A 224947-nucleotide genomic window follows, 5' to 3' on the forward strand; every position below is an offset into this window, starting at 1 on the left:
GCTCGTCGCGTGGGTTACCGCAACGATTGTCCTGTTCCTCCTTGGCGCGCTCAGAATCATCTCGCTCGGCGCGATTGGGATTCCCGGCGTCTGAGCTCAGTCGGAAAACTCCGCGCGTACGAGGTCGAGCGCTTCTTCGACCGCCCCGATTTGAGTGAGATAGCCCGCGCCAATCGACGCCTTGAGCGCGAGCGCCGGCGTTCCAGTGATAATTGTCGGGCCGACCTGTGCGACCGTTTGCTCGCCAACGGTGACAATCCAGCCCGGTGAGTCGAAGCGAAACGCCGTCCGTCGCGGCGTGAACGCGTCCGCAGGGTCGTGGGCTGCGATTTTCTCGATGCTTTGTGCGACCGCACGCGCCTCGCGGATGGCCGCTTGTGCGCTCGCGGGAACGCGCTGGCCGTCTGCGTCGATGACGTCCGCGGCATCACCCACGACGAACGTGCCGTCTACGACCTCCAACGTGTTCCGCACGCGATGGCGCGTGCCGTCGAGGGCAGCGGGGCCAGCGATACCGCCCGTCCAGATGAGTTGGTCGTAGGCCATCGTTCCGTCTTCGAGGTGAACCGCCGTGTCGTCCGCGCGCAGCACCGTGGTTTCCGTCTCGATGGTAACGCCCTCGCTCGTGAGTGCGTCGCGGACGGCCCGCCGGAAGTTTTTCGGAAAGCCCGGCGCGACGCTGTGGGCCTGTTCGAGCAGTCTGACTTTCGGCTCCCAGCCGCGTTCAGTGGCGAGCGCGGCGAGTTCACCGGCGGTTTGGATGCCAGACAGCCCGGCTCCGCAGACGAGGACGTGGCCGTCTTCGGGACCGAGTTCGACGAAGCGGTCGTGAATCGCCGTCGCGTCCGCAACGGTTTTGAGCGGTGTCGCGTGTTCGCTGAGCCCGGGTAAGCCGTAGTAGGCGGTTTCCGCGCCGAGACAGACCGCACAGATGTCGTAAGAGAGCGTCTCACCCGTGTCGAGCGCCACCGTCTTTTCTTCGGGCGAAACGTGTTCGACGCGGGCGCGCAGTATCGTGTGTTCGGGAAACAGGTCGGTAAGCGAAATCGTCAACTCCGCGGCGAGTGCCGGACGACGAATCACGCGGTGGAGTTCGTGTTGGATGAGGTGGCTTCCCGTCTCATCTACGAGCGTGAGTTCTGCGTCTGCGGGGAGCGAGCGGGAGAGTCGGTGGGCGAGGGTCAGGCCAGCGTAGCCAGCGCCGAGGACGAGGACGCGCATACGCCCTCTAGCGCCGCCAGCCTCAAAACGGTCTAGAACAGGGCTTCAGATTCGTCGAGGATGTGGGCGGGGCCGCCGATTTCCCAGACGTGCGTTTCGATGTCGAGGGCGGCAATCGCCTCTTCGACACGGTCTGCGTACTCGGGTTTCGTGTTGACGTAGACGCTCGCGCCGGTGTCGGTCGAAAAGTAGACCGGCACGCCGTCGTCGCGGAGTTCGCGGACGGTTTCGAACACGCGGAGGGTGTCCGGCTTCCAGTAGACCCAGCCTGCGGGCCCGGTCATCGTGGTTGCCGTGAGCGAGAGCGAGTCGTGTTCTGCGAGTTCGAACACACGGTCGAAGTCGGCCTCGCGCAGGCCGTCGCGCATCTCGGCGATTTGGCCGTGGATGTGGGCCATCCGCGCGTCGAACATGTGGCTGTCTGCGGCTTCCTTGTGGGCTTCTTCGGTTTCCTTGTACGCCGGGACGAGTGCGGCGATGATGGCCACGTCGTCTTCTAAGTCGGAGTCGATGCGCTCTGAGCGACAGTCCTCGTCGTTGAGACCGGTTCGGAGGTGGGAGAAGCCGCCGGTGACGGCGCGGGCAGCAGAGGAAGAGCCGCGGCGGGCAACTGCCGAGATTTCGGGCAGCGTCATGTCCAGGCCTGCGGCCTCACACGCGGCGAGCGCGGCGGCGGCGAATCCGGAAGAGGAGGAGCCAAACCCGACGTTGCTCGGGAAGTTGTTCTCGCTCTCGAAGCGGACGCGCGTGTCGATGTCTGCGAGCGAGCGGACGTGGTCTACGACGTGCTTGATGCGTTCTGCGCCGCGCCCGGCGATCTCCTCGCCGTCCACGCGGTAGATATCTTCCGCCAACTCTTCGTCGAACTCGACGGTCGTCTTCGAGTGGCTCGGGGCGGTACAGAGGCTGATACTGTCGTGATACGGCAGTCTGAGTTCCTCGTTTCGCATCCCGTGATACTTGACGAGTCCCTGAATGGGGTGGGCTTTCGCCGTCGCTTTCATACTTCGTGAGGTGAGAGAAGCGCGCTTAATTCCTCCGCTCTGTCGTCTCGGTGGGTCGTGAGACACAACTGTTTTCAGGCCGTTCACAAGACTGAGACCAATGGGCGCGGGTGAGGAGCCGGGGGTCGAGATAGACGAGATTTCGCCGATGGCGTGGCGACTTTTGCGGACGGCAGCGGGCTACGAACAGCGCGAAGTCGAGCGGAAAATCGACGGGTTGCTCCAGGCGCACATCTCGATGCTCGAAGGCGGCAGTCGTGGGCTGTCACATTCACGGCGCACGGCGCTGTTCTCGCTGTACGCAGAACAGTTGCGTTCGCCGCAGATTCATGCCATCGTGGCTCACTTCTAATTATTTTCCCACTGATACGTGATCATCATATCTTTTCTAACAGTTACTTTTATCATTTTTTACAAACCACGTAAGACAATCGTTAAATATCATCATTTGGAATGAGCCGGTGTATCAATGATACAGGCGGGTGACGGCACGTCTCGTAGACGGGTCATGTTGTTCGGTATCGCTGTCCTCGGAACGGCGCTCATCGCCCTTGCGCCGAATCCTGACGGACTCACCATTCGCGGTCAGTACGCGATTGCGACCATGTTCTTCGCCGGGTCGCTCTGGATTACGGGGGCATTGCCGCTCCCGGTCACGGCACTCTCGATACCCGTGTTACTCACGGCGTTCGGCGTCTACGACGACATCGACCCCGCGTTGGCTGGCTTCGCAGACCACCTCATCTTCTTATTCATCGCCGGGTTCATGCTGGCGAATGCGCTGCAGAAGTACAACATCGATCGACGGATTGCCCTCTGGCTCATGGCGAAGATGGGCTCTTCTGCCCGGCTGTTGATTCTCGCCATCATGCTCGCCACGGCGTTCCTCTCGATGTGGGTGTCGAACACCGCGACCACGGCGATGATGACACCAATCGCCCTCGGGGTGCTCGGGCAAGTCATCGGTCGCGACGAGATTCAAGAGGACACGGACGACGCCGCAGCGTTCTCGAACATGCAGATTTCGACGCTGCTCGGGACGGCGTACGCCGCGAGCGTCGGCGGTGTCGGCACGCTCATCGGCACGCCACCAAACGCCATCGTGGCGAGTCAACTCAAAGAACTCCTCGGCTACGAAATCACCTTCTTCGACTGGCTCGTCATCGGCATTCCAGTCGTCTTCGTGACCCTGCCGCTCGTCTGGTACATCCTCACCTTCCGGCTCTACCCGCCGGAAGTGAAAGACGTGAGCGGCGCACGCCGCAAGGCAGAACAGTACCTCGAAGAGGAGGGCAGTCTCTCCACTCGCGGCCGCCGCGTCGCGTGGATTTTCGGTGCGACGGCGTTCCTCTGGGTGCTCGGCGGCCTCGACATCCTCTTTGAGGGGATTCTGCCACCTACCGTGTTCACCACGCTGTTCGGCGGTGAGGGCCTGACCATCTTCGGCGTCGAAGGCCACCAAGGACTGCTCTATTATGTGATGGTCGGTCTCTACGCCATCCCGGCGCTCGTCCTCGCGGACACGGTCGAATGGGACGACATCGTTGACATCGACTGGGGAACCATCCTTCTGTTCGGTGGCGGCATCTCGCTCGCTGGCGCGTTCGCTGATACCGGCGCGACTGAATGGCTCGTTTCGAGCATCTTCGATGGTCTCGTTGGAACGAACATCCTGTTCGTCGTCGGCGCAATCGTCCTGTTGGTCATCTTCCTCACCGAGATGACGAGCAACACCGCGACCTCTGCGATTATCGTCCCCATCCTCATCGCACTCGGTGGCGTGTTCGCTGGCACGCTCGGCGTCGCAGAACCCGAAGCCGCCATCTTCCTCGCGGTGAGCGGCGCGATTGCGGCCTCCTTCGCGTTTGCCTTGCCCGTGGCGACGCCGCCAAACGCCATCGTGTTCGGGTCGGGGCACATGAAACAAAAACACATGATGAAAGCCGGAATCGTCCTCAACGTCGTGATGACGGCGGTGCTCACGGGCCTCATCATGCTCCTGTTCATGTTCGTCTGGCCCGCACTGCTCTGGTAAACCGAACCACTCAATTGGGCGACGGCGTTTTTTCCGGGTATGGGAACGCCGCTTTCGTCGCGCGAGGAACAAGCCGAAGAGGTCTTAGACCGCCTCTACGAGGAGTTTCCCGACACGACGATTTCACTTCGTTACGCGAACCGTCTCGAACTCTTGATTGCCGTGATGCTCTCTGCGCAGTGTACCGACAAGCGCGTGAACAAGGTCACGAAGGAGCTGTTCGCAAAGTACGATTCGGCCGAAGACTACGCGAACGCAGCCCAAGAGGAACTGGCCGAGGACATCTCCTCGATTACCTACTACAACAACAAGGCGAAGTACATCCGGAGTGCGTGTGCGGATATCATCGAGAAACACGACGGTGAAGTGCCGGATACGATGTCGGAGTTGACCGACCTCGCGGGTGTCGGCCGCAAGACGGCGAACGTCGTCCTCCAACACGGCCACGACATCGTCGAGGGAATCGTGGTGGACACGCACGTCCAGCGCATCTCTCGGCGGCTTGGGTTGACTGAGGAGAAAAGCCCAAAAAACATCGAACAAGCCCTCATGCCACTCATCCCGCGCGAGGACTGGCAGAACCTCACCCACCTCCTGATTAGTCACGGTCGGGCGACGTGTACCGCCATCAACCCCGATTGCGACGACTGCGTCTTAGAAGACATCTGTCCGTCGTCGAAACTCGACCACGACGTGGACTTGGCGAAAAACGAAGCCTGGTAGGCACCCAAACTGTTTTCTCGATTTGTGACAACTGAAAACCAATTCACTATGCCAGTGACAAATCGGGTGTTGGCCTCACGGTTCATGAACCCACAGCGGCTTGGTTTCATCTGTGTGGTTGGGGTTCTGGCGTTGGTCGTAGACGTCACCGCGTTCGAGATTTTTGGCGTCGAAACGCTTGTTGAGGCCGCAGAACAGTTCGTGATTATTGTTGTCGGTGGCTATCTCGGATTGACCCTCGCCGACGTGTCGTGGGAGCGGAAGTTCGGGACGTGACCCGATTTCCTCAGAAAAACTGGTATTTCGTGAGAAAGCGCGCCATCCCGACGATCCACGCGAAAATCCAGAACAGCACGTAGCCGAACACGCCGATGCGGAGGCGGCGGCGCCAGAAGTCCATCTTCTCAGAGCCGATTTCGGAGAGCAACACGTCCTCGTCGTAGTCGTGGTAGAGGTTGTGTTTCCACTTCGCTTGGAAGATGCGGACGATGCCCGTAAACGCGAACACGAGCATGGCGTAGGCCTGCAATCCGAGGAAGGCGTGGAACGCGGCGAAGCCGTTTAGCTGGTCGGTGAGCCGGGGAACCATCCAGAACACGACGGGGACGGTGTTGAGGGTGAGGCCGACGAAGATGAATTTGAGGTGGTAGGTGAGCACGCCCCACGTCACCTCGTCTGCGTCTATCATTATCCACGCGCCGTAGAGGTAGAACGGAAAACTGAGCGTCACGAGGAGGGCAGCCACGGCCGCAGTCGTGGCGTCCGGCAGGCCGAGCATTATCTGGAGTTGCGACGCGAGGCGCTAAAACATGGCGAAAACAGCGTCAGCGAAGGGGGTTCGGAAAGCGTTTACCAGTCGAACGCTAACGTTCCCGGAAATGGGAGATGCTCGTTCCACGGGCCCAGACGAACTCGACGAGCAAGCAGACGGCTCGTCGGGCGAGGAGTCACCCTCTGTAGAGGAACTCAGAAAGCGCGTCGAAGAGAAGTACGACTTCGACAACTTCGGCCCGGCGGACATGGCGAAGATGACGCCCGAAGAGTGGGATGTCGCGTTCGACCCCGACTCGTGGATTACGGGCGACGAGCTGTTAGCCCGCGTCGAGGCAGACCTGCGCTGGCAGGTCGCCACCCGTGAAGTGTTCGCCCGCGTCGAACGAGTCGAAGAAAACGGCGAGGAATGCCTGCTTGCCTACTCAGACGAGGGGTACGCCGTCATCTACGCGGACGGGAGCGTCGAAGGCAGCGGGACGATTCTCCGCGACGTAAAGCCCACGGTCGCCCTCTGTTCGATGGACGACTACGAGCCACACGACGCTCCCGCGGGGAGAGTGCTGCCGCGCCCCGACGACGTGCGCGAAGGGACGGGCAAACTCGGCAACACCGTCTTGCTCACCGTTGGCTCGCTCAACGTGTTCGCGGGACTCATCCTCCTGTTTGGGCCGTTCATCTACGACCCACTCTTGCCGACGCTCTGTACGCCTGCGGCGAGCGGGGGCGGATTCGTCTGTGGTACTCCGCTCGGTGAGGTGACGCTGTTCCCGGTCGGCAGAGCGGTTTTGCTCACGATTATCGTCGGGCTTGGCTTCCTCGCCTTCGGACTGTTTCTCTCGGTCATCGTCGCAAACGCTCGGCTTTCAGACCGGTTTCGCGCAGAGGAGTACCGCGACCGACTGCGGGCGCTCGACCTCGAATCGGGCTCCTACCCGGCGGCACTCCCCGAAGAATGGCGCGACCGCCTCGATGCGGCCCGCAGAGCCCGCCAGCTAGACACCCCAACCGAGCGCGATGAGACTGGTAAATCGTCCCCACAGGAATAGCGCCCGAGTGGTGACTTGAGGCGAGAATTTTGCCTGCCAGCCGGTTCCTCGTGACAGCCGACAGTACACGCGCCCACGCCCGTATTCGGTGGGTTTATACAAACCGGGTACTGACTTCCCAACTGTACATGAAGCGACGGGACTTTCTACTGACCGCCAGCGGTGTTGCAGGCGGTACCGCCGTCGTCGGCGCTGCCCCCGCTGTGGCCCAGGAGGAGCCTACAGCCTCCAACAATAGTTCCTCTGGCGAGGGCACGACGACGCCAGGGGCGGGTAACAACAGCACGGATGGCAGTGGCGGCGGTGGCGGCGGTGGCGGCTCGAAAACCGTGGCCGTCGGGCCCGGCGGTGACCTCATCTTCACCCCCGGTACCGAAGAACCGCTCTACGCATCGCCCGGGACGACCGTGACGTTCAACTGGGAATCTGATAACCACAACATCGTGGTCGACAGCCAGCCAGACGGCGCGGGCTGGGAAGGCCATCAACCACTCGAAAACACGGGGTTCACCTACGAACACACGTTCGATACGACTGGCACGTACGAATACCACTGCCAGCCCCACCAGTCGTCGGGGATGGTCGGTGAAATCATCATCAACGAGTCCGGTGCGCCGCCACAGAGCGCGGAAGTTGAGATTGACGCAGAGGAGATGGGTGTGCCGATTCAGGCGCACTTCGTGGGCATCGCGACGATTCTCATGCTCGTCGTTTCGCTCATCTACACGTTCTTCCTGCTCAAATACGGCGAGTCACCCCACGCAAAAGGAGGGAACAACTAATGAGTTCTTCAGACAGCAGTTACGGTGACATTCACCGCTACGAACCAGCCCGCGAGAGTACGGCCGCGGCAATCGCGATTGTCCTGCTCACGGTCATCGAGATCGCGTTCGTTGGCCTGTTCGTGTTTGGGCTGCTCACGGGCTGGTCGAACGGCGACCAGACCGGGCTTGGGAGCATGTTCCTCGGTGGCGTGTTGTCGGTCATTTTCATCGACCTCGCGTTCATCCTCATGCTCTACCGCAAGGAGTTCCTCCCAGACGTCATGATCGTCAAAAAGCGTCGGCGAAAGTGGGAAGACCTCTACATCAAAGAAGAGGATATGTATGGCTCCGGTGCGTCCAGCGAGGGACCGTGGGAGAGCATCAAACGCGCAGTCTATCCCTACTATAAGAGATAATTATGCCATTAGACGACGACAAATATCCAACTGAATCAGGCCGCCGGCGCTTCGTAAAGGGCGTCGTCGGGAGTGCGACGCTCGCCAGTGTCGGCACTGGCGGGGTCGCGGCACTCAATTCGGCCACCTCGCCGAGTGGTGCCGGTGGTGGTATCACACAGTATCTTGGCATCGAAAACACCGGAGGGCCCGCGCCACGCGGCATGCCACAGATCCCTCTCGAACTCGACTCGGAAGGGTTTATCAAGGGTGTCTGGCCAGAACCGGAGACGCAAACGGTTCAGGGACAAGAGATTACGGTCGCAGAGATGGAACTCGGCGGCGAGACGTACTCCACTGAGTGGTTCCAGTACTGCGGTGCACAGACGCTGCCGGGCATCCAGCCCGACGCAGACCAAGACAACTTCTTCCGGTCTTCCGGTGACCCACCGTACAGCTGGCAGGCGGACACGTACTCAGCCGGCGACAAACTCCACATTGACGATTTCGCTGACTACGAAAGCTGGGGTAACGGTATCGGTCAAAGCGGCCTCGGGAAGCCCGCGATGGGGACGTGGCGCTCGGTCGACGTGACGCCACAGGAACAGATTCCGGTGCAGGTCGTCCGCAGCTCGAAAATCCTCGAACGTGCAGAGAGCGGCGAAGACGAGTTCGCAGAGTGGATTCGAGCGAGCACCGTAGACGGCTGCATTGGCTGGCTCAACAAGTGTACACACTTCTGCTGTGTGCCCGGATTCAAATCCATCTCTGGCAGTGATAAGTTCAACGCGGAGAACGACGTGTACTGCCCATGCCACCAGTCGGTGTACGATCCATTCAGCACGATCAAGAAATCGTTCGTGGCACTGCCACGCCCGGAGGGTGAATAATGAGCCTCGAACGGAAAGACGAGATGGACCACGGCGCGTGGATGAAAGAGAAGAATCTGACGGCGGTCGAACAGACGTACCTGACGGTGCTGATCTGGCTCGACCAGCGGCTCCGCCTCGTTGACTACCTCGAACTCCTTGAGAATCTCTACTACAAAGTCAACCTGCAGATGCCAAAGAGCCACACCGAACAGTACAACTTGGACAACAAGTTCTGGTACTGGTATCCACTCTACGCCCTCGGCAGTTTCTCGACGTTGGCGTACGTGGCCGCCGCAATCAGTGGCGCACTTCTTGGGTTTTACTACGCCCCGGCGACGACGGGCGACCCGTCTACGGCGTACAACTCCATCGTGTTCATCATGCAGGACCTGAACTTCGGGTTCATGCTCCGGTCGATCCACCGGTGGTCGGCACAGATCATGGTGGCCGCCGTATTCTTGCACATGCTTCGTGTGTACTTCACGGGCGCGTACAAGGAGCCGCGCGAACTCAACTGGATCATCGGCATCATCCTCATCAGCCTCACGCTGGTGTTCGGGTACACGGGGTACCTGCTGCCGTGGGACCAGCTTGCGTTCTGGGCCGGGCAGATCGGCGTCGAAATGGCGTTGTCTATCCCAATCGTCGGAGAGTGGGCTGCCCAGCTCCTGTTCGGCGGGTTCACGCTTGGACAAGCAACGCTCCAACGAATGTACATCCTGCACGTCTTCCTGTTGCCGTTCGTGGTGACGGCGGTCATCGCACTCCACATCGGCATCGTCTGGATGCAGGGCATCGCAGAACCACACTAGAGAATCATGAGCGAAAACAACGACACAGAAGTCAGAACCGACGGCACTGGCATCGTCCCGCCGGACGATGAGACGCCCACATGGCTGGAGCGCAAACAGCGCACCGAAGGGCTCTCCCGGCTGACCTACGAGTACTTCGAGCGCTCACGGCGCGAAGACCAGGACCTGCGGATGTCCTCTAGCTACGTCGAACGCGACGTACTCGGATTCCCTGCGTGGCCCCACGAGATGATTCGGAACCTCTCGCTCGTCGCATTCTTCACCGGAATGTTGCTGTTCCTGTCTGCGACGCTGCCACCGCACATCGGCCCGCCAGCAAATCCGAGTACGACTCCGGCGATCATCCTGCCTGACTGGTATCTGTACTGGTCGTTCGGCCTGCTGAAGATGGGGCCGCTCAACCCCGACCTCGCCATCATCGGCGGACAGAAACTGATGGCGGACGCGACGTACGGCGTGATTGCGAACCTCATCGTCGTGGGCGCGATTGCGGTCGTCCCCTTCCTGAACAAAGGGAGCGCGCGCAGACCGGTCGAGGAACCGTTCTGGGCGTCCGTTGGTGTGTTTGGCGTCGTGTTCGCCCTCACCATCAGCGCACTCGCAGTCAAGAACCTCGTCCCGATGAACGCAGACCTGCTGTTCGACCTGACGTTCCTCGTGCCGTTCGTCTGTGGCTTCATCAGCTACGCGGTGTTGAAGGCGATGCGCGAAGGCTACATGTTCGAACTCAACCGCCGGTACTACCGCCTGCGGCCACCGCAGTAACCGGATTTCCACCACTTTTCGTCAATGGCACCAACCGATGAGCGCTCGCCGGACGCAACCCCGTCTGAGCGTGGCGCTCGTGATGTCGAAGTCCCGATTCGTCTGTACAAAACCATCACCGTGTTCTCGACGCTGTTCGCCGTGGTCGCCGTCGTTGGCGGGTTTCTCGTCATCGACGCCGCCACCCAACAGTCGTCGCTCGCTGCGGATGAGGTGAACCTCCCCATTGCCTTGGTTGGCATTGGCCTGATTGCACTCGGTGCCATCGTGTACGCCTTCTCGACGCGCTTTCGCGCTCAGGGAATGGGAAAGTCTAAAGACGACGCCGACGAACCTCAGGATAATGGCTGACGAATTCGCAAAAGGGCTTGGTATCTTCACGGGTGCTGGCCTGCTCTGGATGGTTCTCGCAGGGTGGTACAACACGCCCAGCTTCGAGGGTGAGCAACTTATCGGCGCAACACCCGAAGGGCTTGACCTGTACGGGACGATGGCGGTTTACCTCCGCGACGCACTGTTCTGGTTCGCCATCCTCGGCGCGCTCACGTTCTGGGTCATCATCCCCGCCGTGAACCAGCTGCGCGCGGCCCGTGCAGAGCGCGCGAAATCCGAGTAATCGACTGCGATCTTTCTTCGTTTTCTCCGCCCACAGAGCCCGGCGCTTTTCCACGCAATAAATTTTCGATAGCGGCCCGTAGTAGCCGTATGGCATCGTCACAGCAGAGGCGGCGGTGGACGCATGTACAGCCATCCATACGGTGGCAAAACGTCCCGATTCCAGAGCCGCACGTGACTGCACTCGTTCTCAGTGTATTTCTCCACGCGTTCCGTCCCATTCGACTCGTTCGGCAACCCTATCGCGTCCGTCAGTTTGGCTGGGTGCTTATCGCCCTCAGCGTGTCCGGTGTTGTGGCTGCCGTTCGTGCAGCCGGTACTGAGACCATCGAGAATCCCAAGTCGCTTCGAACTGCGTTTCCCTATAGCCACAGCCGCAATCCGATGTACGTGGCGTGGACGGGACTGTACGTTGGCAGTGGACTACTCTGGAATAATGTGTGGCCGTTCGTGTTCCTCCCGGCTGTCGCAGGCTGGACGCACCTCGTAGTGCGACGTGAGGAAGCGACACTGGCGCGGACGTTCGACGCGGAGTATCACGAGTACCGCGCGACAGTTAGGCGATATCTGTGAGCGCCTGACTGCGGGCGCTCGGGCGTGGTAGTGCAGAGAAGAAACGGAGCGTGACTACCCGACGATGGCGGTCCAGACCGGTTCGACGATGAAGAACAGCGTCTGGAAGGCAACGTAGAGCAGCGCCAGCACGGAGGCGGCGATTGCGCCTTTCGGTGTGTCGAGTGGCACGTCGCGCCGGGCTTCGACGAGGCGGGCCTCGAATTCGAAGAAGTCGGTGATGACCATCCCAAGGATGAGGATGCCCGAGACGAGCCCCGCATAGGAGTCCCAGGTGAGGTAGTAGAGGGTTGCGAGGACGAGCAGCGCCGTCGTCACGTTGTGGAGCATCGAGCGGCTTATCGCGTCTGCGCCCCCGTCGTTGTTCTGGTTCACATGAGACCGGTGGGCGACGATTCGCGTCACCATGTTGGCCACCAGGAGTCCGAGAACGATGAACTCGATGTAGGGGCCGACGATGGTGTCAAGCGGGCCGAACATCGCAAGCGTTTGCATAGGCGTTTCTCAGTCCGTAACCCATTAGAACTTTTCCAATCTACCGGGCGCCCGACCCCGGGAGGACGGGGGTGGTTTCGGCAACCACCGCAATCGAAACTGTCTCTGTAACCGAAATATCGACGGACGAGCCAGCTGGAACGATGAGCTCGCGGCGTGTATCGGCCAATAACTCGACTTCCGCCTCGTCGCGCACCACCGCAATCGAGAGGTCGGCCATCGGGAGCACCCAGTGGCTCCGGTCGATGGCGAACGGCGAGATAGGGACGATACTTGCCAACTCACCCGGTGCGACGACCGACCCGCCCGCCGCGCGCGCGTAGCCGTGACTGCCCGCGGGGGTTGCGACGACGACGCCATCGGCGCGGAACTCTGCGACGCGCTCGCCCGCAGACGAGATGGCGTACTCCGAGATGCGCGCCGGTTCGGTAGTGACGAGCATCACGTCGCGCAGTGCGCGGACGGTTCGTTCATCCACGGTCGCAGAAAGGAGGGGGACGGTTTCGGTGTCGTAGTCGCCGGCAACGAGCGCGGTCACGGCGTCGAGTGCATCGTCCGCTGTCACTGACGGGATGCCAGCCGCTGCGTCGATTGGGAGAACTGGCACAGAAACGCCGTCGGGAACGAGTGCCAAAAGCGCCTCCTCGCCCACCGTGACGAGCGCGTCGACATCGTCGGTCTCAGCGGGAGCCGTGACAGCCTCGCCGCCTGCGTCGGTGATGGCGTCGATGATGGCGGTGGCCGGTGAGGGGGCGAACACGCCAATTTTCACATCGACACCTCCCGGCAGGTGAGCCTGCGACCAGTCATTAGCCTGAATCACGTACCGGGCTGCCAAAAGACTGCGGGATTCGACAACAGGCGTGCGGTATCAGTACGGCCAGTCGCCCGTGAGTTTGAGCGCTGTATCGAGATTTTCGGCTTCGAGTGCGTTTGCTATCTCCTCTGGTTGCTTGTGGGCCACCTCGAATTCGTCGCTGGCGAGGTGGACGGCGAGTTCCGTGAGGAGAATCGCACTCTCACGGAAGTTGCGCACTTCGAGTTTGTCGAGAGTGTCCGCGCGGGTGTGACCCCAGCCGCGGCCCGATTCGCCGGTCTCTGCGGTGACGTGGTAGCCGGGGACGCCCCACTGGACGAACTCCCAGTGGTCTGAGTGCGGGCCAAGGCGCGGGGTCGCCGTCATCGGGTGGTCGAACTGCTTTGCAATCGTGTTGACGGCGGCTTTGAGTTCGTCGAAGCCGTGGGTGTAGAACTTGAGGTCGCGCCCCTGGACGACGCCGTCGTTGTTCAGAATGGCTTTGATGGCGTCGTGGTCCATCGTTTTGGCGGCGTGACTCGCGCCGACGAGACCGACTTCTTCTGCGCCGAAGATGAGGAAGTGGACGCGCGTGTCGAGTTCGTCCTCACGGGTTTTGAGTGCGCGCGCGAGTTCGACGGCCATCGCCGTGCCCGCGCCGTTGTCCATCGCGCCCTCGCAGATGTCGTGGGCGTCCACGTGACTCGTGATGAGGACAGCTTCGTCGGTGTCCGGCCCGAGGTCTGCGTGGATGTTCTGGCTCGTCGCGTCGTGGATGTTGGCTTCGACGGAGACGGTCACGTCGTCGCCCTCGTACCGGCGGGAGAGCCGTGCGCCGACCTCTTTCGAGACGCCGACGGCGGGAATCTCACCAATTGGGGCGTCGTCCATTCCGACGCTGCCCGTGGGTGCGAGCCCGCCTTCGACGTGGTTGCGGAAGATGAAGGCCACTGCGCCGCCTTCGACGGCGTGGTAGTACTTTTCGCGGCGGTGGGGGAAGCGCTCGTACCAGTTTGGGACGTTGGTCGAGACCATGACGACGTTCCCCTCGACGTCCGCGTCCTCGAAGTCCTCAGGGAGGCCGTAGCCGAGGTCAACGAGTTCTGCGGTTTCCTCGCCGCTTGGACTGCGCGGCAGGGCGATACACCGCTCTTCGTCGTCGCCTGCGTGGATGGCGCTCGTCCCGCGCGTCCAGCCCTGAATCGGGAACTCGTCTAAGTGGGCGTTGCGCGCGCCGACCGCTTCCAAGGCGTCGCGCGTGGCTTCTGCGGCGTCGCGCTCGCCTGCGTTTCCGGCTTGTCGGTCACCGATGTCTACGAGCGTCTCCAGATGCTCCCACCCAACGGTACTGGTGAAGGTCTGGCCAATCCAGTCGGTCATATTCGAACCTCACTGCACAGGGCAAAATACTGTCCGGTGTCCGGATTGTGGATAGAACTTTATTCCGCGACTCTAACCTACCACAGTATGCGGGATGTACTCGAGGAGTGGCGGCCGATTATCGACGAGGAGATTGCCCGACACCTCCCCCGCGATGTAGACGACTCCTACCTTGCGGAGTTTTTCGGTGAACCAACGTACAAGTACGACGCCGTCGCCCTCCACAAGGCGCTTTCGACGCCGCTCTGGGAGTTGCTCGACCGCGGCGGCAAACGCTGGCGGGCGGTCATCTTTGTCTTGCTCACGCAGGCGTTTGGCGAAGACCCGGAATCCTATCTCCCTTATGCGGTGATTCCAGAAATCCTCCACAACGGCACCATCATCGTAGACGACGTTGAAGACGGGGCGACCCTCCGCCGTGGCGGCCCGGCGCTCCACCACGTTTACGGCGAAGACGTTGCCCTGAACGCGGGCAACGCGATGTACTTCCTACCGCTGAAAATCTTGACGCACAACCCCGGCAACCTCGATGCCGAAGCACGGCTTGCGGCCTACGAGATGCTCATGTACGAACTGAATCGGACGCATCTCGGCCAGGGCATGGACATCCTCTGGCACAACGAAAAAGAGATTCGCGTTGGGGAACCCGAATACCTCGAAATGTGTGCGTGTAAAACCGGCTGCCTCGGGCGAATCGTCGCTCGCCTCGCGGCTATCGTGACCGGCCAATCGGCCGAGGTCGAACGCCACGTCGCACGCTACGCCGAACTCATGAGCATCTCCTTCCAGATTGGCGACGACATCCTCGACGTCGAGACCGCCCTCCAAGACGGCGGCGCGTTCGGCAAGGAGTTCGGCAACGACATCCGCGAAGGCAAAAAGACGCTGATGGTCATTCACGCCGCAGAGACCGCGCCTCCTGAAACCGTCGCGCGCTTAGAGAAGATTCTCTGGGCTGAGGAAAACACGGACGACGAAATCGAAGAAGTCCTCGACATCTTCGTCGAAACCGGGAGCGTCGAATACGCCCGCGAGCAAGCACTCGCGCTCTCTGCGGCGGCGCGCGAGGAACTCACGAACGTCGAGTTGGAGCCAGCGGCCGCAGAGAAACTCGCTGCGTTCACGCGCTTCGTCGTCGAGCGAAACGTGTAGCGCTTATGCCCGACCGGTGCTGACCAAGAGCCATGACCGACCAGCCGGATTTTGGGTTCGACTACCCATTGTTGAAAGAACTCACCGAAGCCCACGGTGTGCCGGGCTACGAAGACCGCATCCGCGAGCTCGTCCGCCGCGAATTTGACGGCCACGTCGACCACGTTCAGTCTGACGCGATGGGCAACGTCGTCGGAACCATCGACGGCGCATCGGATTACGAAGTCGTCATCGCCGCGCACATGGACGAGATTGGGTTCATCGTCCGCCACGTCACCGACGACGGCTTTCTCCAACTGGACGCACTCGGCGGCTGGGACCCGGCCGTGCTCAAAGCCCAGCGCGTGGTCGTCCACACCGACGACGGCGACCTGACCGGCGTCATCGGCTCTGTGCCGCCCCACACGCTCACCGAGGAACAGAAAAAGAAAGAGCCGAAGGTCGAAGACGTGTTCGTCGACCTCGGACTTCCCGGCGAGGAGGCAAACGAGCGCGTCACCGTTGGCGACCTCGTCTCGATGGAGCAGACGACGACCGTCGTCGGGAACACCGTCACGGGCAAGTCCCTAGACGACCGCGTCTGTCTGTTTGCGATGCTCGAAGCCGCAAAGCGCATCGAGAACCCCGCGGTGACCATCCACTTTGCTGCGACCGTCCAAGAGGAAGTTGGCTTGCGCGGGGCGGAGGCGCTCGGCGTGGACTTAGACCCCGACCTCGCGCTCGCGCTCGACGTGACCGTGGCGAACGACGTGCCCGGGTTCAAGCCCGGCGACTACGTCACGACGCTTGGTGAGGGCGCGGGAATCAAGCTCAAAGACGGGAGCGTCATCACGAATCCGAAGGTGAACAAGCGCCTGCGCGCGGTCGCAGCGGAGCACGACATCCCCAGCCAACCAGAAATCCTGCCCGCGGGCGGGACGGACACCGGCGGGTTACAGAACTCCTCGGGCGCAAAGCCCGTCGGCGCGATTTCGGTGCCGACGCGCTATCTCCACACCGTCGCAGAGAGCGCCCACTACGTCGACATCGAGGCAACCATCGACCTCCTCACTACATTCCTCACGACGGAAACTGGCCAGCACGACTACTCGTTGTAAGCTGACGTTCCGCCCGCCAAGCCGATTCTTTATAAAGGGGCGCGAACGCGAACCAAAGTATTGAGTACCGGGTGGGTCTTAGCCCCGCGCATGAGCGATGACAATTCCGAGAAGGCGGTGAGCCGTCGGGGCTTCCTCCGGGCCGCCGCAGGAACTGCAGCGGTCGCCGGCGCTGCGGGCAACGCAAGCGCGCAGGAAGAAGGTGGCAACAACAGCTCTGATGGCGGCGGAGGCGGCGGTGGCGGCTCCAAAACGGTCGAAGTCGGCCCTGGCGGTGACCTCGTGTTCACCCCCGGTACCGAAGAACCACTCTACGCATCCCCGGGAACCACGGTGACGTTCACGTGGGGGTCTGACAACCACAACATCGTGGTCGACAGCCAACCCGACGGCGCGGGCTGGGAAGGCTCAGAATCCCTCGAAAACGAGGGGTTCACCTACGAACACACGTTCGATACGCTCGGCACCTACGAGTATCACTGCCAGCCCCACGCCTCCTCGGGGATGACCGGTGAAATCGTCATCAACGAATCCGGTGCCGCGCCCGCTGGCGGTGGCGCAACGTCCCCGATTCCAGACAGCGCGAAAGTCATCGGTATCGCAACGACCATCGGCCTGTCTACGGTGCTCGGCTTCGCCTACTTCTTCATGAAGTACGGCGGCGACTACGAAATCGACGAGTAATCAGGCGAGGTCTGGCGGTTGGTGAATCGTCAACTCGACGGTTCTGCGCCGTCCTTCGATGTCGGCGACGATTCGTTCGACCACGCGCTGTGCTTCTTCGAGAATGAGCGGTTTGACCTTTCTGACGACCCAGTCGAGCGAGACGAATCGCGGGAGATTGAGCGCGCCAACGTGTGCTGAGTGCGGGTCGTACTCGATGTAGAGCCAAACGCGACAGGCGTGGGCTTCGTCTTCGGGTGGGTCTATCTCGTCTACGCGCCAGTAGCCCGTCGCCTCGATATCTTTTACGACGGCCCACTCGATTTCGTTCGGCGGCGAGAGGTCGGTGACCCGCGAGCGCGCTGTATACGAGAGCTTCCACCACGTAAAGCGCAGGTCGTACTCCGTGCCGGGGCTGCCGTCTCCGTAGCGGCGCACCTCCTGCAGGTGTTTCGAGTAGCGGGTGTAGCGCGGGAAATCGACGAGAAACTCGTACACCTCCTCGGGGGGCAGATAGATGACGGTGCTGACTTCGATTTCGTCCACGGGACAGCAATAGGCGCGTGCAAGCAAGAAGGTGTGCCCGAACCAATTGGTTTGTAACCCCAAGCCACGAAATTCGGCCAATGACCGACGAAAACCGACACGACGTCCTCATCGTAGGTGGCGGCGTCTCCGGGCTCACCGCTGGCATCTTCACTGCCCGCGCGAACCTTGACACGCTCGTCGTCACCCACGGCGAATCGATTCTCAAGCGCAACGCCCACTTGGAGAACGTCCCCGGCTTCCCGGCGGGCGTGAACTCGCGGCTGTTTCTCGACATGACCCGCGCGCAGGCGGCGCGCAATGGCTGTATTTTCACCGACGAGCGCGTCATCGCCATCGAACGCGACGACGAGGGCTTCGTCGTGAACACCGACGAAGGCATCCTCAAAGCCGACCGCGTCATCGCTGCGTCGTGGGCCGACAGCACCTACCTCGAGAACCTCGACGTGGACCTCGACAAGCGCGGGAGCAAGCAGTACATCGGCACGGATGACAACGGGCGCACCGACGAATCCGGCCTCTACGCCGCGGGCCGACTCGCCGCCCAGTACCACCAAACTGTCGTCGCGGCGGGCCACGGCGCGCAGGTCGCCCTCACCCTCATCCACGACTCTGACGTGCCCTTCTACAACGACTGGGTCGCCCCCGAGGGCTACTTCACCGAGCGCGGCCGCGAGGTGCCACCGGGCTGTGAGGAGATTTCAGAGGCCGAGCGCAGACGCCGCGAGAGCCAGTCGCGCGAGTTGATGCAGTCGTACTTCGAAGAACCGCACCCGGACGAGCCGACGATGCACCCGAGCGTGCTTGCCGAGCGCGCAGAAGAAGACGAGTAGTCACCCGCGACTGTCCTATACTTTTACCCTCGCGCGACAGAGATACGACAAGAATGCTAGAGGGAGTGAACGTTGCGCTGGGCGTGACCGGGAGCATCGCGGCGGTCAAGACCGTGGAACTCGCCCACGAACTGCGCCGACACGGGGCGTCCGTCCGCGCGGTGATGACCCAGAGCGCACAGGGAATCATCCACCCGTGGTCGCTCGAATACGCCACCCAACAGCCCGTCGTCACCGAAATCACGGGCAAAGTCGAACACGTCGAACTGTGTGGCTACGACGGCTGGGCGGACGTGCTCCTCATCGCGCCGGGAACCGCAAATTCGGTGGGGAAAATCGCAAACGCGGTCGATGACACGCCGGTCACGACGTGCGCGACGACGGCGCTTGGGTCGGGAATTCCCGTCGTCATCGCCCCGGCCATGCACGAACCGATGTACGACCATCCGGGCGTTTTGGAAGCCATCGAGAAAGTCGAGTCGTGGGGCGTCCACTTCGTCTCCCCGCGCATCGAGGAGGGCAAGGCGAAAATCGCGACCAAGGACACAATCGCCCTCGCGCTCGCGCGCCACGTCACTCCGAGTCCGCTCTCGGGCAAGCGCGTCATCGTCACGAGCGGCGGCACCTCTGAGGCGGTTGACCCCGTGCGCGTCATCGCAAACCGCTCGTCGGGAAAGACCGGCCGCTCAGTCGCCCGTGCGCTCTACACCAAGGGTGCGGACGTGACGCTCGTCCATGACGGCCCCGACGTGCCCTACGCAGCCGTCGTACGCGTCGAAACCGCGGCAGAGATGCTCGATGCGGTCATGGACGCAGCAAAAACGGCGGACGCGCTCATCTCCGTCGCCGCAATCAGCGACTACACCGTCGAGACGAGCGACGAGAAGATTCGCTCGAAACAGGACGACCTCTCGCTCTCGCTCGTCCCGACGCCAAAGCTCATCGACAGCGTGCGAAAGGCCCATCCCGACCTCACCATCGTTGGCTTCAAAGCCGAATCAGACGGCACAGACGACGCGCTCATCGAGAAAGCTCGTGAGATTCTCACGCGCGCCGACCTCTCCTTTGTCGTCGCAAACGACGCGAGCGTGATGGGACAAGACGAAACGCGCGCGCTCATCGTTCGAGAGCATAGTGCGCGAGTGTTCGAAGGCGAAAAAACCGCCCTCGGCGTTTGCGTTGCAGAAGAGTTGGAAACCGAACTTTAGTCGTCTTCGTCGCCCGGCCACGCGATGTCGTTCATGAACGGGATGCCCATCTTCTGGGCCGCCCGCGAAATCATGTGCGCACCCGTGGGTGCGGTCAGGAACAGGAACCCGATGCCGACGAGCGAGGTCAGCCCTTCTGCCCGCGGGCCGAAGTAGACGAACGCGGCGAGGAACATGGAGGCCACGCCGAGCGTGGTCGCCTTACTCGTCGAGTGCATCCGGTTGTAGACGGTCGGGAGGCGAAGCAGGCCCACGGTGCCAACGGTGAGGAAGAACGCACCGACGGCGACGAGGGCGACGACGATGATGCCCTGCAGGGTGGAGATTGCGGCGGTCATTCGATGATGTCCCCCTCCGTGACGTAGCGTGCCACGGCAATTGTGCTGATGAACCCGATGATGGCGAGCACCAGCGCCACGTCGATGAACAGCCCTTCGTCGGTGAGCAGGGCGAACAACACGGCAATTGCGACGACGTTTGTCCCGATGGTATCGAGGGCGACGACGCGGTCTGGCGTCGTTGGCCCCGTGATGACCCGGTAGCCCGCGAGCAGCGTGACAGTGCTTGCGACGATGAGGCCCGCCTGCAAGGCGAGCGTGACGAACTCTGGCGCGGCGGCCTCAGTTGCCATCTGGCTCACCTCCGTGGACGGGGACGGGGTCGTCGGGATTCAGTTCTTCGTCGAAGATGACCAGTGCGTAGTCTTCCCACGTCCGAATCGGGGCCATGATGGCCGCGGGGTCGCGGGCGTCGATGGCGTGGACGTAGAGGGTGTTCGTCTCCTCGTTGTAATCCATGGTGAGTGTCCCTGGAGTCAGGGTGATGCTGTTTGCGATGGTCGTGATGCCAAGGTCGGACTTGACGCGCAGGGGCACCTCGATGACGCCCGGGTGGATGGGCATTGACGGCGAGAGCACCCGGTAGGCGACGTCCACGTTCGCGGTGGCGAGTTCTCGGAGGAACACGAGCACGTAGAGCAGCGCGTACGGCACGGCTCCAACTGCCCGGCCGAGTTTCACGTCGTCCGCGTAGAACCGGCGGAAGGCAAACGCGATGGGAATGCCGAGGGCGAGCCCGAGCAGGAACTCCCCGAACAGGGCGACGGGTTCGAACAGCGGCGCGCCGCGGACGAACAGCCAGAGCACGGCGAGCGAGACGCCGAGCACGGGCCAACGTTTCATGCCACCACCTCCGGGGCGACGGCGTCGATGTAGCCCGCTCGGTCGACTGCGGCGTTCGCGGCGGCATTCGCAGCCTCCATGACGGGGTCGAACCCGATGCCGAGGACGACCACGCCGAGGGCGAGCGCCACGACGGCGACGGTCAGCGTGGTCGAGGGCCGTTCGAGAATCTCGACCGGCTCGCCCCAGAAGCCACGATTCCACGCGCGCGAGAAGTACGCAATCGTCAGAATGGCTCCGGCGAGTGCGACGGCGAGGGCGGCGTCAGCCCCCGCGCGGGCGGCCGTGTCGAACACAAGCAGTTTGCCGAAGAAGCCCGACAGTGGTGGGATTCCGATGAGCGCGAGTGCGCCGAGGAAGAAGCCACCCGAGAGCACGGGCGCGCGTTCGGTGAGGCCGCCGAGGTTCGCAAATTCGAGCGTGCCGGTCATCCGCTCGATGATACCGCTTGCGAGGAACAGCAGCGCCTTCGCAAAGCCGTGGTTCAGCGAGTAGATGAGCGCGGCGGCGATGCCGAGCGTGCGCACTTCAGGCACCGTCGCAGCGACGGCGAGCGGGAGCAGGATGAAGCCAACCTGTCCGATAGAGGAGTAGGCGAGCATCCCGTCTACGGTTTTTCTCCCGACTGCGCCGAAACCGCCGAGCAGGATGCTCGCAGTGGCCATGATGAAGAACACCGGCCCGAAGAAGTCGAGGAACGAGGTTCCAGACAGGCCGGGCAGCGAGAGTCCGGCGGGCAGGGTCGCGGCGGCGAAGATGGTAAAGTAGAGGCGGATAATCGCGTACACGCCGACCTTCTTCACCACGCCCGCGAGCATCGCGGCGACCGGTGCAGGGGCCGCGCGGTAGGCAGGTGGCACCCAGAACTGGAACGGCGCAATCCCCGCCTTCAGCGCGAAGACGGTAAAGAGGATTGCAGAGAGGCCGAGCACCGGAGCCGGGTCGATGCCAAAGGCCGCTGGGTCTGCGAGTCGCTGGGCCATGTCGGCCATGTTGAGCGTGCCGGTCGTGGCGTAGAGGCCACCGATGGCGAGCAACATGACCGCGCTGCCGAGCAGGTTGAGCACGACGTAGGTGAGCGCCGCGCGGGTGTGTTGTTTCCCGCTGTAGAACGCGACGAGGACGTAACTCGACATGAGCATCACTTCGAACCAGACGAACAGGTTGAAGATGTCGCCCGTGAGGAACGACCCGGTCACGCCCACCATCATGAGGTGGTAGAGCGGGTGATACGAGACGCGCTGGCCGTAGTCGCTGATAAAGCGCACCGAGTAGGCGAGCGCGGCGATGCTCACGAGCGCGGCGAGGCCGAGCATGAACACGGCAAGGGCGTCCGCGACGAGCGTGATGCCAAACGGCGCACCCCAGTCAGACAGTTGGTAGACGATGACGCCGTCTGCGTCCGCCTGAATTGCCTGATAGAGGACGCCGACGCCCACGAGGTAGCCGAGGCCACCAAGCGCGCTCACGGCGCGCTGGACGTTCAGGTAGTTGCGCGTGGCGAGCGTCAGGATGGCCGTCACGAGCGCCGTCAGTAAGGGCGCGATGACGAGGTGTGCAGGCTCCATCAGGTGTCACCTCCGCGTTCGAGTTCGAACAGGTCGATTGTCCCGTGTTCTTGGTGCACGCGGTAGGTGAGCACGAGCGCGAACGCCGTCGTCCCGAAGCCGATGACGATGGCCGTGAGGACGAGCGCCTGGACGAGCGGGTCGGTGACTGCGCCGACCTCGCCGTGAGCGCCGTGTGAGAGTATTGGGACACTCCCAGAGAGTCCACCCATAGTGACGAGATAGACGTTTGCAGACTGGCTGATGATGGTCACACCCCAGACGACGCGGACGATGTCCCGTCGAAGGACGAGGAACGTCCCGAGGGCGAACAGCAAGCCGAGGACGGCGGCGAGGGCAAACTGCGTCATTCTGCCCCCACCACCGCGAGAATCGTGAGCAGCGCGCCGACCACGACGAGGTAGACGCCGAGGTCGAACGCGAGCGCCGAGGCGAGTTCGATTTCATGGTAGATTGGTACGTGTTCGACGAACAGGACGGCCTGTGTGAGGAAGGGGACGCCAAACAGCATGGCGACGACGCCGCTTCCCGCCGCGAGGATGAGACCGGCGGCGAACAGGCCGCGGTAGTCTTCGACGATGCTCGGCTGGATGACATCGAGCGAACTCTCCGGTCTGCGATGGAGGAGTTCTTCTTCGAGGTAGTCGAGCCCGAAGATGATGTAGATGAGGGCGAACGAGGCGACCGTGAGGACGCCCGCGATGAACCCACCACCGGGCAGGTTGTGGCCCTGTAAGAGTAGCGCGATGGCTACGAGGAGGATAAGTGGGACGACGATGCGGGTGACCGTCCGCGAGATGACGGTCGTGTCCTTTTCTGTCATCCGCGCTCACCTCGCCCACGCATGGCAATCAGAGTCAGCACCGACAGCGCGGCCATTGCGACGACCGAGATTTCACCCAAGGTGTCGAACGCTCTGAAGTCCACGAGGATGACGTTAACGATGTTGCCTCCGCCGCCGTAATTGACGAGGAGGTTGCCGTGTTCTGCGGGGATGCCCGCCCGTTCGATGAAGTAGGTGTAGATGGGGTCGTCCGGCGTCGCGGCCGTCGTGAGCAAGACGGTCAGGAACACCGTGACGCCCACCACCGCAGAGAGGACGGCGTCTCGCGCCGCGATGGCGCGCTTTGCCGTGCCGTAGTAGGCTGGCAGCTTGTCGAGTACCAGCAGGAAGATGACCAACACGAGCGTCTCGATGACGAGTTGGGTCAGGGCGAGGTCGGGTGCGTTTGCGAGCACGAAGAACACCGCGACCATGAAGCCGAGAATCGAGAGTGTGAGCACGCCCGCGATGTGTGACGGTGCGATGCTCACGGCAATCGCGCCGACCACCGCGAGGAGCAACACGAGCGCGATTGGGATGCCGATTGCGACGCCCGAGAACGCCGGGAGCGACACGCTCGCGGCGAGGTAGCCGCCAAGGGCGAGCGCGCTCACCGCGGCGAGCGACCACGTGATGTAGGTGCGCACGAGGCCGGTCTGGACCTGCGGCATCGAGAACTGTGAGAGCGTGGTCAGCCCGTAGATCGTGTTGTCATAATACCAGTTCGCGCGAAGGTATTTCACGGCCGTAATCGCGTTGATGCCTGCGTGGAGGCGGTCGTAGAACGGCCACGCCACCGCGCCGAGGCCGATGGTGATGGCGCTCATGATGACGGCTGGCTTGAGTTCGGTCGGCAGACCAATCGTCATGTGGTGGACTTCTTCGCCCGGTCCGTGGGCCGGAATGACGCCCTCGAACACCGATTGGACGATGGTGTCGATGGCCGTCTGCGGGCTAATCGAGATGACCAGCGCGAGGCCGGCGAGCAGGAGCGGCGGCGCAACCATCGTGAGCGGAGGTCGGTGGACGTGTCCGAGCCCCTCTGGCTTGTCGCCGAAGAACAGCGAGAGGAACTTGATGGAGTAGAGGAAGGTGAACACGCTGCCGAAGACGGCGACGGCGGGGTACAGCCACCAGATGCCGCCCGCGTGCACGGCCGCTTCGTAGGCTGCCTCGAAGAGCAGTTCTTTCGAGTAGAAACCGTTGAACGGCGGCACGCCCGCCATACCGAGGGCCGCGACGAACGTGATGCCGGCGGCGATTGGTAAGTCCTTGCGCAACCCCCCGAGTTCCGAGATGAGCCGCGTCCCTGCCTCGTGCGCGATGATACCAGCGACGAGGAAGAGTGCGGCCTTGAACACGGCGTGGTTCAGGATGTGGAACGCGCCCGTTTCGCCGCCGAGTTCGTTCGCAAAGCCGAAGCCAGCGATGATGAGCCCGAGGTGTGAAGCCGTCGAATAGGCGAGCAGTTCTTTGATGTCCGTCGCGCCGACGGCGAGGATGGCGGTCACCGTCATCGTGAGCAAGCCAAGCGTGGCGAAGATGAGCATCCATTCGTCGCCGACGAGCAGCGGCCGGAAGCGGCCGACGAGGTAGACGCCGGCTTTGACCATCGTCGCGGAGTGGAGGAACGCCGAAACGGGCGTTGGCGCTTCCATCGCGTTTGGCAGCCAGATGTGCAGGGGAACCTGCGCGGATTTGGCCGCCGCGCCGACGCCGATGAGCGCGATGACCGGGATGAGGAGGCCCGAAGAGCGAAGCGCCTCGTTGATGGCGTCTGCGTTCTCGATGAGGCCGTTTTGCGAGCCGACGAGGGTGTAGGTTGCCTCACCAAGCACTTGCGCGGAGACGTGGTGGAGCAACAGGAAGCCAACGAGCATGAACAGCCCGCCCGCGACGGTGATAATCATGGATTTGCGGGCGGCGTACTGCGAGCTGCGTTTGCGCTGGTAGTGGCCGATGAGCATGAACGACGACAGGCTCGTCAGCTCCCAGAACACGAACAGCGCGATGAGGTCTGCGGCGAAGGCGACGCCGAGCATCGACCCCATGAACGCGAGCAGCGAGGCGTAGTACTTCGCTTGCCCCGGCTCGCCGTGCATGTAGCCACCGGAGTAGGTGAGGATGAGCACGCCCACGCCGCTGGCGAGGAAGCCAATGAGCAGCGAGAGGCCGTCTACGTACAGCGTCAGTGAGACGCCGAGTTCAGGTATCCACGGGATGGTGACCGCGCCGACGCGGCCGTACTGGGAGGCAACGAGCGCGAAACACGCGAGCGCGATTGCCGCCGCGAAGTAGGCCGTGCGCTCTCCGAGGGCACGGTACACCACCGGGACGAGTGCCGCGCCGAGAAACGGGAGCGCGAGCACCGCGAGCAACGCTAGGGTGTCCGGGGCAGGGGCTGACGTTGCCGCGACAGTCGAGGTCACGACACCTTGGCTGGCGAGCGAGCCGAGGTCGGGAACGCCAGACGCCTGCAGGAGTGACAGCGTCTGTGGTAGCACAACTGTTGTTCACAAGCAAATCAACTTAACCGTTCTCAATGACTGCGCGAACCCGTCTCGTGGTGATTTTCCGTGGCTCTCCAAGGCCCTTACAATCCTTGCCGGAAACACACCCGGGAACACGTCCAGCAGGTGATACAACTGGGAAAGCGCATATTTCCTGTTGTTAATGAACAATTATCTGGCACGGAAACATTTAATATACTTGGACACTTCATATAGGCTGAACACTCTGGTCAACACTGGAGAGGGGGGAAGGGGATTAACAGCTAATCTTCTACCAGCTTCAGCTAAGTAAACAGGGCACTGCTCTGTTGGGAACACGGTCGGGGTGTCTGAGGAAAATACAATGCAGTTAAAACAACTCTTTACAGAAGAGGACGCAGTCTCGCCAGTGATTGGGGTTATCTTGATGGTCGCCATCACGGTCATTCTCGCCGCAGTCATCGGGACGTTCGTTCTCAACCTTGGGGATCAAGTGGGGGACAGTGCACCACAGGCAAAATTCAGCTTCGACTACGATGATTCAGGGGCAGACAATGTACTGACCATCACCCATGAAACCGGTGACAAGATCAAGGCAGCAGACTTGAAAGTAAAAGTCGGAAGTGCTGACTCAGAAACTTGGGTTGATGCAGACGGCTTTGTTACCGCTGGCGACTCGGTCACGGTTGGTGCGGATGCAGCGAATGATATTGTTGTCACGGTCGGCTCTGGTGACACCGTTCGCCTTATCTACGACGATGGCTCCGGTGACACGGCAACCATCCAGACGTGGTCTGGACCGCTGGCATAATCGAAAAAATACTGCCAACATTCATTTTTTCTGACGTAAAATATCTCGACCTGTGGGTTCGCCCGGAGAGAGATATGTTATCAATGTTTACCTTTATTTCAGATTAAATTTTCTGCGTAGATTTATTAGGGTATAGCTAATATCAATAATTAGCACGCTCTGACGGGATGGAAACTCGCGCCCACTGGAATTGTCGGCTTTCTTCCGTACCCGACAGAGCGTGCATGGGAATAAACCATGCAACTCAAACAACTCTTTACAGAGGAAGACGCGGTATCGCCCGTGATTGGCGTCATCTTGATGGTCGCCATTACGGTCATTCTGGCCGCAGTTATTGGCACGTTCGTGCTCAATCTGGGCGACCAGGTGGGGGACAGCGCACCACAGGCAAAGTTCAGCTTCGATTACGATGGTAGTTCAACTGCAACTGATGATTACGGAATTTCAACTGGTGATGGATTACTCAGTATCACTCACGAGAGTGGTGACAAAATTACAGCCAGCGATTTGCGAATTGTAGGTTCCACTCCAGCCGATGATCAAGTTTGGTCCGATGCAACTGGGGCATCAACATTCGTAACTGCAGGCAAATCGATTGACATTCGAGTGAATAATGATGACTCACTACGTCTAATCTTCGACGATGGCTCCGGCGACACGGCAACCATCCAGACGTGGGATGGTCCGAACGCATAATCAACTAACATCTCTTTCGGTTATTTTTCAGCGCCCACGAGTGACGACACTCTTCAACCTGCCACACCACTGAAATCCGGTTCGTACTCTCCATCCTGCGACACCTTTCTGCACCCCCTGTATTCACCGCGTTGCGGGCGCAAAATAGTAACATGAGCCATCTCTTTTATCTCCTAGCAGCGCGACTATCAGGATAGGCAACTAGTCGGGTAGTGGGGTACTATCAGCGCGTCTGCCGGGGAATACATGGTTTGGGGAGTCCGCACAAAGGAGTTAATTTACAGTAAACAGGGTCGCAATGCGCTCATCGTAGCCACCGCGCTTTTGCTCATCGTCCCATTCGCTACGGGATTCATTGGGCTTGCCGACCTCACGCATAGTCCGGAGCCGGTGCCGACGGTGGCGCTCAGCTTCAGTTATAACGAAGGGAGCCACGAGCTAACCGTGGTTCACGAATCGGGGTCGCGGCTCGCGGGCGACTCGATTCGTTTCGAGACGACGGATGGTCGGCACCTCGGGGTGTGGCAGGGTCCCATCGACGCGGGGGATTCAATCACGCTGCTGAACGTGCCCGCGGATGCGACCGTGCAGGCGGTCTGGTACTCAGAAAAGCGAGATGTTGACATCGTCCTCGACGAGTGGGACGGCCCGGCTGTTTCTGCCTGAGAGCGTCGGGATTTAAGGTGTTTGCATCAGTTTTCGGATATAATGCAGCCGGTACGAGCCGTCGCGTCCGCGACGCTTCTCATTCTGTTGACGGTGACCATCGTCTCCGGCCCGCTTGTCGGGGCGGTTGACCTCACGCCCGAGCCGCAGGCGGACGACGCGCCGATTGGCTCCGGGGCTGCGGAGGTGTCCGTCCTCTCGGTTCCCTCTGCGGGAGTCACCCTCGAACGCGGACAGTACGGCTCTGAGTCGTTCTATCTCCACGCACCCGACGCGCGCGTCCGTGTCGATGCAGTCTCCGGGCAGCCGATGGTGGTCTACAAGATTCGGATCCCCGAACTCGGAGCAACCTTTGGGACGACCCGCTTTTTGAATCCAGATACTGTCGGCACGCACTCGCTCTCGCTCGGACAGAAGGCGTTCGCGCCCGAACGCATTACACAGGAGTCCTACGAGGCTGAACTCATCGTCCTCGTTCGCACTGGCGACGACGAACACGAACTGGTTCGACAGCCCGTCACGGTGGCGGTTGTCCGATGACCGCCGCGCCTGATTCGGCCACTCGACAGCGCGCACTGCGACTCGGCAAACTCGTGTTCGGTGACTTGCGCGGCCTGCTCGTGTTCATCGTCGCACTCTGGTTTTTCGCTCTCTACTGGCGAATCGGCATCTTCATCAGCGACACGTTCACCGTCGCGAATGCGTTCGTCGCCGTTTCTGAGGGCCACCTCTGGCTCGACCACTTCCCGTACGGCCCCGGGCCGAACACGCCCGGTATGGTACTCGTCGATGGAAAGCTGTACGGGCGAAATTATGGCCAGATATTCCTCGCGCTCCCCTTCCTATGGGCGATGCAAGCGGTTTCTGTCGTCGCTGACCCGCGCGTCGCCCTCGTCGCTGGGTGGAGCGGCCTGACCCTCGCCGGGTGGGTCGTTGCAGGCCGACTGACCAATCGCAGAACCGCGTTCACCCTCGTGGGCAGCGCCCTCGCGTTGCTCCTGTTCGCCGTGAATCTCGCGGTCGCACCGCCGCTCGACCCGTTTTGGATGCATCAAGCCGCGTTACAACTCGCCTCGATGGTCGCCGCCGCGTTCGTCGGCGTCGTGCTCTATCGCCTGCTCGCCGCGATGCACGGTCTGCGTGTAGGGTTGCTTGCGGGGCTGGTCGTCGTGCTTGCAACGCCCGTCGGATTCTGGGCGTCGCTTCCAAAGCGCCATGCACTGACGACGCTGTTTGCCGTCTGTACCCTCTATTGTTTCTACACGAGTCGTGAAGGGAATATCAAACTGCGCGCGCTCGCCTACGTGTTCGTCGGCCTCACCGCGTGGGTGCACGCACCCGAGGCGTTCGTCCTCATCGTTGCCCTCGCCGTCGTTGACCTCCCGACTGCAAAATCGAACGACCTGCGAACGCTCGCCATGCTCGGCGTCGCCTTCTCCGTCTCACTCTTGCCGTTTTTCCTCACGAACGCACTCATCTCCGGCAATCCGATCCAACCACCGAGACTCCTGCCCCAATACAACGGCGGCCCCATCCCCGACGCACCCATCCCCGATGGTGCTGGAGTGGGTGGTGGCGCGGGGGCGGGGAGTGGAAGCGGGGGCAGTGGAAGTCCGCCTCCCTCAGCCATCGCCTCTGTGGTCGGAACGTTCGCCACACTTGGTTCTGCAGCACTCGGAAAAATCGCTATTTTCACCTCGCTGTTCACAGACGGCGTCGCCGTTGCCTTCCACTCGCCTGAGCGCCTGTTCCAGACCTACATTCGCCAGGGCTACTACGTGCGGGGCATAGCCAACGACGGCAACGAAGCAATCAACCTCTCCATCCTCGAGTCGGCTCCCATCCTCGGCGCACTCACCGCGTTTCCGGTGTATGCCGTCCAGCAATTTCGCACCGAAAATAGCGTTCGGGCGTGGCTTTCGACTCCGGCTGGTGCAACCGACGCCTTCGCCTTCGTCTACTGTGTGCTCCTGACCGCCGTGTACCTGCCACGACTCCCGCTCTACGCCACGATTACCGTCCGCTATCTCCTTCCCGTGTTCCCCTTCTTGCTCTACGCGGTGTTTCGTCTCCCATCGGTTCGCCGCGCAGCCACGACACACCCGCAGCCACTCGTGTGGGCGTATGCGGGAACGGTACTCATCGGCGGCCAAGGGCTGATTCTCGCGCTGTTAGTCCAGCGTCCGGCACTTGGTGAGGCAGTCCAACTTCACGCCCTGCTCGCCATTGGGGTGGGCGTCGCCTTCGGCCTCTGGTCGCTTGCGAGTCTGCGATGGCCGCGCGCCGACATCCTTGGGGCCTCGTTGCTCGGCGTCGTCGCCGGGACGGGAACCCTGTTCTTGCTGCTTTCTGGCATCGAGTACTTCGCCTACGCGGGCGAGTTCGCCCTGCCACTGAGTCAGTGGCTCTCACGCCTGCTCCCGTTGCTGGCCGGATAATCGTCAGTTTTTACCGGGGTGTTGCTCTACCCACGACATGGACCAGTTGAAGAAGTCCCTGCTCGAAGCCCCTATCATCGAGAAAAACGGGTATCAGTACTTCGTACATCCCATCAGCGACGGCGTCCCGATGCTGGAACCGGGGCTGCTCCGCGAAATCGTCATCAAAATCATCCGCAAAGTCAGCTTAGAGGACGTGGACAAAATCGTCACTCCCGCGGCGATGGGCATCCACATCTCGACGGCCGTTTCGCTCATGACGGACATCCCACTCGTCGTCGTCCGCAAGCGCCAGTACGGCCTCGAAGGCGAGATGGCGCTCTCGCAGGTCACTGGCTACTCCGAGAACGAGATGTACATCAACGACGTAGACGAGGGCGACCGCGTTCTCCTGCTCGACGACGTGCTCTCGACCGGCGGCACGCTCAAGGCGCTCACGGGCGCGCTCGAAGAAATCGGCGCAGATGTCGCCGACGTGGTCGCGGTCATCAAGAAAGTCGGCGGCGAGAACAAAATCGAGGGGACGGGCTACGACGTGAAGACGCTCATCAACGTGGACGTACAGGATGGCGAAGTCGTCATCATCGACGAACACGGCGACGGGTAAGCGGTCACTTTCTCTGTTGGCGTGGCGTTTATGCGTCACCAACCTATATTCAGGCCCACAATGCCTTCTGCACTGTTCGTCGTTAGTGAATCCGGCTATTGGGGCGAAGAATGCGTAGAACCACTCACCCAGCTCTCAGACGCTGGCGTCGACATTACGGTGGCCACACCATCCGGTAACCCACCAGTCCTCGACGAGCGGTCGGTCGACCCGGACTCGATTGGCGAGGACGCAGCAGAACACATCCGAACCGTCCACGAGACCGACGAGCGACTGAACAACCCGATTCCCGTCGCACAGGCCGACGCGAGCGACTACGACACCGTCGTCTTCCCCGGCGGCCACGGCACGGTCTGGGACATCAACCAAGACGTCCACGCCCGCACCCTCCTGCGCGACGCGGTGGAAGGCTCCGGCAAGGCACTCGTCATCTGCCACGCCGTGGGCATCCTCGCCTTCACGCGCGCCAGTGACGGCTCGTTCCTCGTCGCAGACCGCGACGTGACCGGCTTCCCGAACGAGTGGGAAGCAGACATCGTCGACGAAAACGACGTCCTCCCCGACGGCGAGAAGCTCCCCTACTGGGTCGAAGACGAAGTCATCGCCGCAGGCGGTAACTGGGACGCCGAACTCGAAGCCGAGGAGAGCGTGACCGTAGACGGCGACCTCATCACCGCCCGCGGCCCCGGCTCCTCTAGCGCCGCCGCAGAGACGTTGCTCGACGAACTGAGCATCACGCAGTAACCCAGCCGCTTCTTTTCCTGTCGATGACCGGCGTGCAGCCCACGAGCTGTCAGTCGATTTTCCTCATTCGGCAGAAACATTGCGGGCGGTCGATTTGAACCACGGTCGCTCCTTCCAGTCGCTCCTTGATTCAAATCTTCTCCGAACAATTTCCATTGGACTCACGGCGTTGCTCGGCGATGAAACGCCTCGCTCAGCGTGTGAGTCCAAGACAATAGCGGGAGGTAGATTTGAACTACCGATCTCCGGGTTATGAGCCCGGCGGAATCTCCTGGCTATCCCATCCCGCTACTACATTGTATTCGAGGACCCCAATTAAGGGTTGTGATTCGAGCGCCGTGTGCGACATTTTCACTGCCGTGACACCCAGACCACTCCCACACCGCCCCTACCCGGAGCCGTGGACGTATTAGCTGCTCACCAGAAAAAACCGACCCACGAAAACGGTTCCGTTCAAACAACTGTGAACCACTGTTGAATTCGCACTTCGAACCACGGGCACACGGCCATCTGCAACCGATTTTTCCCATCCACAAGAGGTTTAATCGCTCCTGTCCGTTTTTTCGCGTAATGGAATTCGGTCTCGTTGCGCTGTGGTTGGCGGTGTATCTCGCATTCTGGGCGCTTTCGATGCCCCTCGCCGCGCTGCTCTTTGCCGATTTCGACGACCAAGGCGCAGGCTTCGCCCTCCCGCTCGGACTCGGACTTCTCACGCTCGTCGCTTACTGGGTTGGCCACCTCGCCTTTGGCTGGGTTGCGGTGCTCGCCGGGCTCCTCGCCCTCGGCGGCGCAACGGCGCTCGCGCTCACCCGAGACATCGAGATTCGCTGGCGCGACCGAATCGACGTGCCGCTCGTGTTCGTGACTGCATTTCTGTTTATCATCTTGCTTCGCGGCGCAGACCCCGGCATCATCCCCGGCGGTGGCGAGAAGTTCCTCGATTTCGGCATTCTCAAAATCCTCCTTCGCTCGCCAACGCTCCCTCCTGAAGACTTCTGGTTTGCGGATGCGCCGGTGCGCTACTACTTCGGTGGCCACCTCCTCACCGCGCTGCTCACGATTCTCACGGGCACGGAAGCACGATTCGCCTACAACCTCGCACTCGCGGGATTTTTTGGCATGCTTATCTCCGCAGGCTACAGTCTTGCCGGCGCGATTGCCGCGGGTTTCGCTGTCTCTCGGCGGAAAGCCGGGCTCTTTGCGGCCTTCTTCATCGGCTTTGCGAGCAACCTGCTCACCGGTTTGCAGGTGTTTATCTGGGCGCTTCCTGACGCGATTGGTGTTCCCCTCGGGCGGGCGATTGCGTCGAATCTGAACGACCTCGCCGCAGAGCAGGTGGTCGCCCCGCCGGGTGAGTTTTCCTACTGGCATCCAAGTCGCGTGATTCCGGGCACCATCAACGAGTTTCCCTTCTTCTCGTGGCTGAACGGCGACCTCCACGCGCACATGATGAGCACGCCGTTTCTCCTGCTCGCCGCTGGGCTGTTGTTCGTCTACTTCCGGACGCCAGCGCGCGAGGTGACGCGCCGTCGCCTGCTCGTGTTCGGCGCGCTACCACCGCTCGCCGGATTCATCGCGTTCGTCAACACGTGGTCGTTCCCAGCCGTGTTGGGACTCGCGTGGCTCACGCTCGCGTTTGCGCCTGCTTCCCCGACAACGCTGTTCCCCCGACAGCTAGCGACGCGGGCACGCCGCGCCGAGTCGTGGCTCACCACGGAACTGCTGCGACTCGCAAGCGCGCTCGCCTGTGCCCTCGTCATTCTCGCTGGGGGCCTATTGTGGACGCTCCCGTTCTGGCTCGGAACCGCCAGCAGGCGGAGCATCGGGCTGTTTCCTGAACGAACCGCGCTCGTCCCACTGCTCGTGGTTCACGGCGCGTTCCTCGCGGTGTTCGTGCCCTATCTGGTCGCCCACGCGCGCCCGGAACTCAAGAAACACGCCGCACAGACGGGCGTCGTCCTCGCACTGTTCATCCCGACGGCGTGGCTCGGCGGCCTCGCGGGCGTGGCCCTCTTCTGCCCGCTGCTCGCGGCTGGCTGGCTGTTGCTCAGACTCCGTGACGACCTCGGCTACGAAACCGTGTTGATGCTCGCTGGCCTCGGCCTCGCGCTCATCGTTGAGTTCGCATTCGTGCAGGAAAACGCCGCACCCGGCCGCTTTAACACCGTGTTCAAGGTGTACATGCAGGTCTGGGTGCTCTGGTCGATAGCGGCGTCGGTGATGCTCGCACGCTTGCTCAACGCCGGGCAGGCAATCTCGACGAACTGGCGCACCGGCGCGCGGGTTCTCGCCGCGCTCCTCGTCGTCTCCACATCGTTTTACGGCGTGTTCGCCCTCGCCGGTCACTTCAACGACGGTGCAACAGACGACCTGACACTCGACGGGTTGCAGTACGTCTCTGACTACCACGCGGGCGAGGCTGGAGCGATTCACTGGCTCGACGACAGAGAGGGCAGACCACACCTCATCGAAGCACCCGGCGGCGCGTATCGCTGGGCGAACGCCCCCTCTGCGCTCACCGGGATTCCATCGGTTGTCGGGTGGCCACACGAACGCATCTATCACGGCGAAGAAGCCTACAAAAACCGAATCACGGACGTGACGAAGTTCTACACAGGCACGCCGGACGAACAGGTCGCCATGCTCGAAAAATATGACGTGCGCTATATCTACGTCGGCCCACACGAGCGCGACGCGTACGACCCCGGTGACTTCTCACAGTTAGCTGGGGTGACGGTTGCCTACGAAGGCGGCGACGTGACGATTTACGAAGTGAACCACGACCAGCTAGAAACCTAGCGCATTCCCGGCGGCGGCCCGCGGCGATCGTCGTCCATATCGACACTCAAGCCGAGTTCCTCGCGGCGTTCGCGGAGCACACGAATCTGCTTGAGGTAGTAGAACGCGCCGACGACTCCGGCGATGGCGAGGCCAGCGGCCACAGTTGCAAAGATGGTCAAGTCGCGGTCGAGATACCACCGAAGGATGACGGCGCGACTCTGGACGTCAGCCCACGTGATGTGGACGCGGTTATCCTCAAGGCGCGTCTCGTACCCGCCGGGTTGCACCTGCGCAAGCGGGACGTAATCGACGCGCATCCCCGGCGGGAGGATGACCTCGTAAGAGCCGGTGACGAACGTTGGCGTGCCAAAGCTCTTGCCCCGTGCAGGGGCGGTGTAGGCGACTTTCCCGTGCTCTGCTGGGAGTTCGACGATGAGACGGTTTCGCGTCTGAGACACATCGAGGGCGGAGGCGTTTACGACCGTTCCGTTTTCGAACTGGAATTTGAGCGCCGAGATTTCGAGCGGCCGCTCCGTGCCAAAGCCGTCGCGGTCGTAAAGTTCGATTGTCGATTGGTCGACGATGTACACCGCCTGATACTCGCCACTGCGGATGTCGATGGTGGCGTTTGCGTGCGCGTTGTCCCAGTCGTACGTTGCACTCTCGTTGAGACGTTGCTGGTCGACCTCACCGGGCCCGAAAATCGCGGAACAGCCTGCTGACATCGTGAGCAGGGCGAGTAGGGCAAGGGCGAGCAGCCGTCGTCTCATGGAATGACACAGAGGAGTTCAGCAGGCACGTACTCACCGATGCTGGCGAGCAGCCCGGGTGGGTCCGTGCTTTCTTTACAGACGATGCTCTGTTCGAGCAAGCCGAGGCGTTCGACCGTCACGATGTCCTGGGCGTGGCCCGCGCGGTTGACCGTCGCGCGCACCTCGCCGCGGGTGGCGTTGTTGACGTTTACGCGGCCGAGGCCACGCGTCCACTCGTAGAGTTCGTCGCGCTGTTCGTCGGCCAGCGTGCACGGTTCGCCGTACACGAACTTTAGCGGCGTGTGCTGGACGAGGCCGTAGCGTTTGCGAATCTGTTCGGGCGTCCCCGCACCGAGGCCGAGTTCTTCTGCGGGGATGCGAATCTCGCGTCCGGCGTCCAAGATAAAGCCGTCGTCGTCCCAGTGTTCGAAGGTGCCGACGTAGGTTTCGCCGTCTTTGAACGAGTTCGTGATTTCACCCCAGGTTTCGCGGAGCGTGTTGCGCGCGATGGTGGCGTCTGGCCCATCGAGCGTCACCGACGGGAAGTCGTTGTCGAGAATCCCGATGGTGAAGCTGACATCGAGGTCGCCGATGTCGTTGTTGATAAGTGACCGAAGCCCGTCGAGCGAGCGCTCGCGGGCGTCTCCTTTTACGTACAGTTTTGTTGCGAGTACTACCATTCAGATGTCTACGTTGAGTTCGTCCCGGAGCGCGTCGATACGGTCGTCCATTGCTTCGACGAGCCGTGCGTTGTCCATCGCATCGAGCGGGGAGCCACACTCGGGACACTGGAAGCCAAAGTCCATTGCTTCACCGAATTCGAAGCGAATCGAGCAGACTTCACAGAGGAAAAATTCGTTGTTTTGTTCATACTCTCGGCGCTCTTCTAACGCGCCGAGGAGGCGTTCCATCTCGCTTGCCAGATTTTCGGGGATGGCGTCGTATTCGAACGTCCAGAGGTATGTGAGCCAGCCGGAGTCTTCGTCGCGAAGCCGCCGGTACGTGGCGAGGTCATTTTCGTAGAGGATGAACAGGGCGCGACGCACGTCGTTGAGTTCGAGTCCCAGATCCTCCGCCAATTCTTCGTCGGTCACTTCGCCGTCAGGCGGCGCGGCGGCGACCGGCATTCCCGTCGGTCCAACTAACTCGTGGAGATATTTTTGGATGACAGGGTCCTCGAGAAGCTCCTCAAAAGCCATTACCAGAAAGTGATGCGCTCAGGAGTTTAAAACCATCGGGTGCGCGCTTACTCCTCTACGGGCTCTACGCGCTTGCCCGTTTTCTGTGGGATGACGCGCTTTTTCGCCCCAACCCACTCGCGGTCGAGCTCGCGCCCTTCGAACAACCGGTCTAAGAACACGGCCAGCCCGGCGACCTCCGAGTGTGGCTGATTGGTGACGCCGACGTTCCAGTCTGCGGCGTCGTACACCTCGAAGGGAACCTTCTCTGCACCGACGACGATGAGCAGTGGGTCTTCGTGGTGGGCGGCGCGAATGTCGGCTTCCACGTCTTGGACGCGCTCGCCGTACATCGTGAGGTGGACGATCTTCCCTTCCCAGTCTCGAATGACCGGGCGGTGTGAGGAGACGACATCGACCTTGTAGGGGCCGCCAAAGCGGTCGGTGATATCTTCGATGGTGTCTTTCGAACTCTCCGTATCGACGAGGATGACGCGGTCTGCGCCGAGTGCCCGGCCCGTGAGGCCGACGTGAGTCGTCATGCGCTCGTCTCGGCCCGGACGGTGGCCAAGGCGGAGGATGACGACTTCGGGTTCTCCCTGCATAGGCGAGCAAAGCGGCGGCGACGGTTAGGGGGTTTCGGATTGGGCCGTTCGCGTCTCGACGCGGTGGAGGAAGGTTCTGAGTTCAGTGTAGGCGGTCTCGTACTGGTCGCGAAACACCGCGTGGCCCGCGTTGGGAATGTGGACGAGACGGCCGGAGGCCAACGCCTCTGCGGCGGTGTGGTCGGCCGCCCGCGATGCCGGGTCGCCGTCAGATTTGATGATGAGCGTCGGGCACGTTATCGCCGGGAAGGCGTCTGCGGTCTCCGGGTAGCCCTCACGCGCGAGGTTGATAATGTTCGGACGGCACTCCGAATTGGCGATGGCGAGGTGGCGCGCCAACTTCGGGCCGTACTGTTCGTACTCGCTTGCAATGTCTTCGACCGACCGGTCTTCCCACGCGGCCAGTTGGTCACGAACGAGATTCACGCGCTCGTCTGCGGGTCGTGCGTGCTGACCGCGCAGGTTCGCCGGGTCTTCGATGATGAGCGCGCGCGGCAGGTCGGGGTGTGTCGCGGCCGTCCACGCCGCCGTCGACCCGCCCATCGAGTGGCCGAACAGAATCGGATTTTCGAGCGAGAGGGCGTCTATGACTCCCACGAGGTCTGCGACCCGGTCTTCGATGGCGTAGCCTGTGTCGGGCGCAGCAGACAGGCCGTGGCCGCGCGCGTCGTAGAGGATGACCTCGTACTCGTCAGCGAGGTCGTTTGCCAACCGTTCCATGCACGGGCCGTTCTCGAAAAAGCCGTGTGCCATGACGAGCGGGGGGCCGTCGCCAGTTCGGTAACACTGGATGTCGGTCCCGTTCACCGAGAGATTCGCAGTAGCCCACTCGTAGGGAAGACGCATACCGAGACAAGCAAGCCGGATGAGAAAAATCCCTCAGTCACGCCAGGCTGGCTGTGAATAGTTCACATCTCCGGTTCAGTCGAACATCGCGCCGACGCCGACGCGGTCGGTTTTGCCGACGTACTCTGAGAGGAGGTAGGCGCTCAGAGCCATGAGAGTCGTCCCCACAGCGAGTGTGACCCACGGTGACAGTGCGGTGTAGCCGCTTACGAGGAAGCCTAGCGTCCCCACCACGGCGGCGAGAATCGCGTACGGCATCTGGGTTGCGACGTGGTCTACGTGGTCGCTCGCAGCGAACATCGAACTCATGACCGTCGTGTCGCTGATTGGCGAACAGTGGTCACCAAACAGCGAGCCAGTCAGGATGGCCGCGATGGCCAGCGTGAGGGTTGCATCGAGTTCGACGGCGAGCGGGACGGCGACGGGGAACAGAATCCCCATCGTCCCCCACGAGGTTCCGATGGCGAAGCTGATGAGCGCTGCGGTGAGGAAGATGACCGCAGGGAGCAGCGGTGCGGTGATGATTCCCTCTGCGACGCGCACGACGTACGGGCCGACGCCGAGCAACTGGCTCACGTTGCCAATCGTCCACGCGAGCGAGAGAATTGCCACGGGGAACATGACCATCTTGAAGCCCTCGAAGATGGCGTCGCTGACCTTGTCGAGGCCGATGCGGGCGTGCCCGACGAGGATGGTGAGCATCGTCGCACACCCGGCGAACGACGCCCAGAGGATGGCGTCCGCGGTTCCGGCTTCCTTCAGTGCGTCGGCGTAGGAGCCGAAGAACGCAGACACTGCGGCGAGACCGCTCGTGCCGGCGAGTGCGGCGTTCGTTTTTGCGGGGCCACCACCGGTCCACCAGAGGCCGACGAGGGTGACGGCAACCAGTGCGAGGATTGGTGCGGCGAAGTACCACCAGCGCGGAGTCACGTGATCCGGCGTTTCGATGTCGCTCGCTTGCGTCTCCATGAGCGGTGAGGCGTCGTCGCGCATGAGTTTTCCTTCGTTCTGTGCGCGCTCTTCTGCCTTCTTCATCGGACCGAAGTTCCAGTCGGTGAAGACGACGATATAGACGAGGATGAGCGCGAACACGCTGTAGAAACGGAAGGGGATGGACTGGACGAACACGAGGAAGGCGTTTCGTTGAATCCCGAGTGCGTCGAACTGTTGTTGGATGAGGCCGACTTCGAAGCCGAGCCACGTCGAGACGACGGCGAGGGAGGCCATCGGTGAGGTGGTCGAATCGAGGAGGTAGGCGAGTTTCTCACGTGAGATGTTGAACTGGTCGGTGACCGGGCGCATGACCGACCCAGAAATCATCGTACTCGCGTAGGAGTCGAAGAAGATGAGCGTCCCGAGGAACGCGGTTCCGGCTTTCGCCTGTCTACGCGTTTTGATTCGCTTTACGATTCCATCTGCCACCGCGCGCATCCCTCCAGAGAGGAACACCATTCCCAGCAATGCACCGACGAGGAAGGTGAACAACAGGAGCTTTGCGTTGAACGCGGAGGTGACGTTCGTCACGACGAGTTCGAGCGATTTCGCGCCTCCTGCGATTGGATTCCACCCGACGAGGATGGTCGCGCCGAGCCAGATTCCCGCGAACAGGGAGAGCAACGCCTGTCGCGAGACGAGGGTCAGCACGATTGCCAGCAACGCAGGCAGCAAGCTAATCAACCCATACGTCTCTGTTGGCATCGACTCAGTTGTAGTCGAATTTCACTAATAATTGTTCTGGCCCTTGGACAGTCATCCAAAAAAGCTCGATAATTGTGCGGTGCTATCTAATCGCATGTTCTAGACAATGACCCAGAACGCCTTTGATGAGTCCCACACATTTCGGGCCATGAAGCTCTCAGGCAAGCGGATTCTCGTGACCGGTGGCGCAGGGCTCATCGGCTCTCGCATGGTCGCCCAACTGCTCCCCGAAAACGAGGTCGTCGTCGCCGACAACCTCTCGAACGGGATTCGAGACAGCGTCCCCGACGAGGCGGAGTTCGTAAACGTAGACCTCGCGGACGAAGCCGCCGTCGCCGAGGTCATCACCGACGACCTCGATGCCGTGTTCCACTTCGCCGCCGCAGAGAAGTACGTGAACTCGGACGAACCGCGAAAACAGTTCGAGGTGAACGGCGAAATCACCTATAACATCTTAGAACGGATGCAGGACGTCGGCGTTTCGAATCTCGTGTTCACCTCGTCTTCGACGGTGTACGGCGAGGCTCCCCGACCAACGCCCGAAGACTACGCCCCACTCGAACCCATCAGCATTTACGGCGCGGCGAAGCTGTCTGAAGAAAGCCTGCTCTCGGTGTTCGCCCACTCGTATGACTTCACGGTGTGGAACTTCCGCTTCGCAAACATCGTCGGCCCACGCTTTGGGCACGGCGTCGTCCCCGACTTCGTCGAGAAGTTGCAAGCGAATCCAGAGAAACTCGTTATCCTCGGCAACGGTCGCCAAGAGAAATCGTACATGCACGTCTCCGAGTGCGTCGAGGCTATCGCACACGTGGTTGAAAACGCGGACGCGCCGATGAACTCCTACAATCTCGGGACGCGCACGACCACCTCGGTCACGACCATCGCAGACATCGTTTCCGATGAGATGGGACTCGACCCCGAGTACGAATATACCGGCGGCGACCGCGGCTGGACCGGCGACGTGCCGAAGATGCGCCTCTCCATCGAGAAACTCTCCGCACTCGGCTACGAGCCAACCCTGTCATCTCACGAATCCGTGCGGAAAGCCGTGAGCGAACTGCTCGACTCGCCCGACCAGTAATACTGGCTCGTATTACTGACTAGTCACACTGTCAATGTCGTCCGTGCTTCCCCGCCGTCCATCGTTTTGAGTTCGCAGACCACGTCGTAGTCGCCGGGCGTCGGATGCTCCCATACAGCTTCGAGTTGCAGACTCTCACCCGGCGCGAGTTCCTCGGTCGTGAGCATCTGGGCGAACAGTTGTCCATCAGACCAGCGCCAGCACTCTGTGTCGCCGTCTACCACCACGAAGTCGGCTTTGCCTGCGTCGCGGAAGGTGAGCGTGGCGGGTTGGTCGCCGGTGTTCGTGAGTTCGAGGACGAAGCGCACACCCTCGTCGTCAGGGATCGCTTCGAGGCTCGTTTCGAGGGCCATACGAACGCAATAGAACGTCACTACCTTAGCACTGATTGAATTGGTTACAGGTTCACGTCGCCTGCCCGCCTCCGACCGCACCTCGGCGTGCCTAGCGGACGGTTTTTAGACGGCGGCGGCGTAGGCAGGGCTGTGCAAATCGTTGGGTATCGGACTGGCCCAGAACGCGACCCTGCGCTAGTGATAGCCGAGGAGGGTACACTCCGCACAGAGCCGTTGGCTCCCGGCACAGAGCTCGCCTACTCCCTCGGTGCGCGCCACTGTGCGGGCGTCACCGTAGACGGCACCCACCACGCCTGCGATAACGCAAAAGCACCGTACTGTCGGCTCCACACCGACATGTGGCCGTGTGCTATCTGCACCGGGAACTGCTCGATGCCAATCGACGCCTGCCACGAAGAACACGCCGTCTACCTCGCCGCGTTTGCGCCCGACGTGTTCAAAGTCGGCGTGACCCGCAGTTGGCGACTCGACACCCGGTTGCGCGAACAGGGCGCAGACCGCGCAGCCCACATCCTCACCGTTTCAGACGGCCGCATCGCGCGACGCAAAGAGGCCGAGATTGCGAAGCGACTGGTCGACCGCGTGCGCGTCCCGACGAAAATTTCGGGCCTTCACCGCGGGGTTGACGAGCACGCGTGGGACGCCCTCCTCACGGAGTTCGACGTGATAGAACAGTTCGACTTCGACTATGGCTTTTCCCTAGACTCCTCACCCATCGCAGAGACGCTCGCCACTGGAACGGTTGTTGGCACGCAGGGGCGCGTCCTCGTGGTTCGCCACGCCGGGTCGACGTACGCGGTCGACCTGCGGGGACTGGTCGGCTACGAACTGGCAGATGGGGCGACGACCAAAGATGTCCAGTCGAGTCTGACGGCGTTCTAATTTGCAGAAAACATTTGACAACGACAACGCAGTATGTGCCATGGGACCTCGATTAGAGCGGCGACTGTCGGAGTATGCAAAAATCCGAATCGTCGTCTCCGTGTGGATGCTCTTGTTCATCGTGATTTCACACCTTGCCCACACACTCCGCCCATCGATGGGGCCGTTGCCCACGATTCTTGTCGGTGCGGTCATCGCCGCCCCGCTTTCGTTTTTCGGCTGCGGGTGGGTCTTTCGAAACGCTCCGTAACACTGGCCTCCCCACAACGTTTTTCCGCGGCCACTTCCAAGCCGCGACTATGCCGGAAGATGAGAATCAAGAGCACGCAGATGAGCAAGTAGACGAGTCAGCCGCAGAAGAAAAATCGTTCCGCGAGCGCGTCGAGGAAATTCGCGAGAAGCGAGCCCAAGAACGAGAAGAGGGCGAGGGCGACCGAAGCCGAGAAGAGCGACTCGAAGAGGCCTTCGGCGGTGGCGGCATGGGCGGCGGCCCCGGCGGCATGGGCGGCGGCAACCCGTTCGCGCAGATGATGGGCGGCATGATGGGCGGTGGCCCCGGCGCGGCAGCCGGTGGCCGACCGGGCCGCGAGCAGGAAAACAGCCGCGCGAACGAGGAACTCATCCGCGAAGTGCGCAAAGCTCGCGACGAGATGGTTGACATCCGCCGCGAACTCGGCCGCATCGCAGACGCGCTCGAAGACCGATAATTCGTTCGTCATTGCGGGCGGGTTTTCAGAAAAGTAAAGGAACGACCATCCTAATTTCTCCCCATGGACTTCAGCCTCTCCGCTGAGCAACAGCAAATAAAGGACATGGTCTCCGAATTCACAGACGAGGAGATCAAGCCGATTGCGGCGGACATCGACCACGACGACGAGTTCCCCGCAGATCTCGTCTCAGAAATGGGAAAACTCGGTCTGATGGGAATGCCGTTCCCCGAAAAATACGGCGGTGCAGGCCTCGACTACCACTCCTACGCGATTGGGCTGGCTGAAATCGCCCGCGGAAGCGGTGGGGTTGGCACCATCGTCGCCGCCCACATCTCCCTCGCCGGAAACATGCTCTACGAGTTCGGCAATGAGGAGCAAAAACAGGAGTACCTGACGCCGCTCGCAGAGGGGAAAGACATGGGCGCGTTTGCCCTGTCTGAAGCACAGGCGGGCAGCGACGTGCCCGCAATGGGAACCACCGCCGAGAAAGACGGCGACGAATACGTCATCAACGGCAGCAAACTCTGGATTTCGAACGGCTCGGTGGCGGACACCGTGACGCTGTTCGCAAAGACCGACCCGGACGCCGGAAACAAAGGCATCTCCTCGTTTATCGTTCGTCCCGAGGAGGACGATGGCTTCTACGTCGAAAACACCGAAGATAAACTTGGCGACAAGGGCTGTCCGACCGCGGAACTCCGCTTTGACGACCTGCGCATCCCCGAAGACCGACTGCTTGGAAACGAAGGCGAAGGCTTCGTGCAGGCGCTCAAAACGCTTAACGGTGGGCGCATCACGATTGCCGCCCGCTCGATTGGCATCGCACAGGCCGCCCTCGACGAAGCACTCGACTACGCCCAAGAACGCGAGCAGTTCGGCGGCCCAATCTCGCAGTTCCAGGCGATTCAGCACAAACTCGCCGACATGGACACGAAGATTTCTGCCGCGCGGATGCTCATGCACCTCGCCGCAGACAAGAAGATTCGCGGCGAGAACTTCATCAAAGAGGCCGCGCAGGCGAAACTCTACGCCAGCGAAATCTCCCGCGAAGTCGCAAACGAAGGCATCCAAATCCACGGCGGCTACGGCTACACCAAAGACTTCCCAGCAGAGCGCTTTTACCGCGACGCAAAGCTGAACGAAATCTACGAGGGCACCTCAGAGGTGCTTCGCAACACCATCGCCGCGCAGTTGCTCAACTGAGGGAGAACCGATAGCTTCGACTGGGTTCAGCCGAAGTTTTTCACAATGACCGAGACGGAACTCACCGAAAACGAGATTACCGCCACGTATTTCGAAACCGACCACGAGCGCGTGCTGACCTTCGAGAAGGGTGGCGTCACGGCCGCAATTGCCCAGAATCGAGAAGGCTACGCCATGCTCAAAGTGCGCCCGACGGCGGACGGCGACGAGCTCGAACGCTACTACGGCTTCGACATGGCGTTAGACCACGCCGCAGAACTTCTTTCAGTGTCGCCCCACGACCTGCCGATTCCAGAGGCAGCGGCCGACATGGGAATGTAGCTCGAACACTCACGAGCTTTTTTCAGAATTTGGGTCGTCCGGTAGGGCTTTATCTCGAACACGACTTATGTCAACACATGACAACCGTTCGTGTTGCAGGAGTGGGCCTGACGCCATTTGGCGAACAGCCAGAGCGGACTGCCCGCGACCTGTTTGCTGAAGCCGGTCTCGCTGCAATCGACGACTCTGGTGTCGATTCCGGAGACATCGAAGCACTGTTTTATGGGAATTTCATGGGCGAGATGGCGGAGCATCAGGGTCACCAAGGCCCGCTGATGGCGGAAGCCGTTGGCCTCGATGTGCCCGCAACCCGCTACGAAGCCGCTTGTGCCTCCTCGGGCGTCGCCATGCGGCAAGCCGTCAGAACGCTCAGAAACGGCGAGGCAGACGTGCTACTCGTCGGCGGTGCAGAGCGAATGAACAACCTCGGGACGGCGGGTGCGACCGAAGCCCTCGCCATCGCCGCAGACGACCTGTACGAAGTCCGCGCGGGAATGACGTTCCCCGGCGCGTACGCGCTCATGGCGCGGGCCTACTTCGACGAGTTTGGCGGCACGCGCGAAGACCTCGCGCACATCGCGGTGAAAAATCACGAAAACGCCCTCCCGAACGAGTACGCCCAGTTCAGAAGGGCGATTACAGTCGAACAGGCCCTTGAGGCACCCCTGATTGCCTCCCCGCTCGGGCTGTTCGACGCCTGTCCGATCACCGACGGCGCGAGTGCCGTGGTGCTCGTGAGTGAGGACTACGCGAAGAAACACGGCATCGAGGCGACCGTCGCCGTCACCGGCACTGGGCAAGGCGGCGATAAAATGGCGCTCCAAGACCGTGGCGACCTCGCCACCTCACCGGCCGCGGACAAAGCCGCAAAGCAGGCCTACGAGGATGCAGGTATTTCGGCAAAAGACGTAGACGTAGCCGAGGTACACGACTGTTTCACCATCGCAGAGGTGCTCGCCACCGAGTCGCTTGGCTTCTTTGAGCGCGGTGAGGGCATCACCGCCGCCCGCGAAGGGACGACGACGCGAACCGGTTCGCTCCCGGTCAACCTCTCGGGTGGATTGAAGGCGAAAGGCCACCCGGTCGGCGCGACCGGCACGGCGCAAATCGCGGAGATGACGAAACTCCTGCGCGGCGACCACGCTCGGAGTGATGCAATTCCCGGCGCGGACGTTGGCGTCTGTCACAACGCGGGTGGCACCGTTGGCAGTGCCGTTGTCCACGTCTTGGAGGTGGTCGAATGACCGAAAACGTGCGCGACGACGGCTTCGACGACCTGCTAGACGCCATCGAGGCGGGCGAGGGATTCTACCTGCGCTGTGCGAACGGCCACGGGTCGCTCCCGCCGCGCCGAGCGTGCCCACACTGTGGTGAACAGAACTTGAGACAAGAACCACTCCCCGAATCGGGTGAAATCGAGACGTACTCCGTCATCACCGTTGCGACACCGGAGTTCGAAGAAGATACGCCGTACGTCACAGCAATCGTCGATTTCGGCCCGGTTCGGCTCACCGGACAGGTTCGGGGAATCGACCCCGACGACGTTTCGACCGGCCTCGTCGTCGGCCCGAACATCGAGCAAACGGCGACGATGGGCGAACGACTCATCACGTTCCGCCCGCGTTAGGCGAACACTTTTTCGAGCACCTTCTCTGACCGTTCGACGTGCGGGAGGAGTTTCGCGCGTTTAAACACGTAGAGCGTCGCCTCGGCTTCCTTTGCGAGTTTTCGCCCTTCAGAGACCGGCGAAATATCGGCGTCTGCTCCCCAGACGATAGTCACGGGAATGTCGAGAGCAGCAAGGATTTCGCCCAAGTCGATGTCGCTGTCGAGTGCCCCAGAGACGAACGAGGCGGGAGCGAAGCGTGCGCCCGGCTGGTGGGCGGTCTGCCACTCGTACTCGGTGCGCTCGTCGGTGATTTCGGCCTCGTCGTAGTAGCTGTGGTCTGCGCTGAAGTGGCGAATCGACCGCTTGGAGGCGACGAGGTTGAACAGCGTCTGGCCGAGAACGGGCGACCGTAGCAGGGTTTTGACCCACGGGCGCTCGCCCATCGTCGTGGTCGTCGGGCAGATGAGGACGAGTTCTGCGCAATCTGAATCGCTCGCGGCTTCCGCGGCGTAGGCACTCGTGAGCGACGAGGCAACCCACGTCGCATTTTCAGTGGTGTCAGCGGCGAACTCGCTGACGAAGGCGGTGTAGAACGCGGCGTCGTAGTTCACGGGGTGGCGTGCTGACATCCCAAAGCCGGGCAAGTCGGGGGCGATGACGTGATAGGACTCGGTGAGGGCCGAAAACAGCTCTTTCCACTCGGCGCTGGAGGCGGCGGCGTTGATACCGTGGAGCAAGAGGAGGTCTGGATTCGACTCGTCGCCCGCTTCGGTGTAGGCCACGTCGATCCCGCGCCACTGGTAGGTGTGCTGGGTTCCGGAAAGGGCGGGTTCGAGGTCGGCGGCGCGCATGGCGAGATACTGGTTTGCGAGGAGGGGCGATGCGAGGGCAGTTGCTCCGGCGAGCAGGCGGCGTTTCATACGCGAAAAAACGGTCGGCGGGCGTTTAGGACTGACGGCGACTACTACAGTCTTCGATTGGTTCCATGATGCGGTCTGCGATCGTATAGGGGTCTGCCTCGCGAGCGACAACCTCGTCTACGAGGCTGTCGATGCCGCCCTGTTCGGCAATCTCTCCCGCGATGAGCGTCCCCATGTCGGCCCGAAGTAGCGCGCGGATTTCCTCTGCGTAGCGGGTTCGCGCTTTTTCATCTAAGAGGCCCGAGGTTTCGAGGTGTTCGTAGTGGTCTTCGAGCACCGACAGGAACTCCTCGATTCCCTCGCCGGTTTTGGCGACGGTTTCGACGACGAGCGGTTCCCACTCATCGTCAGAATCGCGCATGTGAATCATCTCTTTGAGTTCTTGGACGGTGCGGTCTGCGCCGTCTAAGTCGGCTTTGTTCACGACGAACACGTCGCCGATCTCGAGAATCCCGGCTTTCAGCATCTGGATGTCGTCGCCGCTCGCGGGCGGGACGAGGACGGCGACGGTGTCTGCGGTGCGGACGATGTCGATTTCGTTCTGGCCCGCACCGACCGTCTCAATGATGATTTTGTCCTTGCCGAAGGCGTCTAAGGCTTTCACGGCGTCTGCGGTGGCCGTCGAGAGGCCGCCGAGGCTGCCGCGGGCGCTCATCGACCGGAAGAACACGTCCATGTCGCCAACCGTTGAGGCCATGCGGATGCGGTCGCCGAGGACGGAACCGCCGGTGTAGGGCGAGGAGGGGTCGACGGCGATGACGCCGACGGTGTCGCCTTGGTCGCGGTAGACCTTCGCCATCTGGTCTACGAGCGTCGATTTGCCCGCGCCCGGACTCCCCGTGATGCCGATGACTTCGGCGTCGCCGGTGTGGGCGTGGAGTTGCGAGATAAGCTCGCGGTAGCCCGGCGAACGGTTCTCGATTTTCGTGATGGTGCGTGCGAGCGCCCGGTGTTTGCCAGCCAGCAGGTCGTCTACGAGACTCGCTGTTGCATTCATGTTAGTCGCGGGCAGGGACGTTGTCGCGGACGAACGAAATCGTCTCTTCCATCGCCGCACCCGGGCCGAAGACGGCGTCAACGCCGGCTTCTTTGAGCGCCTTTTTGTCCTTGTCTGGGATGATGCCGCCAACGAGAATGAGCGTGTCATCGAAGGCATCGTACGATTTCAGCCCGTCGATGATTTTCGGGACGAGCGTGTTGTGCGCCCCAGAGAGGATGGAGATGCCGAGTACGTCAACGTCCTCTTGGACGGTTGCCTGGACGACTTCTTCGGGCGCTTTGTGGAGTCCAGAATAGATGACCTCGAACCCGGCGTCGCGGAAAGCACGGGCGATGACGTGCGCCCCACGGTCATGACCGTCGAGTCCAACTTTCGCTACAAGACACCGAATCGGTCGCTGTGATTGCTCTGTACTCATGGTCAATCATTCTCTATCGGACAATTTTACTCTACCGGAACCGACATCCGGTGGCAGGAAGCTGGAAAAATCGCACGGACGGAAAGGTCCGAAGGACGCGAAATGCGAGCATATGTCATGCGAGAGGCCGCGAACGCAAAGACACATAGCCTCCCCATCGTTACACACGACCAATGGCCACCGCCAGTGGAACCTCCTGGGCGAAGGAGAATCCCCGAACGCTCACCATCGTACTGTCGGTCGTCGGCTACGCCCTCGTCATCGGCGTGTTCGCCGGCACAATCGACATCTTCCCGCAGATTAGCAACGAGACGGTCATCCTGCTTTCTGATATGATTGCCGTCATCAACTCAGCCGCGCTCATCGCGCTGCTTGCCGGGTGGCGCTTCATCAAACGCGGCGAGATTCGAAAACACCGCGCGGCGATGCTCACCTCGTTCGCGCTCATCTTGCTGTTTCTCGTCGTCTACCTCCTCAAAGTCGGCGGCGGGTTCGAGAAGGCCTTCGTCGGCCCCGAGCTGGTGAAAATCGCCTACCTCATCATGCTCGCCGTCCACATCCTGCTCTCTGTGGTGTCGGTGCCCGTCGTCATCTATGCCGTCGTCCTCGGGCTGACTCACACCCCGGACGAACTCAGAAAGACGAACCACGCGAAAATCGGCCGCATCGCGGTCGCGGCGTGGACGCTCAGCCTCGGACTCGGCATCGTCACCTACCTGCTGCTCAACCACATCTACGCGTGGGGACCGCTCCATCGCGGCGCGCTGTTTTTGCTGCCGACCCTCGGCCTGCGGCGTCCGTGACACGTCCACGCACACCTTATCTTCTCAGCCACCCTAACCACAGGTAAAGGCACCGAGGCTCGCCGCCTCGCTGTCCCTCCCATGACGCAGAATCACACCTATGAAACGCTGTACAGAGAGACGATTCCCTCCGTCGTGTCGCTGTACGTCCTCCACGGCGGGCGCTACAACGGCTCCGGGTCCGGCTTCGTCTACGACGTAACCGACGGTACTGGCCACATCGTCACGAACCAACACGTCGTCACCACCGCAGAAGAAGTCGATATTCGTTTCAGCGAGGGCGACTGGCGCGTCGGCAAAGTCATCGGCAAAGACGCCTACACCGACCTCGCCGTCGTCGAAGTCGCGGACTTGCCCGAGTACGCGAAACCGCTCCCCATCGCCCACGAAAACCCACGCCCCGGCCAGCCTGTCGCCGCGCTTGGCAATCCGATGGGCCTCGAAGGCTCGATTACCGCCGGGCTCGTGAGCGGCGCGAATCGCTCGATGATAACCCAAGACGGGTTCTCAATTCCCGACACCGTCCAGACCGACGCGCCCATCAACCCCGGCAACAGCGGCGGCCCGCTCGTCACGCTCGCGGGCGAAGTAGTCGGCGTGAACCGGGCGCGCGGCGGCGACAACATCGGCTTCGCCATCTCCGCAGAAATCGTCAACCGCGTCGTCCCCGAACTCATCACCAATGGCGAGTACCGCCATTCGTATCTCAAGGTTCGCACCATCGACGTGTCACCGACAATTGCCGAGGCAAACGAGTTGGCCCACCCTGAAGGCGTCCTCGTCGCGGACGTGAGCCTCGGCCCGGCGAGCGGCGCGCTCATCGGCTGTCACGGCACGAAAGAGATTCGCGGCCAAGAGGTGCCCGTCGGCGGCGACATCATCGTCGGCGTGAACGGCCAGCCCATTAGCTCCCACGAGCAGTTGATGCGCTACCTGATTCTCGAAACGCGCCCGGACGAACCGCTCGCCGTCGAAATCATCAGAGACGGCGAACGCCTCACCGAGTCGATTACCCTCGGCACGCGCCCGAAACCCGCCCGTCGGATTTCGGTCACCTGAGTCAGTCCGTGGTGGGGATAAGCACCGCGCCGACGGCGAAGATGGCGACGGCGAGCACGGTGAGGATGACGAACGGTTCTATCCACGCCGTCTGCCCACCACTCACGGGTGCGTATGTGACCGCGCGCACCCCACGAGCGAAGTAGGTCAGCGGCGAGATGGCCATCACTGGGCGGAACCACGCGGGGAGCAACTCAGGCGTGATGAACGTCTCAGAGAGGAACAGAAGCGGCAGGGCAATCCCGTTGCTCGCCGCGATGACGCCGTCTTGGGAGCCGGCAGTGCTCCCGAGAATCGCGCCGAGGCCACAAAAGAGCGCCACGCCCACTGCGAGAAACGGGATGATGATGGGCGAGAGGACGATGTCCGCCCCCGTCGTGAGCAGGATGACACCGAGCAACAGCAAGGCGGCGATGCCAATGATGACGATGTTCACGAGCGTCTGGCCAGCAAGCCACTCCCAACGTCTGAGTGGGGTCGTCGCCAGCTTCTCGAAACGGTTGCCCTCGCGGTGGCGGGCGACTTCGCTGCCAACCCGCGAGAGTGGGGTGAACAGCACAACAACGGCGAGATACGCGGGCACGTAGTAGCCCGCTGGCTCTGCGAACAGGCCGCCGCCGGTTGGCTGGGTCTGGACGAGCGCGCCGAAGATGAGCACGAGCAACGCGGGGAAGAAGAACGTGAAGAAAACGGCCGTCCGGCGACGGGTAAACGAGCGCCACGCCGCGACGAACTCGGCCGAGACGCGGCCAATGGCGCTCATTGGGCCACCTCCACTTTTTCGTCGTCATCCGCGAATGCAGAGCCGGTGAGCCGGAGGTACACGTCTTCGAGCGTCGGCTGGCTCCACGACAGCGCGTCGTAGGTCACCCCGCGCGATTCGAGTTCGCGCACCACGTCACCGATTGCTTCCGGCGGCACGTCGAAGATGGTGAGTTGGTTCTGACTCGCCTCGACGCGGTAGCCCGACCCCGAGAGTGCAGAGGATCCGACGCTCGTTTCGAAGGTGAGGCGACTCTCGCCACCGTGTTCTGCGACGAGTGCGCTTGGAGAGCCAACTTCCACGAGTTTCCCATCCGAAAGCAGGCCGACCCGGTCTGCGAGGCGGTGGGCCTCTTCCATGTAGTGCGTCGTGAGAAAGAGGGTGGTTCCCGAGGCGACGAGGTCTTCTAAGAGACTCCAGAGGTCGCGCCGGCCGGCCGGGTCGATGCCCGTCGTCGGCTCGTCGAGAAACAGGAGGTCAGGGTCGTTCACGAGTGAAATGGCGACGCAGGTGCGGCGTTGCTGCCCGCCCGAGAGGTTTTCGTACCAGGAATCCGCAGCCCCTTCCATGCCGACCAGTGCGAGCAGGTCGTCGGGGTCGTTGGCGTCGTCGTAAAGGCCCGCGTAGTATTCGAGGAGTTCACGCGGCGTGAGGCGCTCCGGTGGGTCGAACGACTGGGGGAGCACGCCGATGCGCGCGCGGTCGACCGCGTCGGGTGGGCTTCCGAACAGCGAAACGGTCCCCTCCGCGTCGGTGGTTCCGGTCAGCGCGCGTACGAGGGTGGTCTTGCCCGCGCCGTTCGGTCCGATGAGCGCGAACACCTCCGCTTCGGCCACAGAAAGCGAGACGCCGTCGAGAGCGACCGTGTCGCCGTATCGACGTCGGACGTCCTCGCAGACGAGTACGTCGGTCATGTGTAAACCCACTCCCGTCCCTGTCGTAAGGGGTTCGGTTTCAGAAGATATGCGTGCGACACGCGCGCACGATGGCATCCACGTCGTACTCGTCGTCTGCCTTGTCGTAGACAATCTCGTCGTCAACCGTCACGCGGAGGACGCCGTGGTCGCCCATGCGGAGGGTTAGGCTGTCGAGATGCCCCTCAAACGAGGTGAGTATCGCGTGTTGCAACTCCTCTGCGCGCGGGAGATAGCCACAGGGGACACAGTAGGTGATTTCAACGTCGGTCATACGTCGATTGTGGCGGGTCGCACGGGTAGGCTTACCGCCCGAACGGTCGCCAGTAGAGCAGACCCACCGTGAGCACGAAAATCGCGGTCGACAGGCCGTAGGACTGCACCGTGACCGCACCCGCGATGGCCGTGCCACTGCCCACAACGCCGCTCACAATCGAGGCGAGGATGGGCCACGAACAGGAGACACACGACAGCAGGCCGAGGAGACCCGTAATCGCCGAACTCGCCGCGTCGATGACCGTCGCGTAGACGAGGTAGGAGAGCGCGAGGTAGCCAAGCAAGTTGTATGGCATGAGCGCAAAGCGCAGGGTTTCGCCGCCGTAGAGGAGCGCCGGACTCCAGCCGGGTGGAATCGACAGCACGGCAAGCCGTAGGCCGGTCGGTTCGAACCCACTCGCCGGGCCGACGATGCCGCCTGCAACCCCGAGAACGATGAAGTAGCCAACGGCGACCGCTTTTGCGAGCCGTCTGTGCTCGGGACTCGTCGGCGCGGGTTTGGTGCGGACAAGCGCCCAGAGCGCGACGTTAATCCAGACAAACGGGTAGACGTAGTATTTCGCCGACGCGAGCGTTGGCTGAACGTTTGAAAACTGGAGGTACGCGACGATGAGGAGCAGTTCGGTGTTGACGAGCAGCGCGCCCCACATTAGCGTCGAGTGGCGCGGGCGCGGCAGGCTGAGGGTGCGGTTTGTGAGACTCATAGGACGAGGGCGTCTATGATGATGGCGAGCAGCAACATCCCGAGATAGGCGTTCGAGGCGTGGAACGCGCGGAACGCCGCGCCGGTGGTGCGCTCGCGGTGGAGCCGGACGACCGCCCAGAGGAACACGCCCCCGAGCGAGACGGTCGTGAGCGCGTAGAGCCACCCGAGCGTGGTCACGGTGCCGAGGACGCTCGCGCCGACGAGCGTGGCCGCGAGGTACCACAGGATGTGTTTCCGGGTGAGTGCGTCACCGCGCACGACGGGCATCATCGGGAAGCCGCCGCGCGCGTAGTCGTCCTTGTACGCCAGTGCGAGGTTGTAGAAGTGCGCTGGCGTCCAGAGGAAGATGACACCCGCAAGCGCGAGACCGGGAAGCCCGATGTCGCCGGTGACGGCGGCCCAGCCGATGAGCGCCGGAAGCGCGCCCGCCGCCCCGCCGAGCACCGTATTCTGGACGGTGTTCGGCTTGAGAACGAGCGTGTAGATGACGCTGTAAAACAGGATTGCCGTGAGGCCGAGGGCGGCCACGAGCAGGTTCACCTGTGCGAACACCCACAGCGAGATGCCGGTGAGCGCGAAGCCGAAGATGAGCGCGTTGCGGACGGGCACCTGATGGGTGGCAAGCGGTCGCTTTGCGGTGCGCTCCATCTTCTGGTCGATGTCGCGCTCTAAGACGTGGTTGAACGTCCCGCTCGCACCAATCGAGAGCACGCCACCGGTGAGGGTGTACACGACCGTCTGAATGCTGAGGCCGGGACCCGAGGCGAGCGCCATGCCCGCGGCGGCGACGAGCGCGAGCAGCCACATGAGCCGGGGCTTCATGAGTTGGAAGTACGCCCAGATAGTCGCCTTCGCGCGGGCGGCGAGCGGGCGGTCTTTGAGCGGCGTGACGGCTTCCGGTGGCCTCGCTGGTTCTGGTTCGGCGTCGTGTGGTTCGTTGTCGAACGCGGCGGTCTCCTCTTCTAGGGTCCACGCGAGCGCGACGACAATGCCGGTGAAAATACCCATGCCGACGAGGAGGTGGGCGGTCGGAAGTGCTCCGACACCACCGGAGTCTGCGACGAGCGCGCCGATGCCGACCTGTATCGGATAGAGCGCAAGAACTCCGACGAGCGCGCCTTTGACGCGGCGCGAGGCCGCCCCACGCAGGCCGCGGACGACGGCGAGCAAGACGAGCAGGCCAACGAGCGCGGCGACGAGCCGGTGGGTGAGGGCGACGAGAAGGGCGGGGTCAGAAAAGTCGAGCGGGCCGCCACAGACGGGCCAACCGGAACACGCAGCGGCCGCATCGGTGAGCGACGCGGTCGCGCCGACAACCACCAGCAAGTAGACACCCATCGCTGCGCCGGTGAGCAGTGTCGTAAACTTGGGAACGGTGGAATCGGCCACGATAACGTAACCTCTTATCCGTCTCTTCCATGCGAGCCTATTTATTCCCCGCGCTTTCAGCGCACGCAGAGGGGAAAGTTAGGTATTTATGCCCCTCTTTCTAAGCCCAACCAAGGATGAATTACAAGCGCATCGGGTTCGGGACCCTGCTCTCCGTGGCGCTTCTTGCGTTGGCTGTCGAACCAGTGGCAGCACAAGAGGCAACGTCGGTCACACGGGGGCTTATCGATGGGTTGAACAGCAAACTCCTGTTCGTCGCGATTCCGATTACGATTCTCACCGAAGGAATCCTCATTTACACCGTTTACAAATTCCGTAAAACGGAAGAGCCGAAGCCAACCCAGGAGAACCGCCGCCTCGAAATCACGTGGACCGTCGCCACCGCGATTATCCTCCTGTTCGTCGGCGTCGCCTCCTATCAGGTGCTCGGCAACGAGTTCGTCACCACACCGGAGGACCAAGTAAACAACATTCAAGAAGAGAACGCCGTCGTCGTTGAGGTCACCGCCCAGAAGTACTTCTGGACGTTCCACTACCCACAACACGACGTGAACGCCTCCGACACGATGGTCATCCCATCCGACCGGCCGGTGTATCTCAAGATAACCTCGACAGATTGGCTCCACGCCTTCCACGTGCCAGAACTCGGTCTCAAGCAGGACGCCTTCCCCGGTGAAACTCACACCATCAAAACGAAGGTGAACCCATCCGGTGAGGGCACCTACCAGCTCTACTGTGCAGAGTACTGTGGGGTTGGCCACTCCGGAATGCTCGGTGAGGTCAACGTCACCGACGGCGCAACTTACGACCAGTGGATTGAGAACCAGCAAGCGGCCGCCGAATCTGAATCCGGTGGCAACAACACCACCGCTGGTGGCAACAACGCGACGGCGAGCAACAACACCACCGCGAAACTCGCGGCATAATCTCCGTTCTTCTCTGTTTATCACACTGGTGAGCGACGGCGCTCTTGTGCGTCATCTCGTGTCGGTCGCGACACACCGCGCACCAGCCGCGCTGACTGGTTCTCTCATCCGTTCTTGGCATTTACCCGGCTCTCACCCTCCTGTCGCCAAGGTACCTACACGACGCTGTGATGCGCCCGTGAGTACCTGCAGTGAGTGGGAGTTTCCGAGTGACTCGCCGGGTCGGGGGCACAGCCACTGGCGTGGATGGTAGCGCGGTCGCCGTTGCATTGTGTCTCTCCTTGTGGGCGTTCAGTGACCGTTCTCCATCGCTCCTGTGCGCTCGTGTGTACGTATGACGACGGCCCTGCTCCGCACGGCAGTGAGTCTACTTCGCGTTCAGTCGGTGGGTGGCGGCGCGTTGGCCGGTCGTCCGTCCCAGCGACTCAGAGACGAATCACAATGCCCAGACGCGACAGGCTACGACACACGCTCCCGTGTGGAAGGTGTGATGCAACGATTGCTGGGTCGAGAATAGGGCAACTGCTCGACGGATGAAGCAGTAAAAATCTGGGACGCAGGTTACAGTGAGTACACTGCGCCGACGTACAGCACGACGACGAGGAAGACCCACACTGCGTCAACGAAGTGCCAGTACATCGAGACCGTCGACACGGAGGTGTGTCGCTCTGCGTCGTACTGGCCTTTGAGCGACCGGATGAACACGATGCCGAGGAGGACGGCACCGAGCGAAACGTGAAGCCCGTGGAGGCCAGTCAAGCCGAAGAAGGCGCTCGCGAACACGCCTTCGGTGAGCGTGAACCCTTCGACGATGATGAACTCGTAGTACTCGTACACCTGCCCGCCGAGGAACACGACCCCGAGCAGGAGGGTTGCGGCGAGCAGTTGGATGAACCGCGTGCGGTTGCCCTTCCGAAGCGCGACGTGCGCGTAGTGGAGGGTGACACTGCTCACGATCAGCAATGCGGTGTTGATGATGACGAGCGATCCGAGGAATCCGTGTGGGATGTGCTCCGGTGGCCACGCACCTGCGCGGATAAAGAAGTAGTAAACGAACCCTGCGCCGAAGGTTGCGACTTCTGTCCCGAGGAACGATACCATCCCGAGGCGCAGTCCTTTGCTGTGGCCGTCGCCGTCCCAGAAGTTGACGACGAAGGCGTGATACAGCCAGCCGTACAGCCCGGCAAGGAAGAGGAACGTGCTCGCGACGAACACGCCCGGTCCAGCCATCGGGTCAACGAGTGCGGTTTCGCCCCGGGCGAGCACGAACAGGGCCGCGCCAACGTACAATCCAGCCCCGCCAAGGGCGGTGATAAACGGCCACCAGCTCGCCTCACCGAACCCGCGTGGCCAGTCCTCGACCGCGGGGAGGTGGTGGTGACCACCATGGTCATCCGATGCGTCTTCTACGCTCATGGTCGGACGTTTACAGTGGAATACCAAAAACCCTCCCAACCGCATCCGCCGGTAACTGTTTTCGGAACATACACGTTCGTGCCCAGACTACCGCCGGTAAATGAGCGACCGCACCCCGAACGGAGGTCGCAGTTGGCTCCGGGCGGGTACCCTAACCCTCCTCACCCTCACGCTCTTCGTGGGTCGGGCACTCGCCCACGGTGGGAGCCTCCGTGCTGCCACGCCCGAACAACTGGCCATCCCGACGTGGCTCTTCTTGCTGACCGGGAGCGGCGTGATCGGGGCGTCGTTCTTGCTCGCGAGTTTCGTCACGAACCGCGCGTTCATTCGCTCGATTCACGACTGGCACCGACTGCTCTCGGTTCCGCGAGCAGCCTTGGCCGCGGGTGCGCTCAAACTCGTTGGCGTACTAGGTCTTCTCGCCGTACTCGTCGTGGGATTTTTCGGGCCACAGTTCCCGCTTGGCAACCTCGCCATCCTCACGGTCTGGGTGGGGTGGTGGGCGGGCTACACCATCTCCGTGTATCTCATCGGAAACACGTGGGAGACGCTCAATCCGTGGCGGACGATTGCAGAGGTGCTCCCCACAGTTGGCGTGACCTACCCTGACCGCCTCGGTGCGTGGCCAAGCGTTGGCGGTCTGCTCGCACTCGTCTGGCTCGAAGTCGTAAGCCCGCTCGCAGACCAAGCCGACCTCCTCGCCACCGTCGTTCTTGGGTACACCATCGTCACACTCGCGGGTGCCGTTTTCTACACGCCGGACAAGTGGTTTTCGACGGTTGACCCCGTCTCGCGCGTGTTCACCTACTACGGCCGAGTCGCCCCACTCAGACGCACCGCGGATGGCCTCAAACTCCGGCTTCCCGGCTCGGCGCTCGAAGACACGCGAGTCGTAGACGGCCCGGACGAGGTCGCGTTCGTTATCGCGCTGCTCTGGGTCACGACCTATGATGGATTCGTCACCACGCCCGCGTGGACGGACCTCGCGACGTGGCTCGTGAATCTCGGCGTGCCCGCGCTCGTGCTCTACCCCGTCGCGTTGCTCGCCGGGTTCGGCCTCTTCCTCGGTGCATACCGCGCGGCCACGCGTCGAAGCATTGGGTTCGCGGAAACGTACCTCCCGGCAAAAACCCTCGCCACGCGATTTGCCCCGTCGCTGCTCGCCATCGCCGCTGGCTACCACCTCGCGCACTTCCTTGGTTACTTTATCTCACTGTCGCCCGCGCTCGTAACCGTCGCGTTCTCGCCACTTACCCCACCGGCGAACGTCCCCGTCATTCCGCTTCCGTCGTGGTTTGGCGGCCTCAATCTCACCTTCGTCTTGCTCGGCCATCTTGTCGCAATTTGGGTGGCTCACGCGACTGCCTACGACCTGTTTCCCTCCCGGCTGCAAGCCATCAGGAGCCAGTACCCCTACATCGCCGTGATGATGTTCTACACCATGGTCAGCCTCTGGATCGTCGCAGGACCAGACCTCACCCCTCCATTCCTATGACCGACGACGCACCCTTCCCGTGTCCGTACTGTGACCAGCGATTCGCCCGCGAACAGTGGCAGGCGTTGCATCTTGGCCTCGACCACGACGACGTGTTAACCGACGCAGAGCACGAAGCCGTCTCTGCGGCTCGCGAGCAGGAGGTTGCAGACCTCAAGACATTCCGACTGAAGGCACTCGCCGCGCTCGTGTTCCTCTACTTTGGGTTCCTGTTTGCCTACTCGCTTTTCGCCTGAGGCGAGTTCCGATGCCCCTTTCTATCGCCACTTCCTACGCCCGGCCATGGACGAACAACCGGGATTGAGCGACCAGTACAGCCGTGCCAGCCCGTGGCCGGTGTTCGTCGCCCTCGGCCTCGCTTTGTCTGAGGTCGGTATCGTCATGGCGCTGTTCCCCCTCGCCGTTGGTGGCCTCTTGCTGTTCGCGGGAAGCGTAACCGGAATCCTACAGGAATCAGACTATATCGAGTCGCCGTGGCCACTGCTTTCTGGGTTCGGCGTCGTCTTGCTCGCCGTCGGTGGCGGCCTCGTGCTCTCACAGGCAGCTGCATCCACGCCCGACGCCATCCTCACTGCCATCTCGCAGATGAATGGTCTCGTCTTCCGTGGCCTGTCGATTCTCCTCTCTGGTGTGATTCTCGCGGTTCTCGGCGTGGTCGGGAAGGTTGCGGAACCGGCCCAGTTCTAAGTCGAAAACCAACAATCTATTTATTCCGGTGGTCCTAGCAACCCACAATGACCGAGCGCATCTTCGACCGTGACACGATGCTCGACCTCACGGTGAACATGATTCCGATGGGGATTATCCTCTTTTTCATCATCGGGTTCGCCGTGTTCAATCCGTTTGGATTCAACCTAGAAAAGTCAAGTCTCCAGTACGCCCTCCTCATCGTTCCGTTCGCCGCGATGGGCCTGCTCACATACTACGCGGGCAAGGCCATCTCGCTTGGCGAACAGGAAATTGAGAATGACGCGAACATGGAAAATCCGTACGAAACGCACTAGATCCGTTCGTTTCGACTACTTTTTGCGTTCATCTCCTGCCTTGCTGAGCGCACACAACCCACACCGTGTTGGGCCTTCCCATAGCGCCCGGCAGACGCGAAAATTACGACGTATTTTGCCGGGTTAATCGTCACCCGCGGACGCGGAACCTAACCATTCTTTACCCTGTGGTTCCGAGGGTCGGACATGGCTACAGGACAGTTAGCACTGACGGTGCTGATGGGGGTGTTCCTCATCGCCGTCGCTGCCTGGCTCTCTCGCGTCGAAGATTGGCGCTCATATGCTCCGCTATCGGGAGGCGGCGGCTACAGGAGGGACACAGGCACCGCTCACGAGGAGAAGCCTGCGGGACTTATCCGCTGGCTGACCACGGTTGACCACAAAGACATCGGAATTCTCTACGGACTCTACGGGACGATTGCCTTCATCTGGGGCGGTCTCGCGGTCCTGCTCATGCGCGTGGAACTTGCCTCGCCGGCACAGGACGTCATCGAACTGTCGATGTACAACGGCCTGCTCACGAGTCACGGAATCACGATGCTGTTTTTGTTCGCAACGCCCATCATCGCGGCGTTCTCGAACTACTTCATCCCGCTGCTGATTGGCGCAGACGACATGGCGTTCCCGCGAATCAACGCCATCGCGTTCTGGCTGCTGCCACCGGCGGCGCTGCTCATCTGGGCTGGCTTCTTCTTGGACCCACTCACGGGTGGACAGATTCAAGCCGCACAGACGAGCTGGACGATGTACACCCCGCTATCCGCAGAACAGGCCAACCCCGGCGTTGACCTGATGCTCCTCGGGCTGCACCTTTCTGGTGTCTCTGCGACCATGGGTGCGATTAACTTCATCGTCACCATCTTTACCGAACGCAATGACAAGGTCAACTGGGCCAACCTCGACATCTTCTCGTGGACGATTCTGACCCAGTCCGGCCTCATCCTGTTCGCGTTCCCACTGCTCGGCAGCGCGCTCATCATGCTGTTGTTAGACCGTAACTTCGCCACGACGTTCTTCACCGTCGGCGGCGGGTCACCGATTCTCTGGCAACACCTGTTCTGGTTCTTCGGCCACCCAGAAGTGTACATCCTCGTCCTCCCACCGATGGGGATGGTCAGCTACATCTTGCCGAAGTTCGCCGGGCGCAAGCTGTTCGGGTTCAAATTCGTCGTCTACTCGACGCTCGCCATCGGCGTACTCTCGTTCGGTGTGTGGGCCCACCACATGTTCTCGACGGGTATCGACCCACGCCTGCGTGCGTCGTTCATGGCCGTCTCACTGGCGATTGCCATCCCGAGCGCCGTGAAAACCTTTAACTGGATAACCACGCTCTGGAACGGGAAACTCCGGATGACCGCCCCGATGCTGTTCTGTATCGGGTTCATTTCGAACTTCATCATCGGCGGGGTCACGGGCGTCTTCCTCGCGGCGGTTCCGGTCGACCTCGTGCTCCACGACACCTACTACGTCGTGGGTCACTTCCACTACATCGTTATGGGCGTCATTGCGTTCGGCGTGTTCGCCGCGGTGTACTACTGGTTCCCAATCTACACCGGGCGGATGTACCAGCGCACGCTCGCAAAGTGGCACTTCTGGCTCGTCATGGTCGGGACGAACCTGACGTTCTTTGGCATGCTCATCCTCGGCTACCTCGGCATGCCGCGGCGCTACGCCACCTACGACTTCAACGCGGCAATCACGCCGATGCAGGCGATTACGGCGCTCCACCAGCTCGCAACCGTCGGCGCGTTCATCATCGCCATCGGCATGGCCATCTTCGTCTGGAACATCGTCATGTCCTGGATTGAAGGCCCCGTCATCGAAGACGGCGACCCATGGAGTCTCAAGGACACGAATCAGCACGGCCACGAATGGCACTGGCACGAAAACCGCGTCAACCGCTCTATTGTCGCGGCTGACGGCGGTGAAGAAGAAGTCGAAACCGACGGCGGCGAAGTCGCAGACGAGTAAGCACCGGTCGCAGCTTTTGTTTTTCACGCATTCACACCGCTGAGCAGCGCGTGCGAGGGCGAGAAAACGCCGGGTAGTTGGACGCCGGTACTAGAACATCACGAGGACGAACCCGCCAAGGAACATCAACGCGGCTATCGCGCCGAGAATGAGCATCAACAGCTCTTTGTCGGACATACTCGGCGTTGGCACCGCGAGGTCAAAAGGCTAATCGTCGGTGATTCCTAAACCGGGATATGGGAAAGACGCAGACGTTCACCGGCGGTCGGCGCGTCGTCCTCACCATCTACGTCGTCGTCGTGGCAGTCGCCGCGCTCACGGGACTGATTCTCGGCACCTTCGTCGAAGGAAAACTGCTCGCACCAAAATATCTCGGCCTCATCGAGTTCCCTGCAACCCCCCTCGGACTCGCCGCCTACGGTGCGCTGACGCTCGCGACCGTCCTTGGCGTTCTCCTCGGGTTGGTCATCTACGTTTCAGACCGCTACGTTGAGTAGGGTTTACCCCTGCCCGACCATCGAATTTTGGTCGTCCCACTCCTTCTTGCGCAGTTCGTATTTTTGCACCTTCCCGGTCGCTGTGGTCGGAAGTGCGTCAACAAACTCGACGTTGTGAACGACTTTGTAGCCCGCGAGCCGTTCGCGGCAGAACGCCTCGATTTCTTCGAGGGTGATGCCCGGATTCTCCGTGTCACCGTTTGAGGGGACGATGAACGCCTTTGGCGTCTCGCCCCACTTATCGCTCGGTGCGGGAATCACGGCCACGTCGGCGATGGCGTCGTGGTCGAACAACGTGTCTTCGAGTTCGATCGAGGAGATGTTCTCCCCGCCGGAGATGATGATGTCCTTCTTGCGGTCTTGAATCGAAATCATGCCGTGTTCGTCCACGACCGCGAGATCACCCATGTGGTAGTAGCCTTCGACGCGGTCTGAGAACGCCTCTTCGGTGGCCTCGGGTTTGTTCCAGTAGCCCTCCATAATCTGGTTGCCGCGGACGACGACCTCACCGAGCGTTTCGTCGTCCCACGGCACGTCCTCGCCGTCCGCGTCCACGACACGGATTTCGGTGCCGAGGTAGCCGATTCCCTGCCGTTTCTTGAGTCGGAAGCGGGCGTCATCGTCGTCGTCGAAGAAGCTTCCGAAGTCGGAGGTGGTGATGAGCGGCCCCGTCTCGGTCGCGCCGTAGACGTGCATCAGATACCAGCCGAACTCGTCTTCGACCACCCGGAGCGTCGCCTCTGGCGGCGCGCTGCCGGCGGTGGCGACGCGCACGTCGTTGTCACCGACCGTCTCCGGCTCTGCTTCGTCGTAGTACTCCATCAGCAAGTTGAGCACCGTCGGAGCGGCGCACATGTAGGAGACGTTCTCCTCGCAGACGGTGTCGAAAATCCACTCGGCGTCGATGCCGCGGGTACAGATGTGGCGCGCGCCGTTGCCGGTGACGGCGAAGATGTGTCCCCAGCCGTTTGCGTGGAACATCGGCAGCGTCCACAGATACACGTCCTCGTCTGAGATGCGCTGGTGGTGGCTGATGAGGTAGGCGTGGAGTGTCTCACAGCGATGGGTGCGCATCACGCCCTTCGGGTCGCCGGTCGTTCCCGAGGTGTAGTTGATGGTGATGACCTCGTCTTCTGCCATCTCCGGGCGCTCGTACTCGCTCGATTCTGCGATGACGTCGTCGAACTCCTCCCAGTCGCCTTCGACGGAATCCGCGTCGTTGGTGATGAAAATCTCGGTGGGGATGTCGTCGCGGATTTGCTCGATTTGCTCCGTGTAGGCGTGGTCTGCGTAGATGGCTTTCACGCCCGCATCATTCAGGATGTACTCGAACTCGCGAGGGACGAGCCGGTAGTTGAGCGGCGTGTGCACCCCGCCGAGTTGCATGATGCCGTAGGCCGCTTCGAGGTGGTAGTGCGTGTTCGGGTCAAGGACGGCTACCCGGTCACCCTTTTCAACCCCGCGAGCCTGAAGTGCGGCGGAGAAGCCGTCTGCCCGGTCACCAATCTCAGCGTAGGTCAGTCGCTCTCCCGTGGTGGCGACGACCCCTTCTTTGTCTCCGTAATAGGTTCGTGCCCTATCTAAAAACTCGGTGACGAGTAGCGGTTTTTCCATATGTCATGATAAAATTGGGCAAACCAAGCATAGGTTTTTCGCCTGCGGCAGGTGGTCGTCGCACCAGTCTGTGAGAGTACGCAATGAAAAAGACAGGGTGAACGTTTGCTCAGTTTGATTTGAGTTGGTCGCGGATTTTCTCCGGGACGGAAGGGTCACGAAGCGTCGTCGTGTTCCCGAGTTCTTCGTCGTTCGAGATGTTTTCGAGCAAGCGACGCATGATTTTCCCCGAGCGCGTTTTCGGCAGGTCGTCCACGAAGAGGACGTTTGCCGGGCGGGCGAACTTCCCAATCTCCTCTTCGACTGCGCCCACGATTCGCTTTCGCACGTCGTCGCCCGCCTCGACGCCCTCTCTCAGGATGACGTACACGTCCGGCACTTCGCCCTTCGCTTCGTCCTTGCGCGAGACGACGGCGGCTTCGGCCACGTCTTCGACTTCTGCGACGGCGCTTTCGAGTTCCATCGTCCCGAGGCGGTGGCCCGCGACGTTCATCACGTCGTCCAACCGCCCAAGGATGCGGAAGTAGCCGTCGCGCTCGTGAACCGCGCCATCCCCGGCTTTGTACAGCCAGTCGCGCCAGTCGTCTGAGTCGGTGTCGGAGAAATCAGCCCAGTAGGTGCTGATGAAGCGCTCGTCGTCGCCGTACACCGTTTGGAGCATGCCGGGCCACGGCCGGGTGATGACGAGGTTGCCAGCCTGTCCCGTCGCCGGCTCTAAGAGGTCGCCCTCATCGTCTACGAGCGCGGGTTTGATGCCCGGACAGCCGACGCCCGCGCTGCCGGGTTTCATGTCTTTGAGCGCCGGGAGATTGGTGATGAGGTGGCCACCGGTCTCAGTCTGCCACCACGTATCCACGATGACGGCCTCCTCTTTGCCGACGTACTTGTAGTACCAGAGCCACGCTTCTGGTTGAATTGGCTCACCGACCGTCGTCATATGCCTAAAGGAGAAGTCGTAGCCGTCGAGGTACTGCTCGCCCCACTTCATGAACATGCGCACGGCGGTTGGCGAGGTGTGGAAGATGTCCACGTCGTATTTCTCTGCGATCTCCCAAGTCCGGCTCTTGTGCGGGAAGTCGGGTGCGCCTTCGTACATCACCGAAGTCGTCCCGAGTGTGAGCGGGCCGTAGACGATGTACGTGTGGCCCGTAATCCAGCCAATGTCGGCCATACACCAGTAGGTGTCTTCGGGCTTGATATCGAGGACGTACTTCGAGGTGCCTGCCGCGTAGGCGAGATACCCGCCGGTGCGGTGCTGACAGCCCTTTGGCTGGCCCGTCGTCCCCGAGGTGTACATGAGGAACAGGGGGTCTTCTGCGTCACGGGAGACGGGGTCGACGCGCGCGCCGCGGTGATCTTCGAGGAGTTCTTCGACGCGGAGGTCACGGCCGTCTTCGAGTTCCACGTCGGGATGCAACTCGTCTTCGCGCGTCCAGACGAGCACGTTCTCGACGTCGTGGTCTGCGAGTTCCATCGCCTCGTCGGCCTTCTGTTTGTGGTTGAGCAACTCGCCACGGCGATAGTAGCCGTCAATGGTGACGACGTAGTCTGAGTTCGCGTCATCGACGCGGTCTGCGAGTGCCTGTGCGGAGAAGCCACCGAACACTTCGCTGTGTGGTGCGCCAATCCGGGAAAGCGCGAGCATCGTAATCGGCAGGGCGGGCACCATCGGCATGTGGAGGGTGACGATGTCGCCTTCCTCTACGCCGACGTCTCGCAGGAGGGATGCAAACTCGTTTACTTCGCGGTAGAGGTCTTGATACGAGATGTTTCGCTGCTCGCCGTCTTCGCCCTCCCAGAGCAGTGCGGTCTGATTTTTTCGCTCATCGAGGTGTCGGTCGATGCAGTTGTACGAGGCGTTCAGCTTCCCACCGGTGAACCATTTGAAAAACGGCGGGTTGCTGCCGTCGAACACCTCGTCCCACGGCTCGTCCCAGTCGAGCAGGTCTGCATACTCGGAAAATGCCTCGGGGTACTCCTCATCAAATCGGTCGTAGATGCCGGGGTCGGTCTGGTTTGCCTGCCCGATGAACTTCGGAGACGGTCGGAAATAGTCCTGTTCTCGGAGTCGTGCCTCAAGTGCCTGTGAAGAATCCTTCGTCATATGGTGCCACCGTTCACCCGAAATTGGGTACACGGTGCCATAGTTCTACCGTCCGCCCAACATATGACCGAAAACTAGGAAGAAAATATTGAGGAGTCTGTGAATATCCGCATGCTGCGTTCGAATCACGATTCACACTTCACGCCCGAGAAATATGTTTATTATTGGATGGTTCAGCGAAAAGAAGCGGCACACCAGCGCCCACACGAGGGGGTGACCGTCCCCGAATTACGCGAGGCCGATTTTCTCTGAGTACGCGCCGTAGTGTTGTTTGAACACGTCCATAATCTCACCCATCGTGACGTAGGCTTTCACCGCGTCGATGATGGCTGGCATCACGTTCTCGCCGTTTTCAATCGCCTCGTCGAGCGCGGAGAGCGTGGCTTCGACTTCCTCGTCGTCGCGCTCTGCTTTGACTTCTGCGAGCCGGGTGAGCTGTTTTTCTTGCACTTCGTCGGAGACGTGGAGCAGTTCTGGTTCGACTTCCTCGTCGAGTTTGTACTTGTTCACGCCGACGACGATTTCCTCGCCTTTGTCCACGCGCTTTTGGTACTCGTAGGACGCCTCTTGAATCTCGCGCTGGAAGTAGCCCTGGTCGATGCCTTCGAGGACACCGTCGCGCACCGAGCCGCCACCCATCTCCTTGATGTGCGTGATGTACTCCATCGTTTTCTCCTCCATCTCGTCGGTGAGTGCTTCGACCGCGAAACTGCCACCGAGTGGGTCGATGATGTCCGCAGCACCCGATTCGTCGGCGATGATCTGTTGGGTGCGCAGCGCGACGCGAACGGCTTCCTCAGAAGGCAGGGCAAGCGCCTCGTCGTAGCTGTTGGTGTGCAGGCTCTGGGTGCCCCCGAGGACGCCCGCGAGCGCTTGGATGGTCGTGCGGATGATGTTGTTGAGCGGCTGTTGGGCGGTGAGACTCTGGCCTGCCGTCTGGGTGTGGAACTTGAGTTGTTTGCTCGCATCCAACTCCGCGCCGTACCACTCGCTCATGACGCGGGCGTAGATGCGGCGGGCGGCGCGGTACTTCGCAATCTCCTCGAAAAACGAGTTGTGCGAGTTGAAGAAAAAGGAGAGCTGTGGCGCAAAATCGTCCACATCCAAACCGCGGTCCATCGCGTCTTCGACGTAGGCGAAGCCGTCTGCGAGCGTGAAGGCGAGTTCTTGAACCGCGGTCGAACCGGCCTCGCGGATGTGGTAGCCCGAGATGGAGACGGGTTTCCACTTTGGCGTCTCTTCTGCCGCGAACTCGATGGTGTCGGTCACGACATCGAGCGACGGCGCGGGCGGGATGACCCACTCTTTTTGCGCGATGAACTCTTTGAGCATATCGTTTTGCAGGGTGCCCCGAACCTGGTCGCGCGGGACGCCTTGCTTGTCCGCGAGCGCGATGTACATCGCGTAGATGACGGCGGCGCTTGGGTTAATGGTGAAACTCGTAGACACCTCATCGACCCGGATGCCGTCGAACAGTATCTCCATGTCGCGGAGCGTGTCCACGGCCACGCCCTCTTTGCCGACCTCGCCGTCGCTCATCGGGTGGTCTGAATCGAGGCCCATCAGCGACGGCATGTCGAACGCCGTCGAAAGGCCAGTCTGACCCTCTTTGATGAGGTAGTGGAAGCGTTCGTTCGTCTCCTCTGCGGTGCCGAACCCGGCGAACTGGCGCATCGTCCACGTCCGTCCGCGGTACATCGTTGGGTAGACGCCGCGGGTGAACGGCTCCTCTCCCGGCATGCCGAGGTCGGTGTCGAAGTCGGTGTCGGCAACGTCGTCGGGGGTGTAGAGGCGGTCTACTTCGAGGTTCGAAACCGTCGCAAAGCGGTCTTTGCGCTCGCCGTAGGCAGAAAGAACGGGTTCTAAGGTGTCGTCCTCCCAGCGGTCGCGCGACTCACGAATTTTTTCGAGGTCGGCATCGTCGTACATACTCGTAGGTCTGTCCGGAAATTCATTAAGATTCCGGGGTCAGCGGGCCGATTATGAAAACTATTGGAAGCGTTTGGTCGATTCGATGAGCGGATGGCGAGCGTAATCGACCACGTCGATGTCGTCGATGGTGTTGAGTCCTTCCTTTTCTGCGGTCTTCGCCATCCCGAGGTCGACCGGCGTGTCGAGGACGATGACGTAGGCGTCCATCTCGGGGATACCGAGGCGGTCTGCGGCTTTCGAGCGGTGGTGACCGTCTGCGAGCAGCAGGTCGCCGTCGTTGTCGATGACGACGAGTGGCTCTGCAAGCCCGCGTTCAAGTTCGTAGCTTCGGCCTTCCAGTTCGTCCGCATACACACGCCCCTGCGTGGGCCGGAGTTCTGCGAGCTTCACCTTCCGGCGTTCCTCGCTCACCGTGACGCCGTGGATGTTCTCTAAGGTGCGCATGAGTTTCCCCACTTTCTCAGGAGTCGCGCGTTCGATTTGACTGCGAATCACGTCGGCGTTCGAGATGATGCCCACGAGGTTTCCGGCGTCGTCTACGACTGGGAGTTTCTGAATCCCCGACCGGAGGATGACGCGGGCAGCGTCGGTCAGGTCCATCTCCGGGTGGGCGACGATGAGTTCTTGGCTCATCACCTTGAAGATGAGTTCGTCATCGTCTGCGAGCAACAGGTCGCGGGCGCTCACGAACCCTTCGACGCGGCGGCCGCTACACACCGGAAACCCGCTGTGCTCGTCACTCTCTGCGATTCGCACTGCGACTGCTTCGACCGTATCATCGGGCGAAACGGTAGCCACGTCACGAGTCATATAGTCTTTGACGCGGGGCTTGGTTCCAGCCGAGCCAGGGTCTTCCATTACCCCGACTGACGGCCGCCCGCCGCAAAAGTGTCTCGCTCACTCCTCACCGTCGAAAAACTGTTTGCCGAACTCGGGAATCGAGTACACCGACTCCACTGGCTGGCCGGGCCGCGAGGTGAGCGTATCGAAAAAGCGGTCGGTGATGACGTCGGTGAGAATCTGGCGCAACGAGTCTGCAGACCCCTCTTCTACGTCACCGAGTAAGCCAAGTGAAATCTGCGCCCCGGCCATATCCGCGTGACCACCCGCAGAGCCAATCTGCCCGAACGCATCGCGCAGCGTCTCCCCGAGGTCGAGGTCGGTGCCACGAGCGCGCGCAGAGACGTAGACGGTGCCCTCTTTGAAGCCGTAGACGAGGGTCGTCGTGATGCCCTCCATGTTGAGCAGGTGGTCTGCGGCCTGGGCAAGCGCATCGCGGTCTGAGATGGGGCCAACCCCGCTCAACAACACGTCGCCGCGCACTTCGCGTTCGTGGATGGCCCGCCCGATTATCGACAGCGTCTCTGCGCTCATACTCGGGGTTTCGAACTGGGCGAGCAGGCTGCTGTCTGCACGAGGCACGAGGAACTCGGCCGCCTCGAAATCCGCCGGTGAGATGTCACGCGAGAAGTCTTTCGTATCGACGCGAATCCCGTAGAGCAGTCCCGTCGCAACGGCCGTGTCCAGTTTGTAGCCAAGTTGCATCAGATAGTCCGTGAGCAGGGTGCTCGTCGCCCCAACGTCGCTTCGCACGTCCACAAAGCGGGCGTCGATGGGCGCGCGCGGTGGGTGGTGGTCGATGACCACGTCGACGTTCGTATCCGGGGGTAACTGGTCGTTGACGCCGGGGCGCGAGTGGTCGACGAGCGCGAATCCGGCGTACTCAGAGAGGTCAGCGCCGCGCTGGAGATTCCGTAAATCGAGGTCGAGCAGATTCACGAACGCGCGATTTTCTTGGTGGGTGATGTCACCAAAATAGACCACGTCCGCCGAACAGCCAACCGCCTGTGCAATCTTCTGGAGCGCCACGGCGCTCGCAAGCGCGTCCGGGTCAGGGTTGTCGTGGGTGACGACGGCGAGTTTGCCGGAGAGGGCTCTGAGCATCCGGACGAGCCGTCTCAGGCGCAGGCCTGTATCGCCCACACGCTCGATGATGTAGTCGGTCACGGCCGTACTCGGGTCGATGAGGGTGTCTGCAACCTCCTCAAGCGCCGTTAGTGTCTCCGCTCGGGGTTCTTCGCCCGTAAACACGGTAAGCTGTGCTTCTGGAAACGCGCGTCGGGCGGCTTTCGCGCTGGCGAGGTTTTGTCCGGGAATGTCGCTCGCAACCACGATGACATCCACCCCGTCTGCGGCATCGGCGATCGCCGTCGCGTTCGTGGGGTCTGCCAGCTTGGCGTTAATCGAATCGCTCCGAAGCGTTTCGACGCGCCGTTCTTCGTTCGTGAGCACGAGCAAGCGCCCGGAGTCGCGGCGGATGGTTTCGACTAACGAATGGCCGAACGAGCCACAGCCGAGCACCAACCGGAAAACCATGTGCCACCGTTCCCCTTCATTGGTCTAAAACCCTCCGCCTGAACAGTGATTCTCTCGAACGCTATTGCTCAGCGGCAGAAAAACGAAAGAAAGTGGAGGCGATTCAGCCAAAGAGGACGCTTGCGGCGTCCACGGCCGTGCTTGCAACCGGGTTGAACGCCGGAAGCAAGACGATGGTGATGATGGCGGCACCGACGACGGCGGCGTAGAGCCCTGCCGGGTAGCCGCTCAGTTCGCGGTCTTCGGTCGCCTCTTCTATCCACATCGCCTTGACGACGCGCGAATAGTAGTAGAGCGACAGCGCGCTGTTTATCGCACCGAAGGCGGCGAGCCACCAGAAGCCCGCACCGACGGCGGCGGCGAACAGCACGTACTTAGAGAGGAAGCCCGCGCCGATTGGGAGGCCAGCGAGGCTGAACAGGAACACGGTCATCGCGGCGCAGGCAAGCGGTGCCTGCTTGCCGAGACCGTTGAAGTCCTCGAATTTGCGACCAATGCCCCAGTGCTCGGTCATGGCGATGAACAGGAACGCGCCCGTGTTCATGAAGCCGTAGACGAGCAGGTGCATCATCGACGCCCCGAGAACGAGGTCGTTTTGCCCGCCGCTCGTAAGCGCGGCGAGCCCGATGAGGACGTAGCCTGCGTGGCCAATCGAGGAGTACGCGAGCATCCGCTTGACGTTCTCCTGGACCGCGGCGGCGAAGTTCCCGAGCGTCATCGTGACGATGGCGAGAATCTGGAAGGCGAGCACCCAATCGACGGGCACCGTTTCCAGTGGGAAAGCTTCGACGAACACGCGGAAGGCGACCACGAACCCGGCGGCCTTCGAGGCCGACGAGAGGAAGCCCGAGATTGGCGCAGGTGCGCCCTCGTATGCCTCCGGCGCCCAGAAGTGGAACGGGACGCTCGCGGTCTTGAACGCGAAGCCGCCGAGCACCATCAGCACACCGAGGCCGAGGATGCCAACGAACTCCGTGTTTGCGGCTGCCTCAGCGATTGCGCCGAACTGCAGTGCGCCGGTCGCCGCGTAGACGAGGCTGATACCGTAGGCGAACACCGCAGACGACAGCGCGCCGATGAGGAAGTATTTGAGGCCTGCTTCGACGCTGCCACGGTTCTTTTTCAAGAACGAGACGAGCGCGTACGATGGCAGGCTGGCGAGTTCGAGCGCGACGAACGCCGTCGCGAGGCTGTTCGCAGACGCCATGAGCGACATGCCCATCGCGGCCAGCAGGACGAGGATGTAGTACTCGGCCTGATTTTTGTGGCCACGGAGGTAGTCGTAGCTGGCGAGCGAGACCATCGCGGCGACGCTCGTGAAGATGAACCCGAAGAACAGGCTCATCCCGTCGATAACGAGCTGGTCACCGTAGAGCGACAGCGGCTGGGTCACGATGTCCGTCGCCGTGAACAGGTAGCCCGTTCCGGCGAGCGACAGCAGCGCGCCAGCCGTTGCAATGCCTGCGAGGCGACCGTCATCAGCTTTGTCCGGCGTCAGGCTGTCGAACAGGAACAACAGCGTCGCGGCGACGCCGAGGATGACCACCGGCGAGAGCGCCAGTGCGGTTGAGACCGCCATTTAGGCACCCCCTCCGACGACGAGAATCGGACGAATTGCGTCTTGAATCATCTGCATGAAGATGTCTGGTGCGACACCGAGTGCGATGATGAGGATGAGGAGCACGGCGAGTGGCGCAACGTCGTGGAACGGCGCTGGCGTGACCTCATAATCCGTTTCGAGCCGGAACGACCCGAACAGGGTGCGCTGCATCGCAAACAGTAGGTAGCCTGCGACGATGACGATACCGAACATCGCAAGCGAGGTGAAGATTGGCGACCCCGGGAACGCGTTGAACGCGCCGAGGAAGATGAACAGTTCGCCCGCGAAGCCAGCCATCAGCGGCAGGCCCATGTAGGCGAACGCGGCGGCGACGAGGATGCCAACCGTCCACGGCATCCGGTCTGCGAGCCCGGACATGTCTGCGACCATCCGGGTGTGGGTGGTGTTGTAGATGACACCGACCGCCATGAACATCAGCCCCGAGATGAGGCCGTGTGCAATCATCTGGAACGTTGCGCCACCGACACCGTAGACGGTGTAGGCAACGAGTCCGAGAATGACGTAGCCCATCGAAGACACCGAAGAGTACGCAACGATGCGTTTCAGGTCTTGTTGGGCAAGCGCAAGCATCGCGCCGTAGATGACGCTGACGACCGCAAACACGGCGATAATCGACGCCGCGCCGCGAGCCACGTCAGCGAGCATGGTGAAGTTGAATCGGAGCAGGGCGTACGTCCCCATCTTCAGGAGGACGCCAGCCAGCATGACCGAGACCGGCGTGGGGGCCTCGACGTGAGCGTCGGGCAGCCACGTGTGGACCGGGACGACCGGTACCTTCACCGCGAAGCCAGCGAACATGGCGAAGAAGGCGAGCGCCTTCAGCGTGCCCGGTGCGATGCCACCGACCGAGCCGAGTTCACCGGCGCGAAGCGCCTGTGCGACTTCCGGCAGGCCGAGAGTGGTGACGGAGTCACCGAGGCCGAACACCAGCGCCATGAAGCCGATGAACATCACCAGCGAGGCGACGTTGGTGTAAACGAAGAACTTGATTGCGGCGTACTTCCGGCGTGGGCCGCCCCAGACACCGATGAGGAAGTACATCGGGATGAGGACGGCTTCCCAGAAGATGAACCAGACGAAGAAGTCCAGTGCCGCGAACACGCCGATGAGGCTCGCTTCCATGAGCAACATCAGGCCGTAGAACTGTGACTGACGTTCGTCGATTGGCGTCCACGCGCTCACGATTGCGAGCGTCGTGAGCACCGTCGTGAGCACGAACAGCGGCATACTGATGCCGTCTAAGCCGACGTGCCACGTCAGATCCCACGGGCCGAGGGAAACCCACTGGGCGTTCGTCTCATACGCGAGCGTCCCGCCGAGCAGTGCGTTGCCCGAGCCGTCGAAGTTCAGATACATCCAGAGACTGCCGACCACAGGGAGCAGACTGACGGCGAACGCCAGCTTTCCTGCGACCTTATTCGGCGCGAGGAACGTCAGGAGCGCGCCGACGAGCGTTACGCCGAGTAGCAATTCAATCATCATCTAGAACCAACCTCCTGTGATGCCGAGGACAACCAGCAGGGCGACCAGCCCAACCGTGAGCAAGGTCGCGTAGTTGCTGACCACACCCGTCTGCACCCGGCGGACGCGGTTGCCGGAAAACAGACTCACGCTGGAGACGCCGTTGACGACGCCATCGACGACGCCGTTGTCGAACTTGTCGGCGGCGCGAGCGAGCGGGAGGGTGAGTCCCGTTGCGAGCCAGACCTGGTATTCGTCCTGGTAGTAGTTGTTGTACAGGAGCGTCTTGATGCTCCCGAGTTTGTCGGTGTGCTCAACTGGGACGGGCACGTTGTAGAGCGAGTATGCCAGTCCTGCGCCCGCGAGGGCGAGGGCGAGCGAGACTGCGCCAGCCGCGATGGACGGAATCTCCGCCGCGCTGTAGCCAGCGAAGTCGTGGAGCAACTCACCGTAGTGGTGTGCGCTGAGCCCGCTTGCGAAGCCTTCCTCTAAGTCGAGCCAACTGTGGAGGAACTCGATGTGCAGGCCAGTGAGGTCTGCCACCGGCGTCATGTTGACGAAGCCAATGGTGGCTGCGAGAATTCCGAGCACGACGAGCGGGAACTTGACGTTCCAGTGGATGCCGTGTGGGTCGCGGGCGAGGTCAGACCGCGGCTCACCGTGGAAGGTGAGGAACACCATGCGGAAGGTGTAGAAACCGGTGAAGAACACCGCGATGAGCCCCATCGCGTACGCAAGGAGCAATACCGGGCTGTTCAGGCCGTGAATGAGTGCCTCGTAGAGCACCTCGTCTTTCGACCAGAACCCGGCGAACGGGACGATGCCCGCGAGGGCGAGCGACCCTGAAAGGAACGTCCAGTAGGTGACTGGCATTTTGTCTTTCAGGCCACCCATGTCCCACATGTTCTCGTTGTGGTGCATCGCGATGATGACCGCACCAGCGCCGAGGAACAGCAGCGCCTTGAAGAAGGCGTGGGTGAGCAGGTGGAAGACACCAGCGACGTAGCCACCGGCACCCAGTCCGAGCATGATGTAGCCGTACTGGGAGATGGTGGAGTACGCGAGCACCTGCTTGATTTCGCGCTTTACGACGCCCATCGTCGCCGCGAACAGTGCGGTGAAGCCACCGACGAGCGCGATGACGGCGAGTGCCGTTGGCGAGAGCGCGTAGAAGCCGTACATCCGGGCAACGAGGTACACACCAGCTGCGACCATCGTCGCCGCGTGGATGAGTGCGGAAACGGGCGTTGGGCCTTCCATCGCGTCCGGCAGCCACGTGTGGAACGGGAACTGCGCGGACTTGCCCATCACGCCACCGAGGACGAGCAGGCCGAGGATGGTGAACCACATCTCAGGCGAGAAGCCGAACGTTTCGACCGTCTCCTCACCGAGGAGCACCTGCTCTGCGATGTGCGGGAAGCTCTCGGAACCGGCGAACGCGGCCGTGCCGAAGGTCGCGAAGATGGCGACCACGCCGATGAGGAAGAAGTAGTCACCAAAGCGGGTGACGAGGAACGCCTTCTTCGCGGCGGATGGTGGCCCGTCTTCGCGGAACCAGAAGCCAATGAGCAGGTACGAACACAGCCCGACCAGCTCGAAGAACATGAACGCCATGAGCAGGTTGTTCGCAAACACGAACCCGAGCATGGACGCCGTGAACAGGCCGAGGCCGGCGTAGTAGCGTGGGAGTCCCGTCTCGCCCTCGTCGTTCATGTAGCCCAGACTGAAGATGTGGACCAAGAACGCCACCAGCGACACGATGACGAGCATCATCGCAGACAGTGGGTCGAGCAGCAAGCCGAGGTGCAGGCTAAAGGTGTCCTGTCCCGCGACGAACGTGTAGAGATTTTCGTTGAACGCTTCGCCGCCTGCCACCGTGAGGAACACCCACAGCGACAGCAGCAGCGACCCCGCGGTCGCAAAGATTCCTGCGAGCGCGCCGCGCTTTGGCATGTACTTGCCAAAGAACAGTGCTACGAGGAACGATGCGAACGGGAGTGCCGCAATTGCCGGAGCAAATTCGAATACACCTGCCATAATTACCACCTCATCGTCGTCGCTTTGGTCACGTCGACGTCGCGGAAGTTACGGTAGAGCACCAGGATGATGCCGATGCCGACCGCCACTTCCGCGGCGGCGAGGGCCATCGTGAACAGGCTAAAGACCTGTCCCGTGATGTTGCCCCACTGCGCCGAGAACGCGACGAAATTGATGTTCGCGGCGTTCAGCATCAGCTCGACCGACATGAGGAACACGAGTGCGTTCCGTCGGGTGAGGATGCCGAACAGACCGATACAGAAGACGGCGGCCGAAAGCAGGAGGTAATACTGGGCCGGAACCATCAGTCGTCAGCCTCCTGTTCTGTCTGTTTACCGCCGGGCTTGAACGCGCGGCCGAAGGCCTCGCCTTCGTCGCGGCGTCCGAGCATGACCGCGCCGACGAGCGCCGCCACGAGCGCCAAGTCGATAATCTCGAACGCCACGAGGAAGCTCTCACTGTCGTGGGATGCGAGGTCGACGAGGTCGAACATGGCGTAACCGATAGACGCCGTAATCGAACCGTCACCAAAGCCGGTCGGCTCTGGGAAGGATGCGGTCAAGAAAACGGCAGCCATCACGCCAAAGAGCGCGACGGCAGCCAGCCCCGGAGCAAGGTGTGAACCGAGCTTAAAGCGGGGTTTGCTTGTCATGCGTTACTCACCTCCGTTTGCTGTGCGCGCGTGAGCATGACGGCGAACGTGATGAGGATGAGAACCCCGCCGACGTAGACGAGGATTTGCATCGCTGCGAGGAACTCCGCCTGCAGCATCACGTAATGGACCGCCACGCTCAACAGCGCCATCCCGAGCAGGAGTGCAGAATGCCACACGTCCCGCGCGAGGACAACGCCGAGGCTGCTGCCCACGGTGATGAGGGCGAACAGCGCGAACGCGAGTGTCTCGTAGATTGCCATTGATTTGTTGTGCGTGTTGCGTCCGTTAGCCACCCGGACGCGAGGTGTGGTTTACTGGTAGTCGACTTCGCCCTCGCCCTCGCCAATCCAGACGCCGCGGTCTGGTTCGCGGGACTTGAGGGGGTCGATGTCCTTGTACCACGGGACGTTTTTCAGCTGTTCCATGTTGTACGCCAGGTCGTCTTTCGTGTCACCCGTGAACTCGAAGTTCTGGGTGAGGATGATGGCGTCAACGGGGCAGACTTCCTCACAGAGTCGGCAGTAGATACACTGGCCGATGTGGAGGTTGTACTGTTCGCCGTTGCGCTTGTCGTCCGTGACAATCTGAATCGTGTCGTTCGGACAGACGTTCTCACACTGGCGACACCAGATACAGCGCTCCTGGCTGAACTTGTGAACACCACGGAATCGTGGGCTCACTTCGGGTTCGACGTCGGGGTATTCGACCGTGAACGTCGAGCCGTCCAGGGCGTGTTTCATCGTTGCTGCCATCGATTTGAGTAAGCCAATCATGCAATCACACCCACAATGACGGCGGTCAGGACGAGGTTCGCGAACGAAAGCACGAGCATCCCTTTCCAGCCGATTTCAATCATCTGGTCGATACGGACACGCGGAATCGCGGCGCGGAACCACTGGGTGAGCAAGAACACAGCCCAAATCTTCACGACGAACCAGATGAACCCGAGACTGTCTGGGCCGGGGCCTGCTGGGCCGCCGAGGAAAAGCGTCGCGATGATTGCGCCGCCGAGGAAGATGTGCAGGAACTCACCGAGGTACATCAGCACGAAGTACACGCTTGAGTACTCGGTCTGGTAGCCTGCGACGATCTCGGTCGGTGCCTCTGGCGTGTCGAACGGGTTCCGTCCGACTTCTGCGAGGTTCGCCACGATGAACAACACGAATGCGAACGGGTTGAGGAAAGCGAACCACGCGGGAATTGCGAAGCCGCCGATGGTGACGAGCGTCTCCTGTTGGGCGGCGACGATGCCGCTCATCTGGAGCGTGCCTGCGAAGATGACGACGGAGGCTGCCGTCACGACGAGCGGAATCTCGTAGGCGAGGTTCTGCGCGACGGCGCGGAGGCCACCGAGCAGGGAGTACTTGTTGTTAGACGCGTAGCCGGCCATGACGAGGCCGAGCGACGCGAGCGAGGAAACGGCAAACACGTATGCAAGCCCCGTTTCGGGGTCTGCGAGTTGAATGCCGCTTCCCATTGGGATGACCGCGAAGCCAAGCAGCGCAGAAGACGCCATGATGATGGGCGCAAGGTCCCACGCTGGGCGGTCTACACCCTCGGGGACAATGAGCTCTTTCGAGAGCAGGCGCACGGCGTCTGCCACGATGATGAGCAGGCCAAACGGCCCCACACGGTTGACTGCAATGCGGTCAGTGAACGCGGCCGTAATCTTCCGTTTCGCCCACGGCCCTGCGAGTGCCGTCATGCCGAGCATGATGTTCCCGATGAGGAACGCGGCGAGCAGCGAGGCGATGAAGTCCTGTCCGGGACCCATCTCCGAGCCGAAGCCGAGGAGTTGACCAACGGTATCTGGCAGAGTCTGCAGCAGATACATTACCGGTCCACCTCGCCAAGCACGATGTCGAGGCTGCCAAGCGTCGCAATCAGGTCAGGGATGTACTCCCCGTTGGACATCTCGGGCAGCGCCTGTAGGTTCGAGAAGCACGGACTGCGAATCTTGAACCGGGCTGGTTTGTCGGTGCCGTCAGACCGCATATAGATGCCGAGTTCGCCCTTCGCGCCTTCGACGGTGCGGTAAATCTCCGCGTCTTCGTCGGGGCGCAGAGTGCGTGGCACGTTGCTCTGAATCTCGCGGTCGTCTTCTGGCCAGTCTGCTAAGAGTTCGACACACTGGTCGATGATGCGTGCAGACTGTTCGACCTCGCCCATGCGGACGAGGACGCGAGCGTAGTTGTCACAGCCGTCCATCGTCACGACGTCCCAGTCGAGCTTGTCGTAGTAGCCGTATGGGTCGTCACGGCGCAGGTCGTAGTCGATACCGGAGCCACGGGCGACCGGACCGGTCACGCCGTACTGCTTTGCAACCTCAGGTTCGAGGATGCCGGTGTTGACACACCGCAGCTGGAAAATCTCGTTCGAGGTGAGCAGGTCGTGGTACTCCTCGACCTTCTCTGGGAGTTCATCGAGGAAGTCACGAATCTTGTCGAGGAACTCCTCGCGTGGCTCTGGAAGGTCCCACGCGACGCCGCCGAGGCGGAAGTAGTTAAACATCAGCCGCTGACCGGTGAGGTCTTCTAAGATGCTCTGGACGATTTCACGGTCGCGGAATGCGTATTGGAAGATGGCCGTGAAGTCGCCGTACACGTCGAGTGCGAACGTCCCGAGCGCGAGCATGTGCGAGGCGATGCGACAGAGTTCTGCGCCCATCGTCCGGATGACTTGCGCATACTCTGGCACGTCTAAGTCAGCTAAATCCTCTGCAGCGCGCGCGTAGGCCCACTCATTCAAGAGGCCAGCAGAAATGTAGTCCCAGCGGTCTGGGTACGGCATAATCTGGTGACGGTAGGTGCCGTTCTGGCAGATTTGCTCCTCACAGCGGTGGAGATAGCCAATGTCTGGTTCGACGTCAGCGACCTGCTCGCCGTCGAGGACGGTTTTCAGGTGGAGCACACCGTGGGTCGCCGGGTGGTGTGGTCCGATGTTGAGGAACATCGTGTCCGACTCACCCTGTGCGTTGTCCGGTTCGAGCGGATTTTTGTGCTTGTCGAGGGTGACAATCTGGGGTTTTTCCTGGTTGTAGTCGAGCCCAAGTGGGTGACCTTGCCAGGTCTCAGGCAGCAGAATACGCCGCATATCCGGGTGGCCCTCGTAGTTGATGCCGACGAGGTCGTACGCCTCGCGCTCGTGCCAGTCGGCCGTGCGATACGCCGCGCTACCAGTTTGGCTCACGGGGTTGTCGCGGGCCGTCGGGACGACGACACCGACTTCCTGCATCGGGGCGTCGTACTTGCGGAGGTGGTAGATGCTCTCGAAGCGGTCTTCGTACTCCTGTGCGGTGACACACGAGCAGTGGTCGAAGCCAGCCTCAACGCGGAGCGTCTGAAGCGTCTCTTCGACGGCGTCCGGGCGGACGACGAAGGCGGTTGCGTTGAGATGCTCTTCGCGCCGAAGAACCTTCTCACCGAGGAGGTCTTCGAGCGCGTCATAATCGACGTCGCCACCGGGCAGTTCACCGACGTCCGGAGTTGGTTCCTCCAAACTCATGGTGAATCGGCCCAGTTGTAGCGCATGACGAGCTGGTCTTCGTCGATTTGTTCTGAAAGCTTGTCTACGATTTCGTCACGCTCTAAGTCGCCAAACTGTTCGAGTTCGTACGGCTTGACCGTGACCGGGCTGGTTTCGCCATTTGCGATGCGCTCTTGGAGCTTTGCGATGCCGTAGATGAGCGCCTCCGGACGCGGTGGGCAGCCGGGAACGTGGATGTCCACCGGGATGACCTCTTCTGCGCCCTTGATGACGTTGTAGCCCTCTTGGAACGGTCCACCGGAGATGGTGCACGACCCCATGCCGACGACGAACTTCGGTTCTGGCATCTGGTCGTAGACGCGCTTCATCCGGGGGGCGAACTTCGAGACGATGGTACCGGGGACGATAATCACGTCCGCCTGACGCGGCGACGCACGCGGCACACCCGCACCGAAGCGGTCAAGGTCGTGCTTGATTGCGTACGTGTGCATCATCTCGATGCTGCAGCAGGCGATACCGAACTGCAGCATGAACATCGAGGAGCCCCGAACCCAGTTCATGAACTTGTCGAACTTGGTGAGGATGAACGGGGTCGAGCCGAACGCTTCTCGAAGAGTAGAGTTGAAGCGAGCGTCGACGCCGTCGCCCATACGGGCCTCCTGGGTTGTTTGCATCTCTGTACCTGTCGCCGTGTTCTGTGGCTGATTACTCATTAGTGGTCCACCCGCGATTGTTCAGCCCGTGGGCTTTTGACCCACTGCACTGCGCCCTTGCGCCACGCCCACGCGAGGCCGACGACGAGGACCCCGATGAAGACAAGCATCGGCGCGAGCGCCTTTGCCAACCCGGCGTTGGCGACGGCGTCACGGTAGATGACCGTCCAAGGGAAGATGAGGACAGTCTCGATGTCGAAAACGACGAACAGCAACGCAACCATGTAGTACTGAATGTTAAACCGGATGCGTGTGTTCCCCGTCGGGATCTCGCCGCTCTCGTAGACGGCGCGTTTTCCTTGCTCAGGCACACTTGGGCGGAGCAGGCTCGACACTGCCATCATACCGAGAGGGATGCCGACCCCGACCACCGCAAGTGCGCCGATCGCTATCCATGGATTGCTCATACCGTTATCTCCTATCGTTCGGCGGTTGGGAACGCACCCATATAAGGGTTGATTCTTGCCGTTCTCCCCGAAAAAACAGTGCTCAGTGACCGGAATTGCCGGTTCGCTTACTCAGTGTCGCGAGCCGCCCTGAACGCCGGTGTTCCCTGATCGTGCAATTTCCGCGAGACGGCGGCCACATCGGTCTGGAGATTGTCGTGATACTCGATAAGTTTCTGTTCTAACTCGGGGGACGACCGGGCGAGCAGTTGGGCCGCAGACAGCCCAGCGTTGAACGACTTCCCGGCATCGACCGCGACGATGGGCGCGCCCGTTGGCATCCCAATCACCGAGTCCACCGACTTCTCTTGGACGGGGACGCCGATCACCGGAATCGGGTAGGCGAGCGACGCCGTCATGTTCGGGAGGTCCGCAGATTTCCCGCCTGCCCCGGCGATAATCACGTCGAGCCCGCGGTCGCGTGCGGTCTGGGCGTACGCGTACATCAACTCGGGGGTCCGGTGGGCAGAAATCACGTACGTCTCGAAGGTAAACTCCGTGTCCGGCGGATTCTCGTAGTCGGTGACTTCGGCAAAGCCGAGGCCCGTGAGTGCTTCGTGTGCGCCAGCCATCACATCGAGGTCGGAGTCGGACCCCATGATGATGCCCACGTCGGGGGTGTTTTCTTGGTCGCTCGCTGCTTCGCGCTCAAACTGGTCGATGAGGTCTTGGATTGCGTCGACGGTCATTGGGTGAAGGTGAGGTTGTCGCGGATGGTTCTGATGTGGGCTAACAGGTCGTCGCCAGCTTCGTTCTCGTTGCCAATCAAGGTGAGGTGTCCCATCTTCCGGAGCGGGCGCACCTCACGTTTCCCGTACCAGTGGAGGCTGACGCCGGGTTCTGCGAGCGCGGTTTCGACCCCTGAGAGTGCTGCGGGTTCTGGTTCTGCAACATCCCCAAGGATGTTCGCAGAGACGGTCGGACAGCGCAGTTCCGTAGAGCCAAGCGGCAGGCCGACCACGGCGCGGGCGTGCTGTTCGAACTGTGAGGTCACCGCGCCCTCGATGGTCCAGTGGCCGGAGTTGTGCGGGCGTGGGGCGATTTCGTTTACGAGAATCTCGCCGTCTGCGGTCTCGAACAGTTCGATGCCGTAGACGCCGCGTCCTTCGAGAATTTCAAGGACGGATTCGGCCACGTCGTGCGCTCGCGCCAATACGGCGTCGGAAGCGCGTGCTGGGACGACGGTTTCGCGGAGAATCTCCTCCTCGTGGACGTTCTCTCCGGCGGTGTAGGTCGCCACTTCGTCTGTGCCTTTCACGGCAATCACGGAGATCTCGCGGACGAACTCGACCATCTCTTCTACGAGCGCGTCGCCGCCGACTTCGTCGAGCACTTCCGCTGCGTGGTCGGGCGATTCGACGGGCAGGTTTCCGCGGCCGTCGTAGCCGCCTTCCCGGGCTTTCACCATCGCCGGATACCCGAACTCCTCGCACGCCTCGCGGAGTTCGTCTGCGTCCGCGACGGCTTTGAAATCGGGCACCGGCACGCCGTGGTCTGCGAGTCGGGTGTTCTGGACGAACTTGTCCTGAATCATGCGCAGGGTGTCCGGGGTCGGATGCACCGGAATGTCGAACTCCTCGCGCACGTCGTCTAGCACGTCTGGGTCTGCGAGTTCGATTTCGAAGGTGAGCACGTCGGCGCGGCGGGCGAGTTCGCGCACCGCTTCGGGATCGTCAAAGTCACCAACGAGCGTGTCGCGGACGGTTGGGGCCGCCGGGGGATCTGGGGTCGGGTCGGAGACGATGACTTCGATGCCGAGTGGAGCCGCCGCCTCGCCAATCATGCGCCCGAGCTGCCCACCGCCGACGATGCCGAGCGTCGGGCCGGGTGACGTGAGTTTCATCAGTTATCCGGCGTTTTCGATGGAGGTAGAATAAGCGTTGTCACCTTGGGTCGCAAGTGGGGAGACGGTCGCTTGACTTGCGCTGTGAGTGGTTAGTTGAGATACGAGTCGTCGATGAAGATGACGATGGTGTCCGCCCAGAGGCGGAACTCATGTTCGTGGGCGGTGTAGCCTTCGAGGTGCGGTTCGAGCTCCTCTTTATCCCACTCGTAAGCGATGACCACGGGTGGCATCTCCTCGATTTCACCGGGATCGGTGCCTGGTTTCGTGCTCGTCACTTCCGCGCCGTCGGCTTCGAGATACCACGGTAAGGGCAGGCGGGTGTGCCACGCCGGACCGCCCGGTGGTGGAGACAGCGTACTCGATTCGTTTTCGACGTAGAAGCGCGTCTCGGTGCTCCCCGACGGTCTCGTGCCGTAGAAGAGCACGTCAGCGCCCTCTTCGTGGGTCTCTGCGACGACCGAAATCTTGTCGAGGCTCTCACGGAGGTCGTTGTGCGGTTGGGCCCACTGGAGGAGTTCTTTGTTCTCCTCGTTTGCCGAGTTGATGTAGGACACGTCAACGGCCGTCCCAACGCTGAACCCGGCGACGAAGAGGATGATGATAGCGGTCATGGCGACGCTCACCGTGTCTTCGTCTTCGAACGCTTCGCGGCCCCAGCGGATGATGAGCGAGACGCCAACCGCGGCGGGGATGGCGAGCGGGACAATCGCGTTCACGGTCGCCCACGGCGCCATGATGTCGGTCACGATAGGGTAGCCGAGGACGGAAACGAACCCCCAGTACGCGCCGAGTGCGACGAGGTCTCGGGGACCGTCTTTCGCGTAGCGGTCTGCGATGAAGCCAATGATGGCGAACGCAACGAGCGGCCCCGCGCCGTAGAGCAGCGTTTCTGCGAAATCACCGAGGAACGGGATATAGGCGTGGTCCTGATGGCCCCCAGCAACCCAGAGGCCGTAGAACTCCTGCCACGACCCGACTGTCGCCTGTTCGACGACGGCGGGGAGGAGCGTCGGATTCGAGAACATGGTATCGAAGCCAACGCCCGTGCCGCCGGCGCGCGGGGCGTAGAACACGACGATGATGACGATAAATTCGAGAAGGCCTACGGCGAGCGGGATGGCCCACGCGCGAAGCACGTCACGGAACCAGAAGCCGTAGTCCACGAGCTCCTGTTTCCACGAGTGTGGGAGGCGGTCACGTGCTCGAAACAGGCGGTGGTCGAGGAGCAAGACGGCCGCCCCAGCCCAGCAGACGGGGTAGAGAATCGCACTTTCTTTGGCCGTAAAGCCGAGGGTGAACGCGAGGACGCCGACGTAGAAGTAGCGGTGGCGACCTGTGTCGTACGCGCGGACGAAGAAGCTGAGCGCCATGAGCATGAACGCGGCGACGAGGAGGTCGTTGCGCATGAACCGCGAGTAGTAGAGCAGCAGTGGGTTCAACGCGAGAATGCCGGCTAACACGGCGACTTCGAGGTCGCGGAGGTGTTCGCGGAAGTTCCACGCCGAAAGCGGGAGTATCCCGCCGATGAGCGCGACGATGAGGCGCATCGAGAAGTCAGACGGGCCGAGCAGCGCGAACATGTACTTGTTCACGTGAAACAGAAACGGCCCGTGGACGATGGCGCGATACTCCCAAACGCCGGTTTCTGCGTAGCGGAGTGTCCAATAAGCGACGCGGCCTTCGTCCCAGTGGGCGACGCGGTCACCGAGGAAGATGAGGCGCGCGACGAGTGCGACGGCGGCGATGGCGACGACCGCAAAGAGGAGTCTTCTGCGGCCGTCAGAGCGAGGGCGAGAGTCGTCAACCGTTGCCATTGCCCCATCAGAGCGCACGAAGGGGTTAGAATCCTTCTGTTTGTCAAGCGCGCATTTCACCTATCGACTCGCAGGCGATACCGGGAACGGTACTTCTTTTAATGCCCTACTCCACCGCGAACACATGGTAACGCTTGGGTTGGTGGTCGCGCAGTTCAACCGCGCAATCACCGAGCAGATGGAGGAGTTGGCGCGCGAGGCCGCCGCAGACCGCGGTGCGGAAATCGCAGACACCCTCGCGGTGCCGGGTGCGTACGACACGCCCCTCGCCGCAGACCGCCTCGCCCGCCGCGACGACATCGACGCAGTCGCGGTTCTCGGGTGTATCATCACTGGCGAGACGAGCCACGACGAAGTCATTGGCAACGCCGCCGCCCGAAAGCTCACCGACGTGAGCATCGCGCGCGACACGCCCGTCACCCTCGGCATTGCGGGGCCGGGCATGTCAGCAGACCAAGCCCGAGCACGTACCGACATGGGTGCCCACGCCGTCACGGGTGCCGTAGACCTCGTGGAGGAACTACAATGAAATTCGCAGACAGAGTAAGACGTGTTGAACCGAGCGCGACCCTCGCCATCTCCAACCTCGCTTCCGAGTTGGAGGCAGACGGCGTGGACGTCGTGAACCTGAGCGTCGGTGAACCCGACTTCCCAACCCCCGAAAACGTGATTCAGGCTGGCAAGGACGCGATGGACGCCGGTCACACCGGCTACGCTCCAAGCAACGGAATTCCCCAACTCAAAGCCGGAATCAAGCAGAAACTCGACGCAGACGGCCTCGACTACGCGGAAGACGAAATCATCGTCACGCCCGGCGCGAAACAGGCGCTCTACGAGACCGTCCAGACGCTCATTCAAGACGGCGACGAAGTCGTCCTCTTAGACCCAGCGTGGGTCAGCTACGAAGCGATGGTCAAACTCGCCGGTGGCGACCTCAAACGCGTCGACCTCGCCCCACACGACTTCCAGCTTGAGGCGGGCCTCGCTGACCTCGCGGAAGCCGTCACAGACGACACCGACCTGCTCATCGTCAACTCCCCGAGCAACCCGACCGGTGCGGTGTACTCCGACGCCGCCCTCGAAGGCGTTCGCGATCTCGCCGTCGAACACGACATCACGGTCATCTCAGACGAGATTTACGACGAAATCACCTACGGCGGCGTCACCCAGACGAGTCTCGGCACCCTTGATGGCATGGCAGACCGCACGGTCACCATCAACGGCTTCTCGAAGGCCTACTCGATGACTGGCTGGCGGCTTGGCTACCTCGCCGCGCCGAAAGCCCTCATCTCTGAGGCTGGCAAACTCCACTCCCACTCGGTGTCCTCTGCGACCCACTTCGTCCAGTACGCCGGCGTCGAAGCACTCGCCAACACCGACGAGGTCGTAGAAGAGATGCGCGCCGCGTTCGAAGAGCGCCGCGATTTCCTCGTGGACTTGCTCGCAGACCACGGCGTCGACGTGGCCGTCCCCGACGGCGCGTTCTACATGATGCTCCCCGTCGACGACGACGATTCGGCGTGGTGTGAAGGCGCAATCGAAGAGGCGCACGTCGCCACCGTCCCCGGCAGCGCGTTCAACGCACCGGGCTACGCGCGTATCTCCTACGCCAACAGTAAAGAGCGCCTGCAAGAGGCCGTAGACCGCCTTGTCGAAGCGGGCTACCTCTAACGACGCTCGTTCCGCCTCCTGATTTTCACCGGAAATGCGGTGTGCTTTCCACTAGTACTGCTCAGTAATACTGACTGGTAAAACCGGAGTTATCGGGTCGTCTCGAACGCCGCTCGCAGTGCCTTCACTTCGGTTAACACGGCTTGCCACTGCGAGAGGCTACCCGGAATCTCATCAACGGTCGCGTGTTTGTCTACGAGCGCCCGAACGTCGCGCGGATTTTCGATGTTCGAGAACCGAATCGCACCGCCACCGGCGGCTTCGACGCCGACCGAACCGTAGCCGAACAGCGATCCCAACACGCCCTGAGAGAAGGCGCTGTTTTGCACCCGTGACATCGAGACGCGCCGAACGTTCCGCGAGAGAATGCCCGTTTTGCGATACAGCGCGGTGTTCGTCACGACGTACCGAGTGTTCACCACCGCGAGGTACGCAGCGCCCGCGAGCGCCACCCCGAGGAGCGAGGGCACGACGATGAGCGGTTGGTCGAACGCAATCGCAGCGGCGACGAGGCCGCCGACGAACACCGCCGCGAGAACGAGCGCTGGAAGCACCGTCGTCAGGCGCGGGTGGCCCGACCACAGCACGTCTTCGCCCGCGTCGAGCACGAGCCACTCGTCGTCGCTCATGGGCGGTTCTGCGGGGAGTTCGTCTCCATCGCCTGCCGCATGGCCCGAAGCTCTGTGAGGATCTCATCAAGCACGGCGGCTTTGTCGTCTGCCTCGCCGCCCCGGCCTTCGCGGCGGTTGATGCGCTCGTTGATGAGCGACTGGAGCTGTTGGGGTTCTGCGACGTTCTGGAAGCTTAGTTCGACGCCAGCTCCACCGGCCGTCGAAATGTCCACCGCGCCGTAGCCAAACTGCGACCCGAAGAACGTCTGGCGGTACGACGTGTCCTGCACCTTATCGAACTCGATGCGCTGGACACTCCGTGAAAGCACGCCGGTTTTCTTGTACAGGGCGCGATTCGTCACCACGAAGTGCGTGTTTGTGTGCGTGAGATACGCGCCTATGACGATTGGAATCCCGACCAAGACGAGCATCAGCGGGATGCCAACGATGAGCGAGGGAACGAGGCTGTAGGGATGGGGCGTGTCCGCCCAGAGAATCTCCTCGCCCTCGTCTACGGTGAGCCAATCGAACTGTTCGTCCATGGCTGGTTATATCACGTTACGCGGATAACTGTTGGCTGTTTCGTCATGGGTTTCTCCCCGCAAACAGGCAACACACTCCGTCGATATTGGGCGGAGCGACTCGGCGTCCCGGTGAGCGCATTCGAAAAAGCTGACCTCGCCATTGGAACCGCTGAAGAACGCGGAGTCCACCTGTTTCGCCACGGAGAGGCGCTGGTTGTCACCGCGCCGTCGCCTCATCTGAAAGCGGTCGAACACAACGTGTCGGCACTCACCGCTCTCGATTTCGACTCCCGAGACGCCATCAGCGATTGGTTCGACGGCTTTGTCTCCCTCGAAGAACTCCTCGGTCCCGCATTCTACGGCTACACGGACAGCGAAGGCTTCGCTACTGTGAACTCGGCTGCTCGACTCCTCGAATCGACTGACGAAGCCGCCTACGAGGCGTTTCGTTCGAGCATTCCAGAAGACGAGTGGGACGCGGGTGGAACACCGTTCGCTCTCGGAACCACTGTTGGCCTGTTTGAGGACGACACGCTCGTCGCTGTGGCCGGATACACCGTGTGGGACGACTGTATCGCCCACATCTCAATCGCGACACATCCTGACTACCGAAACGCTGGCAATGGTCGGGCAGTCGTTTCACGAGCCACCGAACGGGCGCTTGCTGCGGGACTCATCCCACAGTACCGGACGCTCGACGAGTGGCCGTGGTCGGTCGCGCTGGCTCAGAATCTTGGCTTCGAGCGGTTCGCAACGTCGTATCTCGGCGTGGTCGAATAAGAACAGAAAGTTCGGACGAACTAGCACCGTTCGTTACAGATTTTCTCGATGATTCGGCCAGTTGAGAGCAGTTCGCCCTCGAATTTTGTGTCTCGAATCGACGCGCGTCGAACATCACACTCGATACCGCGACCAGCAAGGGCGTCTGCAATCGCCGCCTCGTCGTGGTGTTGGTCGTGGCCGAGGACGATGATGTCCGGTTGGATTTTCTCAATTGGGACGAAGATATCCTCTAAGTGCCCGAGGACGGCGTGGTCAACGCAGTTGAGTGCGGCAATCATGTCGCGGCGCTGTTCGTCGGGGAGAATGGGTTTCTGTTTGTGCGTCACGTTCGCCCGGCGGGCGATGATGACGTAGAGTTCGTCACCCATGGCCGCCGCTTCCTGCAGGTAGTGGAGGTGGCCGGGGTGGAGAATATCGAACGTACCCTGTGCAATTACCGTCGTCATTTGAGTTCCTTGTCGATGTCTTCCTGTGTGAAGTCGAAGAACGATTCGTCGGGGAGAGAAACGTCCAACACCGGGAGGTCGCGGCGGTTGCCCTCGCGGTCGAACGCTTTCCAGTCGTCGCGCCCGTACGGCGCGCCGATGATGATGTGGGCTTGGCCATTCCCAAAGGTTGCGAGGTCTGCGTCACTCGGCCTGAGGACGCCGTTTGGATGCGAGTGTACCGACCCGATGGCGCGCATGTCGTTCGGAATCATGCTCGTCCGAATCGTCGCGCTCACGGAGTTCGATTTGGTGCCGGGGATGACGAGTACGTCGGTGATGACGACGCCTTCGTCGTCCAGCCCGAGGTCGGCCGCGCGTTCACCTCGCAGGAGGCCCATGTACTCGTTCGGGTGCGTCTCTCTCGACGCTTCGAGCACGAATTCGAGCGTCTCCTCGGCGATACCGAGAACCTCACTCGAACGGAATAGCCGCATGACGTTCACTCCGAGAGCGCGCCTTCTAAGCGTTCCGGAAGGGGTGCGCAGGCCGTTGCCGAGTGCCGTACACCTATCGGGTCGTGTGCGAAAGTACCACACATGGACTTTCGACTCACTGCAGACCAACGTTCGCTCCGCGACACCGTCCGCGCGTTCGCCACAGAGGAAATCGAACCGCGTGCTCGTGAGTTAGACCAACAGGATGAGTATCCCGCCGACATTCTCGCTGCACTTGGTGACCAGCGACTGACTGGCCTGACGCTCCCAGAGCAGTACGGCGGTCGAGGCGAGGGACTCGTCGAACTCTGTCTCGTGGTCGAAGAACTCGCCGCGGCGATGATGCCCGTTGCGAGCGCGCTTGCCCTCCACCTCGGGGTAGCCACAGTCATCGAACGCTTTGGGAGCGATGCGCTCAAAGACGACCTACTCCCGGAGTTGGCACGCTTCGAGACGGTCTGCGCGCTCGGCCTCAGCGAAGCGAACGCCGGAAGCGACAAACTGGCGATGGAGACGGAGGCGACACGAGACGGCGACGAGTGGGTCATCTCCGGGCACAAACAGTGGGTGACGAACTTCTTCGAAGCCGACTACGTGCTCACCTACGCGAAAACCGGTCCCGAAGAGGCGGCTCCCGAAAACATCAGTGCCTTTCTGATTCCGACTGACGAGTTTGAGGTCGAAACCGTCTGGGACACCCTCGGCGCGCGAAGCGTCCCTTCCCCGAAGGTCACGCTCGACGCGGTTCGCGTCCCCGACAGCCGCCGGGTTGGTGACGTTGGCATGGCCTACATCCAGCGAAAGACGGTCAACACCGGCGTCAACGTCCCTGCTCGTGGGGTTGGAATCGCCCGCGCCGCCCTCGAAAAGACGGTCGCCTACACGAGCGGCCGCGAGCAGTTTGGCGGCCCGCTCAGCGACTTCCAAGGACTTCGCTGGCGGGTCGGTGAGATGGCCACTCGCGTGGACACTGCCCGCCTGTTGACGCTTCGCGCGGCAGCCCGCGCCGACCGCGGCGACCCACTCAACGGCGCGATGCACATGGCGAAAATCCACGCAACCGAAGCCGCCGTCGAAAACGCGAACGAAGCGATGCAGCTGCACGGCGGCCTCGGCTACACCACAGAGTGTCACGTAGAACGGTATCTCAGAGACGCAAAACTCCTCACAATCGCCGGCGGGCCGAACGAAGGTCACCGCGACGCGCTTGCGACAGCGGTGTACGATTCAGTGCAGTAGCCCACTCGCCTAGCCCCGCGTGCAAGAGAGACCGTTTGCAAAGCGTTAAACGGAGCAAAGCCAAACGGAAAATAAGAATGTCATCACCACCCGACGCCGGCGATTCTGCCGGAACAGGTTCTTCTGACCGGGTTGTTGTCTATGACCTCGCCGCGGAATGTACGCTTTCAGACGTCACCGCCGAGGAGTACTACCACGCAACCGTAAACGGGGTCGTCGATTACGGCATCTTCGTCGATATTTCAGACGACGTGTCCGGCCTCGTCCACGAATCACAGCTCAACGCAACGTACCAGGTCGGCGACGAACTCGTCGTCTACCTCACCGAAATCCGTGAGAACGGCGACCTGAGTTTCACCGTTGGCGACCTTCCGGAGTACGAAACGGTCACCGTCGCCCACGACTACGAGATTTCTGACGCTGACTCACTCTCGCCGTCTTCGACCGACACGGTTCATTTAGAAGGCGAAGTCGTCCAAATCAAACAGACCGGCGGCCCAACCATTTTCCAGGTTCGCGACGAGACGGCCGTCGTGCCGTGTGCCGCGTTCGAGGAAGCGGGCGTCCGCGCCTACCCCGACATCGAAGTCGGCGACGTCGTCCGTGTCACGGGTGTCGTCGACTCGCGCGACGACGCCGTGCAGGTCGAAGCCTCCAACATCGACCACCTCGACGGCGAGGAAGCAGCGGAAGTCACCGCCCGTCTCGACGCCGCGCTCGACGAGCGCTCGCAGGTCGAAGACGTCGAACCGCTCATCGACTGGCCCGCATTCGAGAAGCTTCGCCCCGACTTAAAGCGCGTGGCGTCGCTGCTCCGCCGGACGGTGCTCGAAGGCCGCCCCATCAAGATGCGCCACCACGCAGACGGCGACGGCATGTGCGCAAGCGTGCCCGTCCAGTTGGCCATCGAACGGTTCATCGAGGAAACCCACCAAGACCCATCGGCCGCCCGCCACCTGCTCAAGCGTCTGCCGAGCAAGGCGCCGTTCTACGAGATGGAAGACGTCGTGCGCGACCTGAACTTCTCGCTCGAAGACCGCGCGCGCCACGGTCAGAAGCTTCCTCTCCTGCTCATGCTCGACAACGGCAGCACCGAGGAGGACATCCCGGCCTACCAGAACCTCGCCCACTACGACATCCCAATCGTCGTCGTTGACCACCACCACCCCGACCCCGAAGCGGTCGAACCGCTCGTCGAGGAGCACGTCAACCCGTACATGCACGACGAGGACTACCGCATCACGACGGGCATGATGTGCGTCGAACTCGCCCGGATGATTTACCCGGGCATCAAAGACGAACTCAATCACGTGCCAGCCGTTGCGGGTCTCACCGACCGCTCGAAAGCCGAGGTGATGGACCAGTACATCGCCCTCGCCGAGGCAGAAGGCTACTCCGAGGAAGACCTCTGGGACATCGGTGAAGCCCTCGACTACGAGGCTTACTGGCTCAAGTACAACGACGGTCGTGACCTCATCAACGACATCCTCAACGTCGATTGCGACGACGAAGAGCGCCACCGGAAACTCGTCTCGTTCCTCTCCTCGCGCGCAGAGCGCGACGTAGAGAAGCAACTCGACTCGGTGATGCCACACGTCGAACACGAAGTGCTCGACAACGATGCCCACCTCTACCGCATCGACTTAGAGCGCCACGCCCACCGCTTTACCTACCCGGCACCCGGGAAGACCACGGGCGAAATCCACGACCGCAAGGTCAAAGAGACGGGCGAGTCGGTCATCACCATCGGCTACGGGCCGGACTTCTCCGTGCTCCGCTCTGACGGCGTCCGCCTTGACATCCCGAACATGGTCCAAGAACTCCAGACGGAGGTCAAAGGCGGCGGCGTCAGCGGTGGCGGCCACCTCGTCGTCGGTTCGATCAAGTTCGTCAAAGGCATGCGCGAAGAAGTGCTCGACGCGCTCGTCGAGAAGATGGCAGCCGCGGAAATAGACGAAGAACTCCGCAGCACCGTCGCTACCCACGACTAAGCCTCGAAGCGGATTTTTCTCCCCGCTGCTCCCGCGCCGAGTGCCGACAGGGCAACCGCCGCAACCATTCCACCCGAGAGTCGCCACGAACCGCCGCGCCAGTCTGCGTCGAATACGTCCGAGTAATACGCGCCAACGTCGCTTCCGTGGAGGACGACGACGACCTCTCGATTCTCGCGCAGCGCGTGGTCGTTCCAGTTCAGACTTCCGAGGACGACGGTGTCGCCGTCGATGAGGACGCCTTTCGCGTGAATCTTCTCGAAGCGTCCGCGCGGTTCTGCGACCCGTGCTTCGAGCGACAGCCCATCTCTGTCGGCGCGCTGGTTGAGCCACCGCACAAGTTCGCGGTTCTCCTCGCGGACGTACCACGCCCCACTCAGTAGGATGCGAACCTCGACACCGCGTTCTGCGGCGCGAAGCGCGGTGCGGAGCAGCGCGTGGTCACGACTCCCGATGGTGACCTGCTCTACCAGAAGCGAGTCCGTCGCGTTGTCGATGTGGGCGACCAATTGCGGTTCTGCGTTGTCAGGCGTGACGAGTAGTTCGACGCGCTCTGCGTGCATGTCAGCGGGTGAAAACTGAGAGGGGTACGAGCCGTTTGCCCGCGGCGCGGTGACGAACTCGCGGCTGTCTCGAACCGCTGACCACGGCGTGGTGTCCCGCCACCCACTGTCCGCAGCGAACGTGTCTGCAAGCGCCGCTGCGAGCGTGGCATTTCTGACTTCGACACCCCAGCCGCGACTCGCGTTGCCACCAACGCCCGCCGGTTTCCAGTTTTCGGTGAGAACCAGTGCCCGCGAATCGACGACGGCGTACTTCGCATGGTGAAAGGAGTAGCGGGCGCGGTCGCCGCCGATGAGTTTTACTGGAATACCTGCACCGACGAGTCGGTTGAGTTCGTCCCGTTCTCGGGCCGTTATCCCACCGACTGGTTCGCGGTCGAGCAATACGCGAACGGTGACGCCGCGCTGTCTCGCGGCGATGAGCGTGTCGGTGATTCGGGGCGACGAGAAGGTGTACCCCGCGAGGAGAATTCTGTGGTTTGCCGCGTGGATGGAGTCGAGTGTGGCGTTCGGCGCGTCCGGCAGGACGAACGTCGTGACGGTGGTGTTCTGCACGGAGACGGGCAAGAAATCGGTTGCTCCGAGGGGTTCCCACGCCCAGCCGCGTTCGGTTCGCACCCAGCGTTCGCTCTCTGGGGCATTTTGGTAGCTCACCCGTGCGACGCGGTTTCCGCTTTTTCGGAGTGTGAGCGTCTCGCCGCCGTTTGCGAGTTCGAGCGCGCGAGGGAGCGCGAGAATTCGATGGTCGGTGAGATTTGACACGCGGTCGGGATGCGCCGTCAGGGCGACGGTTCCGTGCAGGTTCTCGGTGGGCAGCGAAACGGTGTCTTCGCCGTCAGTGAGCGTCCAGTTGCCGGAGGTGTGGGCAGGAAATGAGATAACGACGAACTCGCCTGCGTCGTCGTCGGCGACTGGATTCGGGTAGACCGCGACGAAGCTGGGCGAGTCGCTACTCGCCCCAGCCGTGGCTGGGACAGCTGTGAGAACGAGTACGAATACGAGAACCACGCGGGCGAACACGCCCCGGAGTGGCCCCGGCTTCGTTCAAAAAGGTTCGGCTGGTTAGGCCGCGGGTTCGCTCTGGACTGCGAGCGCGTCGTCTGCCTTCTCGGCTTCGACCTGCACGATGTAGGACTTGTCTTCGTTGTAGCGGGCGACTTCCTCTAAGGCGGCTTCCGTGCCAATCTGGTTGAGCGCCCACGCGGCACTCGCGCGGACGTTGTCCGATTCGTCGTCGTCGAGCACGTCGCCGAGCGGGGAGACGGCACGAGTGTCTCCGAGCAGGCCGAGCGCGCGGGCGGCCTGACTGCGGACGCCTTCGTTCTCAGCGAGGAGGTTGTTGGCGATGACCTGGGTGGCTTCTTCGTCGCCAATCTCGCCAAGCGCCTTCATCGTGACCTTCTGGAGCTGCGGGTCGTTGTCGGCTTCGACGTACTCGAGCAGCGTGTCGAGGGCGTCTGGGTTGCCAATCTTCCCGAGCACCTCAATCTGTGGCTTCTTGCGCTTCTGGGCAGGGCCGAGCATGGCCTCGTAGGCCTCCGGCGAGCCCAGGCGCTTTAGCGCCTCGATGCACCGTTCCTGCATGAAGTTCGATTCGAGCATGTCGAGCGCGAGGAGAATCATCTCCGGGTTGTTCCCCTGCTCGTAGATGCGGACCGCGGTGAGTTCCGGCGGGTAGTCTTTGCGGTTTTTCGGCGTGAGAACGTCGTAGAAGCCCTGTGCATCGAGCTTTTCGACGACGGTGAGGTCGTCCCACTCTTGGGCGTCCGCTAAGTCCTGTTTGAACGCCTCGGTCGCTTCGACGAGCGCGGCGATGGTCTCTGCGTCCTCATCTGCGTCGAGGTCGGCGCTCGAAATCGCCTCTGCGATGTCGTCAAGCGTGCTGAGCACGTCGAAGTGCGAGGGGCTTTTGACGCTAAAGGAGGCGTCGAGAATCTCGCCCATCGCGTCGGCGTAGGACTCGGTGGCTTCGACGACTTCGTCTTCACCTTGCTCGGTCCACTCGCCGTCTTCGATTTTGGTCTTTGCCTCTTCGATGTCGCTCACGACGTCTTCTGCGTACGGGCCGCGAGCGTCTTCGAGCGCGTCGCGCAGGTCGCTCAGTGTCGATTCCAGTTCCTCGCGGGGGTCGTCCTCGTCGTCCTCCGGTTCTGGGAGGTCTGCGGCTTCGAGGTCGGCTTCGATGGCGTCGAGCGTCGCCTCGACGTCGTCTAAGTCCGACTCGGTTTCGGCCGCGTCGAGGGATTCTTCGGCCTCGGTGAGGCGTTCCTCGAACGACTCGGGTGTTACGGCGGGTGCGTCCTCCGCGGGGGTCTCTGGTTCCTCGTCCCCGTTGCTCATATACGTGAACTTCCGGCAGGTCAACCTAAGAGCGTTTCCCTTCGGGCTTATCGCCAGTAAAAGCGCGGGGCCAACACGAGGTAGGCAACAGCGGCCACCAACAGGGCTTTCGGGAAAATGCGGTCGAGTGTGAGGGGGGCAAGAATGGCGAGTGCCTGAATCACACCCATCGCAATCGCGTCACGGGCGTACAGTTCCGGATACTGAATCGTCGTCACCATCAGGTAGGCGAACACCCCAGCGAGCGCGACGAGCAGCGTCGCGTGCTGGAAGCCCGCGAGATACACGACCGCGAGAATCGTCCCGGCAAGCGTCGATTGGACGCCTTCGGTGGTGTTTTTAGCCACGTCGTAGGCGGTGTACAGGCCGAGGCGGATGACCGCGGCGGCGACGAACAGTGCGGGAAGGGCGAGTGCGGCGATACCTCGTGGCGAGAGGTCACCGAGAACGAGCCCCCACTGGGCGTTGGCGACGCTCACGACGAACAGTGCGGGTGCGACGCCAAAGGAGGCCACGTCCGCGAGCGAGTCGAGATAGTCACCGACAGGTGTTCCGCCCATCTTGCGGGCGATAACGCCGTCTAAGCCGTCGGCAACGGCGGCGAGCAGTATCAGTCGCGCGGCGAGTGCGGGGTCTACCATCGCCACGGCCGCGGCGAGAAAGCCGAGCGCCGCGTTGGAAACCGTGACCACGTCTGCGAGACCCAACCGCCCGACGAAACGGGGCTGCATACTCTGGCGGTAGAGAGGTTCGGCCTTACCTCTTTATGTTCGGACACGACCAATCAGCGAGCATATATTGTTCCGGCGGTGAGCCTCTGGTATGCACCGGCGTGCGTTCCTCTCAACCGCCGCAACCGCACTGACCCTTTCTGTGGCTGGCTGTACGAGTTCGGGCCAGCCAGACGAGAACACTGACTTCGACATCGGTATGTCAGCAAACCGGTTCGAGCACCCGAACGACCCCTATGAGGTGCCCGTAGGCGAGCCAATTGTGTGGAAGAACACCGGTGGGCGGACCCACACCGTGACGGCCTACGATGCCGACATTCCCGAGGGCGCAGCCTACTTCGCCTCCGGTGGCTTCGAGTCAGAGCAGGAAGCCCGCGACGCGTGGATGGGCGACCTCGGCGGCTCGATTGCACCGGGCGAAACCTTCGAGTACACCCCGGAAGTGCCGGGCGAGTACACCTACTTCTGTGTCCCCCACGAACCCGGCGGCATGATTGCGACGTTCGTCGTCACTGAGTAACACGGTCGGCACGCCGAGTCCACAAAAGAAAGAGTACGGCTTACTCTTCGGTTTCTTCGTCTTCGTCCGCTGCGACTTCTTCTGCAACGTCGTCTTCGTCAACGCTGACAGAGGCTTCTTCCTCGGCCTCAACCTCGTCTGGGTGGGCTTCGAGGGTGAACTTCTGGATTTCGACGCGGCGCAGTGGGTAGATGGTCTTCGCCTCTGCGTAGATTGCAGAGGAGATGCGACCGTCTACGATGCTGTCGACAATCTGCTCGTAGGTGTGGTCCTCAATGGTCTCTTCGACCATCGTGATCATCTGCTTGCGGATTGCGTGTTCCTGACTGTGGTCTGCGCGCTTGGTCGTGAGCGCGAGTGGCTGAATCTCGACGCGGTAGCCATCTTTCGTGATGGCCGTGATGTTCGCGTCGATTTTCGAGGCACCGCGGCGGACGAGGCTGCGCAGGTAGTCGCGGGTGAGTTCGTGTTTGACGAACTCAGTGTACGCGGCGTCGCTGCCGACGTCGTTCACCTTGAAGGTGAGTTTGGTGTTGTTCTTGCTGGCGTCGTTCGTAAGTTCGCCAAGCGTCGTTTCGATGGTTCGGTCGTAGACCTTCTCGGGTTCGTCAGCAGGCGTCTGACCGAGCTCTGCGCGGTCGAACTGCTCAGGTGCGAGCACCTTGTACCAACGCTTCTGCTGTTTTCGTCGAGAAACGGATCGTTCACTCATTGTTGGATTCTGTTTTCGGGTTGTTCGTAAGCTGTGCTGCCACCGTGAGGTTCACCACGTAGTCGTCAACGGTCGACTGCAGGCCGCCGGTCGTCTCGCGCTCGACGGTCATCTCGATGGTATCATCGGTGACCGTCATGCGCATCTCTGGCGTGTTGTCCGGCGCGAGCGCCGCCGCAACCTGTGCGGCGTGCTCGTGCGTTGTCCGGATGGTGGCGCGCTTCATTGCGCCTCCCGGAACGCCGTGACGAAATCTGTTGCCGACACGTCGGCTCCGAACTCGGCGTAGCCCTGTCTGTCGCGGCCGCCGCCGGTTCCGGAGACGGCGGTCGCGGCGGTTGCCATCTGCTCGCCAATCTGCCCCTGTTCTTCGGTCGCGCACGCGGCGGCTTTCCCTTCCGAGACGACCAGCGCAACGGGTTCCGGCGAGCGGAAGTCCCGAAGCAGGCGGGCCGTCGTGCGGACGGGTGCCGGGTCTCCCTCTGCAGACTCGATGCGTGCGACGAACAGGCCGTCGTACCGGCCGGTCGTCGCCCCGCGAAGTGCGGTGTGCGCCCGTTTTGCGTGGGCGCGCCACGCGTCTAAGGCGGGCGTTTTCACATCGTGTCCGAGGGCGAGCGCGAGCGCCGTGCCGGGCGCTTCGCGGGCGACCACGTCGAGGACGTCTGCAAACCCCTCGACCGTGGCAAACGGGCCGTCGGTCGCGTGGGGGTGCAGCGCGCGCTCGACTGCCTCTGCGGCTCGTGGCGTCGCCCCGTCAGCCGAGACGGTTTCGAGGGCGAGCAACGAGGCGAGGCGTCGCTGTGCGCGCGTGTCGAGGTCAACAGGTAACTCGAGGTCAGCAAGCGACGCGGTCACGGCTCCTTCATTTCCGGAGAACGAGGCGTGAGCGAGCGTCGTGTGTGCGAGGCCGTTTGCGAGGTCGGCGGTCGGAATTCCGACGCCGGGTCGCTGGGTCACGAGGTCGCGCGACTGTGCGCGTTCGAGGACCTCTGCATACTCGCTTGGATGCCCCTCTGCGGCGACAACGCCCGCGAGGGCGAGTACCGGGTCGGGATCTGCAGCGAGTTCGCGGGCCGCGGCCTCTGCAAGAACGCTTGCTGGCTCCGTGCTGGCGGCGATGGCACCGTCGTACGACGGGTGAGTCCCGCCGACGAGGAGTGTGGTGACGTCGTCCGTGTTGTCCGGTCGCGCGAGGTTCCCAGAGCGGGCAACGCTCGCTTGGAATGGGACGCCCGCATCGCTCAACGCGCGGGCGATGAGGCCCGTCGCGGCGAGCGCATCACCGTCTGCGTGGGCGACGAACCGAACAAAGTCGGCGTCGCGGCAGAGCGCAGCGATTTCACTCGCGTCGGGGGCGTCTGGTCCAGTGCGACCGGTTGCGGACATGGATTACGCGAGAATCTCTTTGGCGTCTTCGTACTCGTACTTGAAGTCCGCCGCAAGCTTGTCGCCGCGGTAGTACGAGACCAGTCGGCGTACTTTCGATTCGGTGTTCTGGAGCGCGCGCTTGTTCTGGTGGTCGTTCGGGTTCTCCTCCATGTGGTCACGGAGGCGCACGGCGCGCTCCATGAGGTTACGGAGGTCTTCGGGGAGGTCACTGGTTGCGTCATTCTCGTCGAGAATTTCGGTGACCTTCTTGCCCGTCGCCAGCTTGACGTTCGGGACAGGCGTGCCCTGAACACCCTCGTCACGGAGTTTGAGTCCGATGACGGCTGGGGTGTGACCCTGTTCTGCAAGTTCGACGACGCGTTCTTCGACTGCGTCTGCGTCGACGTCGCTCCACTCCGGTGGTTCATCAGCCACGGGTCGGTCCGATTTGGACGAGCCGCGGCGTCGAGTGTGCATTCGTGCCATAGTTGAGGATAGGAACCGCACAGACCGCTCTAGATGTTTCGGCGCGGGACGCGCCGGACACTACCGCAATCCCTGAGCCGTGCAATGGCACGGCGATGTCAGATTTGCGGCCGTGTTGTTCCCACGAGTAGTTCACCTCCTGAGCCACTAAACGGTTTCTATGCGGATTTTCCGGGCACGCGAGGGTGGTTCGATGGGTTTATGAACAACCGCCGGAAAGCGAATATTGCTGACGCGGGCTTGTAGATCAGGGGTAGATCACTCCCTTGGCATGGGAGAGGCCCCGGGTTCAAATCCCGGCAAGTCCACTTCTTCACTTCACTACGTTTCGTTCAGTCGTGGACTTGCCGTACCTCGCAAACGCTTCGCGTTTGCTCAGTCCCGGCAAGTCCTCAGCGATTTCAAAATCTAACACGACGAGCGCAGCGAGTCGCTGTGTCGCGTACGTATTGTACGATGCAGTCGGGATTTGAAGCCCTGAAAGTCTCGTGAGCAGAGCGAATGAGACGACGGCAGAACGTGTTCTGCCGGGAGTCGCAGTACCCGAACGAAGTGAGGGGAACCGTCTTTCTCCGGGTTCAAATCTCGAAGCGACAGAGCCGCGTCTACCTTCGGGAACTTCGTTTCCACTCAGTCCCGGCAAGTCCATTGCAACTAATCGAAAAAGTCGCTCGATGAATTACCATTTCTGACCATCAACTCATAGATTAGTACCTTCGCAAAACCAGGTAGCACAGTGTTTCAGATAATAACGCGAGGCTGAGCGGGGCTATCGTAGTACGGTTTTGAGTTGATTTGCAGAATATTCAGCGACGAACTGCCGTTTATCTCACCCAAGTAAGTAGCATTGAGTTACACTTGTGACACGTCTGCTATCTATCGTATAACTAACACCGGACTATTCGTAGTCGGGTTGTCATGAAGCAGAGAATGGCAGGGGTGAAGGTCGCCCAATCTGTAATCCGGTCGCCGGAGACGTTCTATGCGGGTCTCGAACCGTCCGGAAGCTATCGCTTCCCCCTGATTTACGCTGCCGCATCAGCGTTGCTTGGGGGGATTGTGCTTGGGGGGTTGAGCCTCGTGTTCGAAGTGGAATTGCTCACGGACACCCTCCGAAGCCTATCGGCTCGAATCCTCGTGTTTGCCGCGCTCGGCTATCTCGCCTTCCTCAGCCACGCGCTCGGGACGCACGTTGCCGCGGTCGTGTTCGGCGCACACGGCTTTCACAAGACCGTCGAGGCGATGGCGTATCCAACCGTGTTGCTGCTGACGTTCGCGTGGGTTCCCGCCATCAACCTCGTCGTTGGACTCTACGGCCTCTCGTTGCAGGTACAGGGACTCAGGAAGCTCCACCGGATGAACGGGGCGCTCGCGCGAAAATCGGTCGTGCTCGGCCTCGTGTTCGGTGTCGTGTTCCTCCTCGCGTTTATCGCCATTATCGGTGCATTGGCCGTGCTCATTCTTCCTCCCGGAAGCCTGAGCTGACGGCTCATCCAGCGCCCTTGTCCAGTAATACTCGCAAGTACGACTGGACAGTAACACTGCATTCGGCCGAGGTATCCACTATGTTCATCACGCCTGCGAAACGTGGTGTAGCCAATGAGCGAGGAGGGACTCACCGTTGAAACCCAGCCTGCAGAGGCCGTCTTTGCACTGCTCTCGAACGATACACGAATCGAAATTCTTCGGGTGCTTGCCGCCGCAGACGGGCCACTGCCGTTCTCTGAACTCTACGACCGCGTCGAGCTGCGCGACTCTGGACAGTTCAACTACCACCTCCAGAAGCTCGCGGGCACGTTCGTCAAACAGGGAGACGATGGGTATGAACTCACCATCGCGGGCATGCAGGTCGTCGGGGCGCTCATCGCCGGAACCTACACGGCGACCGCCACGCTCGACCCAATCGAACTCGACGACCCGTGTCCGAAGTGTGGGACTCGCTCGGTTGTCGTTACCTACAATGACGAACACGCCCACGTCAACTGTACCGCCTGTGACGAGTTTCACAACCAGTACTCGTTTCCACCAGGGACGCTTAGTCAGTACGACCGGGCCGAACTTCCCGCAGCGTTCGACCGCTGGATTCGCGTCCTCTTCTACCAGATTACCGCGGGATTTTGTGTGAACTGTGCTGGCCGGCTCTCGGGTTCGCTTGATGCTGCCCACGACCCACCCCGATTCGAGTGGCGGTGTGAACGGTGTGGTGATATCGCCATTGCGGAGGCGTCGTCGCCTGTGTTCTTCCACCCTGCGCTCCAAGGCTTCCTCTACGACCGCGGAATCGACCCACAGGAAACGCCAACGTGGCGATTGTTTGGGTCAGACGAACTGGAAATCACTACAGACGACTCCGGCGTGACGATTGCAATTACGATAGATGGCGAAACACTGACGGCGACGATAGATACAACGGGCACAGTCACGAGCGTCAATCGAACCGACCGTTAATAGAAAACACAGCGTCCGTCGCACCTAGAATTATCACGGAGGGCGATGAGCACTCTAGCGATGGATTCAGACACCTATGACGACCTCATTCAGTCGCTGACGCCCCACGAAGTTGCAGGTGGCGTGACGACCTACCGGAACACGGTGCGCATCGCGTGTCCTGCCTGCGACAAACCGTTCGACGACCTCGTCGTCTGCGAAGACGAGTACAACAGCCTCGAACTGAGTCGGTTGCTCGACCTCTGTGTCTCGACGCACTACGACGACGTGCTGTTGTTCACCCACCAACAGTGAGCGACCTGTAATTGAACCTAGCTTTTTGGACTGTCAGCGCGTCTGTCTAGATATGAACAACACGCACCCTGCGAGGATGACAGCGAACGAGATTCACGAACTGCTCGACCACGGCGGCTCGGGTGTGCTTTCGCTTGCAAGGGACGGAGACGCCTACGCGATTCCAATTTCCTACGGCTTCGACCCCGGTTCGACTCGATTCTACTTTCGCCTTGGCTACGGCAAAGAGAGCGAAAAACGCGGCTACGTCGAACACACCCAGACAGCGAGACTTGTCGTGTACGAAAACGTAGACGACGAGTGGAACAGCGTCATCGCGGCCGGAACGCTGCGCGAGATTTCAGACAACGAGTTGAACCTCGAAGTCGTCCGCGCGCTTCGCCAAGCAGACCTGCCGCTGCTCGATATCTTCGACACGCCACGCGACGAACTCGTATTCTCGATGTACGCCCTCGACGTGGCGGAGTTGACGGGGCGGAAAACGGCTGCTCACTCAATGTAGCGCGGCGATTCTTCCGTGTCGTCGGCCGCCTCTGCATTTGCGCGCTCCTCGCGCATCCGCTCTACGTCGTCTTCTCGAATCCGCACTGTCAAGACGGGTGCGTCTGCATTTCTGACGACTTCTTCTGCGACACTGCCAAGGATGCGCTTGTGCTCCCCCGTCCGCCCGTGGGTTCCCATCACGATGAGGTCGATATCCTCTTCGTCTGCGTATTCGAGAATCGCCTCGTGTGGGACGCCTTGGAGCAGTTCGTAGATGGTTGGAACGTCCTCGCCCTCCGCTTCGATGCGCGATTCGACCGTGGCCAGCGCGCGTTGGCCCTCTTCGATGAGCAGGTCGATGATGCGTTGTTGGGTTTCCTCGGGGAGAATGATGTACGACCGTACATCGACGATGTAGACGACGTGCACCGTCGCGCCGCTTTGTATCGCCTGATAGAGACATTGGGTGAGTACGTTCGACATCCCGAGACTCCCATCAGTTGGAAACAGAATTTTGTCGTACATCTCGGCTACTGATACTGTCGCGTGGGAACGATATAGCCTTCTTGCTGGTTATAATTCTGACACATCAAAATGTTATTATTTAATCAATTACCAGATTATTTTATTGTCTGACAGACTATGGTTGTACTAATGACTGGGCCATCTGGGCTGCGAGCATTCATCTCGCGCTCTCTCACTCGTGACGCTCGTGGACAATCAGCCCCCCTTGGCACTGCGCTCTTGCTGATGATCGTGCTCCTTGGAACGACAACCGTCGCCGCCTTTGGTGCAATCGTTTTAGAAGATACTCAACAACAATCGGAACTCGACCGCGCGGAGCAGTCGATGACGTTGTTCGATTCACGTGCCGCTATGGTCGCCCTCGGGTCGTCTAGCCAACAAAACCTCGGATTTCCGAATGCAGACGGAACGTACAATATCCGAGATGATGCGGGTTGGATTCGAATCACTCACAACAATTATACTGGAACTGGGGGGGATGAGATAATCTATAATCAATCGCTTGGTGCACTGGTTTATCAAACAGGTGACGCAGAAATAGCCTATCAAGGAGGCGGTGTATGGCGAAAAGATAGTTCTGGCGCGGTTCGATTGATTTCCCCACCTGAGTTTCACTATCGTCAAGCAACACTCACGCTCCCGATTATCAAAACAACCGGAACGGGGAGTACATCTGGGTCGACTGATGTGACTATCGACTCTATTGTGCAGGGTAGAGAGATTTTCCCGAACAGCACAGACAGTTACAGCGATGGTGTGACGGAGTATAACAATCCCTTGAAAAATGGATCGGTCAATATCACTGTGAAGAGCCCGTATTACGAAGGCTGGGCAGAATATTTTGTGTCGAGAACGGATGGGAAAGTAAGCACGAACCCAGCGACACAAACGGTGACGCTCCAATTGGAATCGACCGCTGATGCCCTCGGAGATTTTGCCATCCCTGAAAAGGGCGGCTCAATAGAAGTTCCATATATGAGTTCGGAGCACAAGGTGAACAAGTTCAATCTCACTATTGCTGGAGATAAAAATGGGTTCAACCAGCTACATTGGTCATTGTACAACCAAGATAGTGCAGACGTACAATTCGAACTACACATCGCGTCCCAACAGAAGCTTTGTACTGGCGGGTCTGGGACCGTGGATTTGAGCATCTATTACTACAATTCTTCATCAGGTGAATACGCCGAATGGCAGAACTCGAGCATTGATCCAGTCGTGGATGGCGATCCCGGAAATCCAAACTTCAAGGTGAACTGCTCGACTCAAGAACTAACGTTAGATCTTACTTCCGACACGAAGCTCACCTATTCCGATATCGACACCCAGGGTACCGATAATAAGTGGAAGTATCAATCTGAAATCGTCTCGAGAAGCGTGAATGAAACGATGAAAATTGATAGCCACGAAAATGCAGATTGTATCGCGTCTTGTGAGGCAACGAAAGAATACCCAGAGTACACAAGTGAGGTCGATGGAGAGAGCCTCAATTTCTTAATTAATCACTACTTCTCTGACATGGGACCGACGTTCAGACTAACAGTTCACGAAGGACCGGGTAATGGTAATAGTGGCAGGGTAGATGCCGGAAATTCGTACGGCTCGCTCGACTATGATGTGACGGACAATCCAAAATTCATCACGTTCCTCCACATCACGGAAAACGAGATCGCAGTCAGGTTGGACTGATTACCGTTACTCGATCTCGATTGTAGTTCCCACAATGGAGACGTAGCCTCGTTCTATCGGGGAAACCTTACAGGTAACAGTCTTTCCGGTGGTTGTTGGACCTTGTTCACAAACGCCTTCATCTTCGAAGTATGATGCCCATGCATCGTGACGAGGACTCGTGATGCTAATCCACATGGTGTAATCCGAATTAGTCTCCTCAACACTGGCAATCGTGGTTCCTTGGTGAATTGCGCGCACTCGAACCGTCCGTGAGCCAGCCACGCTTATCGGCGACGAGACACGGGTATCCACAATCGTAATAACTGGAACCGGTTTATCGAGAACGAAATTCGGTTGTCGACTCATCCGGGAGCCGTCGGCTTGCTCTCGAATGACGGCACCTGCTTCATACACAATCGATGTGTCTCCCTGACCGGTGTAGACTATTGGTCGCAAACTCTCGTTCACCGTGAGGGTATCTGTAGGATCGGCATTATTCACGAACCGGTATTCGATGTACACCTCATTACTCACCGAAAGTTGAGCATCGTCGAGTCGAAGTTCGGTCGCTCGACTTGGCGCACCTTGTTCGCTCAAATCCTCAATATTGTGCGCCATAACGTCGAATGCTCGTTCTGCATTGTTAATTCGCTCTGCATCTCGTGTGTCCTCGAGGCCACCGAGCCCCGAAACGTAGATGAAGCCGATCGACAGTGAAATGAGCGAGAAGATGAGGACGAAGCCGATCACGTCACTCACTGCACGATTATCCATTTTTCACCATTATCTCTTGTGTTCCGCCATTTTTCTTTTCGATGACTATCGAACCACCATCGACAGAGCCAGAAACGGTGGTACTGGAAGTGAACGAGACTACTTCAGTCACGTCCGTCGTTGAACTGGTCAGGTTCAAGAAGTACAGATTATCGGTAGGGTCAGCCCCTGTTGAAATTCTGGCACGGTAGTGTTCACCAGCTACTGTCAACGGCATCTCGCGTTCGATTCGTACTGTCCCAGTGTCTGCAGTCAATCGGTCTGCTGCGGTGATGTCGCTCACAAGTTGTTGTCCAATCACAGATAGCTCACCGCGAACAACCTGTTCGCGCTGGTCACTTACGAGGTTTCCACCAGCTGTGAGCAACCCGATGACAAGTATCGTAGCGATTCCGAGTCCAAGGATGTAATTCAGGGTCGAGGCGACCCCTCTGTTGTCAAGCTGCACGATTATACACCCTCCTCAGCTGCGACGGTCACCGTCTTCGTGAATTGCAAGTCAGCGTGTCTAAAGTCTAGTGAGACAGCGACTGAATCAATTCGAGTGTCGTACTGTGGCTCACTCACGGTTCCGTAGTTCTGAGTGATAGATTCCGTGTCGGTCTCGGTGCTCGTAACCCGGATATCGTAGGTTCCTAACACCTTGGCTCCATTTTCGAATCGTATATCGTACGAACCGTCAAGTTCGTCGACGAACGAAAATGCAGTACACGGTGTGCCATCAAGGGTCCCCTCTGTAAGATTAATGTCTGCATTGGCATCGCCAGTACACGATTCCTGTGGCCCACCCTGTTGTTGGACGACCACTTTCACATTCGTCGAGGCGGTTTCATTGTCGACGTAGAGGTACCACGTGTCAGACGGGTTCGTAGTGTTTTCGAACACGACGGTGAAACAGGTACCAGTCGTAGTACACACATCACTCACATTGTGGCGAACATCCATCTGGAAAGTCCGAAGCTCATCTGCACCCGTAGTGACATCCCAGTTTGGAATACCTGTTCTATTCTCAAAATTGTTAGTCGAAACAGTTTGTCTGATGTGTCGTTCTTTTGAGATAGAATCGACCGTTATGGACACTGATTGGCCGTTTCGAGCGTAGTGGCGAGCCGCGAGGAACTCCCAGTCATCTACGCTCGATTGAACACTCAACTCAAGATCGCTATCCGAGGGGTTGTTGTTCTGATTCGCATAGCTAATCGATTTCTGCACCTCGGTAATCGCGTCTCTATTGAATTCACCCGCCGTTCCCGAGACACTGTTGTCGCTCCTTGTGGCGAGATTCTCCGTGTAGATTGCCGTATTCAAGAGTAAGGCGAGTGCGACAAACATCACCGCAAGGACGAGGCCAACGACCAAGATGATCTGCCCTCGCTCGCTCACATTCGCCATACAACGACCTCCACTTTGACCACGTTGAACACTGAACTGCCGGGCGCTGCGTCGCTCATGTAGAACGAATTCGCATTCGCAACAGAGCTAATCGTTTTCGTCGTTTTATCCCCATTCGGATCGTAGAGGACATCATCGTCGTAGTACGTCACGAGCCGACTGGCAGTCACTGCATTATCACTCGGAACCCCTCTGTAAACGAGCCGGCGTGTTCGTTCGTCACCGGTATTAGTCAGATAGATGATGTTCACGTTGTACGTAACACCTGATTCACCGAGATTGCGCTCCAACATGTTTAGGAAATTCAGCTTTTCTGGCACGTTATCCACATAATATTGTCTCGTTGTTATGCCGTGGAATTGATATTTTGTGTCGTTCCAGTACAGCGGTGCGATCGCGAGCGTATCATTCTCTATCGCTATTTCGAGGATTCCCTCTGCAATTGCCTTTTCTTGATTTTCGATGTGCTGGCTCGACGTACTTGCAGACAGCGGCGTCACGGCTGTCGCTTGCAGCGCGAAGACCAACCCGGTGATGAGCAAGAACGACGCGATGATACCTTCGAGCGTGTGTGCTTGTGCTCTCATTATTACCACATCCTCACGACGAGTGACACGTCCTGCCCGTCGAGGTAAACCACCCGCCGGGCAACGACCACAGACGCTGTCGAAGTTGGTGGACTCCGTCCCTCTTTGAGGAGGATGCCGCCTGATGACACGATCTCGCGGTCGCCGTCACCATCTGTGTCACGTTCAATGGTAATGTTAAGTTGTTGTGTGTTTGAAAGTCCGAATCTTTCTGATACACTGGCGTTGTTTCTATCTGGATCAAAATTACAGTCATTTGGATTCCCCACTACTGATGCGTCAAAGAAATCTGCCGTACACTGGGCGTTCAAGATGTATGGCTCTGCGTTCGAGCCAAGCATCCCCTTCGAGAGTTGGGTGGCCACGCGGTCTACGGTCACGGTGTCCTCTTGGACGTTGTCGTTGAACGGCGCGATGATACCGGGAACGAACGAGAGGACGAAGATGACGATGATGAGGAACATGCTCATCCCCACCAGAAAGTCCATCGACGTTTGTGCGCGTTCGGTCATATTAGCATGAAGACGAGCAGGGCGAAGGTCGGCAGGATGACTGCGTACTTCACGCCGCTCATGAGACTTGCATCGCGCATGTAGCCCGCGATGAATCCGGACAAGACCGCCTGTAAGGTCACGGCGTGGAAGAACAGCATCGACAACATCTGCGTGTCGATACCGCCACCGAAGCTTCCAGAGTCGCCGCTCGCCTGTGCAGAGAGCCCAGCCATCACGTCAAGGAACTTCACCTTGAGGATGGCCATGACGCCGAGCAACACCAGGTAGGTCATGATGATGATGACGATTTGCATGCGCGTGCGGCCAACCCGCTCGCGGTCGATGTCGTCCTGGTTCTCAGAGGCCTGTGCGGCCGTCGAGAGAACCGCCGTGATGTTACTCGAGGTTTCCTGCGCCTTGCTGATGAGCTTCACCGTCCGCGCGAGACGCGGAATGTGGTAGGTGTTGTTGAACTCGACGAGCGCCTCTTTCAGGCTCATGCCGTAGTTCACCTTCGCGTGGATTGCTTCGAACTCCTCTGCGAGTTTCCCGCGTGACGTATCGGAGACCACTTTCAGCGATTCGAGCAGGGTCAACCCCGTGTCGTTCGCACTCGACAGTTTGCGCAGGTCATCAGAGAGGTTCTTGATGATTTTCCAGCGCGAGCGGAGGTTCCACTCGTTGAACACCGCGAGCGGAATGAGCGTGATGTACACCGGCATGTACACCCAGAAGAACGTCCCGCCAATCGGGTTCGCGATGAGCCCCTCGAACGAGGCTGGCGCGAGTCCCGACAGGATGGCGAACGCGAGCAACACGATTGCTGCGGGCACCGTGAGCGCGAGCGTTGCCAGCGGATAGTCACGGAAGAAGTGGTGCGGGTTTTTGAGCAGCTCCATCGTGACGAACGTCCCTTCCTTGCTCTTGATGCGGTCGAAGATGGCGTACGTTCCCGTGTAGCGCTCGATGATGCCGAGGCTGAAGATGCCACGCTCGTTTTGTTGCATGTCAGGGTCAGTATCTCGGAGGAAGCCGTCGCCGGGTTCGTCCTGTTTGACCGTCGCGACGAGCACGAGGAAGCCAACGCCCGTCATCGGGATGAGGCCGTACACCGTCCCGTACAGCAGGAAGTCCTGGGCCTCCCCGAGCATGCTCATGATGACGAGGATGATGATAAGCAGGAGTGGGAACAGCGAGAGCGTCATGTACATCTCACCGAACAGCTCTAAGGTTTCGAGCGTGAGTTCCTGTTCCTGCTTTGCCGTGCGCATGTGCTTTTCTTTCTTGTCGTCCAAGAAGCGCGTCATGTCACCACCGGAGTTGACGATTGAGAGCATGTCCGTGAGGAACTGCCCGAGTTCGTCACTCGGTGACTGCATCGCCTGATTGCGAATCGCAGACCGGTAGTCCGTATCGAAGTAGTCGGTCTCGAGGACGATGCTCTGGAACTCCTTTGCGACCTCGCCGTAGGTGTCCTCGGCTTTCGCCATCGCTTGGAGAATCTCTATCTGGTTCATCCCGCCGACCGAGAGCGCGTACATGAACGAGATGGCGTCCGGCAGGAGCATGTTTATCTCCCGCTTTCGCTCACCCGCCCGGTAGTAGGGCACAAAGACGATAGAGCCAAAGCCAATCCCGAAGCCAATCAGACCAAAGACGAGGCCCGTCACCAACACGAGCGCCGGGATTTTGATGGCGTTGACGATGGCGAGCACGTCGGGCGAGAGGTTCAGGCCGAGCAACACCGGCGTCCCATCGATAAACAGGACAAAGATGAGGTACCCAAGGGCAATCCCGGCGAACCAGAGTATGAGGCCGAGTAAGACCCCGATGGCGAGCGCCCACGAGAGGAAAAACTCGACCGTGTGTGGCATGCGCGCCGCACCGAGTTTCTCCTCTACATCTAAGACGAATCCGCTGTCCTCGCTAAACAGCCGACGGTAGAGCGGGTAGAACGAATCGCTGATTGATTTTCCTTCGAAGCTACTGCTAGCGCTCATCGTTTCCGGGGCCATTTACTCGTCGTCCCCCAATGGCTCGAAGCCGCCGAAGTCGAACGCCTCGAACGGATCGTCGTCATCTGTATCGTCGCCGCCGTCGGTGGCGGCTCCCGCCTCGTCAGCACCGGAAGCGAGCGCCGGTTCGAGGTCTGGCTCCCCAGTGGTGAGGTAGCGGTCAAAGAGATTCTCCTCTGCTTCTGCGAGGATTTCGTCCGTCTGCGCCCGCAGTTCTGCGTACGGGTCGGGTCGTGGAATCATCGCCTCTTTCTCGGGGTCGATGTCGATCATGACGCTCTCCATCTGCCGGAGTTCTTCTAAGCGTGCCTCCAACACATCGTTCGCGATGAGCGACATGATGGTGTCGTTGTCGTTCATGAACCCCTGTAAGGCAGCAGCCACCTGTGGGTAGCTGTTCAAGCCCTTGTTGATGAGGTAGGCGAGAACGATTTTCCGCAGGTAGATTGCCTCGTCCAACTGGTCGTACGACCAGCCGCGGTCGAAGCGAATCTCGTCGAGCGTGTTCGACTCACCCATCCGCAAGAACTCGTCGGACTCTGCTTGCCACTGGAACACGTCTTGAACGTTGATTTCGTCGTTCTCCGGGTCGTAGTGGTTGATTTCGGTGATGGACTTGCTGCGGCGCACTTTGTCCCCGTGGACGCGCGTTGAGGTCTGGATACTCACCAAGTCGAGCGCCGTGAACATCGTCTTCGAGACGTTGATTGGGTCGGTCGTAAACCGCTTGATGACCTCACCCACCGAGTCCGCGTGGAACGTGGTGAGCGTGGTGTGACCCGTGGACATGACCTGGAACAGCGTCCGGCCTTCTTCCCCACGAATCTCACCCATGACGATGTACTCTGGGCGTTGACGGAGTGCGGCGGCGAGCAAGTCGAACTCGTCTACGTCACCCTGGTCGTCAGCCGTAAACGAGGGGCGCGTCGTGGAGGCAATCCAGTTGCGCTGTGGCAATTCGACTTCGCGCGTGTCTTCGATGGACACAATCTTCGACTTCGACGGGATGAACAGCGATACCGCGTTCAGGCTGGTCGTCTTCCCGGATGCCGTCCCACCCGCGAAGATGAGCGACTTGTTGTTCTCGATACACACCCAGAGGTAGGCCATCTCGTCGAGCGAGAACGTGTGCCAGTTGATGAGGTCGATTGGCGTGAACGGCACCTCCTTGAACTGCCGGATGGTGTAGTTCGTCCCGTGATCAGACACCTCGCGTCCGAGCGTGAGCTGTGCACGCGAACCGTCTGGCAGGGTCGCGCCGACCTGTGGCTGGCGTTTCGAGATGCCTTTCCCAGAGCGCTGGGCGAGTTTGACGACGAAATCATCGAGGTCTTTCTCGCCGTGGAAGATGTTCGAGATGATTTGCTCGTAGTCAGAGTGGTAGACGAAGACGGGCGAGTTGTACCCGTCACACGACACGTCCTCCACGTTGATGTCGTGTTTGACGCCGTCGATGCGCTCGTAGCCGATGAAGTCGCGTTTTAGCATGTACAGCAGCTTCTCGACTTGGTACTCCGTGACCATCCGCGCGTCTTCTTCGAGCAACGCGGGTTCGGGTCGCGTCAGCATCCCCGCTAAATCGCGGACAATCTCTTCTTCGTCTTCGAGTTCTTCGGCTCGACCAAGCAGCTCTAAGAACTGTTGTTTCAAGCTCTGCTTTTCATCCGATGGTCGGGCGTAGAGGTCGTACCGTTCGAGGAGCTGTTCTGTCTCGCGTGCGATGACGGCTCCTCTGTCTGCCTCGTCGCCTTCGACGATGATGTCCTCATCAGAGTACTTGATTGCCGTGCGGAGTTTGTTCGTCAGGTACTCCTTTAGCTCGCGTTCGATTGGCGTGAGGTACGGCTCTACAAGGTAGTACTTGTGCTCGTTCTCTTTGCTCGAGTGGAAGATGCTCACGAACGCGAACGGCTTGTTGACCCAGTAGCGGTCGACCTCGTGGAAGTGTGACTTTTTCGAGAGCGGCACGGCCTTCTCTAAGTCGTAGCGGTTGACGACGGTCTTCGTTCCGTCTGGATTTCTAAAGAAGGCATCCTCGTCGAGGTCTTCGAGCACGTTGACCGTGCGCGCTTCTCTGACATCGTCGATGCAGTCGCCCACCACGTTCCCATAGCTGAGGACGTTCGGCAGCGAGGATGGGTCGAACCCAAGGTACTCGCTCGCGTCGAACTCCACGACTTCACCGGTTTTCTTATCAACCGGTGGCTTGCCTTCTTCGTCGTAGTAGTACTCGATTTTGAAGTGTTCCCAGTAGTACTCTCCAACCGCGACATCGGTCGTCTCTACGTCTAGGAACGAATCGAAGTGGTCATCGAGGATGGCCGCCTTGCTAGCCGCCTTCGTCAATCGATCCTCTATGTCGGCCGGGTCGAAGCCAAGGTAGTCACTTGCGTCGAATTCGATGACGTCTCCGATGAGGTCGGTTGGGCGTGCTCCATCCTCGTCGTAGTAGACTTCTCGCTTGAAGTCTTCCCAGGTGTATGCACCCATTACTGCACCGACAGAGGTCTCCTCAGTCGTTTCCGTGGCGGCGTCCCCCCGGTCGCCGTGCTGGTCAGAGCCAGCGATGTCGGCGTTATTCTTCCCCATATCTTCTATGAATACTCTGTAAGAGAGAAAAAGTGTTGCGCTTATATATCTGATTTCTTACACTGTATGATTATGATTAGCTAAATTAGCCAAAAGAGCCGAATCTCAGGATTAAGAGACAATTTCCGAGCTATACCTGCTGGAAACATAGGTTACAGTTGACTACTATCTAAAGAGTCTTTCACAGATGACGTGTAATAATGGCGACTACACACCCAACAAGTTCCATCGTCGTACTTTCAAGAAAAGCGGCTCAAACTGAAAAACACGGTCTTTCGGCTGCGACCAACGAGACGCCGTTACCAGTCTCTGAGACGGACACATTTATATCACATTCCGTGAAAGAATCGGCAACCATGGGCTATGACGCCGTCATCTTCGATAACGACGGGGTGCTCGTTGAACCACCGACTCGAGCGACCGTTCGCCGTGTCGCAGAAGCAACGTTCCATAGCTTCGACCTTCGCCGCCCAACTCCGGACGACCTCCGCCAGCTTGGGGCACACAACGTCGAGACAATCCGACAGCTCGCAACACAGTACGACATCCAACCGATTCGCTTCTGTCAGAAGCTGACTGACTACATCGAATCTGAGCAACAACGCGAGTTCAGACAGGGGATTCGGTCGCTCTATGACGATGTAACGGCACTGTTCGAACTCGACCGTCCGTTTGGTCTCGTCAGCGACAACCCGCCGAAAGTACTCTCGTACATCCTCCGTTTTTTCGGCCTCGAAGAGTACTTCTCCACCGTCTACGGCTGTCCGTTCACCCCCGAAGGGCTCAGCCGCAGAAAACCGAATCCGTACTACCTGAACGCCGCCCTCGCAGACCTTGGCACGCAAAATGCCGTCTACATCGGTGACCGTGCCTGTGACATTGCCGCCGCCGAAAACGCAGGCATCGATTCGGTGTTGCTCGCGCGCGAGGACGCGTCTGTTGACGCTGATGTAACTCCGACCTACGAAATCGACAGTCTCAGAGCGCTTCCTACAATCGTCTCATAACCGTCCGTTCTACCCTGTTCTCTGCTCTATTGTGACGCCAGCCGTCGCTGATGCTTCCACACGCGTCTCTATGAGGGTCTAGTGTTGCAGATGAGTCTTCAACGAACCGTCCATGGATGACCGACAGCAACACGTTTGATATCGCGATATACAATTTATCAAACTATTTCGGCGCAGCCGCTCCACTCCACAAAACAGTCGAAAACGGGTGCTTTACCCGAGGAACGCTTCGATTCGCGCCATCGCTTCGCGCAGTTCGTTCAGCCCCGTCGCGTAGGACACCCGGAGATGACCTTCGCCGCTGTCCCCGAAGACGTGACCGGGGACGAGCGCGACGCCCTGTTCTTCTAACAGCGCCTCTGCGAAGGCATCGGTGTCGTCCCACGGGCACTCGGGGAAGACGTAGAACGCGCCTTTGGCCTCGAAGCAGTCGATGCCCATCTCCGAAAAGCGAGAGAGAACGAACTGGCGACGCCGGTTGTACTGCTTTCGCATCTCGACGACCTCAGAATCACACGATCGAAGCGCTTCGAGCGCGGCGTACTGTGCCGTCGTCGGCGCAGAAAGCATCGTGTATTGGTGGACGCGGTTCATCGCGCTGATGACTTGGGGCGGAGCCATCGCATACCCAAGGCGCAGGCCGGTCATCGCGTAGGCTTTCGAGAAGCCGTTGAACACGACGGTTCGCTCGCGCAGTCCCTCGAACGTGGCGATGGAGGTGTGGTCGTCGCCGTAGGTGAGGTCTGCGTAAATCTCGTCTGCGAGCACTGTGAGGTCGTGTTCGCGGACGAAGTCTGCGACTTCAGCCATCTCTTCTGCCGTCATGATGGCTCCCGTCGGGTTGTTCGGGTAGCAAAGCACCAGCATGTCGGCGTCTGCGACACCGTGGGCGGAGAGTAGCTCTGTGGTGAGTTTGAAGTCGTCTTCCTCGCGGGTGGCTACGGGTAGCGGTTCGCCACCTGCGAAAGTGACGCCCGGAACGTAGGAGATGTACGACGGCTGGGCGATTGCGACCACGTCGCCGGGGTCGACGAGCGCGCGAAACGCCACGTCGAGGCCCTCGCTCGCCCCGGCGGTGACGAGAATTTCGTCGTCCGGGTCGTAGCTGAGGTCGTATTGCGTCGAAACCCGTTTCGATATCTCCTCACGCAGTTCACGCATCCCACGATTGGCTGTGTACGACGTTTTCCCCGCCTTGAGCGAGTCGATTGCGGCTTCGCGGGCCGCCCACGGAGCAGTAAAGTCTGGCTCACCGACTCCGAGGGAGATTACGTCGTCCATCTCCTCTGCGATTTCGAAAAACTTGCGGATGCCAGACGGTGGAATCTGCTGGACGCGGTCTGCGATTTTCATGGCGAAAACGAGAGCCGGCCATCATCGTGGCCGTCGCCCATCTCAAGGCCGCGGTCTTTGTAGGTCTCCATGATGTAGTGGGTCACCGTCTGCGTGATTTCGGGGACGGGAGCCACCTTCTCGCTGATGAATTTCGAGACTTCCCGCAGCGAGTCGCCTTCGACTTCGAGCGCGAAATCGTAGTCGCCGCTCACGAGTCGCAGCGATTTCACCGCCGGGAACTTCACGAGCCGGCCGGCGATGTCGTCGTAGCCGGTTTCGCGGTCGAGCGTGACGTTCAACTCGACGAGCGCCCGAATCCGCTCTTGGTCGGCTCGGTCCCAATCGACGACCGCTTGGTAGCCGCGGATGAGACCCGACGCTTCCAATTCCTCGATTGCTGCTGCTACTTCATCTGTGTCTGCGCCGGTCTGCCGGGCTAAGTCTTCAGTCGAGTAGCGGGCATTTTCGAGTAGGAGCGCTAAAAGCTCATCTCGCGTGCTCATACTCCGTGAGAACAGACGCCTCACAAAAAGGCTTGCTACCGGCGCAATAAACTGAATGTTGCGATATTGAATGGCTGTGGCATTCCTTATGCACGCTCTCTGCGTCTAGCTTGCTATGCAACGAGTGGTGGTCTAAAGTGAGCGGTGACGATTCTGAAGAGGAGTTCGATTTCAACGACTCGTACCTCGGAACGCCGCCGTGGGACATCGGACGGCCGCAGCCGGTGCTCGTGGAATTAGAAGCAACAGGCGTGATTATCGGAGCAATTCTCGACGTGGGATGTGGCACGGGCGAAAACGCCCTCCACTACGCCGAGCGCGGTCACAGCGTCCTCGGTGTCGATGCGGCAGAAAACGCGATTTCGAAAGCACGGGAGAAAGCGAAGAATCGAGGACTCAGCGACCGGGTTCGGTTCGAAGTCCACGACGCGTTCGACCTCGCCTCCCTCGGCGAGAAGTTCGACACCATCACGGACTGTGGCCTGTTTCACGTCTTCAACTCCGAAGTTGCCGTCGCCTACGGTGAAAGCCTCAACACGGCGCTCAAACCCGGTGGTCGCTACGTCATGCTCGGCTTCAGCGAGCGCGACGGCCGCATCGGTCCAAGTACGAACGAAGCCATCATTCGACGGGCGTTCGGGGAGGGCTGGAAAATAGACGAAATCCGCGAGACAACGTTCGAGACGACCGACCCCGCGATGTACAACCACCACGCCCTGCTCGCGGTCGTGACGAAAGCAAATTGAGGCTTACTTCTCGGCGAGCGCATCGCGTTCGACACGACGGATAAACTCGTCTTTGCCGTCGGTGTACGCGCCGATGTCGTGTCGGTGTTCTCGCGCTAGCTCTCGTTTCAGGTCGGCGTATTCGGCGGCGACGTCCGGGTGTTCTCGAAGATAATCGCGGAAGGCGAGATGGCGCGTCCAGAACTCGCTTCCAGTCTCAACCATGTGCAGGTGGTGGGTTCGTGTCTTGCCTTCTGATTTTCGAAAGTAGCGACGGTTCGGCATCACGTCCTCGAACTTCGGGACGTACTCGTAGCCGAGTGCTTCGAGCGGGGTGATGCACGCGTCTGCGTCTTTGAGCGAGGTCACGCCGACTAGCATATCGATGATTGGTTTTGCGGGCATGCCCGGAATCGACGTGCTCCCGATGTGTTCGATTCGTTCGATGCGCTCGCCGATGGCGTCGTTGATGTTCGTTGCTTCTGCCTCGAATTGTGCGGGCCAGTTTGTGTCGTAGTCGTCGAGGATGATTGGTGTCTGGCTCATTGAGATCATCTGGTAATACTGCCCGTTGTTACTAGGCAGTGTTACTGGAGGCGGTCATTCGTCGAGTGGCATCCGCAGTCGCGTCGCGTACTCGACGATTTCGGTACCGAGCTTTTCGATGCGCGCTTCGAGTGCGTCATCGACGATGCCGTCGTCGTCAAACTGGCTCCGAACGCTCGGGATGCCGACTTGGTGGGGCATCACCCAGCCGTGGACGCCCCGAACCGTGATTCTGAGGTGGTCGAGCGTGCTGCCGTACGAGCGACCACCGGCGACGGCGAGGAGGCCAACGGCGGTGTCAGAAAATTCGTCGAATCCACAGTAGTCGTGGAAGTTCTTGAACGTAGAGGAGTAGGAGCTGTGGTACACGGGCGAACCGATGAGCACGCCGTCTGCCTCGCGAACGGTTTTGAGCAGCGCACTGAGTTCCTCGCTTTCGTCGTGGCCAGGGTGATAGAGCGGGAGCGATGCAGCACCGAGGTCGATGAGGTCGGTCGCTGCCCCGGCCTCCGCTGCGGCGTCGAGTGCGTGTCTTAGTGCGCGTTTCGTGTAGCTTTGTTGGCGTCTACTGCCCGAGATTGCGACAATCGTGGGGGTCGTCATTGGTCACCCTTGGCAACTCGCAGTGAAAAACTGCCATACTCTGTGCACCAATTCTGTTCACCATTGGACATTATTTTATTTCAATCAATATTATAATAAATTTTATAATGCCAACACAAGGTTGTTAAGTCGCACCATGGGTGACAAACTCCCTCTTGGACGGCGTAGATTTTTGAAAGCAACCGGTTCTGCGGCACTTCTCGCTTCGGTGGGGCAGGTGGCTGCACAGGGACCAAACAACGGGCGACGACGCGGGCCAAAGGAAAACGAGGTTCTCGTAGGCGTCTCAAACGGCGCACCCGACCACCGTGAAGCGGTCGAAAAGCACGTTCCTGCACACGCGGCGGCAGTCCACGACTGCTCGTGTCTTCGCTACGTCGCGGTCAAGTTCAACGACAACGCGAGCGACCAAGCAAAGGAGAATTTCAAGAAACGCATTCGCAAGAAAGAGTACATCAAATACGCAGAAGACAACGCGACGCTCTCTGCGCAGTACACGCCAAACGACACGCGTTATGGCGACCAGTACGCAGACCAGATGGTCAACGCGCCGACGGCGTGGGACACGACGCTCGGCAGCTCTTCTATCACCGTCGCCGTCGTAGACCAGGGGGTCAAGTACGACCACCCCGACTTAGACGGGAACATGGACGCGAGCGTGTCGAACTACGGCTCTGACTTCGTGGACAACGACGGAGACCCGTACCCTGACGTGCTCGCAGACGAGTATCACGGCACACACGTCGCCGGAATCGCCGCCGGTGAGGTGGACAACGGCGAAGGCGTGTCGGGTATCGGCAACTCCTCTATTCTCTCGGCTCGCGCTCTCAGTGAGGAAGGCACCGGCTCTACCTCCGACATCGCAGACGCCATCGTCTGGGCTGCGGACAACGGCGCAGACGTCATCAACCTCTCGCTCGGTGGCGGCGGCTACACGCAGACGATGAAAGACGCCATCTCTTACGCCTACAACACCCAGGGTGTCTTTATCGCCGCCGCAGCCGGGAACGACGGCGCAGGCTCCGTGTCGTATCCGGCGGCCTACGCCGAGTGCCTCGCCGTCTCTGCGCTCGACCCCGACGGCTCGCTCGCCTCGTACTCGAACTACGGGAGCAACCTCGAACTCGCCGCACCCGGCACGAATGTCCTCTCGACGTGGACCGACGACGGCTACAACAAGATTTCTGGCACGTCGATGGCGACACCCGTTGTCGCCGGGGTTGCCGGGCTGACGCTTGCAAAGTGGAGTGTCTCTGCGTCAGAACTCCGGACGCACCTCAAGAACACGGCGGTTGACGTGGGACTCTCCTCGAACCAGCAGGGCAGTGGCCGCGTTGACGCCGGAAACGCCGTAACGACCGACCCCGCAGACGGTGGCTCAGGCGGTGGCGGCAGTGGTGACACCGACACGACGACGGTGAACGACTCGCTGTCGAGCAGTTCTGATGCTGACTGCTGGTCGTACGCGTGGAGCTACTCGGCACCGAGCGAGGTCGAAATCACGCTGTCAGGTCCAAGCAGCGCTGACTTCGACCTCTACGTGAGCGACGGCACGGGTGCCTGTCCGACGACGTACTCCTACGACTACTACTCCTACAGCGCGAACAGCGAGGAAGCGGTCATCATCACGAATCCGGACGTTTCGACCGACCTCCACATCCTCGTTGATTCCTACAGCGGGAGTGGGAGCTACGACCTGACCATCACCGAGACGCAGTAGGGCTCGGCTGCAACTTCTTTTCTTTCCTCGCACGCGAGCGCCGATGCTGTAGACGTAAGCGTTACCCGTGAGCGTCTGATAACCCCGCCAATGAGCGACGCCGCGTTCGACGCAGACCAGTGGGCTACGGAGCTCGAAACCCACCGCGAAGACAAAGACCAGTTTTTCAGAGAGCACAAACAGTCGCCGGTCGCCCCTGAGAACAGAGATCAGTTCGACGGCCTCCAGTACTTCCCTCCAGACCCGGCCTACCGAATCGAGGCGACGGCAACCGTCCACGACGACCCTGACACTGTCTCGCTCGAAACGACGGCCGGTCCCGAAGTCGAGTACGAACACTCGCTCACGCTCACCTTCGAGGTGCGCGACGACGAGTTCACCCTCGCCGCCTACCGCCAAGGCGACGGCCCGTACTTTGTCCCGTTCCGCGATAAGACGACGGGCCAACAGACGTTCCAGTACGGTCGCTACATGGAGTTCGAAACCGACCACGAAGTCGAAGACGGCGACGTGCTCACGCTCGATTTCAACCTCGCGTTTAACCCGTTTTGCGCCTACTCAGACGCCTTTACGTGTCCGTTGCCACCGCGCGACAACTGGCTCGACGTGGTTATCACCGCGGGCGAGAAGTGGGAATAAGCTGAAGCGACCGGCCCCGAATCGACCCGGCGTACTGATAAATTCCCGGCGAAGAACGCGAAACTGTTTATACGGCCTTATTGGGTATTATGCACCAATGGTCAGTATCGAACTGAGTGATATTCGGGCGGCGCGAAAACGGTTCGACAACGAGGCCGTTGTCCGCCACACACCGCTCGAAACGAGTCGTTCGCTGAGCCGAATGTCCGGCGCTGATGTCCACCTCAAGATGGAACACCTCCAGCGCACGGGGTCGTTCAAGACGCGCGGTGCGTACAACAAGCTCAAGCAGGTTGCGGCGGCAGGTGGCGTCAATCGCGTCGTCGCCGCAAGCGCCGGGAATCACGCACAGGGCGTCGCCCTCGCCGCAACGACGGTTGGCATTGACTCGACCATCGTGATGCCGAAAAGTGCCCCGCAGACGAAAATCGACGCGACCCGCGACTACGGCGGCGACGTCGAACTTCACGGGAGCAACTTCCCCGAGGCGATGGCGTACGCGAAAACACTGACCGAGGCAGAAGACACCATCTTCGTTCACGCATACGACGACCCGGACATCGTCGCCGGGCAGGGAACGATTGGCTTAGAGATTCACGCAGACCTTCCGGAAGTCGATACGGTCATCGTCCCAATCGGCGGCGGGGGGCTGATTGGCGGCATCTCGACGGCGCTCAAGACACTCGACCCCTCGATTCACGTCGTCGGCGTCCAAGCCGAAGCGGCGGCGACGGTTCCAGAAAGCCTCGACAAGGGTAGCCCCCACTCGATTGACCACCCGGACACGATTGCAGACGGGATTGCGACCGGCGGCATCTCTGAGTTGACCTACGACCTCATCGAACGCCACGTAGACGAGGTCATCACCGTCTCTGACGACCAGATTTCGAGCGGGATTCTCATTCTCTTAGAGCGGGCAAAGCAGTTGGTCGAAGGGGCCGGTGCCGTGTCGGTCGCCGCACTGCTGAGCGACGAGTTAGACGTAGAAGGCGAAACCGTCGTCCCACTGCTCTGTGGCGGGAACATCGACATGTCCATGCTCCAGACGGTGTTGACCCACGCGCTCACCGAACGCGCCCAGCTGCTTCGCCTGCGCGTGAAAATCGACGACCAACCCGGCAAGATGACCCAAATCTCGGGTATCATCGCAGACGAAGGGGCGAACATCCGCGACGTGCGCCACGACCGCGCCGTAGACGACCTGCGCGTTGGCGAGGCCTACCTCGTCTTCCAAGTCGTCACGAGCGGCACCGAACACGCAAAGTCAATCGGGAAGGCCATCGAGCAGGCAGGCTACGAAGTCGAGCGGATGAACTAACCGCTCACCCCGGCGTTCTTTCTCGCAGAACAGTCCGCAAAAACCGACAGACAGCCCTGCAGTAGACCGGCGGCTGGCTGCGATGGATAATAAACGGACGCACATATGTGGCAGAATGGTATTGGTCTACAGCCCAAAATCTTGTCAGACGTGACCGAGGTACCTGATAGCATACATGTTACTCAACACTGACACTATCGGCACGCAACCGAGGTCGAGTAACCATGAGAGATGAATTAGAATTTTCGAGACGAGAATGGCTGAAAGCAACTGGTGCGCTGGGTGCGACCGCCGCGTCCGGCCTTGCGGGCTGTCTTGGCGGCGGCGGTGGCGGCGGCGACGGTGACCCGCTGTCGATGATTGAAGCCGAACCCCACCCCCAGTTGTACGAACCAACCGAGGAAGAGAAAAACAACAAAGAGACCCTCGCCCACCTGACGTGGACGGGCTACGACGCAGAGAACGTCCAAGGGCCGTTTCGGCAAAAATTCAACGCCGAAACGAAAATCGACCTGTTCACGTCGAACCCGAAGGCGTTCAACCGCCTGAAATCGGGTGAGTGGCAGCAGTTCCACCAGGCGACGTTCGACATGGCGTGGATTCCCCGGCTCGCGGAGGCAGACCTCATCCGGCCAATGGACTACGAGTCGTGGAAGCCCTACACCTTCGACCAGTACATCGACCTGTTCAAGCGCGAAAACGGCTACAAATACGCCTTCCTCAACGAGGACGACTACTCGTTCGACACGGACGGCAAACTCTACGGCCTCCCCCAGCGCTTCGGGTGGGCGTCGTTCGCGGTGAACACCGACACGGTCGCAAAGAGCGACTACAAGAGCTACGACGCCGCGTGGTCGGGCGACTACAACGTCGGCGTCTACGACCTGATGTTCTGGGGCATCCAGATTATCATGCTCCGGGAGGGCATCGACCCGTTCAAAGAACACACCGAAGAGGAAGTCGAGAAGGTCAAACAGGCCACGTTCGACCTGTTCGACAACGCGACCACGCTGCTCCCTGACTTCGCGTCGATGAATCAGGCGCTCAAAGCCGGTGAAATCGACATTGGATTCATCAGTGGTAACTGGATTAACGGCACGCTTCGTCGCGACGGCAACTACGAATTCGAAGCCGTCGTGCCGGACGAAGGGAGCGTCATCTGGGTCGAAACGACTGCCTTCGTGAAAGGCGAGCAGCCGGACATCTCTGACAACTACATGGCCTACATGATGAACGGCGAGAACGCCCTCAAGCTCTCGTGGCCAAGCTCGGGCGGGACGAACGTCGTGCCCCACAAAACGGCGTGGGAGAACTACAGCGACGAACAGCGCAAGGTGCTTCGGGTTGACGACGTTCGCGACATCATCGAACGGAGTGTCTTCTACGAAGGCATCCCGGACTTAGACAAGTTCGAACCCATCTGGCGCGAAGCGAAGACCCGCATCTAGGCCACCTCCATCCCGACACACCACACACATGTTACAAGCGACAAATCTACGCAAGGAATACGGCTCGCTCGTCGCCGTCGAGGACGTCGATTTCGAAATAGAGTCCGGAGAGTTCGCAACCATCGTCGGCCCCTCCGGCTGTGGGAAGACAACGCTCCTTCGGATGATTGCCGGCCACCTCACCCCCACCTCCGGAACCCTCGAATTCGACGACCAAGACATCACGACGCTCGAACCACAAGAACGGCCGACGAGCCTCGTGTTCCAGTCCTGGGCGTTGTTCCCGCACATGACGGTGCGAGAGAACATCGAGTTCCCCATCAAAGCCCGCGGCGGAGAGGTGAACGGCAAAGTAGCGGAACTGCTCTCGCTCGTCCGCCTCGAACCCGACGTGTACGCAGATAAGCAGGCAACAGAACTCTCCGGCGGGCAAAAACAGCGGGTTGCACTCGCGCGGTCGCTCGCCTACGACCCGGACATCCTCCTGCTCGACGAACCGCTCGCCTCGCTCGATTACGTGCTCCAAAAGCGTCTGCAACGCGAGTTGGCAGACCTGAACGTCGAACTCGACATGACGTTCATCTACGTCACCCACTCACTCGAATCCGCACTCGTCATGAGCGACAAGCTGTTCGTCATCGACGACGGCAACATCATCCAGACCGGCCCGCCAGAGGAGATCTACCGCAACCCGAACAACAAGTTCATCGCGGAGTTCATGGGCGACGCGAACGTGTTCGAGGTGGACACGACGGTGCGCGAGGACACGGTACTCGTCACCGGAGAAGAATTCGATGGTTCGACCGAGGTGCCACGCCAAGGGTCGAGCGACGACCGCCTCACGCACCTCGTCGTTCGCCACGACGACTGCGCCGTCGAACCGACGCTCACCCGTGACATGGGCACTGAGGTGAAAGTCACCAACGTACTCATCAAGGGGAACACCGCACTCATCGAGGTCAAATCGATGGACGCAGGCGCTGAGTACGTCGCAGAGATGAGCTTCGACCGCGTCCAGCAACTCGGCATCGAGATGGGCGACACTGCCATCCTCCAGTGGGAGGCGGAGAAAGCAATCCCGGTTCCGGAGTGACCATGTCTACGATAGAAAAACTCCAGCACCAGCTTGGCAGTGAGCGCGACGAGAGCATCCTGCGTACGCTCATCAGCCCGCCGACGGTGTTCATGATTCCACTCACGGTGCTGTTGATGTTCATGTTCATCGGCCCCATTCTCTCCATCGTGTTGTTCTCGGTGATGCCGGGCAACAACCTGACGCTCAATCCCGCGACGTGGACGCTCGCAAACTACGCAGAGATTATCGGCGGCGTCATCGATGGGACGGGCGTCTACGGCGAGGTGATGTCGAACACCGTGCTTATCAGCGTCGCCACGACGCTCGCAACGCTCGTGTTCTCCTATCCGGCGGCCTACGCACTCGCGCGAAAAATCAAGCGATTCAAGCTACTGTTCTTGCTCTCGCTCATCGTGCCGCTGTTCACGAGCGTCAACATCCGCGTGTTCGGGTGGGTGCTGTTTCTCGTGAAAAAGGGCGTCCTGCAGAGCCTGCTTGCCCTGTTCGGGATTACGACGCCGTCGCTGCTGTATCAAGAGTGGACCATCATCCTCGGGACGACGTACGTCTACATGCCGTTCATGCTGTTCCCGATTTACCTCTCCATCGGAGCCATCTCCGACGAGACGTTCGAGGCAGCCCGTGACCTCGGTGCGAGCCGGTATATGCTGTTTCGGGACATCGTGCTCCCGATGAGTAAACCGGGAATCATCATCGGGTGTCTGTTCGTGTTCGTCTTGAGCCTAGGTGCCGAAGTCGAGGCACAGCTGCTCGGTGGTGGGTCGATTTACACCGCTGCGAACAACATCAGCTACTCGTTTGGCTACTCACAGAACTGGCCGCTCGGGTCGGCACAGGCGGTTGGCCTGCTCATCATCACGGTCATCGCCGGTATCGTCATCCTGCGGACAATCGACCTGCGTGAAATCGCCTCACGGGGGAGCTAACCAATGAGTACAGACCAATCCACCTCACTCGCGTCGCGCATCGGGGGCGGCCTCTGGTACGGCTACGTTGGACTCGTGGCGCTGTTTTTCATGTTGCCACTGTTCAGCCTCGTCATCGCGTCGTTCTACGACGGCCAGATTTTCTCGTTCCCCTACGAGTTTACGACCGACTGGTACGCGAAGGCACTCGCTTCCTCAAGCGTGCAGTCTGCGGTGTTGACGACGGCGAAAATAACCATCCCGGTGACGATTCTCTCGACCATCATCGGGACGGCTGGCGCGCTTGCCTACACCCGCCACGAGTTCGCGGGCCAAGAGCTGTTCAAAATCTTCGCGCTGTTGCCCATCTTCTTCCCGCTCATCCTTCTTGGGCTGGGGATGTCGATGTGGTCGAATCTGACCGGCCTCGGCTACGGCGTGCTGCCGGCGATTATCGGGGAGCTCGTCTGGATTTCACCCATCGTGATGTTCGTCGTCTCCATCACCGCGCTCAGCGTCGACCCGAACTTAGAGGAAGCCGCAAGAGACCTCGGGGCGGACACGGTGACGCTGTACAAAGACGTCATCTTGCCGCTCGTCTCCGATGGAATCGTGTCAGGTGCCATCTTCGCGTTCGTCCTCTCGTGGAACAACTACTACATCGTCTCTTACCTGAAGGGCTCTGACATCACCGTCACGACGTGGATTCATGGCCGGATGACCCAAGGGTTTACGCCCATCGTCCCGGCGCTCGCGTCGATGATTTTCTATCTCTCACTGGTGTTGCTCGTCATCGCCGTCATCATCGAACTGCGCGGCGAGAAAATCAAGGCAGCGTTCAGCCGCGACTAGCGCTCGTTCTCAGCATTTTTTCTCACACCGTAAACAGTCACGCTGTCCAGTCAATCCAGTACGGAGTAAAGACAATCCGCAGATATATGTGGTGTGCCAGCCAAGCGCATTCAATTCCTAGACTCACATGCTCGAATACACCTTTAGCATCAAACATCGAGGGTGCTGGACGGAGGCGGTCAACGTCACATTTCCCGACATCGAAGCGACCATCATCTACTCCTATCGACTGGGACGCACGAGCGTGACGATGATCGAGGCGACCAACGTCACCGACCCGGACGCGTTCGTCGCGTGGCTCTCCGACCACGAAGTGATGACCACAGCCCACCTCATCAACTACGACGACGACCAGCAGACGGCGTTCGTCAGCCTCTCCGGTGACTACGACACGGAGACAGAGCCGGTGCTCAACGTCCTCTTGCGAAACGAGTGCTTTCCAACTGTGCCGTCGACGGTTGAAAACGGCTGGGAACACTGGAGCGTCGTCGCCTCCTCACACGAACTCGTGAGCAAAGCCCACGAAGAGTTGCGCGACCTCGGAACCGTGGAAGTCGAGTCGCTCAAATCCCCGGAGCTCGACCGCCTCCTGACCGGGTTGACCGAGGTCAAACAAGCCGTCCAGAACCTCTCGCCTCGCCAGCGAGAGGTGTTGAGTCGGGCCATCGACGAGGGCTACTACGACTCGCCGCGGGCGTGTAAACTCGCGGAGCTCGCGGAACTCGACTCTGCGAACACCTCGACGGTTGGCGAGCATCTCCGCCGGTCTGAGGCGAAAATTCTCAAAGCCGTAAAACCCCTGCTCACGAAAGAAGCGAACTCTTAGAACTCGTCTAAATACTCGTCGCGCTCCCACGACGTGACGTGGTTCTGGTAGCGGTCGAACTCGTCGCGCTTGATTTTGATGAACTCGGTAACGAGGTCGTCGCCGAGCGCCTCGCGGAGCACTTCGTCTTGTTCTAAGTGCTGGAGCGCACCCCACAGCGTCCGGGGAAGCGTCTCGTAGTCTTCGTTGTACGCGTTCTTGGTGGTTGGTTCGCCCGGGTCGGTCTCGTTTTTGATGCCGTCAAGCCCGGCCGCGAGCGTGGCGGCCATGGCGAGATACGGATTGATTGAGGTGTCGGGAACCCGGTGTTCGATGCGGCTTGCGCTACCGAGCTCCGGTGGAATGCGGAGCACGGTCGAGCGGTTGTCTGGCCCCCACGCAATCGACGAGGGTGCCCAGATGCCGGGGATGAGGCGCTTATACGAGTTGACCGTCGGCGCACAGATGGCAGTGAGCGCCTTCATGTGGTCGAGCAGCCCGCCGATGAAGTAGCACGCGTCGTCAGAAATCCCGGCTCCCTCTTCCGGGTGTTGGCCCGCCGGGAAGTCGAGGTTGTTCTCGGCTGCGGCGAACTGATTTTCCTCGACGGTGCTGTCCCACAGGCTGAGGTGAAAGTGCATCCCGTTTGCGTCCTCGCCCGAGTAGGGTCGGGGCATCATGGTCGCTTTCAGGCCGTGGCGACGCGAGATGGCTTTCAGCATGTGGCGAAAGAACATGACGCCGTCCGCCGCCGTGAGTGGGTCGTCGTACTTGATGTTGACCTCGTACTGGCCGGGCTGGGACTCTTGGTGTGCACCGGTGACTTCGTAGCCCGCGGCGGCCATCGCCTCGCGCCAGTCTTCGAACTGCGAGCGCGCCTGGTCTACGGCGTCCATGTCGTACGAACAGCGGGTGTTGAACGGTTCGAGGCCGTCTTCGGTTTCGACCATGAGCGAGAACTCCGTCTCGATTCCGGCGAGCGGCGTGTACCCTTCTGCTTCGAGTTCGGCGATGACGTTCTTGAGCACGCCGCGCGAACAGAGGTCGAGTTGCGCACCATCGACGCGCGTGAGGTCTGAGAACACCATCGCGGTGTTCTCCTCCCACGAGACGGGCTTCAACGAATCTTCGTCTGGTACCGCCATCATGTCGCCGGACTCGGGCCCGTACTTTGGGTCGTCGAGCAGCCCGGGTTCGAGCGTGAGTTCCGCAACCCCGTTTGCAAACCCGACACCCTCGTCTGTGGCGTGTTCGTACTCCGCTTTCGGCAGCGAAATCCCACGGGCGACACCGTTCAAATCTGTCCACACCAGTCTGACCCAGTCAATGTCGGCTGTATCAAGTTGCACACTCATCTAAGCGTCTGTGTAGTCAACGCATGCCACAGTCCATAGCCTTTGACCCGCAGACTTGCGATATATTATAACTGCACTCGCTCCCTCGGCCGGTTTTCCCGCCTGACCTGCGCTGACACCCGTTATAAAGAGTCCCAACATGGTGGAGTAACCGATAGGCGTGTCACCGATGTTCACACTCGTATGGTTGAATACGAACTGCTCATCGACGGCGACAGGCGAGAGGCAGGAGAGAGCCTCACCGTCACGAATCCAGCCACGGGCGAATCGCTCGGCAGCGTCGCGAAAGGGACGCGCGAGCAGGCCCGGGAGGCAATCGCCGCGGCAGCGCGGACGAAAGACGAGTGGGCGAGCGCCCCACCCAGTGAGCGCACAGCCGCGCTCACCGAAGTCGCAGATGAACTCGAAGCGGTCGCGGGCGACCTCGCGTACCTCCTCGCAGAAGAGACCGGCAAGCCACTCGCCACCGCCGAGGGTGAAGTCGGTGAGACAATCGCCCAGTTCCGATTCTACGCGGGCGTCACCGACAAGGTGAGAGGCGACACCGTTCCGACGCCCGACCACCGGTTCAACTACACGAAGCGGGTTCCCTACGGCGTCACGGCCCACATCGTCCCGTGGAACTACCCGCTGTTGCTCGGCACGCGGAGCATCGCCGCCGCCCTCGCAACCGGCAACACGCTCGTCATCAAACCGCCGAGTCAGGCACCGCTCGCGACGATGTGGGTGTGTGAACTCATCGTCGAGGCGACGCCAGCAGGCGTCGTGAACGTCGTGCCCGGGTCGGGTAGCGACGTCGGCGACGAACTCGCGTCGAACGCAAACGTCGATGCAATCACATTCACCGGGTCAGTCGGCGTGGGCCAGCACGTCCTGTCGTCGGCGGCAGAACACATCACGCCCGTGGACGTGGAACTCGGCGGGAAGGCTCCCGCAATCGTCCTCGACGATGCCGACGTAGAAAACGCCGCCCGTGGTGTGGTACAGGGCATCTTCTCGAACAACGGACAGAACTGCGTGGCCACCTCCAGACTCGTGGTGCACGAATCGCTCCACGACGAGTTGGTCTCGCGCATCGTAGAAAAGACCGAACGCATCACCCTCGGGCCGGGAACCGACCCCGAGACGGACATGGGGCCGGTCATCACCGAGAGCGCACTCGAAGAGATGCTCGCGTACGTAGAAGGGGCAAAGGCGGAGGGTGCAACCGTCATCGCTGGCGGAAAACGCCCGGACGACCCTGCGCTCGCAGACGGCCATTATCTCGAACCGACGATTATCGACGGCGTGACGAACGACATGACCGTCGCGTGTGAGGAAATCTTCGGGCCAGTGCTTTCGATTATCACCGTCGATTCGACCGCTGAAGCCATCGAGGTGGCGAACGACTCCCGGTTCGCGCTCGCCGCCTCACTCTGGACGGACCGGCTTGCGGCGACGAAACTCGCAGACGACTTAGACCACGGCCTCGTCGCCGTGAACACGTTCCCCGTCTCGATGCCACAGAGTCCGTGGGGCGGGAACAAAGAATCGGGCATCGGGAGAGAGGGCGGTCTCGAAGGGGTCGAAGCGTTCACCACGGTCAACAGCGTCGTCGTCGAGTTCGACGAGATGGAGGACCCCTACCTGTGAGCGGTGAAACCGTCGTCGTCGGGCGCATCAAACACGAGACGCACACGTTCTCGTCGCTCACGACGGATTACGACGAGTTCGCGGCCACGTCGCTGTTCTTTGGCGACGAAATCATCCCCGAGTTCACCGACACGAACACCGACCTCGGTGGCTTTCTCGAAGTTGCGGACGAACAGGACTGGGAGGTCGTCCCGACCGTCGCCGCGAACGCCACTCCCGGTGGCATCGTCACCGACGAGGCGCTCGCATCCTTCCTCGATTCGCTCGTTTCGGGAATTGAGGAGGCAGACCCGGACGCAGTGTTGCTTGGCCTCCACGGCGCGATGGTCGCAGAGAGCCACCCCGACGGAGACGGCTACATCCTCGAACGCGTCCGCGAGGCGGCGGGCGACGTGCCGGTGATGGGGACGCTCGACTTACACGCGAACATCTCAGACAGAATGGGCGAGTTGGCAGATGGGCTGTTCGGCTACGACACATACCCGCACGTCGACATTGGGGAAACCGGCGTCGAAGCCGCAAAAGCCATGGCTGCCACGCTCGCTGGCGACCTCGACCCGGTCGTGGTCATAGAACGAGAGCGGTTGCTGCCGCCGCTGCCACCGCTCCAGACGGCCATCGAACCGATGCGGTCGCTCCTTGATTCGGCTTCGCAGCACGAACACGCCCTCGTGCCCGACATTTCGGTGTTCGGCGGCTACGCCTACGCAGACGTGCCAGAGGCTGGATTCAGCGTGGTCGGCGTCACCGACGCCGCGTGTGCGGAGAAGACGCGAGCGGTCTGTGCAGAACTCGCGAGCGAAGCGTGGGACCGGCGAAGCGAGTTCGACCGGTCGTACACGTCGGTCGAAGCCGCCGCCAGCGAAGCTGCGGAGTGGACAGGCGAAAAACCGCTGTTGCTCGCAGACATTTCGGACAACCCCGGCGGCGGGGCCGCAGAGGACGGCACGGTGCTCCTCGATGCCCTGCTCTCGGCGGACGTCGAGAACGCCGCCCTCGCAATGCTGTACGACCCGGCTGCAGTGGAGGCGGCCGTCGAAGCCGGTGTCGGAGTCGACGTTGCAGTCGAACTCGGCGGCCACACAGAGGCAAACGGCGACCCGCTTTCGGTGACGGGAACGGTGCGTCGCATCACCGACGGCACGTACAGAAATCGCGGCCCGATGTCCACTGGGCTGCAGGTGAGCTTCGGAAAAACGGCCGTCCTCGACGTAGACGGCGTCTCGGTTATCGTCGGCTCACACCGCCAGCAGCCCTACGACCCCGAGGGGTTCCGAAGCCAAGGTATCACGCCGGAAGACTGCGCTGTGCTCGTCGTAAAAAGTACGGTGCACTACCGCGCTGGTTTCGAACCGCTCGTCGGCGAGATTCGAGAGGTAGCGACGCCGGGAATGGCAGACCCAGACCTCACGCAGTTCACGTACGAGCACGTTTCGCGGCCCATGTACCCACTCGATCGCTGATTAAAACTCGTCGTCTTCGATGGGGAGCGCTTCGTCGAGAAGCGCTTCGAGTTCGTCGTCATCTGCACCTTCTTCTTTGGCAAGTTCGCGCATCGCCGCCCGCCGCGACCGGTCGCGCGCGGTTTCGAGCGCATCGATGAACTGGTCTGCCTGTCCAGCGGTAAGCAATACTTGGTCTGACCACTCGCCGTCGTGCACCTTTATCCGAACCCCAATCGCATACTGCTCGGGGGTACGGATAAAGCGGACTTCGAACTCGTCTTGTCCAGTGATTTTCGCCATTCCTCACTTGCATGTTACGTGCAATATACTTAGGCGGGCCGGTGGAAACCGACGCACGGAGCTATTTAAACATCCGCAGGTATGTGGCAGAACCACCTTGCACGCTAGAGAGCAACACACAGGTTGCATGACCGGTGTGTTCAGCTCCGAGACACTGCCGTGGGCTGTGATTGCCCGCGTCGTTGGCGTTGGCTCGACGGGCACACCATCCACGTAGCATATCATGACTCAACAATCTCAGATGTGGAACGTCCCCAACCGAGTCCTCTTCGGTGCGGGTGTGGCGTCCCAGACCGGCGATTATGTCGAACGATTCGGTGCAGACACCGTCCTCATCGTCACCGATAACGGCGTCAGAGACGCGGGCGTGTTAGCGCCCATCCTCGAATCGCTTTCGGAGGCGGGCAAAACGTACGAAATCTTCGATGGAGTCGAACCTGACCCGACAGACACCGTCGTTCACGCGGCCGCAGACGCCTACGACGATGCGGACGCAGACCTCTTGCTCGGCGTCGGCGGCGGGTCGTCGATGGACACCGCGAAGGCCGCGAGCATCCTCACGACCAACGATGGCCACATACTCGACTTCGAGGGGTCTGGAAACGTTCCGAACCCCACTCCACCAAGCATCTACATCCCGACAACCTCGGGCACGGGGAGCGAAGTTGGCCACTGGTGTATCGTGAAAGACTCAGAGACGAACATCAAAGAGGAGATTGGCGACGTCAAACTGCTCGCTGACCTCGCGCTCATCGACGCGGATCTGACGAAAAGCGCGCCGCCGCCGGTGAAAGCCGCGACCGGGATGGACGTGCTCACCCACTCCGTTGAGGCGTACGTCTCTATAAAAGCCCAAAGTCAGACCTCCGCGCTCGCGCTCGATTCAATCGAGAAAGTCGGCGCGAATCTGGTTCGTGCCGTCGAATATCGCGGTGGCGACGACGACGCGCTCGCAAATATGGCGCGCGCCAGCACTCAAGCGGGCATGGCGTTCAACGGGGCGGGACTCGGCGCGGTACACGCGCTCTCCCACCAAGTGGGCGGTAAATTCGGCGTCCCGCACGGGCTCGTAAACGCGATTATCCTCCCGTACGTGATGGAGTTCAACCTCCCGCAGGTACCAGAGAAGATGGTCGAAATCGCGGACGCGCTCGGTGAGTCCATCGACGAGGACGAACCCGCGCGCAAAGAGGGGTACAAAGCCGTGCGCGCCACCCGACAGCTCGCAGACGACGTTCGGATTCCGCGAACGCTCGAAGCGACGGCCGCAAAGCGCGAAGCCATCCCCGAACTCGCAGAGCAGGCGCTTTCGGATGGCAGTCTTACGGGGAACCCGCGCATCACGACGCAAGACGATATGGAACGGCTCCTCGAACGCGCGTTCGACGGCGTCTTCGAATACGAAACCATTCTCGACGAATGAGCCTGCGTGAGTCACCACTCGGGGCCATCCACCGCGAGCACGACGCGAAAATGACGGACTTTGGCGGCTGGGCGATGCCCGTCAAATACACCTCGATTACCCATGAACACGACGCCGTCCGCAATGCAGTCGGCATCTTCGACGTGAGTCATATGGGTGAGGTGTTCGTCTCGGGGCCGGACGCGACGGAACTCATGAACCGGCTCACGACGAACGACGTGGCCGACCTTTCTGCCGGCGACGCCCAGTACGCCTGTATCACCCGCGAAGACGGCATCATCGTAGACGACACGGTGGTCTATCTGCTCCCCGACGGCGAGACGTACCTGTTCATCCCGAACGCGGGTCACGACGAGGAGATGGAATCCCGATGGCGCGACCATGCAGACTGTTGGAACCTTTCGGTCATCATCGAGAATCGCACGCTGTCGACCGGCATGGTCGCCGTACAGGGGCCACACGCCGTCGAACGCGTGAACGAAGAAGCGTCCACGGATGTGTCGGCACTCGGCCGCTTTTCCGTCTGCGAAACCGCTATCGGCGGCGTCGAGTGCCACGTTGCGCGGACGGGCTACACCGGCGAAGACGGCTTCGAAATCGTGTTCGACGCCGACGATGCGGCGGCGCTCTGGAACACCTTCGAGGGAGTACAGCCCTGTGGACTCGGGGCGCGCGACACCTTACGCCTCGAAGCCGGACTGCTCCTCTCTGGACAGGATTTCCACCCCGAAATCGAACCACGGACGCCCTTCGAAGCAGGCCTCGGGTTCGTCGTTTCTCTCGACACCGAGTTCGTCGGCCGAGACGCACTCGTAGACGCAGACCCCGACCAGTCGATGGTCGGCATCGAACTCGACGGACGGGGTGTGCCCCGTGCAGGATGTTCGGTCCTCAAAGCAGACGAGCACGTCGGGGAACTCACGAGCGGGACGATGAGTCCGACGCTTGACCTTCCAATCGGGATTGGCTACGTTGACGCTGACGTGGCCGAACCCGGCACCGACGTCGAAATCGACATTCGGGGGCGTTCGATTCCCGCCACCGTCGAAACGCCTCGATTCTTACAACGACACCAGTAACCATGTTTGACATTCCAGACGACCTGAAGTACGCAACATCGCACGAGTGGGTCGCCGTCGAGAACGGCACCGCAACTATCGGCATCACGGATTTCGCCCAGGACGAACTCGGAGACATCGTGTTCGTCGAACTCCCGAGCGAGGGCGAGGAGATTGCCAAAGACAGCGAGTTCGGCGTCGTCGAATCCATCAAAGCCGTCTCAGACCTCTATGCCCCCATCTCGGGGACGGTCGAAGCCGTAAACGACGATTTGACGAACGCCCCCGAGTTGGTGAACGACGACCCGTACGGAGACGGCTGGTTCATCACCGTCTCACTCGCTGATAGAAGCGAGCTCGATGCGCTGCTCAGCCCCGAGGCGTACGAAGAACAGACCGCCTAACGCGGGTTAGAAATACACGTCGTCGCGCTTGTGTTGGAGCGACGGGAGGTCACGGCGCACTTCTTGGAGATAGTCTAAGTCAATCGGTGCGGTAATCAGCTCCTCCCGGTCGCTCGCCTGTCTGGTGACATTCCCCCACGGGTCGATGACCATCGTCTTGCCGTAGGTGTGGGCTGAATCCTTCTTGTCGCCAATCTGGCCGGGTGCAACGACATAACATTGGCTCTCGATGGCACGCGCACGGAGGAGTGGCTCCCAATGGTCTTTGCCAGTGAACAGCGTGAACGCCGCGGGGACGAAGATGACTTCTGCACCCTTGCGCACGAGGGTGCTGTAGAGTTCGGGGAAGCGCAGGTCGTAGCAGATAGAGAGCCCGAAGTTCGCAAGCGAAGTTTCTGCGACGACGGCCTCGTCGCCGGGTGCGACGCGCTCTGATTCTTCGTAGGTCACGCCGCCGGGCACGTCGATGTCGAACAGGTGGGCCTTGCGGTAGGTCGCCGCCACCTCGCCGTCGGGATTGATGAGCGCGGTGGTGTTGTAGACCCGCCCGTCCGGGGCGGGTTCGAACATGCTCCCTGCGTGGATGTACATCCCGTAGTCTTCTGCGCGCGCGGCGAGGCGGTCGGTGGTCGGCCCGGGAATCTCCTCTGCGACCTCGGGGTAGGCGTCTTTCGACCCGATGTACGGGAACATCTCGGGGAACGCGATGATGTCTGCGTCCTTGCTCGCGGCCTCGTCGACGAACGAGAGCGCGCGCTCTACGTTGTCCTGTTTGTCGTCTGTCGAGTCGAGTTGACAGGCAGCGACGGTGAACTGGCTCATACCCGACGTTTCGCGCCAAAACCCAAAATCGTTCGCCCCGTTGTCGCAGTCGGGAGGGCTAAGCCGAACGAGCGACGAGATAGGGTAAGTCGTGTCCACCGGAACTGCCCTCTCAGACAGCCGCGAATCTGCGCTCGTCGTCTCTCTCATCGGCGGGTCGCACTTCGTGAACCATATGTACCTGATGTTGCTGCCGCCCGCGTTCGCGCTTCTCGGCCCGGCGTTTTCCGCCTCGACCGCCCAGCTCGGCCTCGCCGTGGGCGTCCTCGGCGGTGTGGTGACGCTGTTCCAACTCCCGTTTGGCTACGTTTCCGACACCTACAGCCGGACGCTCGTCCTCGCCATCTCGCTCGGCTTCGGCGCGGTGGGTGCCGCCCTCGCCGCCGCCGCCCAGAGCTACGAGTGGCTGTTGCTCTCGATGGTCGTCCTCGGTATCGGCGTCGCGGGCCACCACCCCGCGCACTACCCGATACTCGCTGCTGCCACCGACGAGTCGAGACGCGGACGCGCTTACAGCGTCCACGGCTTTACCGGCGTGCTCGGGCTGGCCGCGCCGTTCGCGCTCGTCCCGCTCGTACTCAGCCTCGGTGGCGGGTGGCGCGAAGCCTTCCTCGCAATCGCCGCGTTCGGTGGCCTCTACGCCGTGGTCTGTCTCGGCGCGTTCTGGCGATACGTCAGCAGCGACGTGACCCACCCACCTAAAACGAAATCCAGTGGCTCAACGCCGAACTTCGCGAACGAACTGCGGACGCTGCTCACGACCCCACTCATCCTTCTGCTCACGATTCTCTGGTTCGTGAACTCCCTCGCGGCGTGGGGCATCCGCACGTATTCACAGACCCTGCTTTCGTCGGGCTACGGGTTTGCGAGCGCCGACGCCAGTCTCGCCTCCTCTGCGATGCTCGCGATTGGCGCGGGGTTCATCTTACTCGGGGGGTGGCTCTCAGACCGCGCGCTCGCAGAGTACGTCCTCTATGCGGGGTACGGCGCGCTCACGCTGCTCGCCGCCGTGCTCGCTTCGTCGATGGTGCCCGTCTTGCTGGCGCTCGGGTTTGTCCTGCTCCTCGAAAGTACCATCGACGTGAGCCGGCCCGCCCGCGCGAAACTCACCGACCGCGCCTCGGCGCGCAAAGACGTGGGCAAGAACTTCGCGCTCATGACCATCGGCATCTCCGCGGGTGGCGCGATTGGCCCGCCCGTGTTCGGCTACGTCATCGACATTGCGGGAGTGGACGTGGCGTTTTATCTCATCGCCGGACTTGCCGCGCTCGCCGTGGGGCTGACGGCCGCGGTTCGGGCGGCGAGTTCGCCCCACGGCACCACGACACTAACTGCATCCGATTAGACAACCACCTAACTACGCAGTGGGTGAATTATGGTATGAATTACGTGTGGTACGCGCTCCTTGCGCTCGGGTCGTATACGCTCGTCGCGCCGCTCACGAAACTCGCCTCCCAGAACCTTTCGAGCGACGTCGTTGCAATGATTACGAACGGAATGCTCGCCGTCGGCGCGCTCCTCGTCGTGCTGTACAACGATGACCCCGTTTTTGAGGCACTCACCACCACGAACACCACCTACATGGTCGGCGCAGGATTGTGTCTCACCGTCGGCATCATCGCCTATTATCGGGCGCTCGCCCTTGGGCCGGTGAGCGTCGTCGTGCCGCTCTTTGGGATGTTTCTGGTCACGAGTTCGGTCGTCGGTATCCTGCTTCTCGGGGAGTCGCTGACCGCTCGAAAAGTCGCGGGCATCCTGCTCGCTGGCGTTGCCGTGTATCTCGTCACGGTCGAATAAGGAGAAAAAATTTATCAGTTCGCCAAGTTGTCACGGCTATGGATCCGCTCTATAGCGAGACATACTCGTTGGACTATACGTTTCTCTCGTTCAAGCGGGCGTTTCAACTCGTCGTTGGGTTCATCATCACCTTCCTGTTCTGGGTGAACCTTTCAGGTTTTGTCGGGATGGCAAATGGTGCTGGAACCAACGGACCCTACGGATTGGCCATCTCACTCGTTGGCGGTGCAGTACTCTTCTCGACGTGGAATCGCTCCCCGCCAGCGTTCACGCAGAAGCCCACGCTCAACATGGTGCTCGAATCAGCGATTCGGCTGTCGCTCTTTTTCGTCGGCGTCGTCGCTTTCTACTGGGCGTGGGTGCTCGCAACGTCTGTTTCTGACGTATCGCCACAGGGCTTTGAAGGAAACATGCTGCTGATACTCGTCCCCTGTATCGGCGCGATTCTCCTAGTGCGCGGGTGGAGACGCGCCTCGACATATTTGCTTTGAGTTCGGCAGAACACACTTTTCCCCTGAGTCCCTTTGCGTAGCCATGGTACTGCTCGAATCCGAAGAGGAACTCGACGTTGGCGACGAGGCACCCGACTTCTCGCTGCCGGGAACCGACGGCGAGACATACACGCTCGACTCGTTTGCCGACAACGACGCCCTGCTTGTGGTGTTCACGTGCAACCACTGTCCGTACGCGAAGGCGAAATTCGAGATGCTGAACAACCTCGCCGCGGACTACGACGACGTGGCGGTAGTCGGCATCAGCCCGAACGACGCAGCCGAGTATCCAGAAGACTCCTTCGAGAAGATGCAGGAACTCGTCGAAAACGGCACCATCCAGTACGACGCCTATCTCTACGACGAATCGCAAGACGTGGCCCGCGCCTACGGTGCGGTCTGTACGCCAGACCCGTTCTTGTTCCGCAAAGAAGACGGCGCGTTCGAACTCGCATGGCACGGCCGCCTCGACGACGCGCTCTCGCCCGATGACGAGCCAAACCAACACGACATGCGCGAGGCAATCGAATCCGTGCTCGCGGGCGAAGCCGTAGACAAAGGGTTCCTCCCGTCGCGGGGTTGCTCGATCAAGTGGAAAAACTAACTGTTCTTAATCCGCGCTTTCTGGCGATCCGCTCGCGCCATCGTCGCTCCGGCGTTCGAAGAACGTCTGGAAGTCCTCGTCGTCTTCGGCAATCGCTTGCCAGACGGTGAGACCGCGTTCGTCGTCCGAACCAGGGATGGTGTTGTCGAGAACGACGGCGACGAGGCCGCCGACTGCCATGCCCGTGCCACCGATGACGAACAGGGTGTCCGCGACGAGTTTCGTGCCGAGCACGACGCCGAGAAGCGGGACGCCTTCGAGGCCCATACGGAGCATCTCCGGGCCGGCGATGTTCGGGTCGACCGCCGCGACGTTGTTCATGTAGGCCGGAATCGCAAGCCCGGCGAACATGGCCGTCCCGAGGACGAAGATGTTGCGCGAGGAATCAAGGTCAACGTACTTGAGATTCGAGAGCCCAACGGCCACGATCTGGCCGAACATGGCGATGAACAGGCCGCCGATGATTGGGCTCGGGATGGTGGCGATAAGCTGGCCGAAGTAGCCGATAAAGCCAATCACCAGCATGATGGCCGCGCCGACTTGGACGACGTAGCGGGAGGCGACCCCGGTGAGCCCGATTGCGCCGATGTTCTCTGAGTAGGAGGTCGAACCGCCCGCGCCCATGATGCCCGCGAACACGTTCATCAGGCCCTCCATGCCGATGCCGTGGTTGATGCGTTTCTCGCTGGGCGCACCAACGCCCGAAAGGCGGGCAACGGCGTGGTAGTCACCGAACGATTCGACAATCGAGGCGACGACCCCTGCGAACATCCCGACGATGAACGAGGTTTCGATGACCGGCATCCCGAACTGGAATGGATAGATTGGGAGCAGTGCTGGGGCACTCGTCACTGTCGAAAAGTCCACGTAGCCGGGCGTTCCGGGCGCGTAGAAGCCGGTCACCGACAGCACGGCGGCCACGACGTAGGCGACGACAATCGCGAGCAAGACGGGGAACAGTTTGAACACCTTGTTACTCTCTTTCAGGTACTGGCTGAACAGCACGATGAGGAACAGCGTGAGCCCGAGCAGCCACCAGTTCTGGGTCGCGCTCGTGACCTGTGGAACCGAGAACAGCGAGAGGCCGATGAGCGCAATCGTCGGGGCGACGACGACCGGCGAGAGGAACTGGCGGAGTTTGCCAACGACCTCAAAGTAGCCAATAGCGACCTCAGCGAGCGCGGCGACGATAATCGCGCCTTGGAGATGGACAATCATCACTTCCCACCCGGGGTTGCCGGGGAAACTGCCGACGACGCCGATGATGGCGAGCGCCGGAGCGAGCATCGAAAACGGCGCGCCTTGGACGATTGGATACCGATTTCCGAACGTCGTCTGTGCGAGCGTTGCAATCCCGGACACCACGAAAAACGTGCCGACGAGCCGCGCGGTGGCGTCTGCGGGCATGCCCATCGCACCGGCGAGAATGAGCGGCACCGCGATGTTCGCACCGACCATCGTGAGGTAGTGTTGAAGGCCGAGCAAGGCAGATTCGCCAAGCGGTGGTTTCTCCTCGATTCCGTATTCGACGAAACCTGCCTCAGAAGGGGGTTCGTTATCTGCCATCGGTGCACTCCTGTCCGTGTCCAACCATTTCGTGCATCTATCCACCATCCTGTAGGGGATTGTCATAAACACATCGAAACCACAACACTGCGGTGCTCTCTGCCTACCAACAGACGAGGAGATTTGCACACACGTCGCGGAGTACGAGCGGGCCGAGGAGCACACCCATGAGATGGACTCTGCGCGTCCCAACGCGAACCGGAACCAGCCCGAGTACGGTTGCTACTGCGAGCACACAGACGCCAAGCAGCCCAGCAAACGCCCACGCGAGGGCGATGAGCAGGGAGAGAACGACGAGCGAGAGTAGCGTGTAGTCCAGTCGGCCAACGGTTTCGAGATACCAGTCGCCAAGGCGAGGAACGAGAACGAACCCGACCGCGGCGGCAATCGTAATTCCCGAAAGAAGCACGGGCAGATTGAGCGGTACGCCCGCATCGTCAAGCGCGACGAGCACACCGGTTCGCGGCGTGCCGAGCGAGACGAGTGCGAAGAGCGCGAAAATCGTGTTTGCCGTGTTCACGCCGCTCGTTGCGACGATGAACCCGCGCGTCCGCTCTGCATCGGGGAGCACGGGAACCACTGCGGTCGCGGCAATCGCACTCGACACACCGGGAAGATAGCCGACGATTGCACCCGAGAGCGTCCCCGCAAGCGCAGTCCCACACACCAACGTTTTCGACGAGGTGACGACGGCTGTCGCCTGCTCGGGGACGCCTGCGCCGTCCATCGCAGCGAGGAGGACGGGTGCGCCGAACAGTCCTGCGAACAGCGGCATGAGTAGGTCGCCAGTCGGAAACAACCCGCGTGCGGGCAGGTCCAGTGTTGCCACTCCGAGGGCGCTACTCGCAGTGATAATCACCACCGCCCACAGTTTACGTCTGGGTGTCGGCTCACCGACAACGAGCGCGAGGCCGATTGTACCGAGGACGACCCAGAGGTGGGCGTCGATGATGGGGTACGCCCACGTCATCGCTCTCGTCACTGGAAGCGCGAGCGGGAGGGCGAAAAAGACCGCGAGGCCGCTGCCGAGCGCGGAGAGCCTGAGTGCTTCGCGTCCCTGTCCCGCGAGGACGAGCCGGTGGCCCGGCAGCGCACCGGGTGCAAACGCCGGGTCGGGCACGCCGAGGGCGAGTGCGGGAACCACGTCGAGGAAAGTGTGGACGACGCCCGCCGCGAGCATGGCAACGCCAACGAGTGCGGGCGGCCCGGGGACGTGCGGCGCGCCTGCCGCCAGCAAGAGCGCGAAGTTGTTCGCGTGAAGACCGGGGATGAGGCCACTCAGCGTCCCAAGGAGGATGCCACCCGCGACGAACCCGAGGGTCGTGAGGGTGGTTTCAGGGGCGAACTGGACACTGACGCCTGCGAGAGCCATTCAGCACGGACTGGTTCCGGCTTTGTGTATAAATTCAAGGTACAGTTTCGGTGACTGCAAAGCGATGTGACTCAGAGCCCAGCATCCGATAAAAAATGTAGGTTGGTGTGGCGTGACGTTTAGCCGAAGAGGGAGCCGAGACCTTCGCCGCTGGCCTCTTCGTCCTCTTCTTCTTCGTCGTCGTCGCCCTCGTCGGCTGCTGCAGCGTCGTCGTCGCTGTCGTCGTCGGAGTCGTCGCCACCCTCTGCAGGTGCGGCGGCGCCACCGGCGGCAGGGACTGCGGCTGCCTGCTCGATTGCGTCTTCGATGTCGACGTCCTCGAGTGCGGCGACGAGCGCCTTCACGCGGGACTCTTCGACGTCAACGCCTGCGGCGTCGAGCACTGCGGTGAGGTTTTCTTCGTTGATCTCTGCGTCCGTCTCGTTCAGGATGAGCGCTGCGTAGATGTATTCCATTGTAGCTTATCCGAATAGGTTGCCGAGACCCTCACCAGCGTCCTCGTCTTCGTCTTCGTCGTTTTCGTCCGCGGCGTCGGTCTCAGCGGCTTGGTCATCAGTCGATTCTTCTTCTTCAGCTTCAGCCGACTGCGCGGGAGCGGCGGCTTCGATGCCGCGAAGCTCCTCGGGCAGGGCCTCCTCGTCGTCGATCAGGGCCGCGAGCGCGCGCATCTGCGCGTCGGCGCGGCTGACAAGATCGGGTGCGAGGTCCGGGCTGGCGATGGCGGCCTGCAGGCCCACGCTCTTTGCCTCGCCGGTTGCTTTGGCAATGAGTGCGGGTGCCGTCTGGGCCGTTGGGTAGACCGCGTTGATCGAGAGGTTCCGGGCTTGGGCCACGGCACGCTCGATATCGCTGCGGTACTCGTCCACATCGATGGCGAGTTCCTCTGGGGCGAACAGCACGCCTTCTGAGTACACACTGCGCAGGTCAAGACCGACCTCTTTCGGCTCGATGCCGAGTTCTGCGAGGACGGACGAGAGCTGCTGGGTGACTTCTTCGCCTTCTTCGAGAACCTTCGAGTCCTCTAAGACGTGGATGGAGCCATCCTGGATGCGGGCGTTTGCGCCAACTTGCTGGAGTTCACCCACGAACGGGCCGGGGTCTGCGCCGGTGTCACCCGCTGGGATGACAATGTCGTTGGGTGCAACTTCGCCAGCGTTGATTGGGGCTGGCGTCTTCGAGTCTTCGAGCTTCTTGAAGAGACCGAACGGGTTGTCGTTGGTGCCGATGAGGCCGACCTGCCCGTCTACGTGCTCTACGAGTTGCTCTAACCCGTCGTTGATCTGTTCCAGCGCACGCGTCATCAGCGTGTTGCGGCTGACGCGGAGCTGTGCGCTTCCGTGGAGTTCGCGGCGCATGGCCTGCAGTTGCTTCGATGGGATACCGGAGATGCGGACGACGCCGACACTCTGGTATTCTTCGAAGATGTCGACGAGTGCGTCGACTTCCTCGCGCTTCCACTCGGGAATGACCTCTGTTTTGCGCTCGGCTTCTGCAGACATTATGCCACCCTCACACTCGGGCCCATCGTCGTCTTGACGTAGACGCTGTCGATGTTGAGCGGCCCTTTTTCCAGGTTTGCTTCCAGACGCCGGAGGATAACGTCGACGTTCTCGCCGATATCCTCAGGAGACATGTCTTCTGCACCCACGCGGGTGTGGAAGGTCCGCCGGTCGCGGCTCCGGAGCTGGACGGTGTTTTTCATACGATTCACTACCTCGACAACGTCGTCGTCGGGCTGGAGTGGTGTTGGCATCTTACCGCGTGGACCGAGAACGGTACCAAGGTGCCGACCGATGTCCTGCATCTTCGAGACTTCTGCAACGAAGAAGTCGGTCTCGTCTGCTAAGTCCTTGGCTGCGTTCGTGTCATCTCCGAGGTCTTCGATGTCGTCTTTACCCATGACGGTCGCGACATCTTCTGCTCGGAGTGCGGTTTCACCATCGGCGAAGACCACAATCTGGGTCTCCTGACCGGTCCCCGCTGGGAGGACGACACTCTCATCAACACGTTTCGACGGCTCGTTTAAGTCGAGGTCGCGCAGGTTAATCGCGAGGTCGACCGTTTCGCGGAACTTCCGCTCAGGTGCCTCGTCGAGTGCGCGAGAGACTGCTTGCACTATATCATATTCTGCCATCATTCACCTCCGTAGTACGCTTTCGTAGCTTCTACGGGATGAAACAGGCTGCGTGCCTGCCTCACCCGATTTCACGCCTAAGACGAACTTAAAAGCGTCGAACGGCGCGTGGCCGTGAGAACAGTTGTGTAGGTTATTCGACGAGGATGTCGTCGTACTTGCCCGAGTCGACGCGCTGTTTGAACGTGCGAGCGTCCTCACCGTCGATGGTGACGCCGAGGGAGGCACACGTCCCACCGACTTCCTTCGCCGCGTTCTTCACGTCGTACGAGAGGAGGTCGGTCTGTTTCTGCTTCGCGATTTTCTTGACCTGTTCGACCGTGATGTCAGCGACGAAGTCCGCCTGTGGGCGGCCGCTGCCGGTCTCGAAGCCGACCTCGTCTTTGATGAGGGCGGCCGTTGGTGGCACACCGACGTCGATGTCGAACGAGCCATCGTCGTCGTACGTGATAGTGACGGGCACTTCCATGCCGTCGAACGCTGCGGTCAGGTCGTTAATCTCGGAAACAACAGCCTGCACGTCAACAGGGGTGGGGCCGAGCTCGGGACCGAGCGGTGGGCCAGGGTTGGCCTTACCGCCGGGTACGAGTGCTTCGATAGTTCCAGCCATATCCGACACAACCGCTCGGTTGGTTTTAAGAATTGTCTTTTGGCGACAGCGCCCTTAGCGCACTGGGATGCCGTGGCGTGCGAGATAGTCGCTCGCGGCTTTGATGTCGATTGGACTGCCGATAAGTCGAACCGAGTCTGACGGCTCCTCGATTGCCGTCAGCATGAACTCGGCGTCGAGCGCGTCCCGCACTGTCGCGTACACGTCTGCGGGAAGCACGATTTGGGTGCTGTCGCGGAAGCGTTCGGCATCGGACATCAGGTACGTAGGGCCACACGACACCCCTGCAAAAGCATGTCGGAATCGCCCGTTTGTGGTCGCGCGCTCGGGACGAACGCGATGCAGAATCTATCGGCGCAATGGAAAGGGTTTTTCGACGGGCGACGCGGATACTGAAGTAATGGGGCTCGAAGAGGAGATTGAATCCATCCGCGAGGAGATAACCAGCACGCCCTACAACAAGTCCACAGAGGCGCACATTGGACGGTTGAAGGCGAAGCTCGCGGAGAAAAAAGAGAAGTTGGAGTCGCAAGCCTCCGCGGGCGGTGGCGATGGGTATGCCGTCGAGAAGCACGGCGACGCGACCGTCGCGCTCGTTGGCTTCCCGAGCGTTGGCAAGTCCACGCTCCTCAACGCCCTCACCAACGCGGAAAGTGAGGTGGGAGCCTACGAGTTCACGACCATCAACGTCCACCCCGGGATGTTGCAGTACAACGGTGCGAACATCCAACTGATGGACGTTCCGGGACTCATCGAAGGCGCAGCGGGCGGCCGTGGAGGGGGCCGAGAAGTGCTCTCTGTCGTCCGAACCGCAGACCTCGTTATCTTCATGCTCTCGGTGTTCGAAATCGAGCGCTACTCGCGCCTGCGCGAGGAACTGTATAATAACAAAGTCCGAATCGATACCGGTCCTCCATCCATCAAAATCACCAAGAAAGGGAAAGGAGGAATCAACATCACGTCGAGTGTCGAGCTCGACCTTTCAGAAGAGGTCATCAAAGAGATTCTCCGGGAGAAAGGCTACGTGAACGCGGACGTGGTCATCCGCGAGAACATCACGGTCGACCGCCTCATCGACGGCCTGATGAAAAATCGTGTCTACCTCCCGTCGATGGTCATCGCCAACAAGGCAGACCTCATCGACCACGACTACTTAGAAAACGTCCACGACGACCTCCGCGAAGAGGGACTCGACCCTGACGACGTGGTGTTCATCAGTGCCGAGGAAGAGAAGGGCCTCGACGTGCTCAAAGAGACAATCTGGCAGAAACTCGGGCTCATCCGCGTCTACATGGACAAACCCGGTCGCGGGACGGACTTCGAGGAACCGCTCATCATCAAGCGCGGCGAGACCATCGAAGACGCCTGTAAGAAACTCGGGGCGAATCTGCTCGACCGATTCCGCTTCGCACGCGTGACGGGCCCGAGCGCGAAACACGATGCCCAACAAGTCGGTCTCGACCACGTCCTCGAAGACGAGGACATTCTCCGCATCATCGCCCGCAAATAGATGGTCGAATCCGAGGCATTTTCGACTCGCACCGCAGCCGGTCGCCTTCTCACACTGCTGGTTGTTGGCTTTCTGCCGTGGACAATCATCCTCGTAAACGGCCAGTTCACGTTCGTCTTCTCGTTTGGTCTCGTGAACACCAACCCATTCCATCTCACGAATCTCTACGACTACCTCACGCAGTTCACTCTTGGCCTGCCACGCTCACTCCAAGCGTGGCCCGCGAGTACACTCCTCTACATTGGCGCGCTCGTGAGCGCGGCAACCGGATTCACCGGCCACGAAGACGAACGACTCACCGGCGGGCTGCTCGTGTTCGCCGGTGGCGCGCAGTTTTATCTCACGGTTGGCCTCATCGCCTCACTCGGCACCCGCGTGTTCCCGCTCGGGATGATTGCCCTCTGGACGGTTGCATGGTGGGGCTATGGCCCTGCACTCAAACGGATTTTCCGGCACGACGAGTAGGTGGCCGGTGTGCTTTTTGGTCGCCAGACCGCATCCTGCACCATGGACGGAACCCTCGACCACGTGATGATGCGCGTCGAAGACTTAGACGAGTCGCTCGACTGGTACCAAACCCACTTCGACTACGAGGAGAAGGGCCGCTGGGAGGCAGACACCTTCACCAACGTCTACCTCGGCCCCGAGGACATGCACGAAGACGGCGCGACCATCGAACTCACCTACAACCACGACGACCGCACCTACGAGTTCGGTGACGCGTGGGGCCACATCGCCGTGCGCGTTGAGGATGTGTACGAAGCCTACGACGAACTCATGGCCGCCGGTGTCGAGGACTACCGCGACCCGGACTCGTGTGGCGGCTCGTACGCCTTCGTCAAAGACCCCGATGGCCACGAAATCGAACTCGTCGAGCGCGATCACGGCGCGCGCTGGTCGCTCGACCACACGATGCTCCGCGTCGAAGACATCGAGAAGGCCATTGGCTGGTACACGCACAAACTCGATTACGAACTGTTCCGGCGCTCTGAGCACGACAGCTTCGCGCTCTACTTCATGAAACCACGCGGCGCAGCAGCCGAAGAAATGTCCATCGAACTCACCTACAACTACGACGGGCGTTCCTACGAGTTCGGTGACGCGTGGGGGCACGTCGCGGTTCGAACCAGCGATTTAGAATCGTACTGGGAGACGCTCGTGACGCGCGACGTAGAGGAGTACCGCGACCCAGAGAGCTGTGACTACCGGTATGCGTTCACCCACGCGGCAGGCGGTCACGAAGTCGAGATTCTGAACCCGTAGCTCCCGTGCAATCGCTGAGACAGTCCGAATGAACTTATTTTTCAGAACGTCAGCGTTCGGGACGAAGTAGTCGCATGTCCCTGAGTGTTTTGAAAATCGACAATCCATTGCCAACTAGCATCTTGATTGCGCCCGCCCTCGCGCGTAATTATCCGCACTCAGAACGTGTTGGTTAGCCAAAGCCATCAGATTGTGTGACTAAGTTGGCGTATTGTCTGACTTTCGTCAGACGCAGATTAGCGCGTCCTGAAAACCCCCGTCTGACGGGCGACTCGTTAGATGTCACGAGTTATCACAATTCGCAGAGTACCACAAAGCATTTATAATGAGAGGCTATCTTTTGCACTGTACCCCTACCCATGGTGACAGTACGGAGTAACGCTCGCCGGACCCGGGCTCTCTCGGGTTATGCGACTCCCAAACTCGGCCGACGCGAAAGTGCTGTTGCCGGTGTGTACAACACATAAATAAACCATGACAGACACAAACACAAAGATTCGGAGTTTGTTCCTGACAGGACTTCTCGTCCTGTCCGTGTTCGCCGGTAGTGTAGCCTTCGCGGGCTCCGCCGCCGCAGCGAATTCGAACGACGCCGATGATACGTTAACTACCGATGAGACCTATTGGCAAGGCCAGGGTCTCTACTTCGACGGTAGCAGTATGACTAGCGCAGGCGCATCAGCAAGTGACCGTACGTTCCAGATTCGTACGGTAAACAGCGATAACGAAGTCGGTGGACTCGTGACCGAATTCACGGTTGACACCACTAACGCCGCAACCATCATCGACACAGACAACCTTGACGGCGAATATGTCGTCGTCTACAAAGGTACAGTTCTGAACGTTGATAGTAGCGGTGTAGGAACTGCAGCATCCGGCTCCACCGAGGAGGCGCAAGTTGCAAATGCATCTTGGGAAGTCGCAGTTCAGACGCTGACCACTGAAACCGACGAGGACGACACGGAAGTCCTCCAAGGTGACAACGCAGCAATCGACGTCACGTCCAACCGTGGCTCGTTCCAGCTTGACGTTACCGCAGACGGTCTCGACAGCGAAGACCTCGAAGAGATCTTCAACCAGAGCAGCGACAACACGTTCGTCTCTGAGAACGTTGATGACGACGAAGTCACGCTCCAGGTCACTGGAGACGACACAGTCGTCGCTAATTTCTCCGAGTTCGATACCGTTGGTGACTACACGTTCGACTTCCAAGTCAACGACACCACGGCATCTGACTCTGCATCCGTTACGGTCAACGAACTCGACACCGACATCAACTTCGGCCAGTCCGTTACGACCGAAGAAGTCGGTGACATCGCAAAGATCACCATCAACATGGAAGACTCCACAGAGGCGTGGGTCTTCATTGGTGGCGAAGACGTGAACTACCTCGAGAGCGTCCACGTCGTCGACGACGACGAAGACGGCGAAGTTGTTCTCGAAATGAACACGTTCCTCGCTGGTCAGGGCAGCGGCCCATCTACCAACGCATACGACGTTGCTGGTGACGACAAACTCGGTAGTGACGGCGTCACCCGATACGACGAGAACAACGTCACCACAAACACTGACATCAGCCCAAGCCTCAGCGAACCACTCGCAGCTGGTGACTACGACCTCCGCGCCGCATCGTCCAACGACATCGACGCAGACGGCGACGTTGAGGACGAGAAGGGCGTTGGTACGCTCGCACTCCGCGAGCGCTCCACCGACGGTATCAAGACGTGGGTTGCACCTGACGGCGCAGCCAACTCTGACGACCTCGAAGACCTCCTCGGTGAGGTCAGCGAGAGCGACACCGTCGCAAAGAACGACCGCCTGGTTGTCCAAGTCGAAGCAAGTGGCCTCTACGGCTATGTTGACGACGAGGACCTCAGCACGCTCGCAGACAACGGTCTCGAGCTTAAGCTTGAGCAGACGAACGAAAAAGCAAACCAGAACCCAGTTACCCTGGATGCTGACGACCTCGATAGTGCTGGCGCAAACGCTGCACAGCTCTACACTGACGAAGACAACAACACGTTCTTCGTCGTAATCGACACTGGCGCGTTCTCGCAGATGAAGGACGGCCAGAACTACGAAGCATCCTTCAGCCTTGCTGGCGAAAACAGCGACCTGGCTGACGACCTCGGTAACTTCAACGAGTACGTTGAAGACGAAGAAGAAGAGAGCGTCTCCACGGAGTTCTCCGTCGAAGACGCTGACGCTGAATTCGACAACCTCCAGAACGGCGACCTCACGGTTGCGAAGAGCTCGTCCAGCATGGTCTCGGGTACGACCAACGTTGCACCCGGAACCGAGCTGACGGTCCGTCTCCGCTCTTCCAACAGCGACTCGCCATTCCTGAAGTCCCAGACGGTTGACGTCCAGGCCGACGGCACGTTCTCGGCTGAGTTCGACATGTCCGATGTCGCAACCGGCGCTGAATTCACGGCATCCATCCGCAAGGGCGGCACCGTGCTCGGCGACGAAGTCGACGGCGTTGTCGGCGAAGGCGCATCCGCAGAAGTTACGTTCGACGACCAGGAAACCGACGGCTCGTCCGTTGTTGTCTCCTCGGTCACGCTCTCCGAGGGCGGCTTCGTGACGATTCACGACGCAACGCTCCTCGACGGCGACGCAACCGGTAGCGTTGTCGGCACCTCCGAGTACCTCGACGCAGGTACGCACGAGGATGTTGAGGTCTCCCTTGACTCCACCCTCGAAGAGGACCAGGAGCTCATCGCGATGCCTCACATGGACTCGAACGGCAACGAAGAGTACGACTTCGTCACGTCCGAAGGCGCTGACGACGGTCCGTACACTGGTGAAGACGGTAACGCAGTGACTGACTCCGCTCAGATCACGATCGGCACCGGTGGCACCACGACGACTGGTACGGCAACGACCACGACGTCCTCCGGTACCACCACGACCGCCGCAACCACCAGCACCACGACTGACAGCACGACGTCCGAGCCAACGACCACTGAAGAAGAAGGTCCAGGCTTCGGCGCTCTTGCAGCAGTCATCGCGCTCATTGCAGCCGCACTCCTCGCAGTGCGCCGCAGCAACTAAGCGTAATACCGGGATTCACTCCCGTTTCTAACTTTCACATTTCTTTCGCGCTCACGTCACTGAGCGACAGCTCTCTACTGCGTTGTGTAGGTGCAAATGGCGGGCACAAACACGGCCAAGGACAAAGCATTTAGTTCAGATTCGCTTACTCTCCTTACCTGAAAATGCTCGGAGAGCTACTGGCGACGCTGGCGTGGTTGACGCAGTTTTCTGACCCCCTAGCGTGGCTGGTCATCGGCACCTTTTCTGCGGGCGCACTCATCGAACTGCGCGACCGCGACCTCGCCCGTCCGGTCACGGTCGTCGCGTGGGTACTGTTTGCTGCCTTCTGGCTCTCGCTCGTCTATCACTTCGCCTTCGTTGCAAAGAGTATCATCGAGGGCGTTGGAAGCGCAGCGGCAGTCCCGCTAAGCCTCTACGTCGCCTACCTCATCTGGAACGGCAGAGATTCGCTGTTTGTCCTGACGCGAGCAGTGGCGCTGATGGGCGTTGTGTTCATGCCGTTCGAGGCGATCATCCCACTCCAGAAGGTGCTCATCGAACTGGTAGCGAGCCAAACGGAGTTCCTCATGCAACTGCTCGGCGTGGATCCGACCGTGGTTTCGGGAGCCGAGTTCGGTCATCACGACTTTCGGTCAACGTTTTACTTCACTGCAGAGAACGACCCGAACCACGCGCTCACGTACACCATCCTCATCGCGTGTACGGGAATCGGGAGCATGGCCATCTTCGTCGGATTGATTGGCGCCGTCCGCGCCCCGCTTCGCAACAAACTTCGGGCGCTTGCCGTGTCGCTGCCGGTGATTTACGGGCTGAATCTCATCAGAAACATCTTCATCGGGCTTGGATTTGGTCTGCAGAAGTTCCACATCGCGCCCGACCTCGTAATGTCAGTGTTCGCTCTCGACGACCCCTACAGAGTGTCCTACATCATCGCAGACCGCATCATCAGCCAGAGTCTCGCGGTCGTCGCCCTCGTGTTCATCACGTGGTTCGTCGTGCGTGAGTTGCCGGGCGTGCTCGTCATCATCGAAGACCTGCTGTTTCTCGTTACAGGGACTGAGTACGACCTCCAAAACGCGTTCGATATGGACGCGCCGATGCGCGCAGACGGTGACGGCCGAGCGCGGTAAGTGGATTAGTTCGGACTCAGTTCGTCGACAGCATCCCGAGGTGCGCCAGCCAGTTCAGCGAGCGCCTCGCCTTCCATGTGGTGGAGGTCGCCGGGAATGACGAGTAAGTGGAGTGGCTCTCCGAAATCTCGCGTAGCGAGTGCGCCAAGCCGGTCTGCGGCGACGATGGGTTCTGGGCTGCCCGCCCGAGCGACCACGACGGCGAGCATATCTTCGTCCCAGTCTTCGGCCAGCAGCGAAGCGGCCACGTCCGCCGTCATATAGTCACCTCTCTCTGCTTTGATGTCGAGATAACAGAGCGTGTGATGGCCGCGTTCGCGGTTGGCTTCGATGGTGTCGATGACGCTCTGGGGAACACCCATCGACTCGGTGTAGGGAAACGGCAGCGTGGTCGCCTTCCCGAAGCGGTAGTTCTGGAGGCCGGTGAGCGAACTGGCCGCGGCTTCTGCGGTCGTGCCGTGGATGATGCGAGTTTCGATGCCGCGTTCTGCCGCCCGAAGTCGGAGGTCTACGTGCGTCGTCGAAATCATGGTGTCACCGGCGGTGAGGAAGGCGACCGATTCGGTCTCTGCGGCGTCTAAGATGGGCTCTGGGTGTTGTTCGACGCCTTCGCGGTCGCGCACCTCGATAGTGATGTCGTGGTACTCCTCTACGGCTTCGATGGTCGTGCCGACGAGTTTGCTGGTGTAGAACTCTGCAAAGACGCGGTCGGTCTCGCGGAGGGTTTCCTGCCCTTCGACGGTGATAGAGCGTTCGTCGTAGAGACCGAGGCCGATGAACGTGAGCATACGCCCTCTCAGCCACGCGCCGAGTTAAGCGAACCGCACTCGTGTTGGCCGACCAGCCCACGACGACCGAAGACCTTACGCCTGCTCCCGGGTGAAGACGAATATCCATGGAGGTTACGTGCGTCCGGGTGCCGGTGACCGAGGGTGAGGAGACCCGACAGCAACTCGCCGGACAGGGTGTGATAGACGACGAGTACGAGATTACGGTTGCAGACGGCGTGCTCTACATTCCCGTCACCGAAGCCGTCTCCGGGTACGAACTCGTCACCCGCGACGCCCCGGCCCGCGACACGCTCACGATGCCATCGGACATCCTCGGATTCGAGCCTGCCTACGAGCGCATCGGCCAGATCGCCATCATCGACGAAGACGATGACGCCCGCGCTCAGGAGATTGCAGACGCAATCGCGCAGTCGGATTTACCGCTCGATACGGTGATTAATCGCGCCTCAAAGGTGCAAGGCGAGTTGCGAGTGCGCGACTGGGATATCCTCGTCGGAGACAGCACAGAAACCGTCCACCGCGAGTACGGCTGTGAGTTCCGCTTAGACCTCGCAACGGTGTATTTCTCGCCGCGACTCGCAACCGAACGCCACCGTGTGACCGAGCAGGCGGCCGCGGACGAGCAGGTGTTCGACATGTTCGCAGGTGTTGGCCCGTTTGTGATTCCGTTCGCAAAGCGCGGTGCCACCGTCGTCGGAACCGACCTGAACGAAGTCGCCGTACAGTACATGGAAGAAAACGCCCGCCGGAACGACGTGGCAGACCGCGTGACCGCCATCCACGGCGACGTCCGCGAGGTGGCAACCGAGTACACCGGGTGGGCAGACCGCATCGTGATGAACCTTCCCCACACTGCAAACGAATTTCTCGAGACGGCTGTGGCCCTCGCGGATGACGAGTGCGTGCTCCACTACTACGATTTCCAGTCAGACGACGACCCCTACGGCCCCGGCGAAGCCGCCATTCGTGCAGCCGCTGAGCCTGCCTACAACGTGACGGTCGAAACCCGCCACACCGTCCGGTCGTACGCCCCCCACGAGGTGAACGTCTGCCTCGACGTTCGCCTGACGAAGGCGTGAGAACGGTGCGCTCGGGCAGTCCGATTCGCAACCCTTATTGCGGTTATCCGTCCACATTAAGATGCATAGAGCGCGCCAAAGTAGCTCAGCTGGCAGAGCGAATCCTTCGTAAGGATTAGGTCGAGGGTTCAAATCCCTCCTTTGGCTTGGCAAACTTCTTACACTTCTCAGCTTAAATAGGCCACCCTCCGTCGATTCCAAACCTTCCACAAAACCCACACATAGCGACCGATTCACGCCTCACACGGCCGCAGGAGGCCGATGCTGATGCCGCTCTCGCTCACACTCAGCGACGAGCGCCGCTGCCAACACTGCAACGAACACGTCCCCCAGAACTTCCGCCGCGTCTACGGCGATAAACACGATATCGCCCACCGCTGCTTCGCCTGCGATAGCTACATCCGCATCTCACAAGGCACCGCCGCAGGCCTCAGCGTACACGTACCAGACCCAGACCAGTACTCCTACCGCCGACGGGAGGACCTACGATGACCCCCGGACAGAACAACACGTCCGAGGGCACAACCTGCCCGAGCTGTGGCCGCGCGATACAAACGACCACCATCTCAGGCCCGTCCAAGGCGCACGCGAGACCATGCGGCTGCACCTTCCCGGCTGACCTTCTCAACGGAGGAAACCAATGAGCACCGGCCTTCGGCCCGACGCGTTCGAGCCGGATGTCGGCCCAGTCGAACACGAAGCAGACATCAACTGCGAATTCATCGGAACGTGCGACCGAGACGCCGTCTATCGGGTCGCTGTTGGCGGGCTCGGGAGAGACGAAGCCTACTGCCCATTCCACCTCGCATGCTGGCGTTTCCTGCACCCGGAGAAAGCCCAGCGCTACGACGATCTCACTGTCGTCGAAAACCTCTCCGACTATCTCCCAGAGCGAGCCCACACCTCACTCGAAGATCTGCCTCCGTGGCTCTCGCGACGCGGCCGTCAGGTTTCTCGAATCGGTCTCGACCACCACGGCCACGCCCACTACTACGGGCGAGACGACGAGAACCGCCTCATCATTCTCGTCCTCGACGAACAACTCGAACTCGTCGACCAGGAGAACGAGGAGAAGCCAACGCTCGCACGATACCCCTCAAATATTAGGTGTGGTCATGCGCTCGAACACTGGCTCAACCAAATCAACTCCCTCATCGGCTGGATACAGGTCGATCCTCACGTTACCGACCAGCGTCCGGAGCGTGATGCTCAGTGAGTTCCATCGACAATGCAGACTGGGGACTCACCGTTGAGACAGCCGCATGCGAGCGCTGGAGTCTAGAACACGTTGCGAACGAAGCGAGCGAGCCCGACTGGCATGACGCGGTCGCAACCGAGGGCGTGCAGACCGGCCCAGAGACGCGCACTCCCGGGCTCGTGGTCCTGCGAGAGGGCGCGCCCATAGAGATCAAAGCGTGCCGCGCACGCATGACTGACGGTGCGAGCACGCGACGTGGCCGCTGGTGGATACGTGAACGCTCACATGAGCGCCTCCTCGCCGCTGAAGGTGCGTACGTGCTCGCGGTCTACGACCCCGACTGCGTCGATTCAATTCGGAGACTCGCACTCCTCGATGCCCGAACCGTCGATTCACTCATCGAAACCTGGTCTCCGTGTGGAGCCAGTCACCACGCGGAATACGCCGCACGACTCCCCTGGTCGCGAGTGTTCGACTCACTGGACGTGGAGGCTAAGCCGTGACCCGCTATGCGTGTGACGACTGCAGCGGGGAACTCACCTACCTCAAGCAGACCACGAACGCCCGCGGCCAGGTCGTGAGCGTTTATCGGTGCACCGACCCTGTCTGCTCAGTCGACGAGGTCGAGCGACGATGAACGTCTGGCAGCTCCGAAAATGCCGGCGTTGTGGTTCACTCCAGGTTCACAAGCATAATCACCGACACCGCGATATCGTCATCGCGATTCTCTGCGAGGCCTGCAATCGCCTCACGAAACAACGCCCACTCTGCAGGGGTGAAGGTGCGTGACCGACCGGCACCATGTAGGCGATGATAGAGACGAGGTCTCGATGGCGGATATTCGACGCGAAGACCAAGACGCAGAGACGCAAGAGGAGTACCTCTTTGGGGGTAACTACAAGACCAACGAGCGCTCCGAACAACCGTCTCTCCCAATCGCTGCGGCAGGCCAGATGGCTTGCCGATTCTGCCACGAAGAATACCAAGGGATTGCAGCAGACTCAAACCACACCTGCGAAGAGCGTGAGAATCGTAGGCTACGCACTGATTTCTCGACGATTCGACCCGCAACCCACGAACTCAAAAGCTGGCTTCTCTTCCTCGACGACCCAGACGACCCCTACTACGCAACCACGCCCAGCGAAGCGAAGCTTTCGGCGTATTTCGCGCTTACCAACACCGCCCTCGACACCATTCTAAATGAGAATGTTGTCTTCACTCATCAGGGCGAACTTTGGCGCGTCAACGATGACGAAAACCAGCCTCGCTACTGGGAGGGTGGCATCGCCGGTCGCGACCAGGACGTCTTCGACCGCTTCATGGAGTTCAAATTCCGGCTCGAAGCAGCCGAAACCCCCGAACGTGGACTCACTATCACGGTTTCACCTCGATTTCCGGACGCTCGCCATCACAAAGACGAGACGAAATCGCTTGGCTTCCCAGCTGAAATCCCTCCAGGAGTCGCATTACAGGCTCAATCAGCCAACGTTGACCCCGACGAATACGTTCCCCTCCTGCAAGCTTTCGCTGACGTTGTCGATGTGAATCCGAAGTACTTCTCCGAGGAGCGACTCGCCGACCAGGTTGAGAACAACGACGGAGAAACCACCTCGTACTGCAATACTTGGGCGCTTGCTCGCTACGTTCGACTCGACCGTTTCGCCACTCGAACCCTCACCGGCCACGAGGGCGTCTTCCACGACCTTGCGAAAGCATCCATGCAGAACCGAGGCCGCGGCTCGTTCAAATGGGACGGTGAAAAAGCCGAGGGCTACAACGACCGCGTCGTCCTTTCTGGCCAGGACTGGGGACGACTCATCACTGGCCACGAGTGGACTGCACGGGCGAAAGTCTATCACCCACGAAAGGTACGTAGCGAGTTTACGGCACTCGACGGAGACGACCCGCTCGCCCACCAGAAACTCGAGATCAACTACGCGAAGCTCTCAGGTGATGGCAACATCCCCTGGCATGCTCTCGACGACGTCATCAGAGAGTTCGATGAGAAGCTACTCGCCGTTCTCTCGGAAGCCGGACTCCCTACCCACGCTCATGCAGACACATTCATCGAGGATCATCACTTCAAACGCACCGAGCACGACCCAGACATTCTCGTTCCCGATCTCGGTCTTGACACTGTCAAAGCGGTCGAACAGCAGGTCGCCAGAGACACCCTGCTGAGTGCAAATCTCGGCGAGAAAGAGCTCTCAGTCGCCCGCATGATGGCTGACGGTGGCCGTGGCGCCGTCGAGGTTGCGAAAGAAGCGGGTTGTTCGACTTCGACGGTGTATCGAACCATCAGCAAACTCGGTGATGCAGCCGACACCTTCGGCAACGTCGTCGGGTACGTCGATGAATACATCCGGAGTGAGGTTTCCTCGCTCTTTCAGTCGCTTGAACGCACTGCTCGGTACACTGAACGCCGGCTTTCTGAGGTCGCAGCCGAAGCTGAAGCGTTCGCGAACGATACCGCGATGGGCCGCTGGGTTCGAGCCCACGGCGTCAAACTTGTTGAACGGTATAATCAGACCACGCTCGAACTCTCGGGCGCTCTCACGCGAGCGGACGTTCAGCGTATTATGCGCGAAGGCTACGCGGCCGCGAAACGCACGGGCAGTAAGGCCGTGCTCACGCTCACGGACGCGCTCGTTCGCTGGCACAACCCCGATGGCGACCTTCGCAACTCAAGGCCATTCAGTGTGCTTAGCAATTCCGTGCTCACCCTCTTCGGCGCACGCATCGGGCCCGCCCCCTGACGCCCTCCTGCTGAGTGGCAACACTATCCTTCCTCCAAACTCGCGGTAATCTCTTCCGCATTCTCGCCCCAAAATTCCGTGTTTTCTAACATCCACTTCCTTCCACGTTGACCAGCGGCAGCTCACGGTCGCGTTCGCTCCCGTGGGACGGGACAGCCCCCTTACGGTGTGTGCCTAAAGGCACGGCACAAAAAATACCCCGCAGAGGTTAGCGGAGTTCTACTTGAAGCAGTTGAAACGGACGTATTGCTACTTGGAACACTGATTCTTTGTGTGGTTTTACCCAGATACTTGTAGTGGTAATGTCATTAAATCCGATATGGCAAAAATTTTATATCCCTAACTAACCGGCAATTATATCCTCAGAATAACTTGAATGTCACATAATTCTATATATTTGGTGTTGTAGTATTAGGTAATGAATGCGGTTGAACAATGGATTCGATTGAATACTGGATTCCCATTTGCTGTGATCGGTCTTTTCCTCGTTATTGGCGGTATTTCTCATGCGTCTGTCCATATGCAACACTCCTCTCGGACGATCGCTGAAATGATTGTACCGGTCTCATCCGGTTTCTCACTGCTATATGCAAGTTATCGGGTATCAAAAAACAAAATGACAGTTGGGGAAGCCTTCCATATGCTGGTAATTGTATTTTCCCTTATCACAATCGCTCTATCCATTTCTGTGTTTAATATTGCACTTGACGTTTGGACGAATGAACCAATCGATGACCCCGTATATGGGCTTCTCGTATCAAGTGGTGTCGGAGCGGCAGTGGGCGCTCCGCTTGGATTTTTTTACGTGAATTTTCAGAAAAGCCATAAGAAACTCGGTACCGAGTACAAGAAATCTCGTACGTTGAACAGACAACTCTCTGTGATGCACCGTGTTCTCAGACACAACCTTAGGAATGAACTCACAGTTCTTGGCGGTGCCACTGAAATGTTGAAACATGACCCATCTCCTGAAAACGTAGATGAATACATTCCCCTATTGGACAAGCATGTCAAACAGTTGTATAGTATCACTGAGAAAGCACAACTTCTCGAACGTACCCTAGGACCTAGTAAGGCAAGCAAAGTTGATATCACTACTATCGCAATGGAATCAGTGGCGACATTCAGAACTGAATATTCATCAGTCGATTTCAAACTATCCACACCAGCTACTGCACCAACCAATGTTCACCCACTATTTCAACAAGCAATAGAAGAACTATTGGAGAACGCAATCACGCATAATAGCCGCACGGACCTCGAAATTGAGGTTTCGGTGGCTACAGAGTTTAATAAAAATGATTTGACACGAGTGATGATTTCAGATACTGGAGTTGGTATACCTAACGTCGAGATTGAAGCACTCTGGCAGCCAGAGGAAAAGCCCCTCTCTCATGGGGCTGGTCTTGGGTTATCATTCGTTTATTCTATAGTTAACCAATCACACGGTAAAATCCAGTTTAAAGAAAACACACCGTCTGGAACCATCGTCATTATCGATCTACCTTCTCTATCCTCAGAAGAGATTGAGAGTGAGAATCGTTCACACTTGATCGACGAAGTAGTTCATGCGGCCAAGTCTATCATGCCGGATTTTTGAATGGAATGTGTCTATAGTGGAATTTGGGGGAGAGATGTAGCGAAACCTCCCAACCTTGCCTCCAAAATTCAAATCCCGAGACTTCCAAATTCTATAGTATTAGTAACTGTACCAAGAGCAGCGTTCGAGGTCGGCGCTATACCGATGTCCGCCAGGGACCTATCGACGAGAGTCGTCACAACCTGAATGTCTGACCAGAGCACCTCATCTGATAACCGAGCACGAGCGTGCGCCTCTGCGAGTCGTTGTACTGCATCCAACATTCGGGCTGTCACCGGCAACGGCGGACCATCGGGATCGCCCTCGTCGTCGCCCTGGTAGCGCGCCGGCAGGTCAGTCTTGAGGTCGGCAAACCACTCAATGAGCCGCTCACGAACTGACTCGTCCTTGATGACCGGCTGCACCTTCTGCGCCTCGATAACGTAGGCACGCCACACCTCGGGCGAAATCGCTGGCTCAACCGCATCCAGCTTCGAAGCGTCCACCTCGTCGCCACGTGCGAGTTCACCTGACGTTTGCCGAGACTCGACCATGTGCTCACCAATCGCCCGCACGTGCTCGCGGTCTTCCACCTCGCGCATCGTGAAAATCAAATCAAACCGAGACAGCAGCGGCGACTGCAACTCGACCTCGTCGACGAACTCGTTGGCTGGGTCGAAGTGCCCACCGACCGGATTCGCCGCCGCCAGCAACGCCGTTTTCGCCGGGAGAATCGCGTTCTTCCCGGCTTTGGTGACGCGCACCTCTTGGCTTTCGAGTGCCGTGTGCAGCGCGTCCAGGTCGGACGTGTCGCCCTTGTCGAGTTCGTCCACCACCGCCACGCCTTTGTTTGCCCGCACGAGCGTCCCAGCCTCGATGCTGAATTGCTCGTCAGAGAAATCGTCCTTCGTGATGGCTGCGGTAAGCCCCGCTGCGGACGAGCCCGTCCCATCCGTGAGCGCCGACCGAGGAGAGAGACGCGCCGCCGCTTCCAAGAGATTCGACTTCCCGACGCCGGGGTCACCGAGCAGGAAGATATGGCTCTTGCCGCGATGCAACGTCCCGTCCGGCGCGTGCCGTGCCCAAGATGCGAGAATCTGCAGCACGATGGCGCGTTTCACGTGCTCGTCGCCCTTGTGGCCCGGAGCAAACGACTCGACGAGCGTCGCCAACGGGTCGGGCGTGTTCGCGATACGCTCAATCTCGTCTGCGTGCTCGCTCGTATCAACCTCGCGCGGGTCTGCGTTCTCAGGGATCACGTTATTCACCAAGAACCGCTTACGGAAGCGCGTGCGTCGCTTGTGCGAGTAGGCAACGTACTGACCGACGAGCGTGACGCGCTGGCCGCCCTCGATCGTGCCGCAGATGTCGTCAAGCAAATGGCAGTCAATCGACGCCGTCGCACCGTCGACAGCTTCTTCGGGTGGTTGCTGCAGGCGAACCTTCTGGTGGTCTTCAAACTCACTCATCCGCTCGACCAAACGAAACGGCCCTTGTGTGTCACAGCCCAAGCACTGGAACGGCTCGCGAATCGTGCCGAATCCTTGTGGGAGTTCGGTCTCGATGCCACAGCGCAGGCACTCGAAAAATCCTTTCTGCAGGAGTGGCCCGACGTCGGTGCGTTTCGTGATTTGTCCCTGGAAGGCAACGAGCCGGTCTTTGTGCTCGACGCGCTCCTCACCCACCGACAGCGTCACGTCCTCGGGCAGGTCGACGAACCGCACATGGGATTGACTCATCGCTCCATCGAGGTCGGGATACTGTGCGAGGGCAGCATCGAAGTGGTCGAACATCGTCTCGGGTCGTGAGACGACGTCGTCTGCAAGCCCGGGCGCGACCTCGACGAGCGCCTCGAAGCTCACCTCCAACGAAACGCGCGCAGGATAGTCGTCGAACAAATCGAGGATTGCTTCGTGACAGATGTCGCGCAACGCGGTCTGACACCGCGAAACTGTGTCGCTCATACGAACCACCCGATGAGCGTTTGCACGTCCGGCAGCGCCCGCAGAAGATCTTGGGCGCGTCCGAGGTCAATCGAGATGAGTCCCAACAGCAACAAGCCCAAGAAGACGACCACGACGGTGCGTGCGGTCTGCAAGCCGCTCGCGGCCACATGGCCGGCAGTGCGAGCGCGCCCCGACCAAGCGACGAGCGACACCAACACCAAGAGCAGCGAGACGCTCACGCCGCGCACGCCAAGGCGAGAGAGTAGGTCTGCAATCGCCTGCTCGAACACTACTTCTCCCTCCCGACGAGTTCAAAGACTTGCTGCGGCGTAGACGCTCTCTTCTCTTTCTCCTGTCGCCAGCTGTAGATGAGGTAGGCGACGAGCAGCACGCCCGCGATGCCAGCCAATGGAAGGGTCGCAGAAAGCGCCGTCCGAACCGGCCCGAGAATCGCATCCGGCGCGAGTAACAGGATACCGAGAACGAACGCCACGCCCACAGCGAGCAAGACGATAGGTCGCCGGTAGACGGGCATCCCGTCTGGCGTGCGTCGCTCGGTGTAGGCAACGGCGAATCCAATGATTGCAAGCACGAGCACTGCAATCAGGCCCGGATTCATCACAGGCATCGCCTCGACCACCGTGTTCGTCGTCTGGCCGATGAATCCGCCCGGCCCGGTTCCGACGGGGCCGGTCGAGGTCGAGTTGCTCGAATCGGCGCGAATCACGAGCGTCCCCTCGCGGTCGCTCCCTTCGAACACCGCTGGCTCGCCCACTTCAGCCGCATCGAGTTGGATGCCATCGCTCTCAGAGTAGAGAATGTAGCTCGTCCCCGAGTCAGCAGCCAAGTGCGTGAACTCGACGTCGTCCCCATAGTTCGCACCCGGCGCAACCTCGAAGGTCGGTTCCGTACTCGATGGCGACGACACCGAAATCCAGACCTCGCCCGTTAATGGCTCTGCCTTCAATGGAATCGACGACACCCGCGCGATGCCCCCAACCTCGGCTGCGGGCAACACAAGCTGCTGGCCGCCGTTGCTCGCGATGACCGCGTGCTCGTTCCCGTTCCACGTTTCGTTGTAGAGATAATGCACGCGGTGGGCGTCTTCGGTGCCGCCCACGGCGATATACGAATCGTTGTTCCAGTCGTCGATGCGGATGCCGCTGTCGAGCGACTCACCAACGGGCGTCGGGTCGGTCACCGTTATTGCACCGTTGTTCACCGAGACCTTGCTCCCGACCGCACGCACCTCGATGGTGTCGCCTGCGGAGATTTCCCCGAGTTGCGCCGTCAGCGTCGTCTCCGAGAGCGAATACTCAGACGGAGTGAGCGGATCCCATGCCCCACCATTCGTGCGAACTTCGAGCGAACGAATTGAGTACACCGTTTGGTCGAATGGGACGGTGAGCGTCGCGTTCTGCCGGTCGCTCGAATAGGTCTTGCTCACGTTGTAGCGCTCACTCCATTTCTCGCCCTGGTAGGTCACCGACTGGTTGTCGACGGCCTCGTGGCGGTAGTTGAAGCCGACTTGGCCTGGCGCGGCAGACCCACCCGGCGAGGTCACCGAGATGTTGATTTGGTTGGTGCCTTCTTGCACCCAATTCGTGCTCGTGTTCAGCGAGACCGTCTCGCCGTCGGTGAGCGTTCCTGAGTGTGAGACCACGTTGCCGTTGACCTCGACGGCTGGATCAGTCGTTTCGGTCACTTCCTGCATCGAGAGCACGATGTCCACGTCAGAGTTGTCCGTCGAGATGTCGAGCGCGTCGTCCGCGAGTGAGAGCGGCGCGTCGTAGGTGGCAGTCTCACCGGGGTCGAGCACGCCAGCGTGCGTTATCTCGTCGGTCGCATCGCCGTCGAGGTCGATGCCGACGTCTTTCGTCTTCTGCACTTCCTGCATCACGAGGTCGACCGTCACGTCTGAGTTGTCAGTCGAGATGTCGAGGCTCGAATCAGAGGTCGAGAGTGGCGCGGCATAGCTTGCCGTTTCGCCGTCATCGAGCACGCCTGTGTGCGTGATTTCATCCACGGCGTCGCCGTCGTAGTCGATACCCACGTCCTTCGTTTTCTGTTGGGTCGTGTAGTCCGCAGACCAGTCCCACGACCCGCCGCCGCCCGAGAACGAGAGCGCGGTCGCGTCCTTCGACAGCGCCAACGCCTTCGACCCGCTCTGACCGTCCGAATAGCCCGAGAACGTCACCGAGTTACCCTGCCCGTCTGAAACGGTCATATCAGACGGGAACGACCGAAGTTCAATATTCGCCGCCCACGACCGGGTGTAATCGTTCGTGTCCTCTGACCGGAACTTGTCAGAGGTTGCCGACCCGTCGAACCCGAACGAGATGATGGAATCGTCCGAAGGCGACGCCGTAGTCACAAATTCGACCGTCACGGGTTCGCCGTCAGCGTCGAACTCTGTGTCTAGTGTGACCGTTTTGGTTCCCGTCGTCGTGCCGGGGTTCCATCCACTCTTAACGAGCGTCCCTTCGCCATGAACCCCATCAACTGCACCGTCTTTGTTGATGTAAATATCAACCGTGGGGCCACTCCCCGAGTAGTCATTTCGAGTGAGTTCGATGGCGATTTCCTCGATTTTTCCCTGTGGCGACTGGTCGATGACCGCCTCAGAATCTGTGTGAACACCATTCCACTCTCCGACTGACGCAATCTCTTGGTTGTACGTTGAATACTCCGAATCTTTCACCGTCTCCGCGTGTGCTGTCACCGAGATTTCCGGTGACCCGCTCGCCGGGCCGGTCGGGTCGATGTTGCCGCCGACCGTGATGCTCGCGCTGTCGCCAGCGCCCGCCGTCCCGCTTGGCGAGTAATCGGTGGTCGAACCGATGCCCGTCAGCGTAATCTCGGGGGAGCCGCTCGCTGGCCCGGTTGGGTCGAGATTCCCACCCACGTCGATAGGGATGTTCTCACCGTCGCCTTTCGTCGCGGTGTAGTTGTCCCACGTTTCCGAACCCACGCCCGTCAGCGTGATTTCGGGCGAGCCACCCGGCCCCGTTGGCGAGGTCGTCCCATCGACGGCAATCGGAATGGTGCCGCCGTCTGATTCGACCGACGAGTAGTTATCCCAGTTGTAGCCCGTCGAACCCGTCACATCGAGCGTGAAGTTTTCGACCGCATCCAGGTCGCTCACTGTGTAGCTGTACTGCGCGCCGTCGACCGCAGGCGAGCCCGTCAACTGAATCTCACCCGAGAAAGTGACGACGTTCGACGAGAAGTGCGGCACCTCGAACACGAGCAGGCCACCGGTTTGCTCGACCGGGGCCATCGTCCGGCTGCCGTCTTCATTCGAGATATACGCCGCCGTCGGAACGTACCCGAGTGCGGCCTCGACCTCTTTCGCCGGAAGCGCCACGCGACGCCCGTCGTGGTTCACGTCGTCGGTGAGCACCAGGGCAACGTCGCCGCTGCCGATGACTGCACCCGAGACATAGCCACGAGCGCGCTGTGAGGTTGTGACCGTCAGTTCCAGCGTCTCGGCGTGTTTCGACGTCATCACCGAGCCGTGCAAGTCGCTCGCGCGAATCGGCGGCGTTTCGTCGGTTGGATAATCCTCGACGATGTTTGCGTTTGGAATGCCGACCATTCCGTCCGGCGCACCAGCGCTCACGAGCGCCACGCCCGCACCTGCGCCCACCGCGCTCACGAGTATGAGCATCGCGAGGGCTATTGAGGCGAGCGCGCGCGAGAGGCCGGGGCCCCTACTGCGCCCACGCCCGGGGGGTGTTTCCATATCAGTCTCAGAGTACGCGCGCGGGAGGGATGACAGAACTCCGAGAAGTTCAGCGAGATTTCGGCTCATGCCCCCACCTCGCTCCCCTCGGCCCCAGGCCGACGAGGCTTCGAATCGGTTGGAATCCGAGCCACAACGATTTCCGTCGACTCGTCACTCATCACGACCTCGACGTGGTCGCCCTGGTTGCGGAGATCGTCGAAGGTGAGTTCCTCCCACGGCGAGACGAGCCCGTCGAGGTCGGGGTTCGTCACCGAGATGAACCCCTCGCCGGGGTCTTTCACGTAAAGGCGGTGGTGGGTCTGGTTCTGCCACTCACCAAAGACGTTATCGTCGAACTCCAACGCTTGCGACGGCGTTTCGGTCTGCGTCCGCTGCGGGAGCACGTCCGGCTCGCTGAGGCGAATCCGCAGCCAGCGGTTCGCGTCCTCGTCGAGGCCGGGGATATCGCCCCACCCAAACAGCGACATCTTGCTCTGGGTGAAACAGAGCGCCTCACCAATCGACCGCCAAGACATGATGTCCGAGTGCATCGGCACGGTTTTGTAGCCGACCGGGATGCTCGACCGCGGCACCTTCGTCGGGTTCGGGGTACCATCGGGCATCTGCACGCGCCACTTGTGCTCGCGTCGGATGTCGTTGTGAACGTTCTCCTCGTAGTGACCAAAGTTGTAAATCGACAACAGCGCACGCCGCGAGTCCGCCCAGATGCCACGAAGCAGACCGATTTTATCGTAGAGCCGGCGGCCCTTCTCGTTCTTTGCGCGTTCGGGCACCCAGTCACCGATTTCGTCGAAAAACAACGACTGGAATCGAAACGGCCCGTGCTCGACGCGAGCGAGCATGAACGCAAACCACCAATCGACGACGGGCGTCGCCGGCGTCTTCTTGTCAGCCTCCCAGCGAGGCACGAACGGCAGCGAGCCAGCCACGCGGTCGCTCTCTGCGGTCAGCTCCTCACACCCACTGAACGACGGGTCAGGGTAGATGACGTGGAACGACCCAGGTGTGCGCTCGCCCAGCTTGCTGACGAGGTCGAGTACGTCGTCGTAGAAGACAACGTCGCGAACCACGTCGGCCACGGTCTCGACGACGTCCATCGGCTCGTCGCCGGGATCGTCGTCTTCGCGCATCCAGGCGGCCTCGACGCTTGCGTGCGTTGGCAGCCACAGCGTCGTCCAGTTTCGGAAGTGCAGCCAGCCCGACCGGCGCGACGAGCCGCGCCAGAGCGCGTCGTTCGGCTCGACCTCGACTTCCTCGCCGTCGACGACCACGCGGTCGTCCATGACGCGCGCGACAAGGTTGCCCGCGAGCGTGGTCTTCCCGCAGCCACGCTCTCCGAGGAAGAAGCAGTCCGTGCCTTTTGGTGAGCGCGTCAGCGTCGGGTTTCGTTCGTGGACGACCATATCGGGGTAGATGTCCGAGGTGATTTGGCCGTCTTGGCGGTTCTTCGCGTCGAACGCCGAGATGTCGAGTGGCGGGATGCCGTAGCGTTGTCGAATCTCGTAGGCGTCTGTTTTCCAGTATTTCGGTGCAGTGTGCGAGACGGACTGCTGGGTCCGCTCGCCCCAGTCATGCCCCTTCGGTGGGGTAGCATTATTTGACATTTTATCCTCGTGGAGTGGTTGGTTTCGTCGCGTGCGTCTCGGGCACCTCAGTGGTGCGAGCGGCCAACCGCGCAGCCGCCTTGTTGAAACCGGGAAGCAGATACTCAGCCGCCCACGACTCGCGGAAGAACCTTGCGCGGGCGCTCGTTTTGTCAGTCAATCTCGCGCGCACTTCGAGGTCGAAATACGCGTCCTCTATCGTCGATGATTCGAGTTCGGAGTAGGTCGCACTCACGGCGTACTGGCCCCATATGAGGAACGCCTCGGGCTTGTCGAAGCCATCGAGCAAGCGCGACAGCGTCCACGCGCCGGCGTCGTCGAGCAGCGACATTCCCGGGCGCATCCCGGGATGGCGTTGCTTCGTCGGGTCAGGAGCCTCGCCCTGCTCATCTGTGTGGTAGTCTGAGGCTGTCCATCGGAACTCGCGGTTCGCCGCCTGCGTCGCAGGCAGCAGGTCTTTGGCCGCGATTCCGAGGCGAATCTCTCGAATCCGTCCGGGCGAGACCACCTTGATGGGACCCCACGGCGCACCGAGCAGGGCAGAGACGACGTCGGCGTCGCACGCCAGGCGTGGGAACCAGTCGTCGTCGAGTTGCCCAAGCGTCTGAATCGAGACCGCCTGCATCCACGTGAGGATAGCACAGCGGTCGTCGAAGCCATCGAGCAACGCAGAGAAGACGTTGATTTGGTCGGCAGACAATTTTGCCAGCGCTGGCCGGTCACTGACGGGGGGCGCGTCACCGAGTGCGTCAGCGACGCGACTGTGCGCCGAAAGCGCGGCCTCACTCATCGTCGTCCTCCTCTGGCTCTTGGTTGCCGACGTAGCGCTCTGCGATCTCATCCATCTGCGAGGCCGAGGCCTTCCCGGCGAGCGCTTTGTTATCGGCTTTGTTCGCGGCCTTCTCGCGGTGGTGCATCTCGAACAGCGAGTCCCACGACTTCACGTCACCCAGCTTGTCGGCGTGGTTGATGATCGTCGCCAGCGCGTTCCCGTAATGCACGGGCGCGAGTTTGATGCGGAAGAATCCGGGCACGGGAGTTGCGACCTTCCACACGAACAGGACACCGCCGCCGACGAGCAGGCCAATCACGCCCGAATCAAGCAACAACGACCCGAGCAGATACGAGGCGCTGAGCCCCGCGAGGCCGCCGAGAATGGCTCTCCAGTTCGTCACTGCGTTGCCGTCGTCGTCACGGTAGCGCAGTTCAGGGAACTCGATACGATGGCTCTCAGGCTGGTATGCAGCCGGCGAGTCCGTCTCTGGGTCGAGTAAATAGAGTTCGCTGTATGGGCCGCCCTCGACGTCGATGCGAGTGTGCAGGTTGCCCTGCGCTTCGAGATCGGCGCGAGCGCCCCGGAACCGCGCGATGAACTTCCAGAACCCGCTTCGGATGGCTGACCGCGTGCCGTCGCTCCCGCGCACCATGCGTTGCACGAACGCATCGGCGACGAGTCGTCCGGGCGCTTGTTCGAGATTTACCTTCGTCGAGCCGCCATCGGTCGCGGGAGAGACATCGACAACATCCTCATCGTTGGTTGCGCCGCCGAGTACGGACGGGTCGGTCGCATCCGACTGCCGCAAGCGCAAGAACAGCGCGAGGTAGGTCTCGTCACCGAACCATTCGACGGCGAGAATCCCGAGCAGGATGCCGCCGAGGATGGCAAGCACCCACGGCGCCGTAATCAGGGTGTTGCTGATTTGATCCCAAAACAACAACATCGCGACCACGATTCCGATGAGTGCGAGCACCCAGACGAGCAGCGAGATGTCCGGGCTCGCGCGAGCTTTCCGCACGACCTTCCGACCAACGAACAAGGTGCTGGCGGTGAAGCCGCTGAACGGGAGCACGATGAATCCGAACGCCCAGGCAAGTCGGCCACCCGCCGAGGTCGTCTGCACGCCCTGTGCCGCTTTCGACGAGTGGTGGATGAAATGCCACCGCGTCTTTGTCGGGTTCGTCAGACAGTTCGACTCGCCCTCCTCTTGGACGCACATGACGACCCGCACAGGTTCATCATAGTGCGGTTTCAGGTCGATACGAATCGGGGGCGAGTAGCCACCGGGCACGGTGGCCGACACCGACTGCGTGGTGACGTTCGTCGCCACCTGCCGAGTGACGGTTCCATTCTCGGTTTGCACCGCCTTCTCGGTGATTTTGTAGTAGGCAAGGCGGACGGTCAGATTCTTAACATCGAGGCCGTAGCCGCGCTTCGAATGAAGCTGCAGGTGGTTGCGTTTCACGGTCTCGCCAGGGGCCATGAACGACCACAACGCCGAGTCCTCGCCTTCAGGAACCCAGATGCCAGTCGGGAGCGTTTGAACGGCGTATTCGCCGTAGGTACCACTCGCACGGACTGAGTCGGGTGCGTTGGCGGGTTTCTCGCCACCGGCTTGCAGCTGTTGCAGACTGATCTCTGTCGTCGTCGCCTGCTCGTCGCTCTGAGCGACCGCGGCAGGCACGAATAAACCAGCGACCACGAGCACGAGGCAAAGCGCAACGACAGCTCGCCGCACGACTATCGCGACCTCCGCCCACGCGATTGGCGTGCTTCCTCACGCTTGCGAGCCCTCTTCGTGCGATTTGCGACGATAGTCGCGCCACCCATGATGATGAGCGTCAGCCCGAGCAGTTGTACGCCCGAAAGCGCCACGGTCCCCTCAAGACCGAGCGCGCCGAGTCCACCAAGGACAATCCCCCCAATCATCTGGGGCGCCGACGCGATGATCTCCCCAAGCAGGTTTCCGAACTCAGAGAGGTTCATCGACGCTTCCCAGAGCGCGCCGAGCAGGCCGACGCTCGCTGCGGCGAAGAAGCCGGTGATACCACCCGTCCATCGTCGAGCCTTATGACCAACGATGATGCCGGCGTCGTAGCCGGTGTTTCCGCGTTGATACTCTTGGACTGTCCAGACGCCAAAGACGAATACGACGAGTCCAGCGACCGCCCAGAGCCAATGCTGAGCAAGCCACGCAAGTACGTTCATGCGCCCACCTCGCGGGCGTTCTGTTCCGTTGTCTGTCGGTTATTCGGTGTCATGAGTTGTTTCGCTTCTTTCGTTTTTTGTCTAATCCGACGAGCATTGAGCCGAACATCACCACCGCTGCCATCAGGAAGATGCCGTCCCACGGCACCCCCGGCAGCAGTTTCGGCCCGATGTATTTGCTGAACAAGCTAACGGCTGGATAGTACAGGCTCGGGTGTGCCAGAAACGACGGGTCAAGCAGACCAGTCAGGAGGAACCACGCGCCCCCACCGATGGACAGCAGCGTCCCGCCCACGGTTGCGAGAAGTCGATTCATCGAATCAACCCTCCCACACCAGGCACGACGTCTGCGACCACGCGCAAGATGATGACCACGAGCGCGCCGAAGACGAACGCGACCACGACTGCGGCGAGCGTCCCTGCAAGGGGAGCCCCAAGGCCGAGGTTCACGAGACCGCCGCGCATTGAGCCGAGAATCATCGACGGAATCGAGGTGACCGCTGTCGCGACGGGCGCAAGACCAAGGCCCACCGAGTCGAGTGACATCCCGATCATGTCCTCGACCTTCTGAAACGCGAGGTCGATGAACGCGATCGTGTACTGCGTGGGCGTGATGATGAGCGTTTTAACGAGCCAGACGATGACCGTCCCGAGAATGAACGTCTTGGGGTTCTTCGCGAATTTCTTGAGTTCGCCAGGAACGCCCGCGAGGCTGTCCCAATCGACCGCACTCTCGGTGACAGTCGCCGGTGAGTCGTCGCCGTCGCTGGTGCCTGCGCCCTGAAAATTCGCGTCGTCGCCGTCCCCGCCGTCGAACGAGCCGTCCGGGCTCGTGCTCATGCGTACGGCCTCCGCTCCCACAGCAATGCAATCACTGAGAGGATGACGATGGCTTCAGCTGTGAGTACGAGCGGCGCAAACGGACCGGTCTGTGTCGCCTCGACGAAGCCGACTTGCCACGACTCAATAACGAGCGCGGCAGAGCCACCGAGTGACTCACGCACGAGCGTCGCGAGGAACTCTCCGAAGCCGGAGACAGCCCACACTTGGACGCCAACAAGCGACTCAACAATGCGGATGTAGCCGCCGACGATGACCGCGAGAATGCTGCTCGCAACGGCCGTCGCAATCTTCGCCCACCTGAGTTTTGTTTCGTCCTCGACGAACCGCTCTGCAAGCGTGGTCTTGTCAATCCCGCCCTGGGCTGCGTCTTGGCTATTGACCATGAGTTACCCCCAAAATCGCAGCGTCGGGCGCGGTTCGCCAGCCAGCCATGGGTTAGTCCTCCTCGCCGTCCGAATCGTTGCCGATGAACGGCAGGTCGATTCCCAATCCTGGGACGTCTGAATCGCGGCGATCCAGGTACCAGGCGACGATGGAGACGACGCCGATCGAGACAAGCGTGGCAATCCACGGCAGGAATGGGCCGAGTTCCGCGAACGCCCCCGTGTCTATCGACCGTGCCGCGCTATCGAATGCTTGCCCGATGAAGCCAGCCGGTGCGGTGGTGATGGCGTTAATCCACGTCACCCCGCCGAGCCCGAAGGCGTCGATGAGGCCCGTGAAAAAGCCTGTGACTGCATCGATGCCAGCCGCAAAGCCCGCGCCAACCGCGAGCATGAGGCCACCGAGAATCCCGACGAACGCCTCGCCAAACGTCTCCCAGCGGTCGTCCGCTGTGGTGAAGTAGGACAGGGCTTTGTTCAGCCGCGGGTCGTCAGATGCCATCGGCCTATGCCCCCGTGTCGTCTGATTTGCCGAACTTCGTGAGCACGGCCAGCGAGCCCGCAATCGTTGCGAATCCGGCCATGATCCAGTTCATGAAGCCCGCCAGCAGGCCACCATCCTCTTGGAAGCCACCCGCAGACTGACTCTGCTGCAGCGCCATGAACTGCTCTTCGTCGAGTTTCAGCTCGTACTTCACGACGTGGAGTGAGCCGGGCTGAATCGTTGAGTCGAGCGTGACGTTCGTTCCTTCGCCCGTGTAGAGCGAGGTCTTGTCCGACCACTCAGAGTCAGAGATGTTTTCGAGTTCAGTGTCCTCGCTCACGCCCTCCGCGAGTTCCACCGAGATAATGCGGTCTTCGGTGACCTGCTGTTCTTCGACGAACTCTGCGTTCGCGTAGCTCAGGTCGTAGGAGTCCGCTGGCCCCATCCGCACGTAGATCGTTGCGGTGCCGTGGTAGCCAGGGTACTTGTCGGTCTGTTCAAACTCGGCCATAATGTCCTCGTCTCCGGTGAGATCGGCGGTGCCGATGGCCGAGAAGGTGAGGTCGCGGATTTCTGCGTCGTCTGCCCACGAGCCGAGCGTCGACAGCGAGTGAACCGAAATCGCGCCTACAGTCTTGACCTCGTAGATCTCACGGGTTTTGATGTCTTCGTCTGCGTTCTCGTACTTCTCGATGCCCAGCTGGTACTTGCTGAGCTTTTCGAGGTTGAGCAGCGAGACCGAGACGTCTGCGTCGCCGTCGATGACCCGAACTTCGACACTCTCGATGTTGTCGAAGGTGCCATCGCCGTTCGCGACAGTCGTCATCTCGCCGAGTTGGCGCTGGAAGACGTAGCCGTCGCCCGTGGCGTTGGCGATGAAGTCCTCGCCACTCGACCGGGAGGTGTTGACTTCACTGACTTTTTCGTCGCCGTCTTCGTCGATGACGGCTACCTCGACGATAGTGCCCGAGTCGAGCGTGTCGATGTCCATGCCAACCTGCATGAACCGCTTGTTCTCGTCACTCGTGACCGAGAAATTGTTGAACGTGTAGACGACGGTGTCGCCGCCGGCCATTGCGCCGTCGGTCTGGAACCGAATGGCGTCAACGTCGGAGGCGACTTCGACGTTGGCGGCGGCGTTGCCGCTGCCGCTAGTTGCGCCGGCGTTGTCGACGCTCCATTCGCCTGCGTCGAGCGCGCTCACGTTCTCTTCTTCGTGGGGGAATGCGCCCCAGTCGGAGTCGTTGACGTGTGTGGCGGTGAAGCTGTAGGGGTTGAGCAGGTCGCTTGATTGGTTGACCTGCGCTTCCATCTTGACGACGTCGCCTTCGTCGTTTTCGTATTTTCGTGCGTCTTCGTCTGTGACGCCCCAGTCCATTTTGTGGACGGATTTGGTGACGTCGTAGTGGTGTTCGGGTGCGGGTGCTGCGTCTGCGCTCCAGTTGACGCCGCCGACGACTGCGCCGGCTACGGGGACGGCGAGCAGGATCGCAGCAAGCAGCACTGCGAGCGCTGTGTGTGAATTGAATTTGAATTTCATGAATGAACTCTCGTTTCAGGCGAGAGCGCTCCTTGATCTGGTGGTGGTGCGTGGTGCCGCGTCTGAACCCTCCCTCGACAATCCCACCATAGTAGTACGTCACTGCTGTGCGGCCTCTCGGGGCCGTGAGTTTGCTGAGTCATAGTCGATACCGGACGCCTGTTTCGCGCGCGCCCGATACCGACCGCGTCGCTACCTCTCGGGATAACTGTCAGGAAAATAGCCACTCTGTAGGTGGGTCACCCTACTACTCCACCAAGGCTTATGTAGGGGTGTATCGACGGACTGCTGTCAATGGCGATTCGAAAACTCAGAGCAATCGATGGGTCTGGTTACGTGAGTTTGTCAAAAGACGATCTTCGGCTCGAAGGACTCGTCGATGAGGATGGAGAGATTGTGGAGGGACAGTCGGTACATGTTCGACACGAAGGCGATGGCGAGTGGCGACTGAGATTGTTAGGGCGAGAAGAGTTCCAGCATTAGTAGATCCTATCGTGTTTTATTTTGCTTGTTCTATGAGCCGCTGATTGAATTCCTCTCCGTCCTCGCCATAGTGAACTCGTCGGTGGCAGTTGGGACAAATTGCAATTACATTGTGCGGATGGTCTGGGCCCCCATCGGTTCGGCGGAATAGATGGTGTACTTCTAAGAATGGGTTGCCGTTCTTATCTGTGAACGGTGCAGATTCCCCACAACCCTGGCATATTCCATCTGCTATGCGCCGAGCGTACGCTTTGACCAGCTCTGAGCTAGAATAGGACGCTCGTGTAGATTCACGTGGTTCGTCGTTCTCTGACTTCGAGGAGGCCTCTACTGCTCGCTGGAAAAGTTCGTCTAATTCAAGTTCGTCTAAGCTCGACACGTCAAGGTCGATTTGTTCACTAACAGGATCGAGTTTGAATCGGAATCCTTTCCGCCAATTCCCGTTTGTATCTTTGAGATCCTCTACTCTCCAGCCAGAGCATTCGAATTGGCCTACGTAGGTTACGATCCATGCTTCGTCAGTGCTTTCGAAAAGGTGAATCTCCCTTCCGTCTTTTTTGTGATTTCGGATTGCTTTGTTTCCTTCCCTCCACTCCATATCCCCAACCTGCCCCTCCCCGGTGTAGATGAACGTATCTCCCTCGAATTCGTCAATATAGCCATGTTGTTCTCCTGATGTGCCAGTGAAAATGAAGATATAGGGTTGTTTTGCGGAGGGCGCAATTCCACGATATCTTGCACCACCATATTTCTCGTGTAAAGCAACTCGGTGGTACTGTTTACCCATCTGGAGTTCAGAGATATTAGGAATTTGCTCAGACATATCGATAACTAACCCAAACTCAAGATGTTCAGTTAACTGTTTGCCAGGAATGACTTGGGCACCATCGAATAATTGAGTGAATCTATAGTATCCACGGGACCACAGCACCGGCTTCCTTCAATAGAGACTGTTTTTTCTAGACGCTCTTGAACTCAGATTACAGTCCATTGAACGGGTCGTCTTCGATTGGAACCAGTTTGATGCTGTCTTCGAGTTGGACGATGTGATAGTGCTCTCCAAATTGTTCTCGGAGCTCTTTGGGGAGCGTGAATCGACCACGCCCATCTAACATTGGGTATTTCACACTATTCGACGTGTGGGGATATGAATATCTGGCCTTGTTGAAACCCTCAATCGGTGATAGGTTCAAGCAGCCGTGCTGAATAGAGAGCGCGTATGCAGCACACATCTCACACCGAATGAGGGGCGGTCTATCAGTAACTACAGAAGAGAAAGGGTCGCTACAGTTGAATCTCACAGGCAGCTCTCGAAGTCACATTCGAGAGTCCATTTAGTCCTCACTACGCGATAGGTCGGCATAGATTTCCTCGAAGTCGGTAAGGAGCGGCCATTTGGAATCGGTCCATTCGAACACCTCCTCCATGCGAGCAGGGTTCGATATCCCATCAAGTCTGATGAACACTTCGGTGAGGAACGGTTCGAGGGCCTGTCTGAGTTCGTCGTATGTCGTCTCGAAGACTATCGTGCCGACACGGAGGTGGACTTGCTCGCCGTATTGAGTGAGTTTGAACCATTCACTTTCCATCATCGGATGTTCCGCCGTCGTGATTTCGTGGAGGGAACATTCGTAGAGTCCTACGAGGTCTTCCAACGGAACATAGTACTCTGCTTCCTGCCCACGCTCATCTCTAACCGTCCACGTTACTGCGTCTGGTATACCTCCTTTTGCAACGATAAGCCACTCGTTATACACATTTCGGCATTCGAATTCAATCATCGTGTTGTATCGCCTACGTTTCAAGCGGCGATTAATGTTACATACACGAGAAGGAGTTATCAGTTATTTTGGCGATGGGTAGTTGAAAAAATATGAACGACCTGCTGAATACACCCTCTATATTCAGCACGTGGGTATTGTCAAAGGCAAAGAGTTTCAACAGAGCCGAATATCTACACGTTCCGAACCAGACGACCATTTCGAGTGTACTTTCTACTGGATATATGCAAGATATTCCATCGCTTTCCGAGCAATGTGATCTGGCTCGGGCCCCAGATAATTTTCTCTGAATGTCTCTCGACCACTAGCAGTCATCGCCCATCCACCCCAACCCATAGTGAGTTGCTCTGCGATGGGCACGCCAGAGAACGCTAAACTGTAGTAGGTGTCCGTGGCCCAGGTTCTCCGGAGATCGTGCATTCCAACGTCGTGCCAGAGGCCCTGTTCTCGTGGATTAGTTGTTTGCTCAGCGACAGACTCTCGAGCTTCTTGAATCCAGTTCCTGAGAGTCTTGGTGGTGACATCGAGGAGTGGTTCATCTTTTCGAAGACCAGCTGCATTCGAGAGGAGCGTAGCGGTTCGACGAACGTCGACTGAAACGGGGCATTCTCTCATTCCTGTTTTCCCATCTGGGATGATGAGCTTCCACTGGTCGGCGTCTTCACCTTCAAGGGGCCGGAAGTGTTCACGGGCAACAGTTCGGACTTCGTCGCTGCGAAGTCCATGGAGCCCAAGTTGGAGCGCAAGGTGTCTTCGGGGGCGTTCGTCTCGATAGACACTGAGGAGTTGGTGTTGGTCGTCGCGTGAGAGCCAGACTCGACGGCCGTCTTTGGTTGGGTATGGTCTGATTTGCATGGGTTTCCGGTTTCTCTGGCTTGTCGGCTATTCCCGGAAACAAAACTGCTTCGGTGGTAGTGAATTGGGTGTGACTTAGGACGAGTCAGTTCGGATTTTGGTTTTGGGGGTGCGAGAATAGTTCATTCTCGGAAACTCCCTGAGAGTTATTGTCATAGACGCACGATGCCTATTATGACAGCCTCACAACCCATTGAACTATTACCGGAACAAAACGCCGTCACCATTCAAGACTTGACAATCAACGATTCAGACATCGTAGATTACCTTTCTGACTTTCCCACAACTGAAAGATCGCACGCACTGCAACGAGCGATCAAAATCGGTGTCTCAACACTGGAACTCTCCGAGACTTCAAAAGACGTTGAGTTTGTCAAACGTGAATTCTCGCTTCTTCAAGATTCGTTCCAATCTGAGATCGACGAGATGAGAGCCGAACTGGAAACTCGGTTTGGAGATGGCGGTGAACTTTCGGAAGCATTTGATGAATATCTCGGTAATGATGGTACCCTTCAAAGCCAGATGATTGATGCATTCGGTGAAGGAGGTGAATTTGAAAAACGGCTAGATGCAGTTCTCGGTGAAGACGGAGAAATGATTCAGCAGGCATTGGACCCAGATAAGCAAGGAACCCCTACAAATCGGTTAGAGGTTCGAATGAAAGAAGAATTCCGTTCGATACACGACAAGCTCGAAGAGAAGGAGGTGAAAAAGGAGATGAAACGTCGAAGTTGGGAGAAGGGGGATGAGTTCGAAGAGATTGTAGGAGAACTTCTTGGTGAGATTGTCTATGGGACCAATGATATACATGAGCCCACAGGGGACAAGGAAGGAGAGATTCCTGGTCGCGATGTTGGCGATCATGTAATTACACTTGGTGAAACCGGACAGCGAGTAGTACTTGAAGCAAAGAGTGAGAAGGGGTACAGTCAAAATAAGATTAAACAGGAGATGGAAGAGGCCTTGGAAAATCGAGCTGCTGACTATGGGATTTTCATTACAGAGTGCGAATCCTATGTCCCGAATAAAATTGGATATTTCCAGGAGTTTGACCAAAAAATTCTCTCAGTTGCCCTCCGCGCTGACGAAGATGATGAAATAGAGCCTGGCTTTCTACAAATCGCATACAACTGGGCGCGAATGCGTACGTTACAAAACCATCTCAGTGAGAGTGATTCTATCGATACAGCAGTGGTTAATGCCCAAGTAGACGAAGTTCGGGATTCCATCAAACGCTTCAGCACAGTGAAAACCAAATGTACACGAATTGAGGACACAGCACAAGAGATCAAAGGATTGCTCGATGAGATTCAACAGTCGGTGAATGAGAAGTTGAATCGAGTGACAGCTGAGCTCAGTAAAGTCCCAGAGTAGTCAAAATCACTCTACTAACCCTTTGTGAGCAGGTTCGTTTAGAACAGATCTTCAGTTGTCTTCGCAGTTCGAAACTTGCCCAGCGTAGTATATCGGAGACTCTGGGGGTATTTTTTAGCATATGGAATTGGATCTTCGAGTTCATAAAGCGACCCCGGTTGGAGAACAATGACTTTCTTTTTCCTTTGATTCGGATCGCTAAGATCGATAATATCTCCGGGGTTATCTTCGAGGTCCGCCTCGTCAATATCGACCACATCAGCCACTTGAGCGACGTACCAGACTGCAGATACACCGTTACCACCGGTGATATAGAATGCCGCGAACTCTGGGTTCTGGCCGATATGCACGAATCCCCAAGCCTGGTTCCGGAACAAAAAGTCAAGCCCACGCTCGATTTTGGCAGGGACAACAGCAACTGAATCCTGGGCATCGCCAGGAATATCTCGTCTTGCGATCGTCTGGTCTACCTTGTCAGATGGCCGTTCAAGCTTCGTCTGTGAGGGAACGTTGGGAGTACTGGTTTGTTTCGGCTTTTCAGGGACAGAGTCACTCTGCTCGATTGTGTTGATTAAGTTGGTGATGAACCCCGTAGCAAGTTCCGTTGCTTCCTGATGTATCGTTTCGTCCAAATCTCGCGTGACTACGTCAGCCACTTCTTCAGAGATAGCTTCGCTATTGTTTCTTAAGTGCTCAACAGCATGTTTTCGCTTCACGATGTTCGATGCAATATTCTCTGCTTCGCCACTCACAATCGAATCCTTTGAGAAGAGGTTGAGAAGCCACATCTTCTCTTCAAAGTTGTCTATTTCTACAGATCCCAAGTGAATGATTTCGGGTGGGCCACCGTCACTTGGTTCGAGTTTCAGTGCGATGAATTTCTTGCCGTTTGTAATGAGACCAAATTCAACCCACTCTTTCTGCATGTAATCGCCCAACTGGCCGATATTGTAATCCGTGATATCGGAATCGCTCGCTTTGGCCTCAACGAATACTTCGGGTTCTCCTTCTAGCTTCAGGGCATAGTCGACTCGTTTGTCAGAGGACATCATCTGAACAGTGTATTCAAGAGCAACTTCGGGTGAATAGAGGTTCCAGCCCAGAAGGTGAATGAAGGGATCTATGATTTTGGTGCGAGTACTTTGTTCATCCAGCCCAGTAGATGCGTTGAGAATTGTGGTGGATTGTTCGACGTACTGCTCGACACTCGATTGATTCATATTAGTTGTATGTCCAACAGAATCAGTATAAAACCATGACTTTGAATCGGACGCGTTCACCGAGGCAATCCATTTTCAGTTTCACTCTCCCCTATAGACCGCTCCTTATCTAGTCGCCCGGAAACCAGCAGTCCATGCCACAGGCAGTCTTCCCGTACCCGGGTGGTAAATCGCGCTTCGCATCGTGGATACTCGACTACGTTCCTGAGCACCGCACGTTCGTCGAGGTGTTCGGTGGCGCTGCGGGCGTCCTGGCCAACAAAGACCCGGATTGTTCCAACGTTGAGGTCTATAACGACGTCGACGAAGATCTCGTTCATTTCTTCACAGTCCTTCGCAAGCAACCAGACGAGCTCGTAGAGTGGTTGCATCAGGTTCCGTACTCGCGGCAGTTGCATTCTGAATGGGCACAGTACTACTACCGGGGCTACCGGCCAATCGGTGATGTTGAGCGGGCAGGTCGGTTCTTCTATCTTCGATACTCACAGTGGGGTGCAAGCTACTCCTCCAATAGCGGGTTTGCCACGAGCAAGGTGAATAGTCGGGCACAATCTTACTCGAACAAGATTGACAAGCTCCAGGCGTTCGCTGGTCGATTTGATGCAGTGATAATCGAAAATTTAGATTGGCGTGACGTGCTTGAAAAGTACGATAGTGCGGAGACAGTGTTCTATCTCGACCCGCCCTACGTTGGGAAAGAAGACTACTATCCTGCCGGGGTAATCGACCACGAAAGGTTGGTCGAGTCTCTTTGTAATCTGGAAGGAGACGCGATCTGCTCATACGAAAAGCTCCCAGACGACGTTGATGGACTATTTTCGGTGACTCGCGATGGCGAAAAGCGATTCATCAACAACGGAAAGAGTGGTGAGGCCAAGGACGCGGTTGAGCGACTACTCTTCAACTTCGACCCAACTGCGTAATTCAGAGATTCACGCGAACTACAGTTTCACTTCCACTCCCCATGCTTGGATGCGGACTAAGAGGGCCTCCTCCCTCAGCAATCGAGTGATGACAAAACAGACCGTCAACCTCGAGGATAATCTCGACCGCTGGCGCTACCTGTGTCCACGTGGGCACGCCAGCTGGGAGCCGACAAATCATCACTTCTGGTGTTCAACGTGCGCGCGGACGTTCAATATCGATGGCGTATTCTACGAACTCCATGACCGGAAGACGCATACGCAATTGAAACGGGATGAGGTTCGGCTAATGTACGCCTCTGGGGAATACGAATCGAAGTAGTTCTGACTGTAAATGGCTTATTGGAAGAGATACCAAGTGAATTTAATACGTTCTTTCCAACAGTTCTACTATGTCATCTAATGGATATTCGATTACTGCTTTCTTACATTTGGTTCAACAGAAGTGGTCGTCGGACGACCCGAAAGATACTATCCCCGGGTATCTTGGAAAAATTGTTGTTGAAGGGGGAATCTTCACTTTTGTTGCAGTCTTCCTTTTGGCACTTGGGTATGCAATTGATTCCTATCTTCTTCAATGGGGAATAATCACGACACCCAAAGCACTTGCTAGTGCATTTGCTGGATTTGAAGTCCTACTCTTTGGGGGTGGGTTTTGTAAAATTATTCGCAACACCAGCCAAGAAGAGTGATACCGTATTTCTTTACCCGTTCTATCGAACTCTTGGTCGACCCTGCTGACCAACCACGCGAAAGATGAAGTCTTCAAATACAGCCATCGACTCGCGTGACCACAGTACAATTCTCTCGATTGCACCGACTGAATGGCCTGCATCTTCGATGTATCGCACCAAACGGTATGCGATGTACAGCGTGAATGCCATGAATCCGCCTACACTCAATGGGATTAGATGCTCGCCCATTTTCAGGTCATAGACTGGATACAGCATTGCGACGATGTAGGCACCCATCACGAAGCCTGACGATCCAATGACTGTGGCAATCAGTAGCGCTACGAATAGAACTGCATTGTAATATGCGATTGCAAACACAGTTGCTAGCAAACTTTGGATTTTCCCCATCTCAGGCGCCTCTGAGTTTTCCCCAAAGACCAGCTCCTGACTGAAGTACACACCCCAACCTGTCAATGCGAATACTGCGTACGTGGCTATTGTCGGATTTAGATTTACGTTCAACCCAATTAATGTTAGAGAGGTGAATAAGGCCATCAATAGGGCGAAGATGGGAACACCGAGGAGCATTCCTACAACATATTTCAATATACGGCCAGTGATGTCGTCAGCGTTATCGATACTAGCGACACCTGTTGCCACATTTTGCTCACTCATGCTACCCTCCTATACCAGTAGTAAGTAGACCACGATGTAAATCTGTTGGGGAGTCATTTCTTATACAATTACGATAGAGTTGGTCGGCAGCATCAATGGGATATCAAATAGAGGCTCAGAAGAGATCCGCAAAACCAGAATATTTGTCAACTATTATGTAGCAGTGGTGTGCTTAGGTGAGTAACCACTGAGTGGCACGATCCGCCACTAGCTTAACACAGATGTCTCAACAATATCATCCATACCGAACAAATCGCGATCTTTTCTCCAACCACTATCTTACAGACCACCTGCGGCAAACCGAATCCTGGAAAAATGTCAACCAAGATGAGGTTCGTGGAGTATACGAAGATATTAAAGCGCTCTGGAACGAGAAAAAAAGCCGAGTCGAAGATTACAATGAAGCCCAATTAGAGCGAAACTTCATTCGTCCAATCTTCAAAATTCTAGGAATTTCGTACGAGATAGAAGAGACTGTTCTACGGAATTCACGGCGTCCAGATTATGGGTTTTTCCCAAGTGCGGAAGCAGCAGACGCAGCATTCGATCGAGATGATTTCTATGAGGAGGCGGTTGCTGTTGCGGATGCAAAACGTTGGGGGCGTAAACTTGACACGCGTGGAGAGGAGAAACGTGACTTCGAAAACCCCAGCTACCAAATCCATGCATATCTTCAGGAAACCCCAGTTCAGTGGGCAGTTCTAACGAATGGAGAGGAGTGGCGACTCTACTACGGACCGACCAGCCATCGCCTGGACTCGTACTACGAGATTAACCTTCCCGAAATACTCCGCACTGTTGAAAGTCAAGATGGGAGCATAGAGAATTTCAAAGACTTCTATCTCTTCTTTCGCGATAAGGCATTTCTTCCCGACCAGTCCGGTGATTGCTTCCTTGACGAGGTGTACGACGAGTCAAGTATCTTCGCAGAATCAATCGGCGAGGACCTTCAGGATAACATATATCAGGCGATTCGGGTTCTTGCGGAAGGATTCCTTGAAACAAACGAAGAGCTTGATACAGACGATTTGACGTTAATCCACGACAGCTCACTCATTTACCTCTATCGACTCATCTTCGTTCTATACGCCGAGAGTGAAGGCCGCGATCTTCTACCTACAGACAAAGACATCTATCGCGAGAGCTACAGTCTGAATCACCTGAAACAAACAGTTGTCGAAAAACGTAACGCGACCACAAAGCACTATCAGGCTTGGCAAACGAATCTTTGGGATCAACTCGAAGATCTGTTTATTCTCATCGATCAAGGAAGTCAAGGCAAGAATATTCCAAAAGAAGACCTCTACATCCCCGCGTATAATGGTGGACTCTTTCGAACAAACCCTGACTCGGATGACAGTGAAGAAGCCCAATTCCTCGCTACTTACAATGTAGGCGACACCTACCTTGCAGAAGTTATCGAGCTTCTCACCCACAGGCGATCTGATGATGGACAAGGAACGGTGTTCGTCGATTACTCATCCCTCGATGAACGTCATCTCGGTTCGATATACGAAGGGATTCTCGAATATCGAATCGATGTCGCTTCTGAGAACCTCACACTCGAAGATGGGGAATATATATCTGCAGGTGAAAACGACGAGGTCGTCGTTAAGAAAGATGACGTGTACCTTATCACAGGTGCAGGGCAGCGAAAAGCCACAGGCTCCTACTATACACCAGAATATATTGTTGAGTATATTGTTGATGAAACACTCGGCCCGCTCATCGAGAGAATTCGTGCAGACCTCGTTTCTGAAAGTGCCGACACAACACATCAACGGGAGAAAGGGTTTGCCGAGAAGTTTGCCGAGCGCGTCTTTGATCTGAAAATTCTTGATCCATCAATGGGAAGCGGTCATTTTCTTGTAAACGCGGTTGACTATCTTGCTCGTGAGATAATCGAGGCACAAGAACGACAGGATCAGCAAGCTGCTCGAAAGGGTAACGAGGACGCAATGAGTTCCCCACTCACCGAAGAAGGTGAGCTCCGAGATATCAACTGGGCGCGACGAACAGTCGCTCAGCGATGTATCTACGGTGTAGACTTGAATCCACTTGCCACAGAACTGGCAAAGGTTTCTCTTTGGCTACGTACGCTAGCAGCAGAGCAACCACTCGCATTCCTCGACCATCATCTAAAAACTGGGAATTCCCTTATTGGGAGCGATATTGAGGAAGTTCTAGATACTGGTGAAAATGATATGCCAGAAGGCCAGCTTACCCTTCAACAATCATTCGACAGAACTCGCCAACAGGCTCTTGAACACGTCATGGAACGCTTCCAAGAGCTCCTCTCAATCGAGAATGAAACCTTGGAAGATATTAAAGAGATGGAGGCAGTGTACGATGAGATTCGCGAAGATCCTTTATATCAACATTTAATTGCCATGTCAAATGTCCACACGGCGGAGGCATTCAATCTGAATATTCCTGATGATGCATATGAGCGGATTGCTTCCGCTCTCAGAGGGAATTCTTGGGCAAATATTGAATTGCAAAATTGGTTCAAGTCCTCCCAAAAGCTATCTATTGAAAAATCATTTTTCCATTGGGAACTCGAGTTTCCTGTCGTTTTCTATGATGAACATGGATCCAGAAAAAGTGATGCAGGATTTGATGCCGTACTCGGAAACCCACCATGGATACGTAGTATCAGTTTGAAAAATAGTGATGAAACAAGCTGGAAATATTACAAAGAGTCTTATCGCTCAGCACAAAGAGGAGAGTTTGATATATACTTATGCTTCATTGAAAAAGGAAATGAGATGCTTTGCAGTAAAGGTGAATTTGGATATATTGTTCCAAACAAGTGGCTAACCTCCCAAGTGGGTGCCGAACTAAGGGAATTGTTAGCGACTTCAAAAAATCTCCGGAAACTCGTCGATTTCCAATCAAGGCAGATGTTTAAGGGTATTACGACCTATTCTTGCCTCCTGTTTTTACAGAACGAACCGAATTCGACCCTGAAAGTCGAGCAACTCGACCCTTCAATAGAAATACCTAACAAAATAATTCTATCAACTCCTGAAATTTGGAAGATGGGGGTAGTAAACACTGACACCCTATCCTCAGACCCATGGTCATTCAATATCGGCCCAATAGGAGCGATTTTTGATGAACTTTCGACTAATCCCTCTTTGTCAAAAGTGGCAAATGTATTCAAAGGAATTGGTACAAATGCAGATTCTGTTTTCTTACTAAATGAGACAGAGAAGGGTCTGTACTCCGATCAGTTAGAACAGCACGTATCCATCGAAGACGAGTTGCTTGAACCAGCATTAAAAGGTTCAGATATTGAAGCGTACCACCATACTCAGAAGCGTTTTCTATTGTTTCCCTATGAAACAAAGCCAGATGGTGTTGAAGTATTATCTAAAGCCAAGATAAAGAGTAACTATCCAAAAGCATGGCAGTATTTGCTAAAAGTTAGAGACGAATTAGAATCCCGTGAGAGTGGGCGGTATATAGGTTCAAAAGAATGGTATCAATTTGGAAGACCTCAAAATATGAAGCGGGCCCGAGAATCCAAAGTCGTGCTCCCGGATGTTGTGAACAAGGCTACTGCTTCTCAAGACTTCGACGGGTTTGCAATTCTAGATACTGTTTACGGAGTTCAATCGACTAAGTATGACCTTCGGTTTATTACTGCTTTACTGAACTCAGATTTACTCAGTGCATTTCTAGAATTTTCTGGTACCAACCTACGAGGTGGCTATTTTAGAATGAAGACTGCATATTTGAATCCGTTCCCGGTACCTGATATAGAGTACTTTGGAGTGGTTGATGATGTTCAGCCTACAATCATATCCAAAGCCAAAAATATTGTAAATGGTAATCTGAAACTTACCGAACTCGAAAAGCTCAATATATTGTCACAGTACCAATTATTATGTGTACTAGTTGACTTTCGCTCAGAATTCACGAACGAACTCTCAGGAATAAATCTCAATATTCTGGATTACCTTGGTCAATACGAGCCTGGTTTATCAATCGATGAACTGCCCGAATATCAACCACCAAGAAATATAGCCAAGAGTATACTTTTGGAAACGACGGGATCAAGAAAAAGTCTCCGTATTGGTAGAGTTGATTTTCGTGAAGAGGGTACTAAGATCTCACTACGAGCTAGTGCAAGGTATAAACCAACTGATGAGGACATTGCAGATACTGATAGGTGGGGTTACACAGAAACAGAGCTCGAACCCGCTATCACTTTTGTAGGCCTTGATGAAGAAACTCGAGCATTAATTAAAGAGTTTGTTCCAGTGGTTGTTGAAAAAGCTGGAGGATTCGCTGGTTTTCGTTCAAACGCAACAAAAACAAATTCGATTATCGACCGATTGAATGAGATAACTCTTCCAAGTCAGAGTGATATAGGGAATAGCTTAAACCAATTTTTGAGAAAAAAGGAAAAGTCAAATAAATTGAATGAAGAGATTGGCCGAATTGATGAGGGAATTGAGCAGATCCTATATGGGTTTTACAAATTATCGGAGGGGGAAATTAAATCGATTCAAAACTCATTAGAATAGAGTGTAATATGTATCTTTGTCTGCAAAACCATTTCGAATATTTATTGGAAGGCATGTTATGGAATGCTGCGCCAATTCCCTCCAAAAACTCAATAATTTTTCGATCTTCTTGGTCATCAAACTCAGACTATGGAATATCTAATTGAGCGATCAGAAACCGCTCAATTAGTTTTCACTCACAGAATTAAACTGCCGGTCATGAGATGCGCAACTCCGCGATATCAGCAACCACATCCTTCTGCGACCGTCGCATTGCCGCTGCAATCCGCGCCGGCATCTCCTCATGATCAGCGAAGCGATACGCTGCAATGTGCTGTTCGCTCGCTGAGGCGACCACAGTCGGGATACTTCTCTGGGGAACGACTGGAACTCCATCTTCGCACGTCTGATCCAACTCGGTGTACGTGAGCGCCTGCTGGCGCTTGGTGGATGAATCCTCGAAAACATCGAACGAGACTACTTCGGGGTCATCGCCAGGGACGTACGTGACGGATCTGCTCTGTTCTACAACCGCACTCCCGTCGAGAAACTCACGCTGAAGTATTCGCTCCGGAAAATGGCTTCGAACACACGGTCTGGATAGAGGAAAACCGCACCCGATGCGAGAACAAACAGCGTCCCAAGAACCTCGATTGGGATCCCAATATTCCACGGATTCGCTATGAGCACTAGACCAGCGATGGGGCCACCTGCGGCGACTTTCCGCTATTGGGCTTGGGTTACGAGGAAGCCTAGTTTCTGGTTCAACATGATTTGGCTTGAATCAAAAATAGACTACAATTTCATATAAGAAATTATCAATTAAATTTAAATAGTCCATCACTAAATAAGATAAGATAATTTTCTCCTCAACTTCGAGATTTGTTGAGAAAATCTAGTTTTGGCATCAGGTTGATTCCAAAGAGTGTACTCGTCTTGGAATTGGATGATTGAATCCGCGTCACAAATTATTTTTTTAATCTCAGCATCGCTGATTTCGTTTTCAAAGAATGCATTCAATATGCGATACAAGGTGTTTGTAGTCAATATTAGTTTATTAGTACCACTGATATCGCCAATGAAATTACCTTTATTCAATTTCCTACTTGACGGGGGATCATTCATCGAAATATTCGCAATCAAGATCGAATATACCTCATTCTCCGATTCTCTCGTAGATGAATAGTCTCGAATGTGTCGGTCAAGTTGACTGAGCTTACTATCCTTTATCCCTCCACCAGTTCCTGTTACCTCCAGAAGATAGTCTCGATTTTGGAACTTAATCACACCATCCCACTTTCCAGGGTATTCACCATCAACTTGAAATCCAAACTCACGAAATGCATCAATGACAAGATTTTCTAAAGTAGTATTATTCGTGTAAAGTAGCTTTTTGTATTCTTCCCTCTTCTCGAACTCTTCTTTTGCACTCTGAATTTGTAATTCCAGTTCAGATAATCGAGTTGATAAATTACTCTTTCCGAGTGTAGCTACATCCTTTTCCCAGAGTGGAGCGGTTTCAGTTCGAATATAAGATGCGTTGTATCCATACCAATTCTGAAGAATGCCAACTACAAAATCACTAAATGATTCCTTGCGTGGAGGAAGTAAATAGATGGAACCAGAATATTGAATTCCGTGGGAAAATTGTATTTCTCCAGCGACAACTTCGTCTGTGTTATTTTTTGCAATTCCATTTAATTTCCCCTTCTCAGGGGTTCCGGATTGCCTTGCCAACATGTCAAACCCATCTGTAATTTTTTGCATGGTAGAATTACGAAATGAACTTTGGTTTTCTGGCCAGGGTCTTATTCCCATTAATCGCATTTTCCAGTGAAATTGAGGTGGTGAAAAATACCATTTCCAATCCCGCTTCGGTGGCTTATCTGACATTCTGCCAAGTCGAATTGGAACATTTATGTTTTCACCTTGTTCAGATGAGTCGGTTTGAATCTCAAAAGGCAGCCAGTTTAGCAAATTCACACTCGCTTCGATTCCACTTTGAGAAGGGATTGAAATCTCTGTTTGGAGAGGGAGCCGTACGAATATGTCATTTCGAGATTTAGTATGTTTGTCTACAGCTTCACGTTTTGGGAAACTTATTGACTTATCGGAGGAGAATGAAGGAGGATCATACTTAGACGGGTTTCGATATAGCTCAAATAAATCAAGAAAAACTGCGCTATAATCCTTGATGTTATAATCGTCGTACCACTCCACGATGTCATAAGAGAGCTCGGAGTGTACATTGAAACTCGGGCCAACTGCTAACCAACGAACCATATATTCAGTTTTCTCAATATGATTACAGAATAATAGCTCTAATGCAAATGAGGTGAAAACAGGAGAAGATCCAATTGACAATAACGTTTCGTACGAAAATGATGAATCTCTTGGCTTGCTTGCCAACTTCAGATTGTGAAACGTGGTTCAAGAATCAACTCAAATATTTCCTCCGTTATTTAGAATCCTTTTCACTCAACTTGTCACCTTCAACGTGAGAAACAAAATAGTCGTCGCTAGAGAGGTTTGCTTCAAGGACTTCAATCGCCTTTGATTGTTCATCGTATAGTACTTCGATTCGGTTGACAAGATCCGCTCCGATATGACTCTCTAACGCTTTTGGTTCGCGTTCAAATACAGAATCAACCAGAGATACTTGTGACCGTTGGCGTCTATAGGTAACAATCAAATCCTCAATCAGAAGTGCCGACGAGTAGTATTTAACTACATACTTCAGTTCCTTAGGCGAGAGCAATCCAAGGTTCTCCCGATTCCCCTCATAAACTATTGTAGGAACAAGTCGTTCAAGCTTTGCGACTCGCTCTGGACGCGGCTCTTCATAATCCAAATTCATCAGGTGAATTTCCTGGAGCAAAGCCCGTCGAATCCACTCCGCCTGTTCAAACTCGTCAATATAATCGTTGGGATCACCATCACTGATGAACGCTTGATTGAAGAAGCATACTCTGAGATTCCTGATAACAAAAGAGAGGGGATTGAGAACCGAGATGGGAATTGAGTAGTATTCAAACAATTGTAGGAGGCTCTATTAACACAAGAAGACCAAATCCCACTAGTTACTTGAGTGGGAAATCCATCCGCTATTCTGATTCCTTTGCCTCAAAAATAAGATTTGGAGTCTCATGTAATTCCTCATCAAAGAATTTGTCAAATGCAGTTGTGAAGATCGCCCTTATCTGTTCCTGCAATATATCGCCGTTTGCCACTTTTATTTCTCCTTTTTCATCTGCCCAATCGAATTCGATGTAAGCCTCTGAGAAGTTCTCAGATAATTCAACTGAGACTCCATCAATTTCATCTCCTTCAACATTCTCCTGGATTACTTCCCAAATATTCTCTTCAAGGAATTCTTTAATGAACCTCCGCTTCCACTCGTCCATGTCGATATCAAGAAGTTTCTCATCCTTTGGTGGATTCGTAAACGTAAGGCTAGGGATGACTCCTCTGAAGCTATTATCAACGAGTGATGAAATTGGACTTAATACTTCAGAGAGAAATCCGGATTCTAGGTGATACCGGAATTCCCATGGGACGGACGTATATCCATCTTCTTTCCAAATTTGGAGGGCATCCTCAAATTCCTCTTCATCTCCGTTTACCGTCGTGACAACCTCCACATCAACATTACCGATTTCTTCTTCATCTTCTCGGTTCGATTCGTAGTGAGGTGTCGAATAACAAGTAAGAGAACATTCTAAGCTATATTCTACGATTAGTTTCCCAACCTCACTGTCATATTGTGGATTATCACTTACTTCAAAGTCAATCGATATTCCACCGTAATCGAGTCCCTGAAAATTAGGTTCAATTGAGAGATTTAATTCTTTGATGTAATACTCTGCTAATTTCATGGATGTACCCTGAATCTCTGCTGGTCAGTATCCCTTCCGAAATTTTTAGTGCTTGCAACTTTTGTCATTTCGGAGACTTTTTCCACCTCAAACGCTGTCACTTGAGCTCCATCAATGTTTGGAGCATATGCAAAGGTAGGTTCTTTATCTTCGGCTTGGTATTTGGGGCGTGTTGCCTTGTAGAACCCATCCAGTATATTCAATCCAAATTGGGTGATTGAATAGTATCCACTATATCTACCACCAGTTTCTTCACGTGCTTCTTTTTTAACAAGCCCACCAATTTGGAGTGCCTCAAGGGCATCTGATAGACTTTGTTGATGAATATCCAGTTGATCTTTGAGTCCTGAAAACGGTAGGTCACCGTGTTCAAGTAGCGCGGCAACCACTCCCCAACGTAAGTCATTCTGGCCAACGAGGCCCTCAGCAGCTAATCTGGCTTCTTTTGGGATTTTGTTAGCGTACTCCTCGTATGGTTCCATAGTCAGGTCAGATATTTCTGACCCTGTAGATTTAAATCCTCCGATGGTTCTAATTTTCCGATTTAGTTAGAACCACACTAACATGCATGAAAAAGTACAAACCATAGTGGTGCGAGGGTTCATCCGGAAAATACATGGACGATTCTGACCCCCTCAATAGATTTCCAAATTGGGTCACTGATTCTCCAAAGAGGGGCTCTTCTCAATTGAATGTACATATCTTTGGCCCCTACCGTGGAGAATATCACGGTATTCTAAAGGAAGTTGTTGATTTTCTACAACATCATGGCTACAATGGTGCAAAGTTAGCGACTGACCTTCCAAACCATCCAATACCCTCTGGAGTGAGTAAAAATAAACAGAATTGGTGGGAAAGTGTGCGTTTCATGCACCAAGCGGATGCTGCAATATTCGTGTTATTACAGCCTGATGAGGATCGACTAGATGGTGCACCCGGTCATGGACTAAATTCTTCTGTATTTGCTGAGCTTACGTTCTGGGCTCATTTCTTTGCAGATAGGAAGAAGGGGACGCTAGTTTTCTATGAAGGTGAAATGAAACACAGAGGCTCACTTGTTTCTGGGATTGTTGAAGTTGGGGGAATAGAGGACATGGAGATTGGATTTGGTGAAATTGACAAGGTAAAAAATGCTAGTTTAACCACATGTATTAACTGGCTTCAGTAGTTTCACTTTCACTCACCCCATTTGGATTCTCACTTTTTACAACCCGTTCCTCGAATCGAGTGATGAGACGAGCAGTCGCACAAAGTGACGTAGTGAGGAACCCTCAGCCATACACTCCCAACATTTCCTCAAGAAGTCCGACTGAGGCAGGAAGCATCAACTTCACCGTTAAGATATTTTCGACCAGTCTTGGTCAGTGTATAGAGCCCTCTCGATGGACGCTTCAACATTCCATACGTAGTAAGGAGACGGCAACGAACACCCACATAATCGTTGTTCCGTTCCAGTTCGATTGCCAGCGACTTCGGAGTTCCTGCACCAGATTCGTCCAAAATTTCCAGTATCTGGTCATCAATTGGATTCATCCAATCCGCTCGCTGGCGACGCATTACGGTCTGAACAATCCATACATCTTGCATAGACTTGTCGGTGCACTGGAAAATTATATGTTTAACAGTGTTAAAAATATGCTAAACATATTTTATTATATGTTAAGCATAGATTTATGTCGGATTGGTAGACTTAGTAGAGATACGGAAGCTATACGCGGATCTAACAGCCTGTTGGGTCCAGTACGAAAATGCGGACCAGTGTTAGGCCACTGGGTCCGCGGAAGCTCCCGTAACCACACTACGGAAGCCATGTGTAAGAACGATACGCGGGGTCTTGAACACTCCGACAAGCCAGCAGAATCGACCACGAACACCGAATGCCCACGCTGCGGCCGCACGGTCGCCGCCGTGGAAACGCGCGGGCCGGCTACTCACATTCTCACGCCTTGCGGTCACTCCGTTGGGTCACTCACCATCAGCGACTACATCGGAGGTGTTAGCGCATGAGCGTTGAAACCCCCGACGAACAGACACCACTCGATATCGCGGTCGCGCTCACACAGTTCCGCGAACACATTCTCTACGTCGTCGCCGACTACGACGAACCACCCCACGGCCTCGCCATCAAAGCCGACCTCGAAGCCATCTACCACGCAGAGGTCAACCACGGCCGCCTCTACCCCAACCTCGACCAGCTCGTAGACAACGGCCTCCTCGAAAAAGGCGCACTCGACCGCCGCACCAACTACTACGAACTCACTGGCCACGCACGCCGCGTCCTCGCGGCCAAGCACGACTGGGAGGCAACCAAACTCCACGGAGTGCAGGTGCCATGAGTTCAGAGGGCTACGAACGCGGGCGAGCCTACGTCCGTGAAAACAAAGACGACCTCGTCCACATTCTCCGCCACGGCAGCAACGTGGACGTCCGCGCCTACGCCTACGCAGTTCTCAAACGCTACGGCAGCAAGCGCGATTTCGAAGAAGTCCGCAGAGAACTCGACCGCGTCGAGGAGGTCGAACTCTAATGACTGCGACCGCCGCTACCGTCCCACTCGTCCAACGCGGCCCGGAACCGGGACGCATCATCAGCCAAGTCCGGCCGCGCCTCAAGCACCGTCAACAGGTCTTGGGCACGCTCGACATCATCGAGCAAGCCGGGGTCATCCCTGATGAGCCGCATGACCGCCGTCCGCAGGCGCTCCTCGCGCTTGCGCATCGTCTCGGCCGCACCCGGCTCGGTCGCCTGCCCGCACCACACGCAGAACTCCTCTTCACGGGGCGTCTCGCGACTACACCGCGGACATTCGATGGGCGCAATCGGATCTGGCTCGTCCTTCGACACGTCAATGCCGTGGATGCGAGCGAGTTCGTTGTCTGCGGCCTTCCCGAACACCGAGACGTAGCGAGAGGCGACCTGACTGCCGCGCTTCCACCCGTGGTGGTCTTCGATGGTCGCCTGGTTGATACCGTGGCTCGCAAGCCAGCTCGCAGACGACTTCCGGAAGTTCGTGAAGGTCACTGGCTTGCGAACCTCTGCCCGGTCTGCAGCCCGCTGGAGAATCTTCGCCGCCGCGTTGTAGCTGATACCCTCTGCCTTCCCGATCTTGCTCCAGAGCGGGCAGGACGGGTTGTCCTTTCCGGGATGATCCTGCAGCCAGCGCTGGAGGTACGGAACGGACGGGATGAGCGTGATGGTTCGACGACCGACTTTTCCATCAACGGTAATCTGCAGGCCGTGCTCGTGGTCGGTGACGTCGCCCATGTCAAGGTTTCTGATTTCGCCACTCCGAGCCCCCGAATCCCACGCAACCGCGATGAGCGCTGCGTCACGGCTGTTACGACACTGGTTGACCATGGGGAGCACGTCGGCTTCCCAGTGGAGCATGTCGCCGGGCTTCGGCGCCGGGTCGTAGTTCTTCGAGGTACCACTCGGAATCCACTCGATGCTATCAGTTGGCTCAGTGCCGTTCTCGTCGCTCGCTCGACGACCGAACACACGGAGTGCGACCCGGTAGTCCCGGTTGGTTTCTTCGTTGTCGTAGGTTCGGTTGATCCAGCGGACGATCTCCTCTGCAGCGTCCTTGTTCACGAGGGCGTCTGCGAGCACGCCAACTTCCTCGGCCATGAGCGTACAGTGGCGGAGGAGTTTGACGTGGCGGTGGTCGCTGTAGACGGTCTTGAGGAGGTACATCTCGTCGCTGAAGGCGATGAGGGCGTCTCGGTCGGGCTCGTTGATGTCTGGGCTTTCGTCGATGCGGTCTCTGAGGCGCTCAATCTCAGCGGCTGGGTCGGCCATGAGAGTACCAAGGAAAATGCCCCTATTAAATACTCGGATGTGGACAAGTGCTGTTTGTCCCTCCTTTGGCTTTTCTGACTGCGAACAATTTCGTGAGCAGTCGAAACGCCGTACAGTGGGATTTGAATCAGGAAGCGAACGCAAGTGAGCGACCGTGGTTCAAACTCCCTCCTTTTGCTTTTCTATTGGGCAACATGGTGAGCGACAGGACTCTGTCGTAGAATTGAATCGGTCAAAGGGACTGTGAGCGACAGGCGTTCACACCTCAGCCGAGGCTGGTTGAATATCAACCCACGGATGAACGATACTTTCGAAGCCGACGAGGGCGATGAACGCGACGGCGATGGTGCCAATCAGCACGACTGGTGAAACCGTGTTTGCCAGAGGGATGAGCGCCAGGAACGTTACGATGACGACGAGCCGCGCTACCAGTACGTGGTTGTCGAAACGTATCTCGCCGGATACCTGTGGGATGGCCCGTTGGAGGATGGCACAGCCGAGCAAGAACGAGGCAACCCCTCCACAGAGTACGAGTCGGCCGCCTTGTTCCAGTGTGTGACCGGCAATCGTCGCTTCGATGGCGAGCACCAATCCGACCCCAGCCGCAACGATTCCGAGGTGAACGAAGAAGTGGCTGAACACGTAGACGAGTGCGGCTTGGCGTGCCCGGAGCTGTCGGTCAGGCGGGGCGCTGAGCGCCCGGTCGATGACACGCTCGTCGAACCGCCCGAAGTAGAGCCACCATGCGCCGACTGCAATCAAGAAGCCGCCCAGTCCGACGAGGAGCACTTCGAGTTGGAAATCAGCCCCAGAGGTCACAATGGAGGTGCCAAACGAGACGGCGAGAATGGTCTCACCGAGGACGATGATGGTGATGAGCCCGAGGCGCTCGGGGAAGTGTGACACCTGAACGAGGACGGTGTCGAAGACGGTGTACAACACTGCGACTCCGGCCATATTGATGGTGAACGCCGCAATCCACAGCCCGAACCGGCCGGGGTCGGGGACGAGCAGGGAAACCCCCCAAACAGCGGTCGTCAAGAATTCTGAGGTAATCCACGTCATGACGAACCCCTGTGTCTCTTCTGTGACGACGTTTGGTCGCGGCCGGAGATAGAGAACGGTGAGAACCACGCGCAAAAACAGCATCGTGGCCCCGAACACGAACGTCTGGCCGTGGAACACGCCGTCTACGGTCTGTGAGAGGAATATCACGACGAACATGACGCCGATGAGGCTCGCCCGCGAGATGAGGTCGTCTGCGGCATACAGGTCTGCGTAGTAGCTGTAGTCAAGCCAGACCCACCAGACCAACACGAACACGCCGGTGAAATACAGCACGCCTTCGAGCGTCAAGTTGTGGTGGAGATTCGTTCCAATCTCTGCGATAGCTGCGACGAACACGAGGTCGAAAAAGAGTTCGAGCCATGTGGCGTGGCGCAGACTCTCCTCTCGGCCGGTATACACCGAGAGCGGCCGCTTGAAGTGTCTCCTGATTCCTCGAGGGTCGAACGCCATCGAATCTCTCCTGCGTATATAAACGACACAAAATAGCATAAGCATATGTCGTGGCAGTCGAGGAGTCATCGAGTTTCCGCAACGTACTGAAAACAGCACTGTCGCGGCGTTTATGCCATATTAAATCGTTATAATACCTGTTGGTGTCGAGGAATCCACCGCGTTTGTAGGTGGACGGTGACGAACTACGACTCGGGGCCTCAGCGGACGGAGACGACATGAAAGAACTATTCACGATGTGGAAAGACCCACGGATGGTTGCACTCACGGCGGTCATCGCGGCAGTGTACATGACCGCGTTAATCCCGTTCAAGGGGTTCGTAATCGTCCCGGGATTCACGGAGATTCGTCCGGCGAACGTGCTTCCGGTCGCGCTCAGTCTCATGTTTGGGCCCGCAACGGCATGGGGTGCAGGCATCGGTAATCTGTTCAGTGATGCGTTCGGCGGTACGCTCACCGCCGGGAGCATTTTTGGCTTCGTTGGCAACTTCTTCAGCGGCTTTATCGGCTACAAACTCTGGGGACGGCTCGGGTGGTTTTCCTCGGGTGAGAAGCCGACCATGCGGTCTGTGAAACAACTCGGTGAGTTCGTCGTCATCTCGTTTGTCGCGGCTGCAGGCACCGCCGCGATAATTGCGTGGGGGCTCGAACTCTTGGGGCTGTTTCCGTTCTCGGTGTTTGCGACCATCATTTCGGTCAACGATTTCCTCGCTGCTGCCGTCATCGGGCCGCCGTTGTTGTATCTTCTATATCCCCGTATCGAACGTGCAGGGTTGCTCTACACTGGCATGATGGACGACAGCGACCGCCCCAACACTGCGACACGTGACCAACGCTACGCCGCTGTTGGGCTCTCGACTGTCTCAGTCGCGTGGCTACTCGTTGGAATCGGTATCGGGGTCGCTGTACAAGGCGTTCCGTTCGGTGTCGGTGGTGCTGGCATCGAGGCGGGAACCGGTGGCTCAGTGGTTCAGATCACCATCGGCGCAATCGCGTTCTCCTTGCTTGTTGGCTTCAGCATCCTCTCGGGCGGGTGGTCGCCACGATTACGCAGGTCTACGGGCCGAGAGCGAATCGGACGTAGTGGGTGAGGCGAGACGACGAATCGCTTCGAGACGTTCGAAATTGTATATTGCCGTGCGGTGCAAGCTTGCCTACACCACCTCACCACACCAGACAGTAATACTGAGCAGTAACACTGCCCAGTAATATTCTATTGTCTGACGGGTGTTTTTGTACGTGTTCAGCCATCACTGTAGCATGCTTACGTACACGGTTTATTCGGAGGCGGGCGGCGTGGGGAAAACCACACTTTCTGCGAATCTCGCTAAGGCACACGCTCGGGCCGGACAGGACGTACTCGTCATCGACTTAGACCCACAGGAGGGGAGTTTGACCTACTTACTCGATGTCGAAGCCGCTCGCAACGAGGGCGGCTCTGACAATCTCGTCCGGCATATGATTGGGCGACCAGGTGGCGCGTTCGAGGACTTGATTCGAACGGCCGAACCGGGTATCGACGTCCTCCCGAGTCACAACATGCTCGAACGGTTGACCGAGTTGCTCCTTCGAACCTCGGAAATCGAAGAGCAGACGAATCCTGACCCGGAGTACACGTACCCACGCTACGAGCAACTCCACCGCGTGCTCGCGGAGGCCAGGATTCACGAAACCTACGACGTGTTGATTGTCGATCCACCGGCGACGACGGGCGACCACCTGTACAACGCAATCTACGCGACGCGAAACGTTGTCATCCCGCTCGAACTCTCGGGGAAAGGTCACCAGAGCGTCGAGGGGTTACAGGACATCGTGGCCGGGCTTGAATCGGAACTGGAGTTGGAAGTCGGCGTGCTCGCCGTTGTTCCAAACGAAGTCAAAGACACCGCAGACCAGCGTGAGTACGAGGCAGCACTCTCGGAACTCGGCTTTTCAGTACCGGTCTCCATTCGCGACAGAACCTCGCTGTTCGAAGGCTGTTGGAAACAGCAGGTGAACGCGTTCACCTACGTCGAAGAACACCGGTCGCGAAAGCGCCAGTACGAACTCGACACGCTCGCACAGTTCGACGAACTTGCGGCGTTCATCAACGAACAAGTCAATGGGGCAGCCACAGAACAGGCGGAGGTGTCGGCATGAAATCCGGTGCCGGTGACGACCCGTTTGCAGACATCTTTGAAGACGATACGCAGGACGACGGGCAACCAGCGGACGCAGACTCTGTCGAGGGTGGTAGCACAGAAGAGTCAGACGTACTGGACGTGTCGAAAAACGGCTCTCCGGACGCTACTGACGAGTCAGCCGGGAAGACGGACGAATCGTCCGACGAGGCAGAAATCCCGTGGATTTTCCGGCGAGACAAAGTCAAGGCTGACCGCGAGAAGGTCCACCAGTTGTTCGTCAGACCAGAAACCGACCGAACCTACCGTCGGTTCGAGAGCGACCTCGAAGAGGCGATGGACACCGACCTGAGCCGCCTTGACGTGCGCGAAGCCGCGTATCTCGTGGGGATGCAACACCCTGAGATGGTCATCTCGCTGCTCGAATCGTGGGGCTACAACTACTTCGACTGACGGGTTGACAACGCTCTATCCGTTCGCTACTCATGTATTCGAAGCTCGATTGCGAAGCGTGTCACACCGCATTTCCGGTGAAAGCAGTGTGGCTGTATGGGTGAGTGATGGGGCAGATGGCGAGATTAGCACTGGCGACGCAGGCTGTGAGACGCACACCACGTTTCCGGTGAACTGAGGCGAAATTGGCCTAGCGTGTTCGGGTCTGCATGCAGGGGTGGCGCACACCGCATTTCCGGTGAAACGGCGTTGGTGAACGAAGTGAAGGTATGTGAACGCGCGCACACCGGGTTTCCGGTGAAATTCGTGTGAGGGGGAGGTGGGTAGCTTGGGCAGCGTGGTTGGATGAGCACGCACACACCGGATTTCCGGTGAACCGTGGCGATAGGCGGCGACCGAAGACAGGATGTCGCGTCTATTGGCGGTATTCGGCTACTGACGTCGCCAACTGGTGCCCACAATTGGAGCAGTCAACTGGAGCAATCAATTGATGGCTTCGATTGGGGCCGCCAGTCTACCAACAACCCACAGCGATGGCCACTACGTTTCCCAGGGAGCCGTTCCTAGCAGTCTTGTGTGAGGTTGATGGTTCCTAAACGATGTTACGAATGTTACGAATGTTCTGAATCAATCATATTCCTAACCAATCATAGATATAGCATCTCTAAATACACCGCTTCCGGTGAAATATCTACGAATCAAACAACACTCTGATATAGAAATGATTAAGTATGCTATCTGAATAACAGTCCAGTAAGTCAATCGCAATACTTGTTTATTGTGCGGAATCGCACACGGACCTCGACCACCCCCACGCCCATCCCACACATTTCACCGGAAATGCGGTGTGCGCGTCACCGTTGCTCGGGACCACTTGGTGAAGTTCTTGATTCGCACTCGTAGCCGTTCGAACCTGCCCGTGGACAGAAAACGTAAAGCCATTTCACCGGAAACGGGGTGAATATCCAGAATGTCTGAGGCTGACGAACTTTTCACTCGGGAAGACCCCATCTTTGCGAACAAAGAGCTTCTCGAAATCAACCACCTCCCGGACGGGGGACGCATCGTCGGGCGCGACGAGGAAATCGGCCACCTCGCAAATGCCGTGAACCCAGCAATCTTCGGACAGAGTCCGAGCAACGTGCTCATCTACGGCAAGACGGGCACCGGGAAATCGCTCTGTGCGAAGTACGTCTCTCGTCGGCTCATCGAAACCGCAGACGAAGAAGGCGTGACGGTTGCCATGGCGTACGTCGATTGTGCGCAGGATACGACCGAGACCCAGACGGTCCAAACCATCGCCACCGCGGTCAACGACCCCGCGGTGACGGACATCAAAATCCCGGACAAGGGTATCTCGACTGCGACGTACTACAAGCGCCTCTGGAAGATTTTAGACCAACAGTACGACGTGGTGCTCGTCATCTTAGACGAAATCGACAAACTCGACAGCGACGGCATCCTGATGCAACTCTCGCGGGCGGGCGAAGCCGGAAAACTCCACCACTGCAAGGTCGGCGTCATCGGCATCAGCAACAAAATCAAGTACAAAGACCGGATGGACGAACGCGTCCGCTCGTCGCTCTGTGAACGCGAGTACGTCTTCCCGCCCTACGACGCGAACCAGCTTCGTGAAATCATGGACGCCCGTTCTGACTCCTTTCGCGACAACGTCTTAGAGGAGTCCGTGATTCCGCGCGCCGCCGCCCTCGCCGCACGCGAACACGGTGACGCCCGAAAGGCAATCGACATCCTCCGGTATGCTGGCGAGATTGCCCAATCGACGGGGGCGAAGACGGTCAAAGAGGAGTTCATCGTCCAAGCCCGCGAGCGAGCTGAAACCGACCGCTTCAGAGAACTCATCCGCGGTTCGACGCCCCACTCCCGGTTCGTCCTCCAAGCGCTTACCGTCCTCTCGCTCAACAACCCGAATCAGGACGGCTTTCGCACGACCCGTATCTACGATGTGTACAAAGAAATCTGCAGACAGGAAGGCTCTGATTACCTCTCACTGCGCCGGGTTCGTGACCTCCTCAAAGAACACGCCTTCCTCGATATCATCGAACAAGCCCATCGCAGCGGCGGGAGCGCCGAAGGGAGCTACACCGAACACCAACTCCTTGAGGAACCAGCAGTCGTAAAGAAAGTCCTCGTCGAGACGACCGAACAGTAGTCGGCTCAGCCACCCCACTCCTTTCTCACACATTTCACCGGAAACCCGGTGCGCGTGCGCAACCCACTACTCGTGCTATTCGTGAGCTACAGTCACTCGCTCTCCCACGGCTACACCGTTCCAGAATGCCGCATGCACGCGCCCTTCACCAACCACCCAGTCTCCAGCAAAGTACAGCCTCTCGTCCTCGGCGCTGCGAACCGTCGCGTCATCGACAGGAGCGTCTGGCAGTGCATAGCGCCACCCCTGCGTATCGACCCAGTCAGGGTCTGCTACTCGCGAATCGTCGAGTAACGTCGAAGCGAGCTGTGCGACACGGCGTCCCGCTCGCGCCGTGGACAGGTCTGCGTGTTCTTCTGACCATTCCGGACTCATCTGGACGACGAGCAAGCTCTCACCGTCGGGGACGTGGCCTGGTTTACACTCCTCGCGCGAAAGCCAGCCAATCGGGTGGCCCCGATCGACATTGACGAGTGCGTAGTAAGGCAGGTCAAGCTTGAACGGGTAGTGGAGCATCACCGAGCGAATCGTCCGGTAGGGCACGGCGTCGATGGCCTCGGTGAGTTCCCGTCGTCGTGAATCTATCCACTGGATTCGCCGGAGAATCCCGGCCGTTTGCGGTGCGGGTGGCGTGAGGACGACGCGGTCGAACCGTCCAACCGCCGTGTCAGCTCCATCGAACAGTCGCCAGCCAGCCCAATCGCCGTCGTCTGTCCATTCGAGGCGAGCGATTTCAACGCCCTTTTCGACCGTCGCATCCGTCTGCCTGAGCACTCGCTTTGCGAACTGGGTGAGGCCGGTTTGGTAGCTCCATTTGTGGGCTTCCTCACGGTCTCCCCGGCGAATCTGCCCGCGCTTGTCGTGCGTCCAGACTGGAGCCTCGATGTCGACAAGCCCGTCGGTTCCGAGAGTCGAAAGCAAGGTCTCGGTTCGGTCGTCTGTGGGCTTCAGGTAGTTCGCGCCGTGGTCGTAGTAACAGCCGTTTCGCCGTCGCGTTGTGGCCCTGCCGCCGACGCCGCGGCTCTTCTCGAATATCGTCACGTCGAACGCTGTATCGCGGAGGGCGTAGGCGACCCCACACCCCGCGGCTCCAGCTCCGACGACTGCGAGCGCGTTGGTCATACCAGAGTGTCGGGTCACGGAGCCAAAGTCTGTGGCATGGGGCACACAGGTTTCGGGTGTCGAATGGATGTGCAGGTTTCCGGTGTCGATTTCCGGCTTCCTTTCAGAGGAAGCTTTGAGACACCACCCACCCTACTCCACACAGTGACCGCGCCTACCCTCGACCGAATCACCGTCTATCCCATCAAGTCACTCGATGGCGTCACCTGCGACCGGGCGACGCTGGTCGAAAACGGCGGACTCTCCCACGACCGCGCGTACGCACTCGTTGATGCGGCGGGAACGTTCGTGAACGGCAAACGCACAGCTATCATTCACCGCCTCGCCCTCTCGATGGACCTTGAGGCGAATCGAGCGACTATCAGCGTCCGCGGAACTGACCGGGCTGTGTCCGGCCATCTGGACGACCACCGCGACCGATTCGAGGCGTGGCTCTCAAGCTACTTCGAGCGCGACGTTTCACTCGAAAAACAGCCTGCAGGCGGCGCGCCAGACGACACGGAGTCGTCGGGGCCGACGGTCGTCTCGACCGCAACGCTCGCTGAAATCGCCTCGTGGTACGACCTTCCCGTGGCGAACGTACGGCGGCGCTTTCGAGCGAATCTCGAACTTGGTGGCTGTCCATCGTTCTGGGAAGACCGGCTCTACGCCGAACCCGGCACGGCCAAACCATTCGAAATCGGAGCCACCCCATTCGCCGGAACGAACCCCTGCCAGCGCTGTGTCGTCCCGACGCGCGACCCGGACACCGGTAAGGCGACGCCGGAGTTTCGCACAACATTCATCACCCGACGAGAGGAGACGCTTCCAGCGTGGGCCAACCGCGCGCAGTTCGACCACTTCTTTCGCGTGACGGTGAACACGACCGTCCCCGAGTCGGCGTGGGGGAAGGAGATTCACGTCGGTGATTCTGTCACAGTTGGTTAACTTTCTCATACACGGCGTGCGCAAATCGCTCGAACCGGCACAGTAATTGCGCGCTCGTCCCTACTGCCGATATTAGACATGGCGGTCGAATCGACCTATGGACTGTTTACCCAAGACCAGTTACACGACGCACTCGACATTGGTGCACTTCCCGACTGGGCCGAAAGCCACTACGAGGGCTTTCGCAACGTGATGCTCGGCACCCACGACGATGCACCGTTCCCGTGCTATTTCGGGATAGAATCAGAACGGAACGGCGACGCCCTCTACACCTTTTGTGACTCGATGACCGACGAGTCGGCGCTGCTCACGCTCACAGACACCCTCTTTGAGTACGTTCAGGTGTTCGAAGAGTACGGCGAGCGGACGTCGCTGGTCATCTTCTTCAAACCACCCGAGCGTGAATTGGACGAGGCCGCGTACCGAGACCACTTCTGGCACATCCTCCAGTTCCTCCACGACCACGACCCGGAGCCGTGGCCACACCACATCCCAACCGACCCGACGGACCCCTACTGGGAGTTCTGTTTCGCCGGTGAGCCAATGTTTCCGACCGCTCGCGCGCCGTTTTACGAACAGCGCATGAGCCGCCACACGCCACACGGCCTCGAAATCACGGCCCAACCGCGAGCCATCTTCGCGGGTATCACGGGCGACACTGCGGCCGGAAAAGAAGCGCGACGCATCATCAGAGCGCGCATCGAGGACTACGACGGCGTCTGCCCGCACGCGGATATCGGTAATTGGGGCGATTCTCACACCCGCGAGTGGAAACAGTACCTCCTTCCCGAGCGAAACGAGGACACCATCGAGACGTGTCCGCTCACAATCACTGCACTCAGATGACCGCCTCCACCGACACCAAAGCACTCACCGACACCACCGCGCTCATCACCATCGACGTACAGCAAGGCTTCGACGACCCCGCGTGGGGGACGCGAAACAACCCCGAGATGGAAGCGAACCTCGATGCCCTCCTCGCCGCGTGGCGCGAGGCTGGCCGACCAGTGTTCCACGTCAAACACCACTCGACCGAACCGGACTCACCGCTCCGCCCAGACCAGCCCGGAAGCGCGCTCAGAGACGGCCTCGTCGCAGACGGCGAACCCGTCATCACCAAGAACGTAAACAGCGCGTTCATCGGGACGGACTTAGCAGCCCGACTCCGCGATGCGGGCATTACGACGCTCGTACTCGCCGGACTCACGACTGACCACTGCGTCTCCACGACGGCGCGGATGGCAGAAAACCTTGGATTTACCGTGTTCGTCGTCGCAGACGCGACGGCGACCCACGCGCGTACCGGCTACGACGGGACAACCTACGACGCCGACGAGTCACACGCACTCGCGCTTGCCCATCTCAACGGCGAGTTCGCGACGGTTCTCGACACCGAGGCGCTGCTCGCTGTGCGTTCGGAGTAGCTTGCGCCTGCGGTGCGTTTTGCCAGTCGCACCTACTGTCTTTCCTGCGTAGCTGTCACCTCCGCCCGTCACACCGGATTTCCGGTGAAAATCGCTAGAGGAAAACGCTCGCCAAAACCCCAATGAAGATGAGTACGAACGTCAGGATGACGACCAGCCGGAAGAATCGGTCTGCTCCTTGCATGAGTGGCCTTTCGCCTTCTGGGAGTATATATGCTTGCAGGCTGGGGAGTCCTTTTTGGAGATAGGTTTTCGCGTGTGGCCTCTCGGCAGAACTCACCGCAACGGGCAGGGCTATGCTATGTTACCACGAACCGTCCGTTGCGACATTCGGCGTAGCGCTCCACCTACCCGATGGTCGAGAAACCGGGCTGTGGTGTTTCTCTTTGGTGCCATACCAGACACCGGGCCACCGCGGCCACCGGCCCGCTTCCAGTATAACTGTGTTCAGATTGTCTACAGAGAACTGTCTTCAGGCTGCCACAGAGCCTCCGATGTCGCCCGTATATTACCAGCAATAATCTATACGTTTGTTTAATTATCTCTGGTTTTATCAGACAAAACCTGAATCTTTTTCACAGATTTTGCCGTATTGTCTAGCATGGATTGGCGAGCGCACACCACGGACGCAGAGCACGTAGAAACGTTGGCGGTCACCTGCGGCGAGAAGGCGCAGGCTGGCAATGACCACGTTGGCGACGTGACGGTACCCATCCACCTCTCCTCTACGTTTGCTGTCCCCGGCATCGACCCCGCCGCAGACCTCCTCTCGCTCGACCCGGATGCGAACGAATACGTCTACTCGCGGCTCTCGAACCCGACGCGAAACGCGGTCGAAACCCGACTCGCCACCCTCGAAGGCGGGGATCACGCCTTCGCCTTTGCCTCCGGCACCGCCGCCATCGCCACGGTTGCAATGGCCGCGCTCAACCCCGGCGACCACGTCGTCGCCTTCGACGACCTCTACGGCGGCACGAAAGCGATGTTCACAATGTTTCTCCCCGACAAACTCGGCGTCGAAGTCAGTTTCGTCGACGCCCGCGACACCGAGAACGTCCGTGCGGCGATGCAGGACAACACCGAACTCATTTGGATGGAGACGCCGACGAACCCGTTGCTCCACCTCTGTGACATCGAAGCCATCGCCACCGTCGCACAGGAACACGGCGCGCTGTTCGGCGTCGACAACACCTTCCTCTCGCCGTACTTCCAACAGCCGCTCACCCTCGGCGCGGACGTGGTCGTCCACAGCACGACGAAGTACCTGAACGGCCACTCCGATTCGATGGGTGGCGTCGCCATCACGAACAACCCAGACCTCGCAGACAGCCTCAAATTCCTGCAACAGATCGGCCTCGGCAACATGCTCTCGCCGTTCGACTCATACCTCTTGCTTCGCGGCATCAAGACGCTCCCGATGCGGATGCGCCAGCACGCTGAAAACGCCCAAGCCGTTGCCGAGTTCCTCGACACTCACGACCTCGTTGAGACGGTTTACTTCCCCGGCTTAGCAAGCCACCCGCAAGCCGACCTCGCCCGCCAGCAGATGTCCGGTCCCGGCGGCGTGGTAACTGCGGTGTTCAATGGTTCGCTCGAAACCGTAGAACACCTCGTCGCTGAACTCGATGAGTTCACCTTCGCCGTCAGCCTCGGCGGCGTCGAATCGCTGGTCGAACACCCCGCGTCGCTCACCCACTCAGAACTCTCGCCAGAAGAACGCGAGTCGCTCGGCATCACCGAAACCCTCCTTCGATTCTCCGTCGGTGTCGAACACGTAGACGACCTTATCGCAGACCTCGACTCCGCCCTTAGGGCGGTCGAGGAGCGCGCCGTCCACACTGCTGACTAGTCAGTATTCTCCAAGTGCAACCGCGACCAGTTCGATTGGCGTTTTCGGCTGTTCGCTCGCCCCGTCGCGGTCACCAAGCTGCGTGCGACACGACGCCCCCGGCGCGACGATTTGGTCGCCGGGACTTTCCTCGACTTGCTCGAACAGCACGTCACCGATTGCTTTGCTGAGCGAGAAATGCTCTGCCTCGTAGCCGAAGCTCCCGGCCATCCCACAACAGCCCGAATCGAGTGGGTCGACCGTAAAGCCCGCCCGCCGGAGCACACCCACCGCGTGGTGGTCTTTCTTCGTTGCCTTCTGATGACAGTGGCCGTGGTAGGTGAGCGAGGTGTTCACCTCGCGGTAGGAGATGGTCTCGTCTAGCTGGAATACATCGAGGTACTCACAGACGCCGTAGGTGTTGGCCGCAAGCGTCTCTACGTCCTCTCCAGAGAGGAGGTCTACGTAATCGGACTGGAACATCACCGCGTCGGAGGGTTCGACCAACACAACGTCCCAGCCGTCTTCGACGTACGGGGTGAGTGCGGCGACGTTTCGCTGGGCGGTCGCCCGCGATTTCCCGAGAAAGCCCTTCGAGTGGGCCGGTCGCCCGCTGTCGGTTTCGTCTGCGAGGCTGACGTGGACGCCCGCGGCTTCGAGCACGCGAACGGCGGCGCGTCCGGCCTCCGGGTGGCTGTAGTTCGTGTACGTGTCGGGAAACAGGATGGCTTTCCGCTCTGCTTCGTCCTCGCTCAGCATCGACCCGCGCGCCCGGAACCACTTTTTGAGCGTCTGGCGGCGGAACTCCGGAAGGCTTCGCTCCTTTGCGATGCCAACCGTGCTTTGGATGGCAGTCCGAACGCCGGGAATCTTCGTCCCGAGGTTCGAGACGGGTGCAAACAGGCTGCCAAGTGCGGAGAGGCGGTCGATGTTCGCAAACAGCTTATCGCGCAGACTCGACCCCTTTCGCTGGTGGTGGGCGTGTTGCACTTCGGCTTTCAGCTTTGCCATATCGACCCCGGAGGGACAGTCTTGGACACAGCCCTTACAGCCGACACAGAGGTCTAACACTTCGTGTTGGAACTCGGTTGAGAACAACTCGTCTTTCGGGAGGTCGCCGCTCATGGCTTGTCTGAGCATGTTCGCCCGGCCACGCGTGGCGAGCGACTCCTCGTTCGCTGCCCGGTAGGTCGGACACATCACGCCGCCGGTGGTTTCCTGATGGCCGCGACAGCCGCCACAGCCGTGACAGAGCTCCGTCATCCCCTGAAAGCCGTTGTCGTTCTCCCAGTTGAGCGCGGGCGTGAATCCGGCATCGAACTCGTAATCGGTGCCGTAGCGAAGGTTTTCGGTCATCTTCACGTCGCCACAGACCTGCCCGGGGTTCAGGAGCCAGTCGGGGTCGAAAGCGGTTTTCAGGTCACGGAACGCCTCCCAGAGCGTCGCACCGTAGAGTTTCTCGTTCCACTGAGTTCGCGCACGGCCGTCGCCGTGCTCGCCGGAAACGGAGCCACCGAGTTCGACGACCATGTCGGTCACCTCGTCTGCAATCGACTCCATCATCTCGATGTCGGCTTCGTCTTTGAGGCTCACGAGCGGCCGGACGTGGAGCACCCCCGGCCCGGCGTGGGCGTAGAAACTGGCTTCAGTCCAGTGGTCTCTGAGAATCTGCTGGAAGCGTGTGACGTACTCGGGGAGGTGTTCTGGGGGCACGGCCGCGTCCTCGATAAACGAGATGTGTTTTCTATCGGAGGTTCGAGAAAGTAAGATTGGCAGCCCAGCTTTCCGGAGTTTCCAGAAGTTCGCTTGCGCTTTTTCGGTGTAGGCTTCGACGGCGTCGAACGCTCGTCCCTCGCCCGCAACGCGGTCTTCGATGAGTCGGGCCACCTGTTGTTTGCCGTGGTCGTCGTCATCCGCGTAAAATTCGACAAGCAACACGGCCTCGGTTCCCGACGGCACCAGTTGCGAGATGTCCTCGAACGCGGTGGTCTGACTCGCCAAGTCGAGCAACACGTCATCGACCAGCTCGACGGCCGCGGCGTCGTGGGCCACGATTGGAGCCACGTCGTGCATTGCGTCGGTGATGTTTTCGTAGGCGAGCAGCGCCATCGCCTTCGCCTCCGGGAGGTCTACGAGCGAAATTGTGACCTCGGTGATGAGCGCGAGCGTGCCCTCGCTGCCTGCAAGCAGGCGACCGAGGTTCACCGACCCCGACTTCGCTTGCTCGACAAAGGAGTCCAAGTTGTACCCCGAGACGTTGCGCTTCAGGTCGGGATAGCGCGCCTCCACCTCGTCGCTCAGGTCGTCGAGGATGTGGCAGGCCTCTGCGTAAATTCTGGCTTCCAAATCCTCGTCACCTGCGCCTGCTCTGAGTTCCTCAAGGGTCACTTCCCCGAACGTGGTCACCGCGCCGTCTGCGAGGACGACCTCACACTCTTCAACGTAGGCTTCGGTGAGGCCGTATTTGAGCGAGTGCGACCCGGTCGAGTTGTTGCCAATTGCGCCGCCGATGACGCTCCGGTCGCCCGCTGCGGGGTCGGGGGCGAACTTGAGGTCGTGGGGTGCGAGGGCGTCGTTGAGGACGGAAAGGGTGATACCGGGCTGGACACGGGCGGTTTTCGCCGCTGGGTTTACGTCGACGAGGCCGTCCATGTACCGGGTGAAATCGAGAACGACGGCTTCGTTCACGGCTTGTCCGGCGAGACTCGTCCCGCCGCCGCGTGGCAGGACGGGTATCTTCCGCGCCGCACAGTACTCCATGACGGCTTTCACGTCAGCGGTCGATTCCGGGAGGACGACGCCGATGGGCGTCACCTCGTAGGAACTCGCGTCGGTGGCGTACAACTGGCGCGTGTAGGTATCAAAGCGAACGTCGCCTGCGACGAGGGTTTCTAAATCCGAAACGAGTCCCGGCCGGGCGATGGTGTCGTCGTGGTAGTCGTAGTTCGCACGCTGGTCGGCTCCTGGTGGCCTCGCTGGTGTGTTGCTCATTGGTTCGTTTCAGACGATGTGTTTGGTGTCGTAGGAACCGAGCACGTCAACGGTGCCCTTCGGGACGGTCTTTCGCACCTCGTCGATGGCGGCTTGGGCGCGTTCTTCGTACATGCCTGCCTCGAAATCGAGGTGGAACAGATAGTCACCGAGGCGGTTCCCGCTCGGCCGCGACTCGATGCGCGAGAGGTTGATGTCCCGTTCTGCGAACGCTTCGAGTATGTCGAGGAGAAGTCCGGGATAATTGGCGTTCGGGTGGACGACGGCAGTCGATTTTCCGCCCGCGACGCTGCGTTCTTCGGGTGGGGCAATCACCAGAAATCGGGTTTCGTTCGACGAACGGTCTTGGATGTCCTGTGCGAGAACGGTGAGGTCGTCGCCTGCGGTGTCCGGGTGGCCAATGCCCGCCACAGTCGGGTCTTCACGGGCGAGTTCGACGCCGCGTGCGGTGCTTGCAACCGCCTCGATGGTGGCGTCGGGGTAGTGTTCTTCGAGATAGCCACGACACTGGGCAAGCGCCTGCGAGTGGCTTGCGACCGTGTCGAACGTCTCACTCTGGGCGAGCAGCGCGTGGCGGATGGGTGTAACCAACTCTGCGACCACCGCGAGGTCGTGGGTGGCGAGGGCGTCTAAGCTCTCGGTGACGCTCCCTTCGATGCTGTTCTCGATGGGGATGACGCCACGGCGATACTCGCCCGCGACGACTGCCTCTACAATGGCGGTCATCGACTCGCGAAACTCGACCTCGTCTGCGACCGCTTTCGCCGCACGATGGGAGTACGTCCCGACCGGCCCCAAGGTGACTGCTCTCATATACCTCAGTTCATCGAGATTCACACAAGTACCCATCGGTGGCCGCCACGACTGCCGGAGAAAAATCGGCCAGTCCACGTATCTGTCGGGGGAGTGGACATCGACACGTATCATGACAGAGCGCACCGACGACGAGGCCGCCCGCATGGAATTGACCCAAGATTCGTGGCACGAGGGCGACGCGGGCTACTACGTTGACTGCCCTTCCTGTGGCGCCCCGGCCACCCTCGCAACCATCGTCGAGTACGAATCGTGCAGCGCTGGGCTGCCAACAGACCACGACGTGACCGAGGTTGGCATGGATACGAACACACTCGAGTGTGACGCACAACTCACCCTCGAACTGTGTTGGGAAACGCCGTGATTACTCGGTGAGCAGGCGCTGTTGGCCCTGTGCTCGTATCGCTGCGGCTTCTTCCGCCGCGATTTCAGCCTCGACATAGTTGCCCACTTCTTCGAGCGCCCGAGCGTGTTCCTCGTAGACCGTTGCCGTCCGATAGCCGAGCGTAATCGCCTTCTCGAAACAGTCTACGGCGTCCTGCCAGAGCGCGCGCTCTGTGTAGAAAAAGCCGAGATTATACCACGCCTGTGGCATGCGTGGGTCGAGTTCGACGGCGCGCTCTGCGTGTTCGAGTGGGTGCGAGGAATCCTCGCCCTCCCAGAGGGCAAAGGCGAGGTTCATCTCCGCGAGCGCGGCGAACTCGTTTCGGTCGTTGATGCGCAACGCCTCGTAGAACGCTCCGATTGCCTCATCGAATTCCTCGATTTGTGAGTGGGCGACGCCCTTGTTCACCCACGCCTCTTGGGCGTCGAGTGAGTCTTCGTCTGCGAGTCGCGCCGCGCGCTCGAAGGAATCTGCGGCCTCCGTATGGAAGCCGAGTTGCAGATAGGTGAGGCCGAGGTCGATGAGTTCCTGTGGCGTGATGTCGTCGCGTTTGATGTTCCAGTCGTCTATGAGGTCTGCGAGCGCGTAGTCATCGACGGGGTCTATCTTGGTGTTGTCCTCGCGCAAGATATGCGGGTCCAGCGTCACGCCTTCGTACGGATTCCCAAAGCCTCGACTGTCAGAATAGCGGTGTTTACGATGTGTGGCCACGACCACGTACATTGGCGCGCAGATAGCTTAGCCGTGGCGCTCTGCGCGGTTCTGTGTGCCTATTTTTCACACGCGACGGCGGGATACCACTCATAGCAATTTATTTCTCACCCATCTCCCGATGAATTATCGCATGTTCGAAACCACGAGTCGGCGAACCTTCCTGCAGGGAACCGGTGTCGCCCTCGCAGGGGCTGCCGTCACAGGAACCGCCGCCGCAACTGACAGGGACGCGGGTCACGAACACGAAACAGAGATGGACGCACCCTCGCTCATCGCCCACCGCGGGTTCGCCGGAATGTATCCCGAGAACACGGTCGAGGCGTTCAGAAACGCCACCCGTGGCCGAACTGCTGCCGACATGGTCGAACTCGACGTGATGCCGACCGCCGACGGGACGGTCGTCGTGTTCCATGACAGCGGTCTCGCAGAGCGCGACGGCGGCACGCAGGGACTCACCGACGTTTCAGGACTCGTCTGGGAGACGCCGTGGGAGACGGTCAAACAGGCAGAAGTACTCGAAAGCGGCGAGACGGTTCCGTCGCTCGCACAGGTCATGGACGCACTGCCGACGCACGTCGGCGTCAACGTCGAGTTCAAAAACCCGGGTTCGACCGAGACGAAGTTTGCTGTGAATCTCTCGGGCGACGAGTTGGCCGCCCAGAAAGCGCTCTGGGAGGAGTTCGCCGTTTCCGTGTTCGACGTGCTCGACGACTACGAACACGACATTCTCGTCTCGTCGTTCTACGAGGGCGCGCTCGCCGCCGTAGACGAGCTTGCACCCGACGTCCCGCTCGCAACGCTGTTCTGGGACGACATCGAGACCGGACTCGACATCACCCGAACCTACGACTGTGAAGCGATTCACCCGCCGAAAAACATGGTCAAAGGGACGCCGTTCTTTGGCGACGAGTATTACCTCGACGGGCCCTTTGCCGACATCGACCTGGTCCAGGTCGCCCACGACGAGGGCCGCAACGTCAACGTCTGGACGGTGGCGACGTGGTACGAGGCGGCGCAGCTTTCGCGTGCTGGCGTCGATGGTATCATCGCTAACTACCCGTTCGACCTGTCGTAATTTTCACACAATTGCCGGAGAAACAAGGGGTGTTCACCTACCGTTTTACGAATGGTTGTGTACAGTTCACATGAGTAGTGAAACCAATGGCCACGACCAACGAACCCACTGAAGAAACACGCAACGATTTAGACCTGAACGCGCTGTTTTCGACCATTGACGCCGTCGAAGACGACCCGACACTCGGTGAGGTAACTTTCCGCGCAGAGACGGAGTGGACGGGTGGCGTCTCCTGTGAAACGCGCGTCAGTGACTTCGACCACGCGGGCGAAACCATCGACTCGCCGGAGTTCGTCATCGAGAGCGACGAACCAACCCAACTGCTTGGCGAACGCGCTGCGCCGAATCCCGCAGAACTCTTGCTCGCCGCGCTTGGCTCGTGTCTCACCGTGAGCTACGCCGCCCATGGCGCGGCACTCGGCGTCCAACTCAACAGCCTACGCTTCGAGTTCGAAGGCGACATCGACCTGCGTGGCTTTCTCGGGCTCGCAGACGACGTGAGAAACGGATTTGACGAAATCGAGGTGACGACCTACCTCGACGCTGAGGGCACAGAAGCGGAGCTTGCGGAGCTGAGAGAGGCTGCTGAGGGCGCATCGTCCATCATGGACAACGTCATGAACGCCGTCACGGTTTCGACGGAACTCGTTACGAACTGACCTACGACTTTTTCTATCGACCGCTGTCCGTCCGGCCGCGTGAGAGCGGCTGTGCAGAGGGACTTCCCGGCAACTCACCGAGGCGGTACACCGAGTACGCACCCGTCCCGAAGACGAACAGCGCCATCGCCCCGAGGAGCACAACGGCATTCTTCCAACTCGGCCCAGCGGTCGCCATTGCCACCATCATCACGGGTATGAGCGAGAGTGCGGCGACGCGGCCGGCAATCCCGAACGCTATCATGATGACCGCTGTGACTTCAATGAGACCGACTACGACGACGAGCGCCTCCGGAACGGGGAAGCCAAGCGACGCGAAGAAGCCCGCGCTCTGGCTGAAGTTCAGGAATTTACTCATGGCAGGTATCGTGAGAATGCCCACCACTACTGCGCGGATTGGTAGCGGCGCGAGTTCGGTGAAACGAGTTCTCATACCTCCCACCCACGAACTCATGTAAATTCATTATGAAGGTTCTAAACGGTTTTTAGCCACGGGGCTAGTCGCCCCTTTCGGGTAGCTATTTGCGGATTCACCCGAGTTATGCGGTCATGAAGGAGAAAACTGGCCGCTGCTGGCAGCGCGGCACCGCCCCCGGGACGTTTTCAATCGCCGCCTACGACCCCGACGCAGACAGCTTTGGCGTGGCCGTCACGACCGGCGCGGTCGCCGTCGGCGCAACCTGCCCGCACGTGAGCGCGAACGGTGCCGTCTTGACCCAGTCGTGGACGAAAACCGCCCACGGCGTTCACGCCCTCGAACTCGTAGACCGCGGGGTGGGCGTCGCAACCGCCTGTAACGCGCTGCTCGACGCAGACGAGTATTCGAGCTACCGCCAACTCCACGGCATCGACCACGACGGCGAGACGTTCGCCTTCACCGGCGCAGACTGCGTCGAGTGGGCTGGTGAAACGGTCGGGGAAAATCACACCGTCGCCGGGAATATGCTTGTCGGCCCGGAAGTCATCGAAGCCGTGAGCGAGACGTTCACCGAAACCGGGGGCGACCTCGCAGACCGCTTGCTCGCCGCGCTGGCTGCGGGTGCTGAAGCCGGTGGCGACAAGCGCGGGAAGGTGAGTGCGGCGTTGCTCGTCCATGCGCCGGAGCCAAAGCTGTATCACAATCTCAGAATCGACAGCGCGGAGACGCCAATCGCAGACCTCCGTGCCCTCTACGAGGAGACGAAACAGACCGTCCGCGACATTCCGAAGGAAGCAGAAGAGATGCTCGGGGGCGTCCCCGACGAAATCGTGGATTTCGGTGTGAAGTACTAGTTGCCGAGTGTCGTCTCGCTCATCTCGGCGACCGAGAGGTGACAGGACAGTTCGTGACCCGTCCCGTCTTCTTTGACCTCCAGTTCGGGAACCTCGGTCTCACACTGCTCGCCAATTTTCTTCGGGCACCGCGTCTGGAACGGACAGCCAGACGGCGGGTTAATCGGACTCGGCACGCTCCCCTCTAAGAGGATGCGTTCGGTCTCTCGCTCGGGGTCTGCGTGAGGCACGGCAGACAGCAAGCTTTCGGTGTACGGGTGGAACGGCGCAGAGAACACCTGTGGAACCGTCCCCTGTTCGACGATGTGCCCGAGGTACATCACGGCGACGCGGTCGCAGATGTGCTGGACGACGCCGATGTTGTGCGAGATGAACAAATACGACAGCCCGTAGCTCTCCTGGATGTCTTCGAGCAGGTTCAGAATCTGCGCCTGCACGGAGACGTCGAGCGCGCTCACCGGTTCGTCACAGATGATGAGCTTCGGCTCTGCGGCGAGGGCGTGGGCAATCGCAATCCGCTGTTGTTGCCCGCCCGAGAACTCGTGGGGATACTTGTTCGCAGCCTCTGCAGAGAGGCCGACGCGCTCTAACAACTCGGCGGTTCGCTCGCGCTTTTCGTTGCCTGACGCGATGCCGTGTTTCTCCATCGACCGTCCGATGATTCGCCCGACCGTCTTGCGTGGGTTGAGCGAACTCTGTGGGTCTTGGAAGATTATCTGCATCTCCTTTCTCAGACTGCGAATCTCGCGGCTCGACAGCTCGTGGAGCGGTTGGTCCTCGAAGTACACTTCACCGCCAGTCGGTTCGAGGAGCTTGAGCACGGTCCTGGCGACCGTCGACTTCCCACAGCCGGACTCGCCGACCAGCCCGACGGTCTCGCCGGGTTGGATGTGGAAGCTCACGTCGTCTACGGCTTTGACGTGCTTTCGCTCGATGGTGGGCAACCCGCCATCGGCCAAGGTAAACGAGAGGCTATCGACCAGCCCGTCACCCGCAGAGAAGTACTTTTTCAGGTTGTTCACTCGCAACACTGCGTCTGCGTCCGCGTCGATGGGTTGTTTGCCGTCACCTGACGCCTGCTGTGGGATGTCTGGTTCACTCAGGTCGAGTTCGTCGCTGCGGATACAGGCCGCCTGTGACCCGCTCGCAAGCGATTCGAGCTCTGGGTCGTCGCCGGTTCGACACGCCGGTTCTGCGTACTCACAGCGGTCTGCGAAGTTACAACCCGACGGCAAGTCGAGGAGGTCTGGCATCGACCCCGGCAGCGTTGGCAGCACGTCGTACTCCAATTCGGGGTCGGGAATCGAGTTGATGAGCCCACGCGTGTAGGGGTGGCGCGGCCGGCGGAACAGCTCGTGCATCTCCGCTTTTTCCACGAGATTCCCGGCGTACATCACGCCGACGTGGTCGCACGTCTGGGCGACGACACCGAGGTTGTGGGTAATCATCAGAATACCCATCCCTTTCTCTTCCTGCAAATCGTTCAACAGGCCGAGAATCTTCGCCTGCGTCGTCACGTCGAGCGCGGTGGTTGGCTCGTCTGCGATAATCAGGTCTGGCTGGCAGGAGAGGCCAATCGCAATCAACACGCGCTGGCGCATCCCACCGGAGAACTCGTGGGGGTAGTCGTCGATGCGAGAGGCCGCATCGGGAATGCCGACTTCTTCCATCGAGCGGATGGCCTGCTCGCGGGCTTCTTTTTCGCCTTTGTCCTGGTGTTCGGTGATGGTCTCCACAATCTGCGAGCCAACGGTCAACACGGGGTTGAGCGCAGTCATCGGGTCTTGTGGAATCATGGCGATTTTGTTCCCGCGCATCGCTCGCATCTCTTTTGGTGAGAGGTTGCGGAGGTCTGTGCCCTGGAACAGAATCTTTCCGCCGACGATTTCACCCGGCTTGTCGATGAGTCGCATGATGGAGCGTGCGGTGACGCTTTTTCCGGCTCCGGACTCACCGACCAAGCCCATCGTGTCGCCGGATTCGAGCGTAAAGGAAACGTCGTTGCTGGCGACGACGGGGCCGTCTTCCGTGCGGAACTGCGTGCGGAGGTTTTCGACTTCTAAGAGTGGCGTAGTCATGGCGTTCTGGTTCATTCGACGGTGTCCACCTTGGGGTCAAGCACGTCGCGCAGGCCGTCACCGAGCATGTTGAAGCCGATGACGGTGATGGCGATGGCCATTCCCGGGAAGATAATCATCCACGGTGCGGTCTGTATGAAGTCACGGCCGGTGTCAATCATCAGCCCCCACGACGGGTTTGGCGGCTGGGTGCCAAGCCCGAGGAACGAGAGACTCGCTTCTTGGAGCATGGCGAAGGCGATGTTAATTGACCCTTGGACGAGCAGGGGAGCGAGACAGTTTGGCAACACCTCGCGGAAGATGATGAACGAATCACTCTCTCCGCGAGCGGTCGCCGCATCGACGAACGACTCGTTACGTACCGAGAGCGCGGCACTCCGGGCCACGCGGGCGATGTACGGCGTGTACACGAACCCAAGCGCCAAGATGACGTTGTTGAGGTCGGGACCGATGACGACCATCACGGTGAGCGCGAGGAGAATCGGCGGGAAGGACATGAGCGCGTCCATCATCCGCATCAACACTTCGTCTACGAGGCCGCCGTAGTACCCCGAGACGGTTCCGATAATCGTCCCGGCGGTGAGTGCTGCGATAATCGACCCGAAGCCGACTTTCAGCGAGATGCGTGTTCCCATGATAACGCGGCTGAAGATGTCGCGTCCGATGTCGTCGGTTCCGAACGGGTGTTCGAGCGACGGCGGTTGTGCCCGGTCGGGAATGTTCGTTTCTTGGTAGGAATGGGGGATGATAGCGGGGGCAGCGACCGCGGTCAACACGAGCGTGAGCACGATGGTGAGCCCAATCATCGCCTTCTTGTTGCGACGGAATTTCCGGGCGAAGCGCTTTGTCCGGTCAATCTGGGGGGCGTACTGTTCGCTCAGCGACTTCGATTCCTCAGACGAGTTCGTGACTTCAGCGTTCGACATCTATTCGTCACCTCCGTAGCGGATGCGTGGGTCGAAGTAGGCGTACAGCAGGTCTGCCGTGAAGTTCGAAATCATGAAGATGAGCGCAACGACGATGATGCAGCCTTGCAGGAGCGGGATGTCACGGCTCTGGATGGCGGTGAGCGTGAGATTCCCGATGCCCGGCCAGACGAACACCTTTTCGAGGACGACCACGCCACCGAAGGCGTAGCTGAACTGGAATGCGACGACCGTGATGACCGGAATGATGGCGTTGCGAAGCGCGTGGCGCAGGACGATGATTCGTTGGGTCATGCCCTTTGCCTTGGCAAAGCGGATGTACTCTTCGCTCAGCACCTCAATCATACTGGAGCGGGTCATCCGCATCACGTAGGCCGTGAGCGCAAAGCCCATCGAAGTGGCAGGCAACACCAAGTGTTTGAGCGTTCCGATGGGGTCCTCACTCGGCGGGACGTACCCGCCGGTGGGGAACCAGTCGAGCCACACGGCAAACACGAGGATGAACACCAGCCCCCAGAGGAAGATGGGGATGGAGACGCCGACGAAACTGAACGTAGAGGCCGCGAGGTCGGGGCCTTCGTTCTGTTTGACGGCTGCGATGACACCGAGTGGGATGGCGAGCATCACAGCGACGAACGTCGCGGCCACGGCGAGCATCAGCGACCGGGGGAGTTTTTCAGCGATGAGCTGGGCAACCGGGTCGCCAAAGCGAATGGAGGTGCCCATGTTTCCGACCACGACATCCTGAACCCACGAGAGGTACTGGATGTACAGTGGTTGGTTGAGGCCGAGTTGGGTCTGCAGTTGATGCAGACTCTCCTCACCGGCGTTCGGGCCGAGAATCAACAGTGCAACGTCGCCCGGGAGGATATTCGTGATGGCGAACGTGATGAGCGAGACGAGAAACAGTGTCACCACCATGAACCCGACCCGGCGAGCGAGATAGTTGTGCAGGGACATCGTTCAGAGGCAGGTTATTGGTCGAGCCAGTTGTCTTCGAAGCGCAGGGTAGAGCCGTCCGGTGCGCCGATTTTGCCCTGGTAGCTCGAATCTGCGGCGAACAGGTTTGCCTGCCAGAACAAGAACAGGTGACCAGCACGCTCTTCTTGCAGGATTTCTGCGGCACGGTGGTACTTTTCTGCCCGTTTGTCCGTGTCGTAGATTCGGCGGGCGTCTTCGACGAGGGTGTTGTACTCGTCGTTCTCCCAGCCGGTGAAGAAGTACGCACCGTTCGGGTGGAGGAACTTGTAGTACGACACGTCGGGGTACCAGAGTGCGAGATACGAAGACGTGGTCGCCTGGAAGTCCTGTTTGCTGTAGACGTCAGAGAGCCACAGACTCCACGGAATCTTCTGAATCTCTAAGTTGATGCCGATTTCGGAGACGGAGTCCTGGATGATTTTCGCCGCGGTGACCTGTGCTGCATACGGCTCTGGAATCTTGAACGTCGCCGTGTAGCCGTCCGGGTAGGCGGACTGTGAGAGGTGTTCTTTGGCTTTCTCTAAGTCCTTTGGCCGTGGTTCTAAGTCCGTGTTCTCCCACGGGCTGCCCGGTGCAGCGGGGGTCGCGGCTGGCTTGCCCGTTCCGTAGAGGGCGGCCTCTGCGACTTCTGCTTTGTCGATGGCGAAGTCGAGGGCGAGGCGAGCGTGCTTGTCGTCGAACGGTTCGCGGTTGCAGTTGAGGCCCATGTAGACGAGGGCCTTCGGGAAGGTGGTCTCAAAGCGGGTGTTCGACTGGGATTTGACGCTCTGGACGTCTTTTGGTGGCACGTCGTTGATGAAGTCGAGTTCGCCAGCCTGGAACGACTGGAGCCGGACGCTTGCGTCCGACACTTCCTTTTTCACGACCTTGTCGAGGAGTGCTGGTTCGCCCCAGTAGTCCTCGAACTTGGTCATCACGAACTCGCTCTCGATTTCCATGCTCTCAAACTGGAACGGCCCCGTGCCGATTGGTTCTTTAATCTGGTCTTGTTGGGCCTGTGCTTCGGGGACGACGTGCATCTCCGAGGTAGCCATGCGGGCGAGGAACGGCGCAAACGGTTCGGTGAGCGTGATCTCGAACGTGTAGTCGTCCGGCGCTTTCATCGAATCGACGTTCTCGAAGTAGCCGTGGGCAAGGTACTGCTTGCCGTTTGCGACGCGTTCGAGCGAAGCCAGCACGTCGGCCGAGGTCATCTCCTCGCCGTTGTGGAACTTGACGCCTTCTCTGAGTTCGAAAGTGAGCTTCGTGTTGTCTTCTGAGGTTTCCCAGGACTTTGCGAGGTCTGGTTGGAGGTTGTACTCCCAGTCGACCGTCAGCAGGCCTTCGGTGATGTTTTCGAGAACGCGAGCCGATGCGGCGGCGCTCTCAAGGTGTGGGTCGAGGGTCTGGACGGGGACACTGCCGCCCCAGTTGAGCGTGCCACCGGACTGTGGCTCGCCACTGCTGCCGCTGTCGCCGCCATTCCCACCATCGCCGCCATCGCCACCGTCGCCGCCACCCATACAACCAGCGAGCGCAAGCGCACCAGTTGCCGAGGCTGCGGTGATGAATCTCCGACGATTCAAGCGGTTTTCCGGATGAGGAGAGGAATCCTGTTCGTGTTGATTTTCGTTTGCATTGCCATCCCGAGACATACCTTCGGCTATCCAAGTAACTGCACTTAAATCATTCGGTGTGTCAGACAGTTCACTCTTACTTCTTACATGATGTATTTAGAAATATTCTCTGTAGTTGGTGGTGCTTCGGACAGAACGGGACACCACGGAGGCTGGTTGTCGCTCTCTGAATCACGGGCTACAGTTGCCAAACACTTGCAAATTTTTCGAAAAAATGTAGCTATTTCGTAGAAATTCGAATATAGTTAGACAGTCATCTTGCACACCTCTCGCTGTGTGCGCCGAGGCTGTCTCCGTTGTGAACACTCGATTCGTGGTGTGGAACACTGTACCCACTGTCGCGCCCATTTCTGTCAGAACTACTACTATCCCACTACTGCCATTTTTTCTGCCCTTTATATACTGTCGGACGTTTCTACGAGTATTGGGAAAACTCTCGAAAATCGGTGTTTAAGCGACTCTCTGTCGGCTTCTCGAAAAAATGTTCTTCATTGTTGTTTATACTCGAAACGGACTGTCTCGCGTTCCTCGTTTTTCTTCCGGCGGGACAGCTCTATGTGGGCCATTGCTATTCCTCCTTCTGCGGAGTAGCCCTCGCCCGTACGCGAGTCATAGGAATTAGAAACATTCCAGATATTCTCCGGAATAGGAAGAATAAAATACTACTTCTCCACAAAGTGCTGGCCATATATGGACGTATGCACAGAGCGATTGCAGAACGACCTTGAGGCAAACGCCGAATTCGGGGCGGTCGCCGTCGAGCGCGGTCGAAGTCGGACGGTGCTCACCGGCACCGAGGCAGACCGGAAGGCCCGCGACTATTTCATCTCCCAGCTCGAGGCCGCAGACTTAGCTGTTCGCGTCGATGCTGTCGGGAACATCGTCGGCCGATGGTGCCCAGAGAGCGCAGACCCCGAGGCGGCACCGATTGCTGCGGGCAGCCACCTCGACTCGGTTCCTCGCGGGGGCATCTTCGACGGGCCACTCGGCGTCTACGCTGCTCTCGAAGCCGTCCGGGCCATGCAGGATGCAGGTGTCTCCCCGACACGGCCAGTCGAGGTCGTCTCGTTCACCGAGGAGGAGGGCCAGCGCTTTGGCGGTGGCTTGCTCGGCTCTGCGGTCGCCGCCGGCGACTACACCGTCGACGAAACGCTCGCGCTCACCGACGACGACGGCGTTTCGCTCGAAACTGTCCTCTCCGAGATTGGCTATCTCGGTGAGGGCGTCGTCGATGCCAGTGCGTGGGATGCGTGGTTCGAACTCCACATCGAACAGGACACGCGCCTCGAAGCCGAAGCCGTGAGCGCCGGCGTCGTGACGACGATTACCGGTATCACCCGCTGTACCGTCGAGATTCTCGGTGAAGCGAATCACGCGGGAGCGACGCTGATGGGCGACCGAACGGACGCGCTCGCCGCGGCAAGTGAGTTCATCCTCGACATCGAAGCGGCGACCAACGAGTACGTCGAACGCGAGAGCGAAACCGCGGTCGGTACCGTTGGCAAACTCGGCGTCTCGCCGAACGCCCCGAACGTGATTGCCGGCGAGACCACGCTCACCGTAGACGTCAGAGACGTTGCAACCGAGTCGATGGAACACATCGTTGCTGCGGCCAAAGAAAGCCTTGCACGTCTCGAGAACGAACGCGCCGTAGAAACGAGCTTCGACCGTCCGTGGAGCCGCGAACCCGTTCCGATGGCAAACCGGTGTCGCGACGCACTGCACGCCGCTGGTGAGACGGCGGATATTTCGACGCTCGACCTCCATTCCGGGGCGGCTCATGATACGATGAACGTGGCGGCAGTCACGGACGCTGCGCTGTTGTTCGCCCCGTCACAGGACGGCATCTCTCACTCACCGCGCGAGTGGACCGACTGGGAGGACTGTGCAGCCGCAACCCGCGTTCTCGCCGGGGCGATTGCGAACCTCGCCTGTCAGTAGCTGTTTTCACGCTGTTCGTCCGTTCGTCTCCCACTCTCTCGCCTGTCGATTGCTCCTACGCGACAGACGGCAATCCTGAGTTTCTCACCGCCAAACAGGTGTTTGGAGACATAATATTTTTCTTTCCGCACGCGCACGCACGCGGAAAGTATTATTTTTGCGCCGAATGTCGCCGTTTCTGTTGTCGCAAATGAGAACACATCCTCTATCTGCCGTTTACTGGCGTCTCAGTTCACCTCTGGTTTGTTTGTGCTGAACAGACTTCTGACAGCCACTCTGCAATTCGACTTGTGCATGTGGGTTTCTCAATTTCCACCGATTGTTCGAGGGGGAAACGGCTATGTGCCAACGGTTCATGGTTCACACATGGCTGAACTGCCGGGCGACCGCTCTTCTCGAACCTTACAGACGGTGAGCACGTCGGCCGACATCATCACCACGCTCGTCGAACTCGACGGTGCTCGAGTGACCGAACTTGCGAACCACCTCGACCTCTCGAAAAGTGCCGTCTACAACCACCTCACGACGCTTCGCCAGAAGAACCTCGTCGTCAAATCCGGCGATGACTACGAGTTGAGCTACCAGTTCCTCCTCCTCGGAGAGTACGTTCGCAATCGCTCACAGCTATACAGGGTCGCCCGCCCCGAGCTTGACCGCCTCGCAGAGGAGTGTGGCGAGTACGTCCACCTCTCGACCGAACAGCACGGCCTCGGCATCAACCTCTACAAAGTCCACGGCCCGAAGGCAGTCGGGAGCGACTATCAGACTGCAAAGCTTCAGAAACCGGATTACTTACACTACTCTGCGACTGGCAAGGCACTCCTCGCAGAACTCCCACGAGAGCGCGTCGATAGCATCGTAGAGCGTCACGGCCTCGTCTCGCGAACCGCAAACACAATCACCACGCCAGAGGCGCTGCACGAAGACTTAGAACGAATCCGAGAGCGTGGCTATTCGTGTAACGATGAAGAAGAAATCGAGGGGCTGCGAGCCGTCGGGGCACCCATCTGCGACCGCGAAGGAACCGTTCTCGGGTCGCTCAGCGTCTCCGGGCCGACCAGTCGTCTCAAAGGCGACCGCTTCCACGAAACGATTCCGGAACTCGTGATGAGTACGGCGAACGTCATCGAGGTCAACATCAATATGTCAGATCAGAGTTCGAACCTGCCGAATCTGTCGTAGCTTCTTCTCCACGTACTAGTACGTCTTTTCGACTTTCATCGCTCAACTCGCATAATTCGGACTGTAGTTTGTTCTTTCCAAACACATGTTTCTCTTTCCGGAATACTTCTCGCTCAAACGACCTGTTTTCCGCCAGTAGTATGATTGAGCCTCGACAGTTTCGGTTGAGAAATTCGAAACTGAGGAGGAGTGGTCAGTTGTCGCCGAGCGACGAGATTGCGCCTTTGAGACCAGCCTGCGTCTCATCTGTCTTCTTCGTAATCCGCCAGCCGGTCAGCCCCATCGTGATGAGGATGAGCGGGGAGAGGAAGCCGAGGAAGTAGTACGGCGCGTAGCCTTGGAGTCCCATCGAACCGGCGAACGGTGCGACACCGAGAACACCGGTCATGTAGATTGCACCGGCGTTCCACGGGATGAGCGCACTCGTCGTCGTCCCGGCGGCTTCGATGCCACGCGAGAGGTTGCGGCTCTCTAAGTCGAAATCGTCGTAGAGCCCGCGGAGGCTCATCCCTGGCACGACGATACTCATGTACTGCTCTGCGGCGAGGATGTTCATGCCGAGTGCGGAGGCGGCCGTCCCAATCGTAAGCCCCGCAACCGACGTGATGGCCTTGCTCAGGTGGTGGGTCAAGACGGCGATTACCCCAGTGCGTTCTAAGATGCCGCCGAGCGAAAGCGCGGCGACGACAATAGTAATCGTCCACGCCGAATCGCCAACGACGCCGCCGGAAGCGAGTAGTCCGTTTACGAGTTCAGAGCCGGTCTCCGGGGAGGTTCCGTACATCGGCACTTCCCACGCGGCGACGAAGTTCGCAACCGTGAGCGGGCCTTGGAAGAAGAACTGGGTGAACACGCCCGCGAAGATGCCTGCGCCGAGTGCTGGCAAGGCGGGAAAGCCACTCAGTGCGAGGCCGAAAGTGATGAGCAGCGGGAGGAAAACGAGCGGCGAGAGATTGTAGGTTCCCGCAATCGCTGATTGGATGTTGCCAACGCTCTCTGCTGGAATCGCGCCTGCGGCGTTGAGGCCGAGGATGGCGTAGAGGACGAGTGAAATCCCCATCGCAATCGACGTGCCCACGCGCATGGTGCGGACGTGGGTCATGAGGTCGGTGTTGGTGACCGCAGCGGCGAGGTTCGTCGTATCAGAGAGCGGTGAAATTTTGTCGCCCGTGTACGCACCCGTGAGGATGGCACCGGCGGTCATCTGTTCGGGGACGCCAAGCCCGGCTCCGATGCCGATGAATGCAACGCCGAGCGTCCCGGCGGTGGTCCACGACGAGCCAATCGCGAACGCGACGATGGCCGCGAGCAGGGCAGTCGCGGGGAGGAACACCTGTGGGTTCAGGATGTCGAGGCCGTAGTAGATGAGCGCGGGAATCGTGCCCGACCCCGTCCACGTCGCTATTAATAAATATATTATAAAAATGATGAGTATCGCTTGCATCCCCATGCGCAGCCCATCGACGATGCCTTCGTACATGCGGTTCCACGAGATTCCAATCCAGTAGCGTCCGACAAGCCCGGTGAGGACGATGCCCCATAACAGCGGCATATGGGCGTCGAGGCCAAGTCCGATTGCCCCGACGCTCAGGAAGGTGAGCATTCCGAGCACGGGCACGAGCGCTTGTAACAGCGTCGGCCGTTCCTCGACTGGAATGTCGTCGTACGATAGCGGTTCGAATGACAGTGTTGCCATCTCTGGTTCGGCTTATCCCTAAGGTGCATATGAAAGTGTCTATCGTATGCACGAGGGACATTCAATGGCACGGGAGAAATTGATTCTCGTGGGTCGCCGTGTCAATTTTCCGCGCGAAAGAGTGTTCGAGTAGCTTACCGGTCAGGCGTCTGCTCTAAGGTGGTCTGCTGGAACTGTTCTCTGAGTCGTTTCTTATCAAACTTTCCGGTTGCGGTTTTCGGCACTTCGTCGACGAATAAGATGGTGTCGGGGAGCCACCATCGTGGATACGATTCGCTGAGAAATTCTCGTACGTCGTCTGCGGTGAGCGTGCTTTCGGGACGCAGTTTCAGCGTCGCTGCAGGGCGCTCTTGCCACTTCTCGTGGGGGATTGCGAACACGGCGGCTTCCGTGATTTCGTCGTGGCCCATGAGCTGATTTTCGAGTTCGATGCTCGAAATGTACTCACCGCCGCTTTTGATAATGTCTTTGTCCCGGTCTACGAGTTCGATGTAGCCGTGGCCGTCTACGGTGACGATGTCGCCCGTCTTGAGCCAGTCGCCCTCGAAGCTGTCTGCGGTTGCGTCCGGTCGGTTGTAGTATTCGTCTACGACGGTCGGCCCGCGAATCCAGAGTTCGCCAAACGTTTCGCCGTCCCACGAGATCTCCTCGCCTTTGGTGTTCACGACCTTCATGTCGAGACTCGGCGCGAGAATCCCCTGCTTGGCTCGTTTTTCGAACTGGCGTTCTTGTGTCCATTCGCGCATGTAGGACTTCGGCCGCGACACACTGGAGATACTCATCGTTTCAGTCATCCCCCACGCTTGGTCGATGGTGACGCCGTACTTTTCTTCGTAGGTGCGCATGACGCCTTCGGGGACGGCGCTGCCTCCGGCGACGATGCGGTCAAGCGAAGAGATGTTCACGTCGTGGTCCTCGAGATATTCAAGCATGGAAATCCACACTGTTGGGACGCCGCCAGTGAGTGTCACCCCTTCTGCTTCGATGAGATGAGCGAGTTCTTCGACGGTTGGAGCGGGGCCGGGAAACACCTGCTTTGCGCCCGCGACGGTCGCCGCGTAGGGAAGCCCCCACGCGTTGACGTGGTACATCGGGACGGTGTGGAGCACCACGTCGGATTCGTCGATGCACATGCTCGCAGGCGACATGAGCATCATGCCGTGGGCGTACAACATCGACTGGGTGTACTCGACGCCCTTTGGCTTGCCCGTGGTGCCCGAGGTGTAACACATGCCCGCAGGCTGGTCGGGGGCGAGGTCTGCCCACTCGACCGTCGCATCTTCGACCACGATATCGTCGTAGGCCACCGCGGGGAGGGTAGTGTCGGGGACGGAATCGCTCATTACGACGACGTGTTCAACGCAATCGATGTCGTCCCAGACGCGTTCGACCGTTTCGAGTGGGTCGCCGGGGTCTACGAGCAAGACGGAATCTGCGGCGTCGTTTACGATGTACGAGACGTGACTGTCTGGGAGGACGGCGTTGATGGTATGCAGCTGTCCGCCGGAGAGGGGGACGGCGAAGTACGCCTCGTAGTGGCGGTGGTGGTTGTAGCCAATCGTGCCGACGCGCGCACCCTCCGCGACGCCCAGTTCTGCCAGCCCGGCTGCGAGTCCGGTGACACGGTCTGCGAACGCCGCATACGTGTATCGTTGGTCACCATCGGGCGGACACGACACGACTTCCTTCTCCGGAAAGAGCCGTGTCGCCCGGGTGAAATACGACAGAAGCGTCATGTTTGAAGATGGCATTTGGTACTGTCACAGTTGACCCATTGTAACATATAACACGTAGGGGTACAGACAAAACTTGTCTAGTTACAATTTCTGAAAATTCAGCATACACGACAATGGTGATTAACCATTCTATTTGATTTTGCACAAGTTATGTTTATCACTTTGCTCCCGGAAGGTGTGAGCCATGGGAACGATTGAACCGCCAGAACTCGCTTCCGATGACCTTGTTTCAGACCTCATCGAAGCCGGTGACCTGCTCCCAATTGGCGCACCGTTCTATCCTGGCGAAACCGAGATTCCGAAGTATCAGCTTGCATGGGGTATCATTGGCGACGACGACGGCGAACCGATTCACGGCGAACCGCTCGCAGACGAGGCAGAAAAGGAAATCGTCGTGCCGGTCGAAGCGCCCGGCCCGATGGACGCCCTCGTCTATCTGCTCACCTCTGAAGTCAACTTCAACGACTCGTGGGCCATCGCGGGCGACCCCGTTTCGACGTTCAAAGGCCACGACACGCCGTGGCACATCACCGGCTCTGGCGGCCTTGGCTACGTCGTCTCCATCGGCGAAGCAATCGAAGAACAGGGACGCATCGAGGTTGGCGATCTCGTGAACGTCTACGCCGGGCAGTTCGACCCAATCGACCCGAAAGCATCGAAAGACCCGATGTTTTCGAACTACGAGATTCAGGGCTACCAGACGCCGGATGGCTCCCACCAGCAGTTCATGGTCGCCCAAGGCACACAGCTGTTCAAACCACCGCAGAACTTAGATCTCACCGAGGCCGGTTCCTACATTCTCACGATGGGAACCATCTACCGCGCCCTCTTTACCACGCTCGACGTGGAGCCGAACTCGAACCTCTTCGTCGAAGGCGCATCCACGGGGACGGGCCGCGACGCCGTCGTGATGGCCGCGAGTCAGGGTCTCAACGTCACGGGTCTCGTCTCCAGTGACGAACGCGCCGAACGCGCCCACGATGCCGGTGCGTCCGCGACCATCAACCGCAAAGACGCAACGCTCGTAGACGCCATGACCGACGTGCCAAACGACCCCGACGAGTGGGCCGAGTGGGAAGCAGCCGGGGAACCGCTCCTCGACTCGTACCGCGACCAAAACGACGGCGAACTCGCAGACTACGCCGTCTCGCACGCGGGCAAACTCGCCTTCTCGCGGACCTACCAACTGCTCGGAGACGGCGGCCGTCTCACGTTCTACGGCGCGTCGACGGGCCACGAACTCTCCTTTATCGGGAAAGGTGGCAGCGTCGAACCCGAGGAGATGTTCTCGCGCGCCAACCTCCGTCCCGGCCAGTCGGTGCTCGTCTGGTACGGAACGCCAGAAGACGTGACGGGAACCGAAGACGCGGTTGCCGAGGACGCCATAGCATCCGCGCTCGCCAGTCGCGCTCGCGTCGCGGTCATCACCGAAACCGACGAACAGGCAGACTACGTCGAAGACGAGTTCGACGTGACGGGCGTCATCAGCCTCGAAACGCTCGCAGACGAGAACGACTCCTTCGAGTACATGGACTCGTTCCCCGACATCGACGACCCACGCAATCTTGGCGCGTACATGGGCAACATGTTCAAGCCACTCGGCATCGCCCTCGGCGGCATCCTGAAGACGCCGAACAACCCGCGTGGTAATCCCGACGTGGTGTTCGAGCGCGCAGGCCAGAACACGCTCGCCGTCTCGTCGATGCTTTGTTTCCCATTCCAGGGGAAGGTCGTCTTCGCAGAGGAGATGGCAGGGCGGCGCTACTCGTTTTACGCCCCACAGGTCTGGATGCGCCAGCGGCGTATCTACATGCCATCGACCGAAATCTTCGGCACGCACATGAAAAATCCGTGGGAGGTGGCCCAGATGAACGAGGCCATCGAACTCGGTGCCTTCGGCGTTCCAGAAACCCACCTCACCGCGTGGGACGACGCGCCGAAAGCCCACCAAGACATGTGGGACAACACCCACGAGGAAGGCTCCTACGTCATCAACCACGCGCTGCCTGAAGACGGGCTTGCGGACGAAGAAGCGCTCCTCTCCGCCTGGGACGACCAGTAAGCTTCCAGCCTCCCTTTTTCGGTGTGTCCCACGGTCGCACCTATCTCCAATGAGTTATCCGTCGTGACCACATAGTCCCACTGTGAGTGAAGAAGACGGTGGGCGGAGGAATCTCCGCATGCCAAACAGCGACGAGATGTTCGCGGTCGTCACCGAGATGCTCGGTGGCAACCACGTCCGTCTCCAGTGCCAAGACGGCGAAACCCGGCTGGGGCGTATCCCCGGCCGAATGAAGTATCGGACATGGATCAACGAGGACGACGTCGTCCTCATCGAACCGTGGTCGTGGCAAGACGAGAAGGCCAACATCGAGTGGCGCTACACCAAACAGGACGCCGCCCAGCTGCGCCGCGAAGGCCACATCCAGTAACGATTCTCCCCTGAACCCGCACGCCGGGGGTCAGCCTGTTCTTTTACCGTTGTGACTGAGAGCGCTGGCTCTGCGCTCGAAAAAAGAAAATTGAAGCCTTCTCAGCGGCCAACGTTCGCCGCGCGCTCGACGATGTCTTCGCCGTACATTTCGGCCAAGTCGTCGTGCTGGTCTGGGCGATTCTCGTAGACGTCTTGGAACAGCGCGATTGGCGTCATCGCGGCCTGGAAGGTGGCTTCGTCCCACATCCGGTCTTTGCTGATGTCAATGTCGACCTCACCGATGCGAATCGTCGCGGATTGGGTGATGGCGATTGCACCTCTGCCCGCGTCACGTGCCGTCTCGAACTCCTCCATCGAGTCGACGATGTCGTCCATGCTCGGGACGTAGACGGTCAGATTCAACAGCTCCTCGCGGAGTTCGTCTTCTGTGAGTTGCTGCTCGTCGGTGTCGACGCGGAGGAGGTAGCCGTCGCCGGTTTCTTCGACGGACACGCGGTCGCCGTCGTACACCTGCACGCCGTCTTCGGGCGTGAGTTCGACCCGGCGGCCGCCAGCTTCGATGTGCCAGCTTCCGGTCTTCGGTGGGAGTGGCCCCTTGTTCGCTTCGACGACTTGGCCGGGCGTGAGCGACCAGATGCCGAGCATCCCTTTGGCCTGATTCTCGGTCATGCGGGTGTGGTAGCCTTCCACGTCGCGGATGTTGTCGTAGGGACCGTCGACCGCGATGAGGCCTGCAGCACTCGCCGCGCGCGAGGTGTTGTGTCGCAGTTCGGGCCACGGTGGGAGCGACCCAGTCGGCGTCATCCCGCGCATGTCCTTCGTGTAGTCAACCTCGCCGTCGACGAGCATGAACAGGCGTTCTAAGTTATTCGTTGGCTTGCCCATCTCGTCGCGGAGGTGGCCCATCGCCAGCTCGGCTTCGCCGCTTTCGACGATGACGGACATGTTGATGCTGCCCTCTGGCAGGCCGTGTTCGTGTTCCACGATGGTGATGAACTCGTCTGCTTTTTTCCAGTCGTCAATATCACCCACTTCGGGGATGACGAAGCCGTCTATGTGCTCGATTGCACCGCGTTCTGGG

The 224947-nt window shown here is 59.3% G+C and carries 226 protein-coding genes, 3 tRNA genes and 2 pseudogenes (2 of these 231 only partly in view); 113 read left to right on the forward strand and 118 right to left on the reverse strand.

Features of this window, described 5'->3' with window-relative positions; genetic code table 11:
* Nucleotides 1-94, forward strand: the final stretch of a protein-coding gene (locus tag V5N12_RS07670; protein ID WP_332898567.1) for a hypothetical protein. 254 nt of this gene lie to the left of the window's left edge; 94 of the gene's 348 nt are visible here — the last part of the coding sequence; the start codon falls outside the window, past its left edge; it ends in the stop codon at nucleotides 92-94.
* Between the two features lie 2 nt (nucleotides 95-96).
* Here the strand turns inward: V5N12_RS07670 and V5N12_RS07675 are convergent, their stop codons facing one another.
* Both V5N12_RS07675 and mvaD read right to left on the reverse strand, forming a co-directional pair.
* A complete protein-coding gene (locus tag V5N12_RS07675; RefSeq protein ID WP_332898568.1) occupies nucleotides 97-1221 on the reverse strand; it encodes an NAD(P)/FAD-dependent oxidoreductase in 1125 nt (374 codons plus the stop codon).
* Nucleotides 1222-1253: 32 nt separating this feature from the next.
* Nucleotides 1254-2225, reverse strand: a complete 972-nt coding sequence (mvaD, locus tag V5N12_RS07680; protein ID WP_332898569.1) for a phosphomevalonate decarboxylase MvaD — start codon at nucleotides 2223-2225, stop codon at nucleotides 1254-1256.
* Nucleotides 2226-2325: 100 nt separating this feature from the next.
* Between mvaD and V5N12_RS07685 the strand changes: the two genes are divergently transcribed.
* The 4 genes from V5N12_RS07685 to V5N12_RS07700 all read left to right on the forward strand — a co-directional run bounded on the left by V5N12_RS07685 (nucleotide 2326) and on the right by V5N12_RS07700 (nucleotide 5259).
* Entirely contained in the window at nucleotides 2326-2577 is a 252-nt protein-coding gene (locus V5N12_RS07685) for a hypothetical protein (RefSeq protein WP_332898570.1), read from the forward strand.
* 156 nt (nucleotides 2578-2733) lie between these two features.
* Nucleotides 2734-4260, forward strand: coding sequence for an SLC13 family permease (locus V5N12_RS07690; RefSeq protein WP_442904963.1), 1527 nt, complete (start codon nucleotides 2734-2736; stop codon nucleotides 4258-4260).
* 39 nt (nucleotides 4261-4299) lie between these two features.
* Nucleotides 4300-4983, forward strand: coding sequence for an endonuclease III (gene nth, locus V5N12_RS07695; protein WP_332898572.1), 684 nt, complete (start codon nucleotides 4300-4302; stop codon nucleotides 4981-4983).
* Nucleotides 4984-5031: 48 nt separating this feature from the next.
* Nucleotides 5032-5259 carry a hypothetical protein gene (locus V5N12_RS07700; RefSeq protein WP_332898573.1) on the forward strand — a complete coding sequence of 76 codons (228 nt, stop codon included), beginning with the start codon at nucleotides 5032-5034 and terminating at the stop codon, nucleotides 5257-5259.
* A gap of 10 nt (nucleotides 5260-5269) precedes the next feature.
* On the opposite strand, the gene V5N12_RS07705 is transcribed toward V5N12_RS07700, so the two are convergent.
* Nucleotides 5270-5761 (reverse strand): DUF7321 family protein, encoded by a 492-nt coding sequence (locus tag V5N12_RS07705; protein WP_332898574.1) that lies wholly within the window; start codon nucleotides 5759-5761, stop codon nucleotides 5270-5272.
* A gap of 100 nt (nucleotides 5762-5861) precedes the next feature.
* Between V5N12_RS07705 and V5N12_RS07710 the strand changes: the two genes are divergently transcribed.
* The 9 genes from V5N12_RS07710 (at nucleotide 5862) to V5N12_RS07750 (ending at nucleotide 11599) form a co-directional block, all read left to right on the forward strand.
* The gene (locus V5N12_RS07710; RefSeq protein ID WP_332898575.1) at nucleotides 5862-6803 is read left to right on the forward strand and encodes a DUF7319 domain-containing protein; all 942 of its coding nucleotides are present in this window, start codon (nucleotides 5862-5864) and stop codon (nucleotides 6801-6803) included.
* A 128-nt stretch (nucleotides 6804-6931) separates the two neighbouring features.
* Nucleotides 6932-7585, forward strand: coding sequence for a plastocyanin/azurin family copper-binding protein (locus V5N12_RS07715; protein WP_332898576.1), 654 nt, complete (start codon nucleotides 6932-6934; stop codon nucleotides 7583-7585).
* Nucleotides 7585-7983 carry a DUF7318 family protein gene (locus tag V5N12_RS07720; RefSeq protein WP_332898577.1) on the forward strand — a complete coding sequence of 133 codons (399 nt, stop codon included), beginning with the start codon at nucleotides 7585-7587 and terminating at the stop codon, nucleotides 7981-7983. Before V5N12_RS07715 ends, V5N12_RS07720 begins: the two co-directional genes overlap by 1 nt.
* A gap of 2 nt (nucleotides 7984-7985) precedes the next feature.
* On the forward strand, nucleotides 7986-8852 hold the full coding sequence (locus tag V5N12_RS07725; protein WP_332898578.1) for a ubiquinol-cytochrome c reductase iron-sulfur subunit: 867 nt from the start codon (nucleotides 7986-7988) through the stop codon (nucleotides 8850-8852).
* Nucleotides 8852-9646, forward strand: coding sequence for a cytochrome b (locus tag V5N12_RS07730; protein WP_332898579.1), 795 nt, complete (start codon nucleotides 8852-8854; stop codon nucleotides 9644-9646). Before V5N12_RS07725 ends, V5N12_RS07730 begins: the two co-directional genes overlap by 1 nt.
* A gap of 6 nt (nucleotides 9647-9652) precedes the next feature.
* A complete protein-coding gene (locus tag V5N12_RS07735) occupies nucleotides 9653-10411 on the forward strand; it encodes a cytochrome bc complex cytochrome b subunit (protein ID WP_332898580.1) in 759 nt (252 codons plus the stop codon).
* Nucleotides 10412-10435: 24 nt separating this feature from the next.
* Nucleotides 10436-10762: a DUF7315 family membrane protein gene (locus V5N12_RS07740; protein WP_332898581.1), complete on the forward strand. Its 327-nt coding sequence runs from the start codon at nucleotides 10436-10438 to the stop codon at nucleotides 10760-10762.
* Complete coding sequence (locus V5N12_RS07745; RefSeq protein ID WP_332898582.1) at nucleotides 10755-11027, forward strand: DUF7314 family protein; 273 nt, start codon at nucleotides 10755-10757, stop codon at nucleotides 11025-11027. Before V5N12_RS07740 ends, V5N12_RS07745 begins: the two co-directional genes overlap by 8 nt.
* An 89-nt stretch (nucleotides 11028-11116) precedes the next feature.
* A complete protein-coding gene (locus tag V5N12_RS07750) occupies nucleotides 11117-11599 on the forward strand; it encodes a methyltransferase family protein (RefSeq protein ID WP_332898583.1) in 483 nt (160 codons plus the stop codon).
* 54 nt (nucleotides 11600-11653) lie between these two features.
* Here the strand turns inward: V5N12_RS07750 and V5N12_RS07755 are convergent, their stop codons facing one another.
* From V5N12_RS07755 to V5N12_RS07765, 3 genes are all read right to left on the reverse strand, one after another.
* A complete protein-coding gene (locus V5N12_RS07755; protein ID WP_332898584.1) occupies nucleotides 11654-12094 on the reverse strand; it encodes a DUF7313 family protein in 441 nt (146 codons plus the stop codon).
* A gap of 40 nt (nucleotides 12095-12134) precedes the next feature.
* Nucleotides 12135-12866, reverse strand: coding sequence for an ATP-NAD kinase (locus V5N12_RS07760; RefSeq protein ID WP_332898585.1), 732 nt, complete (start codon nucleotides 12864-12866; stop codon nucleotides 12135-12137).
* 99 nt (nucleotides 12867-12965) lie between these two features.
* Nucleotides 12966-14270: a M28 family peptidase gene (locus V5N12_RS07765; RefSeq protein ID WP_332898586.1), complete on the reverse strand. Its 1305-nt coding sequence runs from the start codon at nucleotides 14268-14270 to the stop codon at nucleotides 12966-12968.
* Between the two features lie 87 nt (nucleotides 14271-14357).
* Here V5N12_RS07765 and V5N12_RS07770 point away from each other — a divergent pair, with 87 nt between their 5' ends.
* The 3 genes from V5N12_RS07770 (at nucleotide 14358) to V5N12_RS07780 (ending at nucleotide 17203) form a co-directional block, all read left to right on the forward strand.
* Nucleotides 14358-15422, forward strand: a complete 1065-nt coding sequence (locus tag V5N12_RS07770) for a polyprenyl synthetase family protein (protein ID WP_332898587.1) — start codon at nucleotides 14358-14360, stop codon at nucleotides 15420-15422.
* Between the two features lie 32 nt (nucleotides 15423-15454).
* Nucleotides 15455-16519, forward strand: a complete 1065-nt coding sequence (locus V5N12_RS07775; protein ID WP_332898588.1) for a M42 family metallopeptidase — start codon at nucleotides 15455-15457, stop codon at nucleotides 16517-16519.
* A 90-nt stretch (nucleotides 16520-16609) separates the two neighbouring features.
* On the forward strand, nucleotides 16610-17203 hold the full coding sequence (locus V5N12_RS07780; protein WP_332898589.1) for a plastocyanin/azurin family copper-binding protein: 594 nt from the start codon (nucleotides 16610-16612) through the stop codon (nucleotides 17201-17203).
* On the opposite strand, the gene V5N12_RS07785 is transcribed toward V5N12_RS07780, so the two are convergent.
* Nucleotides 17204-17728 carry an SRPBCC family protein gene (locus V5N12_RS07785; protein ID WP_332898590.1) on the reverse strand — a complete coding sequence of 175 codons (525 nt, stop codon included), beginning with the start codon at nucleotides 17726-17728 and terminating at the stop codon, nucleotides 17204-17206. It abuts the gene before it with no gap.
* An 80-nt stretch (nucleotides 17729-17808) separates the two neighbouring features.
* Between V5N12_RS07785 and V5N12_RS07790 the strand changes: the two genes are divergently transcribed.
* Both V5N12_RS07790 and coaBC read left to right on the forward strand, forming a co-directional pair.
* The gene (locus V5N12_RS07790) at nucleotides 17809-18561 is read left to right on the forward strand and encodes an NAD(P)/FAD-dependent oxidoreductase (RefSeq protein ID WP_332898591.1); all 753 of its coding nucleotides are present in this window, start codon (nucleotides 17809-17811) and stop codon (nucleotides 18559-18561) included.
* A gap of 53 nt (nucleotides 18562-18614) precedes the next feature.
* The gene (gene coaBC, locus V5N12_RS07795) at nucleotides 18615-19769 is read left to right on the forward strand and encodes a bifunctional phosphopantothenoylcysteine decarboxylase/phosphopantothenate--cysteine ligase CoaBC (RefSeq protein WP_332898592.1); all 1155 of its coding nucleotides are present in this window, start codon (nucleotides 18615-18617) and stop codon (nucleotides 19767-19769) included.
* On the opposite strand, the gene mnhG is transcribed toward coaBC, so the two are convergent.
* From mnhG to mbhE, 7 genes are read right to left on the reverse strand one after another with little or no spacing between them, the layout of a single operon-like run.
* A complete protein-coding gene (gene mnhG, locus V5N12_RS07800) occupies nucleotides 19766-20107 on the reverse strand; it encodes a monovalent cation/H(+) antiporter subunit G (RefSeq protein WP_332898593.1) in 342 nt (113 codons plus the stop codon). The two genes, coaBC and mnhG, sit on opposite strands and share 4 nt — an antisense overlap.
* A complete protein-coding gene (locus tag V5N12_RS07805; protein ID WP_332898594.1) occupies nucleotides 20104-20400 on the reverse strand; it encodes a monovalent cation/H+ antiporter complex subunit F in 297 nt (98 codons plus the stop codon). Before V5N12_RS07805 ends, mnhG begins: the two co-directional genes overlap by 4 nt.
* Entirely contained in the window at nucleotides 20390-20950 is a 561-nt protein-coding gene (locus V5N12_RS07810) for a Na+/H+ antiporter subunit E (RefSeq protein ID WP_332898595.1), read from the reverse strand. The genes V5N12_RS07805 and V5N12_RS07810 overlap by 11 nt, the downstream gene beginning before the upstream one ends.
* Nucleotides 20947-22518: a complex I subunit 5 family protein gene (locus V5N12_RS07815; RefSeq protein ID WP_332898596.1), complete on the reverse strand. Its 1572-nt coding sequence runs from the start codon at nucleotides 22516-22518 to the stop codon at nucleotides 20947-20949. The genes V5N12_RS07810 and V5N12_RS07815 overlap by 4 nt, the downstream gene beginning before the upstream one ends.
* Entirely contained in the window at nucleotides 22518-22868 is a 351-nt protein-coding gene (locus tag V5N12_RS07820) for a sodium:proton antiporter (RefSeq protein WP_332898597.1), read from the reverse strand. Before V5N12_RS07820 ends, V5N12_RS07815 begins: the two co-directional genes overlap by 1 nt.
* On the reverse strand, nucleotides 22865-23341 hold the full coding sequence (locus V5N12_RS07825) for an MnhB domain-containing protein (RefSeq protein WP_332898598.1): 477 nt from the start codon (nucleotides 23339-23341) through the stop codon (nucleotides 22865-22867). Before V5N12_RS07825 ends, V5N12_RS07820 begins: the two co-directional genes overlap by 4 nt.
* Complete coding sequence (gene mbhE, locus V5N12_RS07830; RefSeq protein WP_442904964.1) at nucleotides 23338-25770, reverse strand: hydrogen gas-evolving membrane-bound hydrogenase subunit E; 2433 nt, start codon at nucleotides 25768-25770, stop codon at nucleotides 23338-23340. Before mbhE ends, V5N12_RS07825 begins: the two co-directional genes overlap by 4 nt.
* Before the next feature lie 424 nt (nucleotides 25771-26194).
* Here mbhE and V5N12_RS07835 point away from each other — a divergent pair, with 424 nt between their 5' ends.
* The 7 genes from V5N12_RS07835 to V5N12_RS07865 all read left to right on the forward strand — a co-directional run bounded on the left by V5N12_RS07835 (nucleotide 26195) and on the right by V5N12_RS07865 (nucleotide 31792).
* Nucleotides 26195-26641 (forward strand): type IV pilin N-terminal domain-containing protein, encoded by a 447-nt coding sequence (locus V5N12_RS07835; RefSeq protein WP_332898599.1) that lies wholly within the window; start codon nucleotides 26195-26197, stop codon nucleotides 26639-26641.
* A 237-nt stretch (nucleotides 26642-26878) separates the two neighbouring features.
* Complete coding sequence (locus tag V5N12_RS07840; RefSeq protein WP_332898600.1) at nucleotides 26879-27337, forward strand: type IV pilin N-terminal domain-containing protein; 459 nt, start codon at nucleotides 26879-26881, stop codon at nucleotides 27335-27337.
* Nucleotides 27338-27583: 246 nt separating this feature from the next.
* On the forward strand, nucleotides 27584-28003 hold the full coding sequence (locus tag V5N12_RS07845; RefSeq protein WP_332898601.1) for a hypothetical protein: 420 nt from the start codon (nucleotides 27584-27586) through the stop codon (nucleotides 28001-28003).
* Nucleotides 28004-28045: 42 nt separating this feature from the next.
* Nucleotides 28046-28543 carry a hypothetical protein gene (locus tag V5N12_RS07850; RefSeq protein ID WP_332898602.1) on the forward strand — a complete coding sequence of 166 codons (498 nt, stop codon included), beginning with the start codon at nucleotides 28046-28048 and terminating at the stop codon, nucleotides 28541-28543.
* The gene (locus V5N12_RS07855; RefSeq protein WP_332898603.1) at nucleotides 28540-30441 is read left to right on the forward strand and encodes a hypothetical protein; all 1902 of its coding nucleotides are present in this window, start codon (nucleotides 28540-28542) and stop codon (nucleotides 30439-30441) included. The genes V5N12_RS07850 and V5N12_RS07855 overlap by 4 nt, the downstream gene beginning before the upstream one ends.
* A 37-nt stretch (nucleotides 30442-30478) precedes the next feature.
* Nucleotides 30479-31048 (forward strand): hypoxanthine/guanine phosphoribosyltransferase, encoded by a 570-nt coding sequence (gene hpt / locus V5N12_RS07860; RefSeq protein WP_332898604.1) that lies wholly within the window; start codon nucleotides 30479-30481, stop codon nucleotides 31046-31048.
* Between the two features lie 60 nt (nucleotides 31049-31108).
* A complete protein-coding gene (locus tag V5N12_RS07865) occupies nucleotides 31109-31792 on the forward strand; it encodes a type 1 glutamine amidotransferase domain-containing protein (protein WP_332898605.1) in 684 nt (227 codons plus the stop codon).
* Between the two features lie 215 nt (nucleotides 31793-32007).
* On the opposite strand, the gene V5N12_RS07870 is transcribed toward V5N12_RS07865, so the two are convergent.
* Nucleotides 32008-32082, reverse strand: a tRNA-Met gene (locus V5N12_RS07870).
* A gap of 280 nt (nucleotides 32083-32362) precedes the next feature.
* On the opposite strand from V5N12_RS07870, the gene V5N12_RS07875 reads away from it, so the two are divergent.
* Nucleotides 32363-34591 carry a DUF2298 domain-containing protein gene (locus V5N12_RS07875; protein WP_332898606.1) on the forward strand — a complete coding sequence of 743 codons (2229 nt, stop codon included), beginning with the start codon at nucleotides 32363-32365 and terminating at the stop codon, nucleotides 34589-34591.
* Here the strand turns inward: V5N12_RS07875 and V5N12_RS07880 are convergent.
* The 6 genes from V5N12_RS07880 to V5N12_RS07905 all read right to left on the reverse strand — a co-directional run bounded on the left by V5N12_RS07880 (nucleotide 34588) and on the right by V5N12_RS07905 (nucleotide 39652).
* Nucleotides 34588-35343 (reverse strand): DUF5803 family protein, encoded by a 756-nt coding sequence (locus V5N12_RS07880; protein ID WP_332898607.1) that lies wholly within the window; start codon nucleotides 35341-35343, stop codon nucleotides 34588-34590. The genes V5N12_RS07875 and V5N12_RS07880 overlap by 4 nt on opposite strands.
* Nucleotides 35340-36005: a DUF2110 family protein gene (locus tag V5N12_RS07885; RefSeq protein ID WP_332898608.1), complete on the reverse strand. Its 666-nt coding sequence runs from the start codon at nucleotides 36003-36005 to the stop codon at nucleotides 35340-35342. The genes V5N12_RS07880 and V5N12_RS07885 overlap by 4 nt, the downstream gene beginning before the upstream one ends.
* Nucleotides 36006-36524 carry a transcription factor E gene (tfe, locus tag V5N12_RS07890; protein WP_332898609.1) on the reverse strand — a complete coding sequence of 173 codons (519 nt, stop codon included), beginning with the start codon at nucleotides 36522-36524 and terminating at the stop codon, nucleotides 36006-36008.
* A gap of 47 nt (nucleotides 36525-36571) precedes the next feature.
* Nucleotides 36572-37108: a tRNA (cytidine(56)-2'-O)-methyltransferase gene (locus tag V5N12_RS07895; RefSeq protein ID WP_332898610.1), complete on the reverse strand. Its 537-nt coding sequence runs from the start codon at nucleotides 37106-37108 to the stop codon at nucleotides 36572-36574.
* 24 nt (nucleotides 37109-37132) lie between these two features.
* A complete protein-coding gene (locus tag V5N12_RS07900) occupies nucleotides 37133-37954 on the reverse strand; it encodes an alpha/beta fold hydrolase (RefSeq protein WP_332898611.1) in 822 nt (273 codons plus the stop codon).
* Nucleotides 37955-38029: 75 nt separating this feature from the next.
* Nucleotides 38030-39652, reverse strand: coding sequence for a Na+/H+ antiporter NhaC family protein (locus V5N12_RS07905; protein ID WP_332898612.1), 1623 nt, complete (start codon nucleotides 39650-39652; stop codon nucleotides 38030-38032).
* A 148-nt stretch (nucleotides 39653-39800) separates the two neighbouring features.
* On the opposite strand from V5N12_RS07905, the gene V5N12_RS07910 reads away from it, so the two are divergent.
* Nucleotides 39801-40736: an NAD-dependent epimerase/dehydratase family protein gene (locus tag V5N12_RS07910; RefSeq protein WP_332898613.1), complete on the forward strand. Its 936-nt coding sequence runs from the start codon at nucleotides 39801-39803 to the stop codon at nucleotides 40734-40736.
* 23 nt (nucleotides 40737-40759) lie between these two features.
* Here the strand turns inward: V5N12_RS07910 and V5N12_RS07915 are convergent, their stop codons facing one another.
* Nucleotides 40760-41089 (reverse strand): BsuPI-related putative proteinase inhibitor, encoded by a 330-nt coding sequence (locus tag V5N12_RS07915; RefSeq protein WP_332898614.1) that lies wholly within the window; start codon nucleotides 41087-41089, stop codon nucleotides 40760-40762.
* Nucleotides 41090-41221: 132 nt separating this feature from the next.
* Between V5N12_RS07915 and V5N12_RS07920 the strand changes: the two genes are divergently transcribed.
* The 7 genes from V5N12_RS07920 to V5N12_RS07950 all read left to right on the forward strand — a co-directional run bounded on the left by V5N12_RS07920 (nucleotide 41222) and on the right by V5N12_RS07950 (nucleotide 45835).
* On the forward strand, nucleotides 41222-41974 hold the full coding sequence (locus V5N12_RS07920) for a DUF2797 domain-containing protein (protein WP_332898615.1): 753 nt from the start codon (nucleotides 41222-41224) through the stop codon (nucleotides 41972-41974).
* 40 nt (nucleotides 41975-42014) lie between these two features.
* Nucleotides 42015-42224 (forward strand): hypothetical protein, encoded by a 210-nt coding sequence (locus V5N12_RS07925; protein WP_332898616.1) that lies wholly within the window; start codon nucleotides 42015-42017, stop codon nucleotides 42222-42224.
* A 49-nt stretch (nucleotides 42225-42273) separates the two neighbouring features.
* Nucleotides 42274-42681, forward strand: coding sequence for a hypothetical protein (locus V5N12_RS07930; RefSeq protein WP_332898617.1), 408 nt, complete (start codon nucleotides 42274-42276; stop codon nucleotides 42679-42681).
* Nucleotides 42682-42744: 63 nt separating this feature from the next.
* Entirely contained in the window at nucleotides 42745-43887 is a 1143-nt protein-coding gene (locus V5N12_RS07935; protein ID WP_332898618.1) for an acyl-CoA dehydrogenase, read from the forward strand.
* Between the two features lie 45 nt (nucleotides 43888-43932).
* Nucleotides 43933-44208, forward strand: a complete 276-nt coding sequence (locus V5N12_RS07940; RefSeq protein ID WP_332898619.1) for a DUF7111 family protein — start codon at nucleotides 43933-43935, stop codon at nucleotides 44206-44208.
* 77 nt (nucleotides 44209-44285) lie between these two features.
* Nucleotides 44286-45452: a thiolase domain-containing protein gene (locus V5N12_RS07945; protein ID WP_332898620.1), complete on the forward strand. Its 1167-nt coding sequence runs from the start codon at nucleotides 44286-44288 to the stop codon at nucleotides 45450-45452.
* Complete coding sequence (locus tag V5N12_RS07950) at nucleotides 45449-45835, forward strand: Zn-ribbon domain-containing OB-fold protein (RefSeq protein ID WP_332898621.1); 387 nt, start codon at nucleotides 45449-45451, stop codon at nucleotides 45833-45835. The genes V5N12_RS07945 and V5N12_RS07950 overlap by 4 nt, the downstream gene beginning before the upstream one ends.
* Here V5N12_RS07950 and V5N12_RS07955 read toward each other — a convergent pair.
* The 3 genes from V5N12_RS07955 to V5N12_RS07965 are packed head-to-tail and all read right to left on the reverse strand — an operon-like array spanning nucleotide 45832 to nucleotide 48155.
* A complete protein-coding gene (locus V5N12_RS07955) occupies nucleotides 45832-46737 on the reverse strand; it encodes an alpha/beta fold hydrolase (protein ID WP_332898622.1) in 906 nt (301 codons plus the stop codon). The two genes, V5N12_RS07950 and V5N12_RS07955, sit on opposite strands and share 4 nt — an antisense overlap.
* Nucleotides 46738-46762: 25 nt before the next feature.
* On the reverse strand, nucleotides 46763-47734 hold the full coding sequence (gene meaB / locus V5N12_RS07960) for a methylmalonyl Co-A mutase-associated GTPase MeaB (protein ID WP_332898623.1): 972 nt from the start codon (nucleotides 47732-47734) through the stop codon (nucleotides 46763-46765).
* A 1-nt stretch (nucleotide 47735) separates the two neighbouring features.
* Nucleotides 47736-48155, reverse strand: coding sequence for a cobalamin B12-binding domain-containing protein (locus V5N12_RS07965; protein WP_332898624.1), 420 nt, complete (start codon nucleotides 48153-48155; stop codon nucleotides 47736-47738).
* A 173-nt stretch (nucleotides 48156-48328) separates the two neighbouring features.
* Between V5N12_RS07965 and V5N12_RS07970 the strand changes: the two genes are divergently transcribed.
* Together V5N12_RS07970 and V5N12_RS07975 are read left to right on the forward strand one after the other, a co-directional pair.
* Nucleotides 48329-48958 (forward strand): DUF420 domain-containing protein, encoded by a 630-nt coding sequence (locus tag V5N12_RS07970; RefSeq protein WP_332898625.1) that lies wholly within the window; start codon nucleotides 48329-48331, stop codon nucleotides 48956-48958.
* Between the two features lie 81 nt (nucleotides 48959-49039).
* Nucleotides 49040-50017 carry a S1C family serine protease gene (locus V5N12_RS07975; protein WP_332898626.1) on the forward strand — a complete coding sequence of 326 codons (978 nt, stop codon included), beginning with the start codon at nucleotides 49040-49042 and terminating at the stop codon, nucleotides 50015-50017.
* Between the two features lies 1 nt (nucleotide 50018).
* On the opposite strand, the gene V5N12_RS07980 is transcribed toward V5N12_RS07975, so the two are convergent.
* The 5 genes from V5N12_RS07980 to V5N12_RS08000 are packed head-to-tail and all read right to left on the reverse strand — an operon-like array spanning nucleotide 50019 to nucleotide 54014.
* A complete protein-coding gene (locus V5N12_RS07980; RefSeq protein ID WP_332898627.1) occupies nucleotides 50019-50780 on the reverse strand; it encodes an ABC transporter permease in 762 nt (253 codons plus the stop codon).
* Nucleotides 50777-51694 (reverse strand): ABC transporter ATP-binding protein, encoded by a 918-nt coding sequence (locus tag V5N12_RS07985; protein ID WP_332898628.1) that lies wholly within the window; start codon nucleotides 51692-51694, stop codon nucleotides 50777-50779. The genes V5N12_RS07980 and V5N12_RS07985 overlap by 4 nt, the downstream gene beginning before the upstream one ends.
* A gap of 40 nt (nucleotides 51695-51734) precedes the next feature.
* Complete coding sequence (locus V5N12_RS07990; protein WP_332898629.1) at nucleotides 51735-51968, reverse strand: Rdx family protein; 234 nt, start codon at nucleotides 51966-51968, stop codon at nucleotides 51735-51737.
* Between the two features lie 31 nt (nucleotides 51969-51999).
* Nucleotides 52000-52674: a DUF7546 family protein gene (locus V5N12_RS07995; protein WP_332898630.1), complete on the reverse strand. Its 675-nt coding sequence runs from the start codon at nucleotides 52672-52674 to the stop codon at nucleotides 52000-52002.
* Nucleotides 52671-54014: a heme o synthase gene (locus V5N12_RS08000; RefSeq protein WP_442904965.1), complete on the reverse strand. Its 1344-nt coding sequence runs from the start codon at nucleotides 54012-54014 to the stop codon at nucleotides 52671-52673. The genes V5N12_RS07995 and V5N12_RS08000 overlap by 4 nt, the downstream gene beginning before the upstream one ends.
* A 167-nt stretch (nucleotides 54015-54181) precedes the next feature.
* On the opposite strand from V5N12_RS08000, the gene coxB reads away from it, so the two are divergent.
* Nucleotides 54182-54991, forward strand: coding sequence for a cytochrome c oxidase subunit II (gene coxB / locus V5N12_RS08005; protein WP_332898632.1), 810 nt, complete (start codon nucleotides 54182-54184; stop codon nucleotides 54989-54991).
* A gap of 561 nt (nucleotides 54992-55552) precedes the next feature.
* Here coxB and V5N12_RS08010 read toward each other — a convergent pair.
* Nucleotides 55553-56407, reverse strand: a complete 855-nt coding sequence (locus V5N12_RS08010; RefSeq protein WP_332898633.1) for a cytochrome c oxidase subunit 3 — start codon at nucleotides 56405-56407, stop codon at nucleotides 55553-55555.
* 100 nt (nucleotides 56408-56507) lie between these two features.
* Between V5N12_RS08010 and V5N12_RS08015 the strand changes: the two genes are divergently transcribed.
* The 6 genes from V5N12_RS08015 (at nucleotide 56508) to V5N12_RS08040 (ending at nucleotide 61374) form a co-directional block, all read left to right on the forward strand.
* Nucleotides 56508-57902 carry a hypothetical protein gene (locus tag V5N12_RS08015; protein WP_332898634.1) on the forward strand — a complete coding sequence of 465 codons (1395 nt, stop codon included), beginning with the start codon at nucleotides 56508-56510 and terminating at the stop codon, nucleotides 57900-57902.
* Nucleotides 57899-58138 carry a DUF7410 domain-containing protein gene (locus V5N12_RS08020; protein WP_332898635.1) on the forward strand — a complete coding sequence of 80 codons (240 nt, stop codon included), beginning with the start codon at nucleotides 57899-57901 and terminating at the stop codon, nucleotides 58136-58138. The genes V5N12_RS08015 and V5N12_RS08020 overlap by 4 nt, the downstream gene beginning before the upstream one ends.
* A 46-nt stretch (nucleotides 58139-58184) precedes the next feature.
* The gene (locus tag V5N12_RS08025; RefSeq protein WP_332898636.1) at nucleotides 58185-58589 is read left to right on the forward strand and encodes a DUF7541 family protein; all 405 of its coding nucleotides are present in this window, start codon (nucleotides 58185-58187) and stop codon (nucleotides 58587-58589) included.
* 47 nt (nucleotides 58590-58636) lie between these two features.
* Nucleotides 58637-58906, forward strand: a complete 270-nt coding sequence (locus V5N12_RS08030; RefSeq protein ID WP_332898637.1) for a DUF6684 family protein — start codon at nucleotides 58637-58639, stop codon at nucleotides 58904-58906.
* 186 nt (nucleotides 58907-59092) lie between these two features.
* Entirely contained in the window at nucleotides 59093-60877 is a 1785-nt protein-coding gene (gene ctaD / locus V5N12_RS08035) for a cytochrome c oxidase subunit I (RefSeq protein ID WP_332898638.1), read from the forward strand.
* A gap of 236 nt (nucleotides 60878-61113) precedes the next feature.
* Nucleotides 61114-61374, forward strand: a complete 261-nt coding sequence (locus tag V5N12_RS08040; protein WP_332898639.1) for a DUF7520 family protein — start codon at nucleotides 61114-61116, stop codon at nucleotides 61372-61374.
* A gap of 3 nt (nucleotides 61375-61377) precedes the next feature.
* Here the strand turns inward: V5N12_RS08040 and V5N12_RS08045 are convergent, their stop codons facing one another.
* From V5N12_RS08045 to nuoK, 9 genes are all read right to left on the reverse strand, one after another.
* Complete coding sequence (locus V5N12_RS08045; protein WP_332898640.1) at nucleotides 61378-62988, reverse strand: long-chain-fatty-acid--CoA ligase; 1611 nt, start codon at nucleotides 62986-62988, stop codon at nucleotides 61378-61380.
* Nucleotides 62989-63097: 109 nt separating this feature from the next.
* Nucleotides 63098-65092, reverse strand: a complete 1995-nt coding sequence (gene acs, locus V5N12_RS08050) for an acetate--CoA ligase (protein WP_332898641.1) — start codon at nucleotides 65090-65092, stop codon at nucleotides 63098-63100.
* 228 nt (nucleotides 65093-65320) lie between these two features.
* Entirely contained in the window at nucleotides 65321-67021 is a 1701-nt protein-coding gene (locus V5N12_RS08055; RefSeq protein ID WP_332898642.1) for a methylmalonyl-CoA mutase family protein, read from the reverse strand.
* A 60-nt stretch (nucleotides 67022-67081) separates the two neighbouring features.
* Nucleotides 67082-67882 (reverse strand): CBS pair associated ParBc domain-containing protein, encoded by an 801-nt coding sequence (locus tag V5N12_RS08060; RefSeq protein WP_332898643.1) that lies wholly within the window; start codon nucleotides 67880-67882, stop codon nucleotides 67082-67084.
* A gap of 39 nt (nucleotides 67883-67921) precedes the next feature.
* A complete protein-coding gene (locus V5N12_RS08065; RefSeq protein WP_332898644.1) occupies nucleotides 67922-69400 on the reverse strand; it encodes a DHH family phosphoesterase in 1479 nt (492 codons plus the stop codon).
* Between the two features lie 103 nt (nucleotides 69401-69503).
* Nucleotides 69504-70979 carry an NADH-quinone oxidoreductase subunit N gene (locus tag V5N12_RS08070; protein WP_332898645.1) on the reverse strand — a complete coding sequence of 492 codons (1476 nt, stop codon included), beginning with the start codon at nucleotides 70977-70979 and terminating at the stop codon, nucleotides 69504-69506.
* Nucleotides 70980-72503: a complex I subunit 4 family protein gene (locus V5N12_RS08075; RefSeq protein ID WP_332898646.1), complete on the reverse strand. Its 1524-nt coding sequence runs from the start codon at nucleotides 72501-72503 to the stop codon at nucleotides 70980-70982.
* Nucleotides 72504-74519, reverse strand: a complete 2016-nt coding sequence (gene nuoL, locus V5N12_RS08080; protein ID WP_332898647.1) for an NADH-quinone oxidoreductase subunit L — start codon at nucleotides 74517-74519, stop codon at nucleotides 72504-72506.
* A gap of 2 nt (nucleotides 74520-74521) precedes the next feature.
* Nucleotides 74522-74824: an NADH-quinone oxidoreductase subunit NuoK gene (gene nuoK / locus V5N12_RS08085; RefSeq protein ID WP_332898648.1), complete on the reverse strand. Its 303-nt coding sequence runs from the start codon at nucleotides 74822-74824 to the stop codon at nucleotides 74522-74524.
* A gap of 23 nt (nucleotides 74825-74847) precedes the next feature.
* Here nuoK and V5N12_RS17140 point away from each other — a divergent pair, with 23 nt between their 5' ends.
* Nucleotides 74848-75141, forward strand: a complete 294-nt coding sequence (locus V5N12_RS17140; RefSeq protein WP_442904966.1) for a DUF2563 family protein — start codon at nucleotides 74848-74850, stop codon at nucleotides 75139-75141.
* A gap of 26 nt (nucleotides 75142-75167) precedes the next feature.
* Here the strand turns inward: V5N12_RS17140 and V5N12_RS08095 are convergent, their stop codons facing one another.
* From V5N12_RS08095 to V5N12_RS08135, 9 genes are all read right to left on the reverse strand, one after another.
* Nucleotides 75168-75434 (reverse strand): NADH-quinone oxidoreductase subunit J, encoded by a 267-nt coding sequence (locus V5N12_RS08095; RefSeq protein ID WP_332898650.1) that lies wholly within the window; start codon nucleotides 75432-75434, stop codon nucleotides 75168-75170.
* A 51-nt stretch (nucleotides 75435-75485) separates the two neighbouring features.
* On the reverse strand, nucleotides 75486-75947 hold the full coding sequence (locus V5N12_RS08100; RefSeq protein ID WP_332898651.1) for a NuoI/complex I 23 kDa subunit family protein: 462 nt from the start codon (nucleotides 75945-75947) through the stop codon (nucleotides 75486-75488).
* The gene (locus V5N12_RS08105; RefSeq protein WP_332898652.1) at nucleotides 75944-77008 is read right to left on the reverse strand and encodes a complex I subunit 1/NuoH family protein; all 1065 of its coding nucleotides are present in this window, start codon (nucleotides 77006-77008) and stop codon (nucleotides 75944-75946) included. Before V5N12_RS08105 ends, V5N12_RS08100 begins: the two co-directional genes overlap by 4 nt.
* Nucleotides 77008-78678, reverse strand: coding sequence for an NADH-quinone oxidoreductase subunit D (locus V5N12_RS08110; RefSeq protein ID WP_332898653.1), 1671 nt, complete (start codon nucleotides 78676-78678; stop codon nucleotides 77008-77010). Before V5N12_RS08110 ends, V5N12_RS08105 begins: the two co-directional genes overlap by 1 nt.
* On the reverse strand, nucleotides 78675-79334 hold the full coding sequence (locus V5N12_RS08115; RefSeq protein WP_442904967.1) for an NADH-quinone oxidoreductase subunit B: 660 nt from the start codon (nucleotides 79332-79334) through the stop codon (nucleotides 78675-78677). The genes V5N12_RS08110 and V5N12_RS08115 overlap by 4 nt, the downstream gene beginning before the upstream one ends.
* Before the next feature lie 38 nt (nucleotides 79335-79372).
* Nucleotides 79373-79780: an NADH-quinone oxidoreductase subunit A gene (locus V5N12_RS08120; protein WP_332898655.1), complete on the reverse strand. Its 408-nt coding sequence runs from the start codon at nucleotides 79778-79780 to the stop codon at nucleotides 79373-79375.
* Between the two features lie 107 nt (nucleotides 79781-79887).
* A complete protein-coding gene (gene purE / locus V5N12_RS08125; RefSeq protein ID WP_332898656.1) occupies nucleotides 79888-80508 on the reverse strand; it encodes a 5-(carboxyamino)imidazole ribonucleotide mutase in 621 nt (206 codons plus the stop codon).
* On the reverse strand, nucleotides 80505-81662 hold the full coding sequence (locus V5N12_RS08130) for a 5-(carboxyamino)imidazole ribonucleotide synthase (RefSeq protein WP_332898657.1): 1158 nt from the start codon (nucleotides 81660-81662) through the stop codon (nucleotides 80505-80507). The genes purE and V5N12_RS08130 overlap by 4 nt, the downstream gene beginning before the upstream one ends.
* Nucleotides 81663-81754: 92 nt before the next feature.
* Nucleotides 81755-83479 carry a flippase activity-associated protein Agl23 gene (locus V5N12_RS08135; protein ID WP_332898658.1) on the reverse strand — a complete coding sequence of 575 codons (1725 nt, stop codon included), beginning with the start codon at nucleotides 83477-83479 and terminating at the stop codon, nucleotides 81755-81757.
* A gap of 124 nt (nucleotides 83480-83603) precedes the next feature.
* Between V5N12_RS08135 and ribH the strand changes: the two genes are divergently transcribed.
* Complete coding sequence (ribH, locus tag V5N12_RS08140) at nucleotides 83604-84008, forward strand: 6,7-dimethyl-8-ribityllumazine synthase (RefSeq protein ID WP_332898659.1); 405 nt, start codon at nucleotides 83604-83606, stop codon at nucleotides 84006-84008.
* Nucleotides 84005-85150 (forward strand): pyridoxal phosphate-dependent aminotransferase, encoded by a 1146-nt coding sequence (locus V5N12_RS08145; protein WP_332898660.1) that lies wholly within the window; start codon nucleotides 84005-84007, stop codon nucleotides 85148-85150. The genes ribH and V5N12_RS08145 overlap by 4 nt, the downstream gene beginning before the upstream one ends.
* Nucleotides 85151-85239: 89 nt before the next feature.
* Here the strand turns inward: V5N12_RS08145 and V5N12_RS08150 are convergent, their stop codons facing one another.
* Both V5N12_RS08150 and V5N12_RS08155 read right to left on the reverse strand, forming a co-directional pair.
* Nucleotides 85240-85779 carry a PH domain-containing protein gene (locus V5N12_RS08150; RefSeq protein ID WP_332898661.1) on the reverse strand — a complete coding sequence of 180 codons (540 nt, stop codon included), beginning with the start codon at nucleotides 85777-85779 and terminating at the stop codon, nucleotides 85240-85242.
* Between the two features lie 23 nt (nucleotides 85780-85802).
* Nucleotides 85803-86303 (reverse strand): annotated as a pseudogene (locus V5N12_RS08155) (PH domain-containing protein); the annotation flags it as partial.
* A 111-nt stretch (nucleotides 86304-86414) separates the two neighbouring features.
* Between V5N12_RS08155 and V5N12_RS08160 the strand changes: the two are divergent.
* A complete protein-coding gene (locus V5N12_RS08160) occupies nucleotides 86415-87065 on the forward strand; it encodes a GNAT family N-acetyltransferase (RefSeq protein WP_332898663.1) in 651 nt (216 codons plus the stop codon).
* Between the two features lie 20 nt (nucleotides 87066-87085).
* On the opposite strand, the gene V5N12_RS08165 is transcribed toward V5N12_RS08160, so the two are convergent.
* Together V5N12_RS08165 and V5N12_RS08170 are read right to left on the reverse strand one after the other, a co-directional pair.
* A complete protein-coding gene (locus V5N12_RS08165; RefSeq protein ID WP_332898664.1) occupies nucleotides 87086-87514 on the reverse strand; it encodes an adenylyltransferase/cytidyltransferase family protein in 429 nt (142 codons plus the stop codon).
* Entirely contained in the window at nucleotides 87511-87990 is a 480-nt protein-coding gene (locus V5N12_RS08170) for a Mov34/MPN/PAD-1 family protein (protein WP_332898665.1), read from the reverse strand. The genes V5N12_RS08165 and V5N12_RS08170 overlap by 4 nt, the downstream gene beginning before the upstream one ends.
* 102 nt (nucleotides 87991-88092) lie before the next feature.
* Here V5N12_RS08170 and V5N12_RS08175 point away from each other — a divergent pair, with 102 nt between their 5' ends.
* Both V5N12_RS08175 and V5N12_RS08180 read left to right on the forward strand, forming a co-directional pair.
* Complete coding sequence (locus V5N12_RS08175; protein ID WP_332898666.1) at nucleotides 88093-89229, forward strand: acyl-CoA dehydrogenase family protein; 1137 nt, start codon at nucleotides 88093-88095, stop codon at nucleotides 89227-89229.
* Between the two features lie 77 nt (nucleotides 89230-89306).
* Nucleotides 89307-91220 carry a DHH family phosphoesterase gene (locus V5N12_RS08180; protein WP_332898667.1) on the forward strand — a complete coding sequence of 638 codons (1914 nt, stop codon included), beginning with the start codon at nucleotides 89307-89309 and terminating at the stop codon, nucleotides 91218-91220.
* Here V5N12_RS08180 and V5N12_RS08185 read toward each other — a convergent pair.
* The 3 genes from V5N12_RS08185 to V5N12_RS08195 are packed head-to-tail and all read right to left on the reverse strand — an operon-like array spanning nucleotide 91217 to nucleotide 94854.
* Nucleotides 91217-92803, reverse strand: a complete 1587-nt coding sequence (locus tag V5N12_RS08185) for a phospholipase D-like domain-containing protein (RefSeq protein WP_332898668.1) — start codon at nucleotides 92801-92803, stop codon at nucleotides 91217-91219. The two genes, V5N12_RS08180 and V5N12_RS08185, sit on opposite strands and share 4 nt — an antisense overlap.
* A 42-nt stretch (nucleotides 92804-92845) precedes the next feature.
* Complete coding sequence (locus V5N12_RS08190) at nucleotides 92846-94123, reverse strand: HEAT repeat domain-containing protein (RefSeq protein WP_332898669.1); 1278 nt, start codon at nucleotides 94121-94123, stop codon at nucleotides 92846-92848.
* Between the two features lie 47 nt (nucleotides 94124-94170).
* Complete coding sequence (locus V5N12_RS08195) at nucleotides 94171-94854, reverse strand: protein sorting system archaetidylserine synthase (RefSeq protein ID WP_332898670.1); 684 nt, start codon at nucleotides 94852-94854, stop codon at nucleotides 94171-94173.
* A gap of 91 nt (nucleotides 94855-94945) precedes the next feature.
* On the opposite strand from V5N12_RS08195, the gene V5N12_RS08200 reads away from it, so the two are divergent.
* Complete coding sequence (locus tag V5N12_RS08200) at nucleotides 94946-95374, forward strand: cupredoxin domain-containing protein (protein ID WP_332898671.1); 429 nt, start codon at nucleotides 94946-94948, stop codon at nucleotides 95372-95374.
* A gap of 40 nt (nucleotides 95375-95414) precedes the next feature.
* On the opposite strand, the gene V5N12_RS08205 is transcribed toward V5N12_RS08200, so the two are convergent.
* The 4 genes from V5N12_RS08205 to V5N12_RS08220 are packed head-to-tail and all read right to left on the reverse strand — an operon-like array spanning nucleotide 95415 to nucleotide 97943.
* Complete coding sequence (locus V5N12_RS08205; RefSeq protein WP_332898672.1) at nucleotides 95415-96086, reverse strand: 30S ribosomal protein S3ae; 672 nt, start codon at nucleotides 96084-96086, stop codon at nucleotides 95415-95417.
* Nucleotides 96079-96312 carry a KEOPS complex subunit Pcc1 gene (locus tag V5N12_RS08210; RefSeq protein ID WP_332898673.1) on the reverse strand — a complete coding sequence of 78 codons (234 nt, stop codon included), beginning with the start codon at nucleotides 96310-96312 and terminating at the stop codon, nucleotides 96079-96081. The genes V5N12_RS08205 and V5N12_RS08210 overlap by 8 nt, the downstream gene beginning before the upstream one ends.
* Nucleotides 96309-97475, reverse strand: coding sequence for an exonuclease RecJ (locus V5N12_RS08215; protein ID WP_332898674.1), 1167 nt, complete (start codon nucleotides 97473-97475; stop codon nucleotides 96309-96311). The genes V5N12_RS08210 and V5N12_RS08215 overlap by 4 nt, the downstream gene beginning before the upstream one ends.
* Before the next feature lie 3 nt (nucleotides 97476-97478).
* A complete protein-coding gene (locus V5N12_RS08220) occupies nucleotides 97479-97943 on the reverse strand; it encodes a 30S ribosomal protein S15 (RefSeq protein WP_332898675.1) in 465 nt (154 codons plus the stop codon).
* A 236-nt stretch (nucleotides 97944-98179) separates the two neighbouring features.
* On the opposite strand from V5N12_RS08220, the gene V5N12_RS08225 reads away from it, so the two are divergent.
* The 5 genes from V5N12_RS08225 to V5N12_RS08245 all read left to right on the forward strand — a co-directional run bounded on the left by V5N12_RS08225 (nucleotide 98180) and on the right by V5N12_RS08245 (nucleotide 101187).
* A tRNA-Ala gene (locus V5N12_RS08225) sits at nucleotides 98180-98251 on the forward strand.
* Between the two features lie 622 nt (nucleotides 98252-98873).
* Nucleotides 98874-99428 (forward strand): hypothetical protein, encoded by a 555-nt coding sequence (locus V5N12_RS08230; RefSeq protein ID WP_332898676.1) that lies wholly within the window; start codon nucleotides 98874-98876, stop codon nucleotides 99426-99428.
* Nucleotides 99429-99542: 114 nt separating this feature from the next.
* The gene (locus V5N12_RS08235; RefSeq protein ID WP_332898677.1) at nucleotides 99543-100391 is read left to right on the forward strand and encodes an ArsR/SmtB family transcription factor; all 849 of its coding nucleotides are present in this window, start codon (nucleotides 99543-99545) and stop codon (nucleotides 100389-100391) included.
* A 60-nt stretch (nucleotides 100392-100451) separates the two neighbouring features.
* A complete protein-coding gene (locus V5N12_RS08240; RefSeq protein WP_332898678.1) occupies nucleotides 100452-100685 on the forward strand; it encodes a DUF7385 family protein in 234 nt (77 codons plus the stop codon).
* Nucleotides 100686-100737: 52 nt separating this feature from the next.
* Nucleotides 100738-101187, forward strand: coding sequence for a pyridoxamine 5'-phosphate oxidase family protein (locus V5N12_RS08245; protein WP_332898679.1), 450 nt, complete (start codon nucleotides 100738-100740; stop codon nucleotides 101185-101187).
* Here V5N12_RS08245 and V5N12_RS08250 read toward each other — a convergent pair.
* Entirely contained in the window at nucleotides 101175-101693 is a 519-nt protein-coding gene (locus V5N12_RS08250; RefSeq protein ID WP_332898680.1) for a universal stress protein, read from the reverse strand. The genes V5N12_RS08245 and V5N12_RS08250 overlap by 13 nt on opposite strands.
* 129 nt (nucleotides 101694-101822) lie before the next feature.
* Here V5N12_RS08250 and V5N12_RS08255 point away from each other — a divergent pair, with 129 nt between their 5' ends.
* Nucleotides 101823-103382, forward strand: coding sequence for a DUF7289 family protein (locus V5N12_RS08255; RefSeq protein ID WP_332898681.1), 1560 nt, complete (start codon nucleotides 101823-101825; stop codon nucleotides 103380-103382).
* A 6-nt stretch (nucleotides 103383-103388) separates the two neighbouring features.
* On the opposite strand, the gene V5N12_RS08260 is transcribed toward V5N12_RS08255, so the two are convergent.
* From V5N12_RS08260 to V5N12_RS08290, 7 genes are read right to left on the reverse strand one after another with little or no spacing between them, the layout of a single operon-like run.
* A complete protein-coding gene (locus V5N12_RS08260) occupies nucleotides 103389-104123 on the reverse strand; it encodes a DUF7289 family protein (protein WP_332898682.1) in 735 nt (244 codons plus the stop codon).
* Between the two features lie 7 nt (nucleotides 104124-104130).
* Nucleotides 104131-104586 carry a DUF7266 family protein gene (locus tag V5N12_RS08265; RefSeq protein WP_332898683.1) on the reverse strand — a complete coding sequence of 152 codons (456 nt, stop codon included), beginning with the start codon at nucleotides 104584-104586 and terminating at the stop codon, nucleotides 104131-104133.
* Nucleotides 104587-104588: 2 nt separating this feature from the next.
* Nucleotides 104589-105530, reverse strand: coding sequence for a DUF7261 family protein (locus tag V5N12_RS08270; protein WP_332898684.1), 942 nt, complete (start codon nucleotides 105528-105530; stop codon nucleotides 104589-104591).
* Nucleotides 105518-106117 carry a DUF7288 family protein gene (locus tag V5N12_RS08275; RefSeq protein WP_332898685.1) on the reverse strand — a complete coding sequence of 200 codons (600 nt, stop codon included), beginning with the start codon at nucleotides 106115-106117 and terminating at the stop codon, nucleotides 105518-105520. Before V5N12_RS08275 ends, V5N12_RS08270 begins: the two co-directional genes overlap by 13 nt.
* Nucleotides 106118-106119: 2 nt before the next feature.
* Nucleotides 106120-106629: a DUF7287 family protein gene (locus tag V5N12_RS08280; RefSeq protein ID WP_332898686.1), complete on the reverse strand. Its 510-nt coding sequence runs from the start codon at nucleotides 106627-106629 to the stop codon at nucleotides 106120-106122.
* Nucleotides 106626-108626: a type II secretion system F family protein gene (locus tag V5N12_RS08285; RefSeq protein ID WP_332898687.1), complete on the reverse strand. Its 2001-nt coding sequence runs from the start codon at nucleotides 108624-108626 to the stop codon at nucleotides 106626-106628. The genes V5N12_RS08280 and V5N12_RS08285 overlap by 4 nt, the downstream gene beginning before the upstream one ends.
* On the reverse strand, nucleotides 108627-111194 hold the full coding sequence (locus V5N12_RS08290; protein WP_442904968.1) for a type II/IV secretion system ATPase subunit: 2568 nt from the start codon (nucleotides 111192-111194) through the stop codon (nucleotides 108627-108629).
* 377 nt (nucleotides 111195-111571) lie between these two features.
* On the opposite strand from V5N12_RS08290, the gene V5N12_RS08295 reads away from it, so the two are divergent.
* Nucleotides 111572-112222 carry an HAD family hydrolase gene (locus V5N12_RS08295; RefSeq protein WP_332898688.1) on the forward strand — a complete coding sequence of 217 codons (651 nt, stop codon included), beginning with the start codon at nucleotides 111572-111574 and terminating at the stop codon, nucleotides 112220-112222.
* Between the two features lie 213 nt (nucleotides 112223-112435).
* Here V5N12_RS08295 and V5N12_RS08300 read toward each other — a convergent pair whose 3' ends face one another.
* Nucleotides 112436-113575 (reverse strand): pyridoxal phosphate-dependent aminotransferase, encoded by a 1140-nt coding sequence (locus V5N12_RS08300; protein WP_332898689.1) that lies wholly within the window; start codon nucleotides 113573-113575, stop codon nucleotides 112436-112438.
* Nucleotides 113572-114060, reverse strand: coding sequence for an Lrp/AsnC family transcriptional regulator (locus tag V5N12_RS08305; RefSeq protein ID WP_332898690.1), 489 nt, complete (start codon nucleotides 114058-114060; stop codon nucleotides 113572-113574). Before V5N12_RS08305 ends, V5N12_RS08300 begins: the two co-directional genes overlap by 4 nt.
* A gap of 137 nt (nucleotides 114061-114197) precedes the next feature.
* Between V5N12_RS08305 and V5N12_RS08310 the strand changes: the two genes are divergently transcribed.
* The gene (locus V5N12_RS08310) at nucleotides 114198-114806 is read left to right on the forward strand and encodes an SAM-dependent methyltransferase (RefSeq protein ID WP_332898691.1); all 609 of its coding nucleotides are present in this window, start codon (nucleotides 114198-114200) and stop codon (nucleotides 114804-114806) included.
* A 3-nt stretch (nucleotides 114807-114809) separates the two neighbouring features.
* Here V5N12_RS08310 and V5N12_RS08315 read toward each other — a convergent pair whose 3' ends face one another.
* Entirely contained in the window at nucleotides 114810-115331 is a 522-nt protein-coding gene (locus tag V5N12_RS08315) for a GrpB family protein (protein WP_332898692.1), read from the reverse strand.
* A gap of 54 nt (nucleotides 115332-115385) precedes the next feature.
* Nucleotides 115386-115934 (reverse strand): NADPH-dependent FMN reductase, encoded by a 549-nt coding sequence (locus V5N12_RS08320; protein WP_332898693.1) that lies wholly within the window; start codon nucleotides 115932-115934, stop codon nucleotides 115386-115388.
* A gap of 136 nt (nucleotides 115935-116070) precedes the next feature.
* On the opposite strand from V5N12_RS08320, the gene V5N12_RS08325 reads away from it, so the two are divergent.
* The 8 genes from V5N12_RS08325 to V5N12_RS08360 all read left to right on the forward strand — a co-directional run bounded on the left by V5N12_RS08325 (nucleotide 116071) and on the right by V5N12_RS08360 (nucleotide 124738).
* Nucleotides 116071-117654 (forward strand): S8 family peptidase, encoded by a 1584-nt coding sequence (locus tag V5N12_RS08325; protein WP_332898694.1) that lies wholly within the window; start codon nucleotides 116071-116073, stop codon nucleotides 117652-117654.
* Between the two features lie 90 nt (nucleotides 117655-117744).
* Nucleotides 117745-118293 (forward strand): DUF1684 domain-containing protein, encoded by a 549-nt coding sequence (locus V5N12_RS08330; protein WP_332898695.1) that lies wholly within the window; start codon nucleotides 117745-117747, stop codon nucleotides 118291-118293.
* A gap of 97 nt (nucleotides 118294-118390) precedes the next feature.
* Nucleotides 118391-119611, forward strand: coding sequence for a threonine ammonia-lyase (gene ilvA, locus V5N12_RS08335; RefSeq protein WP_332898696.1), 1221 nt, complete (start codon nucleotides 118391-118393; stop codon nucleotides 119609-119611).
* Nucleotides 119612-119835: 224 nt separating this feature from the next.
* Nucleotides 119836-121059 (forward strand): ABC transporter substrate-binding protein, encoded by a 1224-nt coding sequence (locus tag V5N12_RS08340; protein ID WP_332898697.1) that lies wholly within the window; start codon nucleotides 119836-119838, stop codon nucleotides 121057-121059.
* Nucleotides 121060-121087: 28 nt separating this feature from the next.
* On the forward strand, nucleotides 121088-122152 hold the full coding sequence (locus V5N12_RS08345; protein WP_332898698.1) for an ABC transporter ATP-binding protein: 1065 nt from the start codon (nucleotides 121088-121090) through the stop codon (nucleotides 122150-122152).
* 2 nt (nucleotides 122153-122154) lie between these two features.
* Nucleotides 122155-123081 (forward strand): ABC transporter permease, encoded by a 927-nt coding sequence (locus V5N12_RS08350; RefSeq protein WP_332898699.1) that lies wholly within the window; start codon nucleotides 122155-122157, stop codon nucleotides 123079-123081.
* A gap of 3 nt (nucleotides 123082-123084) precedes the next feature.
* The gene (locus V5N12_RS08355; protein WP_332898700.1) at nucleotides 123085-123912 is read left to right on the forward strand and encodes an ABC transporter permease; all 828 of its coding nucleotides are present in this window, start codon (nucleotides 123085-123087) and stop codon (nucleotides 123910-123912) included.
* A gap of 127 nt (nucleotides 123913-124039) precedes the next feature.
* A complete protein-coding gene (locus V5N12_RS08360) occupies nucleotides 124040-124738 on the forward strand; it encodes a helix-turn-helix domain-containing protein (RefSeq protein ID WP_332898701.1) in 699 nt (232 codons plus the stop codon).
* On the opposite strand, the gene V5N12_RS08365 is transcribed toward V5N12_RS08360, so the two are convergent.
* Nucleotides 124735-126072, reverse strand: coding sequence for a glutamine synthetase family protein (locus V5N12_RS08365; RefSeq protein ID WP_332898702.1), 1338 nt, complete (start codon nucleotides 126070-126072; stop codon nucleotides 124735-124737). The genes V5N12_RS08360 and V5N12_RS08365 overlap by 4 nt on opposite strands.
* A 183-nt stretch (nucleotides 126073-126255) precedes the next feature.
* On the opposite strand from V5N12_RS08365, the gene V5N12_RS08370 reads away from it, so the two are divergent.
* Together V5N12_RS08370 and V5N12_RS08375 are read left to right on the forward strand one after the other, a co-directional pair.
* Nucleotides 126256-127704, forward strand: a complete 1449-nt coding sequence (locus tag V5N12_RS08370; protein WP_332898703.1) for an aldehyde dehydrogenase family protein — start codon at nucleotides 126256-126258, stop codon at nucleotides 127702-127704.
* Complete coding sequence (locus V5N12_RS08375; RefSeq protein WP_332898704.1) at nucleotides 127701-129167, forward strand: M81 family metallopeptidase; 1467 nt, start codon at nucleotides 127701-127703, stop codon at nucleotides 129165-129167. The genes V5N12_RS08370 and V5N12_RS08375 overlap by 4 nt, the downstream gene beginning before the upstream one ends.
* On the opposite strand, the gene V5N12_RS08380 is transcribed toward V5N12_RS08375, so the two are convergent.
* Nucleotides 129168-129449, reverse strand: a complete 282-nt coding sequence (locus V5N12_RS08380; protein WP_332898705.1) for a hypothetical protein — start codon at nucleotides 129447-129449, stop codon at nucleotides 129168-129170.
* Between the two features lie 223 nt (nucleotides 129450-129672).
* Here V5N12_RS08380 and V5N12_RS08385 point away from each other — a divergent pair, with 223 nt between their 5' ends.
* From V5N12_RS08385 to gcvH, 3 genes are read left to right on the forward strand one after another with little or no spacing between them, the layout of a single operon-like run.
* Complete coding sequence (locus tag V5N12_RS08385) at nucleotides 129673-130872, forward strand: iron-containing alcohol dehydrogenase family protein (protein ID WP_332898706.1); 1200 nt, start codon at nucleotides 129673-129675, stop codon at nucleotides 130870-130872.
* Nucleotides 130869-131951 (forward strand): glycine cleavage system aminomethyltransferase GcvT, encoded by a 1083-nt coding sequence (gene gcvT / locus V5N12_RS08390; RefSeq protein ID WP_332898707.1) that lies wholly within the window; start codon nucleotides 130869-130871, stop codon nucleotides 131949-131951. The genes V5N12_RS08385 and gcvT overlap by 4 nt, the downstream gene beginning before the upstream one ends.
* Before the next feature lie 2 nt (nucleotides 131952-131953).
* A complete protein-coding gene (gene gcvH / locus V5N12_RS08395) occupies nucleotides 131954-132334 on the forward strand; it encodes a glycine cleavage system protein GcvH (protein WP_332898708.1) in 381 nt (126 codons plus the stop codon).
* Between the two features lie 6 nt (nucleotides 132335-132340).
* Here the strand turns inward: gcvH and V5N12_RS08400 are convergent, their stop codons facing one another.
* Entirely contained in the window at nucleotides 132341-133156 is an 816-nt protein-coding gene (locus tag V5N12_RS08400) for a carbon-nitrogen hydrolase family protein (RefSeq protein WP_332898709.1), read from the reverse strand.
* 91 nt (nucleotides 133157-133247) lie between these two features.
* Here V5N12_RS08400 and V5N12_RS08405 point away from each other — a divergent pair, with 91 nt between their 5' ends.
* From V5N12_RS08405 to V5N12_RS08420, 4 genes are read left to right on the forward strand one after another with little or no spacing between them, the layout of a single operon-like run.
* On the forward strand, nucleotides 133248-134501 hold the full coding sequence (locus V5N12_RS08405) for an MFS transporter (RefSeq protein ID WP_332898710.1): 1254 nt from the start codon (nucleotides 133248-133250) through the stop codon (nucleotides 134499-134501).
* 35 nt (nucleotides 134502-134536) lie between these two features.
* On the forward strand, nucleotides 134537-134953 hold the full coding sequence (locus tag V5N12_RS08410) for an EamA family transporter (RefSeq protein WP_332898711.1): 417 nt from the start codon (nucleotides 134537-134539) through the stop codon (nucleotides 134951-134953).
* Nucleotides 134954-134991: 38 nt separating this feature from the next.
* Nucleotides 134992-135444 carry a hypothetical protein gene (locus tag V5N12_RS08415; protein WP_332898712.1) on the forward strand — a complete coding sequence of 151 codons (453 nt, stop codon included), beginning with the start codon at nucleotides 134992-134994 and terminating at the stop codon, nucleotides 135442-135444.
* Nucleotides 135445-135487: 43 nt separating this feature from the next.
* Nucleotides 135488-136048, forward strand: coding sequence for a thioredoxin family protein (locus V5N12_RS08420; RefSeq protein ID WP_332898713.1), 561 nt, complete (start codon nucleotides 135488-135490; stop codon nucleotides 136046-136048).
* A 6-nt stretch (nucleotides 136049-136054) separates the two neighbouring features.
* On the opposite strand, the gene V5N12_RS08425 is transcribed toward V5N12_RS08420, so the two are convergent.
* From V5N12_RS08425 to V5N12_RS08455, 7 genes are all read right to left on the reverse strand, one after another.
* The gene (locus tag V5N12_RS08425; RefSeq protein WP_332898714.1) at nucleotides 136055-137614 is read right to left on the reverse strand and encodes a uracil-xanthine permease family protein; all 1560 of its coding nucleotides are present in this window, start codon (nucleotides 137612-137614) and stop codon (nucleotides 136055-136057) included.
* A gap of 103 nt (nucleotides 137615-137717) precedes the next feature.
* Nucleotides 137718-138986, reverse strand: coding sequence for a tripartite tricarboxylate transporter permease (locus tag V5N12_RS08430; RefSeq protein ID WP_332898715.1), 1269 nt, complete (start codon nucleotides 138984-138986; stop codon nucleotides 137718-137720).
* 119 nt (nucleotides 138987-139105) lie between these two features.
* Entirely contained in the window at nucleotides 139106-139441 is a 336-nt protein-coding gene (rpl12p, locus tag V5N12_RS08435) for a 50S ribosomal protein P1 (protein WP_332898716.1), read from the reverse strand.
* 6 nt (nucleotides 139442-139447) lie between these two features.
* Nucleotides 139448-140485, reverse strand: a complete 1038-nt coding sequence (locus tag V5N12_RS08440; protein ID WP_332898717.1) for a 50S ribosomal protein L10 — start codon at nucleotides 140483-140485, stop codon at nucleotides 139448-139450.
* Complete coding sequence (locus V5N12_RS08445) at nucleotides 140485-141120, reverse strand: 50S ribosomal protein L1 (protein WP_332898718.1); 636 nt, start codon at nucleotides 141118-141120, stop codon at nucleotides 140485-140487. The genes V5N12_RS08440 and V5N12_RS08445 overlap by 1 nt, the downstream gene beginning before the upstream one ends.
* Before the next feature lie 133 nt (nucleotides 141121-141253).
* Complete coding sequence (locus V5N12_RS08450; RefSeq protein WP_332898719.1) at nucleotides 141254-141730, reverse strand: 50S ribosomal protein L11; 477 nt, start codon at nucleotides 141728-141730, stop codon at nucleotides 141254-141256.
* A gap of 54 nt (nucleotides 141731-141784) precedes the next feature.
* A complete protein-coding gene (locus V5N12_RS08455; protein WP_332898720.1) occupies nucleotides 141785-141988 on the reverse strand; it encodes a VNG_1110C family protein in 204 nt (67 codons plus the stop codon).
* Between the two features lie 142 nt (nucleotides 141989-142130).
* Between V5N12_RS08455 and V5N12_RS08460 the strand changes: the two genes are divergently transcribed.
* The 6 genes and pseudogenes from V5N12_RS08460 (at nucleotide 142131) to artA (ending at nucleotide 148693) form a co-directional block, all read left to right on the forward strand.
* A complete protein-coding gene (locus tag V5N12_RS08460) occupies nucleotides 142131-143240 on the forward strand; it encodes an OBG GTPase family GTP-binding protein (protein ID WP_332898721.1) in 1110 nt (369 codons plus the stop codon).
* Nucleotides 143241-143705 carry a TIGR04206 family protein gene (locus V5N12_RS08465; protein WP_332898722.1) on the forward strand — a complete coding sequence of 155 codons (465 nt, stop codon included), beginning with the start codon at nucleotides 143241-143243 and terminating at the stop codon, nucleotides 143703-143705.
* A 42-nt stretch (nucleotides 143706-143747) separates the two neighbouring features.
* Nucleotides 143748-144503: a VOC family protein gene (locus tag V5N12_RS08470; RefSeq protein WP_332898723.1), complete on the forward strand. Its 756-nt coding sequence runs from the start codon at nucleotides 143748-143750 to the stop codon at nucleotides 144501-144503.
* A gap of 474 nt (nucleotides 144504-144977) precedes the next feature.
* Nucleotides 144978-145073: pseudogene (locus V5N12_RS17145) on the forward strand (surface glycoprotein); the annotation flags it as partial.
* 90 nt (nucleotides 145074-145163) lie between these two features.
* A complete protein-coding gene (locus tag V5N12_RS08475) occupies nucleotides 145164-147560 on the forward strand; it encodes a DUF7282 domain-containing protein (RefSeq protein ID WP_332898724.1) in 2397 nt (798 codons plus the stop codon).
* A gap of 164 nt (nucleotides 147561-147724) precedes the next feature.
* Entirely contained in the window at nucleotides 147725-148693 is a 969-nt protein-coding gene (gene artA, locus V5N12_RS08480; RefSeq protein WP_332898725.1) for an archaeosortase A, read from the forward strand.
* A 5-nt stretch (nucleotides 148694-148698) separates the two neighbouring features.
* On the opposite strand, the gene dph5 is transcribed toward artA, so the two are convergent.
* A complete protein-coding gene (dph5, locus tag V5N12_RS08485; RefSeq protein ID WP_332898726.1) occupies nucleotides 148699-149481 on the reverse strand; it encodes a diphthine synthase in 783 nt (260 codons plus the stop codon).
* A gap of 107 nt (nucleotides 149482-149588) precedes the next feature.
* Here dph5 and V5N12_RS08490 point away from each other — a divergent pair, with 107 nt between their 5' ends.
* The 8 genes from V5N12_RS08490 to V5N12_RS08525 all read left to right on the forward strand — a co-directional run bounded on the left by V5N12_RS08490 (nucleotide 149589) and on the right by V5N12_RS08525 (nucleotide 156117).
* Nucleotides 149589-150563, forward strand: coding sequence for a class I SAM-dependent methyltransferase (locus tag V5N12_RS08490; protein ID WP_332898727.1), 975 nt, complete (start codon nucleotides 149589-149591; stop codon nucleotides 150561-150563).
* Nucleotides 150564-150637: 74 nt separating this feature from the next.
* A tRNA-Thr gene (locus tag V5N12_RS08495) sits at nucleotides 150638-150710 on the forward strand.
* 120 nt (nucleotides 150711-150830) lie between these two features.
* On the forward strand, nucleotides 150831-151055 hold the full coding sequence (locus tag V5N12_RS08500) for a DUF7563 family protein (protein ID WP_332898728.1): 225 nt from the start codon (nucleotides 150831-150833) through the stop codon (nucleotides 151053-151055).
* A 148-nt stretch (nucleotides 151056-151203) separates the two neighbouring features.
* Nucleotides 151204-151779, forward strand: coding sequence for a hypothetical protein (locus V5N12_RS08505; RefSeq protein WP_332898729.1), 576 nt, complete (start codon nucleotides 151204-151206; stop codon nucleotides 151777-151779).
* Nucleotides 151776-152264 (forward strand): hypothetical protein, encoded by a 489-nt coding sequence (locus V5N12_RS08510; protein WP_332898730.1) that lies wholly within the window; start codon nucleotides 151776-151778, stop codon nucleotides 152262-152264. Before V5N12_RS08505 ends, V5N12_RS08510 begins: the two co-directional genes overlap by 4 nt.
* On the forward strand, nucleotides 152261-152398 hold the full coding sequence (locus V5N12_RS08515) for a hypothetical protein (RefSeq protein WP_332898731.1): 138 nt from the start codon (nucleotides 152261-152263) through the stop codon (nucleotides 152396-152398). Before V5N12_RS08510 ends, V5N12_RS08515 begins: the two co-directional genes overlap by 4 nt.
* 193 nt (nucleotides 152399-152591) lie before the next feature.
* Nucleotides 152592-154517, forward strand: a complete 1926-nt coding sequence (locus V5N12_RS08520) for a DUF7845 domain-containing protein (protein ID WP_332898732.1) — start codon at nucleotides 152592-152594, stop codon at nucleotides 154515-154517.
* Between the two features lie 418 nt (nucleotides 154518-154935).
* Nucleotides 154936-156117: a sensor histidine kinase gene (locus V5N12_RS08525; protein ID WP_332898733.1), complete on the forward strand. Its 1182-nt coding sequence runs from the start codon at nucleotides 154936-154938 to the stop codon at nucleotides 156115-156117.
* Nucleotides 156118-156185: 68 nt separating this feature from the next.
* Here the strand turns inward: V5N12_RS08525 and V5N12_RS08530 are convergent, their stop codons facing one another.
* The 15 genes from V5N12_RS08530 to V5N12_RS08600 form a co-directional block, all read right to left on the reverse strand.
* On the reverse strand, nucleotides 156186-158060 hold the full coding sequence (locus tag V5N12_RS08530) for a minichromosome maintenance protein MCM (protein ID WP_332898734.1): 1875 nt from the start codon (nucleotides 158058-158060) through the stop codon (nucleotides 156186-156188).
* A complete protein-coding gene (locus tag V5N12_RS08535) occupies nucleotides 158057-158332 on the reverse strand; it encodes a hypothetical protein (RefSeq protein WP_332898735.1) in 276 nt (91 codons plus the stop codon). The genes V5N12_RS08530 and V5N12_RS08535 overlap by 4 nt, the downstream gene beginning before the upstream one ends.
* Complete coding sequence (locus tag V5N12_RS08540) at nucleotides 158332-161787, reverse strand: hypothetical protein (protein WP_332898736.1); 3456 nt, start codon at nucleotides 161785-161787, stop codon at nucleotides 158332-158334. Before V5N12_RS08540 ends, V5N12_RS08535 begins: the two co-directional genes overlap by 1 nt.
* A gap of 65 nt (nucleotides 161788-161852) precedes the next feature.
* Nucleotides 161853-163394 carry a hypothetical protein gene (locus V5N12_RS08545; RefSeq protein ID WP_332898737.1) on the reverse strand — a complete coding sequence of 514 codons (1542 nt, stop codon included), beginning with the start codon at nucleotides 163392-163394 and terminating at the stop codon, nucleotides 161853-161855.
* Between the two features lies 1 nt (nucleotide 163395).
* Nucleotides 163396-164184 carry a hypothetical protein gene (locus V5N12_RS08550; RefSeq protein WP_332898738.1) on the reverse strand — a complete coding sequence of 263 codons (789 nt, stop codon included), beginning with the start codon at nucleotides 164182-164184 and terminating at the stop codon, nucleotides 163396-163398.
* Entirely contained in the window at nucleotides 164177-165910 is a 1734-nt protein-coding gene (locus V5N12_RS08555) for a hypothetical protein (protein WP_332898739.1), read from the reverse strand. Before V5N12_RS08555 ends, V5N12_RS08550 begins: the two co-directional genes overlap by 8 nt.
* A 2-nt stretch (nucleotides 165911-165912) precedes the next feature.
* Nucleotides 165913-166380, reverse strand: coding sequence for a hypothetical protein (locus V5N12_RS08560; RefSeq protein WP_332898740.1), 468 nt, complete (start codon nucleotides 166378-166380; stop codon nucleotides 165913-165915).
* A 49-nt stretch (nucleotides 166381-166429) separates the two neighbouring features.
* Complete coding sequence (locus V5N12_RS08565; protein WP_332898741.1) at nucleotides 166430-166696, reverse strand: hypothetical protein; 267 nt, start codon at nucleotides 166694-166696, stop codon at nucleotides 166430-166432.
* Complete coding sequence (locus V5N12_RS08570) at nucleotides 166693-167220, reverse strand: hypothetical protein (protein ID WP_332898742.1); 528 nt, start codon at nucleotides 167218-167220, stop codon at nucleotides 166693-166695. Before V5N12_RS08570 ends, V5N12_RS08565 begins: the two co-directional genes overlap by 4 nt.
* On the reverse strand, nucleotides 167217-167606 hold the full coding sequence (locus V5N12_RS08575) for a hypothetical protein (protein WP_332898743.1): 390 nt from the start codon (nucleotides 167604-167606) through the stop codon (nucleotides 167217-167219). The genes V5N12_RS08570 and V5N12_RS08575 overlap by 4 nt, the downstream gene beginning before the upstream one ends.
* Nucleotides 167607-167658: 52 nt before the next feature.
* Nucleotides 167659-168108 carry a hypothetical protein gene (locus tag V5N12_RS08580; RefSeq protein WP_332898744.1) on the reverse strand — a complete coding sequence of 150 codons (450 nt, stop codon included), beginning with the start codon at nucleotides 168106-168108 and terminating at the stop codon, nucleotides 167659-167661.
* A gap of 4 nt (nucleotides 168109-168112) precedes the next feature.
* Nucleotides 168113-169630 carry a hypothetical protein gene (locus V5N12_RS08585; RefSeq protein ID WP_332898745.1) on the reverse strand — a complete coding sequence of 506 codons (1518 nt, stop codon included), beginning with the start codon at nucleotides 169628-169630 and terminating at the stop codon, nucleotides 168113-168115.
* Between the two features lie 499 nt (nucleotides 169631-170129).
* Nucleotides 170130-170936 carry an HNH endonuclease gene (locus V5N12_RS08590; RefSeq protein WP_332898746.1) on the reverse strand — a complete coding sequence of 269 codons (807 nt, stop codon included), beginning with the start codon at nucleotides 170934-170936 and terminating at the stop codon, nucleotides 170130-170132.
* A 157-nt stretch (nucleotides 170937-171093) separates the two neighbouring features.
* Nucleotides 171094-171228, reverse strand: a complete 135-nt coding sequence (locus V5N12_RS08595) for an AbrB/MazE/SpoVT family DNA-binding domain-containing protein (RefSeq protein ID WP_332898747.1) — start codon at nucleotides 171226-171228, stop codon at nucleotides 171094-171096.
* A gap of 219 nt (nucleotides 171229-171447) precedes the next feature.
* Nucleotides 171448-171894 (reverse strand): hypothetical protein, encoded by a 447-nt coding sequence (locus tag V5N12_RS08600; RefSeq protein WP_332898748.1) that lies wholly within the window; start codon nucleotides 171892-171894, stop codon nucleotides 171448-171450.
* Nucleotides 171895-172923: 1029 nt separating this feature from the next.
* Between V5N12_RS08600 and V5N12_RS08605 the strand changes: the two genes are divergently transcribed.
* Nucleotides 172924-174123, forward strand: a complete 1200-nt coding sequence (locus tag V5N12_RS08605) for a hypothetical protein (protein ID WP_332898749.1) — start codon at nucleotides 172924-172926, stop codon at nucleotides 174121-174123.
* A gap of 38 nt (nucleotides 174124-174161) precedes the next feature.
* Here V5N12_RS08605 and V5N12_RS08610 read toward each other — a convergent pair whose 3' ends face one another.
* Nucleotides 174162-175343: a type I restriction enzyme HsdR N-terminal domain-containing protein gene (locus tag V5N12_RS08610; RefSeq protein WP_332898750.1), complete on the reverse strand. Its 1182-nt coding sequence runs from the start codon at nucleotides 175341-175343 to the stop codon at nucleotides 174162-174164.
* A 134-nt stretch (nucleotides 175344-175477) separates the two neighbouring features.
* Between V5N12_RS08610 and V5N12_RS08615 the strand changes: the two genes are divergently transcribed.
* Together V5N12_RS08615 and V5N12_RS08620 are read left to right on the forward strand one after the other, a co-directional pair.
* The gene (locus tag V5N12_RS08615) at nucleotides 175478-176266 is read left to right on the forward strand and encodes a DNA adenine methylase (RefSeq protein WP_332898751.1); all 789 of its coding nucleotides are present in this window, start codon (nucleotides 175478-175480) and stop codon (nucleotides 176264-176266) included.
* Between the two features lie 392 nt (nucleotides 176267-176658).
* Nucleotides 176659-176958 (forward strand): hypothetical protein, encoded by a 300-nt coding sequence (locus V5N12_RS08620; RefSeq protein ID WP_332898752.1) that lies wholly within the window; start codon nucleotides 176659-176661, stop codon nucleotides 176956-176958.
* 21 nt (nucleotides 176959-176979) lie between these two features.
* On the opposite strand, the gene V5N12_RS08625 is transcribed toward V5N12_RS08620, so the two are convergent.
* Entirely contained in the window at nucleotides 176980-177615 is a 636-nt protein-coding gene (locus tag V5N12_RS08625) for a hypothetical protein (RefSeq protein ID WP_332898753.1), read from the reverse strand.
* A gap of 221 nt (nucleotides 177616-177836) precedes the next feature.
* Here V5N12_RS08625 and V5N12_RS08630 point away from each other — a divergent pair, with 221 nt between their 5' ends.
* Entirely contained in the window at nucleotides 177837-182150 is a 4314-nt protein-coding gene (locus V5N12_RS08630; RefSeq protein WP_442904969.1) for an Eco57I restriction-modification methylase domain-containing protein, read from the forward strand.
* 822 nt (nucleotides 182151-182972) lie between these two features.
* On the opposite strand, the gene V5N12_RS08635 is transcribed toward V5N12_RS08630, so the two are convergent.
* The 4 genes from V5N12_RS08635 to V5N12_RS08650 all read right to left on the reverse strand — a co-directional run bounded on the left by V5N12_RS08635 (nucleotide 182973) and on the right by V5N12_RS08650 (nucleotide 186486).
* A complete protein-coding gene (locus V5N12_RS08635) occupies nucleotides 182973-184349 on the reverse strand; it encodes a hypothetical protein (protein WP_332898755.1) in 1377 nt (458 codons plus the stop codon).
* 238 nt (nucleotides 184350-184587) lie between these two features.
* The gene (locus V5N12_RS08640; RefSeq protein WP_332898756.1) at nucleotides 184588-185166 is read right to left on the reverse strand and encodes a hypothetical protein; all 579 of its coding nucleotides are present in this window, start codon (nucleotides 185164-185166) and stop codon (nucleotides 184588-184590) included.
* Between the two features lie 67 nt (nucleotides 185167-185233).
* Nucleotides 185234-186004: a hypothetical protein gene (locus tag V5N12_RS08645; protein WP_332898757.1), complete on the reverse strand. Its 771-nt coding sequence runs from the start codon at nucleotides 186002-186004 to the stop codon at nucleotides 185234-185236.
* Nucleotides 186001-186486: a hypothetical protein gene (locus V5N12_RS08650; protein ID WP_332898758.1), complete on the reverse strand. Its 486-nt coding sequence runs from the start codon at nucleotides 186484-186486 to the stop codon at nucleotides 186001-186003. The genes V5N12_RS08645 and V5N12_RS08650 overlap by 4 nt, the downstream gene beginning before the upstream one ends.
* A 134-nt stretch (nucleotides 186487-186620) precedes the next feature.
* Between V5N12_RS08650 and V5N12_RS08655 the strand changes: the two genes are divergently transcribed.
* From V5N12_RS08655 to V5N12_RS08665, 3 genes are all read left to right on the forward strand, one after another.
* Nucleotides 186621-187172, forward strand: coding sequence for a hypothetical protein (locus V5N12_RS08655; protein WP_332898759.1), 552 nt, complete (start codon nucleotides 186621-186623; stop codon nucleotides 187170-187172).
* A gap of 835 nt (nucleotides 187173-188007) precedes the next feature.
* Nucleotides 188008-188340 (forward strand): PadR family transcriptional regulator, encoded by a 333-nt coding sequence (locus tag V5N12_RS08660; RefSeq protein WP_332898760.1) that lies wholly within the window; start codon nucleotides 188008-188010, stop codon nucleotides 188338-188340.
* Entirely contained in the window at nucleotides 188337-188531 is a 195-nt protein-coding gene (locus tag V5N12_RS08665) for a hypothetical protein (RefSeq protein WP_332898761.1), read from the forward strand. Before V5N12_RS08660 ends, V5N12_RS08665 begins: the two co-directional genes overlap by 4 nt.
* Here the strand turns inward: V5N12_RS08665 and V5N12_RS08670 are convergent.
* Nucleotides 188528-189802, reverse strand: a complete 1275-nt coding sequence (locus V5N12_RS08670) for a site-specific integrase (protein WP_332898762.1) — start codon at nucleotides 189800-189802, stop codon at nucleotides 188528-188530. The two genes, V5N12_RS08665 and V5N12_RS08670, sit on opposite strands and share 4 nt — an antisense overlap.
* A gap of 258 nt (nucleotides 189803-190060) precedes the next feature.
* Entirely contained in the window at nucleotides 190061-191320 is a 1260-nt protein-coding gene (locus tag V5N12_RS08675; protein WP_332898763.1) for a low temperature requirement protein A, read from the reverse strand.
* Nucleotides 191321-191538: 218 nt separating this feature from the next.
* On the opposite strand from V5N12_RS08675, the gene V5N12_RS08680 reads away from it, so the two are divergent.
* From V5N12_RS08680 to V5N12_RS08695, 4 genes are all read left to right on the forward strand, one after another.
* Nucleotides 191539-192411, forward strand: coding sequence for a QueT transporter family protein (locus V5N12_RS08680; protein ID WP_332898764.1), 873 nt, complete (start codon nucleotides 191539-191541; stop codon nucleotides 192409-192411).
* Nucleotides 192412-192580: 169 nt separating this feature from the next.
* Nucleotides 192581-193459: a ParA family protein gene (locus tag V5N12_RS08685; RefSeq protein WP_332898765.1), complete on the forward strand. Its 879-nt coding sequence runs from the start codon at nucleotides 192581-192583 to the stop codon at nucleotides 193457-193459.
* Nucleotides 193456-193893 (forward strand): hypothetical protein, encoded by a 438-nt coding sequence (locus tag V5N12_RS08690; protein WP_332898766.1) that lies wholly within the window; start codon nucleotides 193456-193458, stop codon nucleotides 193891-193893. The genes V5N12_RS08685 and V5N12_RS08690 overlap by 4 nt, the downstream gene beginning before the upstream one ends.
* Nucleotides 193894-194863: 970 nt before the next feature.
* Entirely contained in the window at nucleotides 194864-196066 is a 1203-nt protein-coding gene (locus tag V5N12_RS08695; RefSeq protein WP_332898767.1) for an orc1/cdc6 family replication initiation protein, read from the forward strand.
* A 75-nt stretch (nucleotides 196067-196141) separates the two neighbouring features.
* Here the strand turns inward: V5N12_RS08695 and V5N12_RS08700 are convergent, their stop codons facing one another.
* A complete protein-coding gene (locus V5N12_RS08700; protein WP_332898768.1) occupies nucleotides 196142-197188 on the reverse strand; it encodes an NAD(P)/FAD-dependent oxidoreductase in 1047 nt (348 codons plus the stop codon).
* A gap of 144 nt (nucleotides 197189-197332) precedes the next feature.
* Here V5N12_RS08700 and V5N12_RS08705 point away from each other — a divergent pair, with 144 nt between their 5' ends.
* The 4 genes from V5N12_RS08705 to V5N12_RS08720 all read left to right on the forward strand — a co-directional run bounded on the left by V5N12_RS08705 (nucleotide 197333) and on the right by V5N12_RS08720 (nucleotide 201388).
* A complete protein-coding gene (locus V5N12_RS08705; RefSeq protein WP_332898769.1) occupies nucleotides 197333-198115 on the forward strand; it encodes an MOSC domain-containing protein in 783 nt (260 codons plus the stop codon).
* A 78-nt stretch (nucleotides 198116-198193) separates the two neighbouring features.
* Nucleotides 198194-198961, forward strand: a complete 768-nt coding sequence (locus tag V5N12_RS08710) for a YqcI/YcgG family protein (protein ID WP_332898770.1) — start codon at nucleotides 198194-198196, stop codon at nucleotides 198959-198961.
* On the forward strand, nucleotides 198958-199539 hold the full coding sequence (locus V5N12_RS08715; RefSeq protein WP_332898771.1) for a cysteine hydrolase family protein: 582 nt from the start codon (nucleotides 198958-198960) through the stop codon (nucleotides 199537-199539). The genes V5N12_RS08710 and V5N12_RS08715 overlap by 4 nt, the downstream gene beginning before the upstream one ends.
* A 601-nt stretch (nucleotides 199540-200140) precedes the next feature.
* Nucleotides 200141-201388, forward strand: a complete 1248-nt coding sequence (locus V5N12_RS08720; RefSeq protein ID WP_332898772.1) for a trans-sulfuration enzyme family protein — start codon at nucleotides 200141-200143, stop codon at nucleotides 201386-201388.
* On the opposite strand, the gene V5N12_RS08725 is transcribed toward V5N12_RS08720, so the two are convergent.
* Both V5N12_RS08725 and pheA read right to left on the reverse strand, forming a co-directional pair.
* Nucleotides 201389-204358 carry an FAD-binding and (Fe-S)-binding domain-containing protein gene (locus V5N12_RS08725; protein ID WP_332898773.1) on the reverse strand — a complete coding sequence of 990 codons (2970 nt, stop codon included), beginning with the start codon at nucleotides 204356-204358 and terminating at the stop codon, nucleotides 201389-201391.
* A gap of 9 nt (nucleotides 204359-204367) precedes the next feature.
* Complete coding sequence (pheA, locus tag V5N12_RS08730; RefSeq protein ID WP_332898774.1) at nucleotides 204368-205171, reverse strand: prephenate dehydratase; 804 nt, start codon at nucleotides 205169-205171, stop codon at nucleotides 204368-204370.
* Between the two features lie 112 nt (nucleotides 205172-205283).
* Here pheA and V5N12_RS08735 point away from each other — a divergent pair, with 112 nt between their 5' ends.
* Nucleotides 205284-205535, forward strand: a complete 252-nt coding sequence (locus V5N12_RS08735) for a hypothetical protein (RefSeq protein ID WP_332898775.1) — start codon at nucleotides 205284-205286, stop codon at nucleotides 205533-205535.
* On the opposite strand, the gene V5N12_RS08740 is transcribed toward V5N12_RS08735, so the two are convergent.
* Nucleotides 205536-206267, reverse strand: a complete 732-nt coding sequence (locus tag V5N12_RS08740; RefSeq protein ID WP_332898776.1) for a tetratricopeptide repeat protein — start codon at nucleotides 206265-206267, stop codon at nucleotides 205536-205538. It abuts the gene before it with no gap.
* A gap of 133 nt (nucleotides 206268-206400) precedes the next feature.
* On the opposite strand from V5N12_RS08740, the gene V5N12_RS08745 reads away from it, so the two are divergent.
* Together V5N12_RS08745 and V5N12_RS08750 are read left to right on the forward strand one after the other, a co-directional pair.
* Nucleotides 206401-207345 (forward strand): glycerophosphodiester phosphodiesterase, encoded by a 945-nt coding sequence (locus tag V5N12_RS08745; protein WP_332898777.1) that lies wholly within the window; start codon nucleotides 206401-206403, stop codon nucleotides 207343-207345.
* A gap of 86 nt (nucleotides 207346-207431) precedes the next feature.
* Nucleotides 207432-208004 (forward strand): OsmC family protein, encoded by a 573-nt coding sequence (locus V5N12_RS08750; protein ID WP_332898778.1) that lies wholly within the window; start codon nucleotides 207432-207434, stop codon nucleotides 208002-208004.
* A 13-nt stretch (nucleotides 208005-208017) separates the two neighbouring features.
* On the opposite strand, the gene V5N12_RS08755 is transcribed toward V5N12_RS08750, so the two are convergent.
* Complete coding sequence (locus tag V5N12_RS08755; protein ID WP_332898779.1) at nucleotides 208018-208437, reverse strand: DoxX family protein; 420 nt, start codon at nucleotides 208435-208437, stop codon at nucleotides 208018-208020.
* A 116-nt stretch (nucleotides 208438-208553) separates the two neighbouring features.
* Between V5N12_RS08755 and V5N12_RS08760 the strand changes: the two genes are divergently transcribed.
* Entirely contained in the window at nucleotides 208554-209276 is a 723-nt protein-coding gene (locus V5N12_RS08760) for a DUF1028 domain-containing protein (protein WP_332898780.1), read from the forward strand.
* On the opposite strand, the gene V5N12_RS08765 is transcribed toward V5N12_RS08760, so the two are convergent.
* The 4 genes from V5N12_RS08765 to V5N12_RS08780 are packed head-to-tail and all read right to left on the reverse strand — an operon-like array spanning nucleotide 209273 to nucleotide 214895.
* Nucleotides 209273-211354 carry an ABC transporter ATP-binding protein gene (locus V5N12_RS08765; RefSeq protein ID WP_332898781.1) on the reverse strand — a complete coding sequence of 694 codons (2082 nt, stop codon included), beginning with the start codon at nucleotides 211352-211354 and terminating at the stop codon, nucleotides 209273-209275. The genes V5N12_RS08760 and V5N12_RS08765 overlap by 4 nt on opposite strands.
* 11 nt (nucleotides 211355-211365) lie before the next feature.
* On the reverse strand, nucleotides 211366-212280 hold the full coding sequence (locus V5N12_RS08770; RefSeq protein WP_332898782.1) for an ABC transporter permease: 915 nt from the start codon (nucleotides 212278-212280) through the stop codon (nucleotides 211366-211368).
* Nucleotides 212281-213240: an ABC transporter permease gene (locus V5N12_RS08775; RefSeq protein WP_332898783.1), complete on the reverse strand. Its 960-nt coding sequence runs from the start codon at nucleotides 213238-213240 to the stop codon at nucleotides 212281-212283.
* Nucleotides 213241-213254: 14 nt separating this feature from the next.
* On the reverse strand, nucleotides 213255-214895 hold the full coding sequence (locus V5N12_RS08780; RefSeq protein WP_332898784.1) for an ABC transporter substrate-binding protein: 1641 nt from the start codon (nucleotides 214893-214895) through the stop codon (nucleotides 213255-213257).
* A 672-nt stretch (nucleotides 214896-215567) separates the two neighbouring features.
* On the opposite strand from V5N12_RS08780, the gene V5N12_RS08785 reads away from it, so the two are divergent.
* Together V5N12_RS08785 and V5N12_RS08790 are read left to right on the forward strand one after the other, a co-directional pair.
* Entirely contained in the window at nucleotides 215568-216818 is a 1251-nt protein-coding gene (locus tag V5N12_RS08785; protein ID WP_332898785.1) for a Zn-dependent hydrolase, read from the forward strand.
* 366 nt (nucleotides 216819-217184) lie between these two features.
* Nucleotides 217185-218000 (forward strand): IclR family transcriptional regulator, encoded by an 816-nt coding sequence (locus tag V5N12_RS08790; protein ID WP_332898786.1) that lies wholly within the window; start codon nucleotides 217185-217187, stop codon nucleotides 217998-218000.
* 193 nt (nucleotides 218001-218193) lie between these two features.
* Here V5N12_RS08790 and arcD read toward each other — a convergent pair whose 3' ends face one another.
* The gene (gene arcD / locus V5N12_RS08795) at nucleotides 218194-219696 is read right to left on the reverse strand and encodes an arginine/ornithine antiporter ArcD (RefSeq protein ID WP_332898787.1); all 1503 of its coding nucleotides are present in this window, start codon (nucleotides 219694-219696) and stop codon (nucleotides 218194-218196) included.
* A gap of 134 nt (nucleotides 219697-219830) precedes the next feature.
* The gene (locus V5N12_RS08800; RefSeq protein ID WP_332898788.1) at nucleotides 219831-221447 is read right to left on the reverse strand and encodes a long-chain fatty acid--CoA ligase; all 1617 of its coding nucleotides are present in this window, start codon (nucleotides 221445-221447) and stop codon (nucleotides 219831-219833) included.
* Nucleotides 221448-221616: 169 nt separating this feature from the next.
* On the opposite strand from V5N12_RS08800, the gene V5N12_RS08805 reads away from it, so the two are divergent.
* Nucleotides 221617-223494, forward strand: a complete 1878-nt coding sequence (locus V5N12_RS08805) for a zinc-binding dehydrogenase (RefSeq protein WP_332898789.1) — start codon at nucleotides 221617-221619, stop codon at nucleotides 223492-223494.
* A gap of 82 nt (nucleotides 223495-223576) precedes the next feature.
* On the forward strand, nucleotides 223577-223864 hold the full coding sequence (gene eif1A, locus V5N12_RS08810; protein ID WP_332898790.1) for a translation initiation factor eIF-1A: 288 nt from the start codon (nucleotides 223577-223579) through the stop codon (nucleotides 223862-223864).
* 101 nt (nucleotides 223865-223965) lie between these two features.
* Here eif1A and aceB read toward each other — a convergent pair whose 3' ends face one another.
* Nucleotides 223966-224947: the 3' portion of a malate synthase AceB gene (gene aceB, locus V5N12_RS08815; protein ID WP_332898791.1), read on the reverse strand. It continues 320 nt past the right edge of the window; 982 of the gene's 1302 nt are visible here — the last part of the coding sequence; the start codon falls outside the window, past its right edge — the gene reads right to left on this strand; the stop codon is at nucleotides 223966-223968.

Origin of the sequence: Haladaptatus sp. CMSO5 (genome assembly GCF_036689885.1) — an archaeon.
Taxonomy (GTDB): domain Archaea; phylum Halobacteriota; class Halobacteria; order Halobacteriales; family Halococcaceae; genus QDMS2.

Coding starts and splice junctions, on each gene's coding strand:
- V5N12_RS07675 (WP_332898568.1), bottom strand. CDS start 1,221: ATGCGCGTCCTCGTCCTCGGCGCTGGCTACGCTGGCCTGACCCTCGCC.
- mvaD (WP_332898569.1), bottom strand. CDS start 2,225: ATGAAAGCGACGGCGAAAGCCCACCCCATTCAGGGACTCGTCAAGTAT.
- V5N12_RS07685 (WP_332898570.1), top strand. CDS start 2,326: ATGGGCGCGGGTGAGGAGCCGGGGGTCGAGATAGACGAGATTTCGCCG.
- V5N12_RS07690 (WP_442904963.1), top strand. CDS start 2,734: ATGTTGTTCGGTATCGCTGTCCTCGGAACGGCGCTCATCGCCCTTGCG.
- nth (WP_332898572.1), top strand. CDS start 4,300: ATGGGAACGCCGCTTTCGTCGCGCGAGGAACAAGCCGAAGAGGTCTTA.
- V5N12_RS07700 (WP_332898573.1), top strand. CDS start 5,032: ATGCCAGTGACAAATCGGGTGTTGGCCTCACGGTTCATGAACCCACAG.
- V5N12_RS07705 (WP_332898574.1), bottom strand. CDS start 5,761: ATGCTCGGCCTGCCGGACGCCACGACTGCGGCCGTGGCTGCCCTCCTC.
- V5N12_RS07710 (WP_332898575.1), top strand. CDS start 5,862: ATGGGAGATGCTCGTTCCACGGGCCCAGACGAACTCGACGAGCAAGCA.
- V5N12_RS07715 (WP_332898576.1), top strand. CDS start 6,932: ATGAAGCGACGGGACTTTCTACTGACCGCCAGCGGTGTTGCAGGCGGT.
- V5N12_RS07720 (WP_332898577.1), top strand. CDS start 7,585: ATGAGTTCTTCAGACAGCAGTTACGGTGACATTCACCGCTACGAACCA.
- V5N12_RS07725 (WP_332898578.1), top strand. CDS start 7,986: ATGCCATTAGACGACGACAAATATCCAACTGAATCAGGCCGCCGGCGC.
- V5N12_RS07730 (WP_332898579.1), top strand. CDS start 8,852: ATGAGCCTCGAACGGAAAGACGAGATGGACCACGGCGCGTGGATGAAA.
- V5N12_RS07735 (WP_332898580.1), top strand. CDS start 9,653: ATGAGCGAAAACAACGACACAGAAGTCAGAACCGACGGCACTGGCATC.
- V5N12_RS07740 (WP_332898581.1), top strand. CDS start 10,436: ATGGCACCAACCGATGAGCGCTCGCCGGACGCAACCCCGTCTGAGCGT.
- V5N12_RS07745 (WP_332898582.1), top strand. CDS start 10,755: ATGGCTGACGAATTCGCAAAAGGGCTTGGTATCTTCACGGGTGCTGGC.
- V5N12_RS07750 (WP_332898583.1), top strand. CDS start 11,117: ATGGCATCGTCACAGCAGAGGCGGCGGTGGACGCATGTACAGCCATCC.
- V5N12_RS07755 (WP_332898584.1), bottom strand. CDS start 12,094: ATGCAAACGCTTGCGATGTTCGGCCCGCTTGACACCATCGTCGGCCCC.
- V5N12_RS07765 (WP_332898586.1), bottom strand. CDS start 14,270: ATGACCGACTGGATTGGCCAGACCTTCACCAGTACCGTTGGGTGGGAG.
- V5N12_RS07770 (WP_332898587.1), top strand. CDS start 14,358: ATGCGGGATGTACTCGAGGAGTGGCGGCCGATTATCGACGAGGAGATT.
- V5N12_RS07775 (WP_332898588.1), top strand. CDS start 15,455: ATGACCGACCAGCCGGATTTTGGGTTCGACTACCCATTGTTGAAAGAA.
- V5N12_RS07780 (WP_332898589.1), top strand. CDS start 16,610: ATGAGCGATGACAATTCCGAGAAGGCGGTGAGCCGTCGGGGCTTCCTC.
- V5N12_RS07790 (WP_332898591.1), top strand. CDS start 17,809: ATGACCGACGAAAACCGACACGACGTCCTCATCGTAGGTGGCGGCGTC.
- coaBC (WP_332898592.1), top strand. CDS start 18,615: ATGCTAGAGGGAGTGAACGTTGCGCTGGGCGTGACCGGGAGCATCGCG.
- mnhG (WP_332898593.1), bottom strand. CDS start 20,107: ATGACCGCCGCAATCTCCACCCTGCAGGGCATCATCGTCGTCGCCCTC.
- V5N12_RS07805 (WP_332898594.1), bottom strand. CDS start 20,400: ATGGCAACTGAGGCCGCCGCGCCAGAGTTCGTCACGCTCGCCTTGCAG.
- V5N12_RS07810 (WP_332898595.1), bottom strand. CDS start 20,950: ATGAAACGTTGGCCCGTGCTCGGCGTCTCGCTCGCCGTGCTCTGGCTG.
- V5N12_RS07815 (WP_332898596.1), bottom strand. CDS start 22,518: ATGGAGCCTGCACACCTCGTCATCGCGCCCTTACTGACGGCGCTCGTG.
- V5N12_RS07820 (WP_332898597.1), bottom strand. CDS start 22,868: ATGACGCAGTTTGCCCTCGCCGCCGTCCTCGGCTTGCTGTTCGCCCTC.
- V5N12_RS07825 (WP_332898598.1), bottom strand. CDS start 23,341: ATGACAGAAAAGGACACGACCGTCATCTCGCGGACGGTCACCCGCATC.
- V5N12_RS07835 (WP_332898599.1), top strand. CDS start 26,195: ATGCAGTTAAAACAACTCTTTACAGAAGAGGACGCAGTCTCGCCAGTG.
- V5N12_RS07840 (WP_332898600.1), top strand. CDS start 26,879: ATGCAACTCAAACAACTCTTTACAGAGGAAGACGCGGTATCGCCCGTG.
- V5N12_RS07845 (WP_332898601.1), top strand. CDS start 27,584: ATGGTTTGGGGAGTCCGCACAAAGGAGTTAATTTACAGTAAACAGGGT.
- V5N12_RS07850 (WP_332898602.1), top strand. CDS start 28,046: ATGCAGCCGGTACGAGCCGTCGCGTCCGCGACGCTTCTCATTCTGTTG.
- V5N12_RS07855 (WP_332898603.1), top strand. CDS start 28,540: ATGACCGCCGCGCCTGATTCGGCCACTCGACAGCGCGCACTGCGACTC.
- hpt (WP_332898604.1), top strand. CDS start 30,479: ATGGACCAGTTGAAGAAGTCCCTGCTCGAAGCCCCTATCATCGAGAAA.
- V5N12_RS07865 (WP_332898605.1), top strand. CDS start 31,109: ATGCCTTCTGCACTGTTCGTCGTTAGTGAATCCGGCTATTGGGGCGAA.
- V5N12_RS07875 (WP_332898606.1), top strand. CDS start 32,363: ATGGAATTCGGTCTCGTTGCGCTGTGGTTGGCGGTGTATCTCGCATTC.
- V5N12_RS07880 (WP_332898607.1), bottom strand. CDS start 35,343: ATGAGACGACGGCTGCTCGCCCTTGCCCTACTCGCCCTGCTCACGATG.
- V5N12_RS07885 (WP_332898608.1), bottom strand. CDS start 36,005: ATGGTAGTACTCGCAACAAAACTGTACGTAAAAGGAGACGCCCGCGAG.
- tfe (WP_332898609.1), bottom strand. CDS start 36,524: ATGGCTTTTGAGGAGCTTCTCGAGGACCCTGTCATCCAAAAATATCTC.
- V5N12_RS07895 (WP_332898610.1), bottom strand. CDS start 37,108: ATGCAGGGAGAACCCGAAGTCGTCATCCTCCGCCTTGGCCACCGTCCG.
- V5N12_RS07900 (WP_332898611.1), bottom strand. CDS start 37,954: ATGCGTCTTCCCTACGAGTGGGCTACTGCGAATCTCTCGGTGAACGGG.
- V5N12_RS07905 (WP_332898612.1), bottom strand. CDS start 39,652: ATGCCAACAGAGACGTATGGGTTGATTAGCTTGCTGCCTGCGTTGCTG.
- V5N12_RS07910 (WP_332898613.1), top strand. CDS start 39,801: ATGAAGCTCTCAGGCAAGCGGATTCTCGTGACCGGTGGCGCAGGGCTC.
- V5N12_RS07915 (WP_332898614.1), bottom strand. CDS start 41,089: ATGGCCCTCGAAACGAGCCTCGAAGCGATCCCTGACGACGAGGGTGTG.
- V5N12_RS07925 (WP_332898616.1), top strand. CDS start 42,015: ATGGGACCTCGATTAGAGCGGCGACTGTCGGAGTATGCAAAAATCCGA.
- V5N12_RS07930 (WP_332898617.1), top strand. CDS start 42,274: ATGCCGGAAGATGAGAATCAAGAGCACGCAGATGAGCAAGTAGACGAG.
- V5N12_RS07935 (WP_332898618.1), top strand. CDS start 42,745: ATGGACTTCAGCCTCTCCGCTGAGCAACAGCAAATAAAGGACATGGTC.
- V5N12_RS07940 (WP_332898619.1), top strand. CDS start 43,933: ATGACCGAGACGGAACTCACCGAAAACGAGATTACCGCCACGTATTTC.
- V5N12_RS07945 (WP_332898620.1), top strand. CDS start 44,286: ATGACAACCGTTCGTGTTGCAGGAGTGGGCCTGACGCCATTTGGCGAA.
- V5N12_RS07950 (WP_332898621.1), top strand. CDS start 45,449: ATGACCGAAAACGTGCGCGACGACGGCTTCGACGACCTGCTAGACGCC.
- V5N12_RS07955 (WP_332898622.1), bottom strand. CDS start 46,737: ATGAAACGCCGCCTGCTCGCCGGAGCAACTGCCCTCGCATCGCCCCTC.
- meaB (WP_332898623.1), bottom strand. CDS start 47,734: ATGAATGCAACAGCGAGTCTCGTAGACGACCTGCTGGCTGGCAAACAC.
- V5N12_RS07965 (WP_332898624.1), bottom strand. CDS start 48,155: ATGAGTACAGAGCAATCACAGCGACCGATTCGGTGTCTTGTAGCGAAA.
- V5N12_RS07970 (WP_332898625.1), top strand. CDS start 48,329: ATGGCCACCGCCAGTGGAACCTCCTGGGCGAAGGAGAATCCCCGAACG.
- V5N12_RS07975 (WP_332898626.1), top strand. CDS start 49,040: ATGACGCAGAATCACACCTATGAAACGCTGTACAGAGAGACGATTCCC.
- V5N12_RS07980 (WP_332898627.1), bottom strand. CDS start 50,780: ATGAGCGCCATTGGCCGCGTCTCGGCCGAGTTCGTCGCGGCGTGGCGC.
- V5N12_RS07985 (WP_332898628.1), bottom strand. CDS start 51,694: ATGACCGACGTACTCGTCTGCGAGGACGTCCGACGTCGATACGGCGAC.
- V5N12_RS07990 (WP_332898629.1), bottom strand. CDS start 51,968: ATGACCGACGTTGAAATCACCTACTGTGTCCCCTGTGGCTATCTCCCG.
- V5N12_RS07995 (WP_332898630.1), bottom strand. CDS start 52,674: ATGAGTCTCACAAACCGCACCCTCAGCCTGCCGCGCCCGCGCCACTCG.
- V5N12_RS08000 (WP_442904965.1), bottom strand. CDS start 54,014: ATGGGTGTCTACTTGCTGGTGGTTGTCGGCGCGACCGCGTCGCTCACC.
- coxB (WP_332898632.1), top strand. CDS start 54,182: ATGAATTACAAGCGCATCGGGTTCGGGACCCTGCTCTCCGTGGCGCTT.
- V5N12_RS08010 (WP_332898633.1), bottom strand. CDS start 56,407: ATGAGCGTAGAAGACGCATCGGATGACCATGGTGGTCACCACCACCTC.
- V5N12_RS08015 (WP_332898634.1), top strand. CDS start 56,508: ATGAGCGACCGCACCCCGAACGGAGGTCGCAGTTGGCTCCGGGCGGGT.
- V5N12_RS08020 (WP_332898635.1), top strand. CDS start 57,899: ATGACCGACGACGCACCCTTCCCGTGTCCGTACTGTGACCAGCGATTC.
- V5N12_RS08025 (WP_332898636.1), top strand. CDS start 58,185: ATGGACGAACAACCGGGATTGAGCGACCAGTACAGCCGTGCCAGCCCG.
- V5N12_RS08030 (WP_332898637.1), top strand. CDS start 58,637: ATGACCGAGCGCATCTTCGACCGTGACACGATGCTCGACCTCACGGTG.
- ctaD (WP_332898638.1), top strand. CDS start 59,093: ATGGCTACAGGACAGTTAGCACTGACGGTGCTGATGGGGGTGTTCCTC.
- V5N12_RS08040 (WP_332898639.1), top strand. CDS start 61,114: ATGGGAAAGACGCAGACGTTCACCGGCGGTCGGCGCGTCGTCCTCACC.
- V5N12_RS08045 (WP_332898640.1), bottom strand. CDS start 62,988: ATGGAAAAACCGCTACTCGTCACCGAGTTTTTAGATAGGGCACGAACC.
- acs (WP_332898641.1), bottom strand. CDS start 65,092: ATGACGAAGGATTCTTCACAGGCACTTGAGGCACGACTCCGAGAACAG.
- V5N12_RS08055 (WP_332898642.1), bottom strand. CDS start 67,021: ATGTACGACGATGCCGACCTCGAAAAAATTCGTGAGTCGCGCGACCGC.
- V5N12_RS08060 (WP_332898643.1), bottom strand. CDS start 67,882: ATGGAAGACCCTGGCTCGGCTGGAACCAAGCCCCGCGTCAAAGACTAT.
- V5N12_RS08065 (WP_332898644.1), bottom strand. CDS start 69,400: ATGGTTTTCCGGTTGGTGCTCGGCTGTGGCTCGTTCGGCCATTCGTTA.
- V5N12_RS08070 (WP_332898645.1), bottom strand. CDS start 70,979: ATGGCGGTCTCAACCGCACTGGCGCTCTCGCCGGTGGTCATCCTCGGC.
- V5N12_RS08075 (WP_332898646.1), bottom strand. CDS start 72,503: ATGATGATTGAATTGCTACTCGGCGTAACGCTCGTCGGCGCGCTCCTG.
- nuoL (WP_332898647.1), bottom strand. CDS start 74,519: ATGGCAGGTGTATTCGAATTTGCTCCGGCAATTGCGGCACTCCCGTTC.
- nuoK (WP_332898648.1), bottom strand. CDS start 74,824: ATGGTTCCGGCCCAGTATTACCTCCTGCTTTCGGCCGCCGTCTTCTGT.
- V5N12_RS08095 (WP_332898650.1), bottom strand. CDS start 75,434: ATGGCAATCTACGAGACACTCGCGTTCGCGCTGTTCGCCCTCATCACC.
- V5N12_RS08100 (WP_332898651.1), bottom strand. CDS start 75,947: ATGATTGGCTTACTCAAATCGATGGCAGCAACGATGAAACACGCCCTG.
- V5N12_RS08105 (WP_332898652.1), bottom strand. CDS start 77,008: ATGTATCTGCTGCAGACTCTGCCAGATACCGTTGGTCAACTCCTCGGC.
- V5N12_RS08110 (WP_332898653.1), bottom strand. CDS start 78,678: ATGAGTTTGGAGGAACCAACTCCGGACGTCGGTGAACTGCCCGGTGGC.
- V5N12_RS08115 (WP_442904967.1), bottom strand. CDS start 79,334: ATGCAAACAACCCAGGAGGCCCGTATGGGCGACGGCGTCGACGCTCGC.
- V5N12_RS08120 (WP_332898655.1), bottom strand. CDS start 79,780: ATGAGCAATCCATGGATAGCGATCGGCGCACTTGCGGTGGTCGGGGTC.
- purE (WP_332898656.1), bottom strand. CDS start 80,508: ATGACCGTCGACGCAATCCAAGACCTCATCGACCAGTTTGAGCGCGAA.
- V5N12_RS08130 (WP_332898657.1), bottom strand. CDS start 81,662: ATGAAACTCACGTCACCCGGCCCGACGCTCGGCATCGTCGGCGGTGGG.
- V5N12_RS08135 (WP_332898658.1), bottom strand. CDS start 83,479: ATGGCAACGGTTGACGACTCTCGCCCTCGCTCTGACGGCCGCAGAAGA.
- ribH (WP_332898659.1), top strand. CDS start 83,604: ATGGTAACGCTTGGGTTGGTGGTCGCGCAGTTCAACCGCGCAATCACC.
- V5N12_RS08145 (WP_332898660.1), top strand. CDS start 84,005: ATGAAATTCGCAGACAGAGTAAGACGTGTTGAACCGAGCGCGACCCTC.
- V5N12_RS08150 (WP_332898661.1), bottom strand. CDS start 85,779: ATGAGCGACGACGAGTGGCTCGTGCTCGACGCGGGCGAAGACGTGCTG.
- V5N12_RS08165 (WP_332898664.1), bottom strand. CDS start 87,514: ATGACGACGGTAATTGCACAGGGTACGTTCGATATTCTCCACCCCGGC.
- V5N12_RS08170 (WP_332898665.1), bottom strand. CDS start 87,990: ATGCGGCTATTCCGTTCGAGTGAGGTTCTCGGTATCGCCGAGGAGACG.
- V5N12_RS08175 (WP_332898666.1), top strand. CDS start 88,093: ATGGACTTTCGACTCACTGCAGACCAACGTTCGCTCCGCGACACCGTC.
- V5N12_RS08180 (WP_332898667.1), top strand. CDS start 89,307: ATGTCATCACCACCCGACGCCGGCGATTCTGCCGGAACAGGTTCTTCT.
- V5N12_RS08190 (WP_332898669.1), bottom strand. CDS start 94,123: ATGAGCAACGGGGACGAGGAACCAGAGACCCCCGCGGAGGACGCACCC.
- V5N12_RS08195 (WP_332898670.1), bottom strand. CDS start 94,854: ATGCAGCCCCGTTTCGTCGGGCGGTTGGGTCTCGCAGACGTGGTCACG.
- V5N12_RS08200 (WP_332898671.1), top strand. CDS start 94,946: ATGCACCGGCGTGCGTTCCTCTCAACCGCCGCAACCGCACTGACCCTT.
- V5N12_RS08205 (WP_332898672.1), bottom strand. CDS start 96,086: ATGAGTGAACGATCCGTTTCTCGACGAAAACAGCAGAAGCGTTGGTAC.
- V5N12_RS08210 (WP_332898673.1), bottom strand. CDS start 96,312: ATGAAGCGCGCCACCATCCGGACAACGCACGAGCACGCCGCACAGGTT.
- V5N12_RS08215 (WP_332898674.1), bottom strand. CDS start 97,475: ATGTCCGCAACCGGTCGCACTGGACCAGACGCCCCCGACGCGAGTGAA.
- V5N12_RS08220 (WP_332898675.1), bottom strand. CDS start 97,943: ATGGCACGAATGCACACTCGACGCCGCGGCTCGTCCAAATCGGACCGA.
- V5N12_RS08230 (WP_332898676.1), top strand. CDS start 98,874: ATGGCAGGGGTGAAGGTCGCCCAATCTGTAATCCGGTCGCCGGAGACG.
- V5N12_RS08235 (WP_332898677.1), top strand. CDS start 99,543: ATGAGCGAGGAGGGACTCACCGTTGAAACCCAGCCTGCAGAGGCCGTC.
- V5N12_RS08240 (WP_332898678.1), top strand. CDS start 100,452: ATGGATTCAGACACCTATGACGACCTCATTCAGTCGCTGACGCCCCAC.
- V5N12_RS08245 (WP_332898679.1), top strand. CDS start 100,738: ATGAACAACACGCACCCTGCGAGGATGACAGCGAACGAGATTCACGAA.
- V5N12_RS08250 (WP_332898680.1), bottom strand. CDS start 101,693: ATGTACGACAAAATTCTGTTTCCAACTGATGGGAGTCTCGGGATGTCG.
- V5N12_RS08255 (WP_332898681.1), top strand. CDS start 101,823: ATGACTGGGCCATCTGGGCTGCGAGCATTCATCTCGCGCTCTCTCACT.
- V5N12_RS08270 (WP_332898684.1), bottom strand. CDS start 105,530: ATGGCGAATGTGAGCGAGCGAGGGCAGATCATCTTGGTCGTTGGCCTC.
- V5N12_RS08275 (WP_332898685.1), bottom strand. CDS start 106,117: ATGAGAGCACAAGCACACACGCTCGAAGGTATCATCGCGTCGTTCTTG.
- V5N12_RS08280 (WP_332898686.1), bottom strand. CDS start 106,629: ATGACCGAACGCGCACAAACGTCGATGGACTTTCTGGTGGGGATGAGC.
- V5N12_RS08285 (WP_332898687.1), bottom strand. CDS start 108,626: ATGGCCCCGGAAACGATGAGCGCTAGCAGTAGCTTCGAAGGAAAATCA.
- V5N12_RS08295 (WP_332898688.1), top strand. CDS start 111,572: ATGGGCTATGACGCCGTCATCTTCGATAACGACGGGGTGCTCGTTGAA.
- V5N12_RS08300 (WP_332898689.1), bottom strand. CDS start 113,575: ATGAAAATCGCAGACCGCGTCCAGCAGATTCCACCGTCTGGCATCCGC.
- V5N12_RS08305 (WP_332898690.1), bottom strand. CDS start 114,060: ATGAGCACGCGAGATGAGCTTTTAGCGCTCCTACTCGAAAATGCCCGC.
- V5N12_RS08315 (WP_332898692.1), bottom strand. CDS start 115,331: ATGAGCCAGACACCAATCATCCTCGACGACTACGACACAAACTGGCCC.
- V5N12_RS08320 (WP_332898693.1), bottom strand. CDS start 115,934: ATGACGACCCCCACGATTGTCGCAATCTCGGGCAGTAGACGCCAACAA.
- V5N12_RS08325 (WP_332898694.1), top strand. CDS start 116,071: ATGGGTGACAAACTCCCTCTTGGACGGCGTAGATTTTTGAAAGCAACC.
- V5N12_RS08330 (WP_332898695.1), top strand. CDS start 117,745: ATGAGCGACGCCGCGTTCGACGCAGACCAGTGGGCTACGGAGCTCGAA.
- ilvA (WP_332898696.1), top strand. CDS start 118,391: ATGGTCAGTATCGAACTGAGTGATATTCGGGCGGCGCGAAAACGGTTC.
- V5N12_RS08340 (WP_332898697.1), top strand. CDS start 119,836: ATGAGAGATGAATTAGAATTTTCGAGACGAGAATGGCTGAAAGCAACT.
- V5N12_RS08345 (WP_332898698.1), top strand. CDS start 121,088: ATGTTACAAGCGACAAATCTACGCAAGGAATACGGCTCGCTCGTCGCC.
- V5N12_RS08350 (WP_332898699.1), top strand. CDS start 122,155: ATGTCTACGATAGAAAAACTCCAGCACCAGCTTGGCAGTGAGCGCGAC.
- V5N12_RS08355 (WP_332898700.1), top strand. CDS start 123,085: ATGAGTACAGACCAATCCACCTCACTCGCGTCGCGCATCGGGGGCGGC.
- V5N12_RS08360 (WP_332898701.1), top strand. CDS start 124,040: ATGCTCGAATACACCTTTAGCATCAAACATCGAGGGTGCTGGACGGAG.
- V5N12_RS08365 (WP_332898702.1), bottom strand. CDS start 126,072: ATGAGTGTGCAACTTGATACAGCCGACATTGACTGGGTCAGACTGGTG.
- V5N12_RS08370 (WP_332898703.1), top strand. CDS start 126,256: ATGGTTGAATACGAACTGCTCATCGACGGCGACAGGCGAGAGGCAGGA.
- V5N12_RS08380 (WP_332898705.1), bottom strand. CDS start 129,449: ATGGCGAAAATCACTGGACAAGACGAGTTCGAAGTCCGCTTTATCCGT.
- V5N12_RS08385 (WP_332898706.1), top strand. CDS start 129,673: ATGACTCAACAATCTCAGATGTGGAACGTCCCCAACCGAGTCCTCTTC.
- gcvT (WP_332898707.1), top strand. CDS start 130,869: ATGAGCCTGCGTGAGTCACCACTCGGGGCCATCCACCGCGAGCACGAC.
- gcvH (WP_332898708.1), top strand. CDS start 131,954: ATGTTTGACATTCCAGACGACCTGAAGTACGCAACATCGCACGAGTGG.
- V5N12_RS08400 (WP_332898709.1), bottom strand. CDS start 133,156: ATGAGCCAGTTCACCGTCGCTGCCTGTCAACTCGACTCGACAGACGAC.
- V5N12_RS08410 (WP_332898711.1), top strand. CDS start 134,537: ATGAATTACGTGTGGTACGCGCTCCTTGCGCTCGGGTCGTATACGCTC.
- V5N12_RS08415 (WP_332898712.1), top strand. CDS start 134,992: ATGGATCCGCTCTATAGCGAGACATACTCGTTGGACTATACGTTTCTC.
- V5N12_RS08420 (WP_332898713.1), top strand. CDS start 135,488: ATGGTACTGCTCGAATCCGAAGAGGAACTCGACGTTGGCGACGAGGCA.
- V5N12_RS08425 (WP_332898714.1), bottom strand. CDS start 137,614: ATGGCAGATAACGAACCCCCTTCTGAGGCAGGTTTCGTCGAATACGGA.
- V5N12_RS08430 (WP_332898715.1), bottom strand. CDS start 138,986: ATGGCTCTCGCAGGCGTCAGTGTCCAGTTCGCCCCTGAAACCACCCTC.
- rpl12p (WP_332898716.1), bottom strand. CDS start 139,441: ATGGAATACATCTACGCAGCGCTCATCCTGAACGAGACGGACGCAGAG.
- V5N12_RS08440 (WP_332898717.1), bottom strand. CDS start 140,485: ATGTCTGCAGAAGCCGAGCGCAAAACAGAGGTCATTCCCGAGTGGAAG.
- V5N12_RS08445 (WP_332898718.1), bottom strand. CDS start 141,120: ATGGCAGAATATGATATAGTGCAAGCAGTCTCTCGCGCACTCGACGAG.
- V5N12_RS08450 (WP_332898719.1), bottom strand. CDS start 141,730: ATGGCTGGAACTATCGAAGCACTCGTACCCGGCGGTAAGGCCAACCCT.
- V5N12_RS08455 (WP_332898720.1), bottom strand. CDS start 141,988: ATGTCCGATGCCGAACGCTTCCGCGACAGCACCCAAATCGTGCTTCCC.
- V5N12_RS08460 (WP_332898721.1), top strand. CDS start 142,131: ATGGGGCTCGAAGAGGAGATTGAATCCATCCGCGAGGAGATAACCAGC.
- V5N12_RS08465 (WP_332898722.1), top strand. CDS start 143,241: ATGGTCGAATCCGAGGCATTTTCGACTCGCACCGCAGCCGGTCGCCTT.
- V5N12_RS08470 (WP_332898723.1), top strand. CDS start 143,748: ATGGACGGAACCCTCGACCACGTGATGATGCGCGTCGAAGACTTAGAC.
- V5N12_RS08475 (WP_332898724.1), top strand. CDS start 145,164: ATGACTAGCGCAGGCGCATCAGCAAGTGACCGTACGTTCCAGATTCGT.
- artA (WP_332898725.1), top strand. CDS start 147,725: ATGCTCGGAGAGCTACTGGCGACGCTGGCGTGGTTGACGCAGTTTTCT.
- dph5 (WP_332898726.1), bottom strand. CDS start 149,481: ATGCTCACGTTCATCGGCCTCGGTCTCTACGACGAACGCTCTATCACC.
- V5N12_RS08490 (WP_332898727.1), top strand. CDS start 149,589: ATGGAGGTTACGTGCGTCCGGGTGCCGGTGACCGAGGGTGAGGAGACC.
- V5N12_RS08500 (WP_332898728.1), top strand. CDS start 150,831: ATGCCGCTCTCGCTCACACTCAGCGACGAGCGCCGCTGCCAACACTGC.
- V5N12_RS08505 (WP_332898729.1), top strand. CDS start 151,204: ATGAGCACCGGCCTTCGGCCCGACGCGTTCGAGCCGGATGTCGGCCCA.
- V5N12_RS08520 (WP_332898732.1), top strand. CDS start 152,592: ATGGCGGATATTCGACGCGAAGACCAAGACGCAGAGACGCAAGAGGAG.
- V5N12_RS08525 (WP_332898733.1), top strand. CDS start 154,936: ATGAATGCGGTTGAACAATGGATTCGATTGAATACTGGATTCCCATTT.
- V5N12_RS08530 (WP_332898734.1), bottom strand. CDS start 158,060: ATGAGCGACACAGTTTCGCGGTGTCAGACCGCGTTGCGCGACATCTGT.
- V5N12_RS08540 (WP_332898736.1), bottom strand. CDS start 161,787: ATGGAAACACCCCCCGGGCGTGGGCGCAGTAGGGGCCCCGGCCTCTCG.
- V5N12_RS08545 (WP_332898737.1), bottom strand. CDS start 163,394: ATGTCAAATAATGCTACCCCACCGAAGGGGCATGACTGGGGCGAGCGG.
- V5N12_RS08550 (WP_332898738.1), bottom strand. CDS start 164,184: ATGAGTGAGGCCGCGCTTTCGGCGCACAGTCGCGTCGCTGACGCACTC.
- V5N12_RS08560 (WP_332898740.1), bottom strand. CDS start 166,380: ATGAACGTACTTGCGTGGCTTGCTCAGCATTGGCTCTGGGCGGTCGCT.
- V5N12_RS08565 (WP_332898741.1), bottom strand. CDS start 166,696: ATGAATCGACTTCTCGCAACCGTGGGCGGGACGCTGCTGTCCATCGGT.
- V5N12_RS08570 (WP_332898742.1), bottom strand. CDS start 167,220: ATGAGCACGAGCCCGGACGGCTCGTTCGACGGCGGGGACGGCGACGAC.
- V5N12_RS08575 (WP_332898743.1), bottom strand. CDS start 167,606: ATGGTCAATAGCCAAGACGCAGCCCAGGGCGGGATTGACAAGACCACG.
- V5N12_RS08580 (WP_332898744.1), bottom strand. CDS start 168,108: ATGGCATCTGACGACCCGCGGCTGAACAAAGCCCTGTCCTACTTCACC.
- V5N12_RS08585 (WP_332898745.1), bottom strand. CDS start 169,630: ATGAAATTCAAATTCAATTCACACACAGCGCTCGCAGTGCTGCTTGCT.
- V5N12_RS08590 (WP_332898746.1), bottom strand. CDS start 170,936: ATGTCTGAGCAAATTCCTAATATCTCTGAACTCCAGATGGGTAAACAG.
- V5N12_RS08595 (WP_332898747.1), bottom strand. CDS start 171,228: ATGTTAGATGGGCGTGGTCGATTCACGCTCCCCAAAGAGCTCCGAGAA.
- V5N12_RS08600 (WP_332898748.1), bottom strand. CDS start 171,894: ATGATTGAATTCGAATGCCGAAATGTGTATAACGAGTGGCTTATCGTT.
- V5N12_RS08605 (WP_332898749.1), top strand. CDS start 172,924: ATGACAGCCTCACAACCCATTGAACTATTACCGGAACAAAACGCCGTC.
- V5N12_RS08610 (WP_332898750.1), bottom strand. CDS start 175,343: ATGAATCAATCGAGTGTCGAGCAGTACGTCGAACAATCCACCACAATT.
- V5N12_RS08615 (WP_332898751.1), top strand. CDS start 175,478: ATGCCACAGGCAGTCTTCCCGTACCCGGGTGGTAAATCGCGCTTCGCA.
- V5N12_RS08620 (WP_332898752.1), top strand. CDS start 176,659: ATGTCATCTAATGGATATTCGATTACTGCTTTCTTACATTTGGTTCAA.
- V5N12_RS08625 (WP_332898753.1), bottom strand. CDS start 177,615: ATGAGTGAGCAAAATGTGGCAACAGGTGTCGCTAGTATCGATAACGCT.
- V5N12_RS08630 (WP_442904969.1), top strand. CDS start 177,837: ATGTCTCAACAATATCATCCATACCGAACAAATCGCGATCTTTTCTCC.
- V5N12_RS08645 (WP_332898757.1), bottom strand. CDS start 186,004: ATGAAATTAGCAGAGTATTACATCAAAGAATTAAATCTCTCAATTGAA.
- V5N12_RS08650 (WP_332898758.1), bottom strand. CDS start 186,486: ATGGAACCATACGAGGAGTACGCTAACAAAATCCCAAAAGAAGCCAGA.
- V5N12_RS08655 (WP_332898759.1), top strand. CDS start 186,621: ATGGACGATTCTGACCCCCTCAATAGATTTCCAAATTGGGTCACTGAT.
- V5N12_RS08660 (WP_332898760.1), top strand. CDS start 188,008: ATGAGCGTTGAAACCCCCGACGAACAGACACCACTCGATATCGCGGTC.
- V5N12_RS08665 (WP_332898761.1), top strand. CDS start 188,337: ATGAGTTCAGAGGGCTACGAACGCGGGCGAGCCTACGTCCGTGAAAAC.
- V5N12_RS08670 (WP_332898762.1), bottom strand. CDS start 189,802: ATGGCCGACCCAGCCGCTGAGATTGAGCGCCTCAGAGACCGCATCGAC.
- V5N12_RS08675 (WP_332898763.1), bottom strand. CDS start 191,320: ATGGCGTTCGACCCTCGAGGAATCAGGAGACACTTCAAGCGGCCGCTC.
- V5N12_RS08680 (WP_332898764.1), top strand. CDS start 191,539: ATGAAAGAACTATTCACGATGTGGAAAGACCCACGGATGGTTGCACTC.
- V5N12_RS08685 (WP_332898765.1), top strand. CDS start 192,581: ATGCTTACGTACACGGTTTATTCGGAGGCGGGCGGCGTGGGGAAAACC.
- V5N12_RS08690 (WP_332898766.1), top strand. CDS start 193,456: ATGAAATCCGGTGCCGGTGACGACCCGTTTGCAGACATCTTTGAAGAC.
- V5N12_RS08695 (WP_332898767.1), top strand. CDS start 194,864: ATGTCTGAGGCTGACGAACTTTTCACTCGGGAAGACCCCATCTTTGCG.
- V5N12_RS08700 (WP_332898768.1), bottom strand. CDS start 197,188: ATGACCAACGCGCTCGCAGTCGTCGGAGCTGGAGCCGCGGGGTGTGGG.
- V5N12_RS08710 (WP_332898770.1), top strand. CDS start 198,194: ATGGCGGTCGAATCGACCTATGGACTGTTTACCCAAGACCAGTTACAC.
- V5N12_RS08715 (WP_332898771.1), top strand. CDS start 198,958: ATGACCGCCTCCACCGACACCAAAGCACTCACCGACACCACCGCGCTC.
- V5N12_RS08720 (WP_332898772.1), top strand. CDS start 200,141: ATGGATTGGCGAGCGCACACCACGGACGCAGAGCACGTAGAAACGTTG.
- V5N12_RS08725 (WP_332898773.1), bottom strand. CDS start 204,358: ATGAGCAACACACCAGCGAGGCCACCAGGAGCCGACCAGCGTGCGAAC.
- pheA (WP_332898774.1), bottom strand. CDS start 205,171: ATGAGAGCAGTCACCTTGGGGCCGGTCGGGACGTACTCCCATCGTGCG.
- V5N12_RS08735 (WP_332898775.1), top strand. CDS start 205,284: ATGACAGAGCGCACCGACGACGAGGCCGCCCGCATGGAATTGACCCAA.
- V5N12_RS08745 (WP_332898777.1), top strand. CDS start 206,401: ATGTTCGAAACCACGAGTCGGCGAACCTTCCTGCAGGGAACCGGTGTC.
- V5N12_RS08750 (WP_332898778.1), top strand. CDS start 207,432: ATGGCCACGACCAACGAACCCACTGAAGAAACACGCAACGATTTAGAC.
- V5N12_RS08755 (WP_332898779.1), bottom strand. CDS start 208,437: ATGAGAACTCGTTTCACCGAACTCGCGCCGCTACCAATCCGCGCAGTA.
- V5N12_RS08760 (WP_332898780.1), top strand. CDS start 208,554: ATGAAGGAGAAAACTGGCCGCTGCTGGCAGCGCGGCACCGCCCCCGGG.
- V5N12_RS08765 (WP_332898781.1), bottom strand. CDS start 211,354: ATGACTACGCCACTCTTAGAAGTCGAAAACCTCCGCACGCAGTTCCGC.
- V5N12_RS08770 (WP_332898782.1), bottom strand. CDS start 212,280: ATGTCGAACGCTGAAGTCACGAACTCGTCTGAGGAATCGAAGTCGCTG.
- V5N12_RS08775 (WP_332898783.1), bottom strand. CDS start 213,240: ATGTCCCTGCACAACTATCTCGCTCGCCGGGTCGGGTTCATGGTGGTG.
- V5N12_RS08780 (WP_332898784.1), bottom strand. CDS start 214,895: ATGTCTCGGGATGGCAATGCAAACGAAAATCAACACGAACAGGATTCC.
- V5N12_RS08785 (WP_332898785.1), top strand. CDS start 215,568: ATGGACGTATGCACAGAGCGATTGCAGAACGACCTTGAGGCAAACGCC.
- V5N12_RS08790 (WP_332898786.1), top strand. CDS start 217,185: ATGGCTGAACTGCCGGGCGACCGCTCTTCTCGAACCTTACAGACGGTG.
- arcD (WP_332898787.1), bottom strand. CDS start 219,696: ATGGCAACACTGTCATTCGAACCGCTATCGTACGACGACATTCCAGTC.
- V5N12_RS08800 (WP_332898788.1), bottom strand. CDS start 221,447: ATGCCATCTTCAAACATGACGCTTCTGTCGTATTTCACCCGGGCGACA.
- V5N12_RS08805 (WP_332898789.1), top strand. CDS start 221,617: ATGGGAACGATTGAACCGCCAGAACTCGCTTCCGATGACCTTGTTTCA.